This is a genomic window from Neoroseomonas oryzicola (assembly GCF_012163135.1).
Classification (GTDB): domain Bacteria; phylum Pseudomonadota; class Alphaproteobacteria; order Acetobacterales; family Acetobacteraceae; genus Neoroseomonas; species Neoroseomonas oryzicola.
Genome location: NZ_JAAVUP010000001.1, coordinates 389540 through 616625, shown reverse-complemented (window position 1 = coordinate 616625; position 227086 = coordinate 389540). Strand labels below are relative to the sequence as shown.

Annotated in this window: 204 protein-coding genes, 4 tRNA genes and 1 pseudogene (2 of these 209 cut by a window edge); 135 read left to right on the top strand and 74 right to left on the bottom strand. The window is 70.6% G+C overall.

The annotated features are described in order from the left end of the window. Together GWK15_RS02920 and GWK15_RS02915 are read left to right on the top strand one after the other, a co-directional pair. A protein-coding gene (locus GWK15_RS02920; protein WP_168038869.1) for a hypothetical protein crosses the window boundary here: on the top strand, positions 1-158 show its 3' portion. 331 nt of this gene lie to the left of the window's left edge; 158 of the gene's 489 nt are visible here — the last part of the coding sequence; its start codon lies off the left edge, out of view; the stop codon is at positions 156-158. Continuing rightward, positions 155-838, top strand: a complete 684-nt coding sequence (locus GWK15_RS02915; protein ID WP_168038867.1) for a DUF599 domain-containing protein — start codon at positions 155-157, stop codon at positions 836-838. The genes GWK15_RS02920 and GWK15_RS02915 overlap by 4 nt, the downstream gene beginning before the upstream one ends. Before the next feature lie 3 nt (positions 839-841). Here the strand turns inward: GWK15_RS02915 and GWK15_RS02910 are convergent, their stop codons facing one another. The 10 genes from GWK15_RS02910 to GWK15_RS02865 all read right to left on the bottom strand — a co-directional run bounded on the left by GWK15_RS02910 (position 842) and on the right by GWK15_RS02865 (position 11231). Next, positions 842-1459 carry a hypothetical protein gene (locus GWK15_RS02910; RefSeq protein WP_168038865.1) on the bottom strand — a complete coding sequence of 206 codons (618 nt, stop codon included), beginning with the start codon at positions 1457-1459 and terminating at the stop codon, positions 842-844. Further along, positions 1456-2550 carry a P1 family peptidase gene (locus GWK15_RS02905; RefSeq protein WP_168038863.1) on the bottom strand — a complete coding sequence of 365 codons (1095 nt, stop codon included), beginning with the start codon at positions 2548-2550 and terminating at the stop codon, positions 1456-1458. The genes GWK15_RS02910 and GWK15_RS02905 overlap by 4 nt, the downstream gene beginning before the upstream one ends. Then, positions 2547-5207, bottom strand: coding sequence for an alanine--tRNA ligase (alaS, locus tag GWK15_RS02900; protein ID WP_168038861.1), 2661 nt, complete (start codon positions 5205-5207; stop codon positions 2547-2549). The genes GWK15_RS02905 and alaS overlap by 4 nt, the downstream gene beginning before the upstream one ends. Positions 5208-5349: 142 nt before the next feature. Further along, positions 5350-5793, bottom strand: a complete 444-nt coding sequence (locus GWK15_RS02895) for a cupin domain-containing protein (protein ID WP_168038859.1) — start codon at positions 5791-5793, stop codon at positions 5350-5352. Between the two features lie 16 nt (positions 5794-5809). Further along, a complete protein-coding gene (locus tag GWK15_RS02890) occupies positions 5810-6511 on the bottom strand; it encodes an ABC transporter ATP-binding protein (RefSeq protein ID WP_168040237.1) in 702 nt (233 codons plus the stop codon). Then, positions 6511-7263, bottom strand: a complete 753-nt coding sequence (locus GWK15_RS02885; protein ID WP_168038857.1) for an ABC transporter ATP-binding protein — start codon at positions 7261-7263, stop codon at positions 6511-6513. The genes GWK15_RS02890 and GWK15_RS02885 overlap by 1 nt, the downstream gene beginning before the upstream one ends. Beyond that, positions 7256-8179: a branched-chain amino acid ABC transporter permease gene (locus GWK15_RS02880; protein ID WP_168038855.1), complete on the bottom strand. Its 924-nt coding sequence runs from the start codon at positions 8177-8179 to the stop codon at positions 7256-7258. The genes GWK15_RS02885 and GWK15_RS02880 overlap by 8 nt, the downstream gene beginning before the upstream one ends. 3 nt (positions 8180-8182) lie before the next feature. Beyond that, positions 8183-9106, bottom strand: a complete 924-nt coding sequence (locus GWK15_RS02875) for an ABC transporter permease subunit (protein ID WP_168038853.1) — start codon at positions 9104-9106, stop codon at positions 8183-8185. An 85-nt stretch (positions 9107-9191) separates the two neighbouring features. After that, positions 9192-10373 carry an ABC transporter substrate-binding protein gene (locus GWK15_RS02870; protein WP_168038851.1) on the bottom strand — a complete coding sequence of 394 codons (1182 nt, stop codon included), beginning with the start codon at positions 10371-10373 and terminating at the stop codon, positions 9192-9194. A gap of 48 nt (positions 10374-10421) precedes the next feature. After that, the gene (locus GWK15_RS02865; protein ID WP_168038849.1) at positions 10422-11231 is read right to left on the bottom strand and encodes an alpha/beta hydrolase; all 810 of its coding nucleotides are present in this window, start codon (positions 11229-11231) and stop codon (positions 10422-10424) included. 52 nt (positions 11232-11283) lie between these two features. Between GWK15_RS02865 and GWK15_RS02860 the strand changes: the two genes are divergently transcribed. Further along, positions 11284-11856: a nucleoside 2-deoxyribosyltransferase gene (locus GWK15_RS02860; protein ID WP_168038847.1), complete on the top strand. Its 573-nt coding sequence runs from the start codon at positions 11284-11286 to the stop codon at positions 11854-11856. Here GWK15_RS02860 and phoB read toward each other — a convergent pair. The 7 genes from phoB to GWK15_RS02825 all read right to left on the bottom strand — a co-directional run bounded on the left by phoB (position 11829) and on the right by GWK15_RS02825 (position 18055). Further along, complete coding sequence (gene phoB / locus GWK15_RS02855) at positions 11829-12545, bottom strand: phosphate regulon transcriptional regulator PhoB (protein WP_168038845.1); 717 nt, start codon at positions 12543-12545, stop codon at positions 11829-11831. The two genes, GWK15_RS02860 and phoB, sit on opposite strands and share 28 nt — an antisense overlap. Before the next feature lie 5 nt (positions 12546-12550). Next, on the bottom strand, positions 12551-13267 hold the full coding sequence (gene phoU, locus GWK15_RS02850; RefSeq protein ID WP_168038843.1) for a phosphate signaling complex protein PhoU: 717 nt from the start codon (positions 13265-13267) through the stop codon (positions 12551-12553). A gap of 20 nt (positions 13268-13287) precedes the next feature. Next, the gene (gene pstB, locus GWK15_RS02845) at positions 13288-14121 is read right to left on the bottom strand and encodes a phosphate ABC transporter ATP-binding protein PstB (protein ID WP_168038841.1); all 834 of its coding nucleotides are present in this window, start codon (positions 14119-14121) and stop codon (positions 13288-13290) included. 17 nt (positions 14122-14138) lie between these two features. Next, positions 14139-15032 carry a phosphate ABC transporter permease PstA gene (gene pstA, locus GWK15_RS02840; RefSeq protein ID WP_168038839.1) on the bottom strand — a complete coding sequence of 298 codons (894 nt, stop codon included), beginning with the start codon at positions 15030-15032 and terminating at the stop codon, positions 14139-14141. A 4-nt stretch (positions 15033-15036) separates the two neighbouring features. Further along, a complete protein-coding gene (gene pstC / locus GWK15_RS02835; protein WP_168038837.1) occupies positions 15037-16008 on the bottom strand; it encodes a phosphate ABC transporter permease subunit PstC in 972 nt (323 codons plus the stop codon). 61 nt (positions 16009-16069) lie between these two features. Next, positions 16070-17089, bottom strand: a complete 1020-nt coding sequence (gene pstS, locus GWK15_RS02830; RefSeq protein WP_168038835.1) for a phosphate ABC transporter substrate-binding protein PstS — start codon at positions 17087-17089, stop codon at positions 16070-16072. Between the two features lie 180 nt (positions 17090-17269). After that, positions 17270-18055, bottom strand: a complete 786-nt coding sequence (locus GWK15_RS02825; RefSeq protein WP_168038833.1) for an enoyl-CoA hydratase-related protein — start codon at positions 18053-18055, stop codon at positions 17270-17272. Between the two features lie 117 nt (positions 18056-18172). On the opposite strand from GWK15_RS02825, the gene GWK15_RS02820 reads away from it, so the two are divergent. The 4 genes from GWK15_RS02820 to GWK15_RS02805 are packed head-to-tail and all read left to right on the top strand — an operon-like array spanning position 18173 to position 21667. After that, positions 18173-19876, top strand: a complete 1704-nt coding sequence (locus GWK15_RS02820; protein ID WP_168038831.1) for a gamma-glutamyltransferase family protein — start codon at positions 18173-18175, stop codon at positions 19874-19876. Between the two features lie 38 nt (positions 19877-19914). After that, positions 19915-20616: a DUF1194 domain-containing protein gene (locus GWK15_RS02815; protein WP_245211386.1), complete on the top strand. Its 702-nt coding sequence runs from the start codon at positions 19915-19917 to the stop codon at positions 20614-20616. 1 nt (position 20617) lies between these two features. Continuing rightward, a complete protein-coding gene (locus GWK15_RS02810) occupies positions 20618-21208 on the top strand; it encodes a histidine phosphatase family protein (RefSeq protein ID WP_168038829.1) in 591 nt (196 codons plus the stop codon). A 51-nt stretch (positions 21209-21259) separates the two neighbouring features. After that, positions 21260-21667 carry a carboxymuconolactone decarboxylase family protein gene (locus GWK15_RS02805; protein WP_168038827.1) on the top strand — a complete coding sequence of 136 codons (408 nt, stop codon included), beginning with the start codon at positions 21260-21262 and terminating at the stop codon, positions 21665-21667. Here the strand turns inward: GWK15_RS02805 and GWK15_RS02800 are convergent. Continuing rightward, a complete protein-coding gene (locus GWK15_RS02800) occupies positions 21658-22794 on the bottom strand; it encodes a mandelate racemase/muconate lactonizing enzyme family protein (RefSeq protein WP_168038825.1) in 1137 nt (378 codons plus the stop codon). The two genes, GWK15_RS02805 and GWK15_RS02800, sit on opposite strands and share 10 nt — an antisense overlap. A gap of 106 nt (positions 22795-22900) precedes the next feature. Between GWK15_RS02800 and GWK15_RS02795 the strand changes: the two genes are divergently transcribed. After that, a complete protein-coding gene (locus GWK15_RS02795; protein ID WP_168038823.1) occupies positions 22901-23107 on the top strand; it encodes a hypothetical protein in 207 nt (68 codons plus the stop codon). After that, positions 23104-24516 (top strand): amidase, encoded by a 1413-nt coding sequence (locus tag GWK15_RS02790; RefSeq protein ID WP_168038821.1) that lies wholly within the window; start codon positions 23104-23106, stop codon positions 24514-24516. The genes GWK15_RS02795 and GWK15_RS02790 overlap by 4 nt, the downstream gene beginning before the upstream one ends. Before the next feature lie 6 nt (positions 24517-24522). Here GWK15_RS02790 and GWK15_RS02785 read toward each other — a convergent pair whose 3' ends face one another. Then, positions 24523-25212 carry a hypothetical protein gene (locus tag GWK15_RS02785; protein WP_168038819.1) on the bottom strand — a complete coding sequence of 230 codons (690 nt, stop codon included), beginning with the start codon at positions 25210-25212 and terminating at the stop codon, positions 24523-24525. Further along, positions 25209-26831 (bottom strand): thiamine pyrophosphate-dependent enzyme, encoded by a 1623-nt coding sequence (locus GWK15_RS02780; protein ID WP_168038817.1) that lies wholly within the window; start codon positions 26829-26831, stop codon positions 25209-25211. The genes GWK15_RS02785 and GWK15_RS02780 overlap by 4 nt, the downstream gene beginning before the upstream one ends. A gap of 175 nt (positions 26832-27006) precedes the next feature. Between GWK15_RS02780 and GWK15_RS02775 the strand changes: the two genes are divergently transcribed. The 8 genes from GWK15_RS02775 to GWK15_RS02740 all read left to right on the top strand — a co-directional run bounded on the left by GWK15_RS02775 (position 27007) and on the right by GWK15_RS02740 (position 35769). After that, positions 27007-28467, top strand: a complete 1461-nt coding sequence (locus tag GWK15_RS02775; RefSeq protein WP_456306828.1) for a circularly permuted type 2 ATP-grasp protein — start codon at positions 27007-27009, stop codon at positions 28465-28467. Beyond that, on the top strand, positions 28467-29408 hold the full coding sequence (locus GWK15_RS02770) for an alpha-E domain-containing protein (RefSeq protein WP_168038815.1): 942 nt from the start codon (positions 28467-28469) through the stop codon (positions 29406-29408). The genes GWK15_RS02775 and GWK15_RS02770 overlap by 1 nt, the downstream gene beginning before the upstream one ends. 18 nt (positions 29409-29426) lie before the next feature. Further along, complete coding sequence (locus GWK15_RS02765) at positions 29427-30164, top strand: proteasome-type protease (protein WP_168038813.1); 738 nt, start codon at positions 29427-29429, stop codon at positions 30162-30164. A 58-nt stretch (positions 30165-30222) separates the two neighbouring features. After that, positions 30223-31191, top strand: a complete 969-nt coding sequence (locus GWK15_RS02760; RefSeq protein ID WP_168038811.1) for a Bug family tripartite tricarboxylate transporter substrate binding protein — start codon at positions 30223-30225, stop codon at positions 31189-31191. A 7-nt stretch (positions 31192-31198) separates the two neighbouring features. After that, positions 31199-31660, top strand: coding sequence for a (2Fe-2S)-binding protein (locus GWK15_RS02755; RefSeq protein ID WP_168038809.1), 462 nt, complete (start codon positions 31199-31201; stop codon positions 31658-31660). Continuing rightward, complete coding sequence (locus GWK15_RS02750; protein WP_168038807.1) at positions 31657-33780, top strand: molybdopterin cofactor-binding domain-containing protein; 2124 nt, start codon at positions 31657-31659, stop codon at positions 33778-33780. The genes GWK15_RS02755 and GWK15_RS02750 overlap by 4 nt, the downstream gene beginning before the upstream one ends. Next, on the top strand, positions 33777-34739 hold the full coding sequence (locus tag GWK15_RS02745) for a substrate-binding domain-containing protein (RefSeq protein ID WP_168038805.1): 963 nt from the start codon (positions 33777-33779) through the stop codon (positions 34737-34739). Before GWK15_RS02750 ends, GWK15_RS02745 begins: the two co-directional genes overlap by 4 nt. 64 nt (positions 34740-34803) lie before the next feature. Then, positions 34804-35769 (top strand): tripartite tricarboxylate transporter substrate binding protein, encoded by a 966-nt coding sequence (locus GWK15_RS02740; protein WP_209441978.1) that lies wholly within the window; start codon positions 34804-34806, stop codon positions 35767-35769. Between the two features lie 49 nt (positions 35770-35818). On the opposite strand, the gene GWK15_RS02735 is transcribed toward GWK15_RS02740, so the two are convergent. The 7 genes from GWK15_RS02735 to queG form a co-directional block, all read right to left on the bottom strand. Further along, positions 35819-38074 (bottom strand): xanthine dehydrogenase family protein molybdopterin-binding subunit, encoded by a 2256-nt coding sequence (locus tag GWK15_RS02735; RefSeq protein WP_168038803.1) that lies wholly within the window; start codon positions 38072-38074, stop codon positions 35819-35821. Further along, positions 38071-38553, bottom strand: coding sequence for a (2Fe-2S)-binding protein (locus GWK15_RS02730; protein ID WP_168038801.1), 483 nt, complete (start codon positions 38551-38553; stop codon positions 38071-38073). Before GWK15_RS02730 ends, GWK15_RS02735 begins: the two co-directional genes overlap by 4 nt. A 4-nt stretch (positions 38554-38557) precedes the next feature. After that, entirely contained in the window at positions 38558-39427 is an 870-nt protein-coding gene (locus tag GWK15_RS02725; RefSeq protein WP_209441977.1) for an FAD binding domain-containing protein, read from the bottom strand. Between the two features lie 158 nt (positions 39428-39585). Further along, a complete protein-coding gene (locus GWK15_RS02720) occupies positions 39586-40077 on the bottom strand; it encodes a hypothetical protein (protein ID WP_168038799.1) in 492 nt (163 codons plus the stop codon). 87 nt (positions 40078-40164) lie between these two features. Then, positions 40165-40722, bottom strand: a complete 558-nt coding sequence (locus GWK15_RS02715) for a VUT family protein (protein ID WP_168038797.1) — start codon at positions 40720-40722, stop codon at positions 40165-40167. Further along, a complete protein-coding gene (gene queC, locus GWK15_RS02710) occupies positions 40719-41423 on the bottom strand; it encodes a 7-cyano-7-deazaguanine synthase QueC (RefSeq protein WP_168038795.1) in 705 nt (234 codons plus the stop codon). The genes GWK15_RS02715 and queC overlap by 4 nt, the downstream gene beginning before the upstream one ends. Then, positions 41420-42457, bottom strand: coding sequence for a tRNA epoxyqueuosine(34) reductase QueG (queG, locus tag GWK15_RS02705; RefSeq protein ID WP_209441976.1), 1038 nt, complete (start codon positions 42455-42457; stop codon positions 41420-41422). The genes queC and queG overlap by 4 nt, the downstream gene beginning before the upstream one ends. A 99-nt stretch (positions 42458-42556) precedes the next feature. Between queG and GWK15_RS02700 the strand changes: the two genes are divergently transcribed. Together GWK15_RS02700 and GWK15_RS02695 are read left to right on the top strand one after the other, a co-directional pair. Then, on the top strand, positions 42557-43189 hold the full coding sequence (locus GWK15_RS02700) for a MarR family winged helix-turn-helix transcriptional regulator (RefSeq protein ID WP_168038793.1): 633 nt from the start codon (positions 42557-42559) through the stop codon (positions 43187-43189). Beyond that, positions 43081-44058, top strand: coding sequence for a Bug family tripartite tricarboxylate transporter substrate binding protein (locus GWK15_RS02695; RefSeq protein ID WP_168038791.1), 978 nt, complete (start codon positions 43081-43083; stop codon positions 44056-44058). The genes GWK15_RS02700 and GWK15_RS02695 overlap by 109 nt, the downstream gene beginning before the upstream one ends. Here GWK15_RS02695 and GWK15_RS02690 read toward each other — a convergent pair. The 4 genes from GWK15_RS02690 to GWK15_RS02675 are packed head-to-tail and all read right to left on the bottom strand — an operon-like array spanning position 44055 to position 48968. Next, positions 44055-45278 (bottom strand): M20/M25/M40 family metallo-hydrolase, encoded by a 1224-nt coding sequence (locus tag GWK15_RS02690; RefSeq protein ID WP_168038789.1) that lies wholly within the window; start codon positions 45276-45278, stop codon positions 44055-44057. The genes GWK15_RS02695 and GWK15_RS02690 overlap by 4 nt on opposite strands. Further along, the gene (gene add, locus GWK15_RS02685; protein ID WP_168038787.1) at positions 45275-46324 is read right to left on the bottom strand and encodes an adenosine deaminase; all 1050 of its coding nucleotides are present in this window, start codon (positions 46322-46324) and stop codon (positions 45275-45277) included. The genes GWK15_RS02690 and add overlap by 4 nt, the downstream gene beginning before the upstream one ends. Next, complete coding sequence (locus tag GWK15_RS02680) at positions 46324-47958, bottom strand: gamma-glutamyltransferase family protein (protein ID WP_168038785.1); 1635 nt, start codon at positions 47956-47958, stop codon at positions 46324-46326. Before GWK15_RS02680 ends, add begins: the two co-directional genes overlap by 1 nt. Positions 47959-47960: 2 nt before the next feature. Further along, on the bottom strand, positions 47961-48968 hold the full coding sequence (locus GWK15_RS02675) for an MBL fold metallo-hydrolase (RefSeq protein WP_168038783.1): 1008 nt from the start codon (positions 48966-48968) through the stop codon (positions 47961-47963). A 271-nt stretch (positions 48969-49239) separates the two neighbouring features. Between GWK15_RS02675 and GWK15_RS02670 the strand changes: the two genes are divergently transcribed. The 6 genes from GWK15_RS02670 to GWK15_RS02645 all read left to right on the top strand — a co-directional run bounded on the left by GWK15_RS02670 (position 49240) and on the right by GWK15_RS02645 (position 57663). Beyond that, entirely contained in the window at positions 49240-50415 is a 1176-nt protein-coding gene (locus GWK15_RS02670) for an efflux RND transporter periplasmic adaptor subunit (RefSeq protein ID WP_168038781.1), read from the top strand. Between the two features lie 12 nt (positions 50416-50427). After that, positions 50428-53511, top strand: coding sequence for an efflux RND transporter permease subunit (locus GWK15_RS02665; protein ID WP_168038779.1), 3084 nt, complete (start codon positions 50428-50430; stop codon positions 53509-53511). 85 nt (positions 53512-53596) lie between these two features. Next, positions 53597-54658 carry an amidohydrolase family protein gene (locus GWK15_RS02660; protein WP_209441975.1) on the top strand — a complete coding sequence of 354 codons (1062 nt, stop codon included), beginning with the start codon at positions 53597-53599 and terminating at the stop codon, positions 54656-54658. Next, positions 54655-55761, top strand: a complete 1107-nt coding sequence (locus tag GWK15_RS02655) for an amidohydrolase family protein (RefSeq protein ID WP_168038775.1) — start codon at positions 54655-54657, stop codon at positions 55759-55761. The genes GWK15_RS02660 and GWK15_RS02655 overlap by 4 nt, the downstream gene beginning before the upstream one ends. Then, a complete protein-coding gene (locus GWK15_RS02650) occupies positions 55761-56174 on the top strand; it encodes a Rieske (2Fe-2S) protein (RefSeq protein ID WP_168038773.1) in 414 nt (137 codons plus the stop codon). The genes GWK15_RS02655 and GWK15_RS02650 overlap by 1 nt, the downstream gene beginning before the upstream one ends. A gap of 67 nt (positions 56175-56241) precedes the next feature. Continuing rightward, positions 56242-57663 (top strand): amidase, encoded by a 1422-nt coding sequence (locus tag GWK15_RS02645; protein WP_168038771.1) that lies wholly within the window; start codon positions 56242-56244, stop codon positions 57661-57663. An 8-nt stretch (positions 57664-57671) separates the two neighbouring features. On the opposite strand, the gene GWK15_RS02640 is transcribed toward GWK15_RS02645, so the two are convergent. Further along, positions 57672-57986, bottom strand: coding sequence for a hypothetical protein (locus GWK15_RS02640; protein ID WP_168038769.1), 315 nt, complete (start codon positions 57984-57986; stop codon positions 57672-57674). A 239-nt stretch (positions 57987-58225) separates the two neighbouring features. Between GWK15_RS02640 and GWK15_RS02635 the strand changes: the two genes are divergently transcribed. The 10 genes from GWK15_RS02635 (at position 58226) to GWK15_RS02590 (ending at position 75181) form a co-directional block, all read left to right on the top strand. Further along, a complete protein-coding gene (locus GWK15_RS02635; protein WP_168038767.1) occupies positions 58226-60004 on the top strand; it encodes a trypsin-like peptidase domain-containing protein in 1779 nt (592 codons plus the stop codon). A 22-nt stretch (positions 60005-60026) separates the two neighbouring features. Next, the gene (locus GWK15_RS25640; RefSeq protein ID WP_209441974.1) at positions 60027-61313 is read left to right on the top strand and encodes a hypothetical protein; all 1287 of its coding nucleotides are present in this window, start codon (positions 60027-60029) and stop codon (positions 61311-61313) included. A gap of 73 nt (positions 61314-61386) precedes the next feature. Continuing rightward, on the top strand, positions 61387-62556 hold the full coding sequence (locus GWK15_RS02625) for a hypothetical protein (RefSeq protein ID WP_168038765.1): 1170 nt from the start codon (positions 61387-61389) through the stop codon (positions 62554-62556). A 139-nt stretch (positions 62557-62695) separates the two neighbouring features. Next, the gene (locus GWK15_RS02620; RefSeq protein WP_168038763.1) at positions 62696-65659 is read left to right on the top strand and encodes a virulence factor SrfB; all 2964 of its coding nucleotides are present in this window, start codon (positions 62696-62698) and stop codon (positions 65657-65659) included. Then, positions 65656-68253 (top strand): virulence factor SrfC family protein, encoded by a 2598-nt coding sequence (locus GWK15_RS02615; RefSeq protein WP_168038761.1) that lies wholly within the window; start codon positions 65656-65658, stop codon positions 68251-68253. The genes GWK15_RS02620 and GWK15_RS02615 overlap by 4 nt, the downstream gene beginning before the upstream one ends. Continuing rightward, positions 68250-69341, top strand: coding sequence for a hypothetical protein (locus GWK15_RS02610; protein WP_168038759.1), 1092 nt, complete (start codon positions 68250-68252; stop codon positions 69339-69341). Before GWK15_RS02615 ends, GWK15_RS02610 begins: the two co-directional genes overlap by 4 nt. After that, a complete protein-coding gene (locus GWK15_RS02605) occupies positions 69338-71236 on the top strand; it encodes a vWA domain-containing protein (RefSeq protein ID WP_168038757.1) in 1899 nt (632 codons plus the stop codon). The genes GWK15_RS02610 and GWK15_RS02605 overlap by 4 nt, the downstream gene beginning before the upstream one ends. A gap of 148 nt (positions 71237-71384) precedes the next feature. After that, the gene (locus tag GWK15_RS02600; RefSeq protein WP_338147179.1) at positions 71385-72119 is read left to right on the top strand and encodes an ABC transporter ATP-binding protein; all 735 of its coding nucleotides are present in this window, start codon (positions 71385-71387) and stop codon (positions 72117-72119) included. Beyond that, on the top strand, positions 72119-73303 hold the full coding sequence (locus GWK15_RS02595; RefSeq protein WP_168038755.1) for a lipoprotein ABC transporter permease: 1185 nt from the start codon (positions 72119-72121) through the stop codon (positions 73301-73303). The genes GWK15_RS02600 and GWK15_RS02595 overlap by 1 nt, the downstream gene beginning before the upstream one ends. A gap of 3 nt (positions 73304-73306) precedes the next feature. Further along, complete coding sequence (locus GWK15_RS02590) at positions 73307-75181, top strand: formylglycine-generating enzyme family protein (RefSeq protein WP_168038753.1); 1875 nt, start codon at positions 73307-73309, stop codon at positions 75179-75181. On the opposite strand, the gene GWK15_RS02585 is transcribed toward GWK15_RS02590, so the two are convergent. Further along, positions 75182-75967: an SDR family NAD(P)-dependent oxidoreductase gene (locus tag GWK15_RS02585; RefSeq protein WP_168038751.1), complete on the bottom strand. Its 786-nt coding sequence runs from the start codon at positions 75965-75967 to the stop codon at positions 75182-75184. Positions 75968-76127: 160 nt separating this feature from the next. Here GWK15_RS02585 and GWK15_RS02580 point away from each other — a divergent pair, with 160 nt between their 5' ends. Genes GWK15_RS02580 through GWK15_RS02565 form a run of 4 tightly spaced genes read left to right on the top strand, consistent with a single transcriptional unit; the run spans position 76128 to position 81529 of the window. Then, on the top strand, positions 76128-78197 hold the full coding sequence (locus GWK15_RS02580) for a 3-hydroxyacyl-CoA dehydrogenase NAD-binding domain-containing protein (protein WP_168038749.1): 2070 nt from the start codon (positions 76128-76130) through the stop codon (positions 78195-78197). Between the two features lie 25 nt (positions 78198-78222). After that, positions 78223-79431 (top strand): acyl-CoA dehydrogenase family protein, encoded by a 1209-nt coding sequence (locus GWK15_RS02575; protein WP_168038747.1) that lies wholly within the window; start codon positions 78223-78225, stop codon positions 79429-79431. Positions 79432-79436: 5 nt separating this feature from the next. Continuing rightward, positions 79437-80579, top strand: a complete 1143-nt coding sequence (locus tag GWK15_RS02570; RefSeq protein ID WP_168038745.1) for an acyl-CoA dehydrogenase family protein — start codon at positions 79437-79439, stop codon at positions 80577-80579. A gap of 53 nt (positions 80580-80632) precedes the next feature. Further along, positions 80633-81529, top strand: a complete 897-nt coding sequence (locus GWK15_RS02565) for a ketopantoate reductase family protein (RefSeq protein ID WP_168038743.1) — start codon at positions 80633-80635, stop codon at positions 81527-81529. Between the two features lie 39 nt (positions 81530-81568). On the opposite strand, the gene GWK15_RS02560 is transcribed toward GWK15_RS02565, so the two are convergent. Together GWK15_RS02560 and trxC are read right to left on the bottom strand one after the other, a co-directional pair. Further along, complete coding sequence (locus GWK15_RS02560) at positions 81569-83905, bottom strand: xanthine dehydrogenase family protein molybdopterin-binding subunit (protein WP_168038741.1); 2337 nt, start codon at positions 83903-83905, stop codon at positions 81569-81571. A 74-nt stretch (positions 83906-83979) separates the two neighbouring features. Further along, on the bottom strand, positions 83980-84417 hold the full coding sequence (gene trxC / locus GWK15_RS02555; protein ID WP_168038739.1) for a thioredoxin TrxC: 438 nt from the start codon (positions 84415-84417) through the stop codon (positions 83980-83982). Positions 84418-84542: 125 nt separating this feature from the next. Here trxC and GWK15_RS02550 point away from each other — a divergent pair, with 125 nt between their 5' ends. Then, entirely contained in the window at positions 84543-85433 is an 891-nt protein-coding gene (locus GWK15_RS02550) for a ribokinase (RefSeq protein WP_209441973.1), read from the top strand. Here GWK15_RS02550 and GWK15_RS25635 read toward each other — a convergent pair. The 4 genes from GWK15_RS25635 to GWK15_RS02530 form a co-directional block, all read right to left on the bottom strand. Next, positions 85427-85933, bottom strand: a complete 507-nt coding sequence (locus GWK15_RS25635) for a YMGG-like glycine zipper-containing protein (RefSeq protein ID WP_209441972.1) — start codon at positions 85931-85933, stop codon at positions 85427-85429. The genes GWK15_RS02550 and GWK15_RS25635 overlap by 7 nt on opposite strands. Positions 85934-86005: 72 nt before the next feature. Continuing rightward, on the bottom strand, positions 86006-86449 hold the full coding sequence (locus GWK15_RS02540; protein WP_168038737.1) for a hypothetical protein: 444 nt from the start codon (positions 86447-86449) through the stop codon (positions 86006-86008). A 55-nt stretch (positions 86450-86504) separates the two neighbouring features. Next, positions 86505-88244, bottom strand: a complete 1740-nt coding sequence (locus tag GWK15_RS02535; protein ID WP_338147178.1) for a thiamine pyrophosphate-binding protein — start codon at positions 88242-88244, stop codon at positions 86505-86507. After that, positions 88241-89062, bottom strand: coding sequence for a hypothetical protein (locus GWK15_RS02530; protein WP_168038735.1), 822 nt, complete (start codon positions 89060-89062; stop codon positions 88241-88243). Before GWK15_RS02530 ends, GWK15_RS02535 begins: the two co-directional genes overlap by 4 nt. Before the next feature lie 70 nt (positions 89063-89132). Here GWK15_RS02530 and GWK15_RS02525 point away from each other — a divergent pair, with 70 nt between their 5' ends. The 4 genes from GWK15_RS02525 (at position 89133) to GWK15_RS02510 (ending at position 92940) form a co-directional block, all read left to right on the top strand. Continuing rightward, complete coding sequence (locus GWK15_RS02525; protein WP_168038733.1) at positions 89133-90098, top strand: thiamine pyrophosphate-dependent dehydrogenase E1 component subunit alpha; 966 nt, start codon at positions 89133-89135, stop codon at positions 90096-90098. Further along, positions 90095-91066, top strand: coding sequence for an alpha-ketoacid dehydrogenase subunit beta (locus GWK15_RS02520; protein ID WP_168038731.1), 972 nt, complete (start codon positions 90095-90097; stop codon positions 91064-91066). Before GWK15_RS02525 ends, GWK15_RS02520 begins: the two co-directional genes overlap by 4 nt. Positions 91067-91206: 140 nt before the next feature. Next, a complete protein-coding gene (locus GWK15_RS02515) occupies positions 91207-91869 on the top strand; it encodes a peroxiredoxin (protein ID WP_168038729.1) in 663 nt (220 codons plus the stop codon). Between the two features lie 90 nt (positions 91870-91959). Then, complete coding sequence (locus GWK15_RS02510) at positions 91960-92940, top strand: tripartite tricarboxylate transporter substrate binding protein (protein ID WP_245211385.1); 981 nt, start codon at positions 91960-91962, stop codon at positions 92938-92940. Here GWK15_RS02510 and GWK15_RS02505 read toward each other — a convergent pair. The 3 genes from GWK15_RS02505 to GWK15_RS02495 are packed head-to-tail and all read right to left on the bottom strand — an operon-like array spanning position 92933 to position 95787. After that, positions 92933-94219: a TRAP transporter large permease subunit gene (locus GWK15_RS02505; RefSeq protein ID WP_168038727.1), complete on the bottom strand. Its 1287-nt coding sequence runs from the start codon at positions 94217-94219 to the stop codon at positions 92933-92935. The two genes, GWK15_RS02510 and GWK15_RS02505, sit on opposite strands and share 8 nt — an antisense overlap. A 4-nt stretch (positions 94220-94223) precedes the next feature. Then, positions 94224-94733 (bottom strand): TRAP transporter small permease, encoded by a 510-nt coding sequence (locus GWK15_RS02500; protein WP_338147177.1) that lies wholly within the window; start codon positions 94731-94733, stop codon positions 94224-94226. A 1-nt stretch (position 94734) separates the two neighbouring features. Then, positions 94735-95787 carry a DctP family TRAP transporter solute-binding subunit gene (locus GWK15_RS02495; RefSeq protein WP_245211384.1) on the bottom strand — a complete coding sequence of 351 codons (1053 nt, stop codon included), beginning with the start codon at positions 95785-95787 and terminating at the stop codon, positions 94735-94737. 151 nt (positions 95788-95938) lie between these two features. On the opposite strand from GWK15_RS02495, the gene GWK15_RS02490 reads away from it, so the two are divergent. After that, positions 95939-97501, top strand: coding sequence for an acyl-CoA synthetase (locus GWK15_RS02490; RefSeq protein ID WP_168038725.1), 1563 nt, complete (start codon positions 95939-95941; stop codon positions 97499-97501). Positions 97502-97570: 69 nt separating this feature from the next. Here the strand turns inward: GWK15_RS02490 and GWK15_RS02485 are convergent, their stop codons facing one another. Continuing rightward, entirely contained in the window at positions 97571-98329 is a 759-nt protein-coding gene (locus tag GWK15_RS02485) for an SDR family oxidoreductase (protein ID WP_168038723.1), read from the bottom strand. A gap of 125 nt (positions 98330-98454) precedes the next feature. On the opposite strand from GWK15_RS02485, the gene GWK15_RS02480 reads away from it, so the two are divergent. After that, positions 98455-99699, top strand: a complete 1245-nt coding sequence (locus tag GWK15_RS02480; RefSeq protein ID WP_168038721.1) for an alpha/beta fold hydrolase — start codon at positions 98455-98457, stop codon at positions 99697-99699. Here the strand turns inward: GWK15_RS02480 and GWK15_RS02475 are convergent. Further along, positions 99693-100436, bottom strand: a complete 744-nt coding sequence (locus GWK15_RS02475; protein WP_168038719.1) for an SDR family NAD(P)-dependent oxidoreductase — start codon at positions 100434-100436, stop codon at positions 99693-99695. The two genes, GWK15_RS02480 and GWK15_RS02475, sit on opposite strands and share 7 nt — an antisense overlap. Positions 100437-100584: 148 nt before the next feature. Between GWK15_RS02475 and GWK15_RS02470 the strand changes: the two genes are divergently transcribed. From GWK15_RS02470 to GWK15_RS02400, 15 genes are all read left to right on the top strand, one after another. Next, the gene (locus tag GWK15_RS02470; RefSeq protein ID WP_168038717.1) at positions 100585-101589 is read left to right on the top strand and encodes a TRAP transporter substrate-binding protein; all 1005 of its coding nucleotides are present in this window, start codon (positions 100585-100587) and stop codon (positions 101587-101589) included. 60 nt (positions 101590-101649) lie between these two features. Then, positions 101650-102159 carry a TRAP transporter small permease gene (locus tag GWK15_RS02465; protein WP_168038715.1) on the top strand — a complete coding sequence of 170 codons (510 nt, stop codon included), beginning with the start codon at positions 101650-101652 and terminating at the stop codon, positions 102157-102159. After that, positions 102159-103478, top strand: a complete 1320-nt coding sequence (locus GWK15_RS02460) for a TRAP transporter large permease (RefSeq protein ID WP_168038713.1) — start codon at positions 102159-102161, stop codon at positions 103476-103478. The genes GWK15_RS02465 and GWK15_RS02460 overlap by 1 nt, the downstream gene beginning before the upstream one ends. A gap of 159 nt (positions 103479-103637) precedes the next feature. Further along, a complete protein-coding gene (locus GWK15_RS02455) occupies positions 103638-104984 on the top strand; it encodes a glycosyltransferase family 4 protein (RefSeq protein ID WP_168038711.1) in 1347 nt (448 codons plus the stop codon). Positions 104985-105027: 43 nt separating this feature from the next. Further along, positions 105028-107217 carry a glycosyltransferase family 4 protein gene (locus GWK15_RS02450; RefSeq protein WP_168038709.1) on the top strand — a complete coding sequence of 730 codons (2190 nt, stop codon included), beginning with the start codon at positions 105028-105030 and terminating at the stop codon, positions 107215-107217. A gap of 85 nt (positions 107218-107302) precedes the next feature. Beyond that, positions 107303-108514 carry an ABC transporter substrate-binding protein gene (locus tag GWK15_RS02445; RefSeq protein WP_168038707.1) on the top strand — a complete coding sequence of 404 codons (1212 nt, stop codon included), beginning with the start codon at positions 107303-107305 and terminating at the stop codon, positions 108512-108514. Positions 108515-108550: 36 nt separating this feature from the next. Next, positions 108551-109393 (top strand): ABC transporter permease subunit, encoded by an 843-nt coding sequence (locus GWK15_RS02440; RefSeq protein WP_168038705.1) that lies wholly within the window; start codon positions 108551-108553, stop codon positions 109391-109393. Beyond that, positions 109390-110331 carry a branched-chain amino acid ABC transporter permease gene (locus GWK15_RS02435; RefSeq protein ID WP_168038703.1) on the top strand — a complete coding sequence of 314 codons (942 nt, stop codon included), beginning with the start codon at positions 109390-109392 and terminating at the stop codon, positions 110329-110331. Before GWK15_RS02440 ends, GWK15_RS02435 begins: the two co-directional genes overlap by 4 nt. After that, positions 110328-111095, top strand: a complete 768-nt coding sequence (locus GWK15_RS02430; protein ID WP_168038701.1) for an ABC transporter ATP-binding protein — start codon at positions 110328-110330, stop codon at positions 111093-111095. Before GWK15_RS02435 ends, GWK15_RS02430 begins: the two co-directional genes overlap by 4 nt. After that, positions 111088-111789, top strand: a complete 702-nt coding sequence (locus GWK15_RS02425) for an ABC transporter ATP-binding protein (protein ID WP_168038699.1) — start codon at positions 111088-111090, stop codon at positions 111787-111789. Before GWK15_RS02430 ends, GWK15_RS02425 begins: the two co-directional genes overlap by 8 nt. Positions 111790-111791: 2 nt before the next feature. Continuing rightward, positions 111792-113492: a hydantoinase B/oxoprolinase family protein gene (locus tag GWK15_RS02420; protein ID WP_168038697.1), complete on the top strand. Its 1701-nt coding sequence runs from the start codon at positions 111792-111794 to the stop codon at positions 113490-113492. Next, the gene (locus GWK15_RS02415; protein ID WP_168038695.1) at positions 113489-115531 is read left to right on the top strand and encodes a hydantoinase/oxoprolinase family protein; all 2043 of its coding nucleotides are present in this window, start codon (positions 113489-113491) and stop codon (positions 115529-115531) included. The genes GWK15_RS02420 and GWK15_RS02415 overlap by 4 nt, the downstream gene beginning before the upstream one ends. Further along, on the top strand, positions 115528-116145 hold the full coding sequence (locus GWK15_RS02410; RefSeq protein WP_245211383.1) for a cysteine hydrolase: 618 nt from the start codon (positions 115528-115530) through the stop codon (positions 116143-116145). The genes GWK15_RS02415 and GWK15_RS02410 overlap by 4 nt, the downstream gene beginning before the upstream one ends. Before the next feature lie 60 nt (positions 116146-116205). Then, complete coding sequence (locus GWK15_RS02405) at positions 116206-116913, top strand: RraA family protein (protein ID WP_168038693.1); 708 nt, start codon at positions 116206-116208, stop codon at positions 116911-116913. A 6-nt stretch (positions 116914-116919) separates the two neighbouring features. After that, the gene (locus GWK15_RS02400; RefSeq protein ID WP_168038691.1) at positions 116920-117354 is read left to right on the top strand and encodes a thioesterase family protein; all 435 of its coding nucleotides are present in this window, start codon (positions 116920-116922) and stop codon (positions 117352-117354) included. On the opposite strand, the gene GWK15_RS02395 is transcribed toward GWK15_RS02400, so the two are convergent. From GWK15_RS02395 to GWK15_RS02385, 3 genes are all read right to left on the bottom strand, one after another. Next, on the bottom strand, positions 117351-117836 hold the full coding sequence (locus GWK15_RS02395; RefSeq protein ID WP_168038689.1) for a GlcG/HbpS family heme-binding protein: 486 nt from the start codon (positions 117834-117836) through the stop codon (positions 117351-117353). The two genes, GWK15_RS02400 and GWK15_RS02395, sit on opposite strands and share 4 nt — an antisense overlap. Positions 117837-117905: 69 nt before the next feature. After that, entirely contained in the window at positions 117906-119525 is a 1620-nt protein-coding gene (locus GWK15_RS02390; RefSeq protein ID WP_168038687.1) for an amidohydrolase, read from the bottom strand. Next, a complete protein-coding gene (locus tag GWK15_RS02385; RefSeq protein WP_168038685.1) occupies positions 119522-120850 on the bottom strand; it encodes an NAD(P)/FAD-dependent oxidoreductase in 1329 nt (442 codons plus the stop codon). The genes GWK15_RS02390 and GWK15_RS02385 overlap by 4 nt, the downstream gene beginning before the upstream one ends. A 134-nt stretch (positions 120851-120984) precedes the next feature. On the opposite strand from GWK15_RS02385, the gene GWK15_RS02380 reads away from it, so the two are divergent. From GWK15_RS02380 to GWK15_RS02345, 8 genes are read left to right on the top strand one after another with little or no spacing between them, the layout of a single operon-like run. Next, positions 120985-122094, top strand: a complete 1110-nt coding sequence (locus tag GWK15_RS02380) for an extracellular solute-binding protein (protein WP_168038683.1) — start codon at positions 120985-120987, stop codon at positions 122092-122094. An 8-nt stretch (positions 122095-122102) separates the two neighbouring features. Further along, positions 122103-123041, top strand: a complete 939-nt coding sequence (locus GWK15_RS25750; protein WP_168038681.1) for an NAD(P)-dependent oxidoreductase — start codon at positions 122103-122105, stop codon at positions 123039-123041. Beyond that, on the top strand, positions 123041-123811 hold the full coding sequence (locus GWK15_RS02370; protein ID WP_168038679.1) for a class II aldolase/adducin family protein: 771 nt from the start codon (positions 123041-123043) through the stop codon (positions 123809-123811). Before GWK15_RS25750 ends, GWK15_RS02370 begins: the two co-directional genes overlap by 1 nt. Continuing rightward, entirely contained in the window at positions 123808-124908 is a 1101-nt protein-coding gene (locus GWK15_RS02365; protein WP_168038677.1) for a polyamine ABC transporter ATP-binding protein, read from the top strand. The genes GWK15_RS02370 and GWK15_RS02365 overlap by 4 nt, the downstream gene beginning before the upstream one ends. Then, the gene (locus tag GWK15_RS02360) at positions 124905-125750 is read left to right on the top strand and encodes an ABC transporter permease (protein ID WP_338147176.1); all 846 of its coding nucleotides are present in this window, start codon (positions 124905-124907) and stop codon (positions 125748-125750) included. The genes GWK15_RS02365 and GWK15_RS02360 overlap by 4 nt, the downstream gene beginning before the upstream one ends. 4 nt (positions 125751-125754) lie before the next feature. After that, entirely contained in the window at positions 125755-126543 is a 789-nt protein-coding gene (locus tag GWK15_RS02355) for an ABC transporter permease (protein ID WP_168038675.1), read from the top strand. A 7-nt stretch (positions 126544-126550) separates the two neighbouring features. Next, the gene (locus tag GWK15_RS02350; protein WP_168038673.1) at positions 126551-127561 is read left to right on the top strand and encodes a dimethylarginine dimethylaminohydrolase family protein; all 1011 of its coding nucleotides are present in this window, start codon (positions 126551-126553) and stop codon (positions 127559-127561) included. Between the two features lie 8 nt (positions 127562-127569). Next, positions 127570-128376 (top strand): alpha/beta hydrolase family protein, encoded by an 807-nt coding sequence (locus tag GWK15_RS02345; RefSeq protein ID WP_168038671.1) that lies wholly within the window; start codon positions 127570-127572, stop codon positions 128374-128376. Positions 128377-128476: 100 nt separating this feature from the next. On the opposite strand, the gene cnbZ is transcribed toward GWK15_RS02345, so the two are convergent. Together cnbZ and GWK15_RS02335 are read right to left on the bottom strand one after the other, a co-directional pair. Continuing rightward, a complete protein-coding gene (gene cnbZ / locus GWK15_RS02340; RefSeq protein ID WP_168038669.1) occupies positions 128477-129229 on the bottom strand; it encodes a 2-amino-5-chloromuconate deaminase CnbZ in 753 nt (250 codons plus the stop codon). After that, positions 129226-130812, bottom strand: coding sequence for an ABC transporter substrate-binding protein (locus GWK15_RS02335; protein WP_168038667.1), 1587 nt, complete (start codon positions 130810-130812; stop codon positions 129226-129228). Before GWK15_RS02335 ends, cnbZ begins: the two co-directional genes overlap by 4 nt. A gap of 121 nt (positions 130813-130933) precedes the next feature. Here GWK15_RS02335 and GWK15_RS02330 point away from each other — a divergent pair, with 121 nt between their 5' ends. From GWK15_RS02330 to GWK15_RS02245, 18 genes and pseudogenes are all read left to right on the top strand, one after another. After that, entirely contained in the window at positions 130934-131590 is a 657-nt protein-coding gene (locus GWK15_RS02330; protein WP_168038665.1) for a DUF1028 domain-containing protein, read from the top strand. Further along, a complete protein-coding gene (locus GWK15_RS02325) occupies positions 131590-132702 on the top strand; it encodes an aminotransferase class V-fold PLP-dependent enzyme (protein ID WP_168038663.1) in 1113 nt (370 codons plus the stop codon). The genes GWK15_RS02330 and GWK15_RS02325 overlap by 1 nt, the downstream gene beginning before the upstream one ends. A gap of 54 nt (positions 132703-132756) precedes the next feature. Then, on the top strand, positions 132757-133890 hold the full coding sequence (locus tag GWK15_RS02320; RefSeq protein ID WP_168038661.1) for a zinc-dependent alcohol dehydrogenase family protein: 1134 nt from the start codon (positions 132757-132759) through the stop codon (positions 133888-133890). Between the two features lie 92 nt (positions 133891-133982). Further along, entirely contained in the window at positions 133983-134813 is an 831-nt protein-coding gene (locus tag GWK15_RS02315; protein ID WP_168038659.1) for an urease accessory protein UreD, read from the top strand. A gap of 65 nt (positions 134814-134878) precedes the next feature. After that, positions 134879-135178 (top strand): annotated as a pseudogene (locus GWK15_RS02310) (urease subunit gamma); the annotation flags it as partial. A gap of 128 nt (positions 135179-135306) precedes the next feature. Continuing rightward, positions 135307-135612, top strand: coding sequence for an urease subunit beta (locus tag GWK15_RS02305; RefSeq protein WP_168038657.1), 306 nt, complete (start codon positions 135307-135309; stop codon positions 135610-135612). Continuing rightward, on the top strand, positions 135613-137328 hold the full coding sequence (gene ureC / locus GWK15_RS02300; RefSeq protein ID WP_168038655.1) for an urease subunit alpha: 1716 nt from the start codon (positions 135613-135615) through the stop codon (positions 137326-137328). Positions 137329-137330: 2 nt separating this feature from the next. Next, on the top strand, positions 137331-137897 hold the full coding sequence (locus GWK15_RS02295; protein WP_338147175.1) for an urease accessory protein UreE: 567 nt from the start codon (positions 137331-137333) through the stop codon (positions 137895-137897). Continuing rightward, positions 137821-138567, top strand: a complete 747-nt coding sequence (locus GWK15_RS02290) for an urease accessory protein UreF (protein WP_456306834.1) — start codon at positions 137821-137823, stop codon at positions 138565-138567. Before GWK15_RS02295 ends, GWK15_RS02290 begins: the two co-directional genes overlap by 77 nt. Continuing rightward, a complete protein-coding gene (gene ureG, locus GWK15_RS02285) occupies positions 138564-139175 on the top strand; it encodes an urease accessory protein UreG (protein ID WP_168038651.1) in 612 nt (203 codons plus the stop codon). The genes GWK15_RS02290 and ureG overlap by 4 nt, the downstream gene beginning before the upstream one ends. Further along, on the top strand, positions 139172-140095 hold the full coding sequence (locus GWK15_RS02280; RefSeq protein WP_168038649.1) for a 3-hydroxyacyl-CoA dehydrogenase family protein: 924 nt from the start codon (positions 139172-139174) through the stop codon (positions 140093-140095). Before ureG ends, GWK15_RS02280 begins: the two co-directional genes overlap by 4 nt. A 49-nt stretch (positions 140096-140144) precedes the next feature. Further along, the gene (locus GWK15_RS02275) at positions 140145-140849 is read left to right on the top strand and encodes a dioxygenase family protein (RefSeq protein ID WP_168038647.1); all 705 of its coding nucleotides are present in this window, start codon (positions 140145-140147) and stop codon (positions 140847-140849) included. A 1-nt stretch (position 140850) separates the two neighbouring features. Continuing rightward, complete coding sequence (gene pcaG / locus GWK15_RS02270) at positions 140851-141390, top strand: protocatechuate 3,4-dioxygenase subunit alpha (protein ID WP_168038645.1); 540 nt, start codon at positions 140851-140853, stop codon at positions 141388-141390. 222 nt (positions 141391-141612) lie between these two features. After that, the gene (locus GWK15_RS02265; RefSeq protein ID WP_168038643.1) at positions 141613-143406 is read left to right on the top strand and encodes an FAD-dependent oxidoreductase; all 1794 of its coding nucleotides are present in this window, start codon (positions 141613-141615) and stop codon (positions 143404-143406) included. Continuing rightward, positions 143391-145232 (top strand): 2-oxoacid:acceptor oxidoreductase subunit alpha, encoded by a 1842-nt coding sequence (locus tag GWK15_RS02260; protein ID WP_168038641.1) that lies wholly within the window; start codon positions 143391-143393, stop codon positions 145230-145232. Before GWK15_RS02265 ends, GWK15_RS02260 begins: the two co-directional genes overlap by 16 nt. Next, positions 145229-146284, top strand: coding sequence for a 2-oxoacid:ferredoxin oxidoreductase subunit beta (locus tag GWK15_RS02255; protein ID WP_168038639.1), 1056 nt, complete (start codon positions 145229-145231; stop codon positions 146282-146284). Before GWK15_RS02260 ends, GWK15_RS02255 begins: the two co-directional genes overlap by 4 nt. A 9-nt stretch (positions 146285-146293) precedes the next feature. Continuing rightward, positions 146294-146953: a phosphoribosyltransferase gene (locus GWK15_RS02250; protein WP_168038637.1), complete on the top strand. Its 660-nt coding sequence runs from the start codon at positions 146294-146296 to the stop codon at positions 146951-146953. Then, positions 146950-148194 (top strand): pyridoxal phosphate-dependent decarboxylase family protein, encoded by a 1245-nt coding sequence (locus GWK15_RS02245; RefSeq protein WP_168038635.1) that lies wholly within the window; start codon positions 146950-146952, stop codon positions 148192-148194. The genes GWK15_RS02250 and GWK15_RS02245 overlap by 4 nt, the downstream gene beginning before the upstream one ends. 3 nt (positions 148195-148197) lie before the next feature. On the opposite strand, the gene GWK15_RS02240 is transcribed toward GWK15_RS02245, so the two are convergent. From GWK15_RS02240 to fabI, 9 genes are all read right to left on the bottom strand, one after another. Further along, positions 148198-149220, bottom strand: coding sequence for a patatin-like phospholipase family protein (locus tag GWK15_RS02240; protein ID WP_168038633.1), 1023 nt, complete (start codon positions 149218-149220; stop codon positions 148198-148200). Positions 149221-149226: 6 nt separating this feature from the next. Next, the gene (locus GWK15_RS02235) at positions 149227-150435 is read right to left on the bottom strand and encodes an adenylate/guanylate cyclase domain-containing protein (RefSeq protein ID WP_168038631.1); all 1209 of its coding nucleotides are present in this window, start codon (positions 150433-150435) and stop codon (positions 149227-149229) included. Next, complete coding sequence (locus GWK15_RS02230) at positions 150432-151352, bottom strand: hypothetical protein (RefSeq protein ID WP_168038629.1); 921 nt, start codon at positions 151350-151352, stop codon at positions 150432-150434. The genes GWK15_RS02235 and GWK15_RS02230 overlap by 4 nt, the downstream gene beginning before the upstream one ends. Positions 151353-151431: 79 nt before the next feature. Beyond that, positions 151432-153738, bottom strand: a complete 2307-nt coding sequence (locus GWK15_RS02225) for a DUF3141 domain-containing protein (RefSeq protein WP_168038627.1) — start codon at positions 153736-153738, stop codon at positions 151432-151434. A gap of 55 nt (positions 153739-153793) precedes the next feature. Then, positions 153794-154984 (bottom strand): acetate/propionate family kinase, encoded by a 1191-nt coding sequence (locus tag GWK15_RS02220; protein WP_168038625.1) that lies wholly within the window; start codon positions 154982-154984, stop codon positions 153794-153796. Then, complete coding sequence (locus GWK15_RS02215; RefSeq protein WP_338147174.1) at positions 154981-156399, bottom strand: bifunctional enoyl-CoA hydratase/phosphate acetyltransferase; 1419 nt, start codon at positions 156397-156399, stop codon at positions 154981-154983. Before GWK15_RS02215 ends, GWK15_RS02220 begins: the two co-directional genes overlap by 4 nt. Then, entirely contained in the window at positions 156396-157046 is a 651-nt protein-coding gene (locus tag GWK15_RS02210; RefSeq protein WP_168038623.1) for a 3-oxoacid CoA-transferase subunit B, read from the bottom strand. The genes GWK15_RS02215 and GWK15_RS02210 overlap by 4 nt, the downstream gene beginning before the upstream one ends. Beyond that, a complete protein-coding gene (locus GWK15_RS02205; RefSeq protein ID WP_168038621.1) occupies positions 157046-157708 on the bottom strand; it encodes a CoA transferase subunit A in 663 nt (220 codons plus the stop codon). The genes GWK15_RS02210 and GWK15_RS02205 overlap by 1 nt, the downstream gene beginning before the upstream one ends. Next, positions 157705-158532 carry an enoyl-ACP reductase FabI gene (gene fabI / locus GWK15_RS02200; RefSeq protein ID WP_456306826.1) on the bottom strand — a complete coding sequence of 276 codons (828 nt, stop codon included), beginning with the start codon at positions 158530-158532 and terminating at the stop codon, positions 157705-157707. The genes GWK15_RS02205 and fabI overlap by 4 nt, the downstream gene beginning before the upstream one ends. Before the next feature lie 175 nt (positions 158533-158707). Between fabI and GWK15_RS02195 the strand changes: the two genes are divergently transcribed. From GWK15_RS02195 to GWK15_RS02160, 8 genes are all read left to right on the top strand, one after another. Next, positions 158708-159772: a zinc-dependent alcohol dehydrogenase family protein gene (locus GWK15_RS02195; RefSeq protein ID WP_168038619.1), complete on the top strand. Its 1065-nt coding sequence runs from the start codon at positions 158708-158710 to the stop codon at positions 159770-159772. A 117-nt stretch (positions 159773-159889) separates the two neighbouring features. Beyond that, positions 159890-160570 carry an NIPSNAP family protein gene (locus GWK15_RS02190; RefSeq protein ID WP_168038617.1) on the top strand — a complete coding sequence of 227 codons (681 nt, stop codon included), beginning with the start codon at positions 159890-159892 and terminating at the stop codon, positions 160568-160570. A gap of 100 nt (positions 160571-160670) precedes the next feature. Next, positions 160671-162236 carry an EAL domain-containing protein gene (locus GWK15_RS02185; RefSeq protein ID WP_168038615.1) on the top strand — a complete coding sequence of 522 codons (1566 nt, stop codon included), beginning with the start codon at positions 160671-160673 and terminating at the stop codon, positions 162234-162236. Between the two features lie 43 nt (positions 162237-162279). Next, positions 162280-163383, top strand: coding sequence for a glycosyltransferase (locus GWK15_RS02180; RefSeq protein ID WP_168038613.1), 1104 nt, complete (start codon positions 162280-162282; stop codon positions 163381-163383). Next, complete coding sequence (locus tag GWK15_RS02175) at positions 163368-164837, top strand: glycosyltransferase family 39 protein (protein ID WP_338147173.1); 1470 nt, start codon at positions 163368-163370, stop codon at positions 164835-164837. Before GWK15_RS02180 ends, GWK15_RS02175 begins: the two co-directional genes overlap by 16 nt. Before the next feature lie 59 nt (positions 164838-164896). Continuing rightward, positions 164897-165832 (top strand): protein-methionine-sulfoxide reductase catalytic subunit MsrP, encoded by a 936-nt coding sequence (gene msrP, locus GWK15_RS02170; RefSeq protein WP_168038611.1) that lies wholly within the window; start codon positions 164897-164899, stop codon positions 165830-165832. A 4-nt stretch (positions 165833-165836) separates the two neighbouring features. Beyond that, positions 165837-166097, top strand: a complete 261-nt coding sequence (locus GWK15_RS02165) for a hypothetical protein (RefSeq protein WP_168038609.1) — start codon at positions 165837-165839, stop codon at positions 166095-166097. A gap of 7 nt (positions 166098-166104) precedes the next feature. Further along, positions 166105-167478: a sigma 54-interacting transcriptional regulator gene (locus tag GWK15_RS02160; RefSeq protein WP_168038607.1), complete on the top strand. Its 1374-nt coding sequence runs from the start codon at positions 166105-166107 to the stop codon at positions 167476-167478. A 1-nt stretch (position 167479) separates the two neighbouring features. Here GWK15_RS02160 and GWK15_RS02155 read toward each other — a convergent pair whose 3' ends face one another. From GWK15_RS02155 to recG, 8 genes are all read right to left on the bottom strand, one after another. Further along, entirely contained in the window at positions 167480-168493 is a 1014-nt protein-coding gene (locus tag GWK15_RS02155) for a Bug family tripartite tricarboxylate transporter substrate binding protein (RefSeq protein WP_168038605.1), read from the bottom strand. 67 nt (positions 168494-168560) lie between these two features. After that, positions 168561-168824, bottom strand: coding sequence for a hypothetical protein (locus tag GWK15_RS02150; RefSeq protein ID WP_168038603.1), 264 nt, complete (start codon positions 168822-168824; stop codon positions 168561-168563). Positions 168825-168918: 94 nt separating this feature from the next. Further along, positions 168919-169371, bottom strand: a complete 453-nt coding sequence (locus tag GWK15_RS02145) for an NUDIX domain-containing protein (RefSeq protein ID WP_168038601.1) — start codon at positions 169369-169371, stop codon at positions 168919-168921. Beyond that, positions 169368-170441: a DUF4340 domain-containing protein gene (locus GWK15_RS02140; RefSeq protein ID WP_168038599.1), complete on the bottom strand. Its 1074-nt coding sequence runs from the start codon at positions 170439-170441 to the stop codon at positions 169368-169370. Before GWK15_RS02140 ends, GWK15_RS02145 begins: the two co-directional genes overlap by 4 nt. Before the next feature lie 12 nt (positions 170442-170453). Next, the gene (locus GWK15_RS02135; protein WP_168038597.1) at positions 170454-172394 is read right to left on the bottom strand and encodes a GldG family protein; all 1941 of its coding nucleotides are present in this window, start codon (positions 172392-172394) and stop codon (positions 170454-170456) included. Between the two features lie 3 nt (positions 172395-172397). Beyond that, complete coding sequence (locus GWK15_RS02130) at positions 172398-173129, bottom strand: ABC transporter permease (RefSeq protein ID WP_168038595.1); 732 nt, start codon at positions 173127-173129, stop codon at positions 172398-172400. Next, positions 173129-173860, bottom strand: a complete 732-nt coding sequence (locus GWK15_RS02125; protein ID WP_168038593.1) for an ABC transporter ATP-binding protein — start codon at positions 173858-173860, stop codon at positions 173129-173131. Before GWK15_RS02125 ends, GWK15_RS02130 begins: the two co-directional genes overlap by 1 nt. Before the next feature lie 96 nt (positions 173861-173956). Next, positions 173957-176077 (bottom strand): ATP-dependent DNA helicase RecG, encoded by a 2121-nt coding sequence (recG, locus tag GWK15_RS02120; RefSeq protein WP_168038591.1) that lies wholly within the window; start codon positions 176075-176077, stop codon positions 173957-173959. Positions 176078-176104: 27 nt separating this feature from the next. On the opposite strand from recG, the gene GWK15_RS02115 reads away from it, so the two are divergent. The 3 genes from GWK15_RS02115 (at position 176105) to GWK15_RS25630 (ending at position 180814) form a co-directional block, all read left to right on the top strand. Next, positions 176105-176404: an FAD assembly factor SdhE gene (locus tag GWK15_RS02115; protein ID WP_168038587.1), complete on the top strand. Its 300-nt coding sequence runs from the start codon at positions 176105-176107 to the stop codon at positions 176402-176404. Next, on the top strand, positions 176359-179847 hold the full coding sequence (gene mfd, locus GWK15_RS02110; protein WP_168038585.1) for a transcription-repair coupling factor: 3489 nt from the start codon (positions 176359-176361) through the stop codon (positions 179845-179847). The genes GWK15_RS02115 and mfd overlap by 46 nt, the downstream gene beginning before the upstream one ends. 124 nt (positions 179848-179971) lie before the next feature. Further along, a complete protein-coding gene (locus GWK15_RS25630) occupies positions 179972-180814 on the top strand; it encodes a hypothetical protein (RefSeq protein ID WP_209441970.1) in 843 nt (280 codons plus the stop codon). A gap of 410 nt (positions 180815-181224) precedes the next feature. Here GWK15_RS25630 and GWK15_RS02100 read toward each other — a convergent pair. The 5 genes from GWK15_RS02100 to GWK15_RS02080 form a co-directional block, all read right to left on the bottom strand. After that, positions 181225-181300: transfer RNA gene (locus tag GWK15_RS02100), tRNA-Val, on the bottom strand. Between the two features lie 59 nt (positions 181301-181359). Continuing rightward, complete coding sequence (locus GWK15_RS02095) at positions 181360-182019, bottom strand: DsbA family oxidoreductase (RefSeq protein ID WP_211844182.1); 660 nt, start codon at positions 182017-182019, stop codon at positions 181360-181362. Between the two features lie 53 nt (positions 182020-182072). Then, complete coding sequence (locus tag GWK15_RS02090; RefSeq protein WP_168038583.1) at positions 182073-182888, bottom strand: GGDEF domain-containing protein; 816 nt, start codon at positions 182886-182888, stop codon at positions 182073-182075. A 128-nt stretch (positions 182889-183016) separates the two neighbouring features. Then, positions 183017-183106: transfer RNA gene (locus tag GWK15_RS02085), tRNA-Ser, on the bottom strand. Between the two features lie 17 nt (positions 183107-183123). Further along, a complete protein-coding gene (locus tag GWK15_RS02080; RefSeq protein ID WP_168038581.1) occupies positions 183124-184524 on the bottom strand; it encodes an MmgE/PrpD family protein in 1401 nt (466 codons plus the stop codon). 108 nt (positions 184525-184632) lie between these two features. On the opposite strand from GWK15_RS02080, the gene GWK15_RS02075 reads away from it, so the two are divergent. The 36 genes from GWK15_RS02075 (at position 184633) to GWK15_RS01900 (ending at position 220888) form a co-directional block, all read left to right on the top strand. Beyond that, on the top strand, positions 184633-185655 hold the full coding sequence (locus GWK15_RS02075) for a lytic murein transglycosylase (protein ID WP_168038579.1): 1023 nt from the start codon (positions 184633-184635) through the stop codon (positions 185653-185655). Continuing rightward, positions 185652-186515: a septal ring lytic transglycosylase RlpA family protein gene (locus GWK15_RS02070; RefSeq protein WP_338147172.1), complete on the top strand. Its 864-nt coding sequence runs from the start codon at positions 185652-185654 to the stop codon at positions 186513-186515. Before GWK15_RS02075 ends, GWK15_RS02070 begins: the two co-directional genes overlap by 4 nt. Positions 186516-186546: 31 nt before the next feature. Beyond that, a complete protein-coding gene (locus GWK15_RS02065; protein ID WP_168038577.1) occupies positions 186547-187764 on the top strand; it encodes a D-alanyl-D-alanine carboxypeptidase family protein in 1218 nt (405 codons plus the stop codon). 43 nt (positions 187765-187807) lie between these two features. Continuing rightward, positions 187808-188434 carry a dTMP kinase gene (tmk, locus tag GWK15_RS02060; protein ID WP_168038575.1) on the top strand — a complete coding sequence of 209 codons (627 nt, stop codon included), beginning with the start codon at positions 187808-187810 and terminating at the stop codon, positions 188432-188434. Between the two features lie 151 nt (positions 188435-188585). Beyond that, on the top strand, positions 188586-189587 hold the full coding sequence (locus GWK15_RS02055; protein ID WP_168038573.1) for a DNA polymerase III subunit delta': 1002 nt from the start codon (positions 188586-188588) through the stop codon (positions 189585-189587). Positions 189588-189619: 32 nt separating this feature from the next. Then, on the top strand, positions 189620-191194 hold the full coding sequence (gene metG, locus GWK15_RS02050) for a methionine--tRNA ligase (RefSeq protein ID WP_168038571.1): 1575 nt from the start codon (positions 189620-189622) through the stop codon (positions 191192-191194). Beyond that, the gene (locus GWK15_RS02045) at positions 191194-191967 is read left to right on the top strand and encodes a TatD family hydrolase (RefSeq protein ID WP_168038569.1); all 774 of its coding nucleotides are present in this window, start codon (positions 191194-191196) and stop codon (positions 191965-191967) included. Before metG ends, GWK15_RS02045 begins: the two co-directional genes overlap by 1 nt. Positions 191968-191974: 7 nt before the next feature. Further along, complete coding sequence (locus tag GWK15_RS02040) at positions 191975-192763, top strand: MBL fold metallo-hydrolase (RefSeq protein WP_168038567.1); 789 nt, start codon at positions 191975-191977, stop codon at positions 192761-192763. 116 nt (positions 192764-192879) lie between these two features. Beyond that, complete coding sequence (clpP, locus tag GWK15_RS02035) at positions 192880-193527, top strand: ATP-dependent Clp endopeptidase proteolytic subunit ClpP (protein WP_168038565.1); 648 nt, start codon at positions 192880-192882, stop codon at positions 193525-193527. A 100-nt stretch (positions 193528-193627) separates the two neighbouring features. Next, the gene (clpX, locus tag GWK15_RS02030; RefSeq protein WP_168038563.1) at positions 193628-194884 is read left to right on the top strand and encodes an ATP-dependent Clp protease ATP-binding subunit ClpX; all 1257 of its coding nucleotides are present in this window, start codon (positions 193628-193630) and stop codon (positions 194882-194884) included. 136 nt (positions 194885-195020) lie between these two features. Further along, positions 195021-197426, top strand: a complete 2406-nt coding sequence (gene lon, locus GWK15_RS02025) for an endopeptidase La (RefSeq protein ID WP_168038561.1) — start codon at positions 195021-195023, stop codon at positions 197424-197426. Positions 197427-197667: 241 nt separating this feature from the next. Next, positions 197668-197940, top strand: a complete 273-nt coding sequence (locus tag GWK15_RS25745) for an HU family DNA-binding protein (RefSeq protein WP_211844046.1) — start codon at positions 197668-197670, stop codon at positions 197938-197940. Positions 197941-198014: 74 nt separating this feature from the next. Further along, positions 198015-198086, top strand: a tRNA-Val gene (locus GWK15_RS02015). Between the two features lie 220 nt (positions 198087-198306). Beyond that, positions 198307-198383: transfer RNA gene (locus GWK15_RS02010), tRNA-Asp, on the top strand. Between the two features lie 219 nt (positions 198384-198602). Beyond that, a complete protein-coding gene (locus tag GWK15_RS02005; protein ID WP_168038557.1) occupies positions 198603-198971 on the top strand; it encodes an NADH-quinone oxidoreductase subunit A in 369 nt (122 codons plus the stop codon). Between the two features lie 7 nt (positions 198972-198978). After that, the gene (locus tag GWK15_RS02000) at positions 198979-199536 is read left to right on the top strand and encodes a NuoB/complex I 20 kDa subunit family protein (protein WP_168038555.1); all 558 of its coding nucleotides are present in this window, start codon (positions 198979-198981) and stop codon (positions 199534-199536) included. After that, the gene (locus GWK15_RS01995) at positions 199529-200197 is read left to right on the top strand and encodes an NADH-quinone oxidoreductase subunit C (protein ID WP_211844047.1); all 669 of its coding nucleotides are present in this window, start codon (positions 199529-199531) and stop codon (positions 200195-200197) included. Before GWK15_RS02000 ends, GWK15_RS01995 begins: the two co-directional genes overlap by 8 nt. After that, complete coding sequence (locus GWK15_RS01990) at positions 200194-201420, top strand: NADH-quinone oxidoreductase subunit D (RefSeq protein WP_168038553.1); 1227 nt, start codon at positions 200194-200196, stop codon at positions 201418-201420. Before GWK15_RS01995 ends, GWK15_RS01990 begins: the two co-directional genes overlap by 4 nt. Then, positions 201417-202037: an NADH-quinone oxidoreductase subunit NuoE gene (locus GWK15_RS01985; protein WP_168038551.1), complete on the top strand. Its 621-nt coding sequence runs from the start codon at positions 201417-201419 to the stop codon at positions 202035-202037. Before GWK15_RS01990 ends, GWK15_RS01985 begins: the two co-directional genes overlap by 4 nt. Before the next feature lies 1 nt (position 202038). After that, complete coding sequence (nuoF, locus tag GWK15_RS01980; RefSeq protein ID WP_168038549.1) at positions 202039-203334, top strand: NADH-quinone oxidoreductase subunit NuoF; 1296 nt, start codon at positions 202039-202041, stop codon at positions 203332-203334. Between the two features lie 6 nt (positions 203335-203340). Then, positions 203341-205386, top strand: a complete 2046-nt coding sequence (nuoG, locus tag GWK15_RS01975; protein WP_168038547.1) for an NADH-quinone oxidoreductase subunit NuoG — start codon at positions 203341-203343, stop codon at positions 205384-205386. Positions 205387-205390: 4 nt separating this feature from the next. Next, on the top strand, positions 205391-206404 hold the full coding sequence (nuoH, locus tag GWK15_RS01970; protein ID WP_168038545.1) for an NADH-quinone oxidoreductase subunit NuoH: 1014 nt from the start codon (positions 205391-205393) through the stop codon (positions 206402-206404). A gap of 13 nt (positions 206405-206417) precedes the next feature. After that, the gene (nuoI, locus tag GWK15_RS01965; RefSeq protein WP_168038543.1) at positions 206418-206906 is read left to right on the top strand and encodes an NADH-quinone oxidoreductase subunit NuoI; all 489 of its coding nucleotides are present in this window, start codon (positions 206418-206420) and stop codon (positions 206904-206906) included. A 7-nt stretch (positions 206907-206913) separates the two neighbouring features. After that, the gene (locus GWK15_RS01960) at positions 206914-207600 is read left to right on the top strand and encodes an NADH-quinone oxidoreductase subunit J (RefSeq protein WP_168038541.1); all 687 of its coding nucleotides are present in this window, start codon (positions 206914-206916) and stop codon (positions 207598-207600) included. Then, positions 207584-207910, top strand: a complete 327-nt coding sequence (gene nuoK, locus GWK15_RS01955; RefSeq protein WP_456306824.1) for an NADH-quinone oxidoreductase subunit NuoK — start codon at positions 207584-207586, stop codon at positions 207908-207910. Before GWK15_RS01960 ends, nuoK begins: the two co-directional genes overlap by 17 nt. A 4-nt stretch (positions 207911-207914) precedes the next feature. Beyond that, positions 207915-209831: an NADH-quinone oxidoreductase subunit L gene (gene nuoL, locus GWK15_RS01950; protein ID WP_168038539.1), complete on the top strand. Its 1917-nt coding sequence runs from the start codon at positions 207915-207917 to the stop codon at positions 209829-209831. Further along, positions 209828-211339 (top strand): NADH-quinone oxidoreductase subunit M, encoded by a 1512-nt coding sequence (locus GWK15_RS01945; protein WP_168038537.1) that lies wholly within the window; start codon positions 209828-209830, stop codon positions 211337-211339. Before nuoL ends, GWK15_RS01945 begins: the two co-directional genes overlap by 4 nt. 4 nt (positions 211340-211343) lie before the next feature. Further along, complete coding sequence (nuoN, locus tag GWK15_RS01940) at positions 211344-212765, top strand: NADH-quinone oxidoreductase subunit NuoN (RefSeq protein WP_168038535.1); 1422 nt, start codon at positions 211344-211346, stop codon at positions 212763-212765. Beyond that, positions 212762-213496, top strand: coding sequence for a biotin--[acetyl-CoA-carboxylase] ligase (locus GWK15_RS01935; RefSeq protein ID WP_168038533.1), 735 nt, complete (start codon positions 212762-212764; stop codon positions 213494-213496). Before nuoN ends, GWK15_RS01935 begins: the two co-directional genes overlap by 4 nt. Beyond that, positions 213496-214314 carry a type III pantothenate kinase gene (locus tag GWK15_RS01930; protein WP_168038531.1) on the top strand — a complete coding sequence of 273 codons (819 nt, stop codon included), beginning with the start codon at positions 213496-213498 and terminating at the stop codon, positions 214312-214314. Before GWK15_RS01935 ends, GWK15_RS01930 begins: the two co-directional genes overlap by 1 nt. Positions 214315-214319: 5 nt before the next feature. Beyond that, positions 214320-215966: a ribonuclease J gene (locus tag GWK15_RS01925; protein ID WP_168038529.1), complete on the top strand. Its 1647-nt coding sequence runs from the start codon at positions 214320-214322 to the stop codon at positions 215964-215966. A 49-nt stretch (positions 215967-216015) separates the two neighbouring features. Further along, positions 216016-216909: a tetratricopeptide repeat protein gene (locus tag GWK15_RS01920; protein WP_168038527.1), complete on the top strand. Its 894-nt coding sequence runs from the start codon at positions 216016-216018 to the stop codon at positions 216907-216909. Between the two features lie 64 nt (positions 216910-216973). Continuing rightward, positions 216974-217237 carry a DUF1467 family protein gene (locus GWK15_RS01915; protein ID WP_168038525.1) on the top strand — a complete coding sequence of 88 codons (264 nt, stop codon included), beginning with the start codon at positions 216974-216976 and terminating at the stop codon, positions 217235-217237. A gap of 417 nt (positions 217238-217654) precedes the next feature. Further along, complete coding sequence (proS, locus tag GWK15_RS01910; protein ID WP_168038523.1) at positions 217655-218968, top strand: proline--tRNA ligase; 1314 nt, start codon at positions 217655-217657, stop codon at positions 218966-218968. Beyond that, the gene (locus tag GWK15_RS01905) at positions 218968-220215 is read left to right on the top strand and encodes a lipoprotein-releasing ABC transporter permease subunit (RefSeq protein ID WP_168038521.1); all 1248 of its coding nucleotides are present in this window, start codon (positions 218968-218970) and stop codon (positions 220213-220215) included. The genes proS and GWK15_RS01905 overlap by 1 nt, the downstream gene beginning before the upstream one ends. Then, complete coding sequence (locus GWK15_RS01900; RefSeq protein ID WP_168038519.1) at positions 220208-220888, top strand: ABC transporter ATP-binding protein; 681 nt, start codon at positions 220208-220210, stop codon at positions 220886-220888. Before GWK15_RS01905 ends, GWK15_RS01900 begins: the two co-directional genes overlap by 8 nt. Before the next feature lie 63 nt (positions 220889-220951). On the opposite strand, the gene GWK15_RS01895 is transcribed toward GWK15_RS01900, so the two are convergent. Then, positions 220952-221515, bottom strand: a complete 564-nt coding sequence (locus GWK15_RS01895) for a HupE/UreJ family protein (RefSeq protein WP_168038517.1) — start codon at positions 221513-221515, stop codon at positions 220952-220954. Between the two features lie 206 nt (positions 221516-221721). On the opposite strand from GWK15_RS01895, the gene dnaE reads away from it, so the two are divergent. Next, positions 221722-225183: a DNA polymerase III subunit alpha gene (dnaE, locus tag GWK15_RS01890; RefSeq protein WP_168038515.1), complete on the top strand. Its 3462-nt coding sequence runs from the start codon at positions 221722-221724 to the stop codon at positions 225181-225183. Between the two features lie 216 nt (positions 225184-225399). Here the strand turns inward: dnaE and GWK15_RS01885 are convergent, their stop codons facing one another. Together GWK15_RS01885 and GWK15_RS01880 are read right to left on the bottom strand one after the other, a co-directional pair. Then, positions 225400-226800: an amidase family protein gene (locus GWK15_RS01885; RefSeq protein ID WP_168038513.1), complete on the bottom strand. Its 1401-nt coding sequence runs from the start codon at positions 226798-226800 to the stop codon at positions 225400-225402. Then, a protein-coding gene (locus GWK15_RS01880) for a molybdopterin-containing oxidoreductase family protein (protein WP_168038511.1) crosses the window boundary here: on the bottom strand, positions 226797-227086 show its final stretch. The gene runs 1738 nt beyond the window's last position; the window shows 290 of its 2028 coding nt (coding positions 1739-2028); its start codon lies beyond the right edge, outside the window; its stop codon occupies positions 226797-226799. The genes GWK15_RS01885 and GWK15_RS01880 overlap by 4 nt, the downstream gene beginning before the upstream one ends.

Genomic DNA, 227086 nt, shown 5'->3' with positions numbered 1-227086 from the left:
GCGTGACCTATTGCACGGGCGACAGCGCCTGCCGCGACACCGTGCTGCCCTTCACCTGGGACCGCGCGTCGGGGCATTTCGTGGGCGGCTCTCCCGCGGCGCGGGAGGCGATGGCCCGTGCCTGCCAGCCCGAACCCGCCGAGCGTCCCGCCCGATGACGCTCCCGCTGGGCCTGCTCGACTGGATCGCCGTCGCGGTCTTCGTCGCGTGCTGGGTGGTCTATGCCCTGGTCGTAGATCGCGTGCCGTCCATCCGTGCGCGCAGCGTCATCGCCGCGATGGACGAACACCGCCGCCGCTGGATGCTGGCGGCGCTGGCGCGCGAGAACCGGATCGCCGACATCTCGGCCATCGGCAACCTGATGTCGTCGACCTCCTTCCTGGCGACGACCTCCATCCTGATCCTCGGTGGCCTGGTCGCTATGATGTCGGCGCCAGACCCCGCGCGGCGCATCGTCGCGATCCTGCCCTGGTCCCAGGTGCCGGATGAGCTGATGTGGGAGATCAAGATCGGCATGCTGCTGGTGATCTTCGTGAACGCCTTCTTCGAGCTCACCTGGGCGCTGCGGCAGTTCAACTACACCTCGACCATCCTGGTCGGCATGCCCAGCGACCCCGCGGCGGTGCACCATGCGGAGGTCGCGGCCCGGCTCGCGAACCGCGGCGCGCGGCACTTCAACACCGGGCTGCGGTCCTACTATTTCGGGCTCGCGGCGCTCGCCTGGATCGTCCACCCGCTGGCGCTGATCTTCGCGAGCCTGCTGGTCCTCCGCGAACTGCACCGGCGCGAATTCCGATCCGCCGCGCGCGACGCGCTGGCGACGCGGGAGATCCGCTGACCCTCAGGGCACGCGCAGCGGCGTTCCCGGCAATTGGCCCGGCGCGAGGCCACATGTCGCGCGCACCGCGGCGGGCGGGGCGTTGATGGCGATGGCGACGGGCTCGCAGGTGCCGCGGTTCAGGCTGTCGACCTGGCGCTCGATGGCGAAGCCCTCGCGCAGCGCGCCGTCGGCTGTGAAATCGTGGAAGGTGTAGACCACGCTGCAGCAACCGTTGCGGCCGAGCGCGACGAGCCGCCCCGCGGAATCGCGCGAGAAGCCGAGGCCGCTCACTTCGCCTGCGCGGCGGAACCGCCCCTCGCCAGGCTGCATCAGCCAGACATCCCAGGCGGTGTTGGCGTTGCCGCCGATCACCGGCACCCAAAGATCCAAAGCGCCGTCGCCATTGGTCTCCGCGAGGCGCGGCAGCACGTTCGGCAGGTCGGTCTGCACCTCGATGCGCTGGCTCTCGACGCCGCCTTCCTGCACTTCGATGGTCCAGTACTCGGCGTTGGACACGGCGCGCAGCGTGAGCGGCGGCGCGCCGGGGCGGGTGGCACGCAAGGTGGTGCGCGCGGCCTCCGCGGCGGGAAGGGCCATCGCCAGCAGCGCCGCGGCGGCCAGCAGCATGCGGCGGGTCATGCGGTCCTCCCGTGGCGGGCGAGCACCACCCGCAGCGCGTCGAGATCGATGGCCTCGCCCCTGGCACGCCGCCCGGTGCGGCCGTCGCGCCCGATGATGGTGGTCGCCATGGTCAGCGCGTTCAGCACGGCCTCCTCGACCGCCTCGGCGGCCGCGACGAACAGCGGCGACATGCGGTCGTTCGGCCAATCGGCGACGATCGCCTGGTGGGCGCGGCGCTCGGGCGTACGCCGCACGCCGGGATGGGTCGAGAAGGCGAGGGCATAGTCGCCCGACCCGTCGCTGAAGGCGGCCCCGGTGCGCGCGAGGCCCGCCATGGCCCGCGTCGCGAGCCGCGTCAGGTTTCGGTCGGACAGCGGCGCATCGGTCGCGATGACCACCATCACCGAACCGTCGGCATCGCCGCGATCGGTGTGTTCCTTGAGGTACCACTTGCCGAGCTCACGCCCGACCGAGATGCCGTCCATGGTCAGCACGCCGCCGTAATTCGCCTGCACCAGCGCGCCGACCGTCCAGGCACCGAGCGCCGCCGGCAGCACGCGCGATGACGTCCCGATGCCGCCCTTGAAGCCGAAGGCCATGGTGCCGGTGCCGGCGCCGACGCAGCCTTCCTCGACCGGGCCGCCGGTCGCGCCGTCCAGCGCATCCAGCACATGCGCGCCGGTCACGCCGCGGGCGCGGATGTCGTTCAGCCGGCCGTCATTGGTCTCGCCCACCACGGCGTTGACGCTGACGGCATCGGGGTTGCGGGCGAGGGTCCAGTCCACCAGCGCCTCGACTGCGCGGCCGACGGCCAGCGTATTGGTCAGCACGATCGGCGTCTCGAGCTCGCCGAGTTCCGCGACCTGCGTCGCGCCGGCGAGCTTGCCGAAGCCGTTGATGACCGACAGCCCCGCTGGCACGCGGTCGGCAAAGGGATTGCCGGGATGGGGCAGGATGGCGGTGACGCCGGTGCGGATGGCGTCGCCCTCGATCAGCGTGGCGTGGCCGACCGCCACGCCGGCCACGTCGGTGATCGCGTTGTGGGCGCCGGGGCGAAAGATGCCCGGCGCCAGGCCGAGGTCGCGGGCGCGGCAGCGCCCCTCGCTCACGTCGCCACGCCGTGGGCAAGCGTCTCCCGCACCGCGGCCAGCGCCTCGGCGGCCTTGGTGCCGTCCGGACCGCCGGCCTGGGCCATGTCAGGCCGCCCGCCGCCGCCCTTGCCGCCGACCGCGGCGGAGGCCGCGCGCACCAGCGCGACGGCATCCGCCTTGCCCTTCGCCGCCTCGCCGGTCGCGACGACGATCGAGGCCTTGCCCTCGGCGGTGGAGACCAGCGCCACCACATCCGCCGTGCCGCCCTTCAGGATCGCTTCCGCGAGGCCCTTGAGGTCGCGCGGCGGCACCTCGCCCAGGTCGCGCAGCGCGACGCGCAGCCCGGCCACCTGCTCGACCTCCGCCCCGCCGCCGCCGGTCGCGAGCTTCTTGCGCAGCTCCGCCACCTCGCGCTCCAGCTTCCGGCGATCCTCGACCAGTGCGGCGATGCGGGAGGCGAGTTCGCCCGGCTGCGCCTTCAGCACCGCGGCCGCGGCCTGCAGGCTCTCCTCCATCTCGGCGATGTAGGCGAGGGCGGCGTCGCCCGTGACAGCCTCCACGCGACGGATGCCGGCCGAGACCGCGCCTTCGGAGAGGATCTTGAACAGCCCGATATCGCCGGTGCGCCGGACATGCGTGCCGCCGCAGAGCTCGAGCGAATAGACGCCGTGCTTCTCGACCGCGGCCGCGTCATGGCCCATGCCGACGACGCGGACCTCGTCGCCGTACTTCTCGCCGAACAGCGCCATCGCGCCGGCCTCGACGGCCGCCTCCGGCGTCATCAGCCGGGTCGTGACCTCGGCATTCTCGCGGATGCGCGCATTCACCTCCGCTTCCACCCATTCGAGGTCCTCCTCGGTCATGGGCGTGGGCTGGGAGACGTCGAAGCGCAGCCGGTCCGGCGCGTTCAGCGACCCCTTCTGCGCGACATGCGTGCCGAGCCGGCGCCGCAGCGCCTCATGCAGCAGGTGCGTCGCGGAATGGTGCGCGCGGATCTTCGAACGACGCTCATGCGCGACCTCGGCCTGCACCGCGAGCCCGACCTTGGCCTCGCCGGCGACGACCGTGCCGATGTGGACATACAGCGCGCCGAGCTTCTTCTGCGTGTCGCGCACCTCGATCCGGCAGGCCTCGCCCGCCTGGATGATGCCGGTATCGCCGACCTGGCCGCCGCTCTCGGCGTAGAAGGGGGTCTGGTTCAGCAGCACCGCGACCTCGGCGCCGACCGGCGCGGCGTCGACCGGCTTGCCGTCCTGCACGATGGCGACGATCTCGCCCTCGGCCGTCTCGGTCGTGTAGCCGAGGAACTCCGACGCCCCGACCTTCTCCTTGAGGTCGAACCAAACGCCTTCCGTCGCGGCCTCGCCCGAGCCCGCCCAGGCGGCGCGGGCGCGCTTGCGCTGCTCGGTCATCGCCGCGTTGAAGCCCTCGACGTCGACGGCGCGGCCTTCGGCGCGCAGCGCGTCCTGCGTCAGGTCGAGCGGGAAGCCATAGGTGTCGTAAAGGCGGAAGGCGACCTCGCCCGGCAGGGTCTGGCCGGAGCCGAGCCGGCCGGTTTCCTCGGCCAGCAGGTGCAGCCCGCGCTCGAGCAGCGAGCGGAAGCGCGTTTCCTCGAGCCGCAGCGTCTCGCTGATCAGCGCCTCGGCGCGGACCAGTTCCGGATAGGCGGCACCCATCTGGCGCACCAGCGAGGGCAGCAGCCGGTGCATCAGCGGCTCGCGCGAGCCCATCATGTGCGCGTGGCGCATCGCGCGGCGCAGGATGCGGCGCAGGACGTAGCCGCGGCCCTCGTTGGACGGCAGCACGCCGTCCGCGATCAGGAAGGCGCCGGCGCGCAGGTGGTCCGCGACGACGCGATGGCTCGATCGGAAGGGGCCGTCCGGCTCCTGGCCTGTGGCCTCGGCGGAGGCGAGGATGATCGCCCGCAGCGTGTCCGTGTCGTAGTTGTCGTGCTTGCCCTGCAGGATGGCGGCGAAGCGCTCGAGGCCCATGCCCGTGTCGATGGACGGCTTGGGCAGCGGCGCGCGCGTGCCGGGCGGGTCCTCGAGGAACTGCATGAAGACCAGGTTCCAGATCTCGATGAACCGGTCGCCGTCCTCGTCGGGGGACCCCGGCGGGCCGCCCGGGATCTTGTCCCCGTGGTCGTAGAAGATCTCCGAGCACGGGCCGCAGGGGCCGGTGTCGCCCATGCGCCAGAAATTGTCGGACGTGCTGATGCGGATGATGCGGCTGTCCGGCAGCCCCGCCACCTTCCGCCAGATCGCCGCCGCGTCCTCGTCCTCGGAATAGACGGTGACCAGCAGCTTGTCCTTCGGCAGCCCGAAGTCCTTGGTCAGCAGGTCCCAGGCGTAGGGGATCGCCTGTGTCTTGAAGTAGTCGCCGAAGGAGAAGTTCCCCAGCATCTCGAAGAAGGTGTGGTGGCGGGCGGTGTAGCCGACATTGTCGAGGTCGTTGTGCTTGCCGCCGGCGCGGACGCACTTCTGCGCCGTCGTGGCCCGCACATAGGGGCGCTTTTCCTGCCCGGTGAAGACGTTCTTGAACTGCACCATGCCCGAGTTCGCGAACATCAGCGTCGGGTCGTTCCGCGGGACCAGCGGGCTCGATTCCACCACCTCGTGCCCGTTGCGGCGGAAGTAGTCGAGGAAGGTGGCCCGGATGTCGTTGCTGCTCGTCATGTGCGATCCGTCGCGGCGCCCGCGGAAAACCGGGCGGCGGCAAGATGTTGACCCAAGGGCGGGACAGGTAGCGCGCGGGGGGCGGGGCGTGAAGGGGCCGGGTGCGACCCCGGCCCGGTGCCGCCCTCCGGCGGGGCCGGGCTCAGCCCGGCGGGGGAAGGAACTCGACCTCGTGCTCGGAGGCGATGCGGATCACCTCGGCCGGGTCGGGAACGTTGTGGATGCGCTTGAACAGCGTCTCGAGGCTGCGGGCTGGGCTGACCCAGAACAGGGCCCGGACCGGCGAGCCGGACTTGTTCCAGATGCCGTGCATGATGCCCATGGGCATGCGGATCAGGTCGCCGGCGGTCGCGACCACGGGCTTGCCGTCCAGCACCAGGTCGAACCGACCTTCCAGGACGCGGATGAACTCGTCCTGCGTGCTGTGGATGTGCGGGGGCACGAAGGTGCCGTCCGGGAACAGGGTGTCGAAGGCGAAGCAGGAATCGCAGGACGCGACCGGCTTGTAGGTCTGGCCCAGGATGTTCCAGACGACCCCGTCGATGCCTTCCCCCGCGGGGGTGATGCCGGCGGCCAATGCGGACATATGTGCCTCTCCTCTCCTAGACGTGAAGGTAGGTGTCGCGCACTTCCGGCGCGGCGGAAAGGGCCTCGCTGGTGCCGGTCCAGACCACCTGGCCCTTCTCGATCACGACGTGCCGGTCCGCGAGCTTCAGGATGGCCGCGAGGTTCTTGTCGATCAGCAGGATCGCCTGGCCCTCGGCGCGGAGGCGCGCGAGCACGGCCCAGATCTCGGCGCGGATGAGGGGGGCGAGGCCCTCGGTCGCCTCGTCGAGGATCAGCAGGCGGGGGTTGGTCATCAGCGCCCGCCCGATGGCGAGCATCTGCTGCTCCCCGCCCGACAACCGCGCCCCGAGGTTGCGCCGTCGTTCCGCGAGGCGGGGGAACAGCGCCAGCACCTCCGGCAGGGTCCAGCGCGGCGCTCCGCCGGTCCGGTTGGCGGCGGTGGCGACCAGGTTCTCCTCGACCGTCAGGGTCGGGAAGACCTGGCGGCCCTCGGGCACCAGGCCGATGCCGCGCTGGGCGATGCGGTGAGGCGGTTGGCCCGTGACATCCGCGCCGTCGAAGGCGATGCGGCCGGTGGTCGGGCGGATCAGGCCCATGACCGCGCGGACCGTCGTCGTCTTGCCCATGCCGTTCCGGCCGAGCAGCGTCACGACCTCGCCCGCGCCGACGGCGAAGGAGACGCCGTGCAGCACGCGGGCGGCGCCATATCCCGCGACGAGGTTCTCGACCGCCAGCATCACGCCTCGTCCTCGCCCAGATAGGCGGCGCGGACCTCGGGGTTGCCGCGGATCTCGGCGACCGTCCCGGTGGCGATGACGCGGCCATAGACCAGCACCGAGACACGGTCGGCGAGCGCGAAGACCGCCTGCATGTCGTGCTCGACCAGCAGGATGGTGTAGGCCGATTTCAGCCGGGTCAGCAGGGCGATGAGGCGCTCGGTCTCTTCCGGGCCGGCGCCGGCGAGCGGTTCGTCGAGCAGCAGCAGGCGAGGCTTCGTCGCGAGCGCAATGGCGAGTTCGAGGGCGCGCTTTTCGCCGTGGCTGAGTGCGCCCGCCGGGACCTCGGCGCGATCGGCGAGGCCGACCTCGGCCAGTGCGTCCATCGCCGCCGTGTTGGTGGCGGCTTCGGAGGCCGCCGGGCGGAGGAACCGGAAGGACGAGCCCAAGCGCGCCTGTACCGCCAGCGCAACATTCGCGAGCGCAGTGAAGCCCGGCACCACGCTGGTGATCTGGAAGGTCCGCGCCAGCCCGGCGCGCACCCGGCGCGGCAGGGACAGGCGCGTGACGTCCCGCCCTGCGAAGACGACCTGCCCGGCATCGGGGCGGACCACGCCGGTGATCTCGTGAATCAGCGTCGTCTTACCGGCGCCGTTGGGTCCGATGACCGCGTGGATCTCGCCGGGCAGGACATCGAGCGAGACGCCGTCCGTCACGGCAAGGCCGCCGTAATGCTTGCGCAGGTCGACCAGGCGCAGAAGCGGCTCAGCCATGGCGGCGCACCACCAGGCCCGACAACCCGCCCTTGAGGAACAGCACGGCGAGGACCAGCAGCGGCCCGAACACCATCTTCCAATGCGCCACATGGTCGGCGAGCCAGGTTTCGAGCAGCACGAAGGCCACCGCGCCGAGGATCGCCCCCCAGAGCCGCCCGACGCCGCCCAGGATTACCATGAACAGCAATTCCCCCGAGCGCTGCCAGGAGATGCCGGCCGGGGAGACGAACTCGGTCGCGTTGGCGAGCAGGAAGCCCGCCGCCCCGCCGATCGCGCCCGCGATCACATAGGCGACCAGGCGGAAGGGGTAGGGGGCGAGGCCGACCGCCTCGACCCGCTGGGCGTTCTCGCGCGCCGCGCGCAGAACGCGGCCGAAGCGGGAGGCGAGCAGCATGGCGCAGAGCGCCCAGGTCAGCGCCAGCGCGCCGAGGCAGACATAGTGGAAGGTGAGCCGGTTCCCGAGCAGGCGTGACCCCCAGACCTCCGTCCGGCTGTAGAGGGTGTAGCCGTCATCCCCGCCATAGGCCGCGAGCGAGGAGGCGGTGAAGAAAGCCATCTGCCCGAAGGCCAGGGTGATCATGATGAAGTGGACGCCGGAAGTGCGGATCGCGACCGCCCCCGTGACCATCGAGAACAGCGCGGCCGCGCCGATCGCCGCCGGCAGGACGCGCGCGGCCTCGGTGACGTTGTGCGCGTCGAGGATCGCCACCGCATAGGCGCCGACCCCGACCGAGGCCGCGTGGCCGAGGCTGACCAGCCCCGCCCCGCCCACAAGGAAGGACAGCGAGACCGCCGCCATGGCGAGGATCATGACCCGCGCCATCAGCGTGGTCTCGTAGGATCCGCCGAAGCCCAGCAGCGGCGCGGCGCCGAGCGCAAGCAGCACCGCCAGCGGCAGCCAGGCCTCGCGCATGGATCAGTCCGCGCGGACGGGAAAGAGGCCCGCCGGGCGGAAGGCCAGGATCGCCGCCATGGCGACGTAGACGAGCATCGAGGCCAGCGCCGCCCCGGCCTGCCGCGCCGCCGAGGCGTCGAGGAAGAGCCGCATCAGGTCGGGCATCAGCGACTTGCCGAGCGTGTCGATCAGCCCGACCAGCAGCGCCGCGATGAAGGCGCCGCGGATCGACCCGATGCCGCCGATCACGATCACCACGAAGGCGAGGATCAGCACCGTGTCGCCCATGCCGGGTTCGACCGAGAAGATCGGCCCCGCAAGCACGCCCGCGAAGCCCGCGAGCATCGCGCCGAAGGCGAAGACGAGGGTGAAGAGCCGCCCGATGTCGACGCCGAGCGCCGAGACCATCGGCGCGTTGGTCGCACCCGCGCGAACCAGCATCCCGGCCCGGGTGCGCTCGACCAGCCACCAGAGCAGCCCGGCCGTCGCGAGGCCGGCGCCGAGCACCGCGACGCGATAGAGCGGGTATTGCAGCCCCGGCATGATCTGCACCCCGCCCTCGAGCAGCGGCGGCACCGCGACCTGCAGGGGGGCGGCGCCCCAGACGAGCTTCACGCCCTCGTTCAGGAACAGGATGACGCCGAAGGTCGCGAGCACCTGCGCGAGGTGGTCGCGATCGTACAGGTGCCGGAAGACCAGAACTTCCAGCACCAGCCCGGCGAGCAGTGCCGCCGGCAGCGCCAGCAGCAGCCCGAGCCAGAAGGACCCGGTCGCCGCGGCCAGCGAGGCGCCGAGATAGGCGCCCAGCATGTACTGCACGCCGTGGGCGAGGTTGATGAAGTCCATCACCCCGAACACCAGCGTCAGCCCCGCCGCGACCAGGAAGAGCAGGATGCCGAGCTGCAGGCCGTTCAGGGCCTGCACCAGGAGCAGCTGCGTCGTCACGCCTGGTTCCTGACGTGCGCGTGCACGTCAGTCACCACCATCGTCCGGCGCGCGGCCGCCCCGCCAGCCGCGCGCGCGCGGGGCATCAGCGCATGCGGCATTCGGCGGCCCAGGGATCGACGGCGTTGGTGAACACCTTGCGGTCGGTCTGGGTCTCGAGCTTGCCGTCGGCGCGGCGGCCGACCTTGAGCAGCCAGAAATCCTGCACCGGGTAGTGGTTCACGCCGAAGGCGAAGGGCCCGCGCACCGAGCGGAAATCCGCCGCCCGGATCGCCGTGCGCAGCGCGTCCTTGTTGGCGAGGTTGCCGCCGACCTTGCGGATCGCGGAATCGAGCAGCATCGCCGCGTCATAGGCCTGCGCCGCATAGGTCGCCGGCACCGCGTTGTGGGCGGCGAGGTAGTCGCCGACGAAGCGGCGGTTCTGCGGATTGTCCATGTTCGGGGCCCAGGAGGCCGCCGAGTAGAAGCCCAGCGCCGCATCGCCCTGCGCGGGCAGCGTCGCCTCATCGACCGTGAAGGTCGACAGGAAGGGGATGTTGGCAAGGCCCGCCTGGCGGTACTGCCGCACCAGGTTCACCCCCAGGCCGCCCGGCATGAAGGTGAAGATCGCGTCGGGACGTGCGGCGGCGATCTTCGCGAGCTCGGCCGAGAAGTCGAGCTGGGTGAGGGGGACATAGACCTCGTCCACCACCTCGCCCTGGAACTTCGACTTGAAGCCTGCGACCGCGTCGCGGCCCGCCTGGTAGTTCGGCACCATGACGAAGACGCGGCGATAGCCGTTGTCCTGCGCCGCCTGGCCCATCACCGAATGGACCTGGTCGTTGTTGTAGGAGGTGGTGAAGAAGAACGGGTTGCAGCCGCGGCCGGCGAAGGTGGACGGACCGGCATTCGTGCTGATGAGGAAGGTGTTGCTCTCCGTCACCGGGCGGATGATCGCCTGCAGGATGTTGGAGAACACCACGCCGACGATGAAGTCGACCTTGTCGCGTTCCAGCGCCGCGCGGACCTTGGTCACGGCGACGTCGGGCTTGAGTTCGTCGTCGATGATGACGGTCTCGGCGGTCAGGCCGCCGAGCTTGCCCTCGAGGTGGCGCAGGCCGAGGGCGAAGCCGTCCTTCAGCTGGTTGCCCAGCGCGGCCTGCGGGCCGGTCTGCACGGCGACAACGCCGATCTTCACGCCGCCGGCGGGCTGCGCATGCAGGATGGCGGGCGCGGCCAGCAATGCCGTGGTGCCGCCCAGAAGCCCGCGCCGTCCGATCCCCGTCATGGAAGTCCCCCTGATTGCCCGGAAAGGACCTCTCTTAAGCGCGATCCTTCAGCCGGGCGCAAGACGCCCCGCCATGGCCGCGGCATGGGCGACCAGCGGATGGGAGGGGTCGGGGAAGGGGTCTAGGACGGTGAAGTGGTTGGCGCCGGGCAGTTCCTCGGCCGTGCCGCCCCAGGCGGCGGCGAAGTCGCGGGTCTGGCGGCGGAACTCGTCGCTCTCGGCACCGCCGACGACGCAATGGAGGTCCCCCGGCGCGGCGGCCTGCCAGCGGGGGGACAGGGCCCGCGCCTCCGCGGCCGTCAGGTTCAGCCCCCGCCCGATGGTGGTGGGCAGCAGGGGCTCGATCTCGAAGACACCCGAGATCGGCAGCGCCGCGCCGACCAGCCCGGTCGGCAGCGCAGGGTCGATCGCCTGCCAGTCGGTGCCCATGAGCATCGCGGCGAGCTGCCCGCCCGCCGAATGTCCTGCGACCAGCAGCCGCCGCCCCGTGCGCCGGTGCAGTACGGCGCAGGCCGCCTGCATCTGCGCCACGATCCGCGCGAGCGGGACATGGGGGCAGAGGTCGTAGGACGGCACCGCCACCGCCACGCCCCGCAGCAGCAGCCCCCGCGCGCAGTGGCTGGCGAAGGATTTGTCGAGCGCCTGCCAGTAGCCGCCATGGATGAAGACGGCGACCGGCCCGTCGCCGTCGGGCTCGAACAGGTCCAGCCGCTCGCGCGGTCCGGTCCCGTAGGGCAGGTCGAGCGTCTTGCGCGCCCAGGTTGTGCGGAAGGCCTCCGCCTCGCGCGCCCAGCCGGCGATGATCTCCGCGCTGCCGGGCACCCGGGCGCGGTTGTTGTATTCGGATTCAAGGTCCATGGCGCGGCATTGAGCGTGGCGCGAGGGTGCCCGGCAAGGCAGGATCGTGCGCATGCGAGTCTACCTCGCCGGTCCGGAAGTCTTCCTGCCCGACGCCCTCGAGGTGGCGGCGGCTAAGAAGCGCGTCTGCGCGGCGCATGGGCTCGAAGGGGTCTTCCCGCTCGACCCGCCGCCGCTGCTGCCGCCGGGCGAGCGCCCCTACTGGCTGCGGATCTACCTCGGCAACGAGGCGCATATCCGCGCCTCCGATGCGCTCATCGCGAACCTCACGCCCTTCCGCGGGCCCTCGGCCGATGCGGGGACGGTGTTCGAACTGGGCTTCATGCGGGCGCTGGGGCGGCCGGTGATGGGCTACAGCAACCGGGCGGCGGATTTCCTCGACCGCACGCGGGATTTCCTCGGCGCCGCGGCGCGTCCGCGCTCGGATGGCGGCTGGGAGGACCAGGACGCCATGGGCCTCGAGGATTTCGGCCTCGGCGACAACCTGATGATCGACGGCGGCATCGAGGCCGCCGGCGGCGCCTTCGAGCGCGCGGACGCGCCGTCCGACCGCTGGCGGGACCTCGCCGCCTTCGAGCGTTGCGTGATCCGCCTGGCTCAGTGGTCCTCGGCGTCGAGCGCGTAGCCGGCCGAACGCACCGTCCGGATCAGGTCCACCTCGTCGTCGCCGTTGATCGCCTTGCGCAACCGGCGGATATGCACGTCGACCGTGCGCGGCTCGACATGGATGTCGCGGCCCCAGACGGCGTCGAGCAATTGCTCGCGCGAGAACACCCGCCCGGGATGCTGCAGGAAGAATTCGAGCAGCCGGTATTCCGTCGGCCCCAGGTGCAGCGGCTTGCCGCCGCGCGAGACGCGATGCGCGTCCTGGTCCATGGAAAGGTCGCGATAGGCCAGCGTGCCCTTGGCCGCGACCCCGCCGGACCGGCGCAGCAGCGCGCGGATGCGGGCGAGCAGCGCGTCCATCACGAAGGGCTTGGCGATGTAGTCGTCCGCGCCGGTGTCGAGGGCGCGGACCGCGTCCTGGTCCTCGGTGCGCGCCGTGACCATGATGATCGGCAGGTCGCGCGTGTTGGGCCGCCGTCGCAGTTGCCGGCAGACCTCGATGCCCGACAGCGCCGGCAGCATCCAGTCGAGCAGCACCAGGTCGGGCCGCGCCTCGGACACGCGCAGCAGCGCCTCCTGCCCGTCGGCGGCTTCCTCGACCTTGAAGCCCTGCTTCTCGAGGTTGTAGCGCAGCAGGGTCATCAGCGGCGCCTCGTCCTCGACCACGAGGATGGTCGGCTTGGCGAGGGTGGAATAGGCCTCGGCCATGGCGGCTAGTCTCCGGCCGGGCGCACCACGGCAAAGGCCGACTGGTCGGCCTTGGGGCGCTCCTCGGTGATGTTGTCGCCGCGGACGGCGTAGTAGATGCGCTCGGCGATGTTGGTCGTGTGGTCGCCGATCCGCTCCAGGTTCTTCGCGATGAACAGCATGTGGGTCGCTGCGGAGATGTTGCGCGGGTCCTCCATCATGAAGGTCAGCAGCTCGCGGAAGATGCCGTTGTAGATGGCGTCGACGGGTTCATCGGCTTCCCAGACGCGCCGTGCGGCCTCGGCATCGTTGTTCACGAAGGCGTCCATGGCCGCCTTGAGGTTCTCCTGCACCAGCTGCGCCATGCGCTCGAAGCCCGCGAGGCTGCCGATGGCGGGCAGGGAGGCCAGCACCACGGCGCGCTTGGCCGCGTTCGACGCGTAGTCGCCGATGCGCTCGAGGTCGTTCGAGGCCTTCATCGCCGCGATGATGACGCGCAGGTCCGCCGCCATGGGCTGGCGCAGCGCGAGCAGGCGCACGCAATAGGCTTCGACCTCGCGTTCCAGCGCGTCGATCTGCGCGTCGCGGCCGACCACCTCGGTCGCGAGGTCGGTGTCGCGGCGCACCAGGGCGCGCGTCGATTCCGCGACCTGGCGCTCGGCGAGGCCGCCCATGCGCGCCACCATATCGCGCAGGCGCCGGAGTTCCTCGTCGTAGCTGCGGACGATGTGTTCGTTGGGCATGTCGTGGTCCTTCCCGCCGCTCAGCCGAAGCGGCCGGTGATGTATTCCTGGGTCTTGGGATGCTTGGGCGCGGTGAACATCTGCACCGCCGGCGCCACCTCGATCAGCTCGCCGAGGTAGAAGAAGGCCACCTGGTCGGCGCAGCGCGCGGCCTGCTGCATGTTGTGCGTCACGATCACCAGGGTGAAGTCGCGCTTCAGCTCGTCGATCAGCTCCTCGATCTTGAGCGTCGAGATCGGGTCGAGCGCCGAGGTCGGCTCGTCGAACAGGATGACCTCGGGCCGCACCGCGATGGTGCGCGCGATGCACAGGCGCTGCTGCTGCCCGCCCGACAGGCCGAGGGCGGAGGCGTCGAGCCGGTCCTTCACCTCGTCCCAGATCGCCGCGCGGGTCAGGGCCCATTCGATGCGCTCGTCCATCTGGGACTTGGACAGCTTCTCGTGCAGGCGGATCCCGAAGGCGATGTTCTCGTGGATCGTCATCGGGAAGGGGGTCGGCTTCTGGAACACCATGCCGACCTTGGCGCGCAGCGCATTGAGGTCGGTGTCGGGGGCGATGATGTTCTCCCCGTCCATCATCACCTCGCCCGTCGCGCGCTGGCCGGGATACAGGCTGTACATCCGGTTCAGCACCCGCAGCAGCGTCGACTTGCCGCAGCCCGAGGGGCCGATCATGCCGGTGACCTGGCGGTCCGGGATCTCGAAGTCGATCCCCTTCAGGGCCCGGTTCTCGCCGTAGAAGAACTCGAGGTTGCGGATGGAGATGCGCGAGGCGTTGATCGCCTCCTCCGAGCGTGCCTGCACGCCGCCGAAGCCCTTGGTCCCGGTCTCGGTGGTTTCGGCCGTGATGGACATGGTGCCGTTCCTTCCGGTCACTTGCGGCCGCGCAGCACGCTGCGGGCGAGGATGTTGAGGCCGAGCACGCCGAGGGTGATCAGCAGCGCGCCGGCCCAGGCGAGCGCGATCCAGTCCTCGAAGGGCGAACCGGCATAGGCGTAGATGGTCACCGGCAGGCTCGCCATCGGCCTGGTGAGATCCACCGACCAGGCGTTGTTGCCGAGCGAGGTGAAGAGCAGCGGCGCCGTCTCGCCCGCCACGCGGGCGACGGCGAGCAGGATGCCGGTGATGATCCCCGACATCGCCGACTTCCAGCAGACGAAGACGATCATCTTCCACTTCGGCGCGCCGAGGCCGATCACCGCCTCGCGCAGCGTGTTCGGGATCAGGGAGAGCATGTCCTCGGTGGTGCGGACGACCACCGGGATGACGATGATCGCGAGCGCGGCCACGCCAGCCCAGCCCGAGAAGCCGCCGAAGGGCATCACCAGGATGGTGTAGACGAACAGGCCGATCAGGATCGACGGCGCCGAGAGCAGGATGTCCGAGACGAAGCGCACCAAGTCGCCGAACCTCGACCCCCGCGCATATTCCGCGAGGTAGGTACCGACCAGCATGCCGACCGGCGTGCCGATCGCGGTGCCGAGCGCGGCCTGCATCAGGCTGCCGACGATCGGGTTCAGCAGCCCGCCCTCCGAGCCCGGCGGCGCGGTAACGCGGGTGAAGATCGAAAGCCCCATCGCCTCCGAGCCCCGATAGGCGAGGGTCAGCAGGATCGAGGCGAGGAAGGCGAGGCCGACCAGCATCGCGACCAGGCCCAGGATGCGGACGATCGCATCCACCCGCCGGCGCCGGCGGCCAAGGGCGGCGGCGACCTTGAGGTCCTTGCGCGGGCCGGGATGGATGCCGGCGCCGATGGTGATGCTCATGGCGTCAGGCCTTCAGCCGCGAGCGCAGCAGGTAGCGCGAGGCGGCGAGCACGAGGAAGGAGAGCACGAAGAGGATGAAGCCGAGGGCGAGCAGCGAGGCGAACTTCAGGCTGCCGGCCTCGCTTTCCCCGAATTCGAGCGCGACGAGGGAGGCGATGGTGTTGCCGGGCCCGAACAGGGATGTGCTGATGCGGTTGGCGTTGCCGATGACGAAGGTGACGGCCATCGTCTCGCCCAGCGCGCGCCCGAGGCCGAGCATGATTCCGCCGACTACCGAGACCCGCGTGTAGGGCAGGACGACGCTGCGCATCACCTCCCAGGTCGTGGCCCCAAGGCCGTAGGCGCTTTCCTTGTAGACCGGGGGAACCTGCTCGAAGACGTCGCGCATGGTCGCCGCGATGAAGGGCAGGATCATGATCGCGAGGATGAAGGACGCGGTGAAGATGCCGGTGCCGAAGGGCGCGCCCTGGAACAGGAAGCCGACCAGCGGCAGCTCGCCCACCGTGTCGATGATGGTCGGCTGGATGTAGTGCGCGAAGGCCGGAGCGATCACGAAGAAGCCCCACATGCCGTAGATGATCGAAGGCACCGCCGCGAGCAGTTCGATCGCCGTGCCGACCGGCCGGCGCAGCCAGGGCGGTGCCAGTTCCGTCAGGTAGAAGGCGATGCCGAAGGCGAGCGGGACGGCGAGCACGATCGCCAGCACCGCGGTCACGACGGTGCCGTAGATCGACACGCCGGCACCGAAGACCTCCTGCACCGGGTCCCAGTCGGTGGACCACACGAAAGGCAGGCCGAAGGCGCGGAAGGCCGGCAGGCCGGCGAGGAACAGCTCGACGATGATGGCGCCGAGCAGCAGCAGGACCAGGACGGCTGCGCCGCGGCAGGCCCATTCGAAAAGCACGTCCCCGACATTGCCGCCGCTGCGGCGTGTGGTAGCGGGGGGGTGTGTCGCGGCGGTTGCGGCCTGGCTCACGGCGTCTGCCTGTCGTCAGGGTGGGGCGGGGCCCGGCGGTCACCGGGCCCCGCGATACGGATCAGGCGCCGAACTGCGTCCGCCATGCGGCGCGGACGGCGGTCTTCGTCGCCTCCGGCAGCGGGATGTACTCGAGTTCGCGGGCCAGGGCATCGCCGTTGGCATAGGCCCAGTCGAAGAACTTGCGCACGTTCTCGTTGCGCGCCGCGTCCGTCGGGTTCGTCGGCAGCAGGATGAAGGTCGGCGCGACGATCGGCCAGGAGGCGTCGCCACCCTGGTCGATGATATTCGCCGCGAAGCCCGGCACCGACCAGTCCGCGTTCGAGGCGGCGGCGATGAAGGCTTCCATGGTCGGCTTCACGAAGTGGCCGGCCTTGTTCTTCAGCTGCGTGGTTACGAGGTTGTTGCGGCTGGCATAGGCGTTCTCGACATAGCCGATGCCGCCGCGCGTGTTGCGCACGCCGCCCGCCACGCCCTCGTTGCCGCGCGCGCCGTTGCCGACCGGCCAGCGGACCGAGGTCGCCGCCCCGGGGCCCGAGCGCCAGTTGGCCGCGGCCGCCGAGAGGTAGGAGGTGAAGACGAAGGTCGTGCCCGAGCCGTCCGCACGATAGACCGGCGCGATGGCGAGGGACGGCAGCGTCACGCCCGCGTTCAGCTCCACGATGCGCGGGTCGTTCCAGCGGGTGATGCGGCCGAGGAAGATGTCGGCGAGCACCTCGCCGGTCAGCTTCAGCTGCTCGTTCTCGATCCCCGGAACGTTGATGATCGGCACGACCGAGCCCATCACCGTCGGGAACTGCAGCAGGTTGCCCTCGGTGAGCTGCTGCTGGTTCAGCGGCGCGTCGGTCGCGCCGAAATCGACGGTGCGGTTGCGGATCTGGTTGATCCCCGCGCCCGAGCCGACCGACTGGTAGTTCAGCTGCAGGCCGGTCGCCGCGCGGGCCGCCTCGGCCCACTTCTGGTAGATCGGGTTCGGGAAGGACGCTCCGGCGCCCGTGATCTGCGCGCCCTGGGCGCGGGCCTCGAGAACCGGAAGGCTCAGCGCCGCCCCGGCGCCGAGAAGGAAGGACCGCCTGTTCACAGCGTCTCACTCCGTCAGTGGTAGAAGCTGCGCCGTCCCGGCCGGGACGGCGCGTGGCCGGCTTCTAGGCGGGGCGAAAGACCTCCCGATTGCAGTTTTGTGAAAGAACGATGACGGCGCCTCCGACAAGCGCGGGGCTTGTCGGAGGATCGGCGTCGGCAACCCCTGGTTGGGGCGTGGTCACTTGTACCAGGCGGGCCGGCGCTTTTCGCGGAACGCCGCGAGGCCTTCCTTCCCCTCGGCCGAAGCCCGCTGCATCCAGGATTCGTGGGCGAGCAGCGACATCTCCCGCGCCGAGAGCTTGAGTCCGTTTGCGCCCAGGAACGAATCCTTGGTCATGGCGATGGCGCTGGGCGAGGAGAGCATCGTCTGGTCGATGATCTCGGCGAGTCGCGCATCGGCCTTGTCGGCGTCGACGACTTCATGGACCAGGCCGATGCGCAGCGCCTCGGCGGCGTCGAAGCGTTCCCCGGTGATCGCATAACGGCGCGTCTGCCGCAGGCCCATGGCGTGGACCATGTGCGTGCTGATCGGGGTGGGGGCGACGCCGACGCGCACTTCCGTCAGGCCGAAGATCGCGGCCGGTGTCGCGATGGCGACATCGACGCAGCACACCACGCCGCAGCCGCCGCCGAAGCAGGCGCCATGCACCAGGGCGAAGGTGGGCTTGGGGAATTCGTTCAGCTTCTGCATGGCGGTGGTGGTCGCCATCGACGCCGCATAGGCCTGCTCCGGCCCGTAGGTCGCGGCCTTGGCCAGCCAGTCGAGATCCGCCCCTGCCTGGAAATGCTTGCCCGCACCGCGGATCACCAGCGCGCGGACCTTCGGGTCGTCGTGCAGCGCGTCGAGGCCCTCGATCAGCGCGGCGAGCAGGTCCTCGTCATAGGCATTGCCCTTGGCGGGCTTGTTGAGCGTGGCGGTGGCGATGCCGCGGTCGTCGATCGACAGCAGGACGGGCTTGGCCATGGCGGTTCTCCCTTCGAACGGGCGCATCCTTGCCGCCGGGACGTGCGCCGCCAAGCCGCCGTTGACGCATGGCCGAAGCGCGCCGAGGCTCTCCCCGCCTTTCGGGAGGAGCCTCCGATGACCTCGACGCGCCCCACGCTGTCCGGCCCGCGCCACGCCATCTCGGCCGGCCATTACCTGGCCGCGAATGCCGGCATGGCGGTGCTTGAGGCCGGCGGCAACGCGGTCGATGCGGGCTGCGCGGCCGGCATCGCGCTCGGCGTCGTGCTGCCGGACCTGGTGAACGTCGCGGGCGTCGCGCCGATCATGATCCGCATGGCGGACGGCACGGTGGAGACCATCGCGGGCCTCGGCCACTGGCCGCGATCCCTGCCGCCTGACGTCTTCATGCGGGAGCATGGCGGGAAGATCCCGAACGGCGTCCGCCGCACGGTCGTGCCTGCGGCGCCGGATGCCTGGATCACCGCGCTCGAGCGCCACGGCACGATGGGCTTCGGCGAGGTCGCGCAATACGCGATCCGCTACGCGGCCGAAGGCTTCGCGGTCTTCCCGCTGCTCGCCGAGACGGTGGCGCTGCATGTCGACGACTACGCGAGGTACCCCTCCAACGCCGCGATCTACCTGCCGGGCGGCAAGCCGCCGGTGGTGGGCGAACGCTTCGTGCAGTCCGACCTCGCGCGCACGCTGACCTACATGGTCGACGAGGAACGCCGCGCGGCCGCCAAGGGCGGGCGGATGGCGGGCCTCGCCGCCGCGCATGCCGCCTTCTACCGCGGCGACATCGCGCGCGAGATCGTCCGCTTCATCCAGGCCGAGGGCGGCTTCCTGTCGATGGAGGACATGGAAGGGTTCCGCTCGCGCCTCGAACCCGCGGTCGCCAAGCCCTGGCGGGGCCATACGCTTCTGACCTGCGGGCCGTGGTGCCAGGGGCCGGCGCTCGCCCAGGCGCTGCTGCTGATGGAACGCGCCGGCTTCTCGGACATGGCGCACAATTCCGCCGACTACCTGCACCTGCTGACCGAATGCGTGAAGGCGGCGATGGCCGACCGCGAGTACCATTTCGGCGATCCGCTGTTTACCCAGGTGCCGGTGGAAGGGCTGCTCGCGCCCGATCACCTCGATGCGCGGCTGCGCCAGATCGACCCGCAGCGGGCGCACCCGACGATGTACGAACCGCTGCTCGGACGCGGAACGCCCGCTGTCGGGCCGCAGCGCGCGGACCTGCCGAAGGTCGAGGCCGACACCTCGTACGTGGCCGTGGTCGATCGCTGGGGCAATGCCTTCAGCGCGACGCCGTCCGACGGGTCGTGGAATTCGCCGGTTGTCCCGGGGCTCGGCATCGTGCCGTCGAACCGTGGCAGCCAGTCGCGGCCCGACCCGGCGCATCCCTCGGGCGTCGCGCCGGGGAAGAGGCCGCGCCTGACGCCCAACCCGGCGATGCTGGTCACCGAGGATGGCGGCGTCATGCCCTTCGGCACGCCGGGCGGGGACGTGCAGATCCAGGCCATGCTGCAGGTCATGCTGAACGTCTTCCACTTCGGCATGGAGTTGCAGGAGGCGATCGAGGCGCCGCGCCTCGCCTCCTATGCCTTCCCCTCCTCCTTCGCGCCCTTCGACTACTTCCCCGCGCGCATCGCGGTAGAAGCCCGCGTGCCGCAAGACGTGCGGGACGACCTCGCCGCGCGCGGGCACGAGGTGAAGGAATGGCCGGAGATGACCTGGCTCGCCGGCAGCGTGGAGGCGGTGATGTCCGACCCCAAGGCGGGGCTGGTGCGCGCCGGGGCCGATCCGCGCCGCCCGGCCTACGCCATCGCCGGATGAGGCTTGCCTGGCGCGCGCCGCGCGCCATGTGACCGGTCATGAAACGATACGCCATGCCGCGCCGGGCGGTGTTGGGCCTGCCGGGCGTGATTGCGCCCGGCCTCTCCGCCGCTGAGGCGACGCCCGAGGTCGACCTGCTGCTGGTCCTCGCGATGGATGCCTCGGGCTCCATCGATGCGGACGAGTTCCAGCTCCAGCGGGAGGGCCTCGCGGAATCCGTCACGCACCCGGCCGTGCTGGCGGCCATCGCCTCCCAGCCGCGGCAGGCCATCGCGGTGGCGATGGTCGAATGGGGCAGCCCTGGCGGCGCAGCGACGGTGGTGGACTGGATGGCGGTGCGCGACGCGGCCTCGGCGGCTGCCCTGGCCGCGGCGATCCGTGACGCGCCGCGATCCCGCCAGTCCTACAACGCCATCGGGGACGCCATCGCGCATGCCACGGCCCTGATCGCCGCAGCACCCTTCCGCGCCGAGGAGAAGGTGATCGACGTCGCCGGCGACGGGCCCGACATGCGATCGATCCTGCCGGCGCCCGAGGCGCGCGACCGCGCCGTCGCCGCCGGCATCACGGTCAATGGCCTTGCCATCGAGGTGGCGCCCGTCACGCGTCGCGGCGAAGCCCTGCGCGCGACCTATGAGCGCGAGGTGATCGGCGGCCCCGGCGCCTTCGTCATCGCCGCCGAGACGCGGCAGGATTTCGCGCGGGCGATGCGGGCCAAGCTGATCCGGGAAATTGCCTGAGATGCGCCTGCCGCGACGCGCACTTGCGCTGCTGGTGGCCACGCCGGCCGCGGCCGCCGTGCCGGATTGGGTGGCGGAGCTGCGGCGCGGAGGCTTCGTGCTCTACATGCGCCACGGCGTCACCGACCGCAGCCAGGTCGACACCGGTCGGCTCGGGGACGGGGCTGGGCAGCGGAACCTCTCGGCCGCCGGCGTTCGGCTGGCGGGGGAGGTATCCGACGCCATCGCGCGCCTCGGCATCCCGATCGGGCTCGTGCGGTCGAGCCCGGTGTTCCGTGCTTCCGACACCGCCGCGATCATCGCGCGCGGACAGCCGGTCGAGGTCACGATGGACCTGGTCGCAGACGACTACACCGCCGACATCCCGGCCGCCGTCGCGGGACTGCGGCGGGCGCTGGCTGCGCCGCCGGCGCCGGGGACCAACACGCTGCTGGTCGGGCACATCCAGAAACTGGCGATGGTGCTCGGCCGGTCGGTCGCGCAGCAGGAATTCCCCGAGAACGGGGTCGCGGTCTTCCGGCCGGAACCCCCCGCCGGCTTCGCGCTCCGCCGGATCCTGGCGCCGCAGGACATCCTCGCCGCCGCCGGTTGACCCGGTACGGCCGCCGCGCCCAGGCTTGCGGCCGGATGAGGGGGATCAGCCATGGCCGATGAGGTACTGGAGGCCGCGGTCGCGCGCGGCATCGCGAATTTCGAGGCGACGACCGGCCGCGTCCCCGACGCCTTCCGCCTGCTGCTGCAGCACGCGCCGGGCGCCTTCGCCGGCTACGGCCTGCTCCGCGAGGCCGCGATGCGCGCGCCGGACCAGGGCGGGGCGCTCGACATCAAGACCAAGGAACTGATCCTCGTCCTGCTCGACGTGCTGGTGGGCGCGGTGGACGGGGCGAAGGTCCACGCCGGCAACGCGCTCCGCCAGGGGCTGACGCTGCCGGAACTCGCCGAGGGGCTGGTCCAGTGCATCCTGGTGGGCGGCATCACCACCTGGAACCGCGCCGGGCGCCAGGTGATGGAACACGCCGCGGCGCTGGCCGAGGCCAGGCATCAGACGTAGCCCGGCCCCTCGATGGGCGGATGCGCCTCGAGGAAGGCCTCGTCGATCTCGACGCCGATGCCCGGCGTCCGGTTCGGCAGGACGTTGCCGTCGGCGCCGATCGTCCAGGGCGTGCTGCCGAGCTCGTCGCGGAACTTGTTGGCCTTGGAGATGTCGGCCTCGAAGTAGCCGGCATTCTCGATGGCGGCGAGGAAGTGGATCGAGGCCGCCTGGTTCACCCCGGTCATCGAGGAATGCGGGTTAACCGGGATCTTGAAGGCGGAGGCCATGCCGGCGATCCGCAGAGCCTCGGTGATGCCGCCGCATTTCGACAGGTCGGGCTGCCAGATGGTGATCACGCCGTCCTCGAGCACGCGGGTGAATTCGAAGCGGGTGAAATGGTTCTCCCCGGCGGCGAGCGGCGTCGCGCCGTAGCCGCGCGCCTGCGCATAGAGATGGTGGTCGTGGGCGGGGAAGGGTTCCTCCAGCCAGCCGATGTTGAGCCGGTCCATCTCCGGCATCACCTGGCGCACTTGGTCGATCGAGTAGCCGATGTTGGCGTCGGTCAGGATGGCGAGGTCGTGGCCGAAGGCGTCGCGGACCGCTTCCATGCGCGCCACGTCGTCCTTCACCGTGTCCCCGACGCGCAGCTTCACCGCCTTGTAGCCGGCCTCGATATGCGGTGCCGCCTCGTCGATCAGCGCCGCGGGGTCCTGGTAGCCGAGCGCCACGCCCCCGGCATAGGCCGCGACCGGCCGCGCCGCTCCGCCGAGCAGCTTGTACAGCGGCAGGTTCAGCGCCTTCCCCTTGGCGTCCCACAGCGCCATGTCGATGCCCGACATCGCCATGGCGCAGGCGGCACCCATGCCGTGGCTCGCCAGCTGGTACTTGTAGATGCGCGCGTTGATGCCCGTGGTGTCGAAGGCATCCATGCCGAGGATGAGGCTGCGCAGCGTCGTCTCGATCAGCTTCGCGATGGCGGTGTGCGCGCGGCCGTGATGGCTTTCGCCCCATCCGACGATGCCGTCCTCCGTGATGACCTTCACCATCACCGCGTCGCGCTTGATCGCCTGGCCGATGCCGAGGCGCGGTCCGCCCTGCGGCAGCGGGAAGGAGGTCGGGAAGGCCCGGATGTCGACGATCTTCATGGCGGCGTTTCCTGTTTCGTTCGATTGAGGCTGCCAGCCGGGCACGGGGTTTGCAAACCTGCGCCCGGGGACTCTGCCGCGCCCCGCGATTGAGGAGAACGACCGCATGGCGACCGACCCCGTCCCGCAGATCGAGGAGGCGATCGGCCTCTGGACCGGCGTGCAGTGCCCCAACGAGGCCGGCCGCCGCGGCCTCGAGGATTTCTGCGCCCTGATCAAGGAGTTCGAGGCGCTGCGCGGCACGATGGTCTTCGAGGACGAGCCCGCCACCTTCGAGGCCGCGCTGCGCGCCGAGGCGGAGCCGGAGGCATGAGCGACCTCGCCCTGTTGTCGGTCACCGAGGCCGCCGATGCCTTCGCCAAGGGCGAGGCAACGGCCGAGGCCATGGTCCGCGCCTGCCTCGCCCGCATCGACGCCTTCGACGCGGAGGTGAACAGCGTCGTCCGCCTCGACCGCGAGGAGGCGCTCGCCGCCGCTGCCGCGCAGGACAAGGCGCGCGCCGCGGGGGCCGCGCTCGGCCCGCTCGCCGGCGTGCCGATGATGCACAAGGACATGTACTACCGCGCGGGCCGGGTCTCGACCTGCGGGTCAGCGATCCGCCGCGACTTCGTGCCTTCGGTGACGGCGACCGTGCTGCGGCGCCTCGATGCAGCGGGTGCCATCGACATGGGCACGCTGAACATGGCCGAGTTCGCGCAGAACCCGACCGGGCACAATGCGCATCACGGCGACTGCCACAATCCGTGGAACCTGCCCTATTGCACGGGCGGGTCTTCCTCGGGATCGGGTGCGGGCGTCGCCGCGCGGTTCTTCGCGGCCGCGCTCGGGTCCGACACCGGCGGGTCGATCCGCCTGCCGGCCTCGATCTGCGGCGTGACGGGCATCAAGGGCACGCAGACGCGGGTGCCGCGCACCGGGGTGATGCCGCTCTCCTTCTCGATGGACAATGTCGGGCCGCTGACGCGCACGGCGCGCGATTCGGCGCGGATCATGGGCGTGATCTCGGGGAAGGATCCGCTCGACCCGACCAGCGCGCCGGAACCGGTGCCGGATTACGAGGCGGCGCTGACCGACGACCTGCGCGGCCTTTCCGTCGCCGTGCCGCGGGAATGGTTCTTCGAGAGCGCCGATCCCATCGTGGTCGCGACCTTCGAGGCCGCGCTCGAGGTGCTGAAGTCGCGAGGCGCGACGGTCACGCGGGTGTCCTGTTCGTCGCTTCGGGCGATCGGCACCTATGTCGCGGTGGTCAGCCGGGTGGAGGCTGCCACCATCCACGCCAACTGGATGCGCGAGCATCCGGGCGACTACTCCGTCCATCTCTCGGGGCGGCTCTATGGCGGCTACGCGATCCCCGGGACCCACTACCTCGAAGCGCTGTCCCGCCGCGGGCCGCTGCTGCGGCAGTTCTGCGCCGAGGCCTTCGCGGGGCATCACATCGTCGCCACGCCGACGCTGCGCATGCGCGTGCCGACGCTCGCCGAGACCGACATCGACGCCGACCCGGAGGCGAACTGGGCACGGCACATGGCGGTGTCGGCGAATACCCGGCCCTTCAACTATCTGGGCCTGCCGACGGTGAGCATCCCCTGCGGCTTCGACGATCGCGGCCTGCCCGTTGGGATGCAGATCACGGCGCGCCCCTTCGCCGAGGCCCGTGCCCTGATGGTCGCCGACGCCTTCCAGCGGGACACCGACTGGCACGCGCGGGTGCCGGCGCTGTAGCGGGTCTCAGCCCGGGCCGAGCGGCGGCGTGCGGTCGAAGACCGGCGGGGCATAGGCCTCGCCGGTCCAGCGATGACGGCTGACGGGCGCGTTGTTGCGTACGTCCCGCACGACGAGGTCGGGCATGCCGCCGGGCCGGCCGCCGCCCGGCACGACGCGCCAGCGCCGCTCCCATCCCGTGCGCTGGCCGCGGGGGCCGGTCTCGCTGTGCGCGGCGCGGAGCAGGCTCGCGAAGATCGGCCGCAGCGCCGTGCCGTCGCGGACCAGCAGGTGCAGCGCCTCGGTCGAGGTGCTGCGGCCGGTCGAGGTGTAGGAATTGGAGAGGCGCACCGCGATCACCCGCTGCCCGCCGAGCGGCGCGAGGTCGTCGATGTCGATCAGGCAGGACCAGAGCGGGTCGATGGTGAGGGGTTCGACGGTGACAGGCCCGGCCACGACCTGCGGCGCGCCGCCCTCGCCGTCGCGCATCAGCGCGACCCGGATGTCCTGGCCATCCGGCACGACCACGACGAAGATGCCATCGGCGTCCGGCCCCCAGGCCTTGAAGGCGGAGCAGGCCATCTCGCCGCGCCCGCCATCCGCCGTCTGGCTGAAGAGAAGCTGCGTCGCCGCCCGCTCCTCGAGCGCCTGCGCCGCCCGCACGGGCAGCGCGAGCGCGGCGAGCAGCGGCAGCCGACGGCGCAGCAGGGCGGTCAACCCCGCAGCGCCTTGATCTGTGCCGGATAGCCGGACGGATCGACGGCGACGTCGATCAGCACGGGGCCCTTGGCCGCGCAGGCCTCGGCGAGGGCGGCGGCGTATTCGGCCTCCGTCGCCGCGCTGAGGCCGATGCCGCCCAGCGAGCGCATCACCCCCGCGAGGTCCGCCCGCGGCCAGCCGAGCGCGCCGTCATGCAGGTCCCGCGCATCCTTCTTGATGTCGATCAGCGAGAGCGTCGCGTCGTTGAAGGCGATGACGACGACATGCGCGCCCTGCACCGCGGCCGTCGCGAGCTCGCCGAGCCCCATCAGCAGCCCGCCATCGCCGGTGAAGGCGAGCGCCCCGCGCGCCGGGTCGTAGAGCGCCGCGGCGAGGGCGGCCGGCAGCGCGAAGCCCATGGTGGCGAGCCCGTTCGAGATCAGCAGGTCGCCCGGCCGCGAGCATTGCCAGTACGTCGTCGCGGGGAACATGTGCGCGCCGGCATCGACCGCGACGCGCGGATCGAAGCCGGCCTTGCGGCAGGCCTCCTGCGCGATCTCGACGACGCGCTGCGGACCGATCCCGGCGCCTCGCTTCGGATCGTTGGCGAGCGCGGCCAGCCAGCCCTCGCGCAGCGCCGCGATCTCGGCCGCGGTCCAATCGGAGCGCGCCGCGCCCTCGGCCAGCGCCGCGACCGCCGGGGCGAGCGCCCCCGAAACCGCCGCCGCCGGCGTGGTGTAGGGCAGGGCGCGCGGCGCGGTGGCGAGCTCGATCACCGGCACGGACCAGCGCCAGGGCTTGGAGATGAATTCCACCGGGTCGGCGCCCACCAGCAGGATGGCATCCGCGCGGTCCATGACCGGGCCTTCCGCCGCGCCGCAGGTGAAGACGCCGGCGAAATGCGGATCGGCATCCGCGACCACGCCCTTCGCCTTGTAGGTGACGAGCGCCGGGCAGCCGAGCGCGGCGACGAGGGCGCGGATTTCCGCCGCCGCCTCGAGCGCCTCGAGCCCCGCGACGACGACGGGACGCCGTGCGCCGGCCAGCACCTTGCGCGCTGCGGCGATGGCGGCGGAATCGGGCCGCGGCGCGGCGGGGCGGGACAGGGCGGCCGGCAGGGCCGCGGGCTGGCGCGCGGCGCGGCCCGTCAGTTCGATCAGCGCCGCACCGCGCGGGGCGGCGAGGGCAGCCTCGATCGCGCGATGCGCGGCCTCGTCCGCCGCCATCTGGCCGACCGACAGCTGTGCCTTGGTCACCGGGGCGAGCATCGCCGCCTGGTCGAAATACTGGTGCGTCGCGTAGGCGCGCTCCGGCGCCGCGAAGCCGTCGGCCAGCAGCACCACCGGCGCGCGGTCGAGCGCGGCATGCGCCATCCCGTTCGCCGCATTACCCACGCCCGGGCCGCGGGTGCAGAGCGCGAAGCCCGGCGTGCCGGACAGCTCGGCCTCGGTCGCCGCCATGATCACCGCGGAGGATTCGTGGCGGGCCAGGACGAAGTCGAGCCCCTGTGCCTTGGCCGCCGCGATGAGGTCGAGGCTCGACCCGCCCCCCGGCACGCCGTAGAGCCGCCTGGTCCCGGCGCCGGCGAAGGCGGCGGCGATGGCATCGGCTGCGGTGGTCAGGGCTGCGTCGTTCATGCGGGTCCTCCGGCGTGTCGGCCGGAGGATAGGCGGGGAGCGCCTTGCCCATAAGGGGGCACGCCGCGCCCGGATAATGAGCAGGTGCCGTCTGCGCGCGCGATCGGATAGCCTTGCCGGGCTTGCGCTGAGGGGCCCCGCCCGGCGAGGCTCGCAGACGGAGGACCACGCGCAGGTGACCACGACGACCCCCGCCTTCGATGAAATGTCGGCCGACGGCCTCGTCCGCGGCCCCTATGCGGAGATTGCCCGCTGGCTCGCGGCCACGCCCCAGGGGGCGCTGGAACGACGACGCCGGGAGGCCGAGCTGCTGTTCAAGCGGATCGGCATCACCTTCGCCGTCTATGGCGAGGGCGGCGACCCGGAGCGGCTGATCCCCTTCGACATCATCCCCCGCATCCTCGCGCGTGCCGAATGGGATGCCCTGTCGCGCGGCCTGGTGCAGCGGGTGAAGGCGCTGAACCTCTTTCTCCTCGACGTCTATGGCGCGCAGGAGATCGTCAAGGCCGGCAAGATCCCCGCCGCCCTGGTGCGGGAGAACGAGGCCTTCCGCCCCGAGATGCAGGGCTTCGTCCCGCCCGGGGGCGTCTACACCCATATCGCCGGCATCGACGTGGTGCGCACGGGGCCGGGCGATTTCTGGGTGCTCGAGGACAATTGCCGCACGCCCTCGGGCGTGTCCTACATGCTGGAGGGACGGGAGGCGATGCTGCGCCTCTTCCCCGACCTCTTCGCGCGGCACCGCATCGCGCCGGTCGGGCATTACCCCGAGGAACTGCTCGAGACGTTGAAATCGGTCGCCCCGCCCAACTGCCGCGGCCTGCCGCGCGTCGCGATCCTCACGCCGGGTTCCTACAACAGTGCCTATTACGAACACTGCTTCCTCGCCGACGAGATGGGCGTGGAGGTGGTCGAGGGTCCGGACCTGTTTGTCGAGGACGACGTGGTCTACATGCGGACCACGACCGGGTCGCAGCGCGTCGACGTGATCTACCGCCGCATCGACGACGACTACCTGGACCCGAAGGTCTTCCGGCCGGAAAGCGTGCTCGGCGTGCCGGGGCTGATGGCGGCCTACAAGAAGGGCAACGTCACGCTGGCGAACGCGCCGGGCGGCGGCATCGCCGACGACAAGGCGATCTACCCGTATGTGCCCGAGATGGTGCGCTTCTACCTCGGCGAGGAGCCGATGCTGTCCAACGTGCCGACCTACCTGTGCGAGCGGGACGAGGATCGCGCCTATGTGCTCGACCACCTCGACGAGCTGGTGGTGAAGCTGACGCACGGCTCGGGCGGCTACGGCATGCTGGTGGGCCCGCACAGCACCGCCGAGCAGCGCGCCGAATTCGCCGCGCGCATCAAGGCCAAGCCCGCCGAGTACATCGCCCAGCCGACGCTCGCCCTGTCGACCGTGCCGACGCTGGTCGAGAAGGGCATCGCGCCCCGCCATGTCGACCTGCGCCCCTTCGTGCTCTGCGGGAAGGAGGTACGGATCGTCCCCGGCGGGCTGACCCGCGTCGCGCTGCGCGAGGGTTCGCTGGTGGTGAACTCTTCCCAGGGCGGCGGCACCAAGGACACCTGGGTGCTCGAGGACGACCCCGCGGACATCGCCAGGCCGGCGGGGGAGGCAGGCTGATGCTGAGCCGCACCGCAGACAGCCTCTATTGGCTCGGCCGCTACATCGAGCGTGCCGGCAACAACGCGCGCGGCCTGCAGGTCGCGCTGCGCATGGCGAGCCTGACCCGCGACGTCGCCCAGCGCGACAGTGCCTGGCGGGCGCTGCTCATCGCCTCGGGCTGCGAGCCCGGCTTCCGCGAGACGGGGCAGGAGGCGACGCAGGAAACGGTCGTCCGCTACCTCGCCGCCGATCCGTCCAACTCCTCCTCGATCATCTCCTGCATCGAGGCGGCGCGGCGCAATGGCCGCCAGGTCCGCACAGCGCTGACGGTCGACATGTGGGAAGCCGTGAACGAGACCTGGTCCGAGGCGCGCCGCAGCACGGAGCAGACCTTCGCGACCGACAACCTCCCGGCCTTCCTCGATTGGGTGAAGAGCCGCACCGTCCTGTTCAACGGCGCCTATGCCGATACCATGCTGCGGGACGAGGCCTGGCGCTTCGTCCGCCTGGGCACGATGCTCGAACGCGCGGACAACACCGCGCGCGTGCTCGACGTGCATCACCACGCCCTGGGCGGGACGGAGGAGGATGGCGCGGTCGGCTACCTGCAGTGGCAGGCAATCCTGCGGTCGGTCTCCGCGCTGCGCGCCTATCACTGGGTCTACCATTCGCGGCTGGAATCCCGGCGGATCGCGGAACTGCTGATCCTGCGCCCGGAACTGCCGCGATCGATGGTCGCCTGCTACGGCCGCATCGAGGAGACCCTGGACGGCATCGCCGCCTCCCATGGCGGGCGGAAGGGCGAATGCCATCGCCTGGCGGGCGAGATGCACGCCCGGCTGCGCTTCGGGCGGATCGCGGATATCATGGCCGGCGGGTTGCACGACTTCCTCACCGCGACCATCGACCGGAACCTCGAACTCGGGCGGCAGATCCAGGACTTCTACCTGCAGGCCTGAGCGCCGCGGAGGCGCGCCATGACGTATTGCGTGGGGCTCTACCTGAACGAGGGCCTCGTGTTGCTGTCCGACACCCGCACCAATGCGGGCGTCGACCACATCTCCACCTTCGGCAAGATGCATGTCGAGGAAGTGCCGGGGGAGCGCATGGTCGCGCTGCTGTCGGCCGGCAACCTCGCCATCAGCCAGGCGGTGTGGAACCGGCTCGTGGAGGGCGTCTGGCTCGAGGGCCAGACCCATACGCTGCGCGACGTGCCGACCATGTTCCGTGCCGCACAGCTGGTGGGCGCCGCGGTGCGGGCCGTGTTCGACACCGACGGACCGACCCTGCGCGCCCAGGGCATCGCCTTCGACGTTGCGCTGCTGCTGGGGGGACAGATCGGCGGGCAGCCGCAGCGGCTGTTCATGATCTACGCCGCCGGCAACTTCATCGAGGCGACCGAGGACACCCCCTTCCTCCAGATCGGCGAGCACAAGTATGGCAAGCCGATCCTCGACCGCGCGGTGACGCCGGACACGACGCTGGTCGACGGGGTGAAGCTCGCGTTGATCAGCATGGATTCGACGCTGCGGTCGAACCTGACGGTCGGCATGCCGCTCGACCTTCTGGTCTATCGCGCCAATACGCAGGTGGTGGCGCTGCGCAAGCGTATCACCGAGGACGAGCCCTATTTCCGGCTGGTGCGCGAAGGCTGGTCGAACAGCCTGCGGGAAGCCTACCGCGCCATGCCGGCGCCGGACTGGGTGCCGGGCTGACCCTTGCGCCCACCCGCCGGCCGCCCACAATTGGCCGTGAGGGACGGAGGGTTCAGGAATGATCGGACGGCGGTCGGCGCTCGCGCTCGGGGCGCTTTCGGCGGGTTTCGTGGCACGCGGCGCGTCGGCGCAGGCCTGGCCGTCGCGGCCGATCCGCGTGATCGTGCCCTTCGGGCTGGGCGGTTCGGCGGATGTGGCCGGGCGATTCCTGGCAGAGCCGCTGGCCCTGTCGCTCGGCCAGCCCGTGGTGATCGAGAACCGGCCCGGCGCGGGGGGGACCATCGGCGCCGATGCGGTCGTGAAGGCGGCCCCGGACGGGCACACGCTGCTGCTGATGTCGAACACCCATACGGCGAACGAGACGCTGCTGCCGAACCGTCCCTACGTGCTGATGCGGGACCTCTCGGCCGTCGCCTTCATCAATGTCGCGCACCATGTGCTGGTGGTGCATCCGTCGCTGCCGGCGAATTCGGTGCAGGAGTTGATCGGCTATGCCAAGGCCAATCCGGGGAAGGTCGACTACGCCTCCTCGGGTCCTGGCACGCCGTATCATGTCGCGGGCGAGGTGTTCCGCGCCATGGCGGGCATCGAGATCACGCATATTCCCTTCCGCGGCTCGAACGAGGCGCGCACCGCGTTGATCGCCGGCCAGGTGCCGATGATGTTCGACGCCATCCCGACCATGGCCGAGCAGGCGCGCGGCGGTCGCGTGCGTGCGCTGGCGACGACCGGCCCGCAGCGCAGCCCGCTGCTGCCGGACGTTCCGACCGTCGCCGAAGTTCTGCCGGGCTACGAAGCCAGCATCTGGCTTGGCCTGATGGCGCCGGCCGCGACGCCCATGCCGATCCGCGAACGGCTGAACGCCGAGGTCAACCGCATCATGGGCCTGCCCGCGACGCGGGAGGCGCAGCAGCGCGCCGGGGCCCTGGTCAATCCGATGGACGTCGCCGCCTTCGACCGCTTCCTGCGCGAGGACATCGCCCGCCAGGCCGAGGGCATCCGCATCGCCGGCATCCAGGCGAATTGAGGCCGCCATGGTCGCCTTCACCCTGAACGGACAGCCGGTGTCGGTGGAGGCGGCGGAGGACGAGGCGCTGCTGCATGTCCTGCGCGGCGCGCTTGGCCTGTCCGGCCCACGCTATGGGTGCGGCGCGGAACAATGCGGCGCCTGCGCCGTGCTGGTCGACGGCGCGCCCGCCTATGCCTGCGCCATCGCAGCGTCGTCGGTCGCGGGGCGCAGCGTCACGACGGTGGAGGGGCTCGGCTCGCCCGACGCGCCGCATCCGCTGCAAACCGCGCTGTTGGCGGAACAGGCCGGGCAATGCGGCTTCTGCCTGTCGGGCATCATCGTCGCGGCGTCCGCGCTGCTGGCGCGCGAGCCTGATCCGGACGATGCGGCGATCCGTGCGGCGCTCGACCCGCATCTGTGCCGCTGCGGCAGTCACAACCGGATCATCCGCGCGGTGCAGCGCGCGGCGGCGGAGATGCGGGCATGAGCGACCTCGACCGCCGCGCGGCCCCGCCGGGGAAGCTGCCGGGGAACCTCGCGACCAATCCGCGCCTCGATCGCTGGCTGGCCTTCGACGCCGCCGGCCATGTCGTCGTCACGCCGGGCAAGGTCGAACTGGGGCAGGGGATCCTGACGGCGCTCGCGCAGATCGTCGCCGAGGAACTCGACGTCGCCATGGCGCGCGTGCGCCTGCAGGCGGCCGCGACGCCGGATAGCCCGAATGAAGGCGTCACCTCCGGCAGCCTCTCGGTCCAGGACAGCGGCATGGCGCTGCGGCACGTCTCGGCCGCGGCGCGCGCGATCCACCTGCAGGTCGCCGCCCAGCGCAGCGGCGTGCCGGTCGAGGCACTGCGCATCGAGGACGGCGCTTTCCTCGCGCCGGACGGCCGCGCAATAGGGTCCTACTGGGCGCAGGCGGATGCGGCGCTGCTGGCCTGCGAGGCGCCGGTCGATGCGCGGCCGAAGCCGCCGCGTGAACGGCGCATCGCCGGGACCTCGGCGGCGCGGATCGACCTGCCGGACAAGGTGTTCGGCGCGCCGCGCTTCGTGCACGACCTGCGCCTGCCGGGGATGCTGCATGCCCGCGTGGTGCGGCCGCCGGCCCGCCAGGCACGTCTGGTCGACTTGCGCGAGGGAGCGCTGCCCGAAGGCGTGGTGATCGCGCGCGACGGGTCCTTCCTCGCGGTGGTCGCGGGCAGCGAACATGACGCGGAGCGCGTGGCCGAACGGCTCGCGGCACGCGCCAGCTGGCAGGCCACCGACACGCTGCCCGACCCCGGCGCGCTGGCCGACTGGCTGCGTGCCGCGCCCGGCGATCACGCCGTCATCGCCGAGCGCGACGAGGCTGCCGGGGAGGCGACGCGGACGATCCGCGCGACCTTCTTCCGCCCCTACGTCACCCATGCCTCGGTCGGCACCTCCTGCGCCGTGGCGCGCTGGCAGAATGGGACGCTCGAGGTCTGGAGCCACACCCAGGGGGTCTACAACCTGCGTGCCGACCTCGCGAAGGCGCTGCGGATGACTGACGAGGCGATCCTCGTCCGCCACATGGAAGGGGCGGGCTGCTACGGGCACAACGGGGCGGACGACGTGGCACTGGATGCCGCGCTCGCCGCGCGCGCGGTTCCGGGGCGGCCCGTGCGGCTGCTGTGGTCGCGCGCCGAGGAACTCGGCTGGGGACCGGTCTCCTCGGCGATGGTGGTGGAGATCGAGGCAGGGCTCGATGCCGCCGGGAACATCGCGACCTGGCGGGAGGAGGTCATCAGCCACGGCCATTCCTCGCGCCCCGGCCGCGATCCGAACCCGACGCTGCTGGCCGTCGAATACATGGACCCGCCGCGGCGGATCCCGAACGCGATCAATCCGCCGCTGGCCTCCGGCGGTGGGGCGCAGCGCAACGCCATCCCGGCTTACCGCATCCCGCGTATGACGATCGGGTTGAAGCGGATCGCCGAGATGCCGCTGCGCTGTTCGGCGCTGCGGGGGCTCGGCGCGCCCGTGAATGTTCTCGCGATCGAATCCGTGATGGAGGACCTCGCCGCCATGACCGGCGAGGACGCGCTCGACTTCCGCCTGCGCCACCTGGACGATCCGCGCGGCCGCGACGTGCTGGCGCTGGCCGCGGAGATGTGCGGCTGGCGCGGGCGCGCGAAGCGGGAAGGCTTCGGCCTGGGCCTAGCCTATGCCCGCTACAAGCACACCGGCGCCTATTGCGCCGTGGCCGCCGAGATCGAGGCGCTGGACCGCGTCGTCTGCCGCCGGCTCTGGATCGCCGCCGATGTGGGGGAGGTCATCAACCCCGACGGCGTCGTCAACCAGTATGAGGGAGGGGCCATCCACGGCGTCTCGATGGCGTTGAAGGAGCAGGTTGCCTTCGACCGCCGCACCGTCACCAGCACGCGGTGGGAGGATTACCCTATCCTTCGTTTCTCCGAAGTGCCGACGGTGGAGACGCGGCTGATCCCGCGCCCCGAGGAAAAGCCGCTCGGCGCGGGGGAGGCTTCCCTCGCACCCGCCGTCGCTGCCATCGCCAACGCCATCCACGACGCGCTCGGCATCCGGCCGCGCGCGATGCCCTTCACGCCGGACACTCTCGCCTCAGCATGATCAGCCTGACCCTCGCCTGCACTTCCTCGGACCGCACGCGGCCCCTGATGGACGGCCGCTTCCGCGTCCCCGGCTGCGACATCACCTTCCTGCCCGGGGAACCCGAGGACATCTTCCGCCGCGCCCTGCGCGACCGCGCCTTCGACATCTCCGAACTGTCGATGGGCAGCCACATCGTGACGACCGCGCGCGGCGACAGCCCCTATGTCGGCGTGCCTGTCTTCCTCTCGCGCGCCTTCCGCCATTCGGCGGTCTATGTCCGCACGGACCGCGGCATCCGCTCGGCCGCCGACCTCGCGGGCCGGACCATCGGCCTGCCGGAATACCAGCAGACGGCGGCGCTCTGGGTGCGCGGCTTCCTCCGCGAGCACTATGGCGTCGACACGAAGTCCATCGCCTGGCGCACCGGCGGCGAACGCGTCGCCATCACGCTGCCGGAGGGCTTCGATGTGAAGCCGCTGGGGCGCGACCTGGAAGCGGCGCTGGAAGCGGGCGAGATCGATGCGCTCATTGGCCCGCGCCCGCCGCGTTGTTACCTCGACCGCTCGGCGCCGGTCGATCGGCTCTGGCCCGATACGCGGGCCGAGGAACAGGCCTGGTTCAAGGCGACCGGCTTCTTCCCGATCATGCATTGCCTCGCCGTGCGGAAGGACGTGGTGGAACGCCATCCCTGGCTGCCGGTCGAGCTGTTCCGCGCCTTCGCCGCGGCGAAGAAGGCCTCGGTCGACGAACTCCGCCTGGTCAACGTGCTGCGGGTCTCGCTACCCTGGATCGCCGCCGAGGCCGAGGCGCAGATCGCCGGCATGGGCGGCAATCCCTGGCCGTATGGCTTCCGGCGCAACCGCGACGAGATCGCGGCGATGATCCGCTACGCCGTGGCCGATGGCCTCGCCGCGCAGGAGATCGAGCCCGAGGCGCTCTTCCATCCTTCCGTGCTCGACCTGCCCGACCTCGCCTGAGGGGGTTGCCCCGCGCCCCGGTCGGTCGCATCACTGCGGCAAGACCAACCGGGGAGACGATCCAATGTCCCACATCACCCGCCGCGTCCTGATGGGCGCCGCCGGCGCAGCACTCGCCGCGCCCGCCGTGCGCGCCCAGGGTGCCGCCATCCGCATCGTCGTGCCCTTCGCGCCGGGCGGATCGACCGACGCCGTCGCGCGCCTCGTCGCACCGGGGCTGACGCAGCGCCTCGGCGCGCCCGTCGTGGTGGACAACCGCGCCGGTGCGGCCGGATCCATCGGCACCGATGCTGTGGCCAAGGCGCGGCCCGACGGCCAGACCTGGCTGCTGACCTTCGACAGCCATGCGACGCTGAAGGCGCTGCTGCCGCAACTGCCCTTCGACCCGGATCGCGACCTCGATCCGGTCATGCTGATCGGCGGCGCGCCCTATGTTCTCGCCTGCAAGCCGGACAAGCCGTTCCGCTCGATCACTGACGTGGTCAGCCGCGCCAAGGCACAGCCGGACGGCGTGTCCTACGGGTCGACCGGCAACGGCACCATCGGGCACCTGACCATGGTGCTGCTGCAGGGCCGGACCGACACCCGCATGACGCATCTGCCCTATCGCAGCGGCGGCCTTGCCGTGAACGACACCGTGGCCGGCCATGTCGACATGATGATCGGCTCGGCGGCCGTGGTGCACCCGCATGCGCGCAGCGGCACGCTGCGGACCTTCGCCCAGTTCGGCCCGCAGCGCCTGCCCGCGCTGTCGGACCTGCCGACGGTTGCCGAAGCCGGCATCCCGGGGCTCGAGGCCGAGGCCTGGTGGGGCGTCTTCGCCCCGCACGGCACGCCGCAGGACGCGGTGGCGCGCATGAACGCCGCGCTCAAGGAATCCCTGCAGGACCCGAACGTGCGGCGGACCATGGAGGACACGCAGCAGGCGCGCCTCGTCATGTCCGACCCGGCGGGCCTGGCGACCTTCCTGCAGCGCGAAGTGGCGAAGTGGGGCGCGGTGGTGCGCGAGAACAACATCCGCGCGGACTGACCGCGCGGGGGCCGGGGGAGGGGCTGCCTCCCCCGGCGAGCCGAGCGCCTTACGGCTGCTCGAGACGCTCCGAGACGCGCGGCGGCGACATCGGCAGCGCGTAGAACCGCTTGCCGAGCGCGTCATGGACGGCGTTCGCGATGGCCGCGAGCGGCGGCACGATCGGCGCCTCGCCCACGCCGCGCACGCCCTGCGGGTGCTTCGGGTTCGGGATCTCGATCACCACCGGATCGATCATCGGGACGTCCGAGCAGACCGGCATGCGGTAGTCGAGGAAGGACGCGTTATCGACGCGGCCGTTCTTGTCGTAGAGGTATTCCTCCGACAGCGCCCAGCCGATGCCCTGCACCACGCCGCCCTGGATCTGGCCTTCGACATAGCCGGGGTGCAGCGCGCGGCCGACATCCTGCGCCGCCGTGTAGCGGAGCACGCGGACGATGCCGAGGTCGACGTCCACCTCGACATCCACGCAATGCGTGGCGAAGCCGGGGTCGGCGCCGGTGGTGTTGAGCTGGACCTGGGTGCCGATCGGCCCGCCCATCTCGTTCGCCTTGGCGGCAAGCTCCTTGAGCGAGAGCGGGGGGAACTTGCCGGCATTGTCACCGGCCGGCAGCGCCATGCCGTCCTCCCACTTGATGGCCTCGGCGTCGATGCCCCAGATCTTGCCGGCGCGTTCCTTGAGCTGGCCGATCACCTTCTCGGTCGACGCGGTCGCGACCATCGCCGAGGCGAAGGTGACGCGGCTGCCGCCGGTGAGGTTGGAGAAGCCGATCGTCATCGTGTCGCCGATCAGCACCGAGACGCGGGAATGATCGATCCCGAGCAGCTCGGCGACGACGTTGGCGATGGAGGCGCGCGACCCGCCGACATCCGGATGGCCGGTGGTGACGACGACGTTGCCGTCCTCGGTGATGTTCACCTGGACCGAGGATTCACCGCCGGCGTTGTACCAGAAGCCCGACGCGACGCCGCGGCCGCGCTTGACGCCCGGGGCGGGGTTCTTGTCGAGCGGTGCCTTGTAGTGCGGGTGATGGAGGATGGACTCCACCGTCTCCTTGAAGGTGACCTCGCCGAAGACCGGGCCGTAGATCGCCTTGTCGCCGGCCTTGGCACTGTTCTTCAGGCGCATCTCGAGCGGGTCGAGGCCGAGCTTCTCGGCGATCTCGTCCAGCACGCATTCGGTCGCGAAGGCGCCGAGCGGCGCGCCCGGGGCGCGGTAGGCCGCGACCTTGGAGCGGTTCGACACCACGTCGTAGCCGACCGAGAGCACGTTCGGGATGGCATAGGCCGCGAAGGAGCAGCCGACCGGCCCGCGCAGCGGCGAACCGGGCAGCCCGCCCGCCTGCAGGTAGAAGGTCCCCTGCGCGGCGACGATGCTGCCGTCCTTCTTCGCGCCGATCTTGACGGTGGACAGCGAGCCCGGCGCCGGGCCGGTCGCGCGCTGCACCTCCTCGCGCGTCATCACCATCTTCACCGGGCGGCCGGACTTCTTCGACAGCAGGACCGCGATCGGCTCGAGGTAGACGATCGTCTTGGCGCCGAAGCCGCCGCCGATCTCGGCGGGGATCGCGCGGATGTTGCTCTGGGGCACGCCCGTGAGCAGCGAGGTCATCGCCCGGACCATGAACTGGCCCTGCGAGGACGACCAGATCGTCACGCGCCCGTCGGCGGCGTAGGACACCGTGCAGGCGTGGGGCTCGATGTAGCCCTGGTGCACGGGGCGCGAGGTGAAGGTCCGCTCGATGACGACGTCCGCCTCGGCGAAGCCCTTCTCCACGTCGCCGGTCTTCAGCACCATCGTGCCGGCGATGTTGGACGGCTTGCCCTCGAACGTGTTCCACTCATGCAGGATCGGCGCGTCGGGCTTGATCGCGTCCTCGATCTCGATGACGTGGGGCAGGACCTCGTAGTCGACCTCGATCAGCGCGCAGGCGGCGGCCGCCACCTCCTCGTTGATCGCGGCGACGGCGGCGACCGGATGGCCGTGGAACAGCGCCTTCTCGCGCGCCATCACGTTGCGGCACATCCAGCGCATGTCCTGGATGCCGAGCATCACGGACTTGTCGAGCGGGAAGTCGACCACGTCCTTCGCCGTGACGACGGCCTTCACGCCGGGCAGGGCCTCGGCCTTGGAGGTGTCGATGCCGCGGATGCGCGCATGGGCATGAGGGCTGCGCAGCATCTTGGCGTGGATCATGCCGGGCATGGCGAAGTCCGCGCTGTACTGCGCGCGGCCCGTCACCTTGTCGGCGCCGTCGGGGCGGATCGTGCGCTGGCCGATCCACTTGTTCGTCATGTCATTCATCGCACGGTCTCCCGCATCTCAGCGGCCGTTTCCAGAACGGCGCGCACGATCTTGTCGTAGCCGGTGCAGCGGCAGAGGTTGCCGGCCAGGCCGAAGCGAACCTCCTCCTCCGTCGGGTCGGGGTTCTTCTCGAGCAGCGCGCGGGCCGAGATCAGCACGCCCGGCGTGCAGATGCCGCACTGCAGTGCCGCCATCTCGAGGAACTTGCGCTGCAGCGGGTGCAGCGTCTCGCCCTGGGCCATGCCCTCGATGGTGGCGATCTCATGCCCTTCGGATTCGACCGCGAGCATCAGGCAGGCGCAGACCAGGCGGCCGTCGACGGTGATCGAGCAGGCGCCGCAGTCGCCGGTGCCGCAGCCTTCCTTCGTGCCGGTCAGGCCGAGCGGCCCGCGCAGCGCATCGAGCATCGAGGCGGAGGCGTCGCAGAGGAACTCGACCGGTTCCCCGTTGACGCTGGTGGAAACGTGGATCTTGGACATGGGCTCAGTTCCCTCCGGCGCGGCGCGCCGCGATCGCGGCGGTGCGCTTGAGCAGCACGCCGGCCACCTTGATGCGGTACGCGATGGTGCCGCGCTTGTCGTTGATGGGCTTGCAGGCGGCACGGCAGGCGGCCGCCGCGGCTTCCAGCGCCGTGTCGTCGAGCTTGGTGCCGATCAGCGCCTTGGCCGCGTCCTCGACCAGCAGCACGGTCGGCGCCACCGCGCCGAGACCGACGCGCGCGGCCTTCACCACACCGCCTTCCATCGTCAGGTTCACGCCCATGCCGACCACCGCGATGTCCATCTCGGTGCGCGGGATCATGCGCAGATAGGCATCGCCCGAGCCCTTCGGCCGCTGCGGCAGCGTGAAGGCGACGACGATCTCCCCCGGGGCGAGGTTGGTGCGGCCGGGGCCGGCCGGGACCTTCTCGACCGGCAGCTCGCGCCGGCCGTTCGGGCCCTGGATGGTCACGACGGCGCCCGCGGCGACCATGGCCGGCACGCTGTCGCCGGCGGGCGAGCCATTGCACAGGTTGCCGCCAGGCGAGGCGCGGCCCTGCACCTGCTTCGACCCGATCAGGTTCACCGCTTCCAGCACGCCCGGCCAGGCCTTGCCGAAGGTCGGGTGCTCGGCGAGCACGGCGCCGGAGACCGCGGCGCCGATGCGGTAGGCGCCGCCGCCGAGATCCTCGATCGCCGTCAGTTCCGGGATCTTCTTGATGTCGATGATGGTGCCGGGCTTGGCGATCCCGGCACGCATCTGCACCAGCAGGTCGGTCCCGCCGGCGAGGATGCGCGCGGCGCCCGAGGCCGCCGCGAAGGCGCGAACCGCCTCATCGAGCGTGCTCGGCGCCAGATAACGGATGTCTGTCATTCCTGCCTTCCATCCCCTTGCAGCGCGCCATGCCGGCGGCCGCCGCCCTTCCGCGGGCGTTGCTGTTGCATCGGATGGGCGAAGGCTACGGCGTCAGGCCCTCGGGGCAAAGCCCCCCCGACGAGGGGGTGCAAGCGCCGCGCGGCGGGGGGCGGCGGTCAGGGCTGGTCGCGCACCGTGATCGCGACCTCGTCACCCGCCCGCAGGCGGGTGACGAAGGCCATCATGCTGCGGTCGGGGACCTCGAAGATCTGGGTGGTGCCCTGGGCGCTGACGAGGTCGATGTGCTGTCCGCCGCGCTGGATCTCGCGGATGGTGGCGCGGACGCGGTCCCGGCTGCCGCGGCGCGTCGCCGGGGCGACATGGCCCACGCCGCGCGAATCGTATTCCACCAAGACGCGCGTGCCGGGCTGCAGGCCGCCGAAGCCGCGAAAATCCTCCGGCGGCGTGACATAGAGCGTCCCGCCGCCAGCCATCCGCACCAGCACCTGGCGGGTGGCGATGTCGACCAGTTGCACCGTCCCATTGGCGGCGATGCTGCCCAGGGCGGGCAGCGCGGGCGGCGGTTCGGCCGCCGAGGGCGGCGGGGCGGGCGGCGTCGGCGGCATGCAGCCGGCCAGCAGGGCCGCCGCGAGGGGCATCAGCGCCATCGTGCGACGCCGGATCCTGGGAAGGCTCATGCTGACCTGCTGCCGTTTGCGCCCGTCGAGCCTAGACGAGGGCCAGGACCGCCGTCATCAGGCCGGCATGACGCCGCGGCGTTCGTCGCGCCGGCGCAGCAGGTGCACGAAGGGCAGGGCGATCAGCACCATCCAGGCCTTGCCGATCACCTGGCCGGCGAGGAAGTCGAGGCTGCCGAAGGCGAGGTAGAGGAAGACGAGGCTGTCGACCACGAGCCCCACCACGCCACTCGCCGCGACCGCCAACACCAGGCCGCGCTTCTGCAGCGGGGTGTAGACGGCGAGGTCGGCGAATTCACTCATCAGGAAGGCGACGGCGGAGGCAATCACCAGCGCCGGCGGCGCCAGCAGCGCCGAGAGCGCCGCGCCGGCCAGCACCGCGCCCGCCGCCCAGCCCACGCCGAGCCGGCGCTGCACCAGGTCCCGCAGGACGAGCGCCAGGCCGATCATCAGCACGCCGGACGGTGCCATGACGCCCGGCGCGACGGGCACCAGGCAGGGACCGTTCGGCACGCAATAGGTGCCGGCATGGCCGATCAGCCAGTTGGCCGCCGGAATGCAGAGGCCGAAGCCGATCAGCGCGAGGAAGCCCTCCGCGCGGGGGGACAGGGTCATAGCCGCTCCGAGGCGTAGTGATGCCAGCCCCGGGCACGCAATTCGCAGGCCGGGCAGGTGCCGCAGCCATAGCCCCAGGGGTGGCGATGGGTTCGGTCGCCCAGATAGCAGGTATGGGTGTGCTCGACCACCGCGGCCACCAAGTCCTGCCCGCCGAGGCTTTCGGCCAGCCGCCAGGTCTGCCCCTTGGACAGCCACATCAGCGGCGTCTCGAGCACGAAGCGCCGTTCCATGCCGAGGTTCAGCGCCACCTGCAGCGCCTTGATGGTGTCGTTGCGGCAGTCGGGGTAGCCGGAATAATCCGTCTCGCACATGCCGGCGACGATCCGGCGCAGGCCGCGGCGATAGGCGAGGGTGGCCGCAAACGTCAGGAACAGCAGGTTCCGGCCGGGGACGAAGGTGTTGGGCAGGCCTTCCGCGCCCATGGCGATCTCGGCCTCGCGCGTCAGCGCGGTCTCCGACACCTCGCCGAGAGCGGCGAGGCGCAGCGTGTGGTCGGGGCCGAGGCGACGGGCCCAATTTTCGTCGATAGTCGGGATGACGGCGCGGAAGGCCGCGCGGCATTCGAGTTCGACCGCGTGGCGCTGGCCGTAGTCGAAGCCGAGCGTCTCGACATGGCCGTAGCGGTCGAGCGCCCAGGCGAGGCAGGTCGCGGAATCCTGCCCGCCGGAGAACAGCACCAGCGCCGCGTCATCCCTCATGCCGTTGTCTCCAGTCTCTCCGCCGCCCAGCGCGCGGCCTCCGCCACCACAGGATCGGCGTCCTCCGCGCGGGCCTGCGCCACCGCGCGCAGCGCCTCGTCGCCCGAATTGCCGATTGCGATCATGACGTTGCGCACGAAGCGGTCCCGTCCGATGCGCTTGACCGGGCTGCCCGAGAAGAGCGCGCGGAAGGCCGCGTCGTCCAGTGCGGCGAGGTCCGCCAGCAACGGGGCGCGCAAAGCCTCACGCGGCGCGAAGGCGGGTTCGCGGTGCGCTTGCGCGAACTTGTTCCACGGACAGACGGCCAGGCAGTCGTCGCAGCCATAGATGCGGTTGCCCATCAGCGGCCGCAGCGCGGCGTCGATCGGGCCGCGATGCTCGATCGTCAGGTAGGAGATGCAGCGCCGCGCGTCGAGTTCATAGGGCGCGGGGAAGGCCGCGGTCGGGCAGATGTCGAGGCAGGCGCGGCAGGAGCCGCAGTGATCGGTCTCCGCATCCTCCGTCCCGAGGTCGAGGGTGGTGAAGACCTCGCCCAGGAACAGCCAGGACCCGTGCGAGCGCGAGACGAGGTTGGTGTGCTTGCCCTGCCAGCCGATCCCCGCCGCCTGGGCGAGGGGCTTCTCGGCGACCGGGGCGGTGTCGACGAAGACCTTGATGCCCGCGCCCGGCCAGCGTTCGGCCATCCAGCGCCCGAGCACCTTGAGCCGCTTCTTCACCAGGTCGTGGTAGTCGCGGTTGCGCGCATAGACGCTGACCGTGGCCCGGTCGCGCTGATTGAGCGTCGTTAAGGGGTCGTCCTCCGGCCCGTAGTTCTGGCCGAGCACGACGACGGACAGGGCCTCGGGCCACAGGGCGCGGGGATGGGCGCGCTGCTCGGCGCGGTCCTCCATCCATCCCATGGAGCCGTGCCGACCCGCGGCGAGGAAATGCATCAGGCGTTCGCGCACCTCGGGGCCGAGATGGGCGCGCGCGAAGCCGACGGCATCGAAGCCGGTCTCGAGCGCCTTCCGGCGGATCTCCGCGCGCATGTCCATGGCCGGGGGGTGATAGCGCAGATGCGGCAGCGCGGGATGGGGCGTCTTATTGCGAAGAATTCTTCTTGATTGTCGACAAATGCGAAGTATTCTCCCGATATGGCGAAGCGGAACGACCCGGCCCCGAACCAGCCTGTCCCGGCCCTGCACCGGCCCTTCCCGCAACACCTCGCGCGGCGGCTGTGGCAGATCGCTGCGACCTTCCAGAGCGAGGCCTTCGCCAGCCACGGCATCGCCCCCTGGCAGGTCGCCCTGCTGGCCCAGCTGGCCGAGACGCCCGGCCGCGACCGCAACTGGCTCGCCGCGGCGATCGGGGTCGACGCGACCTCGGCCGGCCAGGCGCTAGCTGCCTTCGAGGCGCGAGGCCTCGTGCTGCGCGGGGCCAACCCGTTGGACCGCCGCGCGAACGCCTATGCCCTGACGCCCGCCGGCGTTGCGCTGCGCGCCGAGCTCGGCGGCCCGGCGCGCGCCGTCGCGCGGCGGATGCTCGCACCGCTCACCGAGGCGGAGGGAGAGACGCTGCTCGCGCTCCTCGCCCGCCTGGTCGAGGCACACGAAGCCCATGCGCGTCCGGGGGCCGGTCGCCGGCCACCGCGGCGCAAGCGGACGGAGGAGGTCCCCCCATGCCCCACGCCTTCGGACGCCGCACCGCCTGCGGCCTCGGCCTCGCCGGCCTCCTCGCCCGCCGCGCCACGGCGCAGGGCGCCTGGCCGGAACGCCCCGTCCGCCTGATCAACTCCGGTGCCCCGGGATCGGGCATCGACCTGGTCGCGCGCATCCTGGCCGAGGGCCTGGCGCCGCGCCTCGGCCACCCGGTGACGGTCGAGAACCGTCCGGGCGCGGGATCTGTGCTGGCGGTACAGGCACATGTCCAGGCGCGGGCAGGGGAGTCGCTGCTGCTGGCGGCGACCGGCGTGGCCTCCACCGTGCCCTACACCTTCGACGGCCGGCTGCCCTACGACCCCGCGACGGACATCCCGCCGGTCGCGATCGCGGGCAACGAGTTCCTGTGCCTCGCCGTGCATGGCGGCCTGCCGGTGCGGACGCTCGAGGACTTTGTCCGCCATGCCGAGGCGCATGCCGGGGCGCTGAACTGGTTCTCCGTGCCTGGGTATGTCGAGCTCGACACGCGGATGATGTTCTTCCGCAACCAGCTCGACCTGACCTACGTGGCCTACCAGGGCTCGCCGCCGGCGGTGCTCGACCTCGTGGCGGGACGGATCCAGTTCGCCGTGCTGCCGCTGACGCCGCTGCTCGGGGCCGTGCGCGAAGGGCAGGTGAGGGCGCTCGCCGTCACCTCGGGCGTGCGTGCGCCGCAACTGCCCGATGTGCCGACCGTCGAGGAAGCGGGCTTCCCCGAGCAGCGCTACGACCCCGTGACCGGCCTCTTCGGCTGGCGCGGCATGCCGGAGGCGGCCAAGGCGCGGCTTGCGGGCTTCGTCGCCGAGATCCTCGGCGAGGCGACGGCCCATGAGCGCCTGCGCCGTGCCGGGATGGTGGCGAGCACCGGTGATGCCGCCGCGCTCGCCACGGTCATCCGGATGCAGGCCGACCGCGTGCAGCTCGCGGTGCGGACGGTCGGCCTGAGGACGGGCGGTTAGCCCGGGATCCCTTCCATCCCCGCGACGGCGAGGATCGTCGCGAGGCTCGTCCGCATCCCGCGCAGCACTTCCGTCGGCTCGACGTCGAGCCACTCGTCCAGCGAATGCGCCCGGCCGCCGCGGCCGCCGGCGCCGATCTTCAGCGCCGGGATGCCGAGGCTCATCGGCACGTTCGCGTCGGTCGAGGAGAATTCGAAATGCGGCTTGTAGCCCTCGGCCGCGACGGCGGCGGCGGCGATGTCGCGGATCGGTGCGCCGGCCGGAGTCTCGCCCGCCGGGCGGTCGCCCACACGGGCGAGCTCGGCGGTGATGACCCCGGCGCGGGTGGACCGCGCGGCGTTCTCCGTCGCCACCGCCTCGTCGACGATCTGCAGGAAGCGTCGGTCGAGCTTCTCGAGCTCCGCGGCCGAGGCGGAGCGCAGATCGACCTCGATCGTCACCGCATTGGCGATGGCGTTGATCGACGTCCCGCCCGAGACGACGCTGACGCAGTGGGTCGTCGGTGGCGATTGCGGCACCTGCACGGCGGCGAGGCCGCGCGCGCATTCCGCCATCGCATACATCGGGTTCACCAGGCCGAAGGCGGCGTAGGAATGTCCGCCCGGACCACGGAAGGTCACGCGATAACGGCGGGACCCGACGCCGCCCGAGACGATCTGTTCCACCTGCGGGCTGTCGACGGTCAGGAAGGCGCGGATGCGGCCGCGATGGCGGCCCTTGTCGAACAGGTGCCGCACGCCGCGCAGGTCGCCGAGCCCTTCCTCGCCCACATCGCCGACGAAGAGGATGTCATGCCGCGTGCGGATGCCCGCGGCATCGAGCGCGCGCAGATAGGCCAGGTTCACCGCCAGCGACCAGGTGTCGTCGCCGATGCCTGGCGCCATCAGCTTCGTGCCCTCCCGCTTCACGCGGACATCGGTGCCGGCGGGGAAGACGGTGTCGAGGTGTGCGGCGACCACCAGCATGTCGCCATTGCCGAAGCCGCGGCGGATGCCCATGACGTTGCCGATCTCATCCTGCTCCACTTCCTCGAGCCCATGGGCCCGGAGCATCTCGAGGTAGGCGGCGGCGCGCTTCTCCTCGTTGAAGGGGGGCGCGGGGATCTCGGTCAGGGTGATCAGGTCCTGCACCGTGCGGTCATGCTCGGCGGCCAGGGTCTCGGTGGCCTTGGCGAAGCGCGCGTCGGCGCGGATGGCGGCGATGGACTCGGCGGCGGTCATGCGGGGGCTTCCAGTTCGGCGCGCAGGCGCTCGTATTCGGCGGAGAAGGTCGCGGCGAGGCCGCGCTTGTCGGCTTCGGGGATGAAGGCGCCGACGATCCCGTTCAGCATGAAGCGGCGCAGGTCGTCCAGGTCGAAGCCGAAATTCTCGACCATCATGCGCCAGCACCGTTCCGGATCGACACGGTGCAGCGGGGGGTCGTCGGTGTTGGGATGGATCAGCAGCCCCGCGGCCGGCATGCGGCGGATGGGGTGGTCGATCGCCCAGCGATCCGGATCGAGCGTGCGAAGGTAGTAGGAATTGGTCGGCACCACCGTGAAGACGATGCCGCGTTCCGCGCAGCGCCGCGCCAGCGCCGGGTTGTCCAGCACCGTGTAGCCATGGTCGATGCGCTCGACCTCGAGCAGGTCGATCGCTGTCTCGACATTCCGCCAGTGGCAGCCGAACTCCCCGGCATGGGCGGTCAGGCGGAAGCCGGCGCGCTTCGCGGCGCGATAGGCCTTCCAGAAGAATTCGGGCGGGTGGTCGGTCTCGCGATAGTCGATGCCGAGACCAACGATGCGATCCCGCCGGTGCGCGGCCATCCAGTCCACCATCTCGACTGCATCCTCCGGATCGGCCTCGCGGTCGATGGAGGGGATCAGCAGCGCGGAGATGCCGTGGTCGTGCTTGGCGTCGTCGAAGGCGGCGAGGATCGCGTCCGCCCCGGCGGAGTACGAAATGCCGCTGTCGCGCGCCGTGCCGGTCGGGTTCCAAAAGATCTCGGCATGCCGCACGCCGTGGGATGCGGCGTCCTCCAGGTATTCATAGGCGATGCGGTGCAGATCCTCGGGCCCGCGCAGGATGCGCTGTTCCAACGCACGGAGGATGTGGAGCACGCCCTTGGGCTTGGCGTCGCGGCGCGCGAGGTCCGCGACTTCCTCCGGCGTGTAGCCCGCACCCTGGCGCTGGGCCATCTCGGCCAGCGTATCGAGCCGGATGGCGCCGAGCAGGTGGACGTGCAGTTCCACCTTGGGGATGGCGCGGCAGAAGGCGGCCAGGTCCATCAGGCGACCCCGGCGGCGTAGCCGTCGCGCTGCGGATCGGCCGCACCTTCCAGCATGCCGTCCCACATGGCGATGCCGTGCACCCCGGCGAAGGCGTAGGTCGTCGGCACGCGCTTCACCTTGTAGCCCTGGGCGGTCAGCGCCGCCTCGGTGGCGCGCGGCACGCGAAGGGACAGGTCGAGCGTCTCGCTGGTCGCGCTGACGCGCGGCGCCATGACCGCTTCCTGGATGCCCATGCCGAAGTCGAGCAGGTTCACCAGCACCTGCGCCAGCGCGACGCCGATCCAGGCCCCGCCCGGCGCGCCCAGGGTCGCGACCGGCGCATCCCCTTCCATCACGATCAGCGGCGACATGGAGGAGAAGCGCCGCTTGCCCGGCGCGATCGAGGTCGCCCGCCCCGGCCGCGGGTCGTACCAGTTCATCGCACCGTTCAGCATGAAGCCGAGCCCCGGCGGGATGACGCCCGAGGGCATCCCGAGGGTATGCGTCACGCTCACCACCAGCCCGTCGGCATCGACGCAGGAGATGGTGGTCGTCCCCTTCGGCTCGGCGCCGACGCGGGCGAGGGATGTCTTCTCCCCGGCCCTGATGCGCGCCGCGCAATCGGCGGCGTAGCCGTCCGACAGCAGCCGCTCGAGGGGGATGTCGACGAAGTCCGGATCGCCCACGTGCCGGTCCTTGTCGAGGCCGGCGATCTTCATCGCCTCGGCCAGCACGGCGACCATGGCGGCGCTGTTGTGGCCCATCACGGGCAGGTCGAAACTCGCGAGGATGCGCAGCACCTCGGCCACGAAGATGCCGCCCGCGGGCGGAGGCGGCAGGACCAGTGTGCGGCCGCGGAAGGGCACGCGCAGCGGCGCGACGCGGCGGCAGCGGATGGCGGCGAGGTCGGCCTCGGTGATCAGCCCGCCATGGGCGGCCATGTCCGCGGCGATGCGGCGGGCGATCTCGCCCGTGTAGAAGGCGTCGGCCCCGTCCCGCGCGATGGTCGCGAGCGTCGCCGCGAGGTCCGGGTTCACCACCCGGTCGCCGGGGCGCTTCGGCGTGCCGTCGGGGCGCAGATACAATCGCGCGCCATCCGGCGTGTGGCCCAGTTTCTCGGCGATGTTCACCCGGCCATAGGCGCGCTCGTCCGAGACGAACATCGCGTGGACATGCGGGCGGACCATCCAGCCGTCGCGGGCGCAGGCGATGGCGCCGTCGAACAGGCTCGACCACGGCATCCGCCCGAAGGCGGCATGGGCGTCGGCGAAGGCGCGCAGGATGGACGGCACGGTGACGGAGGCGTGCCCGACTTCGTTCGGCGCGCCGGTCAGCACGAAGCCGTAGCCGTCGGTGCATTCGCGCTCGAACAGGTTCGACCACATCTCGGCATGCGCGCCGGCCGGGCAGGGGGAGAGCCCGTCGAGGACCACCTGCGTCCCCGTCTTCGGGTCGTGGATGGTGAGCACGCCGAGGCCGCCGAGGCCGCACATCATCGGATCGACCACCCCCTGCGTGAAGGCGCAGGCGAGCGTCGCATCGATCGCGTTGCCCCCGGCGGCGAGCACGGCGGCGCCGGCTTCGACGGCCTCGGGCTGCGGCGCGACGATCATCGCGCGCGGGGTCGGGATGCGACGGAGGGGGCGGGGCATCTCTATCTCCTGGCCCAGGCGATGACGCCGTCGGCGCCGGGCATCCGCTCGACGCGGCCCATGGCTTCGAGGCGGCGCAAATGGGCGAGCGTCTCGCCGAGGCCGAAGCCGAGGCTGCGCTCGTCGAGCGGACGGCGGAACAGGGCGGGCAGCAGCGCGTGCGCGGTCGCCGGCGCGGCGCAGGCGTCCTCGAGCGCCGCGAGCCTGGCATCGTGATGCGCATCGAGCGCGTCGAGCCGCGCATGCAGGCCCTGGAACGGATCGCCATGGGAGGGCAGCACCAGCACGTCCTCCGGCAGGTCGCGGAAGCGGCTGAGCGACGACAGGAAGGCGCCGAGCGGATCGGCCATCGGCTCCCCGGCATGCAGCCCGACGTAAGGCGTGATGCGCGGCAGGATCTGGTCTGCGGCGATCAGGACATTCGCCTCGGCGCAGTACAGGCAGGCCATGTCGGGCGCGTGGCCCTGGCCGGTGATGACGCGCCAGTCCCGCCCGCCGATGCGCAGCACCTGCCCTTCGGCGATGCAGGTGAAGGCCCGCGGCAAGGGCGAGACGCTGCGGACATACAGCGGCCCGCGCCCGCGCAGGAAGGCGCCGTAGGAGTCCGGCGCGCCCGCGATCCGCGCGAATTCGGCCTGGTGGACCAGCATCTCCTCGCCCGTGTCGAACCACAGCGAGCGCGCCTGCAGCCATTCGATGCGCGTCATCATCGGCGTCAGGCCATGCCCGGCCGCGAGCCAGCCCATCAACCCCGCATGATCGGGGTGGAAATGCGTCACCAGCAGCCCGGTCAGCGGGCGGTTGCCGAAGGCCTCGCCGGCGAGCGCCTTCTGCCAACTGGTCCGGGTCGCGTCGTCCGAGATGGCGGCGTCGACCGCAAGCCAGCCCGGGCCGTCCTCGATCAGCCAGACATTCACATGGCTTGGCGGGAAAGGGAGGGGGAAGCGCATCCAGCGGAGGCCGGGCAACAGGGTGCGGGCCTCCCCGGGCGGGGGGATGTCGATATGCATGTCCGTCCAGCGTGACGCGCCAGGCCGGGAGGCTCAATCCCCGCCAGGCACAATGCACGCAGCGGTTGAGGTGAATTGCAAAGTGGTCATCTTCGGCCCCGGAGCGCCCGAAAGCCTTGGCGCTGGGACTGGGGGAACAATAATTGCTTTGAACGGCCGGCCAGCGCATCGCGCCGGCATGGCCTGGGGGCGGCTGTAATCGGTAGCCGATCCTCGGCTGGGACGACCCTATGTCGTCGCCGGCCCGTTCGGGGCTGCCACGGAGGTCTGAATGGCGCGAGCCGGGCGCATTTTCCTTGCCTTGGTCGTTGCGGGTGCGGGCGCGGGCGGCTGGTACTGGTACCAGCAGCGGCTGGAAGCGCAGGCCCCCGTGCAGCAGGCCCGGCCCGCCGGGCCGCCGCCGGTCCCGGTCACGACGGAACTCGTCCAGCGCGGGCCGCTGCCGATCGAGATCATGGCCAACGGCCTGGTGGTGCCTGAGGCGGTGGTCACCGTCCGGCCCCGCGTCGACGGCCAGATCGAGCAGGTCCTGGTCGAGGAAGGCCAGATGGTGGAACGGGGCGACCCGCTCTTCACCCTCGATTCCCGGATGAACCAGGCGCTGCTGGCCCAGCAGGAAGCGCAACTGGCGCGCGACCGCGCCCTACTCTCCCGCGCCCAGTCGGACCTGGTGCGCTACCAGTCGCTCCGCGGCGAGGGCTATGCCGCCCAGCAGCGGTTCGAGCAGGCCCAGGCCGATGCGGCCTCCGCCGCCGCCATCGTCCGCGCCGACGAGGCACTGGCCAGCCAGACCCGGCTGCAGATCGAATTCGCCTCCATCCGCGCGGAGATGAGCGGGCGGCTCGGTGCCCTGCCGCTGCGGCCGGGCAACTTCGTCCGCCAGGCCGAGAGTGCCGGCATGGCGACCATCACCCGGATGGACCCGATCCTGGTCCAGTTCTCCGTGCCGGAACGCTGGCTGGGCGAGATCCGCGCGGCCATGGCGGCCGGCGGCGATGGCCCGGTGGTGCGCGCCTTCCCGGCGGAATCCCCGGATGCGCCTGTCGAGGGGCGGCTGGTCTTCGTCGACAGCGCCGTCGACACCCAGACCGGGACCATCGCGCTCAAGGCGCGCTTCGCGAATGCGCCCGTCCGCCTGTGGCCCGGCCAGTACATCCGCGTCGCGCTGATCCCCCGGATCGAGCCCGACGCGCTGTCGGTGCCCGCCGCCGCGCTGCAGGTCGGCCAGGATGGCCGCTTCGTGTTCCTGCTGCAGGGCAACCAGGCGAAGCGCCGGCCGGTCGAACTGGTGCGCATGACGGCCGGCCGGGCGGTGATCCGCGGCGACTTCGCCGCGACCGACCGGGTCATCGTGGAAGGTGCGCAGCGCGTGGCGGATGGCGGCCGCGCGGTGGAACGCAACGCCCCGGCCCAGGGGCCGCAGCGCGTCTCCCAGGCGACGCGCTAGCAGGGGCCAGCCATGCACATCTCCGAGCTCTGCATCCGACGCCCCGTGATGACGAGCCTGCTCGCCATCGCGGCGGTCATCGCGGGCACCGTGGCCTATCTGCGCCTGCCGGTCGCCGCAGTGCCGCGGGTCGACTTCCCCGTCATCACCGTCTTCGCGAACCTGCCGGGGGCGAGTCCGGAGACCATGGCGACCTCGGTCGCCCTGCCGCTCGAACGTGAATTCTCGACCATCGCCGGCATCGACCAGATCTCCTCGGTCAACGGCCAGGACACCACGCAGATCACCCTGCAGTTCGTGCTGAACCGCAACATCGACGCGGCGGCGCAGGACGTTCAGGCGGCGATGACGCGCGCCCAGCGGCGCCTACCGCCGGAGATGACGACCCCGCCCTCCTACCGGAAGGTCAACCCGGCGGATGCGCCGGTCCTGCTGCTGACCCTCGGGACGAATGGCGACGTGCCGCTCTACCGGCTGAACGATATCGCCAGCACCATCGTCGGCCCGGCGCTGTCGCGCGTGCCGGGCGTGGCGCAGGTGCAGGTCTACGGTGAGCAGCTCTATTCCGTACGCGTCCAGCTCGACCCCGACCGCATCGCAGCGATGGGCTTCGGCTTCGACCAGGTGCAGCAGGCGATCGCCGCCGCGAATTCCAACACGCCGGTCGGGCTTCTGCAGGGCGAACGGCAGCAATTGACGCTGCGCGCCAATGACCAGCCCCAGGATGCCGCGGACTTCGCGCGCCTCGTGGTCGGTGGGCGCACCAATGCGCCGGTGCGCCTCGGGGACATCGCCCGGCTCAGCGACGGGGTGCAGAACCAGCGCGTCGCATCCTGGCGCGATGGGCGACGCGCCCTGGTGCTGGCCGTGCTGCGCCAGCCCGACGCCAACACGGTCGAGGTGGTGGACGGCGTGCGCGCCGCCCTGCCGGCCCTGCGCGAGGCGCTGCCCCCGGGCGGCGAACTCGGTGTCCTGCTCGATCGTTCGGCCTCGATCCGCGCCGCGGTGCACGACGTGCAGGAAAGCCTGCTGATCGCCATCGGCCTGGTGGTGCTGGTCTGCTTCCTGTTCCTGCGCCGGGTCAGCGCGACGCTGATCCCGACGGTCGCGGTGCCGATCAGCCTCTGCGTCACCTTCGGGCTGATGTACGCGCTCGGCTACGGCATCGACAACGTGACGCTGCTCGGCCTGACTATCGCGGTGGGCCTGGTGGTGGACGACGCCATCGTGGTGCTCGAGGCCGCGGTCCGCCACATGGAGAACGGCGTCGCCCCGATGCAGGCGGCGATCCGCGGCGCGAAGGAGATCGGCTTCACCGTCATTTCCATCACCGTCTCCCTGATCGCGGTGTTCCTGCCTATCCTGCTGATGGGCGGCGTGGTGGGGCGCGTCTTCAACGCCTTCGCGGCGACGGTCTCTCTCGCCGTCCTTGCGTCCTGCGTCGTCTCGCTGACGCTGACGCCGCTGATGGCCTCCCGCCTGCCGGCCCATCCGAAGCCCTCGCGGCTGGATGCGGTGCTCGAAAAGGGCTTCGTCGCCGTCGAGCACGGCTATGCGAAGATGCTCGACTTCGCGCTGCGCTGGCGCTCGCTGGTGTGGCTCGCCTTCGCGGCGTCCTTCGCGGCCGCGGTCTGGCTCGCCATCACCATCCCCAAGGGCTTCTTCCCGGTCGAGGATACCGGCCTGATGGTGATCAGTACCGAAGGGCCGCGCGGCGCATCCATCGAGGCCATGGCGGAGATGCAGAACCGCGCCGCCAGCATCGTGCAGAACTCGCCCTATGTCGTCTCGGTGGTGTCCAACATCGGCGCGGTCGGCGGCAGCGCCTCGATCAACCAGGGACGCATCTTCGTCGAGCTGAAGCCGGCGGGCGAACGGCCCCCGATGCCCGAGGTGGTGCAGCAATTTCGCCGGCAGCTCGCCGGCATCCCGGGCATGCGCATCTTCGTGAACCCGATCCAGAACATCAATTTCGGTGCGCGCCAGTCGCGCACGCTCTACCTCTACACCCTGCAGGGGCTGCGGCTGGACGAGCTCTATGACTGGGCCCAGCGCATCGAGGCGCGGCTGCAGCGCGTGCCCGAACTGCAGGACGTGAACACCGACCTGCAGCTCGACAGCCCGGTGGTGCAGGTGACGGTCGACCGTGACCGCGCGGTGGTGCTGGGCGTCAGCCAGGACCAGGTGCGCCAAGCGCTCTATTCCGCCTTCGGCAGCCGGCAGATCTCGACCATCTACGGCCAGGCCAACGCCTATCCCGTGATCCTCGAGGCCCTGCCCGAGGACCAGCGGGATGAGACCGGCCTGTCGAAGCTCTATCTCCGCGCCCAGGGCGGGCGGCTGGTGCCGCTCTCGGCGGTGTCGCGGCTCGATCGCGGGACCGGGCCGCTGACGGTCGGCCACCAGGGGCAGCTGCCGGCGGTGACGATCGGCTTCAACACCGCTCCGGGCGTCTCGCTTGGCCAGGCGGTGGACGCCATCCGCACCGTCGAGCGCGAGATCGGCGTGCCGCCCACCATCGTGACCGGCTACACCGGCACGGCGCAGATCTTCCAGCAGGCGCTGGCCGGGCAGGGGATGCTGGTGCTGGCGGCGGTGCTGATCATGTATCTGGTGCTCGGCATCCTCTACGAGAGCCTGATCCATCCGCTGACCATCCTGTCGGGCCTGCCGGCGGCCGCGCTGGGTGCCTTCTGGACGCTGCGGCTGTTCGGGCTGGACCTGTCGGTCATCGCGGTGATCGGCGTGCTGCTGCTGGTCGGCCTCGTGAAGAAGAACGCCATCATGATCGTGGACGTGGCGCTCAACCGGCAGCGCGCCGGCGTGCCGGTCTTCGAGGCGGTGCGCGAGGCCTGCCTGTTGCGCTTCCGCCCGATCATGATGACGACGCTCGCCGCCGGCGCCGGCGCCCTGCCCATCGCGGCGGGCTGGGGGGCGGCGGCGGAACTGCGCCAGCCGCTTGGCCTCGCGGTGGTGGGCGGGCTCGTCGTCAGCCAGGCGCTGACGTTGTTCGTCACGCCGGTGCTGTATCTGGCCTTCGACGGCCTCGCGCAGCGCTTCTCGCGCGGCCATGGGGCCGTCGCGCCGGCCGAATAGCAGCCTCCGGCCGGCGGGGCTTGCCCCCGCCGCCGACACGGTGGACCCTGCGACGTCGCCCCGGCAGAGGGCAGGCGGAGGGACCGTGATCCAAGGCGCGATCGACTGCGATCTGCACCCCCATGTTCCGGGTGTCGCGGCACTGCTGCCCTACATGGACGAGTACTGGCGGCACACGCTGGTCGAGCGCGGCATCCAGGTGCTCGAAAGCGCGTCCTATCCGCCGAACGCCCCGAGCACCGTCCGTGCCGACTGGCGCGGCGCCAATGGTCAGGCGCCGGCGACGGTCGATCGCGTGCAGGCGCAGGCGCTGGACCGCTGGGGCGCGGCGGCCGGCATCCTCAACCCGCTGTTCCCCGTCCAGCTGCCCTTCAGCCGCGACATGTCGGCCGCCATGGCGCGGGCCGTGAACGACTGGGTGCGGGCCGAGTGGCTCGAGAAGGACGCCCGCCTGCGTGCTGCCATCCTGCTGCCCAACGGGGTGGAGGAGGCGGTCGCCGAGATCGAGCGTCTCGCCCCCGATCACCGTTTCGTGCAGGGCCTGGTCCTGTGCATGGGGGAGATCCCGCTCGGCCGTCGCGAATGGTGGCCGGTCCACGCGGCGCTGGAGAAGCACGGCCTGCCGCTCGCCATCCATGCCGGCAGCGCCTGGCGGCATCCGCCGACCTCGGTCGGCTGGCCGTCCTGGTACGTCGAGGAATACGCGTCCAACTCGCTCGGCTTCCAGGCGAGCCTCGCCTCCCTGCTGACCGAGGGCGTCTTCGGCAAGTTCCCGAACCTCAAGGTCGTGCTGGCGGAATCGGGCGTTTCCTGGCTGCCGTCGTTCCTTTGGCGGCTGACCAAGTCCTGGAAGGGCGTGCGCTTCGAGATCCCCTGGGTGGACCGCCCGCCGGCCGAGATCATTCGCGACCATGTCCGCCTGACCGTGCGCCCCTTCGACGCGCCGGAGGATGCCGACACCGTGAAGCGGCTGCTGGATCACCTGCGTTCGGACGAGATGCTGCTCTGGGCCACCGACTGGCCGCACGCGCATTTCGAGGACGACGCCACCGTGCCGCCCGGCCTGCCCGAGGCGCTGCTGCCGAAGATCATGGTCGACAACCCGCGCGCGACCTATGCTCGCCTGCGGGAGGGAGGAAGCGCATGAACCTCGTCCGGCCAATCGCCGCGCCAGGGCGGCCTGCCGCGGCCACGCTCGGCCTGATCGACTGCGACATCCATCCGCGGGTGCGCGACCTCGGGGAATTCCGGCCCTTCCTGTCGGATGCCGAATGGCATCGGCTCGCCACCTATGGCATCCATGCCCGGCACGGCTTCGCGAAGGGCTACCCCTTCCCGAAGGCGGCGCCGCTCGCCTGCCGGCGCGATGCCTGGCCGCCGGGCGGCGGGCCGCCGGCGTCGGACCTGCCCTTCCTGCAGCACCAGCTGCTCGAGCAGTACGGGCTCGATTTCGGCGTGCTGAACCCGCTGCAGCCCTCGGGGCAGGGGGATGTGAACGACGGGCTGTCGACCGCTCTCGCGCGGGCGGTGAACGAATGGCAGTTGGCGCATTGGGTCGACCATGAGCCGCGGCTGAAGGCGTCGATCGTCGTGCCCTATGAGGACGGCGCCGCCTCGGCCGCCGAGATCCGCCGCTGGGCCGGCGACAAGCGTTTCTGCCAGGTCCTGCTGATGAGCCGAACCTGCGAGCCGCTCGGACGCCAGCGCTACTGGCCGATCTGGGAAGCGGCCGCCGAGGCCGGGCTGTCCGTCGGTATCCACGCCTTCGGCTATTCCGGCCATGCCATGACGAATGGCGGCTGGCCGTCCTTCTATGTCGAGGAAGTGCAGGAGCACGCGACCAGCGCCCAGGCGCAGGTCTCCTCCATGGTGGTGGAGGGCATCTTCGAGCGCTTTCCGACGCTCAAGGTCATCCTGATCGAATGCGGCTTCGGCTGGTTGCCCTCGCTCGCCTGGCGGCTCGACGCCACCTGGAAGCGGCTGAAGGACGAGGTGCCACACCTCAAGCGCGCGCCGTCCGAATACATGCGCGAGCACGTCTTCGTCTCGACCCAGCCGATCGAGGAGCCCGAGCGGCCCGAGCACCTGCTCGACACCATGGAATGGATCGGCTGGGACCGGATCCTGTTCGCCTCGGACTATCCGCACTGGGATTTCGACGATCCGCGCCTGGCCATTCCCTCCTTCATCCCGGAGGAGAAGCGCGCGGCGATCTACGGCGGCAATGCGCGGAGGCTGTTCGGGTTCTGATGGCACGGCATGTCGTCGCCCCGGTCGCGGAGATTCCGCCCGGAGGCCATAAGGTGGTCGAGGCCGCGGGCAAGCGGATCGTGGTGTTCAATCTCGACGGCGCGTTCTTCGCGTTGCTCGACCGGTGCCCGCACCAGGGCGGGCCGTTGTCCGGGGGCATCCTCTGCGGGCTGACCCAGTCGGAGGAGCCGGGGACCTATCGCTTCTCCCGCGCCGGGGAGTTCATCCGCTGCCCCTGGCACCAGTGGGAATTCGACATCCGCACGGGCAAGTCCTGGTTCGATCCGCGACGGACCAAGGTCCGGCCCTTTCCGGCGCATGTCGAACCCGGCGCGACGCTGGTCGAAGGGCCCTACACCGCCGAGACCTTCGCGGTGCGGGTCGAGGATTCCTACGTCGTCGTCGAGGCCTGAGCCGGTTTGCCCCGGCGGCCGTGACGTGCACCGATAGACGCAGAACTGCAGCAAGGGCCGCATCGCCGTGACATCGACGCCTCTCTGGCAACTCTCCGCCACCGAGCTCAGCGCGCTCACGCGCTCCGGCCAGGTCAGCGCCGTCGAGGCCGTACACGCCTCCGTCGATCGCATGCATGCGGTGAACCCGTCGCTCAACGCCGTCGTCACCGACCTGTCGGCATCGGCGCTGGAGCGCGCGCAGGCGCTGGACGCCGCGAAGGGTCCCAAGGGCCCGCTGCACGGCGTGCCGATCACGATCAAGATCAACATCGACCAGAAGGGCGAGGCGTCCTCGAACGGCGTCGTCGCCTTCAAGGACATGGTCGCGCCCGGCGATGCGCCGCTGGTGAAGAACCTGCTCGATGCCGGCGCGGTGGTGATCGGGCGCACCAACGTTCCCGAATTCTCCCGCCGGGCGGAAACCGACAACCCGATCTACGGCCAGACCTGGAACCCCTGGGGACGGCATGTCAGCCCGGGCGGCTCCTCGGGCGGGGCGGGATCGGCGGTCGCGGCGGGCATCGGCGCGCTGGGACATGGCAACGACATCGGCGGGTCGCTGCGCTTTCCGGCGGCCGGCAACGGCGTCGTCACGGTCAAGCCGGGCGTCGGGCGCGTGCCCGTCTACAACCCGTCCCAGACCGCCGAGCGCGGCATCCTCGCGCAGCAGATGTCGGCGCAGGGGCTGCTGGCGCGTTCGGCGCGCGACCTGCACCTCGCCATGCCGCCGATGATCGCCGCCGATCCGCGCGATCCCTTCCACGTCCCGCTGCCCTGGTTCGGGCCTGCGCTGGAGGGGCCGATCAAGGTCGGCTTCAGCCTCGAGGCACCGGACCTGCCGCTGCATCCGCTGGTCGAAAAGGCGCTGCGCGCCGCCCGGGCCGCGCTCACCGATGCAGGCTATGTGGTCGAGGAGATCGCGCCCCCCTCGCTGCGCGAGATCGCCTTCGAAGGCCGCCAGGCGCTGATGACCGAGAGCTATCACCTGATGGCCGAGGACATCGAGAAGTACGGATCCCCCGCGATCCGCAGCGTCTTCGAGCAGAACTACCGCCGCACGCCGCCGGTCGAGATGAAGGCGATGCTGCAGCTGCTCGCCCGCCGCACCTTCTACGCGCGGCAATGGTCGGAGCTGATGGCGAAGTACCCGCTGTTCCTCTCGCCCTTCCTGCCGGTGCCCTTCTATCCGCCGGGCCGCGACGCTCAGGGCGCGGAGGGCCTGCGCGAGAGCATCGGCCAGGGGCATTGGTCGACGCTCGGCAACTACCTCGGCTTGCCGGCGGGCAATGTGCCGGCGGGCTTGGGCGATTTCCCCGAGGGCCCGAAGCCGATCGGGGTGCAGATCCTGGGTCAGCGCTGGCGCGAGGATCTCGTGGTCGATGCCATGATCGCGATCGAGGACCGCCTCGGCACGCTGTCGCAGCAACTCTGGGCACGGATGGGCTGACGCCCGGGTCAGCAGCCGTTGCGGCGGCGGCAGGCCAGGTAGTCGTTCATGCAGCGCTGCATGCACCTGGCGCGGTCGGTCGGCGTGAAGGCCGGCGCGTTCGGGTTCATGCTCCACATGCCGGGGCAGGCGACCTGGCAGGCGGATTGCTGCGTCAGGCAGGCATTGGCGAGTGGGGCGGCGCAGATCAGCCCCCCGCCCGCACTCGGCGCCGGCGCTGCCTCGGCCGGGGCGCCGAGCGGCGGCGGCTTGGTCGTCGGCAGCGGCTGGGCCAGCGCAGGGCCGGCCAGCAGCACGAGCAGCAGCATGATGCGATGCAGCATGGAACCTTCCCGGGGGTGACGGATCGCGGGGCGGCGTGCTGCGCCTCGGCGCCTCTCCGGTCAACGAAGCCGGGTCACAGTCCGTGAAGCGCTTCAGGCGATAGTCGCTTGCGGCGGCGCAAGGCGATGCGCGCCACGGCGAAGCCATTCTCCGCGTCGAACATGATCCCTACAGTCCGATCAGACGGCGCAGGATTCGCAGGCGCCGCCGACCACTCCCGCCCGGAGCCGACGAGACCATGGCGAGCCCGCGCTTCATCCTGAAGACCGACCTCCAGGGGCTCGAGCCCGTGGCGGTCGGCGGTGCCGCGGTACTGGATGCCGATGCGCGGCTGCGGTCGCTGCTCGGTCCGGACCGCGCGGCGCTCTTCGCCGAACCCGTCGTCACCTGGGGCAATGGGCGCAATCCCGGCTCCGTCTCCTGGTATGCCGAGGCGGCGGGCGACCCGGTGCCGCTCGCCAGCCTGCCGCCGCAGCGCCGCGCGATGATCGAGGCGCGGCTGCAGCAGGACCTTGCCGCGCTGGCGCCGCTGATGGGGGACCCGCTGCTGCGGGGCGCGCTGGTACTGGCCGGGCCCGATTCGATCCTCGCGCTCGACGACCGGCCAGTGCTGACGGGGTGGGGCCTTGCCCCGCCGGGCGCGCTGCGCGATGCGGCCGCGCGCGCGGCGCATCTGCGCTCGGTCTATGGCGCGGCGCTGCCGCCGGCGCTGGCCGCCGAGGGCGCGCCGGCGCCCGAGCCGCCACGCCCCGCCGCGCCGCCGCCGCGCCCGGCCGCTGCGCCGGTGCCGCCGCCGGTCGCACCCATGGCCGCCGCGGCCGCCGCGCCGGTCGCCGCGCGCGCGACCTCCTCCGCCTGGAACTGGTGGCTGCTACCGATCGGCGTGCTGGTCGCGCTGATCTTCCTCGGCCTCGGCTTCTGGCTCGGCTGGCGGCTGATCTCGGAACGCATCGCGGACCAGCGGCTCGTGGCGCATGTCGCCGATTCCTCGCGCATCGACGAGCAGATCATCCGCCAGCGCCAGACGAACGAGGCGATCCAGCGCGAGATCGAACAGGCCCGCCAGGCGCTGCAGGGCGATGTCTGCCGGCCCGGCGATTTCGGACTCTCGCCGCTGACGCCGCCGCAGATCACGCCGATGCAGCCTTCGTCGCTGCCGCCGACGCCGCAGGGGCAGCAGGCCTTCCAGGGCACGCTGATCGAATTGCTCGACCAGGCGACAGTGCTGGTGCTCGGGCCGCTGGCGAACGGGCAGGGGGTTGGCACCGGCACGGGCTTCGTCGTCGCGCCGGGCGTCGTGGTGACCAACGCGCATGTGGTCGCACCACTCGATCCCGCGCGCGTCTATGTGGTGAACCGGCGGCTCGGGCGGCCGGTGACGGTCCAGGTCATGGCGCAGACGCCAGAACCCGCGCCGGGCAAGCCGGACTTCGCGCTGCTGCGCCTGCCGGCGGAAGCGACCGCGCTCTCGCCGCTCGGCCTGACGCGGGTCGCGAGCCGGCTCGATCCGGTCATCGCCGCGGGCTTCCCGCAGGCGATCATGCAGACGGATGCGAACTTCCAGGCGCTGCTCGACGGCAACATCCGCTCGGTGCCGGAACTCGCGGTGACGGACGGGCTGGTGAGCGCGGTGCAGAACCTGCCCTCCGGGCTGACCGTGCTGCCGCACACGGCGGCGATCAGCCGGGGCAATTCCGGCGGGCCGCTGGTCGATCGCTGCGGGCGCGTCGTCGGCGTCAACACCTTCGGCTTCTTCAACGCGGAGCAGGGGGAGCGCGTCTCCTACGCGCAGAAGGTCGACAGCCTGATGACCTTCCTGCAGGCGAACAACGTGAACGTCGCGGACCTGACCGGCGCCTGCCAGCCGGCGCCGATCGCGGCCCCGCCGGCGGCTCCGGCCGCGGCCGGCGCCCCCGCGGCACCGGCGCCAGCGCCCGCCGCGCCGCCCGCAGCGCCCGCGGCCCCGCCGTCTGCGACACCGCCGGCCGCGCCCGCGGCCCCCGCCGCGCCGCGCTGAGCGAGGAAGGCAGGACGCCCCCGTGGACGACAGCCTGATCGCCACCACGCTGAACCGGGACCTGCTGGCGCAGGGCGTCGGCGGTCAGCTTTCGGTGCAGCACTGGGAACAGCTGACGCAGTATCTCCGGCGCGCGCTCTCCCCGCGTTACGCCGCGCTGTTCGCCGAGCCGAACCCGGACCCCGAGAAGGGCAGCATCGACTGGTACGCGCCGGGCAGCGGTCAGGCGGTGCCCTTGCCGCAGCTCGACCCCGCGACACAGCAGGCCGTGATGGGCCTGCTGATGCCTATGGTCGCCGAGATCCAGGCGGCGGCCGAGAAGCTGCGCGCCTCGACCAACGACGGCGACCGGTTCCTCGGCGAGTTGTTGCGCCTGGCGCTCGAGATCCCGGACCAGACCGCGATCCGCGTGCGGGATGGCGTGCCGGTGCTGGCCCCCTGGGGGCATACGGCCGCCGGCGCGGGGGCCGCGCGCGAACTGCTCGTGCGCATGGTGCCGACGCCGGTCGCGCCGATGGCAATCGTCGGGCCGCCGGCCGCCGCCGCGGTCGCGGCGCGACGCGTCTGGCCCTGGCTGCTGGCCTTCCTGCTCGCCCTGCTGGCGCTGCTGTTGGCGCTGTGGCTGCTGTGGAAGGATCCCTTCGGCTGGTTCGCGACGCCCGAGGCGCAGTGCATCGCACCCGAAGGACAGGTCTCGCGGTTGGATGCGCTGCGGGAGGAGGAAGCGCGGGAAGGCGCGCTGCGTGCCGAACTCGCTCGCATCGTCGCCGAGGCCGGCGAACGCCGCCTGCTCTGCCGCGCCCCCGAGCCGCCGCCGCGCCCGCCCGAACCGCCCCGCCCGCCGGAACGCCCGCAACCGCCGCCGCGGCCGCCCGAGCCGCCGCAGCCCCCGCCGGAACCCCAGCGCAACTCCGACCTCGAACGCGCCGACCGCCAGGGCGCGCGGCGCGGGCGCACGCAGGTGATCCTGGCCTGGGACGACCGCAACGACCTCGACCTCGCGGTGATCTGCCCGAGCGGGGAGCGCATCGACTTCCGCAACCGCGCGGCCTGCGGCGGGGCGCTCGACATCGACCGCAACGCGACGGGCGGGCCGACCACGCGCACGCCGGTCGAGAACGTGGTCTTCGAGAACAATCCCGCGCCGGGCCGCTACCGCGTCGTCGTCGACTATTTCGACCGCGCGGACGGCCCCACCACCCCCTACCGCGTCACGATACGGCAGGAGGGGCAGCCCGACCGCGTCATCACCGGTACGGCGCGCCAGGGCGTGCGCGACCAGGTCGTCGGCGAGTTCACGGTGCCATGATCCGCTCCGATGACAGCAGGGCGCAGGCGGCGCCGCCGGCGAGCACCGGATGTCTGAATCGGAGCGGTCGGCCATGATTCGCCTCATCGCCACCCGTTCGCAGGATCTCCGCCCGCTGCTGCCGATGCCGCTGGCCGAGGCCTACGCTGCTCTGCAGGCCGAAGCAGGGCGGATCTCGCCCGCCCATGCCGCACTCTTCGCGCAGCCGCTGCCCGAGGATGGCGGCATCGCCTGGGGCGCCGAGGGCGCGCGCATGGCGCGCTATGCCGATATCGACGCCACGGCACGCGCCGCGCTGACGGCCGAGGCCGGGCGCATCCTGTCCGACTTGCGGCGCGAGGCCGAGCGCCAGGCCGCGAGCGGGGGCGGGGTTCTCGCGCGGCTGTGGCCGGCGATCGCGGAAATCCCCTCCTTCGACATTGTCTTCGCCGTCGACGGGCGACCGGTGCTCGCGGGCTGGGGGCATGTCGGGGCGGCCTCGCCGGGCGCGCTCGGGCTGCTCGCGCGGTTCGATGACGGCGTGCACTGGGCGCCGGCGCCGCGGAAGCCCTGGGGCGTCTGGGCGCTGACGCTCGGGGCATTGGCGGTGCTGGCGCTGCTGGCCGGTCTGCTCGGGCCGCTGCTCGCCTGGCGTTTCCTGACGCCGCCGCAGGCCGCCTGCGTCGCGGCGCAGGGGGATCTCGAGGCGCTGGCCCGCCTGGTCGAGACCGAGCGCGGCGAGCGCGACCTGCGGACCGAGCTCGCGCGGCTCGAGGAGGAACTCGGCCGCCGGCGCCTGGCCTGTCCGATTCCGCGCGCCCCCGAACCCCCGCCGCCACCGCGTCCGCCGGAGCCCCAGCCCGAGCCGCCGCCGCGGCCCGAGGAACCCCTGCCGACGCCGCCGCCGGAACCCCCGCCGCCGCCGCCCGAGCCGCCCCAGCCGCCACCCACGCCGCCGCCGGGCACTGAGCCCTGTAACGTCGACACCCAGTCGGGCGGCGCCGGCGAGACGCGCACGCGGCACTTCCTCGGCCCCAACCCGGGGCCGGTCACGGTCGACTACGACACCCAGACCGTGCCCGACAGCATCGAGGTCCGCTATCGCGGCCGGGTGCTGGCGCGCACGCCGGGCATGGTCAGCGGCCGCGGGCGGATCGGCTTCAACTGGCAGCCCCAGGGCGGCGACTACGTGGTGGAGGTGGTCGTCATCGGCCCCTTCGCGAACACCCGCTGGCGGTATCGCCTGAACTGCCCGGTGCATTGATGCGGCACCGGAGCGAGAACGTTGGATTGGTGCGCGCAGGGGCGCGCAACGACAAATTGGTGCGCGCAGAGGCGCGCAACGCCGGATTGGCGCGCTGCGCTGCGCTGCGGCACACTCCGCGGCAAGGATAGCCATGTCCATGAGCAGCACGACCACCGCCGGCCTGATCAGCCTGGTGCCTTCCTCGGGCATCCAGTTCCTCGACATCGACTTCGACATCGACCGGTTGCCGCGCGGGTCCCGCACCTTCTGGGAGGAACAGCTGCGCGAGCAGGTGGACCACGAGGGCAAGTCGCCGGCGATCCTGCGCGTGCTGGAACAGGACGAGGACGGCAACCTCGCCGACCCCGTGACGCGCCAGGTGCCGCCGCCGGAGGAGACCTACGCCATCTCCCGCGCCCAGGCGCTGGAGCCCTTTCTGAACAAATGGGTGCCGCTGCCCTATTTCCGCGTCCATGCGCGCGGCGCGGACGGGAAGGAGGTCTATGACCGCGGTCCGTCCAACTGGGCCCGCGCCTACATCGCCGAGAAGCCGGTCCGCGACCCGGATGGCCGGTCGCACCGGCTGGTGCTGGCGATCGACACCGCGCTGATGCCGCGCACGCCGGAACGCCCCTATGTCGCCCCGGCGCCGGAGGACAGCGCGCGGCAGCAGGAATTCGCCCCGGTCTTCAGCCATGCCGAGAACGCCTGGTTTCTGAACGAGGCCTGGGTCGGGCAGTGGCTCGAGGAAGGCTTCCGCGAGTTGCGGCAGGCCCAGCGCGGCGGGCGGCCGCTGCGGCCCGAGGACTTCCCCCATGCCTGCGAGCACTGGGCCCGCTACCTCGGCTTCCTGGGGTTGCTCGAGGGGATCGGCATCCTGCCGCGGGTGCGGCTGGTCGATGTCGTCTCGGACAATCGGGGTTATGCGCCGATCAATGTCGACCTCGTTCTCGACATCGGCAATTCGCGGACCTGTGGCGTGCTGGTGGAGGAAAGCCAGGACGCGCCGTCGCTGAACAATTCCCAGGTGCTGGCGCTGCGCGATCTGTCGCGGCCCGAGCAGACCTATGCGCGGCCCTTCGAGAGCCGGGTGGAATTCGCGGTCGGCTCCTTCGGGCGCGATGCGATTTCCCGCCGGTCGGGGCGCGCGAATGCCTTCCGCTGGCCGTCGCCGGTGCGCGTTGGGCCCGAGGCGATGCGCCTCGCCGCAGCGACGCAGGGCAATGAGGGCGCGACGGGGATTTCCTCACCCAAACGGTATCTTTGGGATCGTCGCCCGAATGTGCAGGGCTGGCGGTTCAACGGGCGTGCGTCCGACGGCGTGACGACGGAACCGCCGGTCTCCGGGCCGTTCATGGCGCATGTGACGGAGACGGGCGAAGCACTGCGCATGCTGCGCGGGCGCGGGCAGCCGGCGGTGCGGGCGCGCTTCTCGCGGTCATCCATGTTCACCTTCCTGCTGACCGAATTGCTGATGCAGGCGGTCAGCCAGATCAACGCGCCGGCCACGCGCGCCGCGCGGCGCTTCGCCGACGTGCCGCGGCGGTTGCGCCGCGTGATCCTGACCCTGCCGCCGGCCATGCCGCTCGCCGAGCAGAAGATCCTGCGCGAACGGGCCGAGGGCGCGATCAAACTCGCCTGGGACCTGCTCGGCTGGACCGAGGCCGGGCCGACCGCCCCGCCCGAACCGCGCGTGCTGCTGAACCTCGACGAGGCGACCGCGACGCAGGTGGTCTGGCTCTACACCGAGATCACCCAGCGCCTGCAGGGCGATGCGCAGGGGATGTTCGAACTGGCCGGGCGCGTCCGTCCGGAGCGCGGGCCGAACCCGTGCCTGCGCGTCGCGTCGATCGACATCGGCGGCGGCACCACCGACCTGATGGTCGTGACCTGGTCGGTCGAGAACCGCGACACCATCGTCCCGCGCCAGGAATTCCGCGAAGGCTTCAAGATCGCGGGCGACGAGGTGCTGGAAGGGCTCATCACGCATCTCGTGCTGCCCCAGGTCGCCGACGCGCTGCGCGCGGCGGGGATGAGCGATCCGAACGCCTTCCTGCGCCAGACGCTGGGCGGGGATCGCGGCGGGCAGTCGGAGGTGGAACGCCACCTGCGCCGCCAATTCGTCGGCCAGGTGCTGGAACCCGTCGGCCTCGGCGTGCTGCACGCCTATGAGCGCATCGAGGGACGGCAGATGGGCGAGGTCTTCCGCTCGACCATCCGCGCGGTGCTGGACGCGGAACCGCAGCCGGCCAATCCGCGCGCGGTCGCCTTCTTCGAGACCGCGGCGCGCCAGGCCGGGGCGCATGGCTTCTCGATTGCGGATGTCGAGGTCTCGGCCGATGTGCGCCGGGTCGAGGCGGTGATCCAGGCGACGCTCGGCCCCGTGCTGGCCGATCTCTGCGAGGTCGTGTGGCATTACGATTGCGACGTGCTGCTGCTCTCGGGCCGGCCGTCGCGGTTGCGGGCGGTGACGGACATCGTGCTGGCGAAGTCCCCGGTGCCGCCGCACCGCATGATCGGCATGCATCGCTACGCCGTCGGCGGTTGGTATCCCTTCCGTGACGCCAATGCGCGGATCGAGGATCCCAAGACCAGTGCCGCGGTCGGCGCGATGCTCTGCGCGCTCGCGGAAGGGCGGCTGGAATCCTTCCTGATGCGGACCTCGCAACTGGCAATGAAATCCACCGCGCGCTTCATCGGGCGGATGGAGATCTCGGGCCAGATCCGCGAACAGGGCGTGCTGCTGTCGGAAGTGGACCTCGAGAAGCGGCCGAATCCCGGGGATGGCGTGGAGTTCACCATGACCTTCGCCGCGCCGACCTTCCTCGGCTTCCGGCAACTGCCGATCGAGCGCTGGCCGGCGACGCCGCTCTACGCCCTGGAATTCGCCAACCCTGAAAGCGTTCCTCGTATGGCCCTGCCGCTTCGCGTGAAGATCCGCCGTGCCGACATGGACCCGGACGCCCCGGGCCAGGAGGAGAAGCGCGAGGATTTCCGCGTCGAGGAGATCGAGGATTCGGAAGGCACCGCGCTGCGCCGCACCGATGTGGAGATCAGGCTGCAGACGATGAAGTCCGAGGCAGGCTACTGGCGCGACACCGGCGTGGTGGGTCTGGCATGAGGCTCGACGCCAGCAACGACGCGGCGCTCGCCGCTTCAGCCCGCGGCACCGCCGAGGCTGCCTCCGAGGCGGTCGCCTGGCTTGCCGACAACCGCGCCCAGGTGCGGGAGGAAGCGCAGGCCATCGCGCGCGACTTCCGCAAGTTCGCCCGCCGCGCCCGCAAACTGGAAGCCGCGGCCGAACGGCCGATGTGCGTCGCGGTGTTCGGGCCGTCGCAGTCCGGCAAGTCCTACCTGATCTCGGCCCTGGCGCGCCGGGGCCAGGAGCCGGTGACGGCGATGTTCGAGGGCCGCGCGCTGGACTTCGTGCGCGACATCAACCCCGAGGGCGGGCAGGAGGCGACGGGCCTCGTCACCCGCTTCACGCTGCGACCACCGTCGACCCTGCCCGGCAACCCCGTCGCGCTGCGGCTGCTGTCGCAGACCGACGTCATCAAGATCCTGGGCAACACCTTCCTCGAGGATTTCGACCCGGCCGAGGTCGACATTCCCTCCCCGGAACTCGTGCAGTCGCACTGCGCGCGCTTCGCCGGACGGGCGGGCGGGGAGGCGATCGACAGGCTGACCGAGGACGACGTCGACGACCTGCGCGAGTATTTCGAGGGCCTGTTTCGCGGGCATCCGCTGGTGCCTGGCCTCGGGTCGGCGTTCTGGGCACAGGCGGCCTCCATCGCGCCGCGGCTGCCGGTTGCGGAGCGGGCGGCCTTCTTCTCGATCCTGTGGAACGGGCATGAGGCCTTCACCTCGGCCGCGCGGGAATTGCTGACGGCGCTTGCCGCCCTCGACTTCCCCGACGAGGCCTTCGCACCGCTGGAAGCCCTCTCGCCGCGCGAGACCTCGATCATCGATGTCCGCACGCTCGGCATGCTGGGCGATCCGGCCGATGGGAAGCTGGCCGTGCGGACGCGGTCCGGCCGCCAGGCGATGCTGCCACGGGCGGCGCTCGCGGCGCTGGTCGCGGAACTGACCATCGCGCTGCGCGACAAGCCCTGGGATTTCTTCGAGGTCACCGACCTGCTCGACTTCCCCGGCGCGCGGTCGCGCGAGAAGCTGACGCAGCCCGGGCGCTTCCTCGCGGATCGGGGAAAGCTTCCGGGGCTCTTCCTGCGCGGCAAGGTCGCCTACCTCTACCAGCGCTACTGCGCGGAGCAGGAGATCACCTCCATGCTCCTCTGCATCGGCCCGTCCAACCAGGAAGTCCGCACCCTGCCGCGGATGATCAAGGATTGGGTGGACGGTACGCTCGGCGTGACGCCCGAGGAACGCGCGCGGCACCGCAATGCGCTGTTCCTGGTGCTGACCAAGTTCGACACGGAGTTCGAGGAGAAGAAGGGCGCGACCGAGGGCACCGGCAGCCGCTGGACCATTCGGCTCAACGCCTCGCTGCTCGACTTCTTCGGCAAGGAATACGACTGGCCGCGCAACTGGGCGGCCGGGCGGCCCTTCGACAACACCTACTGGCTGCGCAATCCCAACGTCGCGGCCAAGCACATCCTCGACTACGACGAGCATGGCCGGGAGGCCGCGCCGCGAGCCTCGGAGGCCGCGCGCATCGCCCGGCTGCGCGAGGAGTTCGTCTCCAACGACGATTGCCGCCGCCACTTCGCCGATGCCGAGCGCGCCTGGGATGCGGCGATGACGCTGAACGACGGCGGCATCTCCTTCCTTGCCGAAAGCCTGCGCCCGGTCTGCGATCCCGCCATCAAGCGCACCCAGATCGCCGCGCGGCTCGAGGCGCTGCGGACGGACATGGCCGGGCGCCTCGCACCCTATTGGCATTCGGGGGACCTGCAGGCGGAACTCGCCAAGCGGCGGGAGGAGGCGCGGGTGGTCAGCCGCGCCCTCGTGGCCTGCGCGACCGCCCAGGCCTTCGGCAGGCTGATCCGCAGCCTGCAGGTGACGCCGGAGGAACTGACCTCCGCCTGGTGGCGCATGCAGACCGAACCGGCCGAGGAAGCGCCGGTCGGCGCGCGCGCCGGGGAGGAGGACTACCTCGCCGAGCTCGGCGACCTGGTGGCACCAGCCGCGCAGGGCAAGCACCGCGCGCGCGACGCCTTCGAACGCTACGCCGACATGGCCGTCGCGGAATGGATGGAGAAGATGCACCGCGCGGCGGCCGAGCCCGAGACGTCGGAGCAGCTGAAGCTGCCGCGCGATGCCGCTGCGGCGCTGGTGGCGCAGCTCGGCGCCGGCGCGCGGCGCACGGGGCTGTCCGCGCGCATCGCCCAGCGCCTGCGGGAAGCGGCCTCCTATCGCCAGAAGCTCAGCGAAAGCGCCTCCAAGCCCGTGATGGTCGCAGAGGGGCTGGTGAACCGCTACGTGCACACGCTGGGCTATGCGGACATGCCTGCGGACCAGCGGCCGCGTGCCGGGCGCACCGACCGCCCGATCTTCGCGCCGCGGCCGCCGGTGAACGGGATGCCGCATCTCGGCGCGCAGCCCGAGCCTTACGACAAGCAGTTCCACGTCGACTGGATCAGCGCCTTCTCGCGCCTCGCGGAGGAGAACGTCACCGCGCCGGGCGGGCAGGAGGTCGACGTGGCGCAGAATGCGCGCCTCGGGAAGATCCTGGGCGCGCTCGGCCAGGCGGCATGACCAACGTCCTCGCCGCCGCGGATCCCGCCCATCCGGAGGGGGGGCACGCCATCCTCCTTCTCCAGGGGGTGATGGAGCCGCCGGCGGATGCGCGCTTCCGCATCCTGCGCGAGGGCTGGTCCAAGGGCACGCTCGGCCCCGATGGGTGGCAGGTGGGCGATGCGTTGCTGAACCCCGACCGGGTGGAGGCTTCGCCGCAGGGCGTGCGGCTCTACCTCGGGCCGCGCGTGGTCGATTGGCTGGAGGCGGGGCCGGTGCAGTTCCGCTTGCCGGGGGCGGGGATCACCGCGCCGCTGTTCTGGCCGGACGTGCCGCCGCTGCATGGCGGCAGCGGGCATACCATCGCCGAGCCAGCGCCGCCGCGTCCCGCAACGCCGCCACCCCCACGCCCGGCGCCGGTGATCGAGGATGCGGACGCCACCATCGCGGTCGCGCCACGGCCCTTGGCACCGCCGCCTCCGCCGCCGCCTCTTTCGGTGCCGCAGCCCGCGGCGGCGTCGAAGTCGTCCGTTCTGCCCTGGGCGCTGCTCCTGCTGCTTCTCCTCGCCGCGGCGGGGGGCGGCGCCTATTGGTGGTTTGTGCTGCGCGAACAGCCGGCGCCCGCGCCACCCGCGCCTGTCGATCCGATCGAGGTCGCGCCCGAACCGCTGAACCGCGAGCCGCCGCCGCTATTGCCGCCGGTGCGCCCGCAGGTCGAGCCCCGGGGGCCGGAAAGCCTCGATGGCCTGGCGGTGCCCGAAGTGATCGCCCGCGCCGCATCGCCCACCGCGATCGCCGAGCAGGCGGCGCGACGCTACCAGGCCGGGCAGTTCGACGACGCGCTGCTGCTTTGGGAAGCGGCGGCGCGGGCGGGCAACGCGGCTTCGCTGGCGCGGCTTGCCAGCCTCTACGACCCGGTCGGCTTCCAGCCGGGCCGGCCCTTCCGCGACCCCGATCCGCGCCAGGCGGCGCGGCTGTACCGCGATGCCGTGGCCGGCGGCGATGCGGCTGCGGCCGAACCCCGCGCGCGGCTGCGCCGCTGGCTCGACGACCGGGCGCGGGAAGGGGACCTCAACGCGCCGCTGACGATCAGGGATTTCTGGCAATGACGCCGCGCCGCCTGCTCCTGCTCGGTTCCGCCGCGCTGATGCCGATCCTGGCCCAGGCGCAGCCGGCGCGCCGGCTGCCGCTGCTGATCCCGGGCAAGACGACGCTGTACCAGCGCGTGATCCTCCGTCCCGGCGCGACGCTGCATGCCCAGCCGAGCGCGCCGCAGGGCCGGCCCGTCGCCGGCTTCTCGGTCATGCATGTCTATGGCCGCCGCGACGGCTGGATCGAGATCGGCCGCGAGGCCGATGGCCGCATCGAAGGCTGGGTTCGCGAGGACCGCGCCATCGACTGGCGCCACACCATGGTCGGCGCCTTCACCAATCCGGCCGGCCGCGAGCGCACCATGTTCCTGCGCGACGCGAATACGCTGCGCGGGCTGCTGGCCGCGCCCGACATGACGCAGCAGGCGGTCGCGTTGCGCGCCGCGGCGGGGCAGCCCGGCAGTCCGGTCGTGGCGCTGGAGCCCGAGACCTTCGTCGACATCCAGCGCAACTTCTATTTGCTGCCGATCCTCGAGGCCGAGACGGTGCAGCGCCGCGACGGCACGCAGATGCGGATGCTGGAGGTGATCTCGGCGCCGGCGGAACTGCGCCAGGCGCCGCAGCAGGCCGATCCGTCCCGCCTGCGGGACTTCCGCGGCGGCATCGTCTTCGTGATCGACACCACGGTGTCGATGCAGCCCTATATCGACCGCACGCGCGACGCGATCCGCCGCATCATGGCGCGCATCGGCGACACCGCGGTGCGCGACAATTTCCGCTTCGGCATGGTCGCCTATCGCGCCGACATCTCGCAGCGGCCGCAGCTGGAATACGTGACGCGGCTGGTGGCTTCGCCCGACCTGTCGCAGCCGCCGCAGGCGATCCTGCCAGCGCTGGAAACGGTGCGCGCGGCGACGGCCTCCACCGAACGCTTCGACGAGGACGCGATCGCCGGGCTGCGGGTCGCCATCGACCAGGTGGACTGGTCGGCCTTCGGCGGGCGCTACGTCATCCTCATCACCGATGCCGGTGCGCTCGATGCGACGGACCCGAAGTCGCAGACGCGGCTCGGTATCGCCGAGATCAAGGCGCTGGCCGATGCGCGCGGCGTCGCACTCTTCGCAATCCACCTGCAGACGCCGGAAGGGCGGTCCAATCACGCCCATGCCCGCGCGCAGTACACGGAGCTGACGCGCTACGGCGCGGCGGGCTCGCTCTATTTCCCGGTGGAAGGCGGCAGCCCGCAGGCCTTCGAGCGTGTGGTGAACGGGCTGACCAATGCGCTGTTCCGGCAAGTGGCGGATACGGTCGGCCGCCCGATCGGCGGTGTCGAACCCGCGCGCACGCCCGAAGCCGAACGCATCGCGCAGCAGGTCGAGATCGTCGGCACGGCGATGCGGCTTGCCTATCTCGGGCGGGAAGGGGGGACGACGGCGCCCGACGTGGTGCGATCCTTCACCACCGACCGCGACCTGCGCGATCCGACGCTCGCCGCGCTCGACGTGCGGGTGCTGCTGACGCGCAACCAGTTGTCCGACCTGTCGCAGGCGCTGACGCGCATCCTCGATGCGGGGCTCGCGGGGCGGACCGATCCGCGGTCCTTCTTCGGCCAGTTGCGGGCGGCTTTCGCGGCGACGGCGCGCGATCCGGCGCGGCTCGGCAACCTTGCGCGCGTCGGGCAGGCGCTGGGCGAGTATCTCGACGGGCTGCCCTATCAGAGCCAGGTCATGGAACTGACCGAGCAGGAATGGCTCTCCATGGGCGCGGCCGCGCAGCGCGAGCTCATCAACGGCATCGAGACCAAGCTGCGCCTGTATCAGGAATTCGCAGCGCGGCCGGACCTGTGGGTGACGCTGGACGGGCGGCCGGGCGGGGAGGCCTTCTTCCCCGTACCGCTCGAATCCCTGCCGTGACGCGGCTTTGCGCGCCACAGGCGCCGCCGTCCGGCGGCTTGGCTTGCGCGCCGGGCGCTGGCGCGCGGGACCCAGCAGGCGGGCGGGGCGCGGTCGCGCTTCGCGCTCCCGGCTCGCGGCAGCGCCACGAGCCGCCGGATACGGTCCAGTGACCTCGTTGCTCTCCCTGCGCGGCGTACTGCGGGCCTATCGCGGGGATGCGGCGCCCTTCGCGCTCGAGGTCCCGGCCTTCGACCTGGCGGAAGGCGAGGTTCTGGCGCTCGCCGGCCCCTCGGGCAGCGGCAAGTCGACGCTGCTGATGATGCTGGCGCTCGCCGCGCCGCCCGATGCTGCGGAGCGCTTCGACTTCGCCGGGCAGGACATCGCGCGGCATTGGAAGATGGGTCGCGGCGACGCGCTGGCGGATCTCCGCGCGCGCCGCATCGGGGTGGTCCCGCAGACCGGCGGGCTGCTGCCCTTCCTGACCGTCGAGGCGAATATCGGACTGACGCAACGCATCGCCGGGCGGACCGATGCGGATCGCGTCCGGCTGCTGGCGGAAGAACTCGGCATCGCGGCGCAGCTGCGCAAGCGTCCGGCCGAGCTCTCGGTCGGGCAGCGGCAGCGGGCAGCGATCGCCCGTGCGCTCGCGCACCGGCCGGCGCTGGTGCTCGCTGACGAACCCACGGCCTCGGTGCATCCGGAACTTGCCGATGCGGTGCTCGCGCTGCTGAAGCGCGAATGCGCGGCGGCGGGGGCGGCGCTGCTGGTGGCGACGCATGACCCGGCGCGGGCCGAGCGTCTCGGCTATCCGGTGCTGGCCTGCCGGACGCATGCGCCGGGGGCGGATGGCATCGCGCGGTCGGTGTTCGAACGCCTGCCCGAAATCGCCGAGGCGGCGTGATGATCCTGCGTCTCGCGCTCGCCGACCTGCGGCACGAACGGGTGCTGTTCCTGTGCTCGGCGCTGGGCTGCGCGGCGGTGCTCGCCCCGCTGATCGTGCTGTTCGGGCTGCGCCAGGGCGTGGTGGCGGGGCTGCGGGCGGAACTGCTCGAGGACCCGCGCGCGCGGGAGATCGTCTCGGTCGTCAACCGCACCCTGGAACCCGAGGTGCTGGCGCGGATCGCCGCCGATCCGCGCGTTGCCTTCATGGTGCCGCGGACGCGTGCGCTCTCGGCCACGATCGTGCTGGAAAACCCGTCCCGTCCGGGCGGCGGACTGCGCGTGGAATTGCTGCCGACCGGGCAGGGTGATCCCCTGCTGCCGGGGCTGAGCGTGATCGACATGGACGAACTCGTGGTCTCGGCGACGGCGCTGCAGCGGCTGGGGCTGAATGTGGGCGACCCTGTGCTTGCCTCTGTGGCGCGCAGCCAAGGCGGGGTGCGGGAGGTGCTGACCCTGCCGATGCGCGTCGGCGGTGTCGCGCCGCTGACGGCGGCGACGCGCGATGCCGCCTTCGCGACACTCCCGGTGCTGGTGCTGACGGAGGATTTCCTCGACGGCAGCGCGGCGACCGATGCACGGCCCGACGCCAGCCTGCCGCCGCGTCCCTTCGCGGGCTTCCGCCTGCATGCGGCGCGGCTGGATGACGTGCCCGCCTTGGACCGCGAACTCCGCCTGTCGGGGATCGAGGTCGCCTCGCGCGCCGAGGCGGTGGCGGGGCTGTTGCGCCTCGACCGCAACCTCGCGCTGCTGTTCCTTGCCATCGCGGGGGCGGGCGGCGCGGGGTATCTCGTGAGCCTCGGCGTCGGGCTTTGGGCGCAGGTGGAACGCAAGCGGCGGGACCTCGCGCTGCTGTCGCTGCTGGGACTGCGGCGGCGAGGATTGCTGATGATGCCGCTGCTCCAGGCGGCGGCGGTCGCGCTGGCGGGCGCGATGCTCGCCTTCGCGATTGCCGCGTCCGTCGCGACCGTCCTCAATCGCGCCTTCGCCGGCACGGTGACGGGCGATCGCCCGGTCTGCCTGCTGACGGCGCAGATGGGCGTGGCCGCGGCGGGCGTGACTCTGGCGGGCGCGCTGGTCGCGGCGATGCTCGCCGGGATGCGCGCCGCCGCGGTGCCGCCCGCCGAAGGCCTGGCGGAGGGCTGAGGGATGCGCGTCACGCTCGCTGCCCTGCTGGCACTGCTCGCTGCCCCGGCGATTGCCCAGGCGCCGTGGCCGGACGAGTTCACCAATCCCCGCGCGGCGGATGGCGACCTGGTGCTGCCCATGCCCTGTGGCGGCGCGATGGCCTTCCGCCCGGTGCAGACGCCTGCCGGGCCGGGGGCGCTCGACGATCGGCCGGTGACGCTCGGCACCACCGACCCTGCCGGCGGCATTGCCGAATTCGCTCGCCGCGAATCCGTCGCAGGCCCGTTCCAGGGCCAGGGCCAGCAGGGCGCGATCTACTGGCTCGGCAAGTACGAGGTGACGCGCGACCAGTATGCGGCGGTGATGGAGCCGACCTGCCCGACGCCCTCGGCCACGGGCCGCCTGCCGGCGGCCACGCTGTCCTGGTTCGACGCCGTCGCCTTCACGCAGCGCTACACGACCTGGCTGATGGCCAATGCGCGGGCGCGGCTGCCGCAGGCGGACGGCACCCCCGCCTTCGTCCGCCTGCCGACCGAGGAGGAATGGGAATACGCCGCGCGCGGCGGTGCGGCGGTGAGCGAACTCGACTTCCTCGCCCGCACCTTCCCTATGCCGGAGGGCACCGGGCGCTATGCCTGGTTCCAGGGGCCGCGCTCGGCCTCGGGCCGCGCGCAACCCGTGGGCATGCTGGAACCCAATCCGCTTGGCCTGCACGACATGCTGGGCAATGTGGGGGAGATGGTGCTCGAGCCCTTCCGCGCCGTGCGCGTCGGGCGGCTGCACGGCCAGGCCGGCGGCGTGGTGGTGAAGGGCGGCGACTTCCGCACGCCGGAGGCCTCGTTGCGCTCCTCCCTGCGGATCGAGATCCCGCCCTTCGATGCGACGGACGGGCAGGCGACACGCCTCGCTTCGGTCGGCTTCCGCGTGGTGCTCGCGTCCCACGTCACGACCAGCCTGCGTCGCGCCGAGGCGCTGAACCGCGCCTTCGAGGAAGAGAGCCGCGCCAGCGGCACCGAGGCGGAGAACGCCCGTCGGCAGATTGCCGCCCTGCGCGAGGGTGCCGATCCGCGCCTGCGCCAGGGCCTCGACCGGCTCGAGGCCGGGCTGATGGCGGCCGAGCGCGCGCGGACCGAGCAGGAGCGCGCCGGCATCCGGGCGCAGTTGGAAGGGGCGGCGGTGCTCGGGCGATCGGCCGTGCTGTCGCAGCGGCGGCTCGACGGGTTCCAGGCGCTGTTGGACGGGGGCGACGTGGTGCAGGCCAGCCCCGAGATGCGCACCAACTGGGCCCGCGCGGCCGAGGGGCTGCGGGTCGAGCGGGAACTTGCCATCGACGGCTATGCGCGAATCGTCGCGGACCTGGGCCGCACCGCAGACCGCGCGACGCTGACGACCGAGGCCGCCGTGGTCGGACGCGAGACCGAGGCGCGCGGCGTGCCGGAACTCCGGCCTTACCTCGATATCGCCGCGCGCCATGCGGCGGATTCGCGCGACAGCGGCCTGTCGCCGCGCGATCGGATGCGGGAGGAGGTGCTCGCCGCCGGCCGTGGCATCGCGCCGCCCCAGGCCAGCGCGCCCGCGCCGCCGGCACAGCCCCAGCGCCCGGCGAGCACGCCGGCCACGCCGCAACGCCCGGCCACGCCACCGGCGCCGCCGCCCGTCGCGGCCGTGCCGCCGCCGCCCCCACCGCCGCCCGTCACCGCGGACCCGGAACCGCCCCTGAGCCGGCCGTCACAGGCCTCCCAGTCGCAGCGCCCGCCCGTGACGCCGCCGCGCCAGCCGGCGCAACCCCCCGCGCCATCGCGCGAGGGTCAGGGCATCAGCGTGAAGCCGCCGATCCAGCGCGGCGGCCCCTCGCAGACCTACGACCAGTCCGGCAAGCCGCTCGGCTTCCGCTGATCACTCGTCGTCCGAGCGCGAGGGCGGTCCGGCCAGCACGCCGCCGTCGATCACGATGGTCTGGCCGGTCATGAAGGAACCGGCGGCCGAGGCGAGGAAGACGGCCGCACCCGCGATCTCGTCCGGTTCGCCGATACGCTTCAGCGGCGTGTCCTTGGTGCGCTTCTTGTAGATGCCCGGATCCTCCCACAGTGCGCGGGCGAAGTCGGTGCGGATCAGGCCCGGCGCGATGGCATTCGCGCGCACGTTCCGCGGGCCCCACTCGACGGCCAGGTTGCGCACCAGCTGCATGTCCGCGGCCTTGGAGATGGCGTAGGCGCCGAGCACCGGCGAGCCACGGAAGCCGCCGATCGAGGAGACGATGATGATCGATCCGCCGCCGCGCTCGGCCATGCCCGGCGCGGTCATGTGCGCGAGCCAGAGATTCGACTTGATGTTGGACGCCATGATCTTGTCGAAGATCTCGTCCGGCATCGTCACGGCCGGGCCGAAATGCGGGTTGATCGCGGCGTTGCAGACCATGACGTCGACCTGGCCCCAGGCCGCGATGGTCTGGTCCACCAGCGCCTGGCATTCGTTCTTGCGGCCGATGTTGCAGGCGATGGCCATGGCGGTGCCGCCCTTGGCCTTGATGGCGTCCACGACTTCCTGGCAGGCCTCGACCTTGCGGGAGGAGACGACGACCTTCGCCCCCTGTTCGGCCATGCGTTCGCAGATGGCACGGCCGATGCCGCGGCTGCCGCCGGTGACGATGGCGACCTTGCCGGTCAGGTCAAAGAGGGACATGCATTTCGCTCCCGATGGTCTTGCGTCGGGCGCAGCGCAGCATGCGCGGGCCGCGCGGGCAACAGGCCGCGGCGTGCTTGCCGTCCGGCCGGTTCTGCCGGACACTTAACTTCAACAAGGGCCGGGCAGGCCCACAGCCAGTTTCGAGGGAGTGACGCCCGTGTCCGATTTCGTCCAGCACGTGCCCCAGGGCGATGTGCATGTCCTGCGGCTGAACAATCCGCCGGTGAACACGCTGCGGACCGAGATCCGCGCGGGGCTCCTCGCGGGCGTGAACGCGGCGAAGGCGCAGGGTGCCAAGGCGGTGGTGCTGATCGGCGCGGGCCGCATGTTCTGCGCCGGGGCCGAGATGACCGAGTTCGGCAAGCCGCGGCAGCCCCCCTCCCTGACCGAGGTGTTCGACGCCATCGAGGGCTTCCCCGGCATCGTCGTCGCGGCGATCCATGGCTCGGCGCTGGGCGGGGGGCTTGAACTCGCGCTTGCCTGCCATGCGCGCGTGGCGGTGGCGGGTGCCCAGGTTGGACTGCCGGAGGTGAAGCGCGGCTTCGTGCCCGGCGCAGGTGGCACGCAGCGCCTGCCGCGCATGATCGGGCCCGAGGCGGCGGCGAAGATCATCGTCAGCGGCGACCCGATCAAGGCGACCGAGGCGCACAAGCTCGGCGTCATCGACGCGATCATCGAAGGGGACCTCGAGGCCGGCGCGGTGGCCTGGGCCAAGACCAATATCGGCAAGACCTTCACCCTGGCGCGCAATCGCACGGACAAGATCAGCGGGCAGGACCCGGCGGCCTATGACGCGGTCGTCGCAGGGTTGCTGAAGCGCACGCGCGGGCAGGAAAGCCCGAAGGGCTGCGCCGAGGCGGTCCGCGCCTCCTTCACCATGCCCTTCGAGCAGGGACTGCAGAAGGAGCGCGACCTGTTCTCGACCCTCGTGGCCGGTGAGCAGTCCAAGGCGCTTCGCCACATCTTCTTCGGCGAACGCGAAGTGCTGCGCATCCCGGGCATGCCGGAAGACGCGAAGTCGCTGCCGGTCGAGCGCCTGGTGGTGATCGGCGGCGGCACCATGGGCGGCGGCATCGCGATGAGCGCGGCCAACAACGGCGTGCCCGTCACGATCGTCGAGATGAGCGAGGAGGCGCTGCAGAAGGGCCTCGCGCGCTGCCACGCCAACTGGGAGCGCACGGTGTCGAGCGGCCGCCTGTCGCAGGCGGAGTATGAGAAGCGCAAGGCCCTGCTGACCGGCAGCACCGATTTCGAAGGCACCGTCGCGAAGGCCGACCTGGTGATCGAGGCGGTCTTCGAGAACATGGAGGTCAAGAAGCAGGTCTTCGCACGGCTGGACAAGGCGGCGCGGCCCGGCGTGGTGCTGGCGTCCAACACCTCCACGCTGTCGATCGACGAGATCGCTTCGGCAACCTCGCGGCCGGAACTGGTGGTGGGGATGCATTTCTTCTCCCCGGCCAATGTCATGCGCCTGCTGGAGAACGTGCGCGGGGCGAAGTCGTCCTGGACGACGATCGCGACCGCGACGGAGTTCGGCAAGCGCATCGGCAAGCTGCCGGTGCTGGTGGGGAATTGCGACGGCTTCGTCGGCAACCGGATGACCGGCAAGCGCACCCCGCAGGTCGAGAAGCTGCTGCTGGAAGGCTGCCTGCCGCAGGACATCGACAAGGTGATGGAAGGCTACGGCATGGCGATGGGGCCGCTCGCGACGGGCGACCTCGCCGGCCTCGACATCGGGGCCGCCGTGCGCAAGGCGCGCGGGACGGTGGCGCCGGTCGCGGATGCCGTGGTGGCGCTGGGCCGCTTCGGACAGAAGACCGGCAAGGGCTGGTACATGTACGACGAGAAGCGCAACCGCCTGCCGGACCCCGAGGTCGAGAGGATCATCCTCGAGGTCGCGGAGAAGATGCAGGTGCGCCGGCGCAAGATTTCCGACGAGGAGATCCTGGATCGCCTGCTGCTGCCGATGGTGAACGAGGGCGCACGCATCCTCGAGGAAGGCGTCGCCTATCGGCCGATCGACATCGACGTCATCTTCATCAACGGCTTCGGCTGGCCGGCCTTCCGCGGCGGGCCGATGTTCTGGGCCGACACCCAGGGGCTGAAGACGGTGCGCGACAAGCTGGCGCGGTATGCCGAGGCGACCAACGACGCCAACCTGAAGCCCACCGCGCTGATCGAGAAGCTGGCGGCCGAAGGCGGGACCTTCGCCGGCATGGGCCGCTGATAGATTTCGAACGGGAGAGACGAGGATGGAACTCCGCTTCACCGAAGAGGAACGCGCCTTCCGCCAGGAAGTGCGCGACTGGATCGACGCCAACCTGCCGGCGGACACGCGCGAGCGCATGGCCTCCGGCCGTACGCCCACCAAGGCGATGCAGGTGGACTGGCAGAAGAGGCTTTACGAGAAGGGCTGGGCGGTGCCGCACTGGCCCGTCGAGTGGGGCGGCCAGCCCTGGTCGGCGATCAAGCGCTTCATCCTGAGCGAGGAAATCCAGTCGACGCCGGCGCCCTCGCCGCTGGGCTTCAACTGCAACATGCTCGGGCCGGTGCTGATCGCCTTCGGGACGGAGGAGCAGAAGAAGTTCTTCCTGCCGAAGCTCGCGAGCCTGGACCTTTGGTTCTGCCAGGGCTTCTCGGAGCCCGGCGCGGGGTCGGACCTTGCCAGCCTCAAGACGCGCGCGGTGCGCGAGGGCGACCACTACGTCGTGAACGGCCAGAAGACCTGGACGACGCTCGCGCAGCACGCGGACTGGATCTTCCTGCTGGTGCGGACGGATCCCGGCGCGGCGAAGCAGCAGGAGGGGATCTCCTTCCTCCTGGTGGACATGAAGACGCCGGGCATCACGGTGCGGCCGATCATCACCATCGACGGCGCGCATGAGGTGAACGAGGTCTTCTTCGACGACGTGAAGGTGCCGGTGGCGAACCTGGTCGGCACGGAGAACCGCGGCTGGGATTGCGCGAAGTTCCTGCTGTCCAACGAGCGCACCGGCCAGGCGCGCGTGGGTGCGTCCAAGGAACGCATCCGCCGTCTGAAGCTGATCGCCAAGGAAGCCCCGGGTGGTGCGCGGCCGGTGATGGAAGATCCGCGCTTCCGCTCGCGCCTGACGGATGTCGAGGTGCAGCTCAAGGCGCTGGAGATGACGACGCTGCGCGTGCTCGCGGACGAGAACCGCGCGCTCAGCCAGCGCAAGCCGAACCCGGCTTCTTCGGTGCTGAAGATCCGCGGCACGGAGCTGCAGCAGGCTATCTCCGAGCTCTATGTCATGGCGGCCGGGCCCTATGGTTTGGCGGCCCCGAACGATCCGGAAGCCGATGGGCGCAACGAGCCCGACGTGGCGGCGGATTGGCAGACGCTCGCGCAGGCGACCTACTTCAACTGGCGCAAGCAGAGCATCTACGGCGGATCCACCGAGATCCAGAAGAACATCATGGCCAAAGCGTTCCTGGGGCTCTGAGACACATGGATTTCGATCTTTCCGAAGACCAGCGCCTTCTGCAGGACAGCCTGGCGAAGCTGCTGAAGGACAAGTACGGCTTCGAGCAGCGCAAGGGCTACATCAAGTCCGAGACCGGCTGGTCGCGCGAGGTCTGGGCGGCCTATGCGGAGCTCGGCCTGCTGGGCATGCCCTTCGCCGAGGAGGATGGCGGCCTCGGCTACGGCACCGTCGAGACCATGATCGTCATGGAGCAGATGGGGCGGTCGCTGACGCTCGAGCCCTTCGTCTCGACCGTCGTGATGGGCGGCGGCTTCCTACGCCATGGCGCGACTGCTGAGCAGCGCGCGGCGATGGTGCCGCAGATCGCGGAGGGCAAGCTGCTGCTGGCCTTTGCGCATACCGAACCGCAATCCCGCTTCGACCTGAACGACGTGGCCACCACGGCGAAGAAGGACGGCGCGGGGTGGGTGATCGACGGCCGCAAGGGCGTCGTCGTGCATGGCGACACGGCGGATCAGCTGATCGTGACGGCACGCATCTCGGGCGGCCGGCGCGACCGTGACGGCATCGGCGTCTTCCTGGTGCCGGCGACGGCGCAGGGCGTGACGCGGCGGGGCTTCGGCACCTCGGACGGGCAGCGGGCGGCGGACATCACCTTCGACAACGTGAAGGTGGGTGCGGAGGCCGAACTCAAGGGCGGCCTTGCGCTGGCCGAGCAGGTCGCGGACGAGACGATCGCGGCGCTGGCGGCCGAGGCCGTGGGCTGCATGGAGGCCGCGAAGGACCTGACGGTCGACTACCTGAAGACGCGCAAGCAGTTCGGGCGGCCGATCGGGTCCTTCCAGTCGCTGCAGCACCGCGCGGCGGAGATGATGGTCTGCCTCGAGCAGGCGCGCTCCATGGCGATGCTGGCGGCGATGATGGCGGGCGAGACGGACGCCGCCGAACGTCGTCGCCAGATGCGGGCCGTGAAGATCGAGGTGGGCCGCAACGCCCGCTTCGTCGGCCAGCAGACCGTGCAGATGCATGGCGGCATCGCCATGACGATGGAGTATGCCGGCGGCCACTACCTGAAGCGGCTGACGGTCATCGAGAACATGTTCGGCGACATGGACCACCACCTCGCGGCGCTGAGCGAGGAAGGTGGGGTGTTCCTCGCCGCCTGAGGACGGACGTGGGGGAGGGCAGCCTCCCCCGCATCTCCAAAAGAGGTATGGCTATGAAGGTCGCCGTGATGGGCGCCGGCGCTATCGGCTGCTTCTATGGCGGCCTGCTGGCGCGGGCAGGCGCAGTGGTGACGCTGGTCGGGCGCGCGCAGCATGTCGACGCCATCCGGGAACGCGGGCTGCTGCTTGAGGTGGGTGGCGAGACACACGCGGTGCCGGTCGGTACCACGACATCGACGAATGGCGTGGCCGGAGCCGAACTGGTGCTGTTCTGCGTGAAGTCCGGCGATACGGAGGTGGTGGGTGCGGAGATGGCCCCACATCTCGCGCCCGAAGCGACGATCCTGAGTTTCCAGAACGGCGTGGACAATGCCGCGCGGCTGGGGGCGGTGCTGGGGCGCCCGGTCGTGCCGGTGGCCGTGTATGTGGCGACCGACATGGCGGGACCCGGCCATGTGCGGCACCATGGGCGCGGGGATTTGCTGATCGGGCCGAGCGCGCGGAGTGCGGAGATCGTGTCGCTGTTCACCACGGCCGGTATTCCGGCGCGGGTGTCCGAGGATGCGATCGGCGCGCTGTGGGGGAAGCTCGTCGTCAATTGCGCCTACAACGCGCTCTCGGCGCTGACGCGGATGCCCTACGGCCGCATGATCCGGCAGGATGGGGTCGAGGCGGTGATGCGCGAAGTCGTCGCGGAATGCCGCGCTGTCGCGGCAGCATCCGGCGTCGCGCTGGCGCCTGACATCCTGGATGCGGTGCTTGGGTTGGCGGCGATGATGCCCGATCAGTTCTCCTCCACGGCGCAGGACCTGCGCCGAGGCAAGCAGACGGAGATCGATCACCTCAACGGATTCGTGGTCCGCAAGGGCACGGAACTCGGTATCCCGACCCCCGCCAATCGCGTCCTGCTGACGCTGGTGAAGGCTGCCGAAAAAGCCAAAGAAGGTTGAGGGGGCGCGGGGGAGAAGTTCCCTTCTCCCCCGCCTCTCTCAGCGAAGGGCCTGCGCTGCCGCCCAGACCTTCTCGGGCGTGGCGGGCATGTCGATGTGCTGTCCGCCCAGCGCGTCCGAGATCGCGTTCATCACGGCGGGCAGCGACCCCGCGCAGCCCGCCTCGCCGCAGCCCTTGGCGCCGAGGGGGTTGGTCTTGCAGGGATCGGGCGCGCTCTCGAAGCCGAAGGAGGGCAGGTCGTCCGCGCGCGGCAGGCCGTAATCCATGTAGGAGCCGGTCAGGAGCTGCCCGTCCTCGGAATAGGCGACGCGTTCGATCAGCGCCTGGCCGATGCCCTGGACGATGCCGCCATGCGCCTGGCCTTCGACCAGCAGCGGGTTCACGATCACGCCGAAGTCGTTGACCGAGAGGTAGCGGTCGATCTTCACGTGCCCGGTGTCGGGGTCGATCTCGACTTCGCAGATGTGGCAGCCGTTGGGGTAGGCCATCGGCGCCTGGTCGTAGACGGTGCGGCTGTCGAGCTCGTTCGGAACGTCCTGGGGCAGGGGTCCGATCTCGCGGATCTTCGCGGCGAGTTCCATGATGCCGATACCGCGGTCGGTGCCGGCAATGGTGAAGCGGCCCTGCGCGAACTCGATATCCTCGGCGGCGGCTTCGAGGACGAAGCCCGCGGCCTTGCGGCCCTTGTCGATGACGATGTCCGCCGCTTCGAGGATGGCCGCGCCCGAAGCCATCAGCGACTTCGACCCGCCGGTGCCGCCGCCGGCGATGAGCCGATCGGAATCACCCTGGACGAGGCGGATCTTGTCGAAGGGCACGCCGAGCTTCGCGTGCAGCACCTGCGCGAAGGGCGTCCAGTGACCCTGGCCGTAGTCGAGCGTGCCGGTGACGATGGTGACGGTGCCGTTGGCCTCGAAGACCAGCTCGCCCTGTTCCTTCATCGGCGGGGCGGTGCATTCGAGGAAGTTGCCGAGGCCACGACCGCGCAACAGGCCTCGCTTGGCGCTCTCGGCCTTGCGCGCCTCGAAGCCGTTCCAGTCGGCGGCTTCGACCGCGTGGTCGAGCAGTGCGGAAAAGGCGCCGGAATCGTAGACGGAACCGGAGGCGGCGCTGAAGGGGAACTGCTCCGGCTTGATGTGGTTCAGCTTGCGCAGCGCGATCGGGTCGCGGCCGGTCTCGCGGGCCGCGGTCTCGATCAGCCGCTCCATGAAGTAGTTGCCCTCGGGGCGGCCGGCGCCGCGATAGGCGGAGATCGGCGTGGTGTTGGTGACGACGTTCTTCGTCTCCACCAGCAGCAGCGGCGTCGCGTAGTTGGACTGGATGTTCTTCGAGAAGTTGCCCGTCCCCATCAGGTTGCCGACGGTCGACAGGTAGCCGCCCATGTTGCCGTAGGAGACGAGCTTCACTGCGAGGAAGCGTCCCTCGGCATCGAGGGCGAGGGAGGCCTCCGTCTCGTGGTCGCGGCCGTGGCAGTCCGAGAGGAAGGAGCCCGTGCGCTCATCCGTCCACTTCACCGGCCGGCCCAGCACCTTCGCCGCGTGCAGCACGCAGGTGTATTCGGGGTAGGCCGAGGCCTTCATGCCGAAGGACCCGCCGACATTGCCGGTCAGGATGCGGACCTTCTCGACTGGCACTTTCAGGATGTCATTGGCCATCTGGTTGCGCAGGCCGAAGACGCCCTGGCTGCCGACGCGCAGGATGTAGCGGCCCTCGGCCGCGTCCCATTCGCCGATCGCGCTGCGCGGTTCCATGGCGCAGACGACGATGCGGTTGTTGCGGATGTTCAGCGTCGTGACATGCGCGGCCTTGGCGAAGGCCTCGGCGACCTTGTCGGCATCGCCGTAGCGGAAGTCGAGCACGACGTTGCCGGGGATGTGGTCATACAGCTGCGGCGCGCCGGGGGCGGCAGCGGCGGCAGCGTCGGTCACGGCATCGAGCGGGTCGATGTCCATCTCGACCATCTCCGCCGCATCCTTGGCCTGGGCCTTGGTCTCGGCAACCACGAAGGCGACCGGATCGCCCACCCAGCGCACCTTGTCGGCGGCGAGGGGCCCGCGCTCGACGTTGATGAGCGGACTGCCATCCTTGTTCTTGAGCGGCAGCACGGATCGCATCGGCCCGTATTCGGTGAGGTCGGCGGCTGTGTAGATGCCGAGCACGCCGGGCATCGCCTTCGCCGCCTCGGTGCCGATGCGGTTGATGACGCCATGCGCATAGGGGCTCCGCACCATGACGCACCAAGCCTGGCCGTCGACCGAGATGTCGTCGGTGTAGCGGCCGCGGCCCTGCAGCAGGGTCGGGTCTTCCTGGCGCGGCACGGGCTGGCCGATCCCGAACTTCATCATGGTGGGATCAGCCAGGTTCGTATCGGGCATGGGGGCCTCAGGGCGACGTGTCGGGATGCCCTACAGGTTAGGCGCTGTTTGCTGCGGTGCAACCCACGGCCGGGTCAGCCGGCGTGTTGGCGCGCCCAGGCAATGATCTGACGTGCCGGCATCGCGCCGGCCTGGCGCGCGACCTCGCGCCCGTCGCGGAACAGGGCGATCAGCGGAATGCCGCGGATCTGAAGCTCCTGGGCCAGCGCGGGCGCTTCCTCGGTCGACACCTTGGCGAGGCGCATCCCGGGTTCGAGCGTCGCGGCCGCGGCTTCGAATTCCGGTGCCATCGCCCGGCAAGGACCGCACCAAGAGGCCCAGAAATCCACGAGCAGGGGCAGGGAGTCCGCGCGCAGGTGTCGCCGGAAGCCCGTCTCATCGAGGGCGATCGGCCGGCCTTCGAACAGCGGCTTGCGGCATGCGCCGCAGACGGGGCGATCGGCCAGCCGTGCTGCGGGCACGCGGTTCACGGCATCGCAATGGGGGCAGACGACCTGCAGGGGATCAGCCATGGCGGGGTCCTTCGTGATGCGTCGAGATCCTCTCGCGCCTCTGCGCGTGCTGCCTTGCGCAGCCGCAAGGCTTGACCCCGGCCGAGGGCTCGCCGCAGCGTCGCGCTGCCTTGGGGAGGGAAAGCATGGGTCGGATCCTTGTCGTCGGATCCTACAACCAGGACACGGTGCTGCGCGTGCCGCGCTTCCCGAAGCCGGGCGAGACGCTCGCCGCCACGGCGCTCGAGCATTTCCACGGCGGCAAGGGCAGCAACCAGGCGGTCGCGGCAGCGCGATCCGGGGCGGAGGTGACCCTGGCCGCCTGCATCGGCCGTGATGCGGCGGGCGATGCGGCGCTGGCGCTCTGGGCAGGTGAAGGCATCGATGCGACGGCGGTGCGGCGCGAAGCCGGGGCGCCGACGGGGACCGCGCTGATCCTCCTCGACGCGGCGGGGGAGAACGAGATCGTCATCCTGGCCGGCGCCAATGCGCGGCTCGCGCCGGAGGATGCGCGGCCCGCCGCGGCGGGAGCCGCGCTGGTCGTCGCGCAGCTGGAAACGCCGGTCGAGGCGACGATCGCGGCCTTCCTCGCGGCGCGTGCCGCCGGCGGGCGCACCCTGTTGAACGCGGCGCCGGCCGGGGATCTGCCCGCGGCGCTGCTCGCGGCTACGGACATCCTGGTCGTCAACGAAACGGAGGCGGAGCGGCTCGCCGGAAAGGGCGGCGCGCCGTCCGAACTGGCGGCCGCGCTGGCGCCGCGGTTCGGCTCGGGCGTCGTGCTGACGGCGGGGGCGGCCGGGGCGTTCTGGGCGGGGCGCGACGGTGGCGCGCTGCATCTGCCGGCGCCGCCGACCCAGGTGGCCGACAGCACCGGTGCCGGCGATGCCTTCGTCGGCGCCATGGCTGCCGCGTTGGCGGAGGGCCTGCCGATGGAAGGCGCATTGCGCCGCGGCGTCATCGCGGGATCGCTCGCCTGCCGCAGCCTCGGCGCCGTCCCGTCCCTGCCGCGGCGCGCCGAGATCCTGGCCGCTCAGTAGCGGTAGTAGGTCGGCTCCGGCGGCGCGTAATAGGCGCCGGCATAAGGCTGAGGCTGCCAGTATGAACCCGGCGGGGGCTGCCAGCCCGGCGGCGGCGGGGGCGGCTGCTGCTGGTAGCCGCCGCCATAGGGCGCCGAGACATAGCCTCCACCCGAAGGCGGCGGGTAATAGGGCTGCCCGCCACCCTGCGGCGGATAATAGGTCGAGGCGCCCGGCTGCGGCGGCGGAGCGTAGTAAGGTGCGCTGCCCCAACCGCCCTGCTGCGCGGGTGGCGGCTGCGGTGTCGTCACCGCGCCGATCGCCGCACCGCCCAGGCCGCCCGCGAGGGCGCCGACCGCCGCGCCACGCGGGCCGCTGGCCAGGCCGCCGATCGCGGCACCCGTGCCCGCGCCGATCAGCGCGCCGCCCGCGGCACGCTGGGTGGGGTCGTAGGGGTTGGTGCAGCCGGCAGCGAGCAGCACCGCCATGCCGGCCAACGCGAACCTGGTCCTGGGCGACATGCGTCGTTCCTTCGAGTGTCGAGTCTCAGTCACAACCATCGCGTGCAAGCATGGCGAGGCTGTGGCGACGGTCTAGTAACCCGGTGGCCGTCCGTAACGGAGGGTTTCCGGGGGCGCGCTGGGCGGGCGGCCGACATAGCGGCCCTGGGGCAGGGGGCGCTCGAAGCGGCTCGTGTCGGGTGGCAGGTAACGCGGCGGGTTCTCGATGGGCGGGCCGACATGGCGCGGCGGCGGACGCCAGTAGCCGGGCGGCCCGCCCCAATAGGCCGGGGGCGGCACATAGGCCGGACCGGATTCGTAGGTCAGGCTGCCCTGGGGCGCCTGCTGCGGCGCCGGAGGCGGGATGCGGGGGGCCTCGGGAGCCGCCGGCGGCGCCGAGGACGGGCCGTAGAGGACCTGCGGCGGCGTCGCGCCGTAGATGACGCGCGGCAGGCCCGGTTCGCTCGTCTGGGCCGCGAGCGGCCCGGCGAGGAGCAGCAGGCCCGTGGCGGCCAGGATGGCTCGGCGTTCCCTCATGGCTTGGCAGTCTAGCGCCGAACGCGGCGGCGATGTGGTCTTTCCGCGGCCGGGATCAGACCGGCCGGTCGCCCTTCTCGACCTTCAGGGTGCGGTTGTCGACGCCGGGCAGCATCCGGGCCGGGTCGCGGGTGACGATGACGTCGAGGACGGTGGGGGTGTCGGTGTTCGCGAGACCCTCGCGGATCGCGCCGGCGAGCGCATCGGGGCCTTCCACGCGGATGCCGTGGCAGCCGAAGGCGCGGGCGGCGGCGGCGTAGTCGGTTTCGGCCAGTTCCGAGGACTGGTACTTGCCCGGTCCATAGACCGCGTGCTGCAGCGCCTTCACATAGCCCGAGGCGCCGTTGTTGAAGACGCAGAGCACGTAGTTCGCGCCGGTCCGGCGCGCGGTCTCGATCTCGCCGATCGTCATGTTGAAGCCGCCATCGCCGGTGAGGCCGACGACGCGGCGCTTCGGCCCTGCGGCCATCTGCGCGCCCATGGCGCCCGGCGCGCCGTAGCCGATGGAGGCGAAGCCGCGGTCGGCGATGAAGTGCCGCCCGGCCTTCTTGGTGTCGAACAGCAGCCCGCCCCAATGCCCGGCGAAGCCGCCATCGGCGACGAGGATGTCGTCATCCGCCATGGCGATGTTCAACTCGTTGATCAGGCGGCCCACATTGATCGGCGTCTCGTTCGATTCCAGCCGGTCGGCGGCGCCGACGCGCCAGGCGGCCATGCGCGGGGCGACGGCGGCGGCGAAGTCGGCGCGGCCATCGGGCAGGGGGCCAGCAGGCAGGGCGGCGAGCAGGTCCTCGAGCGCCAGGCGCGCATCGGCGGCGAGCGCGACATCGGCGCGCGTCGTGCGGCCGATCTCCTCCGGCACGATCTCGATATGCACGACCGGCACGCCGGCGGGCATGAGGGAGAAGCGCTTGGTCGCGATCTCGCCGAGCTTGCAGCCGACGACGATCAGCAGGTCGGCCTCGGCGACGAAGTCGTTGGCGATGCGCGAATAGCGCCCGAAGACGCCGGCCGAGAGCGGATGCGTGCAGGCGATCGCGCCCTTGCCGGACATGGTGTGCGCGACGGGAATCCTCTGCGCTTCCGCGAGGGCGAGCAGCGCGTCATGCGCGCCGCTGACATGGATGCCGCCGCCGACCAGCAGCAGCGGGCGCTTCGCCCTGGCGAGAAGGGCCGCGGCGCGTTCCAGCTCGCGGCCGTCGGGACGCGTGCGCCGCGCCTGGGCCTGCAGCGTGCCGGGATCGGCCCAGATCTCGTCGGCGCCGAAGGTATGTTCGCCGTGGCAGACATCCTCGGGGACGTCGAGCACCACGGGGCCGGGCCGGCCCGAGGTCGCGACCGCGAAGGCGCGGCGGACGAATTCGGGGATGCGCTTCGTGCTCTCGACGCGGATCAGTTCCTTGCAGGCGGGGCGGAGGATCTCCACCTGCCGCGCCTCCTGCGTCATGTTCTTCCAGGCGTGGTCGCGGTTGGCGTCGCCGACGATGGCGACCAGCGGGATCCCCGCGTTCAGCGATTCTACGAGGCCCGTGACGAGGTTCGTCGCCCCCGGCCCGAGCGTCGCATCCACCACGCCCGGGCGGTTGGTCACCCGCGCCCAGGCATCGGCGGCGAAGGTGCCGCAGCGCTCGTCGTTGATCAGGTAGTGCTTGAGGCTCAGCGCGCGGACCGCCTCGTAGAAGGGCAGCAGCTGGAAGCCGCCCATGCCGAACATCGGGCCCACCTTGTGGGCCTCGAGCATGCGCGCGAGCGCCTCGCCGCCGGTGATGGTCAGGGTGGTGTTGGAAGCGGTCACGCGCGGTGGTCCTTCTCGATCGCTTCGGCCAGCAGGGTGATGGCGTCGCGCACCGTGCCGCCGGGCCTCAGGCCCAGCGCGGCGGCGCGGCGGTTGACGCAGGAGACGACGCCGGTCTCGACGGCGGAACGGCCATCGCCGATCCGCGCCGTCCAGGCGGAATAGGTGGCGGCCGCGATGCCGCGCGCATCGAGCGCCGGCAGCCGCGTGAAGCCGGCGCCGTCGATGCCGCCATCGGCGTCGTTGTAGAGCGCGGCGAAGACGGCGGCGCGCGCGGCCGTCTCGGGCCTTCCACCGAGCAGTCCGCCATGGCTGCCGGTGACGACGACCGTGCCGTCGTCGTCGGTCGTCATCAGCGAGTTGGAGTCCATGGCCGAGGCCCGGGCGCGGCCCGGCACGGCGACCGGGAAGCGCGATTCCACGCTGTCGGGCGCGTCCACCACCGGCACCGGCGCGGCGGCCAGGCGACGCGCTGCCTCGCGGCACCACATGCCGGGTTCCACGCCCACCGCCGCGGCAGCGGCATTCACATGGCTGACGATGCCGCGGCCGAGCATGTCGAAGCCATCCCCGATGCGCGCGCTGCGGTGGGAACAACAGGCGGCCGGAATGCCGAGCGGCTGCAGGTAGTCGAGCCCCGCGATGCCAGCCCGATCGAGCCCGAGCCCGGCGTCGTTCAGCAGCACGCCGGCGACGCGGGCTTTGGCCGCGAGATAGGCCGCATAGACCCCGCCATGGGAGCCGCCGACGATGACCCGCCCTTGCGCCTCCGGCCCCAGCCGGGTGACGCTGTCGACGACGATGAGCCGTTCCAGCATGGCCGCGTTTCCTCTCCCTGCCTCGGGAGTAGAGCGCGCCGGAAGGGCTGGCAACAGGGGAGGGGACCGGATGTCCAGCGCGTCCAACGAGACGGCGCGGCGGGTCGCGATGCTGCGCGACATGGCGCGCATCCGCGCCTTCGAGCGCGAGGCCGTCGCCGCGATGAGGTCCGGGGAGGCGCCGGGCGTGGTGCATCCCTCGATCGGGCAGGAAGGTGTCGCGGTCGGCGTCTGCGCGAACCTGCGGCGTGCGGATCGCATCACCTCCACGCATCGCGGGCATGGGCACGCCATCGCCAAGGGCGCGGATGCGCGGGCGATGATGCTGGAACTGCACGGCCGCGCGGGCGGGTCCTGCGGCGGCAAGGGCGGGTCGATGCACATCGCGGATTTCGCGGTGGGAATGTTGGGTGCGAATGGCGTAGTGGGCGCGGGCATCCCGATCGCTTGCGGCGCTGCGCAGGCCATCCGGCTGACGAAGGAGGACGCGATCGTGGCGTGCTTCTTCGGCGATGGGGCGGTGAACCGCGGACCGTTCCTCGAGGGGATGAACTGGGCGGCGCTGTATCGCCTGCCGGTGCTGTTCGTCTGCGAGGACAACGGATTCGCGGCCTTCACGCGCAACAGCGCGGTGACGGCGGGCGGCGGGCCGGCCGTGCGCGCCGAGGCATGCGGCGTGCCGGCCACGGCCGTGGACGGCGAGGATGTGCTGTCGGTCGACGCAGTGGCGGCGGAACTCGTTGCGCGCATCCGCGGCGGCGGCGGCCCGCAGTTCCTGCACGCGAAATGCTATCGCTGGGAAGGTCACACGGGCACCGACGCGGCGGGTTATCGCCCGGCTGAGGAAGCCGCGGCGGCGCGCGGGCGCGACTGCATCCGCCGGCTGGCCGCGCTGCTCGACCCGGAGGAGGTTGCCGCCGTCGAGGCCGAGGCGGCGGCCGAGATGGCCGGGCACCGCGCTGCGGCCATGGCCGCGCCCTGGCCCGATCCCGGTGCTGCCTTCACCGACGTCCAGGATGCGGGGGCGCCGGCATGACGCGCATGACCTTCGCCGAGGCGGCGCGTCGTGCGCTCGCCGAGGAGATGCGCCGCGACCCGCTGGTCTGGGCGCTCGGTGAGGACCTCGTCCAGGGCGGCATCTTCGGCCAATACAAGGGCCTGGCCGAGGAGTTCGGCACCGATCGCATCGTCTCCACCCCGATCAGCGAGAGCACCATCATGGGCGCCGGCCTTGGTGCCGCGCTGTGCGGCACGCGACCGGTGGTGGAGATGCGAATCGCGGACTTCACCCTTTGCGCCATGGACGAGCTCGTCAGCCAGATCGCCAAGGTCCGCTACATGTTCGGCGGCCAGGGGCGCGCGGCGCTGGTGGTGCGGATGCCGCAGGGGATGTGGCGGAACTCGGCGGCGCAGCACAGCCAGTGCCTGGAGGCCTGGCTGACGCATATCCCCGGCTTGGTGGTCGCGGCACCCGGCACGCCGGCGGATGCGGCAGGGCTGCTGAAATCCGCGGTCCGGTCGGACGATCCCGTGGTGCTGATGGAACCGAAGAACCTCTGGACCGCCGAAGGCGAGGTGATGGAGGAGATCGCGCCGATCCCCTTCGGCGTCGCGCGCCACGCCGCCCAGGGCGATGCGCTGACGGTGGTGACCTGGTCGGCCATGGTGCCGGTCGTCGAGCAGGCGGCGCGCGAGAGCGGCATCGCCTGCGACGTCTTCGACCTTCGCAGCCTGTGGCCCTGGGACGAGGCGGCGGTGATCGCCTCCGCCCGGCGCACCGGCCGGCTGCTGGTGGTGCATGAGGCCGTGACCGTCTCCGGCTTCGGAGCCGAGGTCGTCGCGCGCGTCGTGGAGGCTCTGGGACCGGGCGGGCTGCGCGCGGTGGAGCGCCTTGGCTCGCCGCGCGCCCCGGTCCCCTTCAGCCCGCCTCTAGAGGACTCCATCCGTCTGTCGCCGGCGCGCGTGGCCGATGCGATCCGGCGCGTTGCCGCCGTGGGGGCGTGAACGGCCTTGGCGCGCTGCGAGGGAACGGGAGAAGCGCGTTCTCCGCGCAAGCAACTTTAGACATGCGTAACATTTCACTTGAGCGGAACGTCGTCGCGTGGTGCCGTCCGCCGCCGCACGCGACACAGAGGGAGTGCGCAATGACCATCGCCATCGGCCAGACGGCCCCGGATTTCGAAGCCGACACCACGCAGGGACGCATCCGCTTCCATGAGTGGATCGGCAACGGCTGGGCGATCCTGTTCAGCCATCCGAAGGACTTCACCCCGGTCTGCACGACCGAGCTCGGCACCATGGCCGGGCTGAAGCCGGAGTTCGACAAGCGCAACACGAAGATCATCGGCCTCAGCGTCGACCCGGTCGACAGCCACAAGCGCTGGGAAGGCGACATCGCCGAGGTCACCGGCCATGCCGTGACCTACCCGATGATCGGCGACCCGACGCTCGAGGTGTCGAAGCTCTACGGCATGCTGCCGGCTGATGCGGGCACCACCTCGGAGGGCCGTACGGCCGCGACCAACCAGACGGTGCGCGTCGTCGTCTTCATCGGGCCGGACAAGCAGGTGAAGGCCTACCTCGCCTACCCGATGACCGCCGGGCGCAACTTCGACGAGGTGCTGCGCCTGCTCGACAGCCTGCAACTCACCGCGAAGCACAAGGTGGCGACGCCGGCGAACTGGAAGCACGGGCAGGACGTGATCATCGCGGGCTCGGTCAACAACGAGGACGCGAAGAAGCTCTTCCCGGCCGGCTGGAAGGAGCCGAAGCCCTATATCCGGATCGTGCCGCAGCCGCAGGGCTGAGGGCCGCCCCGGGCCGGGGAGATTTCCCTCCCCGGTCCTTGCCCGGCGCATGCTAGCCTTTCCGGACAAGAAGAGTTCCGGAGGAAGCGCATGCCCCAGGCGTCGATGTCGCGCCGTCGTGCCATCCTGCTGGCCGGCGGCGCGTCGCTTTTGAGCCGCCCGTCCCTCGCGCAGCAGGGGCGCTATCCCGACCGGCCGATCCGCATGCTCGTGCCCTGGACGCCGGGCGGGGCGACGGACATCCAGATGCGATCGGTCTGCGACCAGGCCTCGCGGCGACTGGGGCAGCCCGTCATCGTCGAGAACCGGCCGGGGGCCTCGGGGACGCTCGGCGCGCTGCACATGGCGAAGGAAGCGCGGCCGGACGGCTACACCCTCGGGCAGATGCCGAACGGCGTCTTCCGCATGCCGGCGATGACGGATCGCCCGCAATGGGATCCGACGCGGGACTTCTCCTGGATCATCCGATTGGTTGGCTACATGGGCGGCGTCGTGGTGCGGCCCGATGCGCCATGGCATTCGATGCAGGACCTCGTCGCCTATGCGCGGGCCAACCCCGGCAAGCTGAGCTACGGCACGCCGGGCGCCAACACGACCGATGTGCAGATGACGCGCCTCGCGCGGTTGGCCGGGATCGACTGGGTGGCGGTGCCCTTCCGCGGGGCGGCGCCGAACCTGCAGGCGCTGCTGGCGGGCGACATCCACTTTTCCGCCGAGACCAGCGCCTGGGCCGACATGGCACTGGAAGGCCGCGTGCGGCCGATCGGCGTGTGGATGAGCGAGCGCGCCGCGCGCTTCCCCAACGTCCCGACCTTCCGCGATGCCGGCTTCGACGTGCTGGGGGAGAGCACCTACGGCATCGCCGGCCCGCGCGGCATGGACCCGAGTGTGGTCCGCGTGCTGCACGATGCCTTCAAGGAGGCGCTCTACGACCCTGCGCACCTCGCGACCATCGCGCGCTTCGACATGCCGGTGCGCTACCTCAACACCGAGGACTATGCGACCGCGGCGATGACGCAGAACGAGGAGGAGAAGCGCACCGTGCGCGAACTGGGGCTCCGCGCTAGCTGAGCCCCATCGCGTGCGGCAGCCATAGCGCGATGCCCGGGAAGCCCACGACGAGGGCGAGGGCGACGAACATCGCGAGGATCATCCACACCACCCAGGGGATGGTGCTTTCCATCCCCACCCCCGCGATTCGGCAGGAGACCATCAGGTTCACCGCCATGGGCGGGGTGAACTGACCGATCGCGATCTTCATGGTCAGGATGACGCCGAACCAGGTCAGGTCCCAGTGGAAGCTGTTGGCGATCGGAATCAGCACCGGCAGCAGGATCAGGAAGGTCGAGACGCCGTCGAGGAACATCCCGATAACGATCAGCACCAGCATCAGCAGCGCGATGGTGCCGTATTCGCCTAGCCCCAGACCGACGATCCAGGCGGCGATCGGCTGGACGATGCCGAGCGTGGCGGTCGACCAGGCGAAGACGCTCGCCAGCGACACCACGATCAGGATAACGGCCGATAGTTCCCCGGCCTCGACCAGCATCTCGTAGCAGTCGCGCAGCGTGAGGCTGCGGTAGATGACGAAGCCGACGAACAAGCCATAGGCCACGGCGAGGACGGCTGCCTCGGTCGGCGTCACGAAACCCGAGCGCATGGCGCCCAGGATCACGACCGGGGCCATCAGGCCCCAGATCGCCTCCTTGAAGGTCTGCCAGACGCGCAGGCGTTCGTCGCTGCGCGCCTTGCCGCCGAAATCCTTCAGCATGGAGATGATGACGATGGGCACGATGATGGCGAAGCCGGCGAGGATGCCGGGGAACATGCCCGCCATGAAGATCGCCGGCACGGAAACGCCGGGCACCAGCACGGCATAGATAATGAAGGCGATGGAGGGCGGGATCAGGATGTCCGTCGCCGCCGCCGCGCCGACCGTCGCGGCGATGAAGGGGCGGGGATAACCGTCCTTCACCATGGAGCGCGTCACCACTTGGCCGACCGCGGCCGAGGTGGCCGGCCCCGAGCCCGAGATGCCGCCGATCACCATCGCCACCAGCACGGCGACCGAGGCCAGCGCGCCGCGCCCGGCACCGACAAGTGCCGTTGCGAAGCGCACCAGCCGCAACGCGACGCCCGTCCGGTCGAAGACGCTGCCGACCAGGACGAACATCGGGATCGCCATCAGCGGATACTTCGCGATGCCGGCGTAGACGTTGGTCGGCATGGCGAACATGGACTGGTCCGCCAGCGCGATCGCGGTTGCGCCGGCAAGTCCGAGGGCGACCGCGATCGGCACCCCGCCGAGCAGGAGGATGGTGAAGATCGCGAAGAGGACGACGCCGATCACGGTCTCAGCCCTCTTCGCCGTGCAGCAGGCGTATCAGGCGCCCCGCCGCGCGGGCCATGACCACGACCGACAGCAGCGGCAACCAGCCGGTGTAGAGCCAGTTCGGATGTCCGAGCCCGTTCGACAGCACCTCGAAGCGATACTCGTCGTAGGCGAGCAGCGTTCCGTACCAGGCCAGCAGGGCGAAGCAGATGATGGTGAGCACCATCGCGATCCCTTCCGCCACGCGGCGGGCGCGCGGCGACCGCCCGTCGACCAGGACCCCGATCCGGATGTGACGCCCCGTCGCCGTGGCGATGGCGGTGCCGAGCAACGCCACGACCACCATCAGCGCCACCGAGTATTCCTCGGTGAAGGCGAGCGAAACGTTGGTCAGGTAGCGCGTCACCACGTTGGCGGAGGTGATCAGCACCATCGCCCCCATGGCGGCGGCAACCAGCACTTCCTCGATGCGGAGCGGCACCCGCGTGCGCGGGTTGATCCGCTCCGCGGTCGGATCGGCCTCGGCGCTCACCTCAGGCCGACGCGGCGCGGATGGCGGCCTCGGCCTTGCGGACGAGATCGGCGCCCACGGTCTGGGCCCACTTGTCGTAGACCGGACGCGTCGCCTGCGCGAAGGCGGCCTTCTCCGCGGCGGTCAGGGCGGTGACCTCGACGCCGCGGGTGCGCAGTTCGCGGATGGAGGCGTCATCCCCGCCATCGAGCCCGAGGCCACGGCGCGTCAGCGCGATCTGGTTGCGCCCGGCTTCCTCGGCGCATTCGCGGACCAGCTGCTTGTCGGCGTCGTTGAAGGAATTCCAGACGGTACGCGAGAGGCAGAAGATCAGCGGGTCGTTGACGTAGTTCCACACCGTGAGGTGCTTCTGCGCCAGCGTGTCCATGCGGAAGGCGAGGAAGAGGTTGATCGGGTTCTCCTGCCCGTCGACCGCGCCGGTGGACAGGGCCGGCTGCAGGTCGGCGAAGGACATCTGCACCGGATTGGCGCCCAGCGCCTGGTAGATGTCGGTGAAGATGGCGCCGGCGGCGAAGCGGATCTTGAGGCCGCGCATGTCGGCCGGCGTGCGGATCGCGTGCTTGGAGTTCGAGATCTCGCGGAAACCGTTCTCGCCCCAGGCGAGGGGCACCACCTCGCGCCGTTCCATCACGCCGAAGATGTCGCGGCCGACCTCGCCGCGGATCAGCGCGTCGAAGGCCTTGTGGTCGGGCATCAGGAAGGGGAGCTGGAACAGCCCGACCTCGCGCACCTGCGGGGCGATGTTGATGGTGCTGAAGACCGAGAAGTCGATCACGCCCTGGCGCATTGCGACCAGCTCGCGCGTCTGGTCGCCGCCGACCAGCTGGCTGCCGGGATAGACCTTCACGTTGATGCGCCCGCCGGAACGCTGGGTCACCAGCTCGGCCCATTGGAAGGCGCCCTCGGCGAAGGGGATCGGGCGGTTGCCGACGACCGAGAGCTTGTATTCGGGACGGTACTGCTGCGCCCGCGCGGCGTAGGGCAGGGCGAGCCCGGCCCCGGCAGCGCCCAGCAGCAGCGAACGGCGCGAGGCGCCCATGCGTGACTCGGTCATCTGGCGTTATCTCCCTGACGGCCATGGCGTCGGCGCGCCGTTCCGGCGCTTCGCAACAAGACTGGCCCGGCAGGGGCCCCGCGGGCAAGCCGTCCCGCGCTTGCCCGTCCATCCCGCCCGGTGCAGACGGGTGGCAACGGAGGACCGTCGCATGATCCCGACCTCGAACCTCGCAGGCCTGCTGCTGCAGACGGCGCGGCGGCTGCCCGACCGGCCGGGGCTGGTCTGGCGGGATGCCAGCTGGTCCTGGGCGCGGATCGCGGAGCGCGTGCAGGCCGCGGCCGGGGCGTTGCGGGCCCGCGGCATCGGCCATGGCGACCGGGTCATGGTCCATGCCCGCAACGGCAACGCCATCTTCGAATCCTGCTGGGCCTGCTGGCTGATCGGCGCCGTCTGGGTGCCGACCAATTTCCGCCTGAGCCCGCCGGAGGCGGCCTTCCTCGCCGCCAATGCGGGCTGCCGCGCGCACATCGTCGACACCGGCTTTCCCGAGCACCGCGCGGCGGCGAAGGCGGAGAACGCCGCCTGCATCCTGGAGGTCGCGATCGGGCAGGGGGGCGGATTGTCCTGGGACGACCTTGTCGAGGAAGGCCGCGCCGCGCCGGTCACGGAGACCGCCGATGTCGACCGCGACCACCCGGCCTGGCTGTTCTACACCTCCGGCACCACGGGGCGCCCCAAGGGCGGGACGCTGACACATGGGCAACTCGCCTTCGTGGTGGTGAACCACATCGCGGATCTGATGCCGGGGCTGAGCCACCACGATGCCTCGCTGGTCGTGGCGCCGCTGTCGCACGGGGCGGGGATCCACGCGATGGCGCAGGTCGCGCGCGGGGCGGTGTCGGTGCTGATGCCGGGGGAACGGCTGGACGTGCCCGAGGCCTGGCGCCTCGTGGAGAAGCACCGCGTCAGCAACATGTTCACGGTGCCGACGATCCTGAACGCGCTCTGCCGCGACGCGAGCGTGGATGCGCACGATCATTCCTCGCTGCGGCATGTCATCTATGCCGGCGCGCCGATGTACCGGGAGGACCAGAAGCACGCGCTGCGCAAGCTCGGGCCGTGCCTGGTGCAGTATTTCGGCCTCGGCGAGGTGACGGGGAACATCACCGTCCTCCCGCCGGAGTGGCACAGCATCGAGGATGATCCCGCCTTCCCGATCGGATCATGCGGTTATCCGCGCACGGGAATCGAGATCGCGATCCTGGATGGCGAGAACCGCCGCCTGCCGGCGAACGAGACCGGGGAGATCTGCATCCGCGGCCCGGCGGTGATGGCCGGCTACTTCCAGAACCCGGCGGCGAACGAGAAGGCCTTTGCGGGCGGATGGTTCCACACCGGCGACCTCGGGCATCTCGATGCGCGGGGATTCCTGACCATCACCGGGCGGCAGTCGGACATGTACATCTCGGGCGGGTCGAACGTGTATCCGCGCGAGGTGGAGGAGGTGCTTCTGACCTTCCCTGGCGTCGCCGAGGCCTGCGTCGTCGGTGTGCCGCACGAGAAATGGGGCGAGACGGGCGTGGCGGTGCTGGTGCCCGCGGAAGGTGCCGCGATCGATCCCGCTGCCGTCATGGCGCATCTCGACGGGCGGCTGGGCCGCTACAAATGGCCGTCGAAGGTGGTGCTGTGGGATGCCTTGCCGCGGTCCGGCTACGGCAAGGTGCCGAAGAACGAGGTGAGGCGCCTGCTCGCGGAGCGCGGCGAAATCTAACGGCGCGCCCAGTATCCAAAGAAGGGAGGGGGTTCGGGGGAGGTTCTCCTCCCCCGACCTTGCCTTGTGTCAGCCGCGCCCTTCGAACGGCATCTTCGTCGCCTTGATCGTGAGCGTGAAGATGTTCGATTCCAGCGGCAGGTTCGCCATGTGCAGGATCGCCTGGCCGACATGGTTCACATCCATGGTCGGCTCGACCGCGACGCTGCCGTCCGCCTGCTTCACGCCCTTCGCCATGCGCGCGGTCATCGGCGTCGCGGCGTTGCCGATGTCGATCTGCCCGGCGCAGATGTCGTACTTGCGGCCATCGAGCATCACCGACTTGGTCAGGCCCGTGATGGCGTGCTTGGTCGCCGTATAGGGCGCGCTGTCCGGGCGCGGCGTGTGCGCGCTGATGGATCCGTTGTTGATGATGCGCCCGCCCTGCGGCGTCTGGTCCTTCATGATGCGGAATGCGGCCTGGGCGCAGAGGAAGGACCCCGTGAGGTTCACCGCGACCACGCGGGACCAGTCGGCGTAGGTCAGGTCCTCGAAGGCCGTGCCGGGCACGTTCTGGCCGGCATTGTTGAACAGCAGGTCGAGCCGCCCGAACTTCTGCTTCACCGCGCCGAACAGCGCGTCGACGGCCGCCGGGTCGGCGACGTCGGCGGGGATCGCGACGGCACGCGGGGCGGCGTCGCCGGCCATGGCGATGGTTTCCTCCAGCGCTTCCTTCCGGCGGCCGGTCAGCACCACGGTCCATCCGCCGCCGAGCAGGGCGAGGGCAGCCGCGCGGCCGACGCCGGTGCCGGCGCCGGTGACGACGGCGATCTTGGTGGGGGAGCTCATCGGCGTTTCCTCATGCCTGTCGATGTCGCGCGCACTCTGCGCAAGGAGGGCGGGGCTGGCAACGCCGGTTGCCGGGGCGGAACCGCGCTGACATCCTTGGCCGAGGGAAACGCCAGGAGGATCGGATGGCAGGCTGGCCGCAGGGCAATGCGTGGGACGGCTTCGTGGCCCGCTGGCAGGCGGCCTGCGCGGAGGACGCGGTCCTCGGCGAATGGCGCCAGGGGGCGGTGACGCGTTTCGCGATCGTCAGCGGCGAGCAGCGCGCGGAGTTCGGCTTCGGCGGCACGGCGGGCCCCGCGACCTTCGCGCTCGAGGCCACGCCGGAGATCTGGGCGAAGCACCTCGAGCCCATCCCGCCGCGGCACCATCACGCGATCTTCGCGATGCGCCACCGCGTCCCCGGCTTCGCCATCACCGGGGAGGAGATGGACTTCCTCCGCCACTGCCACCTGGCGCGCCGGGTGCTCGAGATCGGTCGATGGCTGGTTCTCGGCGGCAAGGGCCCGGTGCCGGCCTTCCCACGGCCGGCGCTGCCGGCGCAGCCGGATCCTGACGTGACGGGGCGCTACCTGAACGTCGCCGCTGATGGCCGCACCTGGCGGATCTACGCGGAACAGGCGGGGCAGGGCAGGGACCTGCTGGTGCTGCACACCGCGGGCGCCGACGGCCGGCAGGCGCATGGGCTGATGGCCGACCAGCGCATCGTGAAGGACTGGCGCATCACGTCCTTCGACATGCCATGGCACGGCAAGAGCCCGCCGCCGGCCGAGGTGCCCGGCGCCTGGCGCCTGACGACCGACCGCTATGTCGAGATCATCATGGGCGTGGTGAAGGCGGCGGGGCTGAAGAAGCCGGTGCTGCTCGGCGCGTCGATGTCCGGCGAGATATGCCTCGAGGTCGCACTGCGCCACCCGGAGGCCTTCTCGGCCATCATCGCCTGTGAGGCCTGCGACCACGTCGCTGGCCGGCGCAGCCGCTGGGCGGACGATCCGCGCATCAACCAGGCGATCTTCGTGCCCGAATGGATCCATGGGCTGATGGCGCCGCAGAGCCCGGCCGAACCCGCCGCCGCGATCTGGTGGCACTATTCCCAGGGCGGCTACGCCACCTTCGATCGCGACATCGGCTTCTATTCGGGCGAATGGGATGCGCGCGACCGCGTGCACCGCATCGACACGTCGCGCTGCCCGCTCTTCATGCTGACGGGCGAGTACGACTATTCCTGCACGGCCGAGATGTCGGAGGCGACGGCGGCGAAGATCAAGGGGGCGCGCTTCACCCGCATGAACGGGATCGGCCACTTCCCCTTCACCGAGAACCCCCCGCTGTTTGCCGAATACCTCCTGCCGATCCTGCAGGAGGTTCAGTAGACGGCGCGGCCGCCCGAGATGTCGAACACCGCGCCGGTCGAGAAGGAGCAATCCTCCGAGGCCAGCCAGCAGGCCAGCGCGGCGATCTCCTCGACCTTCACGAAGCGGTCCATCGGGATCTTGGACCGCATCCAGGCGATCTGCTCGGGCGTCATCTGGTGGAAGATGTCGGTCTCGGCGGCGGCCGGCGTGATGCAGTTGGCGAGCACGCCGGTCTTCGCGAGTTCCTTGCCGAGCGACTTGGTGAAGCCGATCAGCCCCGCCTTCGACGCGCTGTAGTGGGAGGCGTTCGGATTGCCTTCCTTGCCGGCGATCGAGGCGATGTTCACCACGCGCCCGTAGCCCGCATCGATCATCCGAGGCACGACGGCGCGGGTGACCATGTAGGGCGCGATGAGGTTCACCTCGACCACGCGCTTCCACTCCGCTGTCGGCAACTCCCAGGACGGCGCATTGCCGCCGGTGATGCCCGCGTTGTTCACGAGGATGTCGACGCGGCCATAGGCCGCATAGGTCGCGGCGAGGGCGGCGCCGATCGCGGCCTCGTCCGTCAGGTCCAGCACATGGGCCGAGGCGCGCTCCAGCGTCGCGGCGGCGGATTCGGCCGCCACGCGGTCGATGTCCCAGATCGCCACGGCTGCGCCGGATTCCGCCGCGCGCCGCGCGATGGCAAGCCCGATACCGCGGGCGCCGCCCGTCACGATGGCCACGCGCCCGGCCAGGTTCAGATGGTTCATGCCAAATCCTCCGACGAGGAGCCCAGTCTCCGCCAAGCCCGCTGCCTGGGAAAGAGGCAGTAACCGGGCAGTTCCCACCGCGATGTTTCCGCCCCTATAGTCGCACCAGAGCCGTCACGAAGCCGGCCTGAAAAGGGAGAGATTGTCCATGAATCGCAGGACGCTGCTTGGTGGCCTCGCTGCCGGGGCATCGCTGCTGTCGTCGCCGCATGTCGCGCGGGCACAGCAGGCCATCACGCTGAACGGCGCTTCCCAGTTCAATGACGACCACGTCTTCAACCGCACCATGACGCGGTTCGAGGAACTGGTGAAGCAGTACTACACCGCCCAGCCGGTGAATTTCGTCATGCACAAGAACTCGAGCCTGGGTCTCGAGAAGCAGTATTTCGAGTACATGTCGGCCGGACGTGGCGCTGTGGACTACGCGATCGTCTCGCCCGCCCACATGTCGACCTTCAGCCGCGCGGCGCCCTTCGTCGACGCACCCTTCCTGTTCCGCGACCTCGCGCATTGGAACCAGGTGCTCGACCAGGACCTCTTCGCCCCGGTCGCGCAGGAGGTCGAGCGCCGCGCCCGCGTGATCCTGATCGGCTATGCCGGCGGCGGCGTGCGCAACATTTTCGCGAACAAGCGCGCGTCGAACATGGCCGAGATCCGCGGCCTCAAGATCCGCGTGCAGGGTGCGCCGATCTGGTCGCGCAGCTTCCAGGCAGCCGGCATGTCGCCCTCGGTCATCGCCTACAACGAGGTCTACAACGCCATCCAGAACAACGTCATCGAGGCCGGCGAGAACGAGGCCGCGGGCGTCGAGGCGATGCGCTTCTACGAAGTGGCGCCGAACCTCATCACGACGCAGCACGCGATCACCATCCGGCCGCTCTGCTTCTCGGCCCAGTCGCTGTCGCGCCTGCCCGCCGGGCTGCAGGAGGCGATCCGCCGCGCGGGCCGCGAGGCCGGCACCTTCGGCCGCCAGGCCGAGAGCAGCGAGGACGGGCAGAAGATCGCCGCCCTCGAGCAGGCGGGGCGCCTGCGCCGCATCCCCTTCACCGACGGCCCCGCGCTCAAGCGCGCGGTCGACCCGGTGATGGCAGCCTATGCGCGCGAGGTGGATGCGGAGTCGATCTACACCCGCATCAACGCAATCTCCTCGTGATCCTTGTGCGGCCGGCGGGATCCCGCCGGCCGCCTCTCCCATTCCATTCCGGAGCCATCCATGCCTGAGCCCGGCCTGCGCGGCCTGGTGCGGCGGGCCGCCGACATCTATGGCCGGCTGCTCTCGGCACTGCTTGCGATTTCCGTCCTGATCCTGGTCCTGCCGGTGACGCTGCAGGTGGTCTCGCGCCAGACCAGCCTGCTGCCGCACTACATCTGGACCGAGGAGATGGCGCGCTTCCTCCTCGTCTACACCGTGATGATCGGCGCCATCGTCGGCCAGAAGGAAGGAATCCACTTCATCGTCGACCTCTGGCCGCAGCTGACTGGGCGGTTCCGGGCCTTCATGGACCTCCTCTCGGGGATCTTCGTGCTGATCTTCGGCGCGGTCTTCCTGTGGTTCGGCATCGAGTTCGTCGACTTCGCCTGGTTCCGCATCAGCGAGCTCGCGGAACTGCCGCTGTGGCTGATCCACCTGCCCTGGCCGATCCTCGGCTTTTCCTGGCTGATCTTCGGCGGCGAGAAGTTCGCCGACGACCTGCGCGTGCTGATCCATGGGGAGGGCGCCTGATGGGCGGCAATGTCCTGTCCGCCGGCCAGGCGGCCTGGTTCCTGTTCGGCGGATTCTTCACGCTGCTGGCGCTGCGCGTGCCGGTGGCGGTGGCACTCGGCCTCGCCTGCCTGCCGGTGCTGATGCTCGAACCGCGCCTCGGGCCGATGGTGCTGATGCAGGAGACCTTCAACGCCTACAACTCGTTCATCCTCCTCGCCGTGCCCTTCTTCCTGCTGACGGCGAACCTGATGAACGTCGGCGGCATCACCGACCGCCTGATGCGGCTGTCGCGCGCGCTGGTCGGGCATTTCCCGGGCAGCCTCGCGCAGATCAACGTGGTGCTGTCGATCTTCTTCGCGGGCATCTCGGGCTCCTCGACCGCTGATGCGGCCTCGCAGTCCAAGATCTTCATCGATGCCCAGCGGAAGGAGGGCTACGACGACAGCTTCTCGGTCGCGATCACGGCCGTCTCGGCGGTGCTCGCGGTCATCATCCCGCCCTCGATCCTGATGATCGTCTGGGGCGGCGTGCTGACCGTCTCGATCGGCGCGCTGTTCCTCGCCGGCATCGTGCCCGGGCTGCTGATCGGCCTGGTGCAGATGGCGACCGTCCACATCTACGCGAAGATGCGGGGCTACCCGACCTATGAGCGGGCGACCTTCCGCGAGGTGATCGGCGCGACCTTTGTATCCATCCCGGCGCTGATGACGCCGGCGATCATCATCGGCGGCAAGGTCTTTGGCTGGTTCACCGCGACCGAGAGCGCCTGCATCGCCGTGCTCTACGCCGGCGCGCTGTCGCTGCTCTACTACCGCGAGATGGGGCTGAAGCAGTTGTGGGAGGCCCTGGGCGAGACCGGGCGCCTCGCCGCCGTCGCGCTGTTCTGCGTCGGCACGGCGTCCTGCTTCGGCTGGCTGCTCGCCTACTACAACATCCCCGAGGCGATCCTCGCCGGCGTGTCCTCCTGGGGCATGGGCCGGGCGGCGACGGGCTTCTTCATCGCCGGCGTCTTCCTCGTGGTGGGCTGCTTCCTCGATGCCATCCCGGCGATCATCATCGTGGGGTCGATCCTGCAGCCGCTCGCGGCGGGGGTCGGGATGGACCCGGTGCATTTCGCCATGATCGGCATCGTCAGCCTGGCCTTCGGGCTGGTCACGCCGCCCTACGGCCTCTGCCTGATGATCGCCTGCCATGTGGCGGGGATGCGCATGGCGGATGCGCTGAAGGACACGATGATCATGCTGCTGCCGATGCTCGGCGTGCTGATGCTCGTCATCCTATGGCCGGATGTGGTGCTGTTCCTGCCGAAGCTCGTCTCGCCCGAGTTCCTCGACTGAGCGGGCGCTCCGGGGTGCCGTGCGGGCCGGCACCCCGGGAAGGGATTTCTTGACGATCCTCGACCCTGCCTTCAGGGTCGGGTGACGCTTCATCAACCCTTGGTAGTGATACTGGGGCCCCGAGGTCAGGCCCGGCCTTCCAAAACGGACTCGTCGCGAATGCCCGCCAAGCGTGCCCCACGCATCTTCATCGATGGCTACAACCTTGCGCTCGAACAGGGGACCGGCGTCGCCACCTACGCCCGGAACCTGAGCTTCGCGCTGCGTGACCTCGGCGCCGAGGTCGGCGTGCTGTACGGCACCAAGGCGTCGACGGTCAGCATGAACCCGCTGATCCGGGAGATCGCCTTCTTCGACCCGCGTGTCGGCCGCCCGTCCAAATGGGTCCAGGCGTTGCACACGACGCGGCGGCTGCTCAGCACCCCCTTCGGCGAGATCGCGACGCAGGTGCCCATCACCGGCCGCGTGGTGCGCGAGACCTACCGATCCCGCCTGCCGCATTTCGATCATGTCTGGAACGTGCAGAACCTGTTCGACGCGCAGCGCCTGCACTTCAACGTCTATCGCAACCGCATGAACGTGCACTTCCGCAGCCCGCCGGACATCATGCACTGGACCTATCCGCTGGCGCTGAAGATCACCGGCGCGCGCAACGTCTACACCATGCACGACCTGGTGCCGCTGCGGCTGCCCTACACCACGCTCGACAACAAGCGCGGCTATTACCGGCTGGTGCGGCAGCTCTCGCGGCGCGCCGACCACATCTTCACGGTCAGCGAGGCGTCGAAGCGGGACATCGTGAACCTGCTCGGCGTGCCCGAGGAGCGCGTGTCAAACACCTACCAGGCGGTCGAGATCCCGAAGAAATACGCCGAGAAGCCGGTCGAGGAGGTGCGCACCGAGATCGAGGGCACCTTCGGCCTGGAGCACAAGCGCTACTTCCTGTTCTTCGGCGCCATCGAGCCCAAGAAGAACGTCGGCCGGATGATCGAGGCCTACCTCGCCTCGGGCGTCGAGGACCCGCTGGTGATCGTGGGCAAGAAGGCGTGGAAGTCGCGCCAGGAACTGCGCCTGCTCTCGGACAACGAGCACATCCGCTACCTGCTGACGCGCAACGGCATCACCGAGACGCGGCATCGCGTCCGCCACATCGACTACGCGCCGTTCCCGCTGCTGGTCAGCCTGATCCGCGGCGCCAAGGCGGTGCTCTTCCCCTCACTGTATGAAGGCTTCGGCCTGCCGGCGCTGGAGGCGATGCTGCTCGGTACGCCGGTGATGACGTCGAACACCTCCTCGATGCCCGAGGTCGTCGGTGATGCCGCGATCCAGGTCGACCCCTATGACGTCCGGGCGATGGTCGAGGCCATCCGCTCGCTGGACCGGGACCAGGACCTGCGGGGGCGGCTCTCCCAGGCCGGGCCGGGGCAGGCCTCGCTCTTCTCCCCGGATCGCTACCAGACACGGCTGCGGGAGGCCTATACAAAGGTCGGCGTGAACTGGGGCTGAGGCGGGGGCCGGCAGCCCCGGCCGATCGGGGGACTGGACCGGCATGGATCGTGACGAGCAGGGGGCGATGGCGGGCGACCGCCTGCAGCAGGCGGATCGCCTGCGCGACCTCAGGATGTGGGATGCCGCGATCCTGGCCTATCGCGCCCATCTCGCGGCCGAACCGTCCGACTGGCGGGCCCAGGTCCAGCTCGGCCACTGCCTGAAGGAATCGGGCGATCCGGCCGAGGCGCTGGTCGCCTACCGCGCCGCCGAGGCCCTCGCGCCGGGCCATGCGGACATCCACCTCCAGATCGGCCATGCGCTGAAGCTGACGGGTGACGCTGCCCAGGCCTGGCGCGCCTATGCCCGCGCGCTCGAGATCGACCCGACGCATGAGGAGGCGGCGCGGGAGGCCTCGGCCCTCGCGCAGTTCGCGGCCCCCGTGACACGGGGCGAACGCGTGCCGGGCCAGACGCTGCAGGTGGTCTTCGACACCTCCGACCTCGTCGCCTACCTCGCCGACAACCGCACGCCGACGGGCATCCAGCGCGTGCAGCTGAACGTGACGGCGCGCGCGCTGCTCGATCCGATCGAGGGCGTGGCCACCGCGGCCGTTGCCTTCGATCCGGCTGGCGGGACCTGGCGTGAGATCGGGCGGGACCTTTTCCTTACCCTCTGGCGCCTGTCGCGCAGCGGCGGGGATCCGCGCGCGGCCGACTGGCAGGAGGCGCTGGTTGCCCTTCGCAAGGCCCTGACCACCGGGCCCGACTTCGCCTTCGCGCCGGGGGCGCGGCTGGTGAACCTCGGCACCTCCTGGTGGATCAAGGACTACTTCCTGCATGTGCGTCACGTCGCGCGGGTCTATGGCGTGCGCTACGTGCCGATGATCCATGACTGCATCCCGCTGATGACGCCGGAACATTGCGCGCCGGGCCTCGTCGAGGAATTCGCGCAGTGGTTTTCCGGCATGGTCGCGATGTCCGACCAGGCGATCGCCAATTCCGAGTGGTCGGCGGGCGATGCCCGGCGCATCGCGGGTGCGGCGCTGCCAGGACTGCCCTTCGACGTCGCCGTCATGCGGCTGGATGCCGACCTGAAGCGGGATCTCGGCGCCTCGGCCGCGGATGCCTGGCCGGCGCGGCCCGACCTGCCGGAGCAGGGCGAGCCCTTCGTGCTGTGCGTCGGCACCATCGAGAGCCGCAAGAACCACCTGATGCTGTTCAACGCCTGGCTGGCGCTGATCCGCAAGCACGGCGCGGCGCGGGTGCCGCGTCTGGTCTGCATCGGCAAGGCCGGCTGGCTCGCGGATGCGGCGATGACGCTGTGGAAGAACTCGCCGGCGCTGCAGGATCGCGTGTCGATCGCGCATGGCATCCCCGACACGGTGCTGGCAACGCTCTATCGCCACGCGCTCTTCACCGTCACGAACAGCCATTACGAGGGCTGGGGCCTGCCGGTCACCGAGAGCCTGTCCTTCGGCAAGGTTCCGGTCGTCGCGCGGAACACCTCCCTGGTCGAGGCGGGCGGCGAGGCCGCCGTCTATTTCGAGCCGGGCAGCGAGCCGGACCTGGGCGCGCGGCTGGAGCAGATGATCTTCGACACCGAGGAACGCACGCGGCGGGAGGCGGCCCTCGCCGCGACGACGCGCCTGCGCTCCTGGTCCGAGATCGCCGACCAGATGATGCGGGAGGCCGCGCGGGGCGGGGAGGCCCCGACAGGTCCCCGCCTGACCGTCGAGGCCGGGACGACCCATGCCCTGCGCCTGATCGGCGGCGGCCAGCCCTCGCGCGCCAAGGCGGTCGCGGACATGCTGCGCGACGGGCTGAACTGGTATCCGCTCGAGCCCTGGGGCGTCTGGACCCGGCCCGGCGTGGCGCGATTGCGCCTGGCCCTGCCGGCGGGCGCGGCGGATGGGCCGCTGCGGCTCTACCTCGGCTGCGTCGCGCCGGGGCAGGAGGCGAAGGTCGGCCTGCGTGCCTATGGCGCGGGCACCACGCCGCCACCCTTCCGGCGCTTCGCGGTCGAACCGGCGACCCGCTTCACCTGCCTGGCCGACGTGGCCTCGCCCGCCGCGGAGGTGATCGTCGAGATCGACGGCGGCGTCGGATCGGGCATCGGCACGCGGCGAAAGCCGGATACGCGCAAGGTCGGGCTGGGGGTGACCTCCGTCATGGTCTGCCGGCCGAACGACCTCGTCGCGCGGCTCGATTTCCTCGAGCGCCACGCCTTCCGGGTGCTCGGCGACGCCTGAGGGCGCCTTGCGCAGCCGCGGGACCGGGGCCAGTAATGGTGCAGGGCCCGCGCGTTCCGCCGGCGGGCCGACAGGGAGCAGAATGATGGCGAAGTTCGAGGTGGCGCGCCGCAGCCTGGTGCTCGGCGCCGCCGGTGTGCTCGCGGCCCCGGCCCTGCCGCGCGCCCAGGCGCCGGCCGTGAAGCTCGGGATCCTGCAGCCGGTGACGGGCGCGCTGTCGCAGGACGGCGAATACGGCCGCCTCGGCGCCGAGCTCGCGATCAACGAGATCAACGCCGGGGGCGGCATCCGTGCCCTCGGCGGCGCCCGGATCGAGATGGTCTTCGGCGACGCCCGCTCGAACCCCGAGGGCGGCGTGTCCGAGGTCGAGAAGATGCAGGCCGAGGGCGTCGTCGCCATCGTCGGCGGCTTCGCCAGCCCGATCTGCCTTGCCGCCTCCCAGGCGGCCTCGCGCTACGACCTGCCCTACGTCGTCGATGTCGGCGTGTCGGACCAGATCGTCTCGCGCGGCCTGGCGAACACCTTCCGCTTCGGGCCGGGCTTCGGCGTTGTCACCAATGCGGCGCTCGACAACCTGGTCGCTCTGAACGACGCGGCGGGCAAGCCGTCCCGCACGGTGGTCATTGTGCACGAGGACGGGCTGTTCGGCTCCGGCATGGCGCGGCTGCTGAACGCGGAACTGCCCAAGCGCGGCTTCGAGGTGCTGGAGACCATCGCCCACCCGACCCCGGCGCGCGACATGAACAATGTCGCGCTGCGCATCCGCTCGCTGCGGCCGGATCTGGTGATCCCGTCCTCCTACTACGCGGAGTTCGTGCTGCTCGCGCGCACCATGCAGCAGCAGCGCATCCGGCCGAAGGGTATCTACTGCGTGCTGAACGGGGCGGCGTCGAACTACCGCTTCGTGCGGGAATTCCCCGATGCGGCCAACCTGGTCATGGACTGCAACCACTGGCCCGACCCACGCAAGCCGAAGACGGCCGAGCTGCGCCGGCAGGTCGAGGCGCAGAACCGTTTCTGGCTCTACAACACGCCGATGAACTACTCGGCGGTGATGCTGGTCGCCGATGCGCTTGAACGCGCCGGCCGGGCGGACCGCGCGGCGCTGATCCAGGCGTTGGCGGCGACGGACGGCGCCTTCACGAAGCACATCATGCCTTATGGCCCGACGCGCTTCGTCAACGGTCAGAACCAGGCCGGCGCGCCGGTGAACACCCAGGTGCAGAACAACGACATCAAGGTGATCTTCCCGCGCGACTTTGCCGACGCCCAGCCGGTCTATCCCGTGACCGGCTGATCCGTGGGCTTCCCGCCGGAGATCATCCTGGAGGCCGTGCTGAACGGCCTCCTGACCGGGGCCGTGTATGGGCTGGTGGCGCTGGGCCTCACGCTCGTCTACGGCGTGCTGCACATCATCAACTTCGCCCATGGCGCGCTGCTGACCGCGGCGATGTACGGGGCCTATGTCGCGCGCACGGCCCTTGGCATCGATCCCTATGTCGCGGCGCTGCCGCTGGCCGCGCTTTTCTTCCTGCTGGGCTATGCGGTGCAGCGCCTGGTGATCGGGCCGGCGAGCCGCGGCAAGGACGAGAACATCCTGCTGGTGACGCTCGGCCTGTCGATCATCATCGAGAACCTGATGCTCGCGGTCTTCCGATCCGACACGCGCAGCATCGATGCGCCCTATGCGATGGATGTGGTCGAGTTCGGGCCCGCGCTGCTGGGCTATCCGCGCGTCGTCGGCTTCGGGGCGACGATCCTGGTCGGCATCGCGCTGTATCTACTGATGACGCGGACGGCGACGGGCAAGGCGATCAGGGCGGTCGCGAAGGAACGCACCGGCGCGGCGCTGGTCGGCATCGACGTCGCGCATATCTACGCCGTGACCTTCGGGATCGGGACAGCCTGCCTCGCCATCGCGGCGGCGCTGCTGCTGCCGTCCTTCTATGTCTCGCCGCGCGTCGGCAATGCCTTCGTGCTGGTCGCCTTCACCATCGTGGTGCTGGGGGGCATGGGCAGCGTGGTCGGCGCTTTGCTTGGCGGCCTGATCATTGGCGTGGTGGAGAGCCTGTCGGGCCTCTACCTGGGGGAAAGCCTCGGCCAGATCGGCATCTTCTTGATCTTCATCCTGGTCCTGCTGGTGCGCCCGACCGGGCTGTTCGGGGCGCGGGCATGAAGGCGGTGCTGCCGATCCTCGCCTTCGCGGTGCTGATGGGGCTGGCGCCGCTGATGGTCGCTAGCAACGTGGTGCTGAACTTCCTCGTCTTCACGCTGATCATCGCTTTGGCGGCGCAGGGGTGGAACCTGCTCGGCGGCTATGGCGGGCAGTATTCCTTCGGCCATGCCGCCTTCTTCGGGACCGGCGCCTATGTCACCGCGATCCTGCAGGTGCGCTATGGCATGAACGCCTATCCGGCCTTCACGGCGGGGATCGGCTTCGCGGCACTCGTCGGCCTGGTGATCGGCTTCCTGGCGTTCCGGTCGGGGTTGCGCGGATCCTATTTCGCGCTGGTGACGCTTGCCTTCGCCGAGGTCTTCCGCGTGCTGGCCAATGCCGCGGAGATGACCGGTGGCGCCGCCGGCATCCTGATCCGGCTGCAGGCGAACCCGGCGAATTTCCAGTTCGCGGAGCGTGGCACCTTCCTCTGGGTCGCGCTGGCGCTGGTGACGCTCGCCCTGCTGGCGACGCTGGCGCTGGAACGCTCGCGCCTCGGCGCGCAGCTGGTGGCGGTGCGGGAGAACGAGGCCGCGGCCCAGGCGCTCGGCGTCGATGTTCTGGCGGTGAAGCTGCGGGCGATCACGCTCTCGGCTGCCATGACGGGGGCGGCGGGCGGGCTCTACGCCCAGTACTTCCTCTACCTCGACGCCAACATCGCGTACGGCACCTGGATTTCGGTCGAGGCGCTGCTGGCCCCCATCGTCGGCGGCGCGGGTACCGTCTTCGGGCCGGTGCTGGGCGCGGTCATCCTGCACGGGCTGGGGGAGGCGACGAAGTCCCTCGCGGGCAGCATCCCGGGGATCGACCTTGTGATCTTCGGCATCGTCCTGATCCTGGTGGTGCGCTTCCCGCCGCGGGATCTGCCGGGCCTGCTGCGCCTCAGGAGGCGCGCATGACGGGCACCGGCCCCGATCCGGCCTTCCTCGCGGTGCGGGGCGTGACCAAGCGCTTCGGCGGGCTGCTCGCGGTGAACGATGCGACCTTCGACGTGGGCGAAGGCACGATCACGGGCCTGATCGGGCCGAACGGGGCGGGCAAGACGACGCTCTTCGCCGTCGTCGCGGGCTTCGAGAAGCCGACCTCCGGCATGGTGATGCTGGAAGGCGAGGACATCACTGGCCGCAAGCCGCATGAGCTCGCGCGCATGGGCCTCGCCCGCACCTTCCAGATCGTGCAGCCCTTTGCAGGATTGACGGTGCGCGAGAACATCGCCGTCGGCGCCTTCCTGCGGGTGGCGAAACGCAGCGCCGCGCTGGAGGTAGCCGAGGAGGTCGCGACGCAGGTAGGCCTCGCCGACCAGCTGGACAAGCCGGCGGCCGCGCTGACCGTCGCCGGGCGCAAGCGGCTCGAGGTGGCGCGCGCGCTCGCGACGCGGCCGAAGCTGCTGCTGCTGGACGAGGTCCTGGCCGGTCTGAATCCCTCCGAGGTGCGCGACATCGTCCCCGTCGTGCAGGGCATCCGTGCCTCCGGCATCACCGTCCTGATGATCGAGCACGTGATGCAGGCGGTGATGAACCTCTGCAGCCAGGTGCATGTGCTCGCGCAGGGGCGGATCATCTGCTCCGGCACGCCGGCCGAGGTGGTGGCCGCGCCGCAGGTGGTCGAGGCCTATCTCGGCCACGGCGCGGCGAAGCGCCTGCAAGGGGCCACCCATGCTTGAGATCCGTGGCCTCGAAGCGGGCTATGGGCCGGCCACCGTGCTGCGCGGCGTCGACCTCAGCGTGCCGGCCGGGCGGCTAGTGGCGGTGCTCGGCGCGAACGGGGCGGGGAAGACGACGCTCAACATGGCGATCAGCGGCCTGGTGAAGCCGCGCGCGGGCAGCATCACCTTCGACGGCCGCCGCATCGACGGCCTGGCCCCGCCCGCCATCGCCGAGGCTGGCCTGGTGCACGTGCCGGAGGGCCGCAAGATCTTCCCGAACCTGAGCGTGCGGGAGAATCTCGACCTCGGCGCCTATCGCCGCGCGCGTGGCAACAAGGCGCGAAACCTCGAGCGCGTCTTCGCGACCTTTCCCCGCCTGAAGGAACGTGTGCGACAGATGGCAGGCACGCTGTCGGGTGGGGAGCAGCAGATGCTCGCCATCGGCCGCGGCATGATGGCGGAACCGCGGCTGCTGATCCTCGACGAACCCTCGCTCGGCCTCTCCCCGCTGCTGGTCGAGGAGATGTTCGCGCTGATCCGCCGGCTCCATGCGGATGGACTCGCCATCATGCTCGTGGAGCAGAACGTGGCCCAAAGCCTCGAGGTCGCGGACGACGCCCATGTGCTCGAGAACGGCGCCTTCGCGCTCAGCGGCACGGCGGCGGAGGTGCGCGCCGACCCGCATCTCCAGCGCGCCTATCTCGGATTGTAGGAATGCCGATCGACCCTGTGACCCTCGCCGTGCTGAAGGGCCGGCTCGAGCAGATCGCCGACGAGATGGACGCGACGCTCTATCGCAGCGCCTTCAACCCGATCATCGCCGAGGCTCGCGACGCCTGCCACGGCCTCTATCACGCCGAGACCGGCGATACGCTGGTGCAGGGCACCAAGGGGCTGCCGATCTTCGTCGGCGCCATGGCCTTCGCGGTGCGGGCGGTGATCGCGAAGGTGGCGGCGGATGGCGGGCTGCAGCCGGGCGACACCTTCCTCTTCAACGATCCCTATGACGGCGGGACGCATCTGAACGATTTTCGCCTGGTGCGCCCGGTGTTTCGCGATGGGCGCCTGTTCTGCTGGCTGGCGAGCGTGGGGCATTGGCTCGACATCGGCGGCAACGTCCCCGGCAACTACAATCCGCGCGCGACGGAGAGCCACCAGGAAGGCGTTCGCTTTCCGCCTGTGAAGCTGATCCGCGCGGGGGTGATGCAGCAGGACATCCTCGACATCCTCGCCGCCAATTCGCGCGTGCCGCAGTCGAACTGGGGCGACCTGAACGGGCAGTTGAACGCGCTGGACCTTGGCGAGAAGCGGCTTGCCGAACTGCTGGCGGATTACGGCGATGCAGCGGTGGCCGAATCCTTCGGCCTGCTGATGGACCGCGCCGAGGCGCTGATGGCCGCCGAGATCGAAGGCCTGCCCGACGGCACCTACGTCTTCGAGGATTTTCTCGACAATGACGGCGTGGTGGACGCGCCGTTGCGCATCGCGCTCGACATGCGGGTCGCGGGCGGGCGGATGGTGCTGGATTTCTCGCGCTCCTCGCCGCCCTGCCTGGGGCCGATCAACATCTCCGTCGCGACCACGGTCGCCGCCTGTTACGTCGCCCTGAAGCATGCCTTCCCGGACGTGCCGGCGAATGCCGGCGTGCTGCGGCCGGTCGAGGTCATCGCGCCGGACAGCACGCTGCTCGGCGCCAAGGCGCCGCGGCCGGTCGCGGGCTATACCGAGACCATCCTGCGACTGATCGGCGTGATCTTCGGCGCGCTCGGCCAGGCGCGGCCGGACCGCGCGACGGCCGCGCCCTTCGGGACCATCAACGCGCTGGCGCTGTCGGGGCAGCGGGGGGATGGCACGCGCTGGGTGATGTTCTCCTTCTTCGGGGGCGGCCTCGGCGGCAATCCGGAGAGCGACGGGCTGCACCACGCCAACAACCCGATCTCGACCGCGACCATCCCGCCGGTGGAGATCCTGGAAGCCGCGAACCCGGTCATGTTCACCCAATGGGCGCTGCGGCCCGACAGCGGTGGGCCGGGGCTGCATCGTGGCGGCGTCGGCGCGGTCTATGAGATCGAGGCGCTCGCGCCCGGCACCACGGAGATCGCGCTGCTCGGCGAACGCGGGCGCTTCGCACCCTTCGGCGTCGCCGGCGGCGCCGCCGGGTCGATGAACGCCTTCTGGTGGGAGACGCCGGAGGGGCGTGCGACGCCGCCGATGGCGAGCAAGGTGGTGGGTGTCTCGATCCGTCAGGGCCAGCGCCTGCGCCTCGAAAGCCCGGGTGGCGGTGGCTGGGGCGATCCCGCGCAGCGGCCGGCCAAGGACGTCGCGCGCGACATCCGCCTCGGCCATGTCAGCGCCGAGGCCGCGATCCGCGACTACGGCGTGCGCGTCGCGGCGGATGGGAGCGTGTCCCGATGATCGTCGGCGTCGATGTCGGCGGCACCTTCACCGACCTGTTCCTTTTCGACGCCGCGACCGGCACCTTCCGCACCGCGAAGGTGCCGTCCAACCGCGGCGACGAGGCCTCCGGCTTCCTCAACGGCCTGCGCGCCCTGGGCGGCGCGGCCAGCATGGATGCGGTGGTCCACGGCACGACCGTGGGCACGAACGCGCTTCTGGAACGCAAGGGCGCGCGCCTCGGCATCATCACCACGGCGGGCTTCCGCGACGTGCTGGAGATGCGACGGCGCGACCGCCGCCACACCTGGGGTCTCTGGGGCGATTTCACCCCGGTCGCGGATCGCGACCTGCGGCTGGAGGTGCCGGAACGCACGCTGGCCGATGGCACGATCCGCACGCCGGTCGACATCTCTGCGGTGCAGGCGGCGGCCCGCGCGCTGCTCGCCGCCGGGGCCGAGGCCTGCGCCATCGTCTTCATCAACGCCTACGCCAATCCGGCGAATGAACGTGCCGCCTCCGAGGCCGTCCGCGCCATCTGGCCGAACCCGCATGTCTCGGTCAGCAGCGAGATCCTGCCGGAGATCCGCGAATTCGAGCGCGCCTCCACCACCGCGCTGAACGCCTATCTGCAGCCCGTCGTGGCGGGTTATCTCGCGCGTCTCGAAGGCGCCTTGGCGGAGGAGCGCTTCACCGGCCGCTTCCACATCGTCCAGTCCAATGGCGGCATCATGTCGACCGCCACGGCGCGGCGGATGCCGGTGCGCACGGCGCTGTCCGGCCCCGCGGCCGGCGTGATCGCGGCCGCCGCCATCGCGACGGCGGCGGGGTTCGAGAACGCAATCACCTGTGACCTCGGCGGAACCTCCTTCGACGTGTCGCTGGTCGCGGGCGGGCGGATGGAACTCGCCGCCCAGGCGACGATCGACTTCGGGATGGTGATCCGCTCCCCGATGATCGAGATCACGACCATCGGCGCCGGTGGCGGGTCCATCGCCCATGTCGACCGGGGTGGGTTGTTGCAGGTCGGCCCGGAATCCGCCGGTAGCCGGCCGGGCCCGGTCTGCTACGGGCAGGGCAATGACCGGCCGACGCTGACGGATGCGAATGTCGTGCTTGGCCGCATCAACGCCGAACGTCCCATCGGTGGGGCGCTGGCGCGGCTCGACGTCGATGCGGCGCGGGAGGCGATCCGGCGGCATGTGGGTGATCCGCTCGGCCTCGATCCCATGGCGGCGGCCGAGGCGATCCTGCGCGTGGCGAATGCGAAGATGGCTGGCGCCATCCGCCTCGTCTCCATCGAGCGCGGCCACGATCCCGGCCGCTTCGTAGCGCTGCCCTTCGGGGGCGGCGGCGCGCTGCATGTCGGCGCGCTGATCCGTGAGGTCGGCCTCAAGGCCGCCTTGGTGCCACGCTATCCGGGCGTGACCTCCGCGCTCGGCTGCATCATCGCCGATGTGCGGCACGACCAGGTGCGCACGCTGAACCTGGCGCTGGACGGGCTCGACGCCGCGGCGCTGGACGCGCGCATGGTGTCGGAGGCCGAGGCCGCGCGCGCGGTCGTCGCCGAGGCCGGGCTGCCCGTCGATGGCATCGAGACGGTCTTCGAACTCGACATGCACTACGCCGGGCAGACGCACACGGTCGCGGTGCCGCTGCCGGTCACACTGGGCGACGGCACCACCGGCATCACCGCCGCTGCCGTGCGCGCGGCCTTCGAGGCCGCCTACAGCCGCGCCTTTACCCGCCTGCTGCCGGGTATCCCGGTCCGCATCGTCACGCTGCGCACGGCGGCGATCGGGCGGCGGCCGGCCTTCGACCTCGCCATGCTGGCGCCGGGGGACGGGGCTTCGATGGACGCCGCGGCGCGCGGATCGCGCCCCGTCTGGTTCGACGGCGCCTGGACCGAGGCGAAGGTCTTCGTGCGGCTCGACCTGCCGGTCGGGTCCGTCGTTCCCGGCCCGGCGATCCTCGAGCAACCCGATGCGACCATCGTCGTCGATCCCGGCCTCGCGGCGCGCACCGACCGCTTCGGCAACCTGATCATCGAGAGGGCATGACCATGGCCCACGCCCCTGTGCCCGTCACCGAGACGGCGCTGCTGCTCTGCGACCTGCAGAACGACTTCATCCACCCGCGGGGTGCCTATGGCCGCGCCGGACAGTCGGCGGCGGCCATCGCCGCGCTGCCCGCGCGGCTGAAGCCGCTGGTCGAGGCGGTCCGCGCCAAGGGCGGCTGGATCGCCTCCACCCACTTCACCCTGGTGCCGGGGAAGGGTGGGGAGCCCTTCATCTCGGAGCATCTTCGCGAGCTCCGTCCCTTCCTCGGCAAGGGTGACTTCGCGCCGGGCTCCTGGGGCCATGCGCTGGTCGATGAACTCGCGCCGTCCGATCTCGCTGTCGAGAAGCTCGGCTACGACGCCTTCTGGAATTCGCGCCTCGAATGGGTGCTGCGCAAGGCGGGGGTCCGGAAGCTGCTGGTCGCGGGCATCGTCACCAATGGCGGCGTCGCCTCCACCGTGCGCGGCGCGCATGTGCGGGAATTCGAGGTGACGCTGCTCGAGGACGGCTGCGCCGCCTTCTCGGACCAGGTGCATCGCGCGGCCGTGGAGGGCCTCCGCCCCGTCGCCGCCGTGACCACCGTCGCGCAGGTAGTGGCTGACCTCAGCACGTGATCCGCCGGTTTGACCGATCCGTCCTGCCAGTCGATGCTGGCCGGACGGAGGAACCGCATCATGGCCACTTATCCCTTCACCGCCGCCGATCTCGAGGCGCTTCGCCAGTGGGACACGCCCACCATCTGCAATGCGCTCGAGCTCGTCGCGCCGCATCGCCGCGGCCATGGCTTCACGGTGCGCCCGATGGTCGCCGTCGACCCTAAGCTGCCGCCGATCTGCGGCCTCGCGCGCACCGGCACGCAGCGCGCGGCCTTCCCCTCGGGCCGCAGCAAGGAAGCGGACCGTGCGATGCGGGTCGGCTGGTACGAATACGTCGCCGACGCGGCGCTGCCGACCGTGGTCTGCCTGCAGGACCTCGATGACACGCCTGGCGTCGGTGCCTTCTGGGGCGAGGTGAACAGCGCCGTGCACAAGGGCCTCGGCGCGCAGGGCGTGGTGACGAACGGCTCGGTCCGCGATCTCGACATGTTCGCGCCAGGTTTCCAGGGCATCGCCGGCGTGGTGAATCCGTCGCACGCCTATGTGCACATCGTCGCACTGAACCTCGACGTGACGATCCATGGCATGCAGGTGAAGCACGACGACGTTGTGCATGCCGACCGCCATGGCGCGGTCGTGGTGCCGCATGACGTCGTGACCAAGATTCCTGCCGCGATCGAGCTGCTGACGCGCAAGGAGAAGGTGATCCTCGACATGGCGCGCTCGCACGGCTTCAACATCACGAAGCTGAAGGAAGCGCTGGCCAAGTCCGACGAGATCCACTGACGCCGGATGCGCGCGCCGCTCTGCCACGTGCTGCCCGGGTGGGTCGACCACTACGGGCACATGAACCTCGCCTTCTACCTGGCGGCCTTCGACCTGGCGACGGACGCGCTGTGGCCGTCGCTCGGTCTCGGCAAGGCGTTCCGCGAGAAGGGCCTCGGCACCTTCGCCGCGGAATCCTGGCAGGCCTACACGCGCGAGGTGACGGAGGGCGCGCCGCTCGCCTTCGACAGCGAGGTGCTCGCCCATGATTCGAAGCGCCTGCTCTGCCGCCACGTGATGTATCACGCGGCGGAAGGCTGGCAGGCGGCGGAGAACGAGGTGCTCTACCTCTGCGTCGACCTCGAGGCCCGGCGCGTCGCCACCTGGCCCGAGGAGGTCCTGGCGCGCTTCGCCGCGCACGCGACCGGCGGTGCGGCGAAGCGGCTGGCGCTGAAGCGCTAGTTCAGCCGCTCGCGGATGCGGGCGATGCCGGCCTCGGCGCATTGGTCGTCGAGGTGCCCGCCCGGCGCACCGCCGACGCCGATCGCGCCCACCACCTCATCCCCCGCGCGGATCGGCATGCCGCCGCCGACGACCAGGAAGCCCTCGATGTCCGGCAGCCGGGCTGCCCCAGGATTGGTGCGCACGGTCTCGAGGATCTGCGTCGTCCCGGTGCGCATGGTGACGGCCGTATAGGCCTTGGCGCGGGAGGACGGGATGGTGTGCGGACCGGCGCCGTCGGCGCGCAGCACGGCGCGCACGACGCCCGACCGGTCGACGACCGTCGCGGCGACACGATAGCCGCGCGACGCGCAGGCCTCGACGGCGGCGGCCACCGCCTCGGCAGCGAGGCTCGCGCTGATCGTCCGCTCGGCGACCAGGCCCTGCGCCATGCCGGTCACGGGAAGCAGGACGAGGCCCGCCAGGAGGATGCTGCGCCGCATATATGGTCTCGCTCTCGGTTTCCGGCCTGCAACTCGTCGCATGGCGGACGGTCGGACGGGAAGGGGCCTTCAGCCGCCGTGCCGCACGATCCCGCCGACGACGGTCGCGACGACCTGCGTGTTCCGGATGACGGCTGGATCACAGGCAAGGATGTCGGTGTCGAGGACCGCCAGGTCCGCCAGCTTCCCGACCTCGAGGCTGCCCTTCTCGTTCTCCTCCCGCTGCGCCCAGGCGCCGAGCGTCGTGTAGGCGGCGAGCGCCTGTTCGGGCGTCACCGCCTCCGACGCATCGAGGTCGGCGCCGGTCTGGCTGCGGCGCGTGACCATGGCGCCGAGCGCGGTGAAGGGGTTCACCCGGCAGACCGCGAAGTCGGAATGCCCCGGCGCGGGGACGCCGGCCGCGATCAGGCTGCGATGGGGCCACATGTGGCGCAGCGCCGCCTGGCCGCGATTGGCGACATAGGCCTCGCCGAGCTCGTCCATGAAGCCGGTCGCGGAGGAATCGACGAAGCCGCCGCGCTTCAGCCGCGCGAGGATGGGCGGCGTCACGTAGCAGCAATGCTCGACCCGCATCCGATGGTCCGCGACCGGATGCGCGGCGAGGGCGGCTTCCATGACGTCGAGCGCGAAGTCGATGCCGCGGTCGCCCACGCCCTCGATCATCACCTGCAGGCCCGCCTTGTGGGCAGCGGTGGCGCGCTCGGTCAGGTCGTCCTTGTCGTAGAGCAGCATACCGGTGTTCGGCACCGGCTCGCCCGGCACCGTGGCGCCGACATAGGGTTCCCAATAGGCCGCGGTGCGCCCGGAGGTGGAGCAGTCGGGGCACCACTCGACGCCGATCAGCCGCAGCCATTCGTCGCCGAAGCCGGACCGGATGCCGGCGCCGATCAGATGCGGGATCAGCGGCTCGTCGCGGCCGGAGGCGATGATGCCCATGCGCATCCGCCAGCGTCCGTCGCGCCGCATCTGCTGGTAGGCACGGATCGCCTTGGAAGGGGTGAGGGAATTCGCCACCGAGGTGATGCCGTGGCGCAGGCATTCGTCCTGCACCATCTCCATGCCCTCGGCGATGTCGGCCTCGCTGTCGGCGCCGTGCACCGCGTTGAGGAAGATGTGCGCCGCCGTCTCCCGCACCAGGCCGGTGAAGGCGCCGGTCGTGGGGTCGCGGTCGAAGGTGCCGAAGGGCGGGTCCTGCGCCTCGGGCCCGACACCGCAGGCGGCGAAGGCGGCGCGGTTCGCAAGGCCGAGATGCCCATCGGTGCGCAGGATGAACATCGGCCGCCCGCCGCTTGCCGCGTCGAGTTCGTCGAGCGTGGGGTAGCCGCCCGAGGCGCGCTCGTTCAGCCGGTAGAAGGCGCCCCAGCGGCCGGGTGGCAGGCTTTCGCAGACGCGGCGGATGGTGGACAGAACCTCCTCGCGCGAACGCACCCTATCGGGGGAGAGCAGCGTCCAGGTCCGCAGCCGCACCGCATAGGCATCGGGGTGGGCGTGGCTGTCGACGATGCCGGGAATGACGCGCCGGCCGTTGGCGTCGAGGACGCGCGTCGCGGGGCCGACATGGTCGCGCATGGCCGCGGTGGTGCCGGTCGCCACGATGCGGCCGCCGATGGCCGCGAGGGCCTCTGCCTCCGTCCCCCTCCCGTCCATCGTGGCGATGCGGCCGTTGAGGAGGACGAAGTCGGCGTTCATGCGGCAGCCCTGTCGATGTGGTCTCTCAGCCGGTACCAGCCGCCGATCAGCGGCAGGAACCAGTTCGGATTGCCGTTGTAGAGGGGAACCGTGGGGAAGGTCAGCCCGTCGAGCGCGAAGCCTTCATTGTCCGCCCCCGCGATCTTCAGCGCCGCGCGGTGGCCGAGCCATGTCGCCATCGCGACGCCCGAGCCCTGGCAGCCGGCCGCATAGTGGATGCCGTCCTGCACGCCGATATGCGGAAGGAAGTCGAAGGTGAAGGCGACGTTCCCGGTCCAGGCGTGGGTGATCTGCACCTCCTTCAGCTCGGGGAAGACGGCGAGCATCATCCGCCGCAGCGCGGGCGCCGCCTTCTCCGGCTCGGTCGGCCCGAAGGAGGCGCGGCCACCCCACAGGATGCGGTTCCCGTAGGGGGAGGGGCGGAAGTAGTTCAGTACCCTCCTTGTGTCGCTGATCATCCGCCGCCCGGGGAAGAACTTGTCGATCGCGTAGTGGGGCAGTTCCTCGGTGGCGATGATGTAGGAACCGACCGGGATCATGCGCCGCGCCAGCCAGGGCATCGCCGTATTGCCGTGCTTGTCGCGCGAATAGCCGTTGGTCGCGACCAGCACGGCATCGGCGCGCATCTGCCCGCGGTCGGTCACGATGCGAAAGGACGACCCGTCGCGCCGGATGCCGTTGGCGCGCACGCCGTCGACCAGGCGCGCGCCGGCGCGCTCGGCGGCGTCGGCCAGGCCCCGGGCATACTTGCCGGGATGCAGGCTGCCCGAGGCATCCGCGAGCATGCCGCCATGGTAGTGGTCGCTGCCGAGCGCCTCGCGCTGCCGGTCGCGGGGCAGCATCCGCGTGGGCAGGCCGGTGATCTCGGCGATGCTCTCCGCGCGCGATGCGAGGGCTTGGTAGTGCTTCGGCGTCCAGGCCGGCACGAAGCGGCCGCAGCGGACGTAGTCGCAGGTGATGCCCTCGCGCGAGATCGTCTCCTCGATGAAGGGGAAGGAGGCGGCGGCGGCCAGCGCGATGGCCCGGGCGCGTTCGGCGCCGTGGCTCTTCTCGAGCGGTCCGGAGGCGACCTTCAGCCCGCCCGAGACCATGCCGCCGTTGCGGGAGGACGCGCCCCAGCCGATCCGCTCGGCGTCCAGCACGGCGACGTCGTGGCCCAGCCGCCGCAAGGTCAGCGCCGCCGACAGCCCGGCATAGCCGCCGCCCACCACGACGACGCCGGCATGGTCGGGCAGCACGCTGTCGCGCCGCGGCGGCTCGGCGGCCTCCCACCACCAGGGAGTGGTCTTGAAGTCCGGGGCGAAAATCGACTGCGCGTCGGTCATTGCCGGGAAGGCCTGCCCATGGTGAAGTTTCGACCGGGAGACTTCACGCCGGCACGGCGACAACCGCAAGTGGTATTGCCCGGTCAGGCTGCACCTGGTCCGGGTGCTGCGTTGCAGCGCGAGGAGAGACGGTGATGCAGAGCTTCCAGCAGGATTGCGTGGACCTGGCCTTTCAGAAGTTCCGGCGCGGGCAGATCAGCCGGCGCGGCCTGCTGACGGCGCTGTCCGCCCTCGGCGTGGCGCCGCTCGCGGGCGGCGAGGCCCGCGCGCAAGGCGCCCGCCAGCTGGTCATGGTCAACTGGGGAGGGATCGCCAACCAGGGCTTCGGCCGCTTCTACGGCGAGCCCTTCATGGCCGCGAACCAGGGCTGGACGGTGGTGCAGGACAGCACCGGGCCATCGGCCGGGCGCATCCGATCGATGGTCGAGAGCGGGCGGACGACCTGGGATCTGTGCGATTCCTCGGCCTCGTCCTCGAACCTGCTCGGCCGGCAGAACCTCGTGACGAAGATCGACTACAGCATCGTCAAGAAGGAGGACACGCTGCCGGTCGGCTTCGCGCTGGAATACGGCGCGGCGCCTTACTCCTTCAGCAGCGTGCTCTGCTACGACAGCGCCAAGTTCCCGCAGGGCGGGCCGACCTCCTGGGCCGACTTCTACGACCTGCGGAAGTTCCCCGGCACGCGGCTGATGCGGCGCGACGCGCTCGCGACGCTCGACGCGGCGCAGATGGCGCTCGGCAAGGATCCGGCGAACCTCTATCCGCTCGACGTGCGGGCCTGCCTGCGCAAGGTGTCGGAACTGCGCCGCAACGCCGTCTTCTGGAACAGCGGCAGCGAGAGCGAGCAGTTCCTGCGCACCGGGGAGGCGGTGATGGGCCAGATCTGGCACACCCGCGCGACCGTGCTGGAAGCCGAGACCAACGGCCGCATCAAGTTCATCTGGCCGCAGGCGCTGCTGCAGGCGGGCATCTTCGTGATCCCGCGCGGCAATCCGGGCGGCGAGATGGCCCAGCGCCTGCTCGCCTCCATGCTCGCCAATCCGGAACCGCAGGTCGGGCTGCTGCAGCTGCTCGGCAACGGGCCGACCAACCCGCGTGCCGCGGCGCTGGTGCCGCAGGACCTCCGGCGGAAGAACCCGACGGATCCCGAGAATGCGCGGGTGCAGGTGGTGCTCGACGGCAACTGGTGGGGCCAGAACTATCAGCAGGTGAACGCGGACTTCATCGACACCATCACCGGCTGAACCTGCCCGTGATCCTCGTGGTGAAGTCGGGGGGCGAAGCCGCCGTCCCCGAATGGCGGGCGCATTTCGCCGAGTTCGCGCCCGGTCTCGAGATTCGCTGGTGGGACGATCCGTCCCTCGATCCCGCCGCGGTCGATTTCGTGCTGGTGTGGGATCCTGACCCGGGGCGCCTCGCGCGCATGCCGAAGCTGCGCGCGATCTTCGGATCCGGCGCCGGGGTCGACGCGATCGTCGCCGATCCCGACCTGCCGCGCCACATCCCGCTGGTGCGCTGCGTGCCGCCCGAGGCGACGCAGCGCATGGGCGAATTCGTCACATGGTCTGTGCTGTCGCTGGTCAAGGATGCGCGGCGCATGGCGATCGCGCAGTCCAGGGCCGCCTGGGACTATTTCGAGGCCCCCTTCGCAGCGGCCGAACGCACCGTCGGCGTCATGGGCCTCGGCGCGATGGGACTGCGCAGCGTCGAGATGCTGCGCGCCCTCGGCATTCCCGTGATCGGCTGGTCGCGCACACGCAAGGACGTCCCCGGCGTCGAGACCTTCGCCGGCGCCGCCGGGCGCGACGCCTTCCTCGCGCGCTGCGACATCCTGGTCTGCCTGCTGCCGGCGACGGAGGAGACGCGCGGGATGCTCGCCGAACCGCTGCTGTCCCGCCTGCCGCGTGGCGCCGGCCTGGTGCAGGTCGGGCGCGGTGTGCAGCAGGTCGTGCCGGATATCCTGGCTGCGCTCGACAACGGGCAGTTGTCGGGGGCGGTGCTCGATGTCTTCGACCCCGAGCCGCTCGCCGCCGACAGCCCGCTCTGGTCACATCCGCGCGTGACGGTCACGCCGCATGTCGCGAGCCTGCCGAGCCGCCGCGAACGTGCCCGCTACGTCGCCGGCTGCATCGCGCGGTTCGAGCGCGGCGAGCCGTTGCCCAACGTCTACGATCCCGAGCGAGGCTATTGATGGCCCTCCCGCCGCCGCCGGTGAAGCCGGATCCGAACCGCCCGCAGACCGAGCAGGAGGTGCGCGAGGACCTCGCCGCCGCCTACCGCCTGATTGCCCATTTCGGCATGACGGACCTGGTCTTCACCCATCTCTCCGCCCGCCTGCCGGGGGAGGGACACCGCTTCCTGGTGAACCCCTACGGCCTGCTGTTCGAGGAGGTCACGGCGAGCAGCCTGGTCGTCGTCGATGCCGAGGGCGCGCCGATGCAGGACACGTCCTGGCCGGTGAACCCGGCGGGCTTCGTCATCCATTCCGCCGTGCACCGCGCCTGCGAGCATGCGATGTGCGTGATGCACACCCATACTCTCGCGGGCATGGCCGTGGCGGCGCAGTCGGGTGGGCTGCTGCCGCTCAACCAGATGAGCATGGAGTTCGACGGCCGCGTCGCCCTGCACGACTACGAAGGCATCGCCGCGGACGACAACCTGTCGGAACGCGACCGCCTGGTGCGCGACCTCGGCGATAAGCCCTGCATGATCCTGCGCCACCACGGGCTGCTGACGGTGGGCCGCACGGTCGCCGAGGCCTTCTACTGGATGTACTACCTGGAGCAGGCCTGCCGCATCCAGCTGGCCGCGCAGTCCTCCGGCGCGCCGCTGGCGGTGCCACCGGCGCCGGTCGTGCGGCGCGCCCGGGACCAGTTCGGCACCAGCGCGACCAAGGGCTGGCTGCCCTGGCAGGCGCTGCGCCGGAAGCTCGACCGCGAGCAGCCGGACTACGTCTCGTGAGCGCGGCGGCGGGGCACGCGCTGGGGCTGCGGGGGCTGACCAAGCGCTACGGCGACTTCATCGCCGTGAACGACGTATCGCTCGAGATCGGGCAGGGCGAGTTCGTCACCCTTCTCGGGCCCAGCGGCTCGGGCAAGACCACGATCCTCATGGCGATCGCGGGCTTCGTCGCGCCGAGCGAGGGCGCGGTTCTGCTCGACGGGCGGGACATCACCCCGCTGCCGCCCGAGAAGCGCAACTTCGGCATGGTCTTCCAGGGTTATGCCCTGTTCCCGCACATGACGGTGGCCGAGAACGTCGCCTTCCCGCTGCGTGTGCGCGGCATGTCGAAAGCCGATCGCGACGCCAAGGTGCGGGCGGCGCTCGACCTGGTGCAGCTCGCGCAATTCGCGGGGCGGCTGCCGAAGCAATTGTCGGGTGGGCAGCAGCAGCGCGTCGCGCTCGCCCGCGCACTCGTCTTCGATCCGAGCCTGCTGCTGCTCGACGAACCGCTCTCGGCGCTCGACAAGAAGCTGCGTGCCGAGTTGCAGGAGGAGCTGAAGGCACTGCACCGCCGCGTCGGCCGCACCTTCATCAACGTCACCCATGACCAGGAGGAGGCGCTGTCCATGTCGGACCGCATCGCCATCCTGAACCACGGGCGTCTGGTGCAGGCGGGGGCGCCGGGGGAACTGTATGAACGCCCGCGCACGCGCTTCGTGGCGGATTTCCTCGGCAAGTCGAACTTCCTCGAAGGGACGGTGCGCCAGCCCGCCCCGGGCGGCTTCATGCTCGAGGCCGGCGCGTCGCGGCTTGCGGTCGCGCACGGGCAGGGGGCGGCGCTGCCGCCCGGCACGCGCAGCCTGCTGTCGCTGCGGCCTGAGAAGATCGCGCTGCTGGCCGAAGGCGAGACGGCCGAGAACCAGGTCGAGGGGCGCATCCTCTCCTGGTCCTATCTCGGTGCCGGCTTCGCGCTGCGCATCGCCACCCCGGATCTCGGCGAGTTGCGCGCCGTGCTGCCCGCCTGGAAATCCCCGGTCGCACCGGCCGAGGACCTGCCGGTCCGCCTTGGCTGGTCCGCCGACGCCGCCGTGCCGGTCGAGGAGGACGCCGCGTGAGCGCGGCAGGGCGCACCGGCGCAGGCTGGTGGATGCTGATCCTGCCGGCCTTCCTGCTGCTCGTGGTCTTCTACATCGCCCCGATCGCGCAGGTGCTGACCATCAGCGTGACCGAGCCTGAACTCGGCCTCGGCAATTACGAGAGGCTCTTCACCTCGTCCGCCGTGCAGCGGGTGATCGAGACGACGCTGCGCATCTGCCTGATCACCACCGTGCTGGCGCTGCTGCTGGGCTACGGCATCGCCTACGCGATCACGCTCGCCCGGCCGCGGGCCCAGGGGTGGTGGATCCTCGCGGTGCTGGTGCCGCTGTGGATCTCGGTGCTGGTGCGCGCCTTCGCCTGGGTGACGCTGCTGCGCCGCCAGGGGCTGGTGAACAACACGCTGCTCGGCGCCGGCGTGATCGATGAGCCGCTGCCGCTGGTGTGGAACGAGTTCGGCATCATCGTCGGCATGGTGCACTACATGGTGCCCTTCGCCGTGCTGCCGATGCTGGCCTCGATGCGGGAGATCGACCCGCGCCTGCTGGCCGCGGCGCGGGGCCTCGGCGCCAGTCGCGGCGAGGTCTTCCGTCGCGTCTTCCTGCCGCTGTCCCTGCCGGGTGTGATCGCGGCCGGGGTGCTGGTCTTCATCTTCTCGCTCGGCTTCTACATCACGCCGGCGATCCTCGGCGGCGGCAAGACGCTGATGGTCGCGGAATGGATCAGCCTGCAGATCCTCGACCTGATCCGCTGGGGCCTGGGGACGATGATGGCGACGATGCTGGTCGCGGCCATCCTGGTCACGCTGCTCGTCTTCTCGCGCATCGTGGACCTGCGGCGCATCTTCGGGGCGGGGGCCTGATCCGATGGACGGCATCTACAGCCCCGGCGCCGCCAGCCGCAGCCTGGCCTGGGCCACGGCCTTCTACCTGGTGCTGCCGATCCTGATCGTCGTGCCGGTGGCGCTGACGGACCAGCGCTACCTCTCCCTGCCGCAGGACGGGATCTCCTTCCGCCATTTCGCGACGGTGTTGTCCTCGCCGGAATGGCTTGGCTCCATCTGGCAGTCCTTCACCATCGCGGTGGCGGCGACGATCCTGTCGGTGACGGCGGGGACGCTCTGCGCCATCGGCTGCTGGCGCATCTCGCGCCGCGCGACCGAACTCGTGCGCGTGATGATGCTGCTGCCGCTGATCATCCCCTCCATCGTCTACGCGATCGGGCTGTACCGATACTTCGGGCCGCTCGGGCTGCTGGACCGCTTCCTGGGCGTGGTGATCGCGCATGGGGTGACGGGGATCCCGTATGTGGTGATCACCGTCTCCACCGCGCTCGCCGCCTTCGACCCGCGGCTCGAGCAGGCGGCGCGAGGCATGGGGGCGTCGCTGTCGCAGACCTTGCGCTGGGTGATCCTGCCGCGCATCGCACCGGGGATCTTCTCGGGCGCCATCTTCGCATTCATCCATTCCTGGGATGAGCTTGTGATGGTGCTGTTCATCGCCTCGCGCGACGTGTTCACCCTGCCGCGCCGGATCTGGGACGGGATCAATGAGAACCTCGATCCCGCCATGGCCGCCGTCGCGGTGCTGCTGATCCTGTTCACACTGCTGCTGCTGCTCGCCGACCGCGCCCTGCGGCGGCGCAACGAAGGATAAGAACGCCATGTCACGCGCGATGAGCGAGTTCGACCACCGCTACAACATGCTGATCGAGCGGTTCCATTCGGAAGCCGAGCCCGCCTTCAACAGCCCCGCCGAGCAAGAGTTCGGCTGGGGCCGCCGCTGGGGCTGCAATTCCGACATCGGCCGGCTGCGCGTCGTGCTGATGCATCGTCCGGGAGAGGAGATGAAGGTCCTCGACGGCCTGCCGCTGATCCCGGAACTCGGCGCCTATGGCGACCCGAAGACCGGGGCCTATTGGCGGGGCGAGGTCATCCCGCCGCTGGCCGAGCAGTTGGCGCAGCACGACGCGCTGGCCGCCGCACTTCGGGAGGAAGGCGTGGACGTCGTGATGCTGAACCGCGCGGCACCCGGCCGGCACAAGTCGGTCTACACGCGCGATTCCTGCATCGCGATCGATGGCGGCGCCGTCGTCACCCGCATGGGCCCGCGCATCCGCCGTGGCGAGGAACGCCCGGTGACCGAGACGCTCGCCGCCCTCGGCATGCCCATCCTGCGCACCATCGCCGGCACCGGGCTGATGGAGGGCGGGTCCTTCGCCTATATCCGCCCCGACGTCGCGGTGATCGGCGTTTCCTCCCGCGTCAACGAGGAAGGCGCGCGGCAGATGGAGGAGGTGCTGGCCCTTCAGGGCACGCGCCTGATCCGCGTGCAGATCCCGGGCTACCGCCTGCATATCGATGGCGCCTTCGTGATGATCGACCACGACGTCGCCATCGTGAACCCGGTGACGCTGCCCTTCGTCTTCATGGAGGAGCTGAAGCGCCTGGGTATCCGCATGATCCCGCTGAACCACGAGGATCCGTCCTGGGCGATCAACTGCCTCGCCGTCGCGCCCGGCCGCGTGCTGATGAGCGACCAGGTCGGCCCCCGCACGCAGGAGGCGCTGGACAAGGCCGGGATCTCCGTGCGGCTGGTGGCCTACGACAAGGTCTATCTCGGGGGCGGCGGCATCCATTGCTCCACCAGCCCGCTGGTGCGCGACCCGATATGAGCGGCGCGATGCCCGGCTGGCGGCCGGCGATGGAGGGACGCACGCCCTTCTTCGCCTGCGCCGCCGAGCCGCGCTTTCCCTACTGCCTTTATGTCCCGCCTGGGCTGGGGCCGGATCCCGCGCCGCTGATCGTCGCCGTGCATGGCAGCGACCGGCGCCCCGAGGCGCTGCGGGATCTCATGGCGCCATTCTGCGACCGCCACCGTGCCGTGCTGCTGGCGCCGCTGTTCCCGATCGGCAGCACCGCGCCCGATGACGAGCCCGGCTACAAGTTCGGCCTGTTCCGGGGGCTGCGCTACGACCAGGCGCTGCTCGCCATGGTCGCGGATGCGGCGGTGCGCCTGCCGCTGGCGACGGATCGCTTCATGCTGACGGGCTTTTCCGGCGGCGGGCAGTTCGCGCTGCGCTTCCTGATGCTGCAGCCGCATCGGCTGTCGGCCGTGTCCATCGGGGCGCCGGGCTACGTCACGCTGCTGGACGAGGCGCTGCCCTGGTGGGCCGGCACGCAGGACTTTGTGGCGATCTTCGGCCATCCGCCCGACCTCGATGCGATGCGCCGGGTCGCGGTCCATCTCGTCGTCGGCGCCGACGACCTCGAGACCGACGTGCTGCGCGTCCCCGAAGGCCATCCGCTCTGGGTCCGCGGCGCGGAGCACGCCGGCCCGACCCGCGTCGCGCGGATCGAGGCGCTGCAAGCCAGCCTTCGCGCGGCCGGCTGCGCGACAACGCTCGACCGCGTCCCCGGCGTCGAGCATTCGCAGGAGGGCGTCTGGCCTGCGGTCGAGCGCTTCCTCGACGCGCAGTTCGGCGGCTAGAGCAGATCCCGATCAGGTGGACCCACCTGATCGGGTGAAGATGCTCGTGAAAACGAAAGCCTGGAGGCGTTGCCGTGAGCCAAGGCGAACGGAAACGGCTCTAGGCCGGCAGCACGCGCTCCATCGCAACCCCGCGGCAGTCCATCTCGTAGTCCAGGCCCTCGACCGGCGGGCGGCAGTCCTGCCAGGTCAGGCCGTGGCGGGCGGCGCCGCGGGTGACGATCTCCTCGGTCAGCGCCGGCGGCAGGGGGTAGACGGTGTAGACCTGCACCCCGGTCGTATCCGGCCAGCCGAAGCCGAGCAGCCCCATGCGGCGTTCCATCTCGCCCAGGACGTAGCGGCCCTTCTGCAGCATCCCGGCCGGCGAGGTATCGCCATAGGCGACGGTGCTCTCGCGATAGGTCGCCTTGCCCTCGATGGATTCCCCGCTGCCCGCAACGACGAAGGAGGGCGGCGCCCCATCCGCCGGCACGGTGAAGGCGAAGGCGTGGAAGGATGGCGTCGCGGGCGGGGTGACGCGCGGGCAGACATTGCTGCGGGCGACCGGGTTGTGCCCCGCCCGCAGCACGCCCCATTCGCCGAGCACCTCCGCATAGCCGCGGTTGAAGGCGGCGAATCCGGACTCGCTGAACGGGGCAGGGGAACGCAACTCGCAGGCTGCGAAGGCGGTCAGCGGCCGGCCGATCGAGCCGAGATAGGCCGCGATGCGCCGCCACCCCTCGGCCATCGGCACGGGTTCGGCGAAGCGGACGCGCTCCAGCCGGAAGCCGGGCAGCGCCGCGACGCCGGCCGAATACTGCATCACCGCGGGGATGAAGCGGTATCCGGCCTCCTCGATCGCGATGGTGCTCATCGCTTGGTCACGCCCCAGAAGACCGGGATGATGGTCGGGCGCAGCCCTTCGACATTCGCGCGATAGGCCGCGAGCGTCCGGTACTGCCCGGCATTGACGTAGGGCAGGACCTGAAAGGCGCGGGCCTGCACCTGGTCGAGGATCTGCCGGCGCTTCGCCGGATCGCTCTCCTCCCACCAGGATGCGCGCAGCCGCTCGAGCTCCGCGTCGCAGGGCCAGCCCGCCGGGGCGGTGTCGCAGGACGCCGCGAGGTAGACGTTCACCAGCGGGTTCTGCGCGTCGAGCACGTTCGCGATGGTGACGAACAGGTTCCACCCGCCCTGGTCGATCGGTTCGCGCCGGTTGCGGCGCTGGGTGACGGTGGCCCAGTCGGTGGTGACGACGTCGATATTCATCCCGGCGCGACGCATGTTCTCGGCCATGGTCAGCACCACGGCGTTGTTCGCGGCCCAGTCGCCGGCATTCAGGAACACCACGCGTTCCCCGTTGTAGCCGCCCTCGCGCAGCAGGGCCCGGGCCCGGTCGAGGTCGACGGCGCGGAGCCCCTGTGCGCCGGCCGCGCTTTCGAGCGGCGTGCCGCAGAGGAAATAGGCCGGGCAGTAGGGCACCTGCTCGGCCGGCGGGACGCCGATCGCCTGCAGGTTCTCCTGCTGGTTCACCATGAACAGCAGCGCCTGCCGGGCCGCGGGGTTGTTGAAGGGCGGGATGTGGTGGTTCGGCCGTAGCCAGACCATCGAGCCGATCGGGTTCTGCGCAAAAGTGCGGACGTTACGGTTGCGCGCGAGCAGCGGCAGCACGTCCGGCGTCGGCGTCTCGAGGAAGTCGATCTCGCCGGACTGCAGCGCGGCCGCGGCCGTCGCGGGGTCGGAGATGCCGAGCCATTCGATGCGATCGAGGCTCACCACCTTGCCGCCGGCGAGGCCGTCCGAGGGCTCGCTGCGCGGGCGGTAGGCGGGATTGCGGACATAGACCGCGCGCTCGCCGGGCATGAACTCCTGGGCGCGGAACATGAAGGGGCCCGAGCCGGTCGCGTCGGTGATCGCGGTATTGGCCGGCGTGCGCGCGATGCGTTCCGGCATGATGAACAGCGCGCTGGCGGTCGACCGTGCGAGGGCTTCCGTCACCAGGCCGAAGGGCTTGGACAGGCGCAGGGTGAAGGTCTTGTCGTCCACCACCTCCAGCGCCGCGGTCGCGGCCATCAGGGCGCGGCCGGCGATGTCGCGCTCGCCCCAGCGGCGGATCGAGGCCACCGCATCGGCCGCGCGCACCGGCTGCCCGTCATGGAAGGCGAGGCCGTCGCGCAGGGTGAAGCGGTGGATCATGCCATCGGCAGAGACCTCGTGCCGGTCGACCATCTGCGGCCGTGCGACGCCCTGGCTGTCGAGGCCGAAGAGCTGATCGTAGACCATGAAGCCGTGGTTGCGGATGATCGCGGAGGTCGAGACGACCGGATCGAGGCTCGGCAGCGGCCCGACCATGACGATGCGCAGCGTGCCCGAGGGCGCGGTCTGCGCCATGGCGGCGCCCCCGAGGCCGAGCAGCGCGAGGGCTGCCGCCATCAGGGCGTTGCGGAACCTGGACATCGAAGCCTCCCATGACGCGAGCGGCGGCATCATGGCAGCCCGGCCCGCGCTCTCCAAGGCATGGCCTGGACGTGCCGCGACGCGCAGCCTTGAATGCGGGCCTTGGAAGCAGGGTTCGGGCATGACCTTCTCGCTACTCGGACGATGCGCGCGGACGGGGCAGTTCGGCGCGGCGGTGACGACCTCCTCCATCGCGGTCGGGACGCGGGTGCCCTTCCTGGCGGCGGGCGTCGGTGGCGTGCTGACGCAGCACCGGACCGATCCGCGGCTCGGGCCGCGGGGGCTCGACCTGCTGCGGTCGGGCTGTTCGGCGGAGGAGGCGCTGGCGGCGATCGTCGCCTCGACGCCGGATCATCGCTGGCGGCAGATCGCGGTGATGGACCGCCAGGGCCGGACGGCGCATTTCGACGGGGCGCGCGTGAAGCCGGCGCGCAGCGTCTGCCATGGCAAGGACGTGGTGGCGCTGGGGAACATCCTGGCGAATGAGCGCGTCGCGCATGCCATGACGGATGCCTTCCTCGCGAGCGCCGAGCGGCCGCTCGCCGAGCGTCTGGTCCGCGCGCTGGAAGCGGGCGAGGCCGCCGGCGGGGAGCATGGCGAAGTGACCTCGGCGAGCCTGATGGTCGTGGACCGTGAGGTCTTTCCCTATGTCGACCTGCGCATCGACAAGGCCGTCGGCCCCATCCCTGCGCTGCGGCGGCTGTGGGAGGAATATGCGCCGCTCGCGGATGGCTTCTTGAAGCGCGCCATCGACCCCGAAGACGCGCCGATCATCTGATGGAACCGCTCTTCGACCCCGCTGATTTCCGCATCCCGCCGGGCGTCGTGCATGTCTGCGCCGCCGGCGAGACACCCTTCCTGCGTCGTCACGACGCGGCCTTCGCGGCCTATGCCGAGGACAAGTCGGCCGGTCCGCCCGGCCGAACGCGGCAGGAGGCGAGGATGGAGGCTGCGCGGGAGAAGGCCGCGCGGCTGTTTGCCGTCGCGCCGGGCGATATCGGCTTCGTCTCCTCGGTCGCCGAGGGCGTCTCCATGGTGGTGGAGAGCCTCGACTGGCGGGCTGGCGACGAGGTCCTGGTCGATCCGGACGAATATCCTTCCGTCGCCGCGCCGCTGGCACAGAAGGGCGTGACGCTGCGCTTCGCGCCGATGCTGGACCCCGCGGCCGTCGCGGCGGCGGTGACGCCGCGCACGCGTATGATCGCGGTCAGCGCCGTGTCCTTCCTGACCGCGGCGCGCTACGACCTGGTCGCGCTCCGGGCGGCGGCGGACAAGGCCGGCGCGCTGCTGGTGGTCGACTTCACCCAGGGCGCGGGCTGGATGCCGATCGAGGCCGACGTCGCTGATTTCGGCTTCTCCGCCACCTACAAATGGGTGCTGGGCTGCACCGGCACCGCCATCGCCTATTGGAACCGTGCGCGACAACCGGGCTGGGCGCCGGGCACTGCGGGCTGGCATTCCATCGCGTCCATGGGGCGGCCCGACTGGTCGCGGCGGCCTGACCTGCTGCCGGACGCCGCGCGCTTCACGCGGGGCAATCCTTCGCATGTCGGGCTCTACGTGCTGGACGGCGCGCTCGACTACCTGGCGGGTTTCGGCGCGCCGGCGATCGAGCGGCACGTGAAGGGGCTGACGACGGCGATGCTCGCGCGGCTGGCCGAAGCGGGCATCCCTTCCACCACGCCGGTTGATCCGCGGCGCCATGGCGCGAGCGTCTGCGTGCAATCGCCCCATGCCGCCGCGATTGTCGCCGGCATGGAGCGCCGCGGTGTCTTCGCCTGGAATGGCCGCGGGCGCGTCCGCGTCTCCTTCCACGGCTACAACGGCAGCGCCGACATGGATCGCGCGACCGATGCCCTGATCGCGGAGTGGCGGGCCGCCCCGGCTTGACGGCCTGCCGCCCGCGCGGTCCCCTGGCCTTCGTCCAATGGAGGAAACGCGGGCATGCGCATCAAGGCGGCCGTCCTTTATCAGCAGGGCCTCCCGCGCCCCTATGCCGAAACGCGCCCGATGGTCGTGGAGGAGGTCGAGCTCGATCCGCCGGGCCCCGGTGAATTGCTGATCGAAGTCGCCGCTGCGGGGCTCTGCCATTCCGATCTCTCGACCATCGAGAATCAGCGTCCGCGCCCCCTGCCGATCGTCATCGGCCATGAAGGTGCGGGCATCGTGCGCGAGGTCGGGCCGGGGATCAGCGACCTCAAGCCAGGCGACCATGTCATCACCGTCTTCGCGCCATCCTGCGGGAACTGCCGGTATTGCGTGCGCGGCCGGCCAAACATCTGCCCGACCGGCAATGCGGCGCGTGCCGCGGGACAGTTGCCGACCGGGACGAAGCGGCTGAAGCGGCTGGACGGCACGCCGATCAACCACAATTCCGGCCTGTCGCTCTATGCGCAGTTCGCCGTGGTCGCGCGGCGATCCTGCGTGAAGATCGAAAAGGACATCCCGCTCGACGACGCCGCGATCTTCGGCTGCGCTGTCATGACCGGCGCGGGGGCGGTGCTGAACACGGCCGGCATCAAGGCAGGCGAGGAAGTCGCCATCATCGGCCTCGGCGGCGTTGGCATGAATGCGCTGTTCGGGGCCGTCGCGGCCGGGGCCGAACGTATCATCGCCATCGACACCAATCCGAAGAAGCTCGAGATGGCGAAGCAGTGGGGCGCGACGGACGTCTTCCTCGCCGGCAATGACGATTGCGCTGCGGCGGTGCGTGATGCGACGGATGGCGGCGTCGACAAGGTGGTGGAGACGGCGGGCTCGATCCCGGCGATGCAGCTTGCGCTCGCCATCACCGCGCGCGGCGGCGAGACCATCAGCGCCGGCCTGCCGAACATCCGCGCCGAGGTTTCCTACCTGCACGCCTCGCTGGTCAGCGAGGAACGTTCGATCCGTGGGTCCTACATGGGGTCCTGCGTGCCGGAACGCGACCTGCCGCGCCTGCTCGGCCTCTACCGCCGCGGCAAGCTGCCGGTGGACAAGCTGAAGACCAGCCACATCACCTTCGACCAGATCAACGAAGGCTTCGACCTGCTCTCGGACGGCGCGGTGCTGCGGCAGATGCTGCGCCCGAACGCCTGAGGAACTGCCTGCGGGGCGGGCAGGAAATGCCCACGATGTGAGCGTTTGCGCCCGGGTTGCGCTGCGGCCCTGGCGTGGCAGTCTCGCGCGCCATGCCTCGCGCCGCCACCTTGCCGTCCCACCAGCGTTCGCGCGGCGGCGCCTCCCTGCGCTTCGAGGTCGCGCGTGGCGCGACGCGGCTTGCGGATCTGCACCAGGCCTCGCCCATGCGCATCCTGTTCCCGGAGCCGGAACCGGGCGAGCCGCCGCTCGCCGCATTGGTGAACACGGCGGGCGGGCTCGCCGGCGGGGATGCCGTGGAGGTCGGGATCGCCCTTGGCCCCGGCGCAGAGGCGTGCGTCTCCACCCCCGCGGCCGAGAAGATCTACCGCAGCCTCGGCGCCGAGACGCGCGTCGCGGCGCGGCTCGAGGTCGAGACCGGTGCGACCCTCGAATGGATCCCGCAGGAGACGATCCTGTTCGACGGCGCCCGGCTGACCCGGCGGCTCGACGTTGATATCGCCGCCGATGCTCGCCTGCTGATGGCGGAGATGCTGGTCTTCGGCCGCCATGCGCGCGGCGAGGCGCTGCACGCCGGCAGCCTGCTCGATTCCTGGCGGCTGCGGCGCGACGGGCGTCTGGTCTGGGCCGACGGCATGGCGCTGGACGGGACGCTGCGCGACCGGCTCGACAGCCCCTTCGGCTTCGGTGGCGCCGAGGCCTGCGCGACGCTGGTGCTGCTCGCGAGCGCCCCGCTCGAGGAGGCGCGGGACGCGCTGCGCGCCGAGGGCATGGCCGCGACGATCCTGCGGCCCGGGATGCTGATCCTGCGCTGGCTCGGCGGCGCCGTCCCGGTGCGGGACGGGCTCGGACAGGCGATCCGGATGCTGCGGGCGAGGGTGCTGGGCCGCCCCCCGGCGCTGCCCCGGCTGTGGACGTGTTGAGAGGCGACCCGCCATGATGGCGCGCGGATTGCTGCGCCACCTGGCGGGCTGAGGAGTGGAGCGGGATGAACCTGACGCCGCGTGAGAAGGACAAGCTGCTGGTCGCGATGGCGGCGATCGTCGCGCGCCGGCGGCTGGAGCGCGGACTGCGCCTCAACTACCCCGAGGCGGTCGCGCTGATCACCGATTACGTCGTCGAAGGCGCGCGCGACGGGCGCAGCGTCGCGGAACTCATGCGCGACGGCGCCAAGGTGCTGACCCGCGATCAGGTGATGGACGGCATCGCCGAGATGATCCACGAGATCCAGGTCGAGGCGACCTTCCCCGACGGCACCAAGCTCGTCACGGTGCACCAGCCGATCCGCGATGCGGCGGCGGCGAAGCCAGCGAAGGCGAAGGCCAAGCCTGCCGCGAAGAAGGCCGCGCCGAAGAGGGCTCCGCCGAAGCGGAAGGCCGCAGCGAAACCGAAGCCCAAGGCGAAAGGAGCCCGCCGATGATCCCGGGCGAGATCATCCCCGCCGCCGGGGACATCGAACTCAACGCCGGCCGCGCCGCAATCGAGGTCGAGGTCGCCAACACAGGCGACCGCCCCGTGCAGGTCGGCAGCCACTACCACTTCGCCGAGACCAACCCGCTGCTGCGCTTCGACCGTACGGCGGCGCGCGGCCGGCGGCTCGACATCGCGGCCGGCACCGCGGTGCGCTTCGAACCCGGCCAGACGCGCAAGGTGCGGCTGGTCGAGATCGCCGGCGCGCGCATCGTCCACGGCTTCCGCGGCGAGACGGAAGGAGTGCTGTAAATGGCCACCCGGATCTCCCGCGCCGCCTATGCCGGCATGTACGGCCCGACCGTTGGCGACCGCGTTCGCCTGGCGGACACCGATATCGTCATCGAGGTGGAGCGCGACCTCACCACCTATGGCGAGGAGGTGAAGTTCGGCGGCGGCAAGGTCATCCGCGACGGCATGGGCCAGTCGCAGGTGACGCGCGCGAACGGCGCGATGGACACCGTCATCACCAATGCGCTGATCCTCGATGCCGTGACCGGTATCCTCAAGGCGGATGTCGGGCTGAAGGACGGCAAGATCGCCGCCATCGGCAAGGCGGGGAACCCGGACACCCAGCCGGGCGTCACCATCATCATCGGGCCAGGCACGGAGATCATCGCCGGCGAGGGGCGCATCCTGACCGCCGGCGGCATCGACCCGCACATCCACTTCATTTGCCCCCAGCAGATCGAGGAGGCGCTGGCCTCCGGCGTGACCTCGATGTTCGGCGGCGGCACCGGGCCGGCGCATGGCACGCTCGCCACCACCTGCACGCCGGGTCCCTGGCACATCGCCCGCATGCTGCAGGCGGCCGAGGCTTTCCCGATGAATCTCGGCTTCCTCGGCAAGGGGAACGCGGCGCTACCGGCGGCGCTCGAGGAACAGATCCGCGCCGGCGCCTGCGGGCTCAAGCTGCATGAGGACTGGGGCACCACGCCCAAGGCGATCGACACCTGCCTGTCGGTCGCGGATGCGATGGACATCCAGGTCGCCATCCACACCGACACGCTGAACGAATCCGGCTTCGTCGAGGAGACGATCAAGGCCATCAAGGGCCGCGTGCTGCAGGCCTTCCACACGGAAGGCGCGGGCGGCGGCCATGCACCCGACATCCTGCGTCTGGTGGGGGAGGCGGGGATCCTGCCGTCGTCCACCAATCCCACCATGCCCTACACGGTGAACACCGTGGACGAGCATCTCGACATGCTCATGGTCTGCCATCACCTCGACCCGCGCATCGCCGAGGACGTGGCCTTCGCCGAAAGCCGCATCCGCAAGGAGACCATCGCGGCCGAGGACATCCTGCACGACATCGGCGCGATCTCGATGATGTCCTCCGACAGCCAAGCCATGGGCCGCGTGGGCGAGGTCATCATCCGCACCTGGCAGACCGCCCACAAGATGAAGGTCCAGCGTGGCCGCCTGCCGGAGGAGACCGGCGACAACGACAACCGCCGCGCGCTGCGCTACATCGCGAAATACACGATCAACCCGGCGATCTCCCAGGGCGTTGCCGACCACGTCGGCAGCATCGAGGTCGGCAAGCTCGCCGACCTGGTGTTGTGGTCGCCGGCCTTCTTCGGCGTGAAGCCCGAGATGGTGCTGAAGTGCGGTGCCATCGCCATGTCGTTGATGGGCGATCCGAACGCGTCCATCCCGACGCCGCAGCCGGTGCATTACCGGCCGATGTTCGGTGCCTTCGCCGGGGCCAAGCGCGCGACGTCGGTGACCTTCGTCTCCCAGGCCGCGATCGAGGAAGGCATCGCCGAACGCTTCGGCCTGTCACGTCCGCTCGCCGCGGTGCGCAATTGCCGCGGCGGCATCGGCAAGCGGTCGATGCTGCACAACGACGCCCTGCCGCGCATCGAGGTCGATGCCGAGACCTATGAGGTGCGCGCCGACGGCGTGCTGCTCGTCTGCGAACCCGCCAAGGTGCTGCCGATGGCGCAGCGCTACTTCCTGTTCTGAGGATGATGATGGACCAGGAGAGCATCCCCCGCGCGACCACCGTGCACCGCGCCGGCGAATGGCCGGAGCCGGAGGCCCGCGACGCCGTGCTGGTGGATTTCGACGACCGCTTCCGCCGCCGGAAGCTCTACACGGGGGAGGGCGGGCTCGCCTTCCTCCTCGACCTGCCCGAGGCGACGGTGCTGCGGGAGGGCGACGGCCTGGCGCTAGCGACCGGCGGCTTCGTGCGGGTGAAGGCCGCGCCCGAGCCGCTCGTCGAGATCACCGCGAAGAACCACGAGCATTTCGCGCGCCTCGCGTGGCACCTTGGCAACCGCCACCTGCCGACGCAGATCGACGGCGACCGCCTGCTGATCCGCGATGACCATGTCATCGTCCATATGCTGGAAGGCCTGGGTGCGACGCTGCGCAAGGTGAACGTGCCCTTCGACCCGGAGGGCGGGGCCTATGGCGAGCAGAACTACAGCCCGACCCAGCACCACCACACCCACCATCACCACCACCACGATCACGGCGACCACCACCATCACCACGACCACGATCACGACCACTGCGACCACCACCACTGAGGCGCTCTACCGCCTGCTGACTTGGCTCTCGCCGGCCTATCCGGTGGGGGCCTACACCTACAGCCATGGGCTCGAGGCAGCGGTGGAGGAAGGCGCGGTGACGCGGCGGGACGACCTCGTCGCCTATGTCGCCACCGCCCTGCGCGACGGGGCGGGGCGGGTGGACGGTGCGCTACTGGCCGCGGCGCATCGCGCCTTGGCGGCGGGGAAGGCGAGGGCGCTCGACGCCGTTGCGGAACTCGGCGCGGCCTGGCGCGGCACGCCGGAGACCGCGCTGGAGGCCGAGGCGCAGGGGACGGCCTTTCTCAACGTGACGCTCGCCGCCTGGCCCGAGCCGCGCCTCGCGGCCTTCGCCGCGCGCCATCCGCGCCGCATCCCGCATGCCGTCGCCTTCGGCGCGGCTGCGGCGGCGCATGGCGTGCCTTTGCGCGACGCCACCTTCGGCTACCTGTCCGCCTTCGCCGCGAATCTGGTCTCGGCCGGGGTGCGGCTGGTGCCACTCGGGCAAACCGACGGGCAGCTCGCGACGGCGGCGCTGCTGCCGGTCGTCGCCGCGGCGGCCGAGGCTGCGCTCACCGCGGACCTGGACCGCATCGGCACGGCGAGCCCGGCCTTAGACCTTTTCTCCATCCGTCATGAAACCCAGTACACGAGGCTCTTCCGGTCATGAAGAACGGTCCCTTCCGCGTCGGCATCGGCGGTCCCGTCGGCTCCGGCAAGACGGCGCTGACCGAGCGGCTCTGCAAGCATCTGCGCGACCGCCACGACATCGCGGTCATCACCAACGACATCTATACCAAGGAGGACGCGGAGTTCCTCACCCGCGCCGGCGCACTCGATCCCGCGCGCATCGCCGGGGTGGAGACCGGAGGCTGCCCGCACACCGCGATCCGCGAGGATGCCTCCATCAACCTCGCCGCCGTGCACGACATGACGGAGAAGTTCCCGAACCTCGAGGTGCTGTTCATCGAGAGCGGCGGGGACAACCTTGCCGCCACCTTCAGCCCCGAACTCGCGGACCTGACCATCTACGTCATCGACGTCAGCGCCGGCGACAAGATCCCGCGCAAGGGCGGGCCGGGCATCACGCGTTCCGATCTGCTGGTGATCAACAAGATCGACCTCGCGCCGCTGGTCGGCGCCGACCTCTCGGTTATGGACCGCGACGCACGGAAGATGCGCGGCAAGCGGCCTTTCGTCTTCACCAATCTCAAGGACAACAAGGGCGTGGCCGAGATCGCCGACTTCGTGCTGCGCCAGGGCGGCATCGCCGCATGAGTGCCCCGCGCCACACGGTCATCCTCGGCATGGGGCTGATGGGCTGCGACATCGCCGCCATCTTCCTCGCCGGTGGGTGGCGCGTGACCGCGGTGGAACCGGCCGAGGCCCGTTGGCCCGAGGTCCAGGCACGCGTTCGGCAATCCATCACGCAGCTCGAGGGCAATCCCGACGACGCGGCGCATCTCGCGCTGGTGAACGACATCGCCGCGCCGGACTACGCCTCGGCCGAGATCGTCATCGAGGCCGTGCCGGAGCGCCTGGCGTTGAAGCAGGAGGTCTTCGGCAGGCTCGACACGCTGGTGCCGGCGCATATCCCGGTGGTGTCCAATGCCTCCGGCTACCGCATCACCGACATCGCGGGCCACATCCCGACGCGGGCACGTTGCGCCAACCTGCACTTCTTCCTCCCGGCGCATCTCGTCCCCGGCGTCGAGGTCGTCCGCGGCGAGCACACCGATCCGGCCATCTGCGACGCCGTCGCCGACATCATGAATGGCCTAGGCCGCAAGGCGATTCGGGTCGCGAAGGACGTGCCGGGCTTCCTCGCCAACCGCATCCAGCACGCGCTGATGCGCGAGGCCTTCGCCGTCATCGACCAGCGCCTGGCCAGCGCCGAGGATGTCGACAACGCCGTGCGCTACTGCTTCGGCTTCCGCTATGTCGCCGCCGGACCGATCACGCAGAAGGAGCTCGCGGGGCTCGAGACGCAGCTCGAAGCGGGACGCACCATCTATCCCTCGTTGTGCAACAGCCCCGATCCCAGCCCGACGCTGGCGCGGCTGGTGGCGGAAAACCGCCTCGGACCCAAGACTGGCCGCGGCTTCCGCGACTGGCCGGCCGATGTCACGGCGAAGGAACGGGCACGGTACGAGAAGGCGCTGCTCGCCGGCGTGCGCATCCTCAAGGAAGAGGGTTGACGGGGCAGGGCGCCGCCTTCCACCGTCCGCCCACTCCAGGGAGGCAAGAATGGCGGACCCAACCCCCTACGCGCCGATCGCGCCCGGCAGCCAGCCGCCGCTCGACCTGCCATCCTATCTGAGCACCTCGCTCCGCCATCCGAAGGCGGAGCCGGTCCGCATCCCGACGACGATCACGGAATCCTCGGCACCGCGCTTCGCGCCCGCCTGGTATGCGCCGCATGCCGATCTTTCGGTGGTGCAGGGCAAGGCGGCGCTCGGGGAACGCATCGTCGTCGCCGGCCGCGTCACGGACGAGAACGGCCGCCCAGTCGCCAACGCGATGGTCGAGGTCTGGCAGGCGAACGCGGCTGGCCGCTACCACCATGCGCGCGACCGGCACGACGCGCCGCTCGACCCGAACTTCGTCGGCGAGGGTCGCGTCTTCACCGATGCGGAGGGCAACTATGCCTTCACCTCCATCAAGCCCGGTGCCTATCCGTGGCGGAACCCGGGCCCTGGCTGGCGGCCGCAGCACATCCATTTCGGCCTGCACGGTGCGGGCTTCGCCCAGCGCCTGATCACCCAGATGTATTTTCCGGGCGATCCGCTGCTCGACTTCGACGCCATCTTCCAGGGCAGCGGGGACGAGGCGGCACGGCGACGCCTGGTCGCGACGCTCGACCCCGCGCTGATGCAGGCCGACTGGGCGCTGGGCTATCGCTTCGACATCGTTCTCCGCGGCCGCGCCGCCACGCCTTTCGAGAATGCCTGACATGACCCACGCGACCGCCAGCCAGACCGCCGGTCCCTACTGGCACATGATCGACTTCCCGGCCTGGGCCGACCTGCTGCGCGCGGACGGCCCCAATGCCGGTGCGTCGGGCGAGCGCATCGTCCTGACGGGCTGCATCACGGATGGTTCCGGCGCGGTGGTGCCGGATGCGATGGTCGAGATCTGGCAGGCTGATCCCGACGGCAGTTACGATTCGTCATTTCACGGTTTCGGCCGCTGCGCGACGGATGCGGAAGGCCGCTACCGCTTCGTCACCGTCAGGCCCGGCGCTGTGCCGGGTCCGGGCAACAGCACCCAGGCCGCGCATGTCGTCATCACCATCTTCGCGCGCGGCCTCATGAAGGGCCTCGTCACGCGCGCCTATTTCGCAGGGGATGCGCGGCTTTCGGAGGATCCGGTCCTCGCGATGGTGCCCGCGGCACGGCGCGGCACCATGATCGCGACGCCGGCGGGCGACGGCGAATGGCGGCTCGACATCCGCTTGCAGGGGGACGGCGAGACCGTCTTCCTCGAGGTCTGAACCACGCGGTCGCGCTGCGGCGCAGCAAGAATCGGCACATTGCCCCCGGGGCCGCCTTGGGGCAGATTCACGCCCAAGCCGTTGAACGGCGGGGAGTGGACCAGACGTAATGACGACTGCGTTTGCGCGATGGCCGTCCAGCCACCGCAGCCAGGACATCAAGAACGCATCCAACGGAGTGCTCCACGCTTTGCGGCATCCAGCCCAAGGGAGGCTCCGCGCGTGAAGCCGACGGACATCTCGTCCCCGGACTACTTCCACAAGGTGGTCGATTGCCAGTGGGCCTGTCCGGCCCACACGCCCGTGCCCGAGTACATCCGGTTGATCGCCGCGGGCCGGTATTCCGACGCTTACATGGTCAACTGGCATTCGAACGTTTTCCCGGGGATCCTGGGTCGCACCTGCGACCGCCCCTGCGAGCCCGCTTGCCGGCGCGGCCGTGTCGAGGAAGAACCGGTCGCGATCTGCCGGTTGAAGCGCGTCGCGGCCGACAACAAGGGCGAAGTGCTGTCCCGCATGCCGGAGATCCCGAGCGAGCGGAACGGCAAGCGCATCGCCTGCGTCGGTGCGGGTCCGGCGAGCATGACGGTCGCGCGCGACCTCGCGCCGCTCGGCTACGAGATCCACGTCTTCGACGGCGCCGCGAAGCCGGGCGGCTTCATCCGCCAGCAGATCCCGCGCTTCCGTCTGCCCGAGGAAGTAATCGACGAGGAATGCGGTTTCGCGCTCGATCGCGGCGGCGTGGTGAGCCACATGAACCGCCGCGTCGACAGCCTGAAGGCCCTGCTCGCCGAGGGTTACGACGCGGTCTTCGTCGGGTCGGGCGCGCCGCGCGGGCGCGAGCTCGATGTGCCGGGCCGCAAGGAAGCGGCGGCCAACATCCATCTCGGCATCGATTGGCTCGCCTCGGTCTCCTTCGGGCATGTGAAGTCGATCGGCAAGCGCGTCATCGTGCTCGGCGGCGGCAACACCGCGATGGATTGCTGCCGCTCCGCCCGCCGCCTCGGCGGCGAGGAGGTGAAGGTCGTCGTCCGCTCCGGCTTCGAGGAGATGAAGGCCTCCCCGTGGGAGAAGGAGGACGCGATGCATGAAGGCATCCCGATCCTCAACTTCCTCGTGCCGAAGGAAGTGCTGCACGACAACGGCCGCCTGACCGGCATGGTGTTCGAGAAGGTCGCGGCGCAGTACGACGAGAAGGGGCGCCGCTCCCTGTTGCCGACCGGCGAGCCTGACGTGACGATCGAATGCGACGACGTCCTCGTCGCCATCGGCCAGGAGAACGCCTTCCCCTGGATCGAGCGCGATGCCGGGATCGAGTTCGACCGCTGGGGCCTGCCGAAGCTCGACACCGAGACGCTGCAGTCGACCGACCCTCGCGTCTTCTTCGGCGGCGATGCGGCCTTCGGCCCGAAGAACATCATCTGGGCCGTGGCGCATGGCCACCAGGCCGCGGTGTCCATCGACCTGTTCTGCAAGGGCGAGGACGTGAAGGTCCGGCCCGCGCCGGATGTCCGCATCGCCAGCCAGAAGATGGGCATCCACGAATGGGCCTATGACAACGCGGTCTCGCTCGACCTGCGGTACAAGGTGCCGCAACTGCCGGCCGAGAAGGCGCTGCGCGACATCACCGCGGAGGTCGAACTCGGCTACGACCGGGAAATGGCCTATCTCGAGACGCAGCGCTGCCTGAACTGCGACGTGCAGACGGTGTTCACGGCCAAGGCCTGCATCGAATGCGACGCCTGCGTCGACATCTGCCCGACCGACTGCATCACCTTCACCGAGAATGGTGAGGAGGAGGAACTCCGCACGCGCCTCAAGGCGCCGGCGGTGAACACCTACCAGGATCTCTACGTCCAGGATGGCCTTAAGACGGGCCGAGTGATGGTCAAGGACGAGGACGTCTGCCTGCACTGCGGCATGTGCGCCGAGCGCTGCCCGACCGGTGCCTGGGACATGCAGAAGTTCCTGCTCGAGACCGCCAAGCCGAAGGCGCACGCATGCCACAGCCGATAACCGCGACGAACGACTTCGTCGTCAAGTTCGCCAACGTCAACGGGTCGGGGTCGGCCTCCGCCAACGGGCTCTTCGCGAAATCAATCCTGCGGATGGGCGTGCCCATCGCGTCGCGCAACATCTTCCCCTCGAACATCCAGGGCCTGCCGACCTGGTTCGAGGTCCGCGTCAGCGAGGCCGGCCACATGGGCCGGCGCGGGGGCGTGGACATGATGGTTGCGATGAACCCGCAGACCTGGGACCGCGACGTCGCCGAGATCGAGCCGGGCGGCTACCTGTTCTATGATTCGACCCGGCCGATGCCGAAGTCGAAGTTCCGCGACGACATCACCGTCATCGGCTGTCCGCTAACCGAGATCACGAACAACGCCTATTCCGATCCGCGGCAGCGGCAGCTGTTCAAGAACATCGTCTATCTCGGCGCGCTGTCGGCGCTGCTCGACATGGACGTGGAAGCGGTGAGGGCGTCCATCGCTGCCCAGTTCAAGGGCAAGGAGAAGCTGGTCCCGGCCAACTTCGCCGCACTCGAGATGGGCCGGAGCTGGGCGCACGAGAACCTCGCCTGCCCGATCGGCCTGCGGCTGCGCAAGGCGGATGCGGTGGGCGACCGGATCTTCACCGACGGCAATTCCGCCGCGGCGCTCGGCGCCGTCTATGGCGGCGCGACCGTCTGCGCCTGGTATCCGATCACGCCCTCGACCTCCTTGGCCGAGGCCTTCGAGAAGTATTGCGGCCGCCTGCGCAAGGACCCGGAGACCGGGGCCAAGCGCTACGCGATCGTGCAGGCCGAGGACGAGCTTGCCTCCATCGGCATGGTGGTCGGCGCGGCCTGGAACGGCGCGCGCGCCTTCACCGCGACCTCGGGGCCCGGCGTGTCGCTGATGCAGGAATTCCTCGGCCTCGCCTACTTCGCCGAGATCCCGACCGTGCTGTTCGACGTGCAGCGCGCGGGGCCGTCGACCGGCATGCCGACGCGCACGCAGCAATCGGACCTGCTCTCGGCCGCCTATGCCAGCCACGGCGATACCAAGCACGTCATGCTGCTGCCCGAGGATCCTGCCGAATGCTTCGCCTTCGGCGCGGATGCCTTCGACCTGGCCGACCGGCTGCAGACGCCGATCTTCGTCATGCTCGACCTCGACATCGGCATGAACGACTGGCTCTGCGCACCCTTCAAGTGGGATCCCGCGCGGAAGATGGATCGCGGCAAGGTGCTCGACGCCGCGGGCCTCGATGCCGCCAAGACCTTCGGCCGCTACCTGGACGTGGACGGGGACGGCATCCCCTACCGCACCTGGCCCGGCACCCATCCGGAGAAGGGATCCTTCTTCACCCGCGGCACATCGCGCGACCGCTACGCCCGCTATACCGAGGACGGCGCGCCCTACGTCGACAACATGCAGCGCCTGCTGAAGAAGTTCCACACGGCGCGCTCCATCGTCCCGCATCCGATCGTGACGCTGGCCAAGGAGAAGGCGCGCGACGGCGTGATCTTCTACGGCTCCACTTCGGCCGCGATGCGGGAGGCGCTGACGGCGCTGGAGGCGCAGGGCATCCATCTCGATGCCATGCGCATCCGCGCCTTCCCCTTCCACGACGACGTCGCGGCCTTCATCGCCGCTCATGAGCGTGTCTTCGTCGTCGAGCAGAACCGCGACGCCCAGCTCCGCACCCTCCTCATCAACGAGGAGGAGATCGACCCCGCGAAGCTGGTGCCGGTGCTGCACTACGACGGCACGCCGATCACCGCGCGCTTCATCCTGTCCGCCATTGCCGACCGGGCTTCGGCGGCGAACGTCCTTCCCTTCCGCAAGGCCACGCCATGAGCTACCTGCCGAAGCCGAAGCTTCACCATCCGAAGCTGCCGACCAACGCGATCGGCCTGACGCGGCGCGACTATGAGGGCGCGATCAGCACCCTCTGTGCCGGCTGCGGGCATGATTCGATCAGCGCGGCCATCATCCAGGCCTGCTTCAACCTCTCGCTGCCGCCGCATCGCGTCGCCAAGCTGTCGGGCATCGGGTGTTCGTCCAAGACGCCGACCTACTTCCTCGGCGCGGCGCACGGGTTCAATTCCGTGCATGGGCGCATGCCCTCGGTGCTCACCGGCGCCTACCTGGCGAACCGGGACCTGATCTACCTCGGTGTCTCAGGTGACGGGGACAGTGCCTCGATCGGCTTCGGCCAGTTTGCGCACAGCATCCGCCGCGGCGTGAACATGACCTACATCGTCGAGAACAACGGCGTTTACGGGCTGACCAAGGGGCAGTTCTCCGCGACCTCGGACAAGGGGTCAGTCGCGAAGAAGGGCAACGTCAACACCGACCAGCCGATCGACCTGGCGGCCATCGCGGTGCAGCTCGGTGCGACATTCGTCGCGCGGTCCTTCTCGGGCGACAAGGAACAGCTGGTGCCGCTGATCGAAGCCGCGCTGCTGCATGAGGGCTCCGCCTTCATCGACGTGCTCAGCCCCTGCGTCGCCTTCAACAACCACCCGGGCAGCACGAAGTCCTACGACTACGTGCGCGAGCACAACGACGCGCTGAACCGCCTGGACGTCATGCTGCCGCGGCAGGAGATCACCGCCTCCTACGCCCCGGGCGCGCTGACCGAGGTCGTGCAGCACGACGGCACGATCCTGCGCCTGCGCAAGCTGCATGACGGGCATGACCCGACCGACCGCGCCTCCGCCATGCACTACCTGATGGAGCGCAAGGCCGCGGGCGAGATCGTCACCGGCCTGATCTACGTCGAGCCCGAGGCGAAGCCGCTGCACCAGAACCTCGGCACGGTGGCGGCGGCGCTGAACTCGCTCGGCGATGCGGATCTGTGCCCGGGCGTCGACGCGCTCGAGAGGATCAACGCCTCGCTGCGGTGACCGGCCGCGATGTGGCGTGACGCGCTCTTCCGCGACCGACGGGAGGCGGGTGTGCGTCTCGTCCCGCTGCTGGCGCCGCTCGGGCTGAAGGATGCGCTGGTCTATGGGCTGCTGCGCGGCGGCATCGCCGTCGCCGCGCCGGTCGCCGAGGGTCTCAAGGCGCCGCTGCTGCCCTTCCTGGTGCGGAAGCTCGGCGTGCCCTGGCAGCCGGAACTCGGCTTCGGCGCGCTGGCCGAAGGTGCCGAGGCACCGGTGCTGAACCGCGAAATCGTCGCGGGCTGTGGCCTCGGCCCCGACGACATCGCCACGGTCGAGACGCGCGAGCGGCACGAACTGGAACGCCGGCAGGCGCTCTACCTGGCTGGCCTGCAGCGGCCGGACCCGCGCGGGCGGGCGGTGATCCTGGTCGATGACGGCCTCGCCACCGGTGTCTCGGCCCGTGCGGCGCTGCAATCGCTGCGGGCCCAGGGGGCCTCGCCCCTGATCCTCGCGGTTCCCGTGGCGCCTGCCTCCTCGATCGCGTCGCTCGATGGCGAATGCGACCGCATCGTCTGCGCCGAGATCTCCGACATCCCGGCCGGCATCGGTGGCTGCTACGCGGATTTCCACCAGCTCGAGGACGAGGAGGTGCTCGCCATCCTGCGCGGCGCCGGGAAGGAGGCCCCATGACCAGCATCCCCGCCACCGGCCGCAGCCGCACCGACCTCATGGCCGAACTCGCCGCGCGCAAGTCGGGCGACCGCGACTGGCGGCACGGCAAGCTCGCCGTCTATTTCTACTGGCTCGACGAGGAGCTCGAGCGCGTCCAGCAGGAGGCCTACCTGGCCTACTGGACGGAGAACAACCTCGGCCAGCGCGCCTATCCCAGCCTGAAGTCGCTGGAGGACGACGTCATCGCCATGGCGCTCGGCCTGCTCGGCGGCGGGGCGAAGGCGGGCGGGACCTTCACCTCGGGCGGGTCGGAAAGCATCTTCCTCGCCATGATGGCGGCGCGGAACCGCGCGCATGCGCGACGTGGCACGCCGCAGGGCAACATCGTGCTGCCGGACAGTGCGCATCTCACCTTCGACCGCGCGGCCGAGGCGCTCGGCCTCGAAGCCCGCCGCGTGCCGGTTGGGCCGGACTATCGCGCGGATGTTTCGGCCATGGCGGCGCGCATGGACGGCGACACCGTCGCGCTGGTCGGTTCCGCGCCGAACTATCCCTTCGGCACCTTCGATCCCATTGCCGAACTTGCGGCGCTGGCGGCCGAACGCGGCGCATGGATGCATGTCGATGCCTGCGTGGGCGGCTTCCTCGCGCCCTATGTGCGCCGGCTCGGGCACGACATCCCGCGCTTCGAGCTGGACGTGCCGGGCGTGACCTCCTTGTCCGCAGACATCCACAAGCATGGCATGGCGCCGAAGGGGGCCTCCCTGCTGCTGATGGCCGATGCGGCCGACCGCGAATGGCACAAGTTCGAAAGTCGCGCCTGGCAGCGCGGGCCCTATGCCGCCTACACGACTCAGGGCACGCGGCCCGGCGGCGCGGTCGCGGCCGCCTGGGCCTCGATGAACCACCTCGGCGAGGAGGGTTATCTCCGTTGCGCCCGCCTCATCATGGAGGCCAAGGCCATCATCACCGCGGGCATCGAGGCCATTCCGGGCCTCGAGGTCCTGATGCCGAACGACCTCGGCATCCTGGTCTGGCGCGCCACGGACCCGGCGCTCGACATCGGCAAGGTCGCCGCGGCGATGGATGCCGAGGGCTGGCTGGTCGGCCGCCAGCAGCAGCCGGACGGGGTTCACCTGCACCTCAACCCGATCCACCGGCACTACGCGGAGGATTACGTCGCCGCCGTCTCCCGCGCCGTCACCGCCACGCGCGGCGGTGCTGCGGCGCGCATGGGGGCCAACGAGCGGACCTACTGACCGCTAAAGGAACTTCGACACCACGTCGGTCGAGGACCTTTCCCCGATGGCGTCGAAATGCGCGTCGAGGAATTCCTCCGCCCGCTGGATGCCGAGGTCGCGCAGATGGTGCAGGAACCCGGTGCTCGCGTTCATCTTGGAACTCGCGTTGAAGGCGGCGAGTTCCTCCTCGGCATCGATCGTGTGGATGAAGCAGCGCAGGTGCCGGTCCTTGGGCAACTGTCCCTGGTCGATCAGGTCCGTCACGAAGCGGATCATCCGCATCTCCCGCATCAGGGAGGAATTGAAGGCGAGGGTGTTCATCCGGTCCACGATGGCGCGGATGTCGCGCGGCACCTCGGGGATGTTGATCGGGTTCAGCTGGACGATGAGGATGTCCGGCGCGCCGCCCATGTAGATCAGCGGGAAGATCGGCGGATTGCCGCAATAGCCGCCATCCCAGTAGTGCTGCCCCTCGACCTCCACCGCATGATGCAGCAACGGCACGCAGGCCGAGGCGAGCACCGCCTGGGAACTCATCTCCGAACGTTCGAAGACGCGCAGCCGCCCGGTCAGCACATTGGTCGCGCAGACGAACAGGGCAGGGCCCGCGGCGCTGCGCAGCCGGGCGAAGTCGACGCTCGCTTCCAGGTGCTCATGCAGCGGGTTCTGGTTCGCCGGGTTGAGTTCATGGGGCGAGAACTGCCGCAGCATCACGTCCGCGATGCGCCACAGCGGGGAGAAATCCATGTTCCCCTTGCTGAACATGAGGTCGATCGGCGTCGGCTGGATCGGGGACATCGCCGCCATGGCGCCGATGCCTTCCCAGAAGCAATCGAGCCGCCGGCGTGCCTCCTCCGGCCCGCCGGCGATCAGCCCGTCGGTCAGCACGGCGCCGTTCATCGCGCCGGCGCTGGTGCCGACCACGGCTTCCACTTCCAGCCGCTCGTCGGCCAGGATCCGGTCCAGCACGCCCCAGGTGAAGGCGCCGTGCGAACCGCCGCCCTGCAGGGCGAGCTTGATCTTCCTGCGGTTGCCCTTCGCCATGCCTGCCTACTTGCTGTCGAGCTTCGTCACCGGCGACCAGTCGCGCGGCGGTCCGTCCGGATAGCGGGCGATGCGCGCGGCATAGGCGGCGATGAGCGGGTCGTGCTCCGGATCGCCGGCTTCGCGCAGCGCCTCGGTCGCGCGGTCGAACTGCCCGGCGCGGAAGCGGCGGATCGCCTCGCCCCAGGCGGGCAGGCGCGCGACCAGCGCCGGGTCCGCGACCAGGGCAGCCTCCTTGGGCCCGGAGGCGACCGACAGCCCGACCAGCTCATGCACCTCGAGCGGATCCTGCGCGCCCTTGGCCAGCACCAGGTCCACCGGGCGGAAGACGAAGCCGCTGCCGGCGCCGATGCGCGTCGATTCCGAGACCAGGATCTGCGTCCCGTACATCTTGTTCATGCCCTCGAGCCGCGAGGCGAGGTTCACCATCGACCCGATCGCCGTATAGGCCATGCGGTCGGACGACCCGACATTGCCCACCACCGCGTCGCCGCTGTGCACGCCGAAGCGCGTGTGCAGGCGCGGCCAGCCGCGGGCGGCGAACTCCTGTTCGAGCTGCAACGTCAGGTGCTTCGCGTGCAGCGCGCCGCGGCAGCCGTGCATGGCGTGCGCCAGGTCGCGCTTCGGTGCGTTCCAGATCGCCATGATGGCGTCGCCGATATATTTGTCGATCGTCGCATGCTGCTCGAGCAGCGTGTCGGTCAGCGCCTGGAAGTAGGTGGAGGTGATGTGCATCAGCTCCTCCGGGTCCATGCGCTCGGCGATGGTGGTGAAGCCCTGCACGTCGGAGAACATCACCGTCAGGCGCCGGCGTTCCCCGCCGAGCTTCGCCTCGGCGCCCTCGGCCATCAGCTTCCGCACCAGGTCGCGCGGGACATAGACGCTGAACAGCCGCAGCGCCGACTTCATCCCGCCCATCGCATCGGCCAGCGCATCGACCTCGGCGGCGCCGCCGGGCGTGGGCGGCGTGCCGGCGAGGTCGAGCCGGCGGATGCCCTCCGCCTCCTTCGTCAGGACGCCGAGCCCGCGCGCGACGCGCCGCGCCGCATAGGCAAGCCCGCCCGCCACGATGAGGATGCCGGTCGCGGCGACGGCGAAGGCCAGGACTGCATCGCGCCCCGTCGCCGCGATCGCCACCGCGGCGAACAGCACGCCGCAGCCGGCGAAGGCCATGCCGAGCATCGTCGCCAGCAGCGACGTCGCGCGCGCCTTCATGGCGCCGCCCGGCTCCAGGCCAGCAGCGCCTCGGCATCCGCGAGGTCCATGCCGTCCAGCGCCGCCGCCCCGGCCTCCGGCGTCGGTGGATCGATGCCGAGGCGCCGCGCCGCCTCCCCATAGGCCGCGACCTGCGCCGCGCGCACGGCGTCGAGGCCGAGGCACCGCGCCGGCGGCGTCGGCGGCGGCTGCATCCGTAGCAACGCGAGGCGCGCGGCGTGGCTCGCGACGTCTTCCGGGGCGGGCTGTCCCGCCATCGCGAGTTCCACCGCGAGCAGGCGGCCGAGTTGCGGCCCGAGTGCCGGCAGGGAACTGCCGAAAAGGTCCGCTTCCCGCGCCAGCCGGCAGGCGAGGTCCGGTGCCTCGCCATCCTCCCAGGGCCAGGTGGTGGCGAGGATGATCCGGCGCATCTCGGCCACGTCCGCGGGGTCCATCCCGCAGCGCTCGGCGATGGCCGCGGCCGTGTCGGCCGAGCGCCGCTCGAGCAGGCCGCGCTCCGCATGCACCTTGCCGTCATGCAGCAGGTCGTGCGCCGCCATCGCCGCGACGGCGACCGCCGCCTCCTCGGCCCCGAGCAGCCCGAGCCGCCGCGCGGCGCCCGCGAGCCAGCCCATGGCGATGGTCGCTTCGGCCTGGTGGTGGCGGTCGTGATAGGCAGGCTCGGCCCCGGCCGGAAAGGCGGCCCCGTGCCGCTCCACGGCCTCGGCGATGGCGAGCGCGGTCGCGGCTGCCGGGTCCTCCGCATCGTCGGTACCGGTGGCTGCGGCCAGCGCCTCGCGTATCGCGGCGGCGACGTCGGGCGGTCCCGCGCGGCGCGCCAGCAGGCGCCGCTCCGCGTTGGCCAGGGCCGCACCGGGAGGTCCCGCGCGCAGCGCCAGGGTCAGCACGTCGTCGGCGTTCTCGGGCCCAGCGGCCATGGTCCTCGCCGGAAGTCGGGCGAGCATCCTAGACCGCACGACGCCCCGGAGGGAAAGCCTCCGGGGCGTGTCGCCGATGTCAGGCGGCGGCCACCTTCGGCCCGAGGCCGAGCGTCTTTCGCATCCGCACCAGCATCTCGCGCGCCTTGTCGCCGAGTTCCTCGTCCGGGCCGGCGACATGCTCGACGGCCGCAAGCGCCTTGCGGCGTTCGGCGGCCTCGGGCAGCAGCGTCGTCAGCGTGTCGAGCGCTTCGTCGCGCATCAGGGTCACGATCACCGTCTGCTCGCGGATGATCGCCTGGCGGGCGGCCGGGCTCATGCCGACGAAGGGCGGCTCGGTCGTCAGCAGCGCGTTGGAGCGGGCGAGGCGCGAACGCCGCACGCCGCCGCGCGCATCGGCCAGCAGGATCATCATGCGGATCACTGCCTCGGCGTAGCCGCCCTCGGCGACCTTGGCGCGGGCCTCGGAGAGATGCGCCGGCTCCACCTGGACGGATCGCCGCGCCGCCTCGGCCTCGGCCGCCGTGTCGTCGCCGGTCACGCCCACCGCGGCGAGGCCGCCATAGATCGCGTGGAAGGCGGTCTCGATGCTGGCGTCGCGCATGTCGCGCCAGGCATCGATGCTGCGCTCGACCGTGTCGGCCCAGGCCTTCTCGAGTGCGAGGAACGGATTGTCCTGCGCCGCGGGCTTGCGGTTCTGCCGCGCCATGCCCGCCATGGCCCGGATCGGCATCATGAAGGGGTTCATGTCGGAGAACATGTAGCGCCGCATCCGCATCGGGCTGGCCTGACGCCGCGCCTCCGCACCCGCCTCGGTCGCGGACTGGCGCACGATGGGGGAGACCAGCACGTCATAGAGGTGCTGGTTCATCTCGGAGATCTTGGCGACGGCGGGGAAGGCTTCGTTGCTCGCCTCGCCCGACAGGGTGCGGATGTCGGCGATCTTCCGTTCCACCAGCTCGACCTGCCACTCCTCGTTGGCGCCGCTGCCTTCGTGGCCGGTGATCTTCATCTCATAGAGGCCCGGGGCCACCGCCTCGATCATCTCGAGGGTGGTCGCGATCTCGGAATGCTCCTTCTTGGCGACGGCGCCGGAGACGAAGATGCCGAGATGCCCGATCTGGTCGTGCAGCAGGTAGACGATGGTCTGGCCGAGCGACTTGATCTCCTGCTCGTCGCGATAGACGTCGGCGATCCAGCGCAGCGCCTGGCCCACGGGCGTGATGTTGTCGCCCGAGGAGGCGAAGACGATCACCGGCGCCTTCACCTCGCGCATGTTGAAGGTCTCGCCGCCGCCCTGGGCGATCTGGCCCGAGGAGAAGCGGTTGCCGATGAAGAGGTTGTCGACGATCCAGCGGATCTCGTCGCTCGTCATCAGGAAGTAGCCGCCCCACCAGCGCTCGAATTCGAGGAAGCGGTCGGCCTCGCTGTCCACCTTCGAATACAGGTCGAAGTACTTCTTGAACCAGGTGTTGCCGGGCGACAGGCTCTCGAAGTTCGCGACCAGCGAGGCGCCGTCGAACTTACCGTTGCCGAGGTCCGCCATCAGCGAGGCCGGCCAGCCGCCACCGGCGAGGCCACCGAGGTAGCGCATCGGGTTGCGGCCCTTTTCGCCCGCCCAATAGGACAGGGGTGCGCCGTTCAGCACCAGCGCGCCCACCGCTTCGGGGGCCGCGGCGCCGAGCATCATGGTCGCCCAGCCGCCCTGGCAATTGCCGATCACGACCGGCTTCGGCGCGTCCGGATGCACCTTGGCGATATGGGCCAGGAAGGTCGCCTCGGCCGCGGTCACGTCGAGGATCGTCTGCCCCTTCTCCGGCTCGCGGTAGAAGATGACGAAGTAGACCGGGTGGCGCCGGCGCAGCGCCACGCCGACCTGGCTGTCCGACTTGAAGCCGCCGATGCCTGCGCCGTGGCCCGCGCGCGGGTCGATGATGACGAAGGGGCGCAGCTTGGGGTCGGTCGCCGGGAAGCCTTCGGGCGGGGTGATCCGGACCAGGGCGTAGTTCACCGGGCGGGCGAGTTGCCGGCCGTCGACCACCGTCTCGTAGTCGAACACCAGCACCGGCGGGCAGCCGGCACGCTCATGCTCGACGAAGTTGTTCCCTGCCTGGCGCATCACGTCCCAGAACAGGATCAGCCGCTGCGCTGCGTCCGCCGCATAGGCCTGGGCATCCTGGGCGAGGGCGGCGGGGGTGCGGGCGAAGCGGGCGGCGAGGTCGCGCATCGCCTCCGCCGCGCCGGGGGCGGGGAAGGCGGGGTACTGCGCCGCCGCGTGCCGGCCGATCACGTCCGCGAGGGTGCGGACCTGCTCGAGCGCGCGGGTGGTCGTCTCGTTCGCCTTCTCGGCGAACTCGCGGGCGGGAAAGCTCGGGGTCGCGGGCATTGGCGGGGCTCCCTGGTTTGACCTCTTCTGCGCCCCCGGGCCGAGGGCATCAAGCCTATTTGCTGCGGCGCAACAAATTCAGCACATGCCGGGCGATCATGCCTTCCTCGTCGGTGGCGCGGACCAGCACGCGGGTGGCCGCCCCGGGGCGGGAGATCTCCCGCTCATTGGCTTGATTCCGCACCGGATCGAGCTCGATGCCGAGGAAGCCGAGACCCTCGCAGATGCGGGCGCGCAGGTCCCGTGCGTTCTCCCCGATGCCCGCCGTGAAGACCAGGGCGTCGAGGCCGCCAAGGGCCGCCGCCAGCGCCCCGACCTCCCGCCGCACCCGCCAGGCGTAATAGGCGAGCGCCTGGGCGGCGCGGGGCTCGGCGCTGGCCTCGAGGTCGCGGACGTCCTGGCTGATCCCGGACATCCCCTTCAGCCCGGCATTGCCATAGAGCAGCTTCTGCAGCGCCGCGGGCTCCATGCCCTCCGTCATCAGCAGGTGCAGCAGCACGCCGGGGTCGATCTGCCCGCAGCGGGTGCCCATCGGCACGCCGTCCAGCGCGGTGAATCCCATGGTGCTGTCGACGCTCCGCCCGCCGCGCATGGCGCAGAGCGAGGAGCCGTTGCCGAGATGCGCCACGACCACGCGTCCCGAGGCCAAAGCGGGTTCCTCCTCGGCGAGGTTGGCGGCGATGTATTCGTAGGACAGCCCGTGGAAGCCGTAGCGCCGGATGCCGCGGGCGTAGAATTCGGGCGGCAGGCCGAAGGTGTCGGCCTCCCAGGCATGGCTGCGATGGAAGGAGGTGTCGAAGCAGGCGACCTGCGGCACGCCCGGCAGCCGCGCGCGGGACGCCGCGATGCCCGCGATGTTGTGCGGCTGGTGCAGCGGGGCGAGTGGGGCCAGCGCCTCGAGCCGCGCCATCACCGCATCGTCGATCAGCACGGGCGCGACGAGGTCCGGCCCGCCATGCACCACGCGGTGGCCGACCGCGATGATCCGCCGCCCGGCCATGGCCGGTGAGAGTTCCTTGGCGATGACCTCGAGCGCGGCGCCGTGGTTCGAGACGTCCGGCCCGGCCCAGCGATGGTCGGCCAGCACATGCCGCGTCGCGTCGCGCGCGATCAGGTGGGGGCTGGCGCCGATGCCCTCCATCTGCCCTTCGAAGCGCGTCTCCGCGTCGCCGCCAACGATTTCGAAGAGCTCGAACTTGATGGAGGAGGAACCGGCGTTGAGGACGAGGATCGCGTCGCTCGTCATGCGCCGATCTCCGGCACGAGGCATTTCCCGGTGCGCCGCCAATGGCCGTAGAGCACCGCGAGCGCGGCCGACATCAGCCGGGCATGCTCGTCATCGGCGCGCGAGGTCAGCATCACCGGCACCTTGGCGCCGACCACGATGCCGCCGGTATCGGCCTGGGAGAGGAACACCAGCTGCTTGGCCAGCATGTTCCCCGCCTCGAGGTTCGGCGCCACCAGCACGTCGGCCCGGCCGGCGACGGTGGAATGGATGCCCTTGGTGCGCGCGGCCTCGAGGTCCACGGCGTTGTCCATGGCGAGCGGACCGTCGACCAGGCCGCCCTTGATCTGCCCGCGATCGGCCATCTTCGCGAGCGCCGCCGCGTCGATGGTGGACGGCATCGCGGGATTGATGGTCTCGACGGCCGAGAGGATGCCGACCCGCGGCTCGGCGATGCCGATCGCCTGCGCCAGGTCGATCGCGTTCTGCACGATGTCGGCCTTGGTGGTCAGGTCCGGCAGGATGTTGATCGCCGCGTCGGTGATGATCATCAGCCCTTCGTGGCCCGGGATGTCGAGCACGAAGCAATGGCTGATGCGCCGTCCCGCGCGCAGCCCGCCATCGGACTTGGTGACGTGGCGCAGCACCTCGTCGGAATGGATGTTGCCCTTCATCACCGCCTCGGCCTTGCCCTCATGGACCAGGCAGACGGCGCGGGCGGGGGCGTCGTGGGCGTCGGCGACGTTCTCGATCGCGACGCCGGAGAGGTCCCAGCCGATCTTCTCCGCCTCGGCGCGGATCTTGGCCTCGGGGCCAACCAGGATGGGGGCGATCAGGCCTTCCTTCGTCGCCTCCCAGGCGCCGCCGAGGGAATTGTCGTCGGTCGGCGCCGCGACCGCGGTCGGCATCGGCGGGATGCCGCGGCACGCCTGCAACAGGCGAGAGAACTTCCCGCGCGGGACCAGCGTCAGTTCCGGAATCACGACGCCATCGGTGACGAGCCGCGTCGAAGGCGGGCTGATCTCGGCGACACCGTCCGCGACCAGCGTCCCGTCGTCACGATCGAGCCGGCAATCCATCACCAGCAGGTTGCCCGGCAGCTTCTCCCGCACCGTCACCGTCGCGACCACGGCATCGCCCGCCTCGACGCGCGAATGGAAGCGCAGGGTCTGGGAGCGGTAGACCGTGCCGGGCCCCGGCAGCCGGTTGCCGAACACCGCCGAGAAGAGCGAGCCGCACCACATGGCGGGCGCGACCGGCGCGCGGCCGGTCTCCTGCTCGGCCTCGCCGGGCAGGTGGACCGGATTCAGGTTGCCCGAGGCATGGGCGAAGACGACCAGGTCGTTCGGCGTGCAGACGCGGGTGATGCTCGCGCTCTCGCCTTCCTTGATGTCGTCCCAGGAACGCCCGACCAGGGCAGGGGCGGTGATCGTCACAGGCTCATCTCCGGCACGGTGTCTGGAACGGTCAGCGGCGCGGTCGTGGCGGCCAGGATCTCCTCGACGGCCACGCCCGGCGCGCGTTCGCGCAGGACCAGGCCCTGCGGCGTGGGCTCGATCACGGCGAGGTCCGTCACCACCAGGCTCACCGGCCGCGCGGAGGTCGGCGGCAGGGTCAGTTCGGGCACGATCTTGGCCTCACCCTTGGCCGCATGCTGCATCGCGACGACGACGCGCCGCGCCCCGGCGACGAGGTCCATCGCGCCCCCCATGCCGGCGACCATCTTGCCCGGCACCATCCAGTTGGCGAGCCGCCCCCTGGCATCCACCTGCAGCCCGCCGAGCACGGTCATGTCCATGTGCCCCCCGCGGATCAGCGCGAAGGAGGTCGCGCTGTCGAAGGCGAAGGCACCGGGCAGGGCGCTGATGAAGCCGCCCCCGGCATCGGTCAGGTTGGGGTCTTCCATCCCCTCGGGCGGGCGGGCGCCGAAGCCGATGATGCCGTTCTCGCTCTGGAAGGCGACGAGCATCCCTTCCGGCACGTAGCGCGCGACCAGCGTCGGCAGCCCGATGCCGAGGTTCACGAGCGTCCGGTCGCGCAGTTCCTGCGCCACGCGGCGGGCGATGATCTCCTTGGCGTCCATCAGTGCGGCCTCTCGACGAGGTGCGTGACCAGGATGCCCGGCGTGCGGACATGGTCGGGCGGGATGACGCCGATCGGCACCACCTCGTCCGGCTCGGCGATGACAGTGTCGGCGGCCATGGCCATCAGCGGGTTGAAGTTCTGCGCCGTCAGCCGGTAGGTCAGGTTGGCGTAGTAGTCGGCCTCGTAGCAGTGCAGCAGCGCGACATCGGCGCGCAGCGGCTTCTCCAGCAGGTAGTCGCGGCCGTCGACCGTGAGGACCTGCTTGCCCTCGGCGACGGTCGTCCCGACCCCGGTGGGCGTCAGGATGCCGCCGAGGCCCGCCCCGCCGGCCCGGATGCGTTCGGCGAGCGTGCCCTGGGGGACCAGTTCCACGGCGATCTCCCCGGCCATCATCTTCTGCTGGGTCACCGGATTGGTGCCGATGTGGCTGACGATGACCTTCGACACGCAGCCCGCGACCACCAGCTTCCCGATGCCGAGTTCCGGCCGTCCGGTGTCGTTGCCGATCACCGTCAGCCCCTTCGCGCCGCGCGCGACGAGCGCGTCGATCACCCGCCGCGGGGAGCCGACGCCGAGGAAGCCGCCGATCATCACCGTCGCGCCGTCCGGCACCAGGGCCGCCGCCTGCTCCGGGGTCAGGGCCTTGCGTTGCGTGCTCATGCGACGTTGTGCAGCCCGGCGTCCACGTAGATCGTGTCGCCCGTCATGCCCGAGGAGGCGCCGCCCACCAGGAAGGAGACGACGCGCCCGACCTCCGCGATGTCCACCAGCCGGTGCTGGGGGGCGCGTTCCTGGGCCATCTGCACCAGCTCGTCGAACTGCGCGATGCCCGAGGCGGCGCGCGTCTTGAGCGGGCCGGGGGAGACGGCGAAGACGCGGATGCCCTTCTCGCCGAGCTCGTCCGCCGCATAGCGCACCGCGCCCTCGAGCGCGGCCTTCACCGGTCCCATGAGGTTGTAGTTCCCGACCACCTTGTCGGCGCCGTAGTAGGACATGGTGACGAGCACGCCGCCCTGCGTCATCAGCGGTTCGGCCAGCTTCGCCATGCGCAGGAACGACCAGCAGGAGACATGCATCGCCTGGGCGAAGCCTTCCGCGCTGCAGTCGATGACGCGGCCGTGCAGGTCCGCCCGCGGGGCGAAGGCGATGGAGTGGATCACGAAGTCGAGCCGGCCCCACTCCCGGCCGATGCGCTCGAACAGCGCCTCGAGCTGGCCGGGCTGCTGGACGTCGAGCGGGGCGATGATCTCGGCCTGGAGTTGCTCGGCCAGCGGGCGGACGTATTTCTCGGCCTTTTCGTTCAGGTAGGTTACGGCGAGATCGGCGCCGAAGGCGCGCAGCTTCACCGCGCAGCCATAGGCGATGGAATCGGCGTTCGCGATGCCGACGACCAGGCCGCGCTTGCCCTTCAGCATGTCGCCGACGCGGCTGTTCGGGTCCCACACGGTGGGCAGCGGATCGATCGGGCGGGATTCGGTCGGCACGGTGCACCTCTCATACTGCGTCGGACCTCCGCATCTCATGGGTGCCCGACCGCCGCCTTGACGTAGAGCAGAAACCGGCGGCCGGGGCATTGCGATTTTGCGGCACCGCAACATCCCCGCCGCCTGGACCGATCCGCGCCCCGGTGCTTGGCTCCGTGGTCCAGGAGGAATGCCAATGAAGGGTGTCGTCTTTACCGGGGACCGGAAGCTCGAGCTGATGGATTTCCCCGATCCCACGCCGGGCCCGGGCGAAGTGGTGCTCGAGATCCGCGCCTCGGGCATGTGCGGCAGCGACCTGAAGTTCTACCGCGCCCCGGGCGGGCCGGGGCGGACGGCGGCACTCGGGCTCGGCGCGACCTCCGGGCCCATCATCGCCGGGCACGAGCCCTGCGGCGTGGTCGTCGCGGTCGGGCAGGGCGTGGCCCCCAACCAGGCCTGGGTCGGGATGCGCGCCATGCAGCATCACTACCGCGGCTGCGGCGTCTGCCCGCGCTGCAATACCGGCTGGATGCAGCTCTGCGACGAGGGCGTGAAGGAGGTCTATGGCGCGACCGGCCATGGCGGCCATGCGCGCTACCTGAAATGCCCCGCCCGCACGCTGGTGGAACTGCCCGAGGAACTGTCCTTCGAGACCGGCGCGGCGATCTCCTGCGGCACGGGCACGGCCTGGGGCGCCTTGCAGCGGCTTGGCCTGACCGGGGACCAGACCATCGCGGTGTTCGGCCAGGGGCCGGTCGGGCTGTCGGCGACGCTGCTCGCCGCGAAGATGGGGGCGCGGGTGATCGCGCTCGACACCTCGCCCGAACGCCTGGGCCGCGCCAAGGATTTCGGCGCCGACCTGCTGATCAATCCGACCGAGACCAACGACGTGCTGGGCGCGATCAAGGAAGCGACGCACGGGCTCGGCGCGCATGCCTCGCTCGACGCCTCTTCCAACCCGCTCGCGCGGCGCCAGGCGGTGCAATGCGTCCGCACCTGGGGCAAGGCCTGCTTCGTGGGGGAGGGCGGGGATGTGACGCTCGACGTCTCGCCCGACCTGCTGCGCCGGCAGGTGACGCTGATCGGGTCCTGGACCTTCTCGACCGTCGGCCAGGCGGAATGCGCGCGCTACGTCGCCGACCGCGGCATCAACGTCGATGCGCTGTTCACCCATCGCTGGCGGCTGGACCAGGCGGAGGAAGCCTATCGCCTGTTCGACCGCCAGACCGACGGCAAGGGCGTGATCCTGCCGGCGGCCTGAGGCTTGTTCGGGGAATGCGTCGTCCGGCGCATTCCCGCAACGGCACCGGCACGCCCCCGCCTTGCGCCAGCGCACCGCGCGGCCGATGGTGCCGCGCCCGCTTCCAGAGGAAACGCGATGTACATCGAGCACCGCCAGTACACCTTCCACCCCGGCAAGCAGCCCGTGTGGCTCGACGCCTTCGAGAAGTTCGGCTTCCCGGCCTCGCAGCGCACCCTCGGCGCGCCCTCGCTCGGCACCTTCGTGGCCGATGTCGGGCCGATCAACCGCTTCGTCTTCATGCGCGGCTGGGACGACATCGACACCCGCGACGCCGGCATCGCGGCGCGCGAGACGGACGCGCAGTGGACCGAGTTCAAGAAGCATTCCGCCGGCTGCCTGATGCAGCAGGAGGTGAAGTTCCTGAAGCCGACCTCCTTCTCCCCCATCCAGTCGGCCAAGGGCTTCAAGTTCGAGCGCAAGATCGCCGGCACCGGCATGGTGGTCGATCACCGTACCTACGACTTCGTCCCGGGCAAGATGCCGGCCTGGCTGAAGGCCTATCAGGAGGTCGGCCTGCCGGTGCAGCAGCGCCTGCTCGGCCAGCTGCTGGTCTTCGCGGTGACCGAGATCGGCCCGATCAACCAGGTGGTCTTCTGCTGGCTGTACGAATCCTACGGCGACCGCGATGCGCGCCGCACCGCCATGGCCAACGACCCGCAGTGGCAGGAATTCGGCAAGATGGTCGCCGGCCTCGGCGCGCTGAAGCAGCAGACCGTGATGGGGCTGCGGCCGACGAGCTTCTCGCTCGTGAAGTGACGGCGCCGGAGGGGCGCCGTCCCCTCCGCCCCGGCGGGAGAACCTTCACCGCCGCTTAATGTCCTGGGGCGAGGATGCGCGCCTCGCCCCAGGACGCGCCATGCAGGAAACCGTTCGCCACCCGATCGCCAGCTCCGCGGACCGATTCCTGACCTTCGCCTTCGCCGCCGCCGAGCTGCTGGTCGAGACCGACACCGAAGGTCGGATCACCTTCGCCGAGGGCGCTTTTCCCGCCCGCTTCGGGCGGCCGGGCCGCACCTTCCTGGGCCACTCCGTCCAGGAACTCGTGGCGCGGGACCTGCGCTCGGGGATGGGGACGGCGCTCGAGCTGCTCAACGCCACGGGGCGCATCCGGCCGACCGCCATCCGCCTGTCAGACCGCGACCGTTCGGCCTTCAGCGTCGCGGGCCTCGCCGCGCCGGGGCGTTCGGGGCGCTTCTGCCTGACATTCTCGCCCTTGCCGGACGACCTTCCGGGCGGGCCACTGCCCGGGGGGCCGGGCCTCGCGCGCGCGGCCGAGGAAGTGCTGCGCCGGGATGACGGCCCGGCCGCGCTCGGCCTGATCGAGCTGACCGGCGATGGCGGGGCGCTGGCGCCGCGCGCGGACCTCGCGGCGCGCATCCAGGCCGTGCTCGCGGCGCAGGGCGGGACCGGGACGGTGGCGGCGGATTTCGGCGCCGGGCGCTTCGGCATCCTGCCGGGGGAGGGGATGGCGGATCTCGGCCAGGTCGCGGCGAATGTCGCGCGGCTGCTGGCGCAGCACGGGCTCCCGGGACGGATCGGCACCCGCGCCCTGCCGCTGGCCGGGGAGGGGCTGAGCCCGCTGCAGGCCACGCGCGCGCTGCGCTTCGCGCTGTCCGCCTTCGCCCGCGGCGGCGATGCGGCGCTGGAAAAGGCGGGCTTCGCCGGTGGCCTGGCGGGCTTCGTCGACAGCGCGGCGGAGCGTGCGGCGGCGCTGCGGGCGACCATCGCGGATCGTCGCTTCCGCCTGGCCTTCCAGCCCATCGTGCTGCTGGCCGACCGCCGGCCGCACCACTACGAGGCCCTGCTGCGCCCCATCCCGACGCCGGGGACGCCGTTCTCGGAAGCCTCGGAGTTCATCGCCCTCGCCGAAACCGTCGGGCTGTCGGAGGCCCTGGACTGGGCAGTCGTCGAGACCGCCTGCGAGGCCGCCCGCGCCGCCAGCGGGTCGCGGATCGCCTGCAACCTGTCGGGCCTGTCGCTGCAGTCCCACGCGTTCCGGGACCGGCTCTGCGGCATGTTGCGGGAGGCCCCGGCGCTGGCCGAGCGCCTGCTGGTCGAGATCACCGAGACCGCCGAGATCGAGGACGAGCCCGAGGCCCGCCACACCGTCGATGCGCTGCGCGACCTGGGGCTGCCGATCTGCCTCGACGATTTCGGCGCCGGGGCGGCGGCCTTCCGGTACCTGCGCGCCTTCCGCGTCGACTTCGTCAAGGTGGACGGCATCTACGTGTCCAATGCCGTCGAAAGCGCCCGCGACCGGGGCTTCATCGCCGCCATGGTCGACCTCGCCCGCACCGTGGGCGCCGAGGTGGTCGCCGAGCGCATCGAGACCGAGGCCCAGGCCGCGCTGATGCGGGACCTCGGCGTCGGCTTCGGCCAGGGCTACCTGTTCGGCCGGCCGGGCGCCCTGCCGGGGGGCTGAGACCTCCCTTGCCCTTCCGCGCCGGCCGGCGCAGGAAGCCGACATGACGGAGCCAGCCCCGCCACGACTCGCAGTCGTCATCCCCTGCTACAACGAAGCCGCAAACGTCGCGCCCATGGTGGCGCGGCTGGATGCGGCGCTCGCGGGTATCCCCTGGGAAGCGATCTTCGTCGACGACGACAGCCCCGACGGGACCGCCGCGCGCGCCAAGGCGATCGCGGCGCAGGACACCCGCATCCGCTGCATCCGGCGCATCGGCCGGCGGGGCCTCGCCTCGGCCTGCGTCGAGGGCATCCTGTCCACCGCCGCGCCCTATGTCGCGGTCATCGACGGCGACCTGCAGCACGACGAGACGATCCTGCCGCGGATGCTCGCCGCCCTCGAATCCGGGGAGGCCGAGATCGCCGTCGGCAGCCGTAATGTCGAGGGCGGGACGAAGGGGGAGGGCCTGTCCCCGATCCGCCGCATGGTCTCGGACGGCGGTGCGGCACTTGCGAATGCCGCCCTGCCGGTGAAGGTCGCTGACCCGATGAGCGGCTACTTCGCCCTGCCGCGCGCGCTGTTCGACGAGCTCGCGCCGCGGCTGACCGCGACGGGGTTCAAGATCCTGCTCGACGTGCTGCTCTCGGCCGGGCGTCCGCTGCGGGTGGCGGAGATCCCCTACACCTTCCGCGCGCGGGAAGCCGGGGAGAGCAAGCTCGACGCCACGGTGCTGCTGGAATTCGGCGGTCTGCTGGCGGACAAGGCGATGGGCGGCATCGTGCCACTGCGCTTCATGGCCTTCGCCCTGGTGGGCGGCATCGGCGTGCTGGTGCACCTGATGGTGCTCGGATTGCTGCACGGCATCGGGCCGGTTGGCTTCTGGCCGGCGCAATGGGCGGCGACGCTGGTCGCGATGACGGCAAACTTCCTGCTCAACAACCGCATCACCTATCGCGACCGGCGACTGCGCGGGCCGCGGCTGCTGCGCGGCCTGGTCCTGTTCTACGTCGTCTGCGGCATCGGCGCGGTGGCCAATGTCGGCATCGCCGGGTTGCTGCTGCGCGACGGCGTGGCGGGCTGGGGCGTGGCCGGCGCGGCGGGGGCGATGCTGACGGTGGTGTGGAACTACGCGGTCTCCTCCACCCTGGTGTGGCGCGCGCGCTGATGCCCTGGCTCGCCGCGCTCGCGGCGCTGACGGCGCTGCGCCTCGTGGTGGCGGGACTGACGCCGCTCGCACCCGACGAGGCCTATTACTGGGTCTGGTCGCGCGACCTGCAGGGCGGCTACCTCGACCACCCACCGATGGTCGCGCTGTTCATCCGCGCGGGCACGGCGATCGCGGGGGAGACGGCACTCGGCGTGCGCCTGCTGGGGCCGCTGTCGCTGGCGCTGGGCTCCGTCCTGCTGGCCCGCGCGGCCGAGGACCTCTTCCCTGGCCGCAAGGCCGGGCCCTGGGCTGCGGCACTGTTGAACGCAACCCTGCTCGCTGGCGTCGGCGGCGTGACCATGACGCCGGACACGCCGCTGCTGTTCTTCTGGACCTGCGCCCTGTGGGCGGCCGCGCGGCTGCACCGGACGCAGGACGGGCGCTGGTGGCTTGCCATCGGCCTCTTCGCCGGGCTCGGGCTGGCGAGCAAGTACACCATGGTGCTGTTCGGCGCGGGTCTCGTGCTTTGGATGCTGCTGGATGTCGGGGCGCGCCGCTGGCTGTTGCGTTGGCAGGTCTGGGCGGGCGGGGCGATCGCGGCAGGCGCCTTCGCGCCGGTCGTGCTGTGGAACGCCGCGCATGACTGGGCGTCCTTCGCCAAGCAGGGCGGACGCACGGCGAGCGGCGGGATGGGGCAATCCCTGCGTTACTTCGGGGAGCTGGTCGGCGGGCAGGCGGCGCTGGCGACGCCGCTGGTCTTCCTGCTCTGCGTCGCCGGTGCCGGCGCGGCGGCCTGGGCCTGGTGGCGCCGGCGGGATGCCGCGGCGCTGCTGGTCGCGGCGCTGATCCTGCCGGGGGCGGCGCTGTTCGTCTGGCAATCGCTCGGGAGCCGGGTGCAGGGGAACTGGCCGGCGATCCTCTACCCGGCGGCGGCAATCGCGGCGGCCGCACTGCTCGAGGCCGCCCGCTGGCGGCGGTTGCGCGTTCCGGCCGTGGCGCTGGGCGGCGTCATGTGTGGGGCGGTCTATCTGCAGGCGGTGGCGGCGCCGGTCGCGCTGCGGCGCGGGCAGGACCCGACGCTCGCGCGGCTGGGCGGGTGGGACGATTTCGCCGCGGCGGTCGCGTCGCGCGCGCGGCAGGAGGGCGCCGGCTTCGTCGCGGCCGAGGAATACGGCCTGGCCTCGGTCCTGGCCTTCCGCCTGCCGCCGGGGATCGTGGTCGTCGCCATGGATCCGCGCTGGCGGTTTTTCTCGCTGCCGGCGCCACAGCCGGGCGTAACCGGTCTGCTGCTTCGCAGCGAAAGGCGAGGGGAGTGGCCCCCGAACTGGCCCGGCGCCGACGAGATCGCCGGCCCCGACGGGCGGCTGCTTCGTTCCCGGCGCGGCATCGAGGCCGAGGCCTATCGCCTCTACCGCGTCACCACGGCGACGGGCCAGCCGCCCGCCGCCGTGCTGCCGCGCCCGGGATCGTGACGAGGCGCTTGTAATCCCCGCCGGACGCCTGATTCTGTCGGGGGATGGGAGAGTTCACGATGCCGATCCGGATCCGTCGCGGCTGGGAGATCCCCGAGGCCCGCGTCACGCCAGAGCACCTGGTGTTCGGCCGCCGCAAGGCCATGCTTGCCGGCGCCGGCCTGATGGCCGCGCCCGCCATGGCCACCGCGCAGGAGGCGGCGCCGCTGCGCGCCATGCGCAACACGCGCTACGCGCCGGGCCGCGACATCACCGGCGAGCGCGAGGCGACCACCTTCAACAATTACTACGAGTTCGGCAGCGACAAGGGCATCAGCCGGCCCGCCCAGCGCCTGCCGCAGCGCCCCTGGACCGTGAAGGTCGAGGGCATGGTCGAGACGCCGCGCGAGTTCGGCATCGAGGACCTGCTGCGCACCATGCCGCTCGAGGAGCGGGTCTATCGCCTGCGGTGCGTCGAGGCCTGGTCGATGGTGGTGCCCTGGACCGGCTTCCCGATCTCGGCGCTGCTGGAGGTGGTGAAGCCGTTGGCCTCGGCCCGCTACGTGGTGTTCGAGACGGCGGCGATCCCCGCGGTCATGCCCGGCCTGCGGCAGTCCTGGTATCCCTGGCCCTACATCGAGGGATGCACGGTCGCCGAGGCGGCCAACGAGCTGTCGTTCCTCGTGGTCGGCGCCTACGGCAAGCTGCTGCCGCCGCAGAATGGCGGTCCGATCCGCTTCCACCAGCCCTGGAAGTACGGCTTCAAGGCGGGCAAGAGCATCGTGCGGATCACGCTCACCGACCGCCGCCCGGTCTCCTTCTGGGAGCAGATCCAGGCCAGCGAATACGGCTTCTGGGCCAATGTGAACCCCGAGGTCGCCCATCCGCGCTGGAGCCAGGCAAGCGAGCGCGTGCTCGGGACCAATGCGCGGATCCCGACGCAGCTGTTCAACGGCTACGCCGAATACGTCGCGGGCCTGTATACCGGCCTGCAGAACGAACGACTCTGGGCATGACCTGATGATCCTGCGCACCCTCGCCATCGTCTTCCTCGTCGCGTCGTTGCTGACGGCGCTCTACGCGGGGCCGGGCCGCACGGTGGGGGATGCGCTCGCCGGGTCCACCTTGACGACAGCCGAGAGCATCGTCGCCCGCTACGCGACCTCCGCGCTGTGGGACGTGCTGGTCTATCCGTTCCTGTCGCTGCCGGTCTGGGCCGGGTGGCTGGTGCCGGCGGGCATCTTCCTCGTCGCCGCGGCGCTTCGCCCGGGCCGGGGCTGACAGGCGCGTGCCGGCGCGGCTGCTGCTGGTCGAGGACACCCTCTCGCTCGCCGCGCTCTACCGCGAATACCTGCGCGAGGAGGCCTACGAGATCGACCACGCGCCGAGCCTCGCCGCGGCGCGGGCCGTTCTGGCGTCGCGCCCGCCCGATGCGGTGATGCTCGACCTGCGGCTGCCGGACGGGGACGGCCTGTCGCTGCTCGCCGAAATCCGCGCCCTGCGCTCGCCGCCGCCCGTCGTCGTGATGACGGCGCACGGATCCGTGGCGACCGCGGTCGAGGCCATGCGCGCCGGCGCCGCCGACTTCCTGGTGAAGCCCTTCGCCGCCGAGCGCCTCGTCGTCACCCTCGCCAACGTGCTCGACCGCGCGGCGCTGCGGAAGGAGGTCGCGACCCTGTCGGCCGGGGCCGCGCGGCGCGGTTTCGCGGGCTTCATCGGCGCGGCGCCGGCGATGCAGGGCGTCTACCGCATCATAGAGAACGCGGCGGCTTCCCGCGCCACGGTCTTCGTCACCGGGGAAAGCGGGACGGGCAAGGAACTCGCCGCGGAGGCGGTGCATGCGCTGTCCCCGCGACGGGAGGGTCCCTTCGTCGCGCTGAACTGCGCCGCCATCCCGAAGGACCTGATCGAGAGCGAGATCTTCGGCCATGTCCGCGGCGCCTTCACTGGGGCGGTCGCCGATCGCCCCGGCGCGGCGCGGGCGGCCGATGGCGGAACGCTGTTCCTCGACGAGATCTGCGAGATGGACCTGGCGCTGCAGGGCAAGCTGCTGCGCTTCATCCAGACCGGGACCTTCGTGCCGGTGGGCGCGACGAAGCCGCTGACGACCGATGTGCGCTTCGTCTGCGCCACCAACCGGGACCCGTTGGCCGAGGTGCGCGCCGGACGGTTCCGCGAGGACCTGTATTACCGGCTGCACGTCGTCCCGGTCGCATTGCCGCCGCTGCGCGACAGGGGCGAGGACATCGTCCTGCTGGCCGAGGCCTTCCTCGCGCGCAGCGCCGCGGAGGAAGGCAAGCGCTTCACCCATTTCGCGCCGGAGGCGCTCGCGCTGCTGCGCGCCCATCGCTGGCCCGGCAATGTCCGCGAACTGGAGAACGCCATCCGCACGGCGGTCGTGCTGCATGACGGGGAGGAAGTGACCGCCGCCATGCTGCCGGTCACCGTCCGCGGCGGGGCGGTCGCGCAGGCGGCCGAGGTGCCGACCCGCCCGGTCGATCCGGCGCGGCGCATCCGCCCGCTGGCCGAGGTCGAGCGCGAGGCGATCGAGGACGCGATCCGCCTGTGCGGCGGCAACATCCCGAAGGCGGCGGCCTTCCTCGGCGTCAGCCCTTCCACGCTCTATCGCAAGCGGGAGGCGTGGGAGGGCCGGCGCGGCTGACCTATTCCATCCGCGCGCCGGAGATCTCGACCAGGCGCTGCCAGCGCGGCGTCTCGGCGCGGATCATCGCACCCGCCGCGGCGGGGCTGTCGCTCAGCACGATCCCGTAGCCGAGCGGCGAGAGGCGCTCGACGAATTCCCGCTGGCGGGCGACGGTCTGTACCGCCTCGAACAGGCGCTGGACGACGGGGGCGGGCGTGCCGCCGGCGGTCGTCACCACGTTCCAGTTGACCAACGCATGGTCGCCGAGGCCGAGATCGGCGAAGGACTTCATGCCGGGGATATTGGGCAGCATCGGCAGCGGATCGGCCGAGGAGACCGCCAGCGCCTTGAACTTCCCGCCTTCGACATGCGGCATCAGCGCCGGCATGACGTCGAACATCATGTCGATGTTGCCGGCGAGCAGGTCGTTGATGGCCGGCCCGCCGCCGCGATAGGGCACGTGCAGGATCTTGGCATCCGCGAAGCGGTTGATCGCCGAGATGTTGAGATGCGAGGAGGTGCCCGAGCCCGAGGAGCCCATTCGCACCTGCTCGGGATTCGCCTGCGACCACCGGATCAGGGCGCGGAAATCGGTCCAGCCACGTTGCTGCGCCGTCTGCGCGTTCACCACGCAGAGCAGCGCGCCGTCGGTCAACTGGGTGATGGGCGTGAGGTCGCGCTGCGGATCGAAGGGCATCCGCGCATGCATGAACTGCGCGGCGCACCAGGTGGTCGCGCTGATCAGCGCGATGACGCCGCCATCCTTCTCCCCCTTCGCGAGAGCGTCGGCGCCGATCAGCCCGCCGGCGCCGCCGCGGTTCTCGACCACCACGGTCTGGCCGAGCACCGGGCCGAGCTTTTCGGCGAAGAGGCGGCTGGTGATGTCGACCGCGCCACCGGGCGGGAAGGGGACGATGACGCGCAGCGGGCGGCCGCCGGCGACGGGCTGGGCGCCTGCCGGGCCCGGCGCCGCGATCAGCCCCGCCGCACCGCCGATGAGGTGGCGGCGGCGCAGCGCAGGTGGCGTTGTCATGGGAAGGTCTCCGGCTTCGTTGTCGGCCGGAGCCTGCCGCGAGTGACGCTGCGGGGGAAGGGGCGCCTCAGCGGCAGCGGCAGCTCCCGCCGACATCGGAGCGCAGGTTCTGCCGCACCCAGGTCACGCCGTCCGGCTGGAAGTCGAAGGAGGGCCCGATGATGCAGATCTCGGAATGGCCGCGGCCGCTCTGCATCTGCGACATGGTCGCGCGCTCGACCATGATGCGGTTGTTCACGCAGTAGACGACCGCCGGCGTGCTCTGCGCCCAGGCCACGGGCGCGATGCCGCACAGAAGGGCCGAAAGGACGACGAGGGGACGCTTCACCATGCTGGCGTTTCCATGGGTTTCGTTGCGCCGTTACAATGCGGAGCCGGGACGGGCGGCGCAACGAAAAGCCGGCGGGCGGGCCGCCGCGCGTCGGTCAGCCGGCCTCCGTGGCCCGTCGGGCGAGCGCGTCCCGCGCCGCCGCGACCGCGCGATGCGTCTCGGGCGTCAGCTCGAAGGGCGCGAAATCGTCGGGATGGACCCAGGCCACCTCGCTGACGTCGTCGGCCGCGACGGCCTCGCCGTTCACCCATTCCGCGGCGAAGTCGATGATCGTGTAGTGGTAGCGGGCGCGCCCGTCCTCGTCGCGGGTGATGCCGTCGATGACGATCGCGAGTGAGAGCGGGCCAACCTCGATGCCTGCTTCCTCGCGCAATTCGCGCCGGGCCGCTTCCTCCGCGCGCTCGCCAACATGCTGCGCGCCGCCGGGCAGCGACCAGTGGCCCATGCGCGGCGGCTTGCCGCGCCGGACCAGCAGGACGCGGCCTTCCTTGAAGACGATGCAGCCGATGCCGACCCAGGGACGGTCGGGGTATTCCCGCCCCGTCACTGCTGGCGCGGGGCTTCGGCGGGCGCCTCGGGCGCCGGGGTCTCGCCCTCGGGCTCAGGCGCGGGGGCGGGTTCTTCCTGGCGACGCAGCTCGGCCAGGAGCGGCACGAAGGCCTTCTCCTTCCACTGGCCGACCTGGTAGGCCCAGCCGCGCCAGCGGGCGTTCAGCCGTGCGGCCTCGTCGTCGCCCTCGGCGGCCAGCGTCACCCAGATCGCGTCGCCATCCTTGCGGGGGCGCACGACGATGGCGAGGTTGTCCGAGAGTTCAAACCGCGCTTCGCCCAGCGCCTCGCCGGGGATCTCGGCCTCGGGCTTCACGTCGAGGAATGTGAGGAACTCGAAGGCGCGGCCGACTTCGTCGAGGCTGCTCTCATCCGTCGGCGGCGCATCGGCCGGCGTCGTGACCTCGAGCTTGCCGTCCGGGCCCTCGGCGCGCGTCAGCACCAGGGGCGGCTCGCCCGTACGATTGATGGCGACGCGGCGGACGCGTTCGCGCGGCAGGTTCGCGATGTCGCGATCGAGCCAGAGCTGCGGGTCCGCGTCGACCGGGATGCGACCCTCGGCGAGCCAGGCCTGGCTCTCGTTGGGCCGGCGCACGAAGGCGGCCTCCGGCACGTTGCCCTGGGTGCGGACGCGCCGGCGCCCGATCACAAGCTCCGCGATCACCCCGCCCTGGGCGTCGAGTACGCGCAGCAGCGTCGACGTCGCGCCCTCCCGTGACGGGTCCTCGAGACCGAGGCGATCCAGCATCTCGGGGTTCGCCGTGCGCGGCTCGGTCAGGCGCAGCTCGGTCAGGCCGGTGAGCAGTTCGCGCACCTTCTCCTGCCGCACCGGGTAGCCGCCCTTGGAGGGCAGCCCCCAGGTCTCGCCGCGGCGGACGACCTCGAGCGTGCCGTCATGGCGCTTCGCCTCGATCCGTGCAGCGCCCTGCAGCCGCTGGGCGAGGCCCGGGAAGGCCAGCGCGCCGGCTTCCGGCGCCGGCGGCGGCGCATTGTCCGGCTGCAGCAACAGCGCGCCGCCGATGGTCGCGACCGCGGCCGCGCTGACGAGGAGGAGGGTGCGGCGCTGCATCGGCGTCTCTCCTCAGGACCGCGCCGCGGCGCGCCGGCGCGACCGCGCGACGCCGAGGCCGATGGCGAAGAGCGCGAGCAGCAGCGGCACCGCCGCGATGTTAAGCACCTTCAGCCAGGTCTCCGTCCGCTCGATGTCGCGGCGAAGATCGAGCTGCACGGCGCGCAGCTGCTGGCGCGTCTGCAGGATCTGCGCGCGGGCGGCGTCAATCTCGGCGCGCTGCTCGGGCGTGATGACGGCGCTGCCCTGGCCGCGTTCGCCACCCTGGCCCTGGCGGAGCTCGCGCAGGCGGCGTTCGGTCTGCTGCAGGCGTTCCTGCAACTCGCGTTCGGTGGCTCGGAAGCGGGCGTCGGCGTCGCGGCGGATGTCGTCGACGACTGTGAAGGGACGCAGGGATTCACCGCGCGAGCGCAGGGAGATCAGCGCATCCCCGCCCGAGAGCGTGTCGGCGAGGTTTGCCACCAGCGCGCCGTTGTCGCTGAAGGGCGTCGCGACCTGCTGGCCGAAGAAGTCCTGCACGCGGACCCAGAAGCGGTCCTCCAGGATGTCCGCATCGGCTACGACGACGATGTTGGCCGGGCCCACGGTGCGGGCGCGATGGGCCGGGAAGTCGGCGGGGCGCTGCGCGCCCTCGGGCAGCGCCGGCGCGCCTTCGGGGAAGGCCGAGGCGAACTCGCCCCGCAGGCGCGCGGCGATGACGTGGCGTTCGCCATCCGGGCGGAACGCCGCGAGGATGCGCGTGGGGTCCGGGTTCTCCCGCACCAGGCTGACCGCGCCGAGCATGGCACGATCGCTGCTGCGCAGCAGGGGGATGAGCTCGACGGTCGAACCCTCGCGGCGGCGGATCTCGCCGGCGGAAGCGACGGTGACCTGGTTCAGCTGCGCGGTCGCGACCTCGGAATCCGAGATCGAATCTCCCTGCATGTTGAACCAGGCGACGAAGTCGACCGCCTGCACACGATCTGTCGGGTTCGCGCGCACGCGCCAGGCCCCGCGCAGGTCGAGCACCACCTTGTCGTGCGGCGTCTCGACGCCCCAGGCGTTCAGCAGCCGGTCGAGGCTGGAGGCCGTGTCGGTCGGCGGTTGGCCGCCCGGGCCGGGCCGCATCGCCTGGCCTTCGGAATGCGGGTCGACGAAGACGATCAGCTTGCCGCCGCGCATGACGAACTGGTCGATGGCGTATTGCGTCGCGTCCGACAGGTTCTGCGGATGCACCACCATCAGCACCTGCACCGCATCTGGGATGCGCTGCGCGTCGAGCGGCACGTCCTGCACGGTGAGGAACTGCCGCAGCGTCTGCATCACCGCATAAGGCTGCGCCTGCGGGCTGTTGCGCATCATCATCATCATGCGCGGGTCGCCGTTGAGCGGCAGGGTGGACATGACGCCGACGACCGGGCGGCGCGGGTTCGACAGCTCGTAGACCAGTCGCGTCAGGTCGAATTCGAGGAAGCGTTCGCGATCGGACTGGAAGAAGGGGATGGTCCGCTCGTCGTCGAGAAGGTTCACGCCGGCGAGCCCGAAATAGATCTGCTCGCCCGACTGGTCGACCGGCACGCCCTGCAGGCCGAAGGCCAGGGCGCGGTCCTCGGTCTCGCTGAAGGGCTCGGGATCGAAGACCTCGAGCCGCACCTTGCCGCCGGACAGCGCGACATACTCGTCGAGCATGGCGCGCACGCGCTCGGCATAGGAGCCATAGGCCGGCACCGCGGCGCCGAGGCGGCGCGAGTAGAACAGCCGGAGCGTCACCGGATCCTGCAGCCCGCGCAGCACCGACCGCGTGCCTTCGGACAGGGTGTAGAGGTGCTGCTGGGTAAGATCGAGCCGCGCCCGGGGCGCCAGCCGGTCGACCAGCATGTTCACGCCGATGGCGAGCGCCGCCGCAGCGACGAGGCCAAGGGCCGAGGACCAGACCCGGCGCGAGCCGGGACGGGGGGAAGAGGAGCCGCTCATCGCTCAGTCCGCCTTCCGGTGGTCGATCACCACCGCGTTCACGAACAGGAAGAAGCCTATGAAGGAGGCGAAGAAGACGACGTCGCGCAGCGCGATCACCCCGCGCTGGAGGATGTTGAAGCGCTCGATCAGCGAGATGCCACGCGCGAGTTCCGCGAGCAGGGGCACGCGCTGGGACAGGAACTCGGTGACCACCGGGCTGCCCGCCGCGGCGAACAGGAAGCAGACCGCGACGGCGAGCACGAAGGCGATGACCTGGTTCTTGGTCATGGCCGACATCGCGGCGCCGACGGCCAGATAGGCGCCCGCGACCAGCAGGCAGCCGACGTATCCGGCCGCGATCACGCCGTTGTCCGGCCGGCCTAGGTAGTTGACCGTCACCACCAGCGGGAAGGTCAGCGCCAGCGCGATGGCGCAGAAGGCCCAGGCGGCGAGGAACTTGCCCAGCACCGCCTGCCATTGCGGCAGCGGCAGCGTCAGCAGCAGCTCGATGGTCCCGAGCCGCCGTTCCTCGGCCCAGAGCCGCATGGTCAGCGCCGGCACCAGGAACAGGAACAGCCAGGGCACGAAGTTGAAGAAGGGCGAGAGGTCCGCCTGGCCGCGCTGGAAGAAGCCGCCGATCGTGAAGGTCAGGGCGCCGGCCATCATCAGGAAGATGACGATGAAGACATAGGCGACGGGGGTAGCGAAGTAGCCCGCCAGTTCCCGTCGCGCGACCGCCAGGGTGCCGCCCATCACGCGGCCTCCGCGGGGCGGGCGGTCAGGTCGCGGAAGACCTGCTCGAGCGACTTGCCGGGCTTCGCCAGCGCCGAGGGCGGGGAATCCGCCAGCACCTTGCCGTGGGCGATGATGATCGCGCGGGTGCAGACCGCGTCCACTTCCTCGAGGATATGGGTCGAGATCAGGATCGCCTTGTCCGGCGCCATGCGGCGGATCAGTTCCCGCACTTCGTGCTTCTGGTTGGGGTCGAGACCGTCGGTCGGTTCGTCCAGCACCAGCACGGGCGGGTCGTGCAGCAGCGCCTGCGCGAGGCCGACGCGGCGCTTGAAGCCCTTGGACAGCGTCTCGATCGGCTGCAGCCGCACGCCCTGCAATTGCGTGAGGTCCATCGCGTCCTCGACGCGCTCGCCGGCCTCGATGCCGCGGTAGCCGCGGATGCGGGCGACGAACTTCAGGAAGGCGGTGACCGTCATCTCGGGATAGGTCGGCGCGCCTTCGGGCAGGTAGCCGAGGCTGCGCTTGGCGGCCACCGGATCGTCCACCACGTCCTTGCCGCAGATCCGCGCGGTGCCGGCGGACGGCGTCACGAAGCCCGCCAGCATCTTCATCGTGGTGGACTTGCCCGCACCGTTGGGGCCGAGGAAGCCCACCACTTCCCCGCGGTCGACCGAGAACGACACGTCGTCCACGGCCGTGAAGGCGCCGAAGCGCTTCGTCAGGCGCTCGATCTCGATCAGCGCGGCCAATGCCGGTCTCCCGAATGCTGGCCCGGTCCGGGCGGCCGGCGATTTGACGCGCCCGGGACCGGGATGCAACCCCCCGGGCCGTTACGATGCGTGACGCTAGCCGGCGTCGAGCGGGGCCATGGAGATGTCATGGCCGAAGATCGCCAGCAGCAACTGGACGGCCCGGCCCCTGGGCCCCGCGAGGCCCGGGTCCTTCTGCAGCAGCAGTTCGGCGTCGCGATGGGCGATCTCGACCAGGCGGCCGTATTCCTCGGGGTCCTCGCGCGGGTCGAGCAGCCGGGCGCCGGGCAGGCCGGCCTGGCGGGCGCCGAGGGCATCCCCGCCGCCCCGGGCGCGCAGGTCCTCCTCGGCGATCACGAAGCCGTCGTCGGAGTCGCGCAGGACGAGCAGTCGACGCTTCTCGCCCTCCGTCAGCCCTGGCGAATGGACCAGCAGGCAGGAGGAGGGACGGGACCCGCGCCCAACCCGGCCACGCAGCTGGTGCAGGGCCGCGAGGCCGAAGCGTTCGGCCTGCTCGATGAGCATGATGGTCGCCTCGGGCACGTCGACGCCGACCTCGATGACCGTGGTGGCGACCAGGATCTTGGTGCGTCCGGCGGCGAAGTCGCCCAGCGCCGCCTCGCGCACGTCGATGTCCTGCATCCCATGGGCGAGCCCGACCTGGCCGGGGAAGCGGGCGGCGAGCTCGGCGAAGCGGTCCTCGGCCGCGACGGAATCGTCGCGTTCGGACCCGGTGATGGCGCGCACCACCCAATAGGCGCGTTCCTCCCGCGCGATGGCTTCGCCGAGGCGATCCACGATCTCGGGCAGGCGGTCCTGGCTGACGACGCGGGTGGTGATGGGCTGGCGGCCGGGCGGCTTCCCGGCCAGGCGGCTGACCGCCATTTCCCCCCATTGGGTCAGCAGCAGGGTGCGGGGAATGGGGGTCGCGGTCATGACCAGCATGTCCACCGCGTCGCCCTTCTCGGCCAGCATCAGGCGCTGGGCGACGCCGAAGCGGTGCTGCTCGTCCACCACGGCGAGCGCCAGATCCCTGAAGGCGACCCCTTCCTGGAACAGGGCGTGGGTGCCGAGCACCAGCGGGATCGACCCGTCCGCGAGGCCGGCGAGCACGCGCTTGCGTTCCTTGCCCTTCACGCTGCCGGTCAGCAGCGCGACCGGCACGCCGGCGGCGGCGCAGAGCTTCTCGAAGGTCCGCAGGTGCTGGCGGGCGAGGAGTTCGGTCGGCGCCATCAGCGCGGCTTGGGCCCCGGCCTCGACCGCGCGGAGCATGGCCATGACCGCGACGAGAGTCTTGCCGGCGCCGACATCGCCCTGGAGCAGCCGGAGCATCCGGCGCGGCGCGGCAAGGTCGGCATCGATCTCGGCCACGGCCTGGCGCTGTGCCTCGGTGGGCGGGAAGCCGAAGGCGGCGAGAGCCTTTGCGCGCAGCGACCCGTCGCCGGAGAGCGGCCGCCCCGGCCGTTCGCGCGACCGCCGTCGCACCAGGCCGAGCGCGATCTGCCCCGACAGCAATTCGTCATAGGCGAGGCGGCGGCGCGGTTCCTCGCCGGGTTCCTCGGCGGGCGCCTGGATGGCGCGAAGCGCCGGGGCGAAGCCGGGCCATTTCTCCCGCCGCTGCAGCGGCGCGTCCTGCCATTCGGGCAGGTCTGGCAGCAGGGCCAGCGCCCCAGCCATGGCCTTCGTCACCTGCGGCTGGGTCAGCTTCCCGGTCAGCGGCCAGATCGGCTGGAGGGCGGGAATGCCATCCTCCCGCACCGAGACCTGCGGGTTGACGATGACGTGGTCCTCGCCCTCGGCCTTCAGCAGTCCGGCGAACCAGCGCGTCGCGCCGACGGGCAGGGCCTTCTCGGCCCAGGCCTTCTGCCAGTTCATCAGATAGGCGGTCAGCGGCTCCCCGCCCGCCTCGCAGCGCAGCCGGACGTAGGGCCGTCCCTGGGCCGACCGGCCGGCCTTGTGGGAGCCGACCACGACCTGCACCAGCACCTCGCCGTCCACCGGCGCCTGGGACGGACGCTCGATCCGATGGCGCACCAGGTAGCGTTCGGGCAGATGCAGCAGCAGGTCGAGCACCCGCGTCCCGCCCGCCGCCTTGGCGATCAGCCGGGCCTCGGCCTCCTTGACCCCCTTCAGCCCGGCAAGCGGGGCCATCAGCGGCGCCAACGCATCGGCGCCCTGCGGCAATGTCGTATCGGGTCGGGCTGACACGATTCCCATCGCCCTCTATATGCCAGCGCGCACGCCATGCCCGAACCCCAGGACCTCGATCCGCGTCGCCGCCGCCTCGTCTTCCGCGCGCTGCACCGCGGGACCAAGGAAGCCGACCTCATGATCGGCGGCTTCGTCACCCGCAACATCGCCGCCTTCTCCGAAGCCGACCTCGATGCCATCGAGGCGATCCTCGAGCATTGGGACGTCGACCTCGCCGACTGGCTGTCCGGCCGTCGGCCCATCCCGCCCGAGGCCGACAGCCCGATGCTGCGCCGCATGGCCGAGGAATGCGGGCGGACGGGCGCCGGCGTCCCGCCGGGGGCGGAGCGGTGAGGGCGGTCCCGGTCCACGGCGCCCCCGAAGGCTTCGACGCCCTTCTCCTGTGCCGCCGCCGGGCAGAAACCGACGCCCCGGTGGTCCATGTCTGTCGCGACGACGCCCGCATGGCCCGCATGGCCGAGGCGATCGGCTTCTTCGCCCCCGAGGTCGAGGTGCTGCGCTTCCCCGCCTGGGACTGCCTGCCCTACGACCGCGTTTCCCCGAACCCCGAGATCGTCGCCGAGCGCGTCGCGACCCTGACCCGGCTGCTCGAACAGCCCATGCGGCCGCGGATCCTGCTCACCACTGTCAATGCCCTCGCCCAGAAGGTGCCGCCGCCCGAGACGTTCCGCGGCGCGACCCTGCACCTGAAGAAGGGCGGGCGCGTCCAGCCGGAGGCGCTGACCGCCTTCCTCGAGGCCAATGGCTACCACCGCACCGGCACGGTGATGGAACACGGCGAATACGCCGTGCGCGGCGGGATCGTGGATCTCTATCCGGCCGGCGAGCCGGATCCCGTGCGCCTCGACCTGTTTGGCGACGAGATCGAGGACATGCGCCGCTTCGATACGGCGAGCCAGCGCAGCGGCAAGGTCGTGCCCGAACTGCGCCTGCGCCCGGTGGGCGAGGTCTTCCTCGACGAGGAGTCACGCGCGCGCTTCCGCAGCGCCTATCGCGACCTGTTCGGCGCGGCGGCGGCGGAGGACCCGCTCTATGTCTCCGTCAGCGCCGGGCGGAAGCACCCGGGCATGGAACACTGGGCCGGGCTGTTCCACGACCACATGGCGACGCTCATCGACTACGCGCCTGGCGCCTCCGTCAGCCTCGACCACCAGGCCGAGGACGTCGCGGCGGCGCGCTTCGAGATGGTCGCGGACCACTATCAGGCCCGCCGCGTGCCGGTGCGCGTGAGCGAGGGCGAGGTGCCCTACCGACCCGCGCCGCCCCAGACGCTGCACCTCGACCGCGCCGGCTGGAATGAGATGCTGGCGCAAGGGCCAGTCCTGCAGTTCATCCCCTTCACGAAGCCCGACGGCGTCGAGGGCATCGAGGCCGGAGGCCGTCCCGGCCCGCTGCTGACCGATGCGCGCACGGCCGGGGAGAACGTCTTCGCCGCCTATGCCGCCTTGGCCGGTGGTCAGGTTAAGGCGGGACGGCGGCCTCTGCTGGCCGCCTGGTCCAAGGGTTCGCGCGAGCGCATGGCGAACCTGCTGCGCGAGAACGGCGTCGCCGCGGCTTCCGCCGAGGACTGGAAGGCCGCGCGCGCGCTGCCGGAGGGCGTCGTCGCCCTGGTGGTGATGGGCCTCGAGCGCGGCTTCGTGGCCGAGGGCATCTGCGTCACCGCGGAGCAGGACGTCCTCGGCGAGCGCATCGCCCGCCCGCCGCGCCGCCGCCGCCGCGCCGACCAGTTCATCGCGGATGCGACCGAGATCGCCGAGGGCGACCTGGTGGTCCACCAGGACCATGGGATCGGGCGCTACGAGGGGCTGGTGACCATCGAGGTCAACGGCGCCCCGCATGACTGCCTCAAGCTGACCTATGACGGCGGCGACCGGCTGTTCGTGCCGGTCGAGAACATCGAGATCCTCTCGCGCTTCGGCACCGAGACCGCTGGCGTAGCACTCGACAAGCTCGGCGGCGTCTCCTGGCAGAACCGCAAGGCCAAGGCGAAGTCGCGCATCCGCGACATGGCAGGCGAGCTGATCCGCACCGCGGCGCTCCGCCGCATGAAGGACGGCGTGCTGGCGACGCCGCCCGAAGGCCTGTGGGACGAATTCTGCGCCCGCTTCCCCTTCGCCGAGACCGAGGACCAGGCGCGCGCCATCGCCGACGTGATGGAGGACCTGTCCGCGGGCCGTCCGATGGACCGGCTGATCTGCGGCGATGTCGGCTTCGGCAAGACCGAGGTCGCGCTGCGGGCGGCCTTCGTCGTCGCGATGTCCGGCGCGCAGGTCGCGGTGGTGGTGCCGACGACGCTGCTTGCCCGCCAGCACAGCCGCATCTTCACCGCGCGCTTCCAGGGATTCCCGGTGAAGGTCGCGCAGCTCTCGCGCATGGTCACCGCCAAGGAAGCCGCGCAGGTCCGCGAGGGCCTGAAGTCCGGCGACATCAACATCGTCGTCGGCACGCATGCGCTGCTCGCCAAGGGCGTGGAGTTCGCCGACCTCGGTCTGGTGATCGTCGACGAGGAGCAGCATTTCGGCGTCAAGCACAAGGAAGCGCTGAAGTCGCTCAAGGCCGACGTGCACGTGCTGACGCTGACCGCCACACCCATCCCGCGCACGCTGCAACTGGCGCTGACCGGGGTGCGGGAGATGAGTGTCATCGCGACGCCGCCGGTCGATCGCCTTGCGGTCCGCACCTTCATCATGCCCTGGGACAGCGTGGTGATCCGCGAGGCGATCCAGCGCGAGCGCTTCCGCGGCGGCCAGGTCTTCTGCGTCGTGCCGCGCATCGAGGACATGGCGAAGGTCTCCGAACGCCTTGCCGAGATCGTGCCCGAGGCACGCATCGTCCAGGCCCACGGCCGCATCAGCCCGACCGAGCTGGAACGGGTGATGACGGAGTTCGGTGACGGCAAGCACGACATCCTGCTGTCGACCAACATCGTGGAATCCGGCCTCGACATGCCGGCGGTGAACACGCTGCTGATCCACCGCGCCGACATGTTCGGCCTGGCGCAGCTGTACCAGCTGCGCGGGCGCGTCGGGCGCGGGAAGCTGCGCGGCTATGCCTACCTGACCTGGCCGCAATCGCATCGCCTGTCCGGCGCAGCCGAGAAGCGGCTCGAGGTGATGCAGACGCTCGACAACCTCGGCGCCGGTTTCACCTTGGCCAGCCACGACCTCGACATCCGGGGCGCAGGCAACCTGCTGGGCGAGGAGCAGTCGGGCCAGATCCGCGAGGTCGGCATCGAGCTGTACCAGCAGATGCTCGAGGAGGCGGTCGCCGACATCAAGGCGGGGCAGGGGAAGGACGGCGCGGAATCCGAACGCGACTGGACGCCGCAGATCAATCTCGGCCTGCCGGTGCTGATCCCCGAGACCTATGTGACGGACCTGCCGGTGCGCCTTGGCCTCTATCGCCGCATCGGCGCGCTCGCCTCGGATGCCGAGACGGATGCGATGGCGGCCGAACTCGCCGATCGCTTCGGGCCTGTGCCGACGGAAGTCGAGAACTTGCTGCAGGTTGTCGCCATCAAGCGGCTGTGCCGCGAGGCGGGCGTCGAGAAGCTCGATGCCGGGCCGAAAGGCGTGGTGCTGTCCTTCCGGGGCAACCGCTTCGCAAACCCAGGCGGCCTGGTGGCCTGGGTGCAGTCGCAGAAGGGCGCGGTGAAGCTGCGGCCCGACCATAAGCTCGCGCTTCTGCAGGAGATGGATTTGGCGCAACGCGTGAAGGCGGCGCGCGACCTCCTGCGGGCGCTGGCGCGGGTCGTGCGGCAGGCGCGCGCGGCCTGACACGTGGCGCCGTTGCGCTCCGCCTGACACAGCTGTCATGCGCGCGCGGCGTGACCGTCAAGGCCAGTTGCCAGCGGGCGCGGGCGGCCCTAAGCGAGTTTCGTTCCGTCCAGGGTTCCTACGCATGACTTTCGCTCCGTCCTCGGCGTCCCGCCTCCTTGGCCTGGCGGGGGCCGCGATCCTGCTCGCGGCCGGTGGCCCGCCGCCCGACCGGACGACGACGCCGCGCGCCCAGGCGCTGCCGGCGTCCGGCGCCGCGCCGGCGGCGACTGCGCCTGTGGTCTCGCCGGCGCCGGCCGCCGCGGCGGCCCCGGCCTCGGAGCCCGCACCCGTCCCGGGACCCGCCTCCGCAGCCGCGGCCGCCACGGCGCTGGTAACGGCAACGACGCCTGACCTGTCGGGGCTCTCGCCCGGCGATCGTGCCCGCGCGCTGGCCGATGCGCGAAGCTGGTCGGGGACGCTGTTCATCGGGTCCTCGGTGGCGGACGGCTATCTGCGCGAACTGATCCTGCAGCCCTGGACCGGCTCCTGGGGCGACGACTCGCTGGTCGGCGGCGCGGTGCAGTACCGCGTCGCGCGCTTCTGGCGCTTCTTCATGCTCGACCTCGAGGTCGGCGGTGCCTACCGCTTCGGCCAGACCGAGGGCGGCGAGTTCTGGACCGTCGCCTACCTGCGCTACGACGGCTTTCCCTGGACCGACTACGTCTACACGACCTTCGGCCTGTCCTTCGGCCCGGACTACGTGACGCGCCTCCCGCAGGTCGAGCGCGGTACGGACCAGAAGCCCGAGCCGAACCAGTCGCGCTTCCTGAACTTCTTCTCGCCTGAGCTGACCTTCGCGCTGCCGGATTATCCGCAGTACGAAGTGGCGCTGCGCTACATGCACCGCAGCGGCATCTTCGGCACCTACAACGGCGTGTGGGAAGGCGCGAACAGCTTCGTCGTGGGATTCCGTTACCGCTTCTGATGTGGCTGGCACGAAGGCATGGCCTTCGTGCCTCCCCGGACGCCGGGCCGCATCAGCGGCACCTGGACGTCACTCGCAACGTCGTGCACCCGCTCCGCTGTGGGCGAAGCCCCACCGGCACCGAGGCGGACATACGCAATCCGGCGCTCCCTGCAGGCCGACATCTTACGTCGGACTGCGAACGCGCATGCGCGACCAAGCCCAAACCAACAACGATACCATCCGATACGTCGCAGGGCGCGGCGGACCACTGCGCGTCATCCTGCGGCCCGAGGCCTCGCCTCGGGCCGGGATCGCGCATGCGCGACCGTGCCCGCACCATCCGCCGAGCCCAGCGGTTCAGTGCGCGGCGCGCCAACCAAGCCCGCCGATGCGGGCGCCGGCGCTTGAGGCAAATTGTAGAGAGGAAATGGTGGGCGCACGTGGGATCGAACCACGGACCTCCTGCGTGTCAAGCAGGCGCTCATACCACTGAGCTATGCGCCCCCCGTCCCGGCGGGGCCGCCTAACTAGACGCGGTGCGCGAGGAGCGCAACCCCCGCCCGTCAGCCTTCGACGAGGGCGACGTCGATCAGGCGCTCGATGACTTCCGGCTCCTGCGCGCCGGCGATGGCGTGGCGGCCGGCCACGACGAAACAGGGCACGCCATTGATGCCGAGGCGATGCGCGCGGAGGTTCTCGGCATGCACCGCATCGGCCTCGGCGCCCGAATCGAGGAAGCGGTGCACCGCGCCTTGTTCGAGCCCCACGCGCGTCGCTATACGCACCAGCGAGTCGATGTGGCCGAGGTCGAGGCCCTCGGCGAAGTAGCCGTGGAACAGCGCCTCGACCATCTGGTCGGCCTGACCCTCGCGCGCCGCGTAGCGGACGAGGCGATGGGCATCGAGGCTCGAGGGCATGCGCAGGATGCGGTCGAAGCGGAAGGGCACGCCCTCGGCGCGGCCGAGTTCGGAGATCGTCGCGTGCAGGCGCCGCGCGCGTTCCTCGCCGCCGAACTTGCGGGTGAGGAAATCCTGCCGCGGCAGGCCGGCTGCCGGGATGTCCGGGTTCAGCAGGAAGGGGCGCCAGAGGATGTCGGCGACGATGTCGGGCCGCGCGCGCAGCGCCCGGCGCAGGCGCCGCGTGCCGAGGTAGCACCAGGGGCAGACCAGGTCGAAGACGACCTCGATTTGCAGCCGGGCGCGGGGAGGGGCGAGCAGGTTCACGCCGGGGAGATTATCGCGCCCTGGTCACGCCGTCGCGTCCCTTCGCGCGGGTGTCAGGCGGCTTCGGCGTGGCGGTGGGGCGGTGGCTCGGCCAGGCGGATGCCGTCCCCGCCGGCGTCCATGACGCGGATCAGCGCGGTCTCGGCGGCATCCATCGCCTCGTCCAGGGTGGCGCGGCCGATACCCTGGTCGATCGCCGCGATGCCGATCGAGACGGTCATGCGGCTGCCGTCCATGGACGGGTGCGGCAGGCGCTCGGCGACCTGGGCGCGCAGGCGCTCGGCCAGGCGCTGGGCGGCCTCCGCGGTCGTACCGGGCAGCATCGCCGCGACGACGGTGGGGGCCAGGTGGCCCGGCAGGTCCCCCGCCCGGGCGGTGTCGCGCAGCACGGCGGCGAGGTCGCGAAGCGCGTCCTCGGCGGTGGCGGGGCCGCGGCGGGCCTCGATCTCCCCGAGGCCGTCGATCGCGACGGCAAGGATCGCGGCCGGGACGCCGTCGCGCCGGCAGCGCGCCAGCGCGGGGGCCATCTGCGCGACGAAGGCTGATCGGTTGGGCAGGCCGGTGACGGAATTCTGGTGTGCAGAGGCGGCGATGCGGCGCGCGGACCGGTCCTGCCGCGCGAGGGCGCGCAGCAGCGCGACGAAGAAGACGATGGCCGCCGCATCGGGCAGCAGCCGCAGCCATGCGGCGGCGCCGAGCGACGTGGTGCGCGACAGCACGATGGCGAGGGCAGCGGCGATGCCGAGGACGCAGACCAGGAAGCGGGAGCGCTCGAACCGCCAGCGCCAGGCGGCGTAGCCGCCGGCGCCGAGGGCGCCCACCGCGGCCAGCGTCACCAGCGTCCCGGCCAGGCCGGCGAGGCCCGTCATGGACGGCCTGCCCCGCCTGCTGCGGGTCTCCCGGGCCTCATCGCAGGGGATCTCGTCGGCGCATCGACGTCAACGTGGCGGGGCGGCGCCCCCGTGGCAAGCGCCACGGAAGCCGCCTTGCACCGCCATGGCGGATGGGGTGGGATTCGAACCCACGGTGGGCGTGAACCCACGCCGGTTTTCAAGACCGGTGCCTTAAACCGCTCGGCCACCCATCCCGGCAGGGCGCCGGGGATTACTCCCCGGCGAGGCGCGCGGCCATCATCGGCGCGCCGAGGCGCAGCATCCCGTGCACGTCGGACGCCTTGTCGAGGTTCAGCACTGCATCCGCTAGCTGCTTCGCGCGATCCGCGCCCAGCACCGCATCCGCGAGGCCATGGAACTTCGCGCGCAGCTCGGCCTCGGTCAGGAAGTTGGCCGGCTCGCCCTTCGGCACGTTGACCTTCTTCACGAAGGTCTGGCCGCGCGCCTTCACCGTCAGCTTGCCCGACATGTATTCGGGGAAGTCGGCTTCCACCTCGGCGTCCTCCTGCGGGAGAATCTTCTTCATCAGCGTCCGCAGGTCGGAATCCTGCAGCCAGGCGTAGGAATCCCAGCCGAAATGGCCGCGCGCCAGCGCGCAGGCGACGACGAAGGGGCCGGAGAACTGGCCGTCCACGATGTTCTGCGGGTTCTGCTTGTACTGAGTCGGCGCGCCGACCAGCAGCATGCCCTTGTTGGGCAGGCCCATGGTCACGCTCTCGATCTCCTCGGCCTTGAGACCGAGCTCGGCGCGCAGCGCCAGCGCCGCATCGACATTGGCGTGACCGTAGCGGCAGGACGGATAGGGCTTCACCGCCGTCTCCATCAGCTCCCACTCGGTGCCGAGGCCCTGCAGCGCGCGCTCGGGCTTCGGGTTCGGAGCATAGGCGCGAAGGAAGCCGGCGCGGCCTTCCAGCGCCTCGCCGGCGCCGCGGAAGCCCTCGCGCGCCAGGCAGGCGGCCGTCAGGCCGTTCAGCGCCGACCAGCCAACCTGGAAACGCTTCGTCCAGGCGCCGTTGTTGAGGAACTGCAGCGAGCCCGCCGCCTGGGACAGCGCGATGCCGAAGGCGCTTTCCACCTGCTCGGTGGACAGGCCGAAGACGCGGGCGGCAGCCGCCGCGCCGCCGAAGGCGCCGCAGGTCGCGGTCGGGTGGTAGCCGCGCTCGTAGTGGTCGCCGCCGGGCAGGGAAAGCGCGAGCCGGCAGGTCACCTCGTAGCCCGCGACGATCGCCGCGAGCACCGTCTTGCCGTCAGCGCCGACCATCTCCGCGGCGGCGAGCGCGGCCGGGATCACCGGGGCGCCGGGATGCAGCGTGCCGGCCGCGTGGGTGTCGTCGAAGTCGAGCGAATGGGCCGTGGTGCCGTTCACCAGCGCCGCGCCGGCCGGCGTGTATCGCGCGGAGTCCCCGAACACCGCCGCCGACCCGGCCGCGAGGCCGAGGGACCGGACCGCGGCGAGCAGCGGTGCGGTGCTCTCGGTATCGTGACGGCCGCGCAGCATGTTGCCGACCAGGTCGAGGACGAGGAAGCGGGTGCGCTCCTGCACCTCGGCGGGCAGGGTTTCGTAGCGGATCCCTGCGGTGAAAGCGGCGAGTTCGCGCGTTACGGCGGCCATGGCGTTGTCCTCCAGTCAGGGGAGCGACCTTAAGGGCAGGGGCGCCGGCGGCCAAGGCGCCCACACTTCGTTTGCGTCGGGGGACGCCGCATGGCACCTCCTGCGGCCATGATCCCGCGCCGAATCTTCCTGGCCGCCGCACCGCTCGCCGGCTGCACCGCCGCCGCGACGCCCTCTGCGCCCACGGCCCCGACAGCCTCCGCGACGCCGCCCGAAGCGCCGATGACCTCGGTCGCGAGCGTGCCCTTCGACCGCTTCGTGGATGGCGTGAAGACCGAGGCGCGGCGCCGCGGCATCTCCCAGGCGACGCTCGCCGCCGCGTTCAGCGGGGTCCGGCCGAACCAGCGGGTGATCGAGCTCGACCGCCGCCAGGCCGAAGGCGGGCTGCAGTGGGAGGATTACCGCGATCGCATCATGGTCTCGCCCACCCGGGTGCAGAACGGCCGGCGCAACTATGCCGAGAACGCCGACCTGCTGCGCCGGATCGAGCAGCGCTTCCGCGTCTCCCCGCGCGTCATCGTCGCGATCTGGGGCGTGGAGACGAACTTCGGCGGCAATACCGGCGGCTTCAAGGTGGTCGAGGCGCTGGCGACCCTCGCCTGGGAAGGGCGCCGGGCGGCCTATTTCCGCACCGAGCTGTTCGCGGCGCTGAAGATCCTCGACGACGGGCACATCCGCACCGAGCGCATGATGGGGTCCTGGGCCGGGGCGATGGGCCAGCCGCAGTTCATGCCGACCAATTTCGAGCGCCTGGCGGTGGACTTCGACGGCGACGGGCGGCGCGACATCTGGGACAGCAAGGCGGATGCGCTCGCCTCCATCGCCAACTACTTCGCCCGCAACGGCTGGCGGGATGGGGAGCCCTGGGGCCTCGCCGTCGCGCCGCCGCCGGGCTTCAACGCGGCGGGGGCGGATACCGCCATGCGGCCGATGCGCGACTTCGCCCGCATGGGCTTCCGCACCGAGGCCGGCCGTCCGCTGCCCGACGGGCCGGACGCGCAGGTGGTGCTGCCCAACCGCGGGAACGGCCAGGTCTTCCTGGGCCATCACAACCTGCGGGTTATCCGGCGCTATAATTCGCCCGTGAACTACGGCCTGGCGGTCGGGCTGCTGTCGGACCGGGTGGGGTGAGGGCGCTCCTCCTCGCCGGCCTGGTGCTGGCCGGCTGCAGCGGGCCCGCGCCGCGCTACGTCGTCGGCGAGCCCTACCGGATGGGCGGCGTCTGGTCCTACCCGCGGGAGGATTTCTCCCTGGTCGAGACCGGCCTCGCGACCCGGGTGCCCGGGCCCGGCTGGAATGCAACCACGGCGAATGGCGAGGCCTGGAGCGGATCCCGCGCGCTCGCCGCGCACCGGACGCTGCAGCTGCCTTCCGTCGTGACCGTCACGAACCTCGAGAATGGCCGTTCGCTGACCCTGCGAGTGAACGACCGCGGGCCGGTGAATGCCGGGCGCGTCATCGGCCTGTCGGACCGCGCGGCGGAGCTGCTGGGCGTGCCCGCCAGCGGTGCGGCGCAGGTGCGCGTGACGGTGGACGGGGACCGCAGCCGGGCGCTCTCGGATGCCGTGCCGGGCCGCGAGGTGCCGCGCGTCGCGATCGAGACCGCCCCGCGCGCGGCGGTCGCCGCCGAGAGCCTCGAACCCCCGCCCGGCGCGCGGTCCTCGGCGCCCGCGCGGACGGCCACGACGCGCGTCGCGGCCGAGGAAGCCCCGGCCGCGCGCCCCCGCGACGTGGCGCTGCCGGAGACCGTGACCCAGGGCCCGCCGCAGCCTGGGCGGCTGTATGTGGAGCTCGGAACGCTGTCGCGGCCGGAATCCGCGCAGCGGCTCGCAGCCCGCGTGCCGGGCGCGCGCATCGAGACCTTCGGCACGCGGCGCGACCGGCAGTACCGCGTGCGGCTCGGCCCGTATCCAGATGTAACGGGGGCCGACGCGGCGCTTGAGCGGAGCCTGTCCGCAGGCGTATCCGGAGCGCGCATCCTGGTGGACTGACATGGCCGCCGATTCGATGGGGGTTGCGGACATGACCGATCGCCGAACGATCCTGCTGGGCACTCTCGGTGCGACGCTGGCGACGCCGGCGCTCGCTCAGCAGCGCGGCGGGCAGCCGCAGGGCCGCCGACAGGCCGCCGCGACGCGGCCGCCGGGCGCGCCGGCCGATACGCCGCTCGGGCCCCTCGACGTGCAGGCGCGCCAGGCGATCATGGTCGACTTCTCGACCGGGGCGACGCTGCTCGAGAAGAATGCGGACGAGCGCATGGCGCCGTCCTCGATGTCGAAGCTGATGACGATGTACGTCGTCTTCGAGAAGCTGAAGGCCGGCCAGCTCCAGCTCGACCAGATGCTGCCGGTCAGCGAGCGCGCCTGGCGCATGGGCGGGTCCAAGATGTTCGTGGACCTCGGCGCCCAGGTGAAGGTCGACGACCTGATCCGCGGCGTCATCGTCCAGTCGGGCAACGACGCCTGCATCGTGCTGGCCGAGGCGATCAGCGGCAGCGAGCAGCAATTCGCCGAACTGCTGAACGAGACCGGCCGGCGCATCGGCCTCCAGAACAGCTCCTTCAGGAACGCGACGGGCTGGCCCGATCCGGAACACCGGATGACCTGCCGGGATCTCTCGATCCTGGCCCGGCGGATCATCAGCGACTTCCCGGAATACTTCCCCTACTACAACGAGCGGTCCTTCCGCTTTAACAACATCTCGCAGGACAACCGGAACCCGCTGCTCTCCCGCGTCGCTGGCGCCGACGGGCTGAAGACCGGCCACACCGAAGAAGCGGGCTATGGCCTGACCGGGACGGTGAAGCGCGGCGACCGCCGCGTGATCCTGGTGGTGAACGGCCTGCCGTCGATGCGCGCCCGCGCCGAGGAGAGTGAGCGCCTGATGGAATGGGCCTTCCGCGAGTTCGAGGCGGTGGTGCTGTTCCGCGCCCAGGACACGATCGAGGAAGTGCCGGTCTACATCGGCGAGCGGTCCAAGGTGCCGATGGTGGGCGGGCGCGACCTGGTGCTGACCCTGCCGCGGCAGTGGCGGTCCCGCCTGCAGGTGCGCCTGCGCTACGAAGCGCCGCTGACGGCGCCGATCGCGCGCGGGCAGCAGATCGGGGAGATGCTGGTCAGCGGGCAGGGTGTTCCGGAACTGCGCGTGCCGCTGATGGCAGGGGCGGATGTGGAACGGCTGGGCCTGGTGTCCCGCATCCCGGCGGTGGTCAGCCGCATGGTCTTCGGCGCGCGCAGCTGAAGGCGGGTTTCCCGCGGGCGCGGAGTGCGGCATTCCTGCGGGCATGATCGCGCGCGGACGGTTCATCACGCTCGAGGGCGGGGAGGGGGCGGGGAAGTCCACCCAGTGCCGTCGCCTTGCGTTGGCTCTGGCGGCTTCCGGCCTGCCCGTGCTGCGCACCCGCGAACCCGGCGGGACGCCGGGGGCGGAGCGGATCCGCGACCTTCTGCTCGGCCACGGCCCCTGGGAGACGGTGGCCGAGGCCATGCTGCATTTCGCCGCGCGCCGGGAACACGTCGCGCGCGTCATTCGCCCTTTCGTCGAGGCCGGGGGCTGGGTGGTCTGCGACCGCTTCGCCGATTCGACGCTGGCCTACCAGGGCGCGCAGGGGCTGCCGCGCGAGGTCTGGGCGCGGCTTGCGGATGTGGCGCTCGAGGGGTTCGGGCCGGACCTGACGCTGGTGCTGGACCTGCCGGTCGAGGCGGGCATCGCGCGCGCGGCGGCGCGGAGCAGCGCCGACCGCTACGAGCGGATGGGCGCGGCCTTCCACAGGCGGGTGCGGGACGGGTTTCTCGCGATCGCGGCCGCGGAGCCGCAGCGCTGCGCTGTGATCGACGCAGGCGCGCGGGCGGAGGCGGTGTTCGCGGAGGTCGCGCGGACTGTGCGCGAGCGGCCCGGGGCAGCGCTGTGACCGGAGGGGCGCCGCCCCCCCGGGCCTCCCCGCCAAAGGCCCAGAGGCCTTTGGAAACCGATACTTGCGCGCACCAAATGACGGTTCCCAAAGGCCTCTGGGCCTTTGGCGGGGTGGGTTCGGGAGGGGCGGCGCCCCTCCCGCCGCGCCCATGACCGACCCGCGCGCCAATCCCGACCTGGTCGGCCACGACGAGGCCGCGCGTTCGCTCGAAGCCGCCGCCCGCTCCGGCCGCCTGCACCACGCCTGGCTGCTCTGCGGCCCGCCCGGCATCGGCAAGGCGACGCTCGCCTGGCGCTTCGCGCGCTGGCTGCTCGCCGGCATGCCCGACGGCCCGTTGCCCCTCTTTGTCGACCCGGCCAGCTCCGTCTTCCGCCGCGTCGCCGCCGACACCCATGCCGACTGCTTCACGCTGGAGCCCAACACCGGGGACCGCGGCACGAAGCGCGTGCTGCGCGTCGAGGACGCCCGCGAGGCCGTCCGTTTCCTGACCCAGACCGCGGCCGAGGGTGGCTGGCGCGTCGTGGTGATGGACGAGGCCGAGCGCGTCGACCAGGCGGCGGTGCAGAACACGCTGCTGAAGACGCTCGAGGAGCCGCCGCCGCGGACCGTCCTGCTGCTGGTCTGCTCGGCGCCGCAGCGGCTGCTGCCGACGATCCGCAGCCGCTGCCGGCGGCTCGACCTCAATCCGCTGGCGCCGGGCGAGATGGAGGCCCTGCTCGCCCGCCTGCTGCCGGAGACGGGGAAGGCCGAGCGCGCGCGGCTCGCCCTGTTGGCGCAAGGCTCACCGGGGCGGGCGCTGGCGCTGGCCGAGGCGGGCGGGCTCGAACTGCAGGCGATGGTGGACAAGACGCTCGGCGCGCTCGCGAAGGGGGATCCGCCGCGGGACCATGGGCTGGCGGATCGGCTCGCGATGGACCGCACGGGCGGCGCCTTCGGGATCTTCATGGGGCTGCTGCGCGGGGCGATCGCCGGGGCGCTGCGCGAGGCCGCGCGGGGGCAGGTGGCGCCGGCCTGGCTCGCCCGCCATCCGCTTGCCGTCTGGGCGTCGCTGTGGGATAGGCTCGGCACCCTCGCGGACGATACCGAGCGGTTGAACCTCGACCGCAAGCAGGCCGTGCTCACGGGCCTTTCCTGGCTCGCGCGGCCCTGAACGGAGCGGCCGGACCTCTCACCGGACAGCCCATGGCGAAGCCACCGATCTACTACACGACGCCGATCTATTACGTGAACGACAAGCCCCATATCGGGCACGCGTACACCTCGCTCGCGACCGACGTGCTGGCGCGCTTCAAGCGGCTGGACGGGCACGAGGTCTTCTTCCTGACCGGCACCGACGAGCACGGCCAGAAGGTCGAGAAGGCGGCGAAGGACGCCGGCGAGGACCCGCAGGCCTTCACCGATCGCGTCAGCCAGGCCTTCCGCGACCTGACGGTCACGATGGGCTTTTCCAATGACGACTTCATCCGCACCACCGAGCCGCGCCACAAGGCGGCCTGCGTGGCGCTATGGAAGGAACTCGCGGGGCGCGGCGAGATCTACCTCGGTGACTACGAGGGCTGGTACGCCGTTCGCGATGAAGCATTCTACGGCCCGGACGAACTCACCGAGCGCGACGGCGTGAAGTACGCGCCCTCGGGCGCGCCGGTGGAGTGGGTGCGGGAGCCGTCCTACTTCTTCCGCCTGTCGAAGTGGCTGCCGGAACTGCTGCGCCGCTTCGACCTGCCGGACGGCGACCCCGAGCGCATCGACATCCAGCCCGAGAGCCGGCGGAACGAGGTGCGCGCCTTCGTCGCCCAAGGGCTGAAGGACTTCGCCGGCAAGCCGGAGAAGCTTGATCTCTCGGTCTCCCGCACCTCCTTCACCTGGGGTGTGAAGGTACCGGGCGACGAGGCGCATGTGATGTATGTCTGGGTCGATGCCCTGACCAACTACATCACCGCCGCGGGCTACCCCGACACGACGAATCCGCGCTGGAAGTTCTGGCCCGCCGACGTGCATTTCGTCGGCAAGGACATCGTGCGCTTCCACACCATCTACTGGCCGGCGATGCTGCTCGCCGCCGGGCTGGCGCCGCCGAAGCGCGTCTTCGCGCATGGCTGGTGGACCAACGAAGGCCAGAAGATCAGCAAGTCGCTGGGCAACGTGATCGACCCGGTGTCGCTGGTCGAGGAATACGGGCTCGACCCGGTGCGCTACTTCCTGCTGCGGGAAGTGCCCTTCGGCCAGGACGGAGACTTCGCTCGCAAGGCGCTGATCAACCGGCTGAATGGGGAACTGGCGGATGCGCTGGGTAACCTCGCGAACCGGACGCTGTCGCTGATCCAGCGGAACTGCGAGGGCAGGCTGCCGGCGGCCGCGGCACGGGCCGAGGAGGACGGGGAACTGTTCGCCTCCGTCGACACGCTCGCCGACACGGTGCGCAAGCAGCTGGATCAGCAGCATTTCCACATCGCACTCGAGACCATCTTCGCGAGCGTGCGCGAGGCGAACGGCTACATCACCAAGATGGCGCCCTGGGCGCTGAAGAAGACGGACGTGGTGCGGATGGCCGCGGTGCTGCGCCACCTGCACACGGCGCTGCGGACCTATGCAACGCTGCTGCAGCCCTTCATGCCCACGACCATGGCCGCGCTGCTCGACCAGCTCGCCGTGCCGGCGGAGGCGCGGGACATCGCCGCCCTCGGAGCGCCGATGGCCGATGGCGTCGCCCTGCCGCCGCCCGCACCGCTGTTCCGCAAGATCGAGCTGCCGGCCTGATGCTCGTCGATAGCCACTGCCACCTCGACTACTACGTCGAGGCCGAGATCGAGCAGGTGATCGCCCGCGCCCGGGAGGCCGGGGTCGGCCGCATGGTCACCATCGGCGTCCGCATGTCCCAGGCCGCCAAGGTCAAGGAACTGGCGGAACGCTTCCCCGATGTCTGGGGCACGGTCGGCATCCACCCCCACAATGCCGGGGAGGGCCCGCTGCCGACCGCCGAGGAGATCGCCGCCGCGGCCGACCATCCGCGCATCGTCGGCATCGGCGAAAGCGGCCTCGACTACTTCTACGACAAGGCCCCGCGCGATGCGCAGGCGGAGAACTTCCGCCGCCACATCAGGGCCGCGCGCCTGGCCGGGCTGCCGCTCGCTATCCATGCGCGCCAGGCGGATGACGACATCCTCGCGATCCTGCGCGAGGAACGGGAGGCAGGCGGGCCCTTCGACTTCCTGCTGCATTGCTTCAGCAGCGGGCGGGAACTCGCGGAAAAGTCCGTGGAAATGGGCGGCTATGTCTCCTTCTCGGGCATCCTGACCTTCCCCAAGAGCCAGGACATCCGCGACGTCGCCCGCGACCTGCCGGCCGACCGTCTGCTGGTCGAGACCGACGCGCCCTACCTCGCGCCGGTGCCCTTCCGCGGCAAGCGGTGCGAACCGGCGATGGTCGCCCACACCGCCAAGGTTCTGGCCGAGGTGCGGGGGCTCGACATCCGCGCCATCGAGGATCTGACCACGTCGAATTTCCTTCGACTGTTCAAGAAGGCCGTCTAAGCCGTTGTTGAAAGTCACGATCCTCGGCTGCGGCGGGTCCGGCGGCGTGCCCCAGATCGGTGGTGAGGACGGTGCCGGCTGGTGGGGTGCCTGCGACCCTGCCAATCCGCTGAACCAGCGGACGCGGTCATCGATCCTCGTCGAGGGCAACGGCGGCGGGCGGCTGCTGGTGGACACCGGGCCGGACCTGCGGACGCAGCTCCTCGCCTGCCGCGTGCCCGCGGTTGACGCGATCCTCTACACCCACGACCACGCCGACCACATCATGGGCATGGACGAGGTGCGGATCCTGAACCGGCTGGTCGGGCGGCCGCTCGAGGCCTTCGGGATGGAGCGGACGCTGGCCATCCTGAAGCAGCGCTTCGACTATGCCTTCCTGCCGGCGACCGGCCCGGTGTTCTACCGCCCGGCGGTTGACCCGGTGCCGTTGCGGGCGGGGGATGCCGTCACCATGGCCGGGCACCAGGTCCAGACATTCCTGCAGGACCATGCGGTGATGGACACGCTTGGCCTCAGGATCGGGGATTTCGCCTATTCGACCGACCTGGTGCACCTGCCCGAGGAGAGCCTCGCCCTCCTTCACGGGCTGGATACCTGGGTGGTGGGATGTTTCCAGCGGCGGCCCCACAAGGTGCACGCCAATCTGGACCAGGTGCTCGACTGGGTCGCCCGACTCCGGCCCCGGCGCACGGTCCTGACCCATATGAGCCCGGACATGGACCATGGCTGGATGCTGGCGAATCTGCCCCCCGGGATCGAGCCCGCCCATGACGGGATGGTGCTGACCCTGGCCTGATCCGGCCGGGTCCGAAAGGATCGGAGGGCGGGGCTTTCGCAGGTGCGGGCCATGCCCCACATTCGCCTGTGATGACGGCGGGCTGATTCGGCGCCGCCGCGACGAAAGGATGCGTCATGGCTTGGGATCGCGACCCGGTCGAAGTCTACAACAACACCCTGGTGCCGATGGTCATCGAGCAGACGGCTCGGGGCGAGCGGGCGTTCGACATCTATTCGCGCCTGCTGAAGGAGCGGATCATCTTCCTGACGGGCCCGGTGTTCGACCAGGTGTCTTCGCTGATCTGCGCCCAGTTGCTGTTCCTGGAAAGCGAGAACCCGACCAAGGACATCGCCTTCTACATCAATTCTCCGGGCGGCGTGGTTTCGGCCGGCCTCGCGATGTATGACACGATGCAGTACATCCGCGCGCCGGTGTCCACGGTCTGCATCGGCCAGGCGGCCTCGATGGGCTCGCTGCTGCTCTGCGCGGGGGCCAAGGGCAAGCGCTACGCCCTGCCGAACAGCCGGATCATGGTCCACCAGCCCTCGGGCGGCGCCCAGGGCCAGGCGACGGACATCGAGATCCAGGCGCGCGAGATCCTCAAGCTGCGCCAGCGGCTGAACGAGATCTACGTGAAGCACACCGACCAGCCGATCGAGGCGATCGAGAAGAAGCTCGACCGCGACAGTTACATGTCGGCTGAGGAAGCCCGCGACTTCGGCCTGGTCGACCACGTGGTCGAGGAGCGGCCGGTGCCCGCGGCGGAGCCCACGAAGGCGTGATCGACGGGGCCTGCCGGGCCGTGTTTCGCTTTCCCCCCGGTGCGCCGGGGGCTACATTCCTGTTGCAGTTCCCCGCACTTCCGGGGAACACGGAGACCGCATGAGCAAGTCCGGCGATTCCAAGAACACCCTCTACTGCTCGTTCTGCGGGAAATCGCAGCACGAGGTCCGGAAGCTCATCGCCGGGCCGACGGTGTTCATCTGCGACGAGTGCGTCGAGCTCTGCATGGACATCATCCGCGAGGAGCACAAGACGCACCTCGTGAAGTCGCGCGACGGGGTGCCGACGCCCAAGGAGATCTGCAAGGTCCTCGACGACTACGTGATCGGGCAGGACCACGCGAAGAAGGTGCTCTCGGTCGCGGTCCACAACCACTACAAGCGCCTCGCGCACGGGGGGAAGAACCCCGACATCGAGATCGCGAAGTCGAACATCATGCTGGTGGGCCCGACGGGCTCGGGCAAGACGCTGCTCGCGCAGACGCTCGCCCGCATCCTCGACGTGCCCTTCACCATGGCGGATGCGACCACGCTGACCGAGGCCGGCTATGTCGGCGAGGATGTCGAGAACATCATCCTCAAGCTGCTGCAGGCCGCGGACTACAACGTGGAGCGCGCCCAGCGCGGCATCGTCTACATCGACGAGGTCGACAAGATCAGCCGCAAGTCGGACAATCCCTCGATCACGCGCGATGTGTCGGGTGAGGGCGTCCAGCAGGCGCTGCTGAAGATCATGGAAGGCACCGTCGCCTCGGTGCCCCCGCAGGGCGGGCGGAAGCATCCCCAGCAGGAATTCCTGCAGGTGGACACCTCCAACATCCTGTTCATCTGCGGTGGCGCCTTCGCGGGGCTCGAGAAGATCATCGGGGCGCGCGGCAAGGGCTCGGGCATCGGCTTCGGCGCCGAGGTGCGGGACCCGGATGAGCGCCGCACCGGCCAGATCCTGCGCGAGGTCGAGCCCGAGGACCTGCTGAAGTTCGGCCTGATCCCGGAATTCATCGGCCGCCTGCCGGTCGTCGCCACGCTCGACGACCTCGACGAGAAGGCGCTGATCGAGATCCTGACCAAGCCGAAGAATGCCCTGGTCAAGCAGTATGGCCGTCTGTTCGAGATGGAGGGGGCGAAGCTCACCTTCACCGAGGATGCGCTGAAGGCCGTCGCGACGCGCGCCATCCAGCGCAAGACCGGCGCCCGCGGACTGCGCTCCATCATGGAAGCCATCCTGCTGAGCACCATGTTCGACCTGCCCGGCCTTGAATCGGTCGAGGAGGTGGTGGTGAACCGGGAGGTCGCGGAAGGCCGCGCCCAGCCGCTGTTCATCTATGGCGAACGTCCGGCCGAGCAGACCTCGGCCTGATTGTGCGGGGCGTGCAACGACGCCCCGTCAAGATCTTGAGCGGGCGTCGCCCGGGTCCCACATCCGGGACATGCCGTGGCGCCCCGCCCGTGCCGCCTTTGGGCGGGCCGGGCGCCGACTGTCCCAGTGAGGTCACATGACGGATACCATCCGCGGCGAACTGCTCCCGGTGCTCCCCCTGAGGGACATCGTGGTGTTCCCGCACATGATCGTCCCCCTCTTCGTCGGGCGCGAGAAATCGGTCCGTGCGCTCGAGGCGGTGATGAAGGACGACAAGCAGATCCTGCTCGTCGCCCAGAAGAACGCCGCCCAGGACGATCCGGGCACCGACGACCTGTACCAGGTCGGCACCGTCTCGACGGTGCTGCAGCTGCTGAAGCTGCCCGACGGCACGGTGAAGGTGCTGGTCGAGGGCGGCCGCCGTGCGAAGATCGCTGCCTTCAAGGAGACCGCGAACTACTTCGAGGCCTTCGCCGAGCCGGTCGAGGAGACCACCGCCGAGCCGCGCGAGGCCGAGGCGCTGGCGCGCACCGTGGTCACGCAGTTCGAGCAGTACATCAAGCTCAACAAGAAGATCGCCCCCGAGGTGCTGGTCTCGATCAACCAGATCGAGGAGCCGGCGAAGCTCGCGGACACGGTCGCCTCGCATCTCGGCCTCAAGATCCCCGAGAAGCAGGAGCTGCTGGAGACGCCGTCCGTCACCGCGCGGCTCGAGCGTGTCTTCGCCCACATGGAGGGCGAGATCGGCGTGCTGCAGGTGGAGAAGCGCATCCGGAACCGCGTGAAGCGGCAGATGGAGAAGACGCAGCGCGAGTACTACCTGAACGAGCAGCTCAAGGCGATCCAGAAGGAGCTGGGCGAGGGCGAGGACGGCAAGGACGAGACCGCCGAGCTCGAGGCCAAGATCAAGGCCACCAAGCTGTCGAAGGAAGCGCGCGAGAAGGCGATGGCGGAGCTGAAGAAGCTGCGCACCATGTCGCCGATGAGCGCCGAGGCGACGGTGGTGCGCAACTACCTCGACTGGATGCTCTCCATCCCCTGGAAGAAGCGCTCCAAGGTCCGCAACGACATCGTCGCGGCCGAGAAGGTGCTCGATGCCGACCACTTCGGCCTGGAGAAGGTGAAGGAGCGGATCATCGAGTATCTGGCGGTGCAGTCGCGCTCGCCCAAGATCCGCGGCCCGATCCTCTGCCTGGTGGGTCCGCCGGGCGTGGGCAAGACCTCGCTCGGCAAGTCCATCGCCAAGGCGACGGGGCGCAACTTCGTGCGCATGTCGCTCGGCGGCGTGCGGGACGAGGCCGAGGTGCGCGGCCATCGCCGGACCTATATCGGTTCCATGCCCGGCAAGGTGATCCAGGGCATGAAGAAGGCGAAGACCTCGAATCCGCTCTTCCTGCTGGACGAGATCGACAAGCTCGGCGCGGACTGGCGCGGGGATCCGTCGAGCGCGCTGCTGGAGGTGCTGGACCCCGAGCAGAACTCGACCTTCGCCGACCACTACCTCGAGGTCGACTACGACCTGTCGGACGTGATGTTCGTGACGACCGCCAACAGCCTGCGCATGCCGCAGCCGCTGCTGGACCGCATGGAGATCATCCGCATCCCCGGCTACACCGAGGATGAGAAGGTCGAGATCGCCAAGCGCCACCTGATGAAGAAGGTGGCCGAGGCGAACGGCCTGAAGGATGGCGAGTGGTCGGTGTCCGACAGCGCGATCCGCGACCTGATCCGCTACTACACGCGCGAGGCGGGCGTCCGCAGCCTCGAGCGTGAGATCGCGGGCCTGGCGCGCAAGGCGGTGAAGGAGATCGTCTCCAAGCAGTCGAAGAAGGTCGCGATCACCCACAAGAACCTCGAGAAGTTCGCCGGCGTGCGGAAGTTCCGCTACGGCGAGGCCGAGGCCGAGGACATGGTGGGCGTCGTGACCGGCCTCGCCTGGACCGAGGTGGGTGGCGAGATCCTGACGATCGAATCCGTCATGGTCCCGGGCAAGGGCGTGGTGAAGACCACGGGCAAGCTCGGCGACGTGATGCAGGAGAGCGTCTCGGCCGCGATGTCCTACGTCCGCTCCCGCTCGACCTCCTTCGGCATCAAGCCGACGGTGTTCGAGAAGCGCGACATCCATGTGCACGTTCCGGAAGGTGCGACGCCCAAGGATGGTCCGTCGGCGGGCATCGCCATGGCGACCTCGATCGTCTCGGTGCTCACCGGCATCCCGGTGCGTCGCGACATCGCCATGACCGGCGAGATCACGCTGCGCGGCCGTGTGCTGCCGATCGGCGGGCTGAAGGAGAAGCTGCTCGCCGCGCTGCGGACGGGCATGAAGACGGTCTTCATCCCGAAGGACAACGAGAAGGACCTGGCCGAGATCCCGGACAATGTGAAGAAGGGGCTCGAGATCGTGCCCGTCTCGCATGTGGACGAGGTGATCTCCCGGGCCCTGGTGAAGAAGCCCGAGGCCATCACCTGGGCGGAGCCGGAGGAGACCCCGGCGCCGCGCGCGGCCGAGGCTGGCAAGACCGAGTCGGCGCTGCCGCACTGACCTTTCCGGTCAGGTTCGGCTCACGGAAAAGCCCCGGCGAAGCATGGCTTCGCCGGGGTTTTCTGTGGAAAACCCAGGAAAGCGTTGCGCTTTTGCCGCATCGGATGCCGGAAACGGCGGTTTTCCGCCGCGAATCGGATGGTCTCTCGTTGACGCTGCGGAATCGGCGCTCCTACTCTCCGCCCCGACCTGGTCGGCCGACTCGCCGGCCCGTCATCCGCACCAACGGAGGGGATACCCAGTGAACAAGCAGGACCTCATCACCGCCGTCGCCGAGGCGGCCGATCTCCCGAAGGCGAAGGCTGGCGACGTCGTCGACGCCGTGTTCGAGGCGATCCAGAAGTCGCTGAAGAAGAAGCAGGAAGTCCGCCTGGTCGGCTTCGGCACCTTCTCGACCTCCAAGCGCAAGGCCGGCAAGGGCCGCAACCCGCGCACGGGCGAGGAGATCAAGATCCCGGCGAGCACGACCGTCCGCTTCAAGGCCGGCAAGGGCCTGAAGGACGCCGTGAACTGATTTCGTCCACCAGGACGGAAGACCGGGGGGCTGGCCTGCAAGGGCCGGCCCTTCGTGTTATTGGGACGGCGTGCGGGCACTTAGCTCAGCGGTAGAGCGCCTGTCTTACACACAGGATGTCGGCGGTTCGAACCCGTCAGTGCCCATTCTTTTCCGCCCCCGCGGGGGCTGGAAAAGGATCCCCCGGAGGGGGAGAGCAGCGACCCGCGACGCCCCGCGTCGCGGCGCGGACCACCGCAAGCGACACTTCCGCGCGCTCTCCACACGCGACATGCACCACGATCTCCATCCTGCTGCGGAATCTCCACGAACCCCCGCTTGACTAACCCAACGCGTGGCCGTATCCCCCGCCACCTGTCGCGGTGAGCGGGTGTAGCTCAGTTGGTTAGAGCGCCGGCCTGTCACGCCGGAGGTCGCGGGTTCGAGCCCCGTCACTCGCGCCACGCGACGGAATACGAAGCCAAAGCGGCGCTTCAGGAGCCATCCTGGAGCGCCGCTTTCGTTTTGTCCGGATGACGCCTGATTCAGGTTGAAAACATCCCTGCGCGCCCTATGGCGAAGCGCGGCGAGCGGGGCTAATGTCCGGCCACGCTGCGCTGCGGCATCACGCCGGGCGCCGCGCTGTCATGCCCGGAACAGGGCAGGGGAGAATCGAGGCGCACATGACCCAGCCCTTGCTGGCCGACTATTTCCCGATCCTCGTCTTCCTGGGCATCGCCGGCGGCATCGCCATCGCCATGGTTGGCGGGGCCTACCTCGCGGCGCGGCAGAAGCCCTATGCGGAGAAGCTGTCCACCTACGAATGCGGCTTCGCGCCCTTCGAGGATACGCGCCACCGCTTCGACGTCCGATTCTACCTAGTCGCCATCCTCTTCATCATCTTCGACCTCGAGGTGGCGTTCCTGTTTCCCTGGGCGATCGCGCTCGGGGACATCGGCTGGCTCGGCTTCGGTTCGATGATGGGCTTCCTCTTCGTGCTGACGGTCGGCTTCGTCTACGAGTGGCGCAAGGGCGCCCTGGACTGGGAGTGACCGCAGCATGAGCGGCGCGAACAACGAGATCGCCTGGAACAGCCAGGCCCTTCAGCCGGGTGCGGCGCAGGACGCGGTGATCAACGCCGTGACCGACGAGATCCAGGACAAGGGATTCGTCGTCGCGAACATCGACAAGGTCGTGAACTGGGCGCGGACCGGTTCGCTGTGGCCGATGACCTTCGGCCTGGCGTGCTGCGCCGTGCCGATGATCCACGCCTACATGGCGCGCTACGACCTCGACCGCTTCGGCGTGATCCCGCGCGGGTCGCCGCGGCAGTCCGACGTGATGATCGTGGCCGGCACGCTGACCAACAAGATGGCCCCCGCGCTGCGCAAGGTCTACGACCAGATGAGCGAGCCGCGCTGGGTGATCTCGATGGGGTCCTGCGCGAACGGCGGCGGCTACTACCACTACTCCTACAGCGTGGTGCGCGGCTGCGACCGCATCGTGCCGGTGGACGTCTACGTGCCGGGCTGCCCGCCCACGGCCGAGGCGCTCGTCTACGGCATCCTGCAGTTGCAGAAGAAGATCCGGCGGACGGGGACCATCCTGCGTGGCTGAGAACGAGATCGCGGCGGCCGAGCCGGCCGCGCCCGAGAATCCGCTGCGCGCGCTGGGCACGGCGATCGCCGCCGCTGCCGGCGGCGCGGTGACCGAGGTCGAGCTCGCCCGTGGCGGCGCCGAGCTGGTGCTGCGCGCGCAGCGCGACTCGTTGATCCCGCTGATGCTCCTGCTGCGCGACGACCCGCGCTTCGCCTTCGAGCAGTGCATGGAGCTCTGCGGCGTCGATTGGCCCGAGAAGGCCGAGCGCTTCGAGGTCGTCTACAACCTGCTCAGCCTGTCACATAACCACCGCGTCCGCGTGATCGTGACGACGGATGGCGTCGCAAGCGTCCCGTCGGTCGTCGGCATCTGGCCGAGCGCGACCTGGTTCGAGCGCGAGACCTGGGACATGTACGGCGTGGTCTTCGAGGGCCAGCCGGACCTGCGCCGGATCCTGACCGACTACGGGTTCGAGGGGCATCCGCTGCGCAAGGACTTCCCGCTGACCGGCTTAGTCGAGCTCCGCTACGACGAGGAGCTGAAGCGCGTGGCCTATGGCCCGGTAAAGCTCACGCAGGAATTCCGCAGCTTCGACTACCTCAGCCCCTGGGAGGCGATGACCACGCTGCCCGGTGACGAGAAGGTCCACCTGAACCGTCTGGAGGGGCCGAAGGAATGAACAGCCAGGCCATCATCCCCGCCGGCGAGGCCGCCGAGACCGTGACGCGCAGCGTGGAGGTCGACAGCCACACCATCAATTTCGGCCCCCAGCATCCGGCCGCGCACGGCGTTCTGCGCCTCGTGCTCGAGATGAAGGGCGAGGTGGTGGAGCGCGCCGATCCGCATGTCGGCCTGCTGCACCGCGGCACCGAGAAGCTGATCGAGTACAAGACCTACATCCAGGCGCTGCCCTATTTCGACCGCCTGGACTACGTCGCGCCGATGAGCATGGAGCATTCCTTCGCCATCGCGACGGAACGGCTCCTCGGGATCGAGGTGCCGGAGCGCGGGCAATACATCCGCGTGCTGTTCGCCGAGCTATCGCGGTTGCTGAACCACCTGCTCAACATCACCACCTACGCGATGGATTGCGGCGCCATCACGCCGGCGCTGTGGGGCTTCGAGCAGCGCGAGACGCTGCTGGAGTTCTACGAGAACGTCTCGGGCAGCCATTATCACGCGAACTACTTCCGCCCGGGCGGCGTGGCCAAGGACCTGCCGGCGGGGCTCGAGCAGAAGATCGCCGACTGGGCCGCGAAGTTCCCGGCCTTCATGGACGACCTCGAGCGGCTGCTCTCCGAAAACCGCATCTTCAAGCAGCGCACCGTCGACATCGGCGTGATGAGCGCTGAGCAGGCGATCGAGTGGGGCTTCTCGGGGCCTTGCCTGCGCGCCTCCGGCTGCGCGTGGGACCTGCGCAAGGCGCAGCCATATGACGTCTACGACCGCATGGAATTCGACGTCCCGGTCGGGACGCGTGGCGACTGCTACGACCGTTATCTCGTGCGCATGCTCGAGATGAAGGAGAGCCTGAAGATCGTGAACCAGTGCCTGGCGCAGATGAAGCCGGGCCCGGTCAAGGTCCAGGACAACAAGATCGCGCCGCCGAAGCGGAGCGAGATGAAGCGCTCGATGGAGGCGCTCATCCACCACTTCAAGCTCTACACCGAGGGGTACCACGTGCCGGAAGGCGCGACCTACACGGTGACGGAAGCGCCGAAGGGCGAGTTCGGCGTCTACCTGGTGGCGGACGGCACGAACCGGCCGTACCGCTGCAAGATCCGCTCGCCCGGCTATGCGCATCTCCAGGCGATGGAGGTGCTTTCCAAGGGCCACATGCTCGCCGACGCCGTGGCGATCATCGGCTCGCTCGACGTCGTCTTCGGGGAGATCGACCGGTGACCGCCCCCCACCACGAGGAGCCCGCTTCCTTCGCCTTCGACGCGGAGAGCGAGGCCAAGATCGCGACCATCATCAAGCGGTATCCGGAGGGCAAGCAGGCCTCCGCGGTGATCCCGCTGCTGTATGTCGTGCAGAAGCAGATGGGCCGGCTGACCGGCAGCGCCTGGGTGCCGCGGGTCGCGATGGATGTCGTGGCCGAACGGCTCGGCATGCCGCCGATCCGCGTCTACGAGGTCGCGACCTTCTACTTCATGTTCAACACCAGGCCGATCGGCAAGTACCACCTGCAGGTGTGCGGCACGACGCCGTGCTGGCTGCGGGGCTCGGACGAGGTGCTGCGCGCCTGCAAGGACGCCGGCGGGCTGAAGGGCTACGGCGACACCAGCGCCGACGGCAACTTCACGCTGACCGAGATGGAATGCATGGGTGCCTGCGTGAACGCGCCGATGATCGCGGTCGACGACGACTACTACGAAGACCTCGACTACGAGAGCACCGTGAAGCTGATCGAGGCGCTGAAGCGCGGCGAGCGGCCGGCGCCGGGCAGCGTGACCGGCCGGCGTTCCAGCGAGGCGGCCGGCGGTGCCACGGCGCTGACCGGCGCGGAGAGCGAGTGACATGGCCCTTTCCGACAAGGACCGCATCTTCCAGAACCTGTACGGGTTCCAGCCCTGGAACCTCTCGGCGGCGCGCAAGCGCGGCTGTTGGGATGGCACCGCGGCGATCCTGGCCAAGGGCCGCGACGCGATCATCGAGGAAATGAAGAACTCCGGCCTGCGTGGCCGCGGCGGCGCCGGCTTCCCGACCGGCATGAAGTGGTCCTTCATGCCGAAGCAGTCGGATGGCCGTCCGTCCTACCTCGTGGTGAACGCGGACGAGTCCGAGCCCGGCACCTGCAAGGACCGCGACATCATCCGCCACGACCCGCAGACGCTGGTCGAGGGCTGCCTGATCGCCGGCTTCGCGATGGGCGCGGTCGCCGGCTACATCTACATCCGCGGCGAGTATTACAACGAGAGCGTGGTGCTCGAGGCCGCGATCCAGGAAGCCTATGACGCGGGGCTGCTGGGCAAGAACGCCTGCGGGTCGGGCTACGATTTCGACCTCTATGTCCATCGCGGGGCAGGGGCCTACATCTGCGGCGAAGAGACGGCGTTGATCGAGAGCCTCGAGGGCAAGAAGGGCATGCCGCGGCTGAAGCCGCCGTTCCCGGCGGCCGTCGGCCTCTATGGCTGCCCGACCACGGTGAACAACGTCGAGACCATCGCTGTCGTGCCGACCATCATGCGGCGTGGCGCGAGCTGGTTCTCCTCCTTCGGGCGGCCGAAGAATTCGGGGACGAAGATCTTCTGCATCCAGGGGCACGTGAACAATCCGTGCAACGTGGAAGCGGAGATGAGCATCCCGATGCGCGAGCTCATCGAGCGCTATGCCGGCGGCGTGCGGGGCGGGTGGGACAACCTGCTCTGCGTGATCCCGGGCGGGTCGTCGACGCCGCTGCTGCCCAAGCACATCTGCGACGACGTGCTGATGGATTTCGACGCGCTGCGCGAGCATCGCTCGGGCCTCGGCACCGCGGGCGTGATCGTGATGGACAAGTCCACCGACGTGATCAAGGCGATCGCGCGGCTCGCGGCCTTCTACAAGCATGAGAGCTGCGGCCAGTGCACGCCCTGCCGCGAAGGCATGGGCTGGCAGATGCGCCTGATGAACCGCATGGTCGAAGGCAATGCCGAGATCGAGGAGATCGATCTCCTCGAGAACGTCACGCGCCGCATCGAGGGGCACACCATCTGCGCGCTCGCGGATGGTGGCGTCTGGCCGGTGCAGGGGCTGATCCGGCATTTCCGGCCGCTGATGGAAGAACGCATTATGGCCTACAAGGCGCGCCACCAGCGCCTGGCGGCGGAGTAAGGCGCCATGGCGAAGGTTACCGTCGACGGCATCGAGGTCGAGGTCCCGAACGGGTCCTCGGTGCTGCAGGCCTGCGAGGCTGCGGGCAAGGAAATCCCCCGCTTCTGCTACCACGAACGCCTGAGCGTCGCCGGCAACTGCCGGATGTGCCTGGTGGAAGTGGAGAAGGCGCCGAAGCCGGTCGCCTCATGCGCCTTCCCCGTGAATGACGGCATGAAGGTGTTCACCGACACGCCCGTCGTGCGCCAGGCGCGGCGGAACGTCATGGAATTCCTGCTGATCAACCATCCGCTCGACTGCCCGATCTGCGACCAGGGCGGCGAGTGCGACCTGCAGGACCAGGCCTACGCCTACGGCGCCGATTCGTCCCGCTACGGCGAGGCGAAGCGCGCCGTGAAGGACAAGGACATCGGGCCGCTCATCAAGACGGTCATGACGCGCTGCATCCAGTGCACGCGCTGCGTCCGCTTCTCGGCCGAGGTCGCGGGCACGCCGGAGCTCGGCGGCACCAACCGCGGCGAGAACATGGAGATCGGCACCTATGTCGAGAAGGCGCTGACCTCCGAGCTCAGCGGCAACCTGATCGACATCTGCCCGGTCGGCGCGCTGACCTCGCGGCCCTACGCCTATGTCTCGCGGCCTTGGGAGCTGAAGAAGACCGAGAGCATCGACGTGCTGGACGCGGTCGGCGCGAACATCCGCGTCGATGCGCGCGGTCCCGAGGTGCTGCGCATCATCCCGCGCATCAACGATGCGGTGAACGAGGAGTGGATGGCCGATCGTGGCCGCTTCTCCTTCGACGGGCTGAAGCGGCGACGGCTCGACCGTCCCTGGGTGCGCAAGGACGGGAAGCTGGTCGCGGCGACCTGGCCGGAGGCCTTCGCGGCCATCGCCACCAAGTTCTCCGCGCTGCCGGGCGACCGCATCGGGGCCGTCGCCGGTGCGCTGGCCGATGCCGAGAGCACGCTCGCGCTGAAGGACCTGATGGCGGCCTACGGGTCGGCCAATCTCGACTGCCGTGACGATGGAGCGGCGATCGATGCCTCACGGCCGGAGTTCTATCGCTTCAACACGACCATCGCCGGCATCGACGAGGCCGATGCGCTGCTGATCATCGGCAGCGATCCGCGCAAGGAAGCGCCGGTGCTGAACGCGCGCATCCGCAAGCGCTGGACGCAGGGCAAGTTCCCGGTCGGCTATGTCGGGCCGCGCGGGCTCGACCTGACCTATCCGGCGCAGCACCTGGGCGAGACGCTCGCCGCGCTGGAAGGGTCCGCCTTCCTCGAGACGCTGAAGGCCGCGCAGAAGCCGATGCTGATCCTCGGCCGTGGCGCGCTGCAGCGTCCGGACGGGGCGGCGGTGCTGGCGGCGGCGTGGAAGATCGCGGTCGAGACCGGGATGCTGACGGCCGAGTGGAACGGCTTCAACCTGCTGCACCTGTTCGGCGGCCAGGTCGGCGGGCTGGAACTGGGCTTCCTGCCCGGCGCCGGCGGCAAGGACCTCAACGCCATGCTGGCCGGCGGGGTCGACGCGCTGTGGCTGCTCAATGCGGACGGCTTCGATCCGGCGCGCATCCCGGCGAGCACCTTCGTGATCTACCAGGGGCACCATGGTGACGCGATGGCCGCGCGGGCCGACGTGATCCTGCCCGGCGCGGCCTATACCGAGAAGGACGCGACCTGGGTCAACACCGAGGGTCGTGCGCAGCGCGGGCTGCTCGCCATCTTCCCGCCCGGCGAGGCGAAGGAGGATTGGCGCATCATCCGCGCCTTCAGCGAGGGCGTCGGCAAGACGCTGCCCTACAGTGACGCGAGCGCGATCCGGCTGCGCCTGGCGCAGGCCAGCCCGGTCTTCGCACGGGTGGGGGAGGTGGTCCGGGCCGGCATCGCCGACACGACGGGCCCGGCCGGCGATGCGGGGGCGGTGAACACCATGCCCTTCGTGTTGCCGATCCCCGTCTATCACCAGGCGGATGTCGTCAGCCGAGCCTCGGACGTGATGGCGCAATGCGCCGCGATCTACGGGCCGGCGCCGGCCCTGGCGGCGGAGTGACGCCATGATGGACTTCCTGTTCAACCACCCGATCGGGATCCTGATCCTGACCGTGGTGAAGGCGCTGGCGCTGCTGGTGCCGCTGCTGGTGGGCGTCGCCTACCTCACCTATGCGGAACGCAAGGTGATGGCGGCCATGCAGCTGCGCAAAGGGCCGAACGTGGTCGGGCCCTTCGGGCTGCTGCAGCCCTTCGCTGACGCCATCAAGATGCTGATGAAGGAAACGATCGTGCCCACGGGCGCGAACCGGGTCCTGTTTCTGCTGGCGCCGATGCTGACCTTCGCGCTCGCGATGATCGCCTGGGCAGTCATCCCGGTGAATGACGGCTGGGCGATCGCCGACATCAATGTCGGCATCCTGTACCTGTTCGCGATCAGCTCGCTCGGCGTCTACGGCGTCATCATCGCGGGCTGGGCGTCGAACTCGAAATACGCCTTCCTCGGCGCGCTGCGCTCGGCGGCGCAGATGGTCTCCTACGAAGTCTCGATGGGCTTCGTCATCGTGACCGTGCTGCTCTGCGTCGGTTCGCTGAACCTGACGGAGATCGTGCGCGCGCAGCAGACGGTGTGGTTCGCCATCCCGCTCTTCCCGATGTTCGTGATCTTCTTCATCTCGACGCTCGCTGAGACCAACCGCGCGCCCTTCGACCTGCCGGAAGGCGAGTCCGAGCTCGTGGCGGGCTTCTTCGTCGAATACAGCTCGATGTCCTTCGCGCTGTTCTTCCTCGGCGAATACGCGAACATGATTCTGATGTCGTCGCTGACGACGATCCTGTTCCTGGGCGGGTGGCTGCCGCCGATCGACATCGCGCCCTTCAACTGGATCCCGGGGCCGATCTGGTTCGTTCTGAAGATCTGCCTCTGCCTGTTCACGTTCATCTGGGTCCGCGCGACCTTCCCGCGCTACCGCTACGACCAGCTCATGCGCCTCGGCTGGAAGGTGTTCCTGCCGTTCTCGCTCGTGTGGCTGGTGCTGACGGCGGCGGTGCTGAAGCTGACCGGCTGGCTGCCGGCTTGATGGGGCTCTGAGAATGGCAACCCTCGATCGCGCCGCACGCAGCCTGCTCCTCTCCGAGCTCGTCTCGGGCATGGCGCTGACGCTGAAGTACTTCTTCAAGAAGAAGGCGACCATCAACTACCCCTTCGAGCGCGGCCCCCTCGGCCCGCGCTTCAAGGGAGAGCACGCGCTGCGCCGCTATCCCAACGGGGAAGAGCGCTGCATCGCCTGCAAGCTGTGCGAGGCCGTCTGCCCCGCCCAGGCCATCACTATCGAGGCCGAGCCGCGCGAGGACGGATCCCGCCGGACCACGCGCTACGACATCGACATGACGAAGTGCATCTACTGCGGCCTCTGCGAGGAGGCCTGCCCGGTCGATGCCATCGTCGAGGGGCCCAACATGGAATTCGCCGCCGAGACGCGCGAGGAGCTGATCTACACGAAGGAGAAGCTGCTCGATAACGGCGACCGCTGGGAGCCCATGCTCGCCGAGCGGTTGCGCCTCGACGCGCCCTATCGGTGACCGTGCGATGATCGCAGCGCTTTCCTTCTACGCCTTCGCCGCCATCCTGATCGCCTCCGCGGTCATGGTGGTGACCAGCCGCAACCCGGTGCACTCGGTCCTGTTCCTGATCCTGGCCTTCTTCAACGCGGCCGGGCTGTTCCTGATCGCGGGCGCCGAGTTCCTCGCGATGATCCTGGTCATCGTCTATGTCGGCGCGGTCGCGGTGCTGTTCCTCTTTGTCGTGATGATGCTGGACATCGACTTCGCGCAGCTGCGCGAGGGCTTCCAGCGCTACGCGCCGATCGGGGCGATCATCGGCGCCATCCTGCTGATCGAACTGTTCATGGTGCTCGCGACCTGGCGCTTCGCGCCGGAGGCCGCGACGCTGCGGCTGAATCCGACGCCCGCCGGCGTGACCAACGCCGAGGCGCTGGGCCGCATCCTCTACACGGACAACATCTTCCTCTTCCAGGCCTGCGGCCTGGTGCTGCTGGTCGCCATGATCGGCGCCATCGTGCTGACGCTGCGCGAGCGGCCCGGCACGCGCCGGCAGAGCATCGCCGAGCAGGTCGCCCGCGCCGGCACCGTCAGCGTGCGCTCGGTGCCGCTCGGCGCCGGGCTCAAGGAGATCGGCATCGCCCGACCGCCGGCGCCCGAGGAGGAGAAGCCCAAGCAGGTGGAGCACCACCATGGCCATGGGGGGCATCACTGAGATGGCCGTCTCGCTCGCGCATTACCTGACCGTCTCGGCGATCCTGCTCGTCCTCGGTGTCTTCGGCATCTTCCTCAACCGGAAGAACGTGATCGTCATCCTGATGTCGGTCGAGCTGATCCTGCTCGCGGTCAACCTGAACATGGTCGCTTTCTCGGCCGCGCTCGGGGACCTCACGGGCCAGGTCTTCACCATGTTCATCCTGACGGTGGCGGCCGCGGAGGCCGCGATCGGCCTCGCCATCGTCGTCATCTACTTCCGCAACCGCGGAACGATCGAGGTCGAGGATATCTCGACCCTGAAGGGCTGAAGCGATGTTCGTCGGGGCCGTCTTCTTCCCGCTGCTGGGTGCGAGCATCGCAGGCTTCTTCGGTCGCTGGATCGGCGACCGGGCCGCGCAGCTCGCGACCGTCATCTGCATGGCTCTGGCCGCGGCCTGCGGGCTGACCGCCTTCTGGCAGGTGGCACTCGGCCATTCCTCCCAGACGATCGAGCTGCTGACCTTCGTCGATGTCGGCGGGCTCGAGGTGTCCTGGGCGCTGCGCTACGACACGCTCTCGGCCGTCATGGTCGGAATGGTCACGCTGATCTCGACGCTGATCCACATCTACAGCGTCGGCTACATGTCGCACGACCCGAACCGGCCGCGCTTCTTCGCCTACCTCTCGCTCTTCACCTTCATGATGCTGATGCTGGTGACGGCGGACAACCTCGTGCAGCTGTTCTTCGGCTGGGAGGGCGTCGGCCTCGCCTCCTACCTGCTGATCGGCTTCTGGTACGAGAAGGAGAGCGCCTGCGCCGCGGCGATGAAGGCCTTCATCGTCAATCGCGTCGGCGACCTGTTCTTCATGCTCGGCCTGGCGCTGACCTTCTGGACCTTCGGCTCGGTCGAGTTCAGCACGATCTTCGGGTCGATCGACCAGCACATGGACGCGACCTTCGCAGGCTTCCGCGCCTATGAGGTGATCGGCGTCCTGCTGTTCCTCGGCGCCTGCGGCAAGTCCGCGCAGCTCGGCCTGCACACCTGGCTGCCGGACGCGATGGAAGGCCCGACGCCGGTCTCGGCGCTGATCCATGCCGCGACGATGGTGACCGCGGGCGTCTTCCTCGTCGCGCGCATGTCGCCGGTCTTCGAGTATGCGCCGACGGCGCTGGCCATCGTGACCGTGGTCGGGGCCTCGACGGCGCTGTTCGCCGCGACGATCGGCTGCGTGCAGAACGACATCAAGCGCATCATCGCCTACTCGACCTGCTCGCAGCTCGGCTACATGTTCTTCGCGGCGGGCGTCGGCGCCTATCAGGGCGCGATCTTCCACCTGTTCACCCACGCCTTTTTCAAGGCGCTGCTGTTCCTGGGCGCGGGATCGGTCATCCACGCGATGTCGGACGAACAGGACATCCGCAAGATGGGTGGCATCTGGAAGAAGATCCCCATCACCTATGCGGTGATGTGGATCGGCTCCCTCGCGCTCGCGGGCGTGCCCTACTTCGCCGGCTACTACTCGAAGGACTTCGTGCTCGAGGCTGCCTTCGCCGCGCATTCGGGTGTCGGCACCTATGCCTTCTGGTGCGGCATCGCGGCTGCCTTCCTGACGGCTTTCTACTCCTGGCGCCTGATCATCCTGACCTTCCACGGCACGCCACGCGCCGACCATGACACGATGGAGCACGTGCACGAGAGCCCGGCCGTGATGCTGGTGCCGCTGCTGGTGCTCGCCGCCGGCGCGGTGCTGACCGGCGCGGTCTTCGCGCCGAACTTCATCGGTCATCACTGGGAGGAGTTCTGGCGCGGCGCCATCGTCAATGCGCAGCACAACGAGATCATGCACCACGTCCACGAGGTGCCGGAGTGGGTGCCGCTGCTGCCGACCGTGCTCGGCCTGTCGGGCATCGGCCTCGCCTACATCCTCTATATGCTGGCGCCGTCCATCCCCGGGCAGCTCGCCTCGACATTCGGCGGCGTGTACCGCTTCCTGCTGAACAAGTGGTACTTCGACGAGCTGTATGACGCGATCTTCGTCCGCCCGACGCGTGCCCTCGCGCGCGTGCTTTGGCAGACGGGCGACGCGACCATCATCGACGGCGTGCCGAACGGCGCTGCCTCGCTCGCCGCCGATGTCGCGCGGGGCGCGGTGCGCCTGCAGACCGGCCGCGTTGCCTCCTACGCCTTCACCATGATCGCGGGGCTCGCGGTCTTCGTCACCATGCTCGCCTTCGGAGCCGCCCGATGAACGCCGCCGGCTTCCCGCTGCTCAGCCTGCTGACCTTCCTGCCGCTGGCGGGGGCAGTCTTCATTCTCACCCTGAAGGGCGAGGACAAGGTCGTCGCCGACAATGCGCGGTGGGCGGCGCTGTGGACCAGCCTGATCGTCTTCGCGCTGTCGCTGATCCTGTGGTTCCGCTTCGACAAGACCGATCCGGGCTTCCAGTTCGTCGAGCGCCTGGACTGGCTGACGGACTTCGGCATCACCTACCACATGGGCGTGGACGGCATCTCGGTGCTGTTCGTGCTGCTCTCGACGCTGCTGACCCCGATCTGCGTGCTGGCGTCCTGGGACGCGATCCAGACCCGCGTGCGCGAGTACATGGTCGCCTTCCTCGTCCTCGAGACGATGATGGTCGGCATGTTCGCCGCGCTCGACTTCATCGTCTTCTACGTGTTCTTCGAAGGCGTGCTGATCCCGATGTTCCTCATCATCGGGGTGTGGGGCGGCAAGCGCCGCGTCTACGCGTCCTTCAAGTTCTTCCTCTATACGCTGCTCGGCTCGGTGCTGATGCTGCTGGCGATCCTGCTGCTGTGGTATCGCGCCGGCACGACCGACATCCCGGCGCTGTTCCAGCACGCCATCCCGCCGGCGGTGCAGACCTGGATCTTCCTCGCCTTCTTCGCCTCCTTCGCGGTGAAGGTGCCGATGTGGCCCTTCCACACCTGGCTGCCGGATGCCCACGTCGAGGCGCCGACCGCGGGTTCGGTGATCCTGGCGGGCGTGCTGCTGAAGATGGGTGCCTACGGCTTCCTGCGCTTCAGCCTGCCGCTGCTGCCGCATGCCTCGGCCGATTTCGCGCCGGCCATCTACGTCCTGTCCATCGTCGCGGTCGTCTACACCTCGCTCGTGGCGCTGGCGCAGGAGGACATGAAGAAGCTGATCGCCTACTCGTCGGTCGCCCATATGGGCATCGTCACGCTCGGCATCTTCACCTTCAACGTGCAGGGGCTGTCCGGCGCGCTGTTCACCATGCTCTCGCACGGCGTGGTCTCGGGGGCGCTCTTCCTCTGCGTCGGCGTGCTCTATGACCGCGTCCATTCGCGCGAGATCGCGCGCTACGGCGGGGTCGCGAAGATCATGCCGTCCTACGCGCTGGTCTTCATGCTGTTCACCATGGCCTCGGTCGCGCTGCCCGGCCTCGCCGGCTTCCCCGGCGAGTTGCTGGTCATCGTGGCGGCGTGGAAGGGGAACCCGACCGTCGCCTTCGGCGCGGCGCTCGGCATGATCCTGGGCGCGGCGTACATGCTCTACCTCTACAAGCGGGTCGCCTTCGGGCGCATCACGAAGGACGACCTTCGCGGGCTGCTCGACATGTCGCCGCGCGAGCACCTGGTCTTCGCGCCGCTCATCCTCCTCGCGATCTGGATGGGCGTTTCCCCGCAGACCTTCCTCTCCTTCTTCGAAGCCTCGGTCACGGCCCTGGTGGTGCGGCACGAAGCCGCGCTCGGCGCCGCCCGCCTGGCGGGGATGTAAGCCGATGAACTGGACCCTCGCCCTGCCGGAGCTGGTGCTCGCGCTCTCCGGCCTCGCCATCCTCGGCATCGGCGTGCTGCCGAAGCGCAACACGCATTTCGCCTGCGCCATGGCCGCGGTCGGCGCCTTCCTGCTTGCCGCCGCGCTCGCGATCGGCGCGCCGGAAGGTTCGGCCTTCGGCGGGCAGATCGTCTCGGACGCCTTCACCCGCTTCGCCAAGGTGCTGATCCTGATCGGCGCGGCGGCGGGTGTCGTGCTCTCGCTCGACTACAATGCGCGGGAAGGGCTCGACCGCTTCGAGTATCCGGTGCTGTTGGTCTTCGCGACGCTCGGCATGATGGTCATGGTTTCGGCCAACGACCTGATGGCGCTCTATGTCGGGCTCGAGCTGCTGTCGCTCAGCCTCTATGTCGTCGCCGCCTTCAACCGCGACGATGAACGCTCGGCCGAGGCGGGCCTCAAGTATTTCGTGCTGGGTGCGCTGGCCTCGGGGCTGCTGCTCTACGGCTCCTCGCTGACCTATGGCTTCACCGGCACGACGAATTTCGACCGCATCGCCGATGCGCTGTCGGATCCGTCCAAGGCCAGCGCCGGCCTCGTGGTTGGCATGGTGTTCGTGATCGTCGGCCTGGCCTTCAAGGTCTCGGCCGTGCCCTTCCACATGTGGACGCCCGACGTCTATGAGGGCGCGCCGACCCCGGTCACGGCCTTCTTCGCCGCCGCGCCGAAGGTCGCCGCGATCGGCCTGTTCGCCCGCGTGCTGGGTGGACCCTTCGGGGACCTCGCCGGCCAGTGGCAGCAGGTGATCGTGCTGATCTCGCTGCTCTCGATGGTGCTCGGCGCCTTCGCGGCGATCGGGCAGTCGAACATCAAGCGACTGATGGCCTATTCCTCGATCGGCCATGTCGGCTACGCGCTGGTCGGCCTCGCCGCGGCCTCCGAGGCGGGCATGCGCGGCCTGCTCGTCTACATGGCGATTTACCTGCTGATGAACCTCGGCGCCTTCGCGGTGCTGGTGGCGATGCGCCGGCAGGGCAGGGCGGTCGAGCGGGTGGAGGACCTCGCTGGCCTCGCGCGGACCGACCTGTCCATGGCCGTGTGGATGGCGATCTTCATGTTCTCGATGGCCGGCATCCCGCCGCTCGCCGGTTTCTTCGGCAAGATGTTCGTCTTCAAGGCGGCCATCGATGCGGGTCTCTGGACGCTCGCCATCGTCGGCGTGCTGTCCTCGGTCGTCTCGGCCTTCTACTACCTGCGCATCGTGAAGGTGATGTTCTTCGACGAGACGGCGGGCGCGCTCGACCCGCGTCCGGCGAGCGTCTCCTTCGTGATGACGGCCTCGGGCGTCTTCACCACGCTGTTCTTCCTCTACCCGGCGCCGCTGGTGGCGGCGGCGCAGGCGGCGGTCGCCGCGCTGCTCGGGTGACGGCGGCGCACCGCTTCCGCCTCCGCGTCCACGAGGCGCTGCCGAGCACCTCGGACCTCGTGGCGCGACTGGCGGACGCGGGGGAACCTGACGGCCTCGCGGTCCTCGCCCGCCGCCAGACGGCGGGACGGGGCACGCAGGGGCGGTCCTGGGAAGGGCCTTCGGGCAACCTGCACATCACCATGCTGCTGCGCCCGGCCGAGCCGATGCGGCATGCGCCGCAATGGTCGCTGCTGGCCGCCGTCGCGCTTGCCGACGCCGTCGCGCCTTTGCTGCCGGACCCGACCATCCTGTCGTTGAAGTGGCCGAACGACCTATTGCTTGGCGGCGCCAAGGCGGCCGGCATCCTCACGGAAGCCTCGGCCACGTCGGAGGGCGGCATTGCCTGGCTGTCGATCGGCATCGGGGTGAATCTGGCGCATGCGCCGGAGGTGCCGGGGCGCCGGACCGCCTGCCTTGCGGAGACCGGCATCGCGCCCCCGGTGCCCGAAGTCTTTGCCGAGGCGCTGCTGAGCGCCATAGACCGCCGCCGGACCGAACGCGCGCTGGAGGGCTTCGGCCCCGTCCTCGCCGCCTGGCTGGCCCGCGGGCCTGCCCTCGACACCCATCTTGCCATCCGCCGCCAGGGCGCCGAGATAGCCGGCCGTTTCGCAGGCCTGGCCGAAGATGGCAGCCTGCTGCTTGCCAGCGGCGGTCGCGTCCATGCCGTCGCCTCCGGGGAGGTTGCCTGATGCTGCTCGCCGTCGACGCCGGCAACACCAATGTCGTCTTCGCCGTCCATGACGGGAAGGAATGGCGCGGCCGCTGGCGCATCGCGACCCGTGCGGACAGGACCTCGGACGAATACGCGGTGTGGCTGCTCGCGCTGTTCCAGCACAGCGGGATCAACGCCAACGACGTCACCCGCTGCGTCATCGGGACCGTGGTGCCGGCGGCGCTCTACAACCTCCGCCGGCTCTGCCGCGACTGGTTCGACACCGAGCCCCTGGTCGCCCGCGCGCCGCTCAACTGGGGCTTCCAGATCCGCGTCGACCAGCCCAACGAGGTCGGCGCCGACCGCCTGCTGAACGCGCTGGCGAGCCACCACCATTACGGCGGCCCGCTGATGGTGATCGACTTCGGCACCGCCACCACCTTCGACGTGGTGGACAGCGACGGCGCCTATCTCGGCGGCGTCATCGCGCCGGGGATCAACCTGTCGATCGAGGCCCTGCACAAGGCCGCCGCCCGCCTGCCGCGCATCGGCATCGGCCGTCCGCAGGCGGTGATCGGGCGTTCGACCGTGCCGGCCATGCAGTCCGGCATCTACTGGGGCTATGTCGGGCTGATCGAGGGCCTGGTCGCGCGCATCAAGGCCGAGTACGGCAATCCGCTGAAGGTCATCGCGACCGGCGGCCTCGCGCCACTCTTTGCCGAGGGCACCCTTGCCATCGAGCGGACCGACCCCGACATCACGCTTGAGGGCCTTCGCCTCCTCGCCGACCGCAACCCGGTCCCCGTCTTCCACCATTCTGCGCTGCGCGACCCGCTGCGATCGGATTCCGACTGAACGACATGAACGCAGTAACCGGCGACCTCGCTTTCATCCCGCTCGGCGGGACGGGCGAGATCGGCATGAATCTCAACGTCTATCGCTGTGACGATGCGCTGCTCGCGGTCGATTGCGGCCTCGGCTTCGCCGGGGCGGACAATCCCGAAGTGGACGTCATGGTGCCGGATCCCACCTGGCTCGCGGAACACCGCGACCGCCTGGTCGGCATGGTCATCACCCACGCGCATGAGGATCACCTCGGCGCCGTCGCGCATCTCTGGCGGCAGTTCCGCTGCAAGGTGCTCGCCACGCCCTTCGCCGCGGCGGTGCTGACGCGCAAGCTGACCGAGGCCGGCATCATCCATGAGGTGCCGCTCGAGGTGATCCAGCCGCGCGGGCGCTTCCGCCTCGGGCCCTTCGACTGCGAGTTCATGCCTGTCGCGCATTCCGTGCCGGAATCCCAGGCGCTGGTGCTCCGCACGCGCCACGGCATCGTGCTGCACACCGGCGACTGGAAGCTCGACCCCGACCCGCTGGTCGGCCCCCGGACGGATGAGGCCGCCTTCGCCGCTCTCGGCGAGGAAGGCGTGCTCGCCATGGTCTGCGATTCCACCAACGCCATGGTGGAGGGCCATTCGGGCAGCGAGGCGGATGTCCGGCGCAACCTCGCCGCGCTGATCCGCGGCCTCAAGGGGCGCGTGGCGGTGACCGGCTTCGCCTCGAACGTGGCGCGGCTGGAATCGATCGCGCTCGCGGGCCGCGCCGCCGGACGGCAGGTGTCGCTGTTCGGCCGTTCGCTGCGGAACATCGAGCAGGCGGCGCGCGACTGCGGCTACCTGAAGTCCATCTCGCCCTTCGTTCCGGAGGAGGAGGCAGGCTTCCTCCCCGACGACGAGATCCTGCTGATCTGCACCGGCAGCCAGGGCGAACCGCGCTCGGCCATGGCCAAGATCGCCGAGGACACCCACCCCAACATCGCGCTGGGGGAGGGTGACACGGTGATCTTCTCCTCCCGCCGGATCCCGGGGAATGAGCGTGCCATCCAGCGCGTGCAGGACGGCCTCGCCCGCCGCGGCTGCCGGGTGATGACGGATGAGGACCACATGGTCCATGTCTCCGGCCATCCGGCGCGGGACGAGCTGCGCCGCCTCTATGCGCTGGTGAAACCGCGCTTTTCCGTGCCGGTGCACGGCGAATGGCGGCACATGCAGGAACATGCCGCCCTCGCCACCGATTGCGGCGCGAAGCCGTTCCTGATCGAGGATGGCGACGTGCTGCGCCTGTCGGGCAACCGGCCGGAGGTGGTGGAAGGGATCCCGACCGGCCGCCTGGCGGTGGACGGGGACCGGCTGATCCCGATCGACGGCAGCCTGCTCGCCGCGCGTCGGCGGATGATGTTCAACGGCGTGGTGATGGCCTCGCTGGCGGTGGATGGGCAGGGCAGGGTGCTCGGCAGCCCGCAGATCTCGGCGCCTGGGCTGTTCGAGATGGGCGACCCCGACCCCGGCCTGATCGCCGAGGATCTGCGCCGCGCGGTCGGCGACATGCCCGCCGCGCTGAAGCGCGAGGACGACCAGTTGCGCGAGGCGGTGCGCAGTGCCGTCCGCAAGGCGGTCGGGCGCCGGCTGCGCAAGCGGCCGACCGTCGAGGTTCACCTCCTGCGCGTCTGACGCGTCGGGCGGCGTGACCTTGGGGCGGCCGGCGCGCTACGATCGCCGCATGGCTCGGTTGTCCTGCCATGCCCTGCGCGTCTTCGCCCTGGTCGCGACGCTGCTTGCCGCGGGCGGCTGCGCGCTGATCGAGACCCCCGCGACGACAGCGGTTCCCAGCACGCCCCCGCCCGCGCCGAGCGCCACCGACCTGAGGGAAGGGGCCCGGCTGCAGCGTTCCGCCGTGGCGTTGATGTCGCCCCGCGGCAACCGTCCAGCGGACCCCGAGGGGGCCGCGCGCCTCGTCGAGCAGGCGGCGCAGCTCGGCGACCCGGACGCGCAACTGATGCTGGCTCACGGCCATCTGAGCGGCGCCGGCGGCTCGCGCGATGCCGCTGCTGCCTTGGTCTGGCTGCAGCGCGCCGCCCAGCAGGGCCAACCCGAAGCGCAATATCGCCTGGCACAGCTCCTCGAGGCCGGGGACGGCACGGCCCGCGACGTTGCCTGGGCGGCCGTCTGGTTCCAGCGCGCGGCCGAACGAGGCCTGCCGCAGGCGCAGTTCGCGCTCGCCATGCTGCAGGTCGCGGGAGAGGGAACCGCGCGCGACGAGGCCGAGGCCCTCGCGCGCTTCACGATCGCGGAACAGCGGGGCGTCGCCGCCGCGGCGCGGTATCGGGCTGCCCTGCAGGGACGCGTGCCGCCGGCCGCGGCGCGCCAGGCCCTCGGCCGCGTCCGAGGCGAAACGGCGCGCGGGCCGGTCCCGCCGGTCGACCGCGCCCTGGTCCGCTTCGCACAATCGACGCTTGCCGCGCGCGGGTCCTGGATCGGTCCGGTCGATGGCCGGGACAGCCCGGCGATCCGCGTCGCGCTGACCGCCTTTGCGCGCGAACAGGGCCTGCCGGCCGAATCGCCCTTCGCGCCGGCGGTCGTCGACCGGCTGCGCCAGGTCGCCGGGCGGCGCTGAGGCCCTTGCCCCCTGCTACCCCCGGGACTAGGCAGCGCGGGCCAAGTGCAGGGGTTCGGCGCGCATGACCTGGTTTACCGGTATCGTGGTCTATCTGCTGGTCTGGTGGACGGTGCTGTTCTGCGTCCTGCCCATCGGCACGCGCCCCGATTCCGAGGGCGATCCGGCCGCAGGCGGCTGGCGCGGGGCGCCGGTCGCCGCGAATCTGGGGTGGAAGGCCCTCGCGACCACGGTGCTCGCCGCCGTCATCTGGGTCGGCATCTGGTACATGGTGCAGAGCGAATGGCTGTCCTTCCGCACGGGCATCCTCGCCATGCCCGCGGACTGATCATCGATTGAGCGGTTTGGTGGGGATTTGAGCGAGAAAAGTGCAGGGAGCGGCTGAACGCCGCTTTTTTGATCCTGCACACGGGTATTTTCCGTTGTTCGCCGAGCCCCGGCCGACCATCCTTGGTCTCAGGAAGAGGTTGGTTCTCTTCCTGCCGTGTGACTGGCGTTTCCTCCCTAAACTTGGGCCGCGACCTCTGGGGCGCGGCCCTTTTTTTTTGTCTTAACGGCCGCGGCTGGCGGCCTCAAGCATAAAGTGAGTGCTTCTGGCCTTCTTGCGACCGAAAATGTCGCTGCGATGCAGCATCGAGACTTGTTCTTTCCCAATGCGGGATGTCCCGCGGCCCCTTCCGGCGACCCCGCCGCATCGCTAGGTTCGCGCCCGATTCCACAGCCGATCGCCGCGAAGGATTGAACCTTGCGCCTCTCCCGCGCCTTCCTGCCCACGCTCAAGGAAACCCCGGCCGAGGCGCAGATCGCCTCCCACCGCCTGATGCTGCGCGCCGGGCTGATCCGGCAGACCTCCGCCGGGATCTACGCCTGGCTGCCGGCCGGGCTGCGCGTGCTGCGCAAGGTCGAGCAGATCGTGCGCGAGGAGCAGGACCGCGCCGGCGCGCAGGAAATCCTGATGCCGACCATCCAGCCGGCCGAGCTGTGGCGGGAGTCCGGCCGCTACGACGACTACGGCAAGGAGATGCTGCGCATCCGCGACCGGCATGAGCGGGAGATGCTGTTCGGCCCGACCAACGAGGAAATGGTCACCGACATCTTCAAGCAGTTCGCCAAGTCCTACCGCGATTTGCCGCGCAACCTCTACCACATCCAGTGGAAGTTCCGCGACGAGGTGCGCCCGCGCTTCGGCGTGATGCGCGGCCGCGAATTCCTGATGAAGGACGCCTATTCCTTCGACCTGAACAAGGAAGGCGGCGAGCACTCCTACCGGCAGATGTTCCTAGCCTATCTGCGCACCTTCCAGCGCATGGGACTGACGGCGGTGCCGATGCGCGCCGATACCGGGCCGATCGGCGGGAAGCTGTCCCATGAGTTCATCATCCTGGCCGAGACCGGGGAGAGCGGCGTCTTCTACGACGCGGGCTACGAGGAGACGGATTGGGCGGGGTCCAACGTGTCCTTCGACGATGTGGACGGGCTGAAGGCCTTCTTCGACCGCGTCACCGCGACCTATGCCGCGACAGACGAGATGCATGACGAGGCCGCCTGGGCCGCGGTGCCGGAAGCGCGCCGCCGCGAAGGGCGCGGCATCGAGGTCGGGCACATCTTCTTCTTCGGCACCAAGTACAGCGCGCCGCTCGGCCTGTCGGTGACCGGTCCGGACGGCGTGCCGGTGATTCCGGAGATGGGATCCTACGGTATCGGCGTCTCCCGCCTGGTGGGCGCGCTGATCGAGGCGAACCACGACGAGGCCGGCATCAAGTGGCCCGACGCGGTCGCACCCTGGTCGGCCGCGATCCTCAACCTGCGCCCCGGCGACGCGGCGACGGATGCGATGTGCGAGACGCTCTATGCGCGCCTGGGCGACGAGGTCGTCTATGACGACCGCAGCGCCCGCGCCGGCGAGAAGTTCGCCGACGCCGACCTGATGGGCTTCCCCTGGCAGGCGATCGTCGGCCCGCGCGGGGCCGCGGCCGGCAAGGTCGAACTCAAGCGCCGGGCCACCGGGGAACGCGCGGAGGTCTCGCTCGAGGACGCCGTCGCGAAGATCCGCGGCTGATGTTCAACGCCTTCGAGCGCGCCGTCGCCTTCCGATACCTGCGCGCCCGCAAGGGGGAGCGGTTCGTGTCGGTGATCGCGATCTTCTCGCTGGTCGGCATCGCGCTCGGCGTGGCGACGCTGATCATCGTGATGAGCGTGATGAACGGCTTCCGCGCGGAACTGCTGGGCCGGATCCTCGGGTTGAACGGGCATATCGGCGTCTATGCCGCCGAGGGACCGTTCCGCGACTACGACGCGGTGACCAACCGCATCCGCGCCATCCCGGGCATCGTCTCGGCGACGCCGATCGTCGAGGGGCAGGTGCTGATCACGAGCGAGCGGGGCGGGGCCTCGGGCGGCCTCGCGCGCGGCATCCGGCCGGAGGATCTGCGCGCGCGGCGGATCATCGCGGATGGCATCCGCTGGGGCAGCCTGGCTGATTTCCAGGGCGAGGATGCGATCATCCTCGGCACGCGGCTCGCGAACCGGTTGCGGGTGACGGTGGGGGACAGCGTCTCGCTGGTGGCGCCCCAGGGGCGGACGACGGTGTTCGGCACGGTGCCGCGGGTGAAGTCCTACCAGGTCGTCGCCTTGTTCGACGTCGGGATGAACGAATACGATTCCTCCTTCGTCTTCCTGCCGCTCGAAGCCGCGCAGCTTTACTTCCAGCAGCGCGGGGCGGCGACGCAGATCGAGGTCTTCGTCCAGGATCCGACGCGGGTGCGCACCATCATGCGGGAGATCCGCGAGCGTGCCGGCAGCCCGGTGACGGTGCTGTCCTGGCAGGACGCGAATTCCTCCTTCTTCAACGCCGTGCAGGTCGAACGGAACGTGATGTTCCTGATCCTCACGCTCATCATCATCGTGGCGGCGTTCAACATCGTCTCCTCGCTGATCATGATGGTGAAGGACAAGGGCAGGGACATCGCGATCCTGCGGACCATGGGGGCGACACGCGGGGCGGTGATGCGGATCTTCCTGCTCTGCGGTGCGTCGGTCGGCGTGCTGGGGACGCTGATCGGCTTCCTGATCGGCGTCGTGTTCTGCTGGAACATCGAGAGCATCCGCCAGGCGCTGCAGTCCCTGTCGGGGACCGAGCTGTTCAGCCCGGAGGTCTATTTCCTCACGCGGCTGCCGGCGATCCTGGACTACAACGAGGTCGCGCAGGTGGTCGGCATGGGGCTGGTGCTGTCGCTGCTCGCGACGCTCTATCCATCCTGGCGGGCGGCGAAGACCGATCCTGTGGAGGCGCTGCGCAATGAGTGAGCCGCCGCTGCGCCTCGCCGCCGTCGAGCGGCGCTACAAGTCCGAGGCCGGCGAATTGCCGGTGCTGCGCGGAGCCGACCTGACGTTGGCGGCGGGCGAGATCGTCGCGCTGGTCGCACCCTCGGGCACGGGCAAGTCGACGCTGCTGCACCTCGCGGGGCTGCTCGAGAAGCCCGATGGCGGGGAGGTCTTCGTCGAGGGGAAGGGGGCCGGGACGCTGTCCGACGATGCGCGGACGGGCATCCGCCGCACGACGATCGGTTTCGTCTACCAGTTCCACCACCTGCTGCCGGAATTCACGGCGGAGGAGAACATCGCGCTGCCGCAGATGGCCGCCGGCGTGTCGCGGCGGGACGCGAATGCGCGGGCGCATGAGCTGCTCGCGGCCTTCGGGCTGACGGGGCGCGAGACGCATCGGCCGGGTAAGCTGTCGGGCGGCGAGCAGCAGCGCGTGGCGATCGCGCGCGCGCTGGCGAACCGCCCGCGCATTCTGCTGGCAGACGAGCCGACCGGGAACCTCGACGTCGGCACCTCGGACCGGGTCTTCGCGGAACTGCTGGAGCAGGTGCGCGGCCATGGCGTCGCGGCCTTGGTGGCGACGCACAATCCGGAACTGGCCCGCCGCATGGACCGCATCGTGACGCTTCAGGACGGCCGCATCATCCCAGCCTGAAAGTATACAAAGAAGGTTGGGGGGCTCGGGGGGAAGTTCCCTTCCCCCCGACCTTCCTCTTGTTCAGCCGACAACCATGAGCGCAAGACCAGCCGCCGCGATCCCGGCCCCGCCAATCCGCGCGAGGGTCACGTGCCGCGTCGCGACCCGCCCGATGGCGAACCCCGCCGCGTGCAGCAGCGACGAGGCCGCGAGCATCCCCACCGCCGTCAGCGCGACGGATCCGCCGATCTCCGCCCCATGCACCGCGCCGTGCAGCAGGCCGAAGAGACCCGCGAGCGGCAGCGCGACTGTGCCCGGCAGCCGCACCGAGATCGCCAGGATCAGCCCCAGCGCGAGGACGGAGGCCGCGACGCCGTGCTCGATGCCCGTCGGCAGCGGTGCGAGGAGGCCGAGCCCGATCCCGCCCGCCATGCCGCCCAGGAAGGCTGCCGGCAGCGCCCAGGCGCGCGCCAGGCCCGCCTGCGAGGCCCAGAGGCCGATGGCGAGCATCGCGACGAGGTGATCAACGCCGAGCAGCGGATGCGCGAGGCCGGCGGCGAGGCCCTCGGCATGGCCGCCATGGGCCAGGGCGGGGCCCGCGGCGAGAGTCGGAAGGATGAGGGCTGCGGCGCGCAGCAGGCGCATGGTCGTCTCCGTGGCTTTCGGTCCGGCACCGATCCTGACGGCGGCGCCTTGGCCCGGCAAGGCGAGCAAGGGCCATGCCGCCTGAGGCCCCGCGTGGAGCAAGCGCTTGCCGGGCGCCGACGCCGCGGAGCACCGGCTTGCCCACCGCCGGCGCGTTCCGCCGGCGGGGCCGCTGCGCTACCCTGGCCGCCCCGGCGAGTCCTGCGATGAGCGACCAGACCTCCTTCGTCCACCTGCACGTCCATTCCGCCTATTCCTTGAGCGAAGGCGCGATCAAGGCGGACAAGCTGGCTTCGCTGGCGGCATCCAACGGCATGCCCGCGGTGGCCCTGACCGACAGTGCCAACATGTTCGGCGCGCTCGAGTTCTCCGGCGCCTGCGTGAAGAAGGGCGTGCAGCCGATCATGGGCTGCCGGCTGTTCCTGACGCGGGCGGAAGCCGATCCCGACCGGCCGGAAGTGGCGCGGCAGATGCCCGATCCGCTGGTCGCGCTGGCGATGGATGCGCGGGGCCTCGACAACCTGCAGAAGCTGTCGTCGAGCGGCTACCTGCGGGACGATCCCTCGGGCCGGCCGGCGATCACGCTCGATCTGCTGCGCAGCCATGCCGAGGGGCTGTTCCTGCTGACCGGCGGCACGCTCGGACCGATCGCGCGGCTGATCGGGGATGGGCGGCGCGATGCGGCGGCGCGCATCCTCGAGGCGCTGCGAGAGGCCTTCCCGGATCGCCTGGCGGTCGAGTTGCACCGCCACGGCCTGGCGCAGGAACCGGGGATCGAAAGCGGGCTGCTGGCACTGGCGCAATCCGCCCGCCTGCCGATCGTGGCCGCGAACGACGTCTATTTCGCCGCCCCCGAGATGCATGAGGCGCATGACGCGCTGCTCTGCATCGCCGAGGGCCGCACCATGGCCGAGCGCGAGCGCCGCCGCGTCACGCCCGAGCATTGGTTCAAGCCGGCCGCGGCGATGCGGAGCCTGTTCGCCGACCTGCCGGACGCATGCGACAACACGCTCGCCATCGCGCGCATGTGCGCCGTGATGGCCGAGGAGAAGAAGCCCGAGCTGCCGATCTGCCCCAAGGTGAAGGAGGGTATGACCGAGGCCGAGACCGTCCGCGCCATGGCGGTCGAGGGGCTCGAGAAGCGGCTCGACGCAATGCAGCCGCCGCCCGACGAGGAGAAGCGAAAGGTCTACCGCGACCGGCTCGACTACGAGCTCGGCGTCATCGAGAAGATGGGCTTCCCCGGCTACTTCCTGATCGTCGCGGACTTCATCCAGTGGGCGAAGGCGCAGACACCGCCGATCCCGGTGGGGCCGGGGCGCGGTTCGGGTGCGGGCTCGGTCGCGGCCTGGGCGCTGCTGATCACGGACCTCGACCCGCTGCGCTTCGGGCTGCTGTTCGAGCGCTTCCTGAACCCCGAGCGCGTGTCGATGCCGGACTTCGACATCGACTTCTGCCAGGACCGGCGCGACGAGGTGATCAAGTACGTGGTGCGCGAATACGGCGCCGACCGCGTCGCGCAGATCATCACCTTCGGCAAGCTGCAGGCGAAGGCGGCCGTGCGCGACGTGGGGCGCGTGCTCGGCATGCCCTATGGGCAGGTGGACAAGATCGCCTCCCTAATCCCGTTCAACCCTGCGAAGCCGGTCGGCCTCACCGATGCCATCGCCGGCGAGCCGCGGCTGCAGGAACTGCGCGACGCGGATGAGCAGGTCGCGCGGCTGCTCGACATCGCGCAGCAGGTCGAAGGGCTGTATCGCAACGCCTCGACGCATGCGGCGGGCGTGGTGATCGGGCGGAAGCCGCTGATCGAGATCGTGCCGCTGTATCGCGATCCGCGGTCGGAGATGCTCGTCACGCAGTACTCGATGAAGTACGCGGAAGCGGCATCCCTGGTGAAGTTCGACTTCCTCGGCCTCAAGACGCTGACGGTGATCGAGCGGGCGCTCGGCATCCTTGCGGGGCAGGGGACGCATATCGACATCAGCGCCATCCCGCTCGACGACCCGAAGACTTACGCGATGCTGGCCAAGGGCGACGCGGCCGGGGTGTTCCAGTTCGAAGGGCAGGGGATGCGCGACTGCCTGCGGCAGATGCGCGCCAGCCGGTTCGAGGACTTGGTCGCGGCGGTGGCGCTCTATCGCCCCGGCCCGATGGCGAACATCCCGGCCTATTGCGCGCGCAAGGCCGGCGAGCCCTGGGAACCGCCGCATCCGGCGATCATGCACATCCTGGCCGAGACCTACGGGATCATGGTCTACCAGGAACAGGTCATGCAGATCGCGCAGGACCTGGCGGGCTACAGCCTGGGCGGCGCCGACCTGTTGCGCCGCGCGATGGGCAAGAAGATCCGCGAGGAGATGGTCAAGCAGCGCGCCATTTTCTGCGAGGGCGCCGAGAAGCGCGGCATCGAGCCAGCCAAGGCGGCCGAGATCTTCGACCTGATGGAGCGCTTCGCCGACTACGGCTTCAACAAGTCGCACGCCGCGGCCTATGCGCTGGTCAGCTACCAGACGGCCTGGCTGAAGGCGAACCATCCGGTCGCCTTCCTCGCGGCGTCGATGACGCTCGACATGTCGAACACCGACAAGCTCGCGGGGCACATGCAGGAGGCCGCGCGGCTCGGCATTCCCGTCCTGCCGCCGGACATCAACCGATCGGGCGCCGAGTTCCGGGTGGAGACGACGCCCGAGGGCAAGGAGGCGATCCGCTTCGCCTTGGCCGCGGTGAAGCGGGTGGGCGAGGCAGCGATGAAGGACCTTGTGAAGGCGCGCGATGCCGCCGGGCCCTTCGCGTCCCTGGCCGACATGGCGGCGCGGGTCGATCCGAAGCTGCTCAACAAGATGCAGATCGAGAACCTGGCCCGGGCCGGCGCCTTCGAGGCGCTGGAGAAGAACCGGGCCAAGGTCATGGCCGGGGCCGAAACGATCCTGCGCCGCGCGCAATCCAGCGCCGAGGAACGGGATTCCGGCCAGATCGGCCTGTTCGGGGCGGATTCGCAACGAAATGAGCCGCTGCGCCTGCCGGATGTGCCGGACTGGCCGCTGTTCGATCGCCTGGCCCATGAATCCGAGGCGGTCGGCTTCCACCTGTCGGCCCATCCGCTCGACACCTATCGCAAGGCGCTGCAGCGGCTCGGGGTGACGCCTTCGGCGCTGATCGCGGACCGGGCGCGGGCCGGGTCGTCGCGGCTGAAGCTGGCCGGGACCGTGGTGAACTCCAAGGAGAGGACGACCAAGACCGGCAGCCGGATGGCCTGGGTGCGGCTGTCCGACGCCCAAGGGTCCTACGAGGTGACCTGCTTCTCCGAGGTCCTGAACCGGTCGCGCGACCTGCTGGTGGAAGGCAGCGCCGTGCTGGTGACCGCCGAGGCCAGGATGGACGGCGAAGCGCTGCGGCTGACGGCGAACGAGGTCGAGAGCCTCGAGAAGGCGGCGAGCGGCGCCGGGGGTGGGATCCGGCTGTGGCTGGACGAAATCTCCGCCGTCGATCCGATCCGCGCGATCCTGACGCGGGAAGGTCGCGGGCGCGGCCGCGTCGTGCTGGTGCCGCGCACGGGGCCGGGCCAGGAGGTGGAACTGGCGCTGCCGGGCGGCTTCAACATCGGCCCGAAGGTCATGCAGGCGATGAAGGTGCTGCCGGGGGTTTCCAGCGTGGAGGAGATCTGAAGGCTCGCTAGGCCATCTCAGAGTTTTCCATAATATACCTTATGCGGCTTTCGGATGTGGCGATTGGGACCCGGAGGGCTCTGCCCTCCGGACCTCCCACCAAAGGCCGAAGGGCCTTTGGAAACCGTGACTTGGGTGGTGCTGCGGTGATGGTGTCCAGAGGCCTTTCGGCCTCTGGCGGGGTGGTTCGGAGGGGCAGCGCCCCTCCGCTGCGCGTCACAGCGACGCAAAGCCCGGCGCGAACGGACGCTCTTCGAGAAACGCCCCGGCCGCCCGCAGCACCAGAGCATCCGCGCAGCGCGGCCCGGCGATCTGAAGCCCGATCGGCAGTCCCTCCCCGGTCCGACCGCACGGGATGGACGCCGCCGCGCCGTGGGACAGGTCGAAGGGATAGGAGAACTCTGCCCAGACCAGCCAGTCCCAAACGTGGTCGGGCCAGTGCGCCGGGCGCTGCCGGCCGACCTCGAAGGCGGCGACCGAGGCCGCCGGGGTCACCAGAAGGTCCCAGCCCGAGGCGAACCATTCCCCGATCTCGGCGGCATAGGCGATGCGCCTGGCCTGCGCCTGGATCGCCTGCTGCAGCGTCATGCCGGCATAGTCGTCCAGGCAGGCCGCCAGCCCAGGGTCCTGTTCCGCCCGGCGGGCCGGATCGGTCTCCAGGAAGGGCAGCATGGCGATGCCCCAGATGTCGCGCTCGAGGCCCGGGCCCTTCGGCCCCCAGGGCGGCGTGACCTCCTCGACCCGGGCGCCGAGGCGTTCGAAGACCGGGATGGCGGCGCGGACGGCCTCGGCCACCTCGGGGTCGACGCGGGCATGGCCGAGGTCGGGGCTGTAGGCGATGCGGAGGCCGCGCAGGTCGGGCAGCCCGATGTCGGCCACCCGGAACCCGCCAGGTAATGTCGTATGATCAGAAGGATGGAAACCGGCCATCACTTCCAGCATTAAGGCGGCATCGGGCACGTTCCGGGTGATCGGCCCGGCATGGGAGAGTGACCCGTTGTTCGTGACGGGCGCATAGGGCACCAGTCCGAAGGTCGGCTTGTGCCCCACCGCGCCGCAGAAATGCGCCGGCAGGCGGATCGACCCTGCCCCGTCCGTGCCGATGTGCAGGGCCCCGCACCCTGCCCCGGCCAGCGCCGCGGCGCCCGAGGACGACCCGCCGGCGGTGCGGCCATGCTTCCACGGGTTATGCGTATGCCCCGTCAGCGGACTGGTGCTGACCGCGGTCCATCCGTATTCGGTGGCCGTCGTCTTGCCGGTGATGATGGCCCCGGCCGCCTTCAGCCGCGCCACCATCGGGGAATCATGGCCCACCGGCTCCGGGCTGCTCAGCCGCGTCCCACGCCGGGTCGGCAGCCCCTTCACGGCGGTGATGTCCTTCACCGAGACCGGGACGCCGTGCAGCGGGCCGAGTTCCACGTCGCCCATGGCCGCGGCCTCGGCGGCGCGGGCGGCGTCCATCGCGCGCTCGGCGTCGAGGACGACCATGGCGTTGATCTTCGGCTGCCAGGCCTCGATGCGCTCGATCACCGCGCGGGTCACCTCGACGGGGGAGGCCTGCCGGGTGCGGATCAGCCGGGCCTGTTCGGTGGCCGGCAGGGTGGCGAGGTCGCTCATGCCGCCTTCTCCCACGCCGCGACGTCAAGGAAGGTCGACTGGTAGCAGGCCCCCTCGCCCATGTCGGTCAGCCGCGTGTCGCACAGCATGTTCACGGTGCCGGACACCGCTTCGCCGTCCGGGCGCTGGCCGGGCACCAGGACCACGCCCGGCTGCACCTCGTCGCTGATCCGTAGCACCAGGCCGACCTCGCCCTTGTCGTTGAACAGTCGCACCGCCTGACCCTCGGCCAGGTTGCGCCGCGTGGCCTCCTCCGGGTGGACGATCGCGCAGGGCGCCCCTTCCC

Coding starts and splice junctions, on each gene's coding strand:
- GWK15_RS02915 (WP_168038867.1), top strand. CDS start 155: ATGACGCTCCCGCTGGGCCTGCTCGACTGGATCGCCGTCGCGGTCTTC.
- GWK15_RS02910 (WP_168038865.1), bottom strand. CDS start 1,459: ATGACCCGCCGCATGCTGCTGGCCGCCGCGGCGCTGCTGGCGATGGCC.
- alaS (WP_168038861.1), bottom strand. CDS start 5,207: ATGACGAGCAGCAACGACATCCGGGCCACCTTCCTCGACTACTTCCGC.
- GWK15_RS02895 (WP_168038859.1), bottom strand. CDS start 5,793: ATGTCCGCATTGGCCGCCGGCATCACCCCCGCGGGGGAAGGCATCGAC.
- GWK15_RS02890 (WP_168040237.1), bottom strand. CDS start 6,511: ATGCTGGCGGTCGAGAACCTCGTCGCGGGATATGGCGCCGCCCGCGTG.
- GWK15_RS02885 (WP_168038857.1), bottom strand. CDS start 7,263: ATGGCTGAGCCGCTTCTGCGCCTGGTCGACCTGCGCAAGCATTACGGC.
- GWK15_RS02880 (WP_168038855.1), bottom strand. CDS start 8,179: ATGCGCGAGGCCTGGCTGCCGCTGGCGGTGCTGCTTGCGCTCGGCGCC.
- GWK15_RS02870 (WP_168038851.1), bottom strand. CDS start 10,373: ATGACGGGGATCGGACGGCGCGGGCTTCTGGGCGGCACCACGGCATTG.
- GWK15_RS02865 (WP_168038849.1), bottom strand. CDS start 11,231: ATGGACCTTGAATCCGAATACAACAACCGCGCCCGGGTGCCCGGCAGC.
- GWK15_RS02860 (WP_168038847.1), top strand. CDS start 11,284: ATGCGAGTCTACCTCGCCGGTCCGGAAGTCTTCCTGCCCGACGCCCTC.
- phoB (WP_168038845.1), bottom strand. CDS start 12,545: ATGGCCGAGGCCTATTCCACCCTCGCCAAGCCGACCATCCTCGTGGTC.
- phoU (WP_168038843.1), bottom strand. CDS start 13,267: ATGCCCAACGAACACATCGTCCGCAGCTACGACGAGGAACTCCGGCGC.
- pstB (WP_168038841.1), bottom strand. CDS start 14,121: ATGTCCATCACGGCCGAAACCACCGAGACCGGGACCAAGGGCTTCGGC.
- pstA (WP_168038839.1), bottom strand. CDS start 15,032: ATGAGCATCACCATCGGCGCCGGCATCCATCCCGGCCCGCGCAAGGAC.
- GWK15_RS02825 (WP_168038833.1), bottom strand. CDS start 18,055: ATGGCCAAGCCCGTCCTGCTGTCGATCGACGACCGCGGCATCGCCACC.
- GWK15_RS02820 (WP_168038831.1), top strand. CDS start 18,173: ATGACCTCGACGCGCCCCACGCTGTCCGGCCCGCGCCACGCCATCTCG.
- GWK15_RS02815 (WP_245211386.1), top strand. CDS start 19,915: ATGAAACGATACGCCATGCCGCGCCGGGCGGTGTTGGGCCTGCCGGGC.
- GWK15_RS02810 (WP_168038829.1), top strand. CDS start 20,618: ATGCGCCTGCCGCGACGCGCACTTGCGCTGCTGGTGGCCACGCCGGCC.
- GWK15_RS02805 (WP_168038827.1), top strand. CDS start 21,260: ATGGCCGATGAGGTACTGGAGGCCGCGGTCGCGCGCGGCATCGCGAAT.
- GWK15_RS02800 (WP_168038825.1), bottom strand. CDS start 22,794: ATGAAGATCGTCGACATCCGGGCCTTCCCGACCTCCTTCCCGCTGCCG.
- GWK15_RS02795 (WP_168038823.1), top strand. CDS start 22,901: ATGGCGACCGACCCCGTCCCGCAGATCGAGGAGGCGATCGGCCTCTGG.
- GWK15_RS02790 (WP_168038821.1), top strand. CDS start 23,104: ATGAGCGACCTCGCCCTGTTGTCGGTCACCGAGGCCGCCGATGCCTTC.
- GWK15_RS02780 (WP_168038817.1), bottom strand. CDS start 26,831: ATGAACGACGCAGCCCTGACCACCGCAGCCGATGCCATCGCCGCCGCC.
- GWK15_RS02770 (WP_168038815.1), top strand. CDS start 28,467: ATGCTGAGCCGCACCGCAGACAGCCTCTATTGGCTCGGCCGCTACATC.
- GWK15_RS02765 (WP_168038813.1), top strand. CDS start 29,427: ATGACGTATTGCGTGGGGCTCTACCTGAACGAGGGCCTCGTGTTGCTG.
- GWK15_RS02760 (WP_168038811.1), top strand. CDS start 30,223: ATGATCGGACGGCGGTCGGCGCTCGCGCTCGGGGCGCTTTCGGCGGGT.
- GWK15_RS02755 (WP_168038809.1), top strand. CDS start 31,199: ATGGTCGCCTTCACCCTGAACGGACAGCCGGTGTCGGTGGAGGCGGCG.
- GWK15_RS02750 (WP_168038807.1), top strand. CDS start 31,657: ATGAGCGACCTCGACCGCCGCGCGGCCCCGCCGGGGAAGCTGCCGGGG.
- GWK15_RS02745 (WP_168038805.1), top strand. CDS start 33,777: ATGATCAGCCTGACCCTCGCCTGCACTTCCTCGGACCGCACGCGGCCC.
- GWK15_RS02740 (WP_209441978.1), top strand. CDS start 34,804: ATGTCCCACATCACCCGCCGCGTCCTGATGGGCGCCGCCGGCGCAGCA.
- GWK15_RS02735 (WP_168038803.1), bottom strand. CDS start 38,074: ATGAATGACATGACGAACAAGTGGATCGGCCAGCGCACGATCCGCCCC.
- GWK15_RS02730 (WP_168038801.1), bottom strand. CDS start 38,553: ATGTCCAAGATCCACGTTTCCACCAGCGTCAACGGGGAACCGGTCGAG.
- GWK15_RS02725 (WP_209441977.1), bottom strand. CDS start 39,427: ATGACAGACATCCGTTATCTGGCGCCGAGCACGCTCGATGAGGCGGTT.
- GWK15_RS02720 (WP_168038799.1), bottom strand. CDS start 40,077: ATGGCGCTGATGCCCCTCGCGGCGGCCCTGCTGGCCGGCTGCATGCCG.
- GWK15_RS02715 (WP_168038797.1), bottom strand. CDS start 40,722: ATGACCCTGTCCCCCCGCGCGGAGGGCTTCCTCGCGCTGATCGGCTTC.
- queC (WP_168038795.1), bottom strand. CDS start 41,423: ATGAGGGATGACGCGGCGCTGGTGCTGTTCTCCGGCGGGCAGGATTCC.
- queG (WP_209441976.1), bottom strand. CDS start 42,457: ATGGACATGCGCGCGGAGATCCGCCGGAAGGCGCTCGAGACCGGCTTC.
- GWK15_RS02700 (WP_168038793.1), top strand. CDS start 42,557: ATGGCGAAGCGGAACGACCCGGCCCCGAACCAGCCTGTCCCGGCCCTG.
- GWK15_RS02695 (WP_168038791.1), top strand. CDS start 43,081: ATGCCCCACGCCTTCGGACGCCGCACCGCCTGCGGCCTCGGCCTCGCC.
- GWK15_RS02690 (WP_168038789.1), bottom strand. CDS start 45,278: ATGACCGCCGCCGAGTCCATCGCCGCCATCCGCGCCGACGCGCGCTTC.
- add (WP_168038787.1), bottom strand. CDS start 46,324: ATGGACCTGGCCGCCTTCTGCCGCGCCATCCCCAAGGTGGAACTGCAC.
- GWK15_RS02680 (WP_168038785.1), bottom strand. CDS start 47,958: ATGCCCCGCCCCCTCCGTCGCATCCCGACCCCGCGCGCGATGATCGTC.
- GWK15_RS02675 (WP_168038783.1), bottom strand. CDS start 48,968: ATGCATATCGACATCCCCCCGCCCGGGGAGGCCCGCACCCTGTTGCCC.
- GWK15_RS02670 (WP_168038781.1), top strand. CDS start 49,240: ATGGCGCGAGCCGGGCGCATTTTCCTTGCCTTGGTCGTTGCGGGTGCG.
- GWK15_RS02665 (WP_168038779.1), top strand. CDS start 50,428: ATGCACATCTCCGAGCTCTGCATCCGACGCCCCGTGATGACGAGCCTG.
- GWK15_RS02655 (WP_168038775.1), top strand. CDS start 54,655: ATGAACCTCGTCCGGCCAATCGCCGCGCCAGGGCGGCCTGCCGCGGCC.
- GWK15_RS02650 (WP_168038773.1), top strand. CDS start 55,761: ATGGCACGGCATGTCGTCGCCCCGGTCGCGGAGATTCCGCCCGGAGGC.
- GWK15_RS02640 (WP_168038769.1), bottom strand. CDS start 57,986: ATGCTGCATCGCATCATGCTGCTGCTCGTGCTGCTGGCCGGCCCTGCG.
- GWK15_RS02635 (WP_168038767.1), top strand. CDS start 58,226: ATGGCGAGCCCGCGCTTCATCCTGAAGACCGACCTCCAGGGGCTCGAG.
- GWK15_RS02625 (WP_168038765.1), top strand. CDS start 61,387: ATGATTCGCCTCATCGCCACCCGTTCGCAGGATCTCCGCCCGCTGCTG.
- GWK15_RS02620 (WP_168038763.1), top strand. CDS start 62,696: ATGAGCAGCACGACCACCGCCGGCCTGATCAGCCTGGTGCCTTCCTCG.
- GWK15_RS02615 (WP_168038761.1), top strand. CDS start 65,656: ATGAGGCTCGACGCCAGCAACGACGCGGCGCTCGCCGCTTCAGCCCGC.
- GWK15_RS02610 (WP_168038759.1), top strand. CDS start 68,250: ATGACCAACGTCCTCGCCGCCGCGGATCCCGCCCATCCGGAGGGGGGG.
- GWK15_RS02605 (WP_168038757.1), top strand. CDS start 69,338: ATGACGCCGCGCCGCCTGCTCCTGCTCGGTTCCGCCGCGCTGATGCCG.
- GWK15_RS02595 (WP_168038755.1), top strand. CDS start 72,119: ATGATCCTGCGTCTCGCGCTCGCCGACCTGCGGCACGAACGGGTGCTG.
- GWK15_RS02590 (WP_168038753.1), top strand. CDS start 73,307: ATGCGCGTCACGCTCGCTGCCCTGCTGGCACTGCTCGCTGCCCCGGCG.
- GWK15_RS02585 (WP_168038751.1), bottom strand. CDS start 75,967: ATGTCCCTCTTTGACCTGACCGGCAAGGTCGCCATCGTCACCGGCGGC.
- GWK15_RS02575 (WP_168038747.1), top strand. CDS start 78,223: ATGGAACTCCGCTTCACCGAAGAGGAACGCGCCTTCCGCCAGGAAGTG.
- GWK15_RS02570 (WP_168038745.1), top strand. CDS start 79,437: ATGGATTTCGATCTTTCCGAAGACCAGCGCCTTCTGCAGGACAGCCTG.
- GWK15_RS02565 (WP_168038743.1), top strand. CDS start 80,633: ATGAAGGTCGCCGTGATGGGCGCCGGCGCTATCGGCTGCTTCTATGGC.
- GWK15_RS02560 (WP_168038741.1), bottom strand. CDS start 83,905: ATGCCCGATACGAACCTGGCTGATCCCACCATGATGAAGTTCGGGATC.
- trxC (WP_168038739.1), bottom strand. CDS start 84,417: ATGGCTGATCCCCTGCAGGTCGTCTGCCCCCATTGCGATGCCGTGAAC.
- GWK15_RS02550 (WP_209441973.1), top strand. CDS start 84,543: ATGGGTCGGATCCTTGTCGTCGGATCCTACAACCAGGACACGGTGCTG.
- GWK15_RS25635 (WP_209441972.1), bottom strand. CDS start 85,933: ATGTCGCCCAGGACCAGGTTCGCGTTGGCCGGCATGGCGGTGCTGCTC.
- GWK15_RS02540 (WP_168038737.1), bottom strand. CDS start 86,449: ATGAGGGAACGCCGAGCCATCCTGGCCGCCACGGGCCTGCTGCTCCTC.
- GWK15_RS02530 (WP_168038735.1), bottom strand. CDS start 89,062: ATGCTGGAACGGCTCATCGTCGTCGACAGCGTCACCCGGCTGGGGCCG.
- GWK15_RS02525 (WP_168038733.1), top strand. CDS start 89,133: ATGTCCAGCGCGTCCAACGAGACGGCGCGGCGGGTCGCGATGCTGCGC.
- GWK15_RS02520 (WP_168038731.1), top strand. CDS start 90,095: ATGACGCGCATGACCTTCGCCGAGGCGGCGCGTCGTGCGCTCGCCGAG.
- GWK15_RS02515 (WP_168038729.1), top strand. CDS start 91,207: ATGACCATCGCCATCGGCCAGACGGCCCCGGATTTCGAAGCCGACACC.
- GWK15_RS02510 (WP_245211385.1), top strand. CDS start 91,960: ATGCCCCAGGCGTCGATGTCGCGCCGTCGTGCCATCCTGCTGGCCGGC.
- GWK15_RS02495 (WP_245211384.1), bottom strand. CDS start 95,787: ATGACCGAGTCACGCATGGGCGCCTCGCGCCGTTCGCTGCTGCTGGGC.
- GWK15_RS02490 (WP_168038725.1), top strand. CDS start 95,939: ATGATCCCGACCTCGAACCTCGCAGGCCTGCTGCTGCAGACGGCGCGG.
- GWK15_RS02485 (WP_168038723.1), bottom strand. CDS start 98,329: ATGAGCTCCCCCACCAAGATCGCCGTCGTCACCGGCGCCGGCACCGGC.
- GWK15_RS02480 (WP_168038721.1), top strand. CDS start 98,455: ATGGCAGGCTGGCCGCAGGGCAATGCGTGGGACGGCTTCGTGGCCCGC.
- GWK15_RS02475 (WP_168038719.1), bottom strand. CDS start 100,436: ATGAACCATCTGAACCTGGCCGGGCGCGTGGCCATCGTGACGGGCGGC.
- GWK15_RS02470 (WP_168038717.1), top strand. CDS start 100,585: ATGAATCGCAGGACGCTGCTTGGTGGCCTCGCTGCCGGGGCATCGCTG.
- GWK15_RS02465 (WP_168038715.1), top strand. CDS start 101,650: ATGCCTGAGCCCGGCCTGCGCGGCCTGGTGCGGCGGGCCGCCGACATC.
- GWK15_RS02460 (WP_168038713.1), top strand. CDS start 102,159: ATGGGCGGCAATGTCCTGTCCGCCGGCCAGGCGGCCTGGTTCCTGTTC.
- GWK15_RS02455 (WP_168038711.1), top strand. CDS start 103,638: ATGCCCGCCAAGCGTGCCCCACGCATCTTCATCGATGGCTACAACCTT.
- GWK15_RS02450 (WP_168038709.1), top strand. CDS start 105,028: ATGGATCGTGACGAGCAGGGGGCGATGGCGGGCGACCGCCTGCAGCAG.
- GWK15_RS02445 (WP_168038707.1), top strand. CDS start 107,303: ATGGCGAAGTTCGAGGTGGCGCGCCGCAGCCTGGTGCTCGGCGCCGCC.
- GWK15_RS02435 (WP_168038703.1), top strand. CDS start 109,390: ATGAAGGCGGTGCTGCCGATCCTCGCCTTCGCGGTGCTGATGGGGCTG.
- GWK15_RS02430 (WP_168038701.1), top strand. CDS start 110,328: ATGACGGGCACCGGCCCCGATCCGGCCTTCCTCGCGGTGCGGGGCGTG.
- GWK15_RS02425 (WP_168038699.1), top strand. CDS start 111,088: ATGCTTGAGATCCGTGGCCTCGAAGCGGGCTATGGGCCGGCCACCGTG.
- GWK15_RS02420 (WP_168038697.1), top strand. CDS start 111,792: ATGCCGATCGACCCTGTGACCCTCGCCGTGCTGAAGGGCCGGCTCGAG.
- GWK15_RS02415 (WP_168038695.1), top strand. CDS start 113,489: ATGATCGTCGGCGTCGATGTCGGCGGCACCTTCACCGACCTGTTCCTT.
- GWK15_RS02410 (WP_245211383.1), top strand. CDS start 115,528: ATGACCATGGCCCACGCCCCTGTGCCCGTCACCGAGACGGCGCTGCTG.
- GWK15_RS02405 (WP_168038693.1), top strand. CDS start 116,206: ATGGCCACTTATCCCTTCACCGCCGCCGATCTCGAGGCGCTTCGCCAG.
- GWK15_RS02400 (WP_168038691.1), top strand. CDS start 116,920: ATGCGCGCGCCGCTCTGCCACGTGCTGCCCGGGTGGGTCGACCACTAC.
- GWK15_RS02395 (WP_168038689.1), bottom strand. CDS start 117,836: ATGCGGCGCAGCATCCTCCTGGCGGGCCTCGTCCTGCTTCCCGTGACC.
- GWK15_RS02390 (WP_168038687.1), bottom strand. CDS start 119,525: ATGAACGCCGACTTCGTCCTCCTCAACGGCCGCATCGCCACGATGGAC.
- GWK15_RS02385 (WP_168038685.1), bottom strand. CDS start 120,850: ATGACCGACGCGCAGTCGATTTTCGCCCCGGACTTCAAGACCACTCCC.
- GWK15_RS02380 (WP_168038683.1), top strand. CDS start 120,985: ATGCAGAGCTTCCAGCAGGATTGCGTGGACCTGGCCTTTCAGAAGTTC.
- GWK15_RS02370 (WP_168038679.1), top strand. CDS start 123,041: ATGGCCCTCCCGCCGCCGCCGGTGAAGCCGGATCCGAACCGCCCGCAG.
- GWK15_RS02355 (WP_168038675.1), top strand. CDS start 125,755: ATGGACGGCATCTACAGCCCCGGCGCCGCCAGCCGCAGCCTGGCCTGG.
- GWK15_RS02350 (WP_168038673.1), top strand. CDS start 126,551: ATGTCACGCGCGATGAGCGAGTTCGACCACCGCTACAACATGCTGATC.
- GWK15_RS02345 (WP_168038671.1), top strand. CDS start 127,570: ATGCCCGGCTGGCGGCCGGCGATGGAGGGACGCACGCCCTTCTTCGCC.
- cnbZ (WP_168038669.1), bottom strand. CDS start 129,229: ATGAGCACCATCGCGATCGAGGAGGCCGGATACCGCTTCATCCCCGCG.
- GWK15_RS02335 (WP_168038667.1), bottom strand. CDS start 130,812: ATGTCCAGGTTCCGCAACGCCCTGATGGCGGCAGCCCTCGCGCTGCTC.
- GWK15_RS02330 (WP_168038665.1), top strand. CDS start 130,934: ATGACCTTCTCGCTACTCGGACGATGCGCGCGGACGGGGCAGTTCGGC.
- GWK15_RS02325 (WP_168038663.1), top strand. CDS start 131,590: ATGGAACCGCTCTTCGACCCCGCTGATTTCCGCATCCCGCCGGGCGTC.
- GWK15_RS02320 (WP_168038661.1), top strand. CDS start 132,757: ATGCGCATCAAGGCGGCCGTCCTTTATCAGCAGGGCCTCCCGCGCCCC.
- GWK15_RS02315 (WP_168038659.1), top strand. CDS start 133,983: ATGCCTCGCGCCGCCACCTTGCCGTCCCACCAGCGTTCGCGCGGCGGC.
- GWK15_RS02305 (WP_168038657.1), top strand. CDS start 135,307: ATGATCCCGGGCGAGATCATCCCCGCCGCCGGGGACATCGAACTCAAC.
- ureC (WP_168038655.1), top strand. CDS start 135,613: ATGGCCACCCGGATCTCCCGCGCCGCCTATGCCGGCATGTACGGCCCG.
- GWK15_RS02295 (WP_338147175.1), top strand. CDS start 137,331: ATGATGATGGACCAGGAGAGCATCCCCCGCGCGACCACCGTGCACCGC.
- ureG (WP_168038651.1), top strand. CDS start 138,564: ATGAAGAACGGTCCCTTCCGCGTCGGCATCGGCGGTCCCGTCGGCTCC.
- GWK15_RS02280 (WP_168038649.1), top strand. CDS start 139,172: ATGAGTGCCCCGCGCCACACGGTCATCCTCGGCATGGGGCTGATGGGC.
- GWK15_RS02275 (WP_168038647.1), top strand. CDS start 140,145: ATGGCGGACCCAACCCCCTACGCGCCGATCGCGCCCGGCAGCCAGCCG.
- pcaG (WP_168038645.1), top strand. CDS start 140,851: ATGACCCACGCGACCGCCAGCCAGACCGCCGGTCCCTACTGGCACATG.
- GWK15_RS02260 (WP_168038641.1), top strand. CDS start 143,391: ATGCCACAGCCGATAACCGCGACGAACGACTTCGTCGTCAAGTTCGCC.
- GWK15_RS02255 (WP_168038639.1), top strand. CDS start 145,229: ATGAGCTACCTGCCGAAGCCGAAGCTTCACCATCCGAAGCTGCCGACC.
- GWK15_RS02250 (WP_168038637.1), top strand. CDS start 146,294: ATGTGGCGTGACGCGCTCTTCCGCGACCGACGGGAGGCGGGTGTGCGT.
- GWK15_RS02245 (WP_168038635.1), top strand. CDS start 146,950: ATGACCAGCATCCCCGCCACCGGCCGCAGCCGCACCGACCTCATGGCC.
- GWK15_RS02240 (WP_168038633.1), bottom strand. CDS start 149,220: ATGGCGAAGGGCAACCGCAGGAAGATCAAGCTCGCCCTGCAGGGCGGC.
- GWK15_RS02235 (WP_168038631.1), bottom strand. CDS start 150,435: ATGAAGGCGCGCGCGACGTCGCTGCTGGCGACGATGCTCGGCATGGCC.
- GWK15_RS02230 (WP_168038629.1), bottom strand. CDS start 151,352: ATGGCCGCTGGGCCCGAGAACGCCGACGACGTGCTGACCCTGGCGCTG.
- GWK15_RS02225 (WP_168038627.1), bottom strand. CDS start 153,738: ATGCCCGCGACCCCGAGCTTTCCCGCCCGCGAGTTCGCCGAGAAGGCG.
- GWK15_RS02220 (WP_168038625.1), bottom strand. CDS start 154,984: ATGACGAGCGACGCGATCCTCGTCCTCAACGCCGGTTCCTCCTCCATC.
- GWK15_RS02210 (WP_168038623.1), bottom strand. CDS start 157,046: ATGGACGCCAAGGAGATCATCGCCCGCCGCGTGGCGCAGGAACTGCGC.
- GWK15_RS02205 (WP_168038621.1), bottom strand. CDS start 157,708: ATGAGCACGCAACGCAAGGCCCTGACCCCGGAGCAGGCGGCGGCCCTG.
- GWK15_RS02195 (WP_168038619.1), top strand. CDS start 158,708: ATGAAGGGTGTCGTCTTTACCGGGGACCGGAAGCTCGAGCTGATGGAT.
- GWK15_RS02190 (WP_168038617.1), top strand. CDS start 159,890: ATGTACATCGAGCACCGCCAGTACACCTTCCACCCCGGCAAGCAGCCC.
- GWK15_RS02185 (WP_168038615.1), top strand. CDS start 160,671: ATGCAGGAAACCGTTCGCCACCCGATCGCCAGCTCCGCGGACCGATTC.
- GWK15_RS02180 (WP_168038613.1), top strand. CDS start 162,280: ATGACGGAGCCAGCCCCGCCACGACTCGCAGTCGTCATCCCCTGCTAC.
- msrP (WP_168038611.1), top strand. CDS start 164,897: ATGCCGATCCGGATCCGTCGCGGCTGGGAGATCCCCGAGGCCCGCGTC.
- GWK15_RS02165 (WP_168038609.1), top strand. CDS start 165,837: ATGATCCTGCGCACCCTCGCCATCGTCTTCCTCGTCGCGTCGTTGCTG.
- GWK15_RS02155 (WP_168038605.1), bottom strand. CDS start 168,493: ATGACAACGCCACCTGCGCTGCGCCGCCGCCACCTCATCGGCGGTGCG.
- GWK15_RS02150 (WP_168038603.1), bottom strand. CDS start 168,824: ATGGTGAAGCGTCCCCTCGTCGTCCTTTCGGCCCTTCTGTGCGGCATC.
- GWK15_RS02140 (WP_168038599.1), bottom strand. CDS start 170,441: ATGCAGCGCCGCACCCTCCTCCTCGTCAGCGCGGCCGCGGTCGCGACC.
- GWK15_RS02135 (WP_168038597.1), bottom strand. CDS start 172,394: ATGAGCGGCTCCTCTTCCCCCCGTCCCGGCTCGCGCCGGGTCTGGTCC.
- GWK15_RS02130 (WP_168038595.1), bottom strand. CDS start 173,129: ATGGGCGGCACCCTGGCGGTCGCGCGACGGGAACTGGCGGGCTACTTC.
- recG (WP_168038591.1), bottom strand. CDS start 176,077: ATGGGAATCGTGTCAGCCCGACCCGATACGACATTGCCGCAGGGCGCC.
- GWK15_RS02115 (WP_168038587.1), top strand. CDS start 176,105: ATGCCCGAACCCCAGGACCTCGATCCGCGTCGCCGCCGCCTCGTCTTC.
- mfd (WP_168038585.1), top strand. CDS start 176,359: ATGCGGGCGGACGGGCGCCGGCGTCCCGCCGGGGGCGGAGCGGTGAGG.
- GWK15_RS25630 (WP_209441970.1), top strand. CDS start 179,972: ATGACTTTCGCTCCGTCCTCGGCGTCCCGCCTCCTTGGCCTGGCGGGG.
- GWK15_RS02090 (WP_168038583.1), bottom strand. CDS start 182,888: ATGACGGGCCTCGCCGGCCTGGCCGGGACGCTGGTGACGCTGGCCGCG.
- GWK15_RS02080 (WP_168038581.1), bottom strand. CDS start 184,524: ATGGCCGCCGTAACGCGCGAACTCGCCGCTTTCACCGCAGGGATCCGC.
- GWK15_RS02075 (WP_168038579.1), top strand. CDS start 184,633: ATGATCCCGCGCCGAATCTTCCTGGCCGCCGCACCGCTCGCCGGCTGC.
- GWK15_RS02065 (WP_168038577.1), top strand. CDS start 186,547: ATGACCGATCGCCGAACGATCCTGCTGGGCACTCTCGGTGCGACGCTG.
- tmk (WP_168038575.1), top strand. CDS start 187,808: ATGATCGCGCGCGGACGGTTCATCACGCTCGAGGGCGGGGAGGGGGCG.
- GWK15_RS02055 (WP_168038573.1), top strand. CDS start 188,586: ATGACCGACCCGCGCGCCAATCCCGACCTGGTCGGCCACGACGAGGCC.
- metG (WP_168038571.1), top strand. CDS start 189,620: ATGGCGAAGCCACCGATCTACTACACGACGCCGATCTATTACGTGAAC.
- GWK15_RS02045 (WP_168038569.1), top strand. CDS start 191,194: ATGCTCGTCGATAGCCACTGCCACCTCGACTACTACGTCGAGGCCGAG.
- clpP (WP_168038565.1), top strand. CDS start 192,880: ATGGCTTGGGATCGCGACCCGGTCGAAGTCTACAACAACACCCTGGTG.
- clpX (WP_168038563.1), top strand. CDS start 193,628: ATGAGCAAGTCCGGCGATTCCAAGAACACCCTCTACTGCTCGTTCTGC.
- lon (WP_168038561.1), top strand. CDS start 195,021: ATGACGGATACCATCCGCGGCGAACTGCTCCCGGTGCTCCCCCTGAGG.
- GWK15_RS02005 (WP_168038557.1), top strand. CDS start 198,603: ATGACCCAGCCCTTGCTGGCCGACTATTTCCCGATCCTCGTCTTCCTG.
- GWK15_RS02000 (WP_168038555.1), top strand. CDS start 198,979: ATGAGCGGCGCGAACAACGAGATCGCCTGGAACAGCCAGGCCCTTCAG.
- GWK15_RS01990 (WP_168038553.1), top strand. CDS start 200,194: ATGAACAGCCAGGCCATCATCCCCGCCGGCGAGGCCGCCGAGACCGTG.
- nuoF (WP_168038549.1), top strand. CDS start 202,039: ATGGCCCTTTCCGACAAGGACCGCATCTTCCAGAACCTGTACGGGTTC.
- nuoG (WP_168038547.1), top strand. CDS start 203,341: ATGGCGAAGGTTACCGTCGACGGCATCGAGGTCGAGGTCCCGAACGGG.
- nuoH (WP_168038545.1), top strand. CDS start 205,391: ATGATGGACTTCCTGTTCAACCACCCGATCGGGATCCTGATCCTGACC.
- nuoI (WP_168038543.1), top strand. CDS start 206,418: ATGGCAACCCTCGATCGCGCCGCACGCAGCCTGCTCCTCTCCGAGCTC.
- GWK15_RS01960 (WP_168038541.1), top strand. CDS start 206,914: ATGATCGCAGCGCTTTCCTTCTACGCCTTCGCCGCCATCCTGATCGCC.
- nuoK (WP_456306824.1), top strand. CDS start 207,584: ATGGGGGGCATCACTGAGATGGCCGTCTCGCTCGCGCATTACCTGACC.
- nuoL (WP_168038539.1), top strand. CDS start 207,915: ATGTTCGTCGGGGCCGTCTTCTTCCCGCTGCTGGGTGCGAGCATCGCA.
- GWK15_RS01945 (WP_168038537.1), top strand. CDS start 209,828: ATGAACGCCGCCGGCTTCCCGCTGCTCAGCCTGCTGACCTTCCTGCCG.
- nuoN (WP_168038535.1), top strand. CDS start 211,344: ATGAACTGGACCCTCGCCCTGCCGGAGCTGGTGCTCGCGCTCTCCGGC.
- GWK15_RS01930 (WP_168038531.1), top strand. CDS start 213,496: ATGCTGCTCGCCGTCGACGCCGGCAACACCAATGTCGTCTTCGCCGTC.
- GWK15_RS01925 (WP_168038529.1), top strand. CDS start 214,320: ATGAACGCAGTAACCGGCGACCTCGCTTTCATCCCGCTCGGCGGGACG.
- GWK15_RS01920 (WP_168038527.1), top strand. CDS start 216,016: ATGGCTCGGTTGTCCTGCCATGCCCTGCGCGTCTTCGCCCTGGTCGCG.
- GWK15_RS01915 (WP_168038525.1), top strand. CDS start 216,974: ATGACCTGGTTTACCGGTATCGTGGTCTATCTGCTGGTCTGGTGGACG.
- GWK15_RS01905 (WP_168038521.1), top strand. CDS start 218,968: ATGTTCAACGCCTTCGAGCGCGCCGTCGCCTTCCGATACCTGCGCGCC.
- GWK15_RS01900 (WP_168038519.1), top strand. CDS start 220,208: ATGAGTGAGCCGCCGCTGCGCCTCGCCGCCGTCGAGCGGCGCTACAAG.
- GWK15_RS01895 (WP_168038517.1), bottom strand. CDS start 221,515: ATGCGCCTGCTGCGCGCCGCAGCCCTCATCCTTCCGACTCTCGCCGCG.
- dnaE (WP_168038515.1), top strand. CDS start 221,722: ATGAGCGACCAGACCTCCTTCGTCCACCTGCACGTCCATTCCGCCTAT.
- GWK15_RS01885 (WP_168038513.1), bottom strand. CDS start 226,800: ATGAGCGACCTCGCCACCCTGCCGGCCACCGAACAGGCCCGGCTGATC.